Genomic DNA, 199162 nt, shown 5'->3' on the forward strand with positions numbered 1-199162 from the left:
GCCGATCTGATCGCGACGGCCGCGGCCACCAGTCAGATCTGGATCGTCACCCATTCGGAAGCGCTTGCCTCTGCCGTTTTCGAGCGCTGCGGAACCCGGCCGAAGCGTGTCATCCGCAAGGACGGCGCGACCTGGATCGAGGGCATGCGACTCACCGGCGTCATTGATGAGGACGACGAGGACGAGACGTAGCCGCCTGCGCTGCTGAGAAACCCACACTGAGCGGCGAACTGTCATCTTTCTGCAACCAGCGTAACGACCATCATCCAACCGTCACACAGGACGGTTAAGCCTGCCGCATACAGTCTCCTCTCTACCCGAACGAGGTTCTCATGCGGACTCTTCTCGCTGCGCTTGTCGCGACCACCATCCTTGCCGGCGCGGCCCAGGCCACGACCGTCTACCCGCTCTCCCGCGCAACGATCCTTGCGGGATCGCCGTTCGACTTCAAGATCGAGCTGCCCGGCGTGGTGAACGCCGAGGACGTGAAGGTCACCGTCAACGGCGAGGATTATGCCGCGGCGCTCGGCTCTGCTGCCGAATTCGTGGCCGAGGAAAAGGGCAAGGAGGACAAGGTTCTCGGTTCCGCCCTGATCCTGCGCGGCGCGCGAATCCTGAAGGCCGGCAGCTACAAGGTCGACGTGACCGCAGGCGGCGAGACGAAATCGGTGACGTGGGAGGTCTACGAGACCACCGCGCAGCCGAAGGCGAAGAACGTGATCTTCCTGCTTGGCGACGGCCTCTCCGTCGCGCACCGCACCGGCGCCCGCATCATGTCCAAGGGCATGACCGAAGGAAAGTCCAATGGCCGTCTCGCCATGGACGATCTCGACCACATGGCCTTCGTCGGGACCTCGGCCACGGACGCGATCGCGACCGACAGCGCCAACACCATGTCGGCCTACATGACCGGCCACAAGACGGCCGTCAACGCGCTCGGCGTCTATGCCGACCGCACCCCGGCAAGCCTTGACGACCCGAAGGTCGAGACCATTGCGGAGGCCCTGCGCCGGACCACGAAAAAGGCGATCGGCGTCGTGTCCACCGCCGAGATCGAGGATGCCACGCCGGCCGCCGTCGTCGCCCACACCCGCAAGCGCGCCGACAAGGCCGACATCGTCGGCATGTTCTATGCCGTGCAGCCGGAGGTCATCCTCGGCGGCGGTTCCGCCTACTTCCTGCCGCAGGCGACGCCCGGTTCCAAGCGCAAGGACGACAAGGATTATATCCAGCTGTTCAAGGACGCCGGCTACGCGTTGGCGACCGACAGGACCGAACTCGAAGCCTCATCCGGCACCAATGCCGCCAAGCTGCTGGGCCTCTTCCACACCGGCAACATGGACTCGATCCTCGACCGCAATTTCTTGAAGAAGGGCACCGTTTCGAAGTTCCCGAACCAGCCGGGCCTCGTCGATATGACCCATGCGGCGTTGACGCAGCTGTCCAAGAACGAGGACGGCTTCTTCCTGATGGTCGAGGGCGCCACGATCGACAAGATGTCCCACCCGATGGACTGGGACCGGGCGCTGTATGAGACGATCGAGTTCGACAAGGCCGTCGGCGTCGCGCGCGACTTTGCCGCCAAGAACCCGGATACGTTGATCGTCGTTACCGGCGACCACACCCACGGCATTTCCGTCATCGGCACCATCGATGACGAGAAGCCGGGCACGGAGATGCGCCAGAAGGTCGGCATCTACGCCGATGCCGGCTTCCCGAACTATGAGGACAAGGACGGCGACGGCTATCCCGACAAGGTCGATCCGACACGCCGCCTCGCCGTGTTCTCCAGCAACTTCCCGGATTACTACGAGACCTTCCGCCCGAAGCTCGATGGCCCGTTCGAGCCGACCGTGCAGAACGAGAACAAGGAATACGTCGCGAACCCGGCCTATAAGGACGTGCCCGGCGCCGTTCTGCGCGAAGGCAACCTGCCGAAGAGCTCCGAAAGCGCCGTCCATGCCGTCGATGACGTCGTGCTTCAGGCAAGCGGGCCCGGTTCGGAAGGCTTCAAGGGCTATATGGAAGAAAGCGACATCTACCGCGTTCTCGCCGACAGTCTCGCCCTCGGCTCGCCGGACAAGATTTCCGCGAAATAAGGGTGACCAGCCCGCCGGGCTATCGCCCGGCGGCGCTCAAGGAAACGACATGACGAAATCTGAGGCCTTGCGCCGTCGCACGCTCCTTGGCTTGCTCGCATCCCTGCCAGCGGCGGTCTTTCCGCCGTTGGCTTTCGCTGCGGACACCGAGATCGGCTTTGACGATCTCTACGGCAGCGTCGGCGTGCTGGGCCTCACCTTCTCCGATACCGTGAAAGCGCTGAACGGCAAGGGCGTGACGATGAGCGGCTTCATGGCGCCGCCCCTGAAGGCCGAGGCGGCATTCTTCGTGCTGACCGAGATTCCCATGTCGATCTGCCCTTTCTGCTCGTCGGATTCCGATTGGCCCGACAATATCGTCGTCGTCTACCTCGACGAGGCGCAGACCTTCGTCCAGCCGGGAACGCGCATTTCCGTGTCGGGGACACTGGAGGTGGGCACGTGGACGGATAGCGAGACCGGCTTCGTCAGTCGCCTGCGTCTCCGCAATGCGCGTTACTGGTCGGTCTGAGCAGATGATGTCGCTGACCCTTAAAGACATCGCCGTCTCCTATGCCGGGCTCGCCGCGCCCGTGCTCTCGGTTCCTGCCTTGCAGTTTGCAGCTGGGGAAAACGTGGCCGTGACAGGCGCCTCGGGCTCGGGCAAGAGCACCTTCGTCAATGTCGTCTCCGGCCTTGAGCATGTCCGCGTGGGTCGGATCGACTGGAGCGGAACCGATCTCGTTCGCCTTGCCGAGCATCGGCGCGACCGCTGGCGGGCCGAGCATGTCGGCCTCGTCATGCAGGATTTCCATCTTTTTCCCGGATTGTCGGCGCTCGACAACGTCCTGTTGCCTGCGCGGCTTGCCTCCGCGGCATCGTCCGCCGTCAAGCGTCGCGCACGCGACCTCCTTGCCGGCACGGGGCTCGAACGGCCCGGCCAGTCGGTCGAGACGATGTCGCGCGGCGAAATGCAGCGCGTTGCCATCGCCCGCGCGCTCGTGCGCGCACCGGGCATCGTCATCGCCGATGAACCGACGGCAAGTCTCGACGAGGAAAGCGGTCAGGTCATTGCCGACCTGCTGATCGGTCTGGCGGGTGCGGCCGGTGCCACACTCATCGTCGTGTCGCACGATCCTGCCCTCATTTCGCGCCTGCCGCGCCGGATCACGCTTGATCGCGGTCGGATCTCCAGTGACAGCAAGGCGGCTGTGATATGATCGGTTTCATCCTCGCGGACATCCGCCGCCACAAGGGCGGGACGATTGCCATCCTGCTGCTGGTCGCCTTCGCCGTGGCGCTCGCCGTCTCGGTGACGCTGCAGGAACGCGCGCTCCGGCTCGGCAGCGCCCGTGCGGCCAACGCGTTCGATCTGGTGATCGGAGCGGCGGGCAGCGAAACGCAGCTGGTCCTGTCCTCCGTCTTTCTTCAAGCAGCCCCCCTCCCGCTGATGGAGGGTGCCGTGCTTCAGCGTCTTGCGGCTGATCCGCGCGTGGCCTTTGCCGCCCCCATCGGCTTCGGCGATTCCTTTGCGGGCTATCCGCTGGTGGGCACATCGACCGCTCTCGTGGCGCATCTTTCGCCGCAACTGCAGGAGGGTGCGGGCTTCCGGCAAGAGGGTGATGCGGTGATCGGCTCGGCGGTCGATCTCTCCATCGGCGCGGTGATCAAGCCCATGCACGGCACCGCGGAAGAGGGCGGCCATACGCATACCGGCCTTGCCTATGCCGTCGTCGGCCGGATGAAGCCGACCGGCACGCCATGGGACCGGGCGATCCTCGTACCCATACAGGCCGTGTGGGAGCTGCACGGGATGGGGCATGACAAGGCCGGGCATGAGGAGGCTGGTCACGAAGAAACGGGCCACGCCGAAGCTGGCCATGCAGGTGGCGAGGATGAGCATAGCGCCAATGCCACGGCGCCGATCGACGAAGACTGGGCGGAACATTCGGCCGGTGTGCCGGCCGTTCTGGTCAAGCCGAAGACGATTGCCGACGCCTACAAGCTTCGCCAGGAATATCGCAGCGGCACGACGCTCGCCGTCTTTCCCGGTGAGGTGCTGACGCGGCTCTACGCGACGCTCGGGGATGCCAAAATTCTGCTGATGGCGGTGGCGATCGGCACGCAGGTTCTCATCGCGGCAGCGCTTTTGCTGGTCACCATCATGCATGTCGGGCAGCGCCGGCGGCAGATCGGCGCGCTGCGCGCCTTCGGTGCATCGCGCACCGTCGTGTTCCGGATCGTCTGGCTGCAGCTTTTCGCCATCAGCCTCGCCGGCATCCTCATCGGTTTCGGCCTCGGCTACCTCGTCTCGGACGTCATCGGTGGCATCGTCTCGCGGCAGAACGGCTTCACGATGCCCGTGACGTTCGCACGCGGAGACCTCGTCTTCGCAGCCTCCGTCACGGCTTTCGCGGCCGTCCTTGCCGTCGTGCCGGCCGTTCTCGCCTATCGCCAGTCGCCGGCCGCAGCCCTCAAGGGCTGAGACCCGCGGATCAGATCATCTCGAGCGCGAGAGCAATCCCCTGTCCGCCGCCGATGCAGAGCGTGACGATCCCCTTGGAAAGCCCGTTCCGCTTCATGCCGTGCAGCAGGCGGGTGACCAGGATGGCGCCCGTTGCGCCGATGGGATGGCCATGGGCGATGGCGCCGCCTTCGACATTGATAATGTCTTCCGGCAGGCCGAGTTCGCGCATCACGGCGATCGGAACGGCGGCGAAGGCCTCGTTGATTTCGATCCGTTCGATATCGCCGAGCTTCCAGCCGGCGCGTTTCAGTGCCAGCTTCACGGCGGGCACCGGCCCGAGACCGAACAGGCCCGGCTCCACTCCGGCCACGCCATAGCCGGCCAGCCGCGCCATCGGCACGAGGCCCTTTTTCTCGGCAAAGCTGCGCTCGGCAACGATGACGGCCGCCGCGGCACTGTTCAGCCCCGGCGCATTGCCGGCCGTGATCGTGCCGTCCGGGCGGAATGCGGGCTTCAGCCGCGCGAGGGTCTCGACCGTCGTTTCCGGTCGCGGTGCTTCGTCGCGACTAAAGCTCTCGGTGCCTTTGCGGCCCTTCACCTCGACCGACACGATCTCTTCTGCGAACACGCCGCTGTCCTGCGCGGCTGCAAAACGCTGCTGCGACCGCGCGGAGAACGCATCCTGGTCCTGACGGGTCATCTGCAGTTTTTCGACGAGGTCCTCCGTGTGCCAACCGGAATGCTGGCCGGAGAAAGCGTCGTTCAGGCCATCGGTCAGCATGCTGTCGAGGATCTGTGCCGGGCCCATGCGGTATCCCCAGCGTCCGCCATCCATCAGGTAGGGTGCGCGGTCCATATTCTCCATTCCGCCGGCGATCGCCGCCTTTGCGCCACCGGCCATGATCTCCATCGCCGTCGACAGGATCGCCTGGGCGCCCGATCCGCAGACGCGATTGACCGTCAATGCCGGCACAGAAACCGGCAAACCCCCGCCGATCGCGGCCTGCCGCGCCGGGTTCATGCGGTTACCCGCCTGGACGACGTTGCCCAAGACGACCGTATCGATGTCTTCGCCCGACAGGCCGGCGCGGCGCAGCGTCTCGGCGATGGCGATCGCGCCAAGTTCGGTTGCGGGCGTGTTCTTCAATGTGCCGTTATAGCCGCCGATGGCGGTTCGCACGGGAAAAGCGAGGATGATGTCGGGCTGGCTCATGGGGGCGTCCCTCCGGTTTGGAATGCATCGGTTGGTGGTCGCTGTCAGGCGGTCGTGGCGGGTCGCTCGAGCGGAAAGACGAGCAAGGTGGATGTCGCGCTGGCACAGAGGCGGCCGTCGCGATCCGTCAGCGTCGCCTCGGCAAAGGCCGCGCGCCGCCCTATGGAGAGAATGCGCCCTTCGGCGCGAACGGGACCACTCGCCTCCGTCAGCGGACGATGATAGGCGACCTTGAGTTCCAGCGTCGTATAGCCCTGGTCTGCCGCCAGCTTGGAATGGACAGCGCAGCCGCACGCGCTGTCGAGGAGCGTCGCGGCATATCCGCCATGCACCGATCCGATCGGGTTATAGACGCTGCGGTCGGGATTGCCCTCGAACACCGCCCGACCTTCTTCGATCTCGATCAGGACGAACCCCATCGTTTCGTTGATCGGCGGCGGGCTGTTGGCCACCATCAGAGCCTGCAACTGAGCAAGACCGGAAAGACCGGCCTGGTTATTCCTGAGGACGTCCATTGTTTCACCTCCTCCTAAAGGTGAGAAGACTTTAATATGACAAACATCATAAAACAAGGCGTCTGGCTGTTTGGCACGTCACGCCGCATTTTCCAACCTCGCGACTCCCCAAGCGAGATCCGTGCCTCGTCATCAAGGATCGTCTTGTCGCGGTGACGATGTTGTAAGAAATCTCGCTATTGTACTCCGTGTTCAAAGAATTTAACGGAGTCGGCCCAGGCTCCGGCAAGAAACGTACAGGTACCGATACAGCAGTATCTCATTTTCAGACAGTTCTTCGGATAAGGCGCCATCTTCGGTTGATCCAGCGGAGCTGGCATCCCGTTTTTAGGGTTAAAATATGGGCTTTGGGACATGGAGAATATCAGGCGCAAGCCATTGTTATAATGGAGTTAAACTACCATGGTAGATTGACTTTAATGATTGCTAACGCTAACGCTTGCGACACCTGACGCTATGTCGTCTCTTTAATTTCTGGACCTGCAGCCATGACGGATATCTACAAGAATTCTGCCCAGTCGATCGAGAACCGCGTTGCCGATCTTCTCGGCCGTATGAGCATCGAGGAGAAGATCGCGCAGATGCACGCCTTCTGGCTGCTGCTGTCGGAAGACGGCCGCCACGAGGTGCGCACCGATGCGTTTACCGGCGCTGATGATGCGGATCGACTGAAGGCGAAGCTGTCGTTCGGTCTCGGGCAGATCACGCGCCCTCTCGGCAGCCGCCCGGTCGATCCCGCTGCCGGTGTACGTGCCTTGAATCGGCTGCAGAAATTCCTCGTGGAAGAAACCCGGCTCGGCATTCCCGTCATTTCGCACGAAGAATGCCTGTCCGGCATCATGGCGCAGGGCGGCACGCTGTTTCCTTCGTCGCTGGCCTTCGGCGCGACGTTCGATCCCGCCCTCATCGAGGAGGTTGGCCGGGTCATCGGCGAGGAGGCCCGCTCCATCGGTTGCCGCCAGGGGCTGGCCCCCGTGCTGGACGTCGCCCGCGACGCGCGTTGGGGACGCACGGAAGAAACGTTCGGCGAGGATCCCTATCTCGTCGGGCTGCTGGCCTCCCGCTATGTCCGCGGCCTGCAGGGGCGCGACCGCGACTTCCTGGCGACGCTGAAGCACTATGCCGGGCACTCTCTGTCAGAGGGCGCGCGCAACCATGCGCCGGTCAATCTCGGCTGGCGGGAGCTGAACGACACATTCCTGCTGCCGTTCGAAATGGCCGTAAGGCTGGCGGACGCGGGATCGGTCATGCCCGCCTATCACGACATCGACGGCGAGCCGTGCCATGCCTCGCATCATCTGCTGACGAAAGTGCTGCGAGACGACTGGGGTTTCGACGGCCTGGTCGTCGCGGACTATATCGGCATAAGCCTGCTCTACAAGCATCACGGCGTGGCAGCCGATCCGGCGGAAGCCGCGGCGCTCGCCTTCAAGGCCGGCCTCGACGTGGAGCTGCCGGGCGACGACTGCGCCGCGCATCTGAAAGAGGCACTGGCGCGGGGGCTGATCGGGATCGATACCATCGATGAGATCGTGCGCCGTATCCTGACCGAGAAGATGCGCCTCGGCCTGTTCGAAAATCCCTATACGGACGAGGCCGGCATCGCGCTGCAGACCCCGGAGGCGATCGATGTCGCCCGTCGGGTTGCCCAGAAATCGGTCGTCATCCTCGCCAATGACGGCATTCTTCCGCTAGCGGAGACCAAGACCATTGCTCTGATCGGCCCGACGGCCGACGATCCGCTGGCGCTGCTCGGCGATTATTCCTTCCCCGTGCATCTGATCGTCAGCGATCTCAAGGACGCCGCGACGTCCGTGATCACGCCGCGGAGTGCCTTCGAGGCGCGGTTCGGAACTGAGCGTATCCGCTACGCCAAGGGCTGCCACATCCTCGAGGCCCGTCAGTCGGGCGCTCCTGTTTTTCCCGGCGACGTCCCCGACATGACGACGCTGTCGCAAACCTCTCCGGTCTCCACGAGCCTCGATCTCATTCCGGCGGCCGTCGAGGCCGCCCGACAGGCCGATGTGGCGATCGTCTGCGTCGGAGATCTCTCGGGCATTTTCCAGACGGGCACCGTCGGCGAGGGGTCAGATACCGATACGCTGGTGCTCCCGGGCGTTCAGCAGGCCTTGCTGGACGCGGTCGTGGAAACGGGAACGCCCGTGATCGTGGTCATCACCTCCGGCCGGCCCTATACGCTCGGCGGCCTGGAAGATCGTGTGGCCGCACAGGTCATGGCCTTCTTCGGCGGGCAGGAAGGCGGGGCGGCGCTTGCCGACGTGCTGACCGGCGTCGTCGAGCCCTCCGGTCGCCTGTCCATTTCCGTGCCGCGCAGCGGCGGCGCATCGCCCTATTTCTACAATCACAAGTTCAAAAGCTCGGGGACTCCGGTGGCCCGTCATTTCGGGAGCCGTTATCCCTTTGGGCACGGGCTCTCCTATACGGACTTCGTCTACGAGGACCTCACGCTCGACCGGGCCTCGGTGCAGAGCGAGGAGGGCAGCGTCGGCGTCTCCTTCACGCTGCGCAATGTGGGCCAGCGCGGGGGAACGGAGATCCCCCAGCTTTATGTCCGCGACCTCGTATGTTCGGTCGTCCGCCCGATCAAGGAGTTGAAGGCGTTCCGGCGCGTTTTCCTCGAGCCCGGCGAAAGCGCCTGCGTCACCTTCCGTGTCCCGACGGATATGTTCTCGTTCACGGGACAGGAGGGTTTCCGGATTGTCGAGCCGGGCATGTTCGAGCTGATGATCGGCTCTTCCAGCGCGGCCATTCATCTGCGCACCCAGATCGAGGTCACGGGTCCCGTGCGCCGCATCGAGGGCGACTGGAAGATGGTCAGCAGGGTCTTCGTCAGCCATCCCTGAGACAGGCAGCATGGTGGCGTGTGGCTAGCTAGTTTGCAATCGGCGGCTTTGAAGTCCAGACGAAAGCCGCGCCGGCAAGGAGCAGAATGCTCGTGCCGATGAAGACGACGGGCATGCCGATATGGCCGCCGATGAAGCCGCCGAGCAGGGGTCCCGCGACCTGGCCGACATATTGTGCGGAGACGGAGAGGCCGAGTGCGGTGCCGGCGGAGCGATCCGGCACGCCATGCCGGATGACGGCGGCGATGCAGGGGAGAAGGCCGCCCAGCGCCACGCCCATAAGAAAGCGCAGCAGGATCAGCTGCCAGGCGCTGGTGACGAAGGCCTGCGGTACGAGCAGGATGCCCGCCGCGACGAGCGCGCCGGCGATGACCGGCCATTGGCCGATGCGATCGGCAAGCCGTCCGAGCCGCGAGGCCGACAGGATACTGCCTAAGGCCGCCGCGGACATAACGAAGCCGGCCCACAGGGTCACCGTGTCGGGCCTATCGACCAGCTGGGCGACATAGACTGTAATGATCGGCTCGATCGACATATTGGCGAGCATCAGCAACATGCCGGTGGCGAGCATCGCGATGACCGGTGCCTTGTCCGGTATCGCCGCCCAACCACCGCCGGCCTTCGCGGCTTGCCTGCGGCCGGGCACGGTCTCCTCCTTGATGAGGAATGTCGTCGCCAGAAAGGCCAGGAAGATGAGCCCGCCGGCCGCAAGGAAGGTGTTGCGAATGCCGATCAGCGGCGGCAGCACGCCTCCGATCAGCGGCCCCACGAGATTGCCGGCCATAATGCCGGAAGAGAGCATGCCCAGTGCCCAGGCTGAACGATCCCGCGGCGTCTGCGTGGCCACGAGAACCATGGAGCCTGAGGAATAGCCGCCGGCGAGCCCGACGAACAGCCGCAGGGCGACGAGTTGCCAGACGTTTTCGGCGACGCCCATCAGAGCGATGGCGACCGTCATGCCGAGGCTCGCCCTGACCAGCATCAGCTTTCGACCGTAGATATCGCCGAGGCGGCCCCAGAGCGGCGCGACCAGAGCCGCCGCAAAGAAGGTGGCGCCATAGGCAATTCCCGACCATTGCACGATGGCCGCGTGATCGCTGACGCCGAGCTCCTCGACGTAGAGCGGCAGGAAGGGCAGAAGCAGCGTCATGGCGACGATGGTGGTGAACGAGCCGGCGAGCGATACCGCAAGGTTTCGCTTCCAGTGGATCGAGCCGCCTGCAGCCGCATCCGGATTTGCGTCGGTCATCGTTCCCGCCTGTTTGAGGTGGGCATCCCCTAAGTCCGGCGCGTTGGTGCGTCAAGCGTGGTGCTTACTGGAAGCCGAGCCATCGCCAGTGCGGGGAAGATCCAATCCTTGAAGAGATACGCCTGCGGTATCAACCGTTCAGTTTCACTGGTTTCGGTCCACCATAGGCCCAGTCGAGCAGTTCCACGGTATGGACGATGGGGATGGCCGTTCCCGAGGCGATCTGGGTGAGGCAGCCAATGTTCCCCGCCGCGATCACGTCCGGCTTGGTCGCCTCGATGTTCTTCACCTTGCGTTGCTTGAGCGTGGCAGAGATTTCGGGCTGCAGGATGTTGTAGGTTCCAGCCGAGCCGCAGCAGAGATGGCCTTCCGCCGGATCGCGCACGGTGAAGCCGGCCGTCTTCAGGAGAAGCTTCGGCAGGGCCGTGATCTTCTGTCCGTGCTGTAGCGAGCAGGCGGAGTGATAGGCGACCACGAGATCGCGTTTCGGCAGGACTTCGAGGTCGAGCGTGGACAGGTATTCCGTGATGTCCTTTGCCAGCGCTGAGATCGTCGCGGCCTTTTCGGCGTAGAGCGGATCGAGGCGCAGCATGTGGCCATAGTCCTTGATGGTGGTGCCGCAGCCCGATGCCGTGATGAGGATGGCATCGAGCCCGCCTGCATCCACCTCGCGCATCCAGACGTCGATGTTGCGGCGGGCAAAATCGAGCGCCTGCAACTCGCGGCCCATGTGATGCACCAGCGCACCGCAGCAGCCTTCGCCCTTTGGCGTGGCCACGGCGATGCCGAGCCGGGTCAGCAGCCGCACCGTGGCTGCGTTGATGCCGGGATCGAGCGTCGGCTGGGCGCAGCCTTCCAGCAGGATGACGCGGCCGCGTGTGGGGGGAAGGGCGGCAGGAACGGTCGCGGCTGGTCGCTTGGCCGCCCGGCGCGGCGCGAGATCGAGCATGGCGGCGAGCGGGGCCAACGGTTTTATACGGCGCAGGAATGGGGCGAGTGGACGGGCGATCCGGGCGAGCGCCAATGCGGCGCGGAAGCGGGCGGGGTACGGCAGGATGGCAGCGAGCAGGCCGCGGATCATCCGGTCTGCGAGCGGGCGTCTGTAGGTCTGCTCGATGTGAACACGGGCATGGTCGATCAGGTGCATGTAATCGACGCCCGACGGACAGGTCGTCGTGCAGGCAAGGCAGGAGAGACAGCGATCGATATGCGTCACGACCTCGCGGTCGGCAGGGCGGTCGTTCTCGAGCATGTCCTTGATGAGGTAGATGCGCCCGCGCGGGCTGTCGAGCTCGTTGCCGAGCGTGACATAGGTCGGACAGGTGGCGGTGCAGAAGCCGCAATGGACGCAGCGTCGCAGGATTTTCTCGGATTCCGCCACATGCGGATCGGACAGCTGTTCGGGTGTGAAAGAGGTCTGCATCCGTCGCTATCCCGTCCTGTCTACTATCCGCATATTCGCCCCCGCGTCGGGTGTCATCCTGCCCGGAGAGAAGATGCCGGCCAGATCGAGCTTGGCCTTGATGCGCGCCGACAACGCCGCGATCGGCACCGGTTGCGGCTCGAACGCGGAGATCCCGGCCCGCTGAACGTCGGATGCGCGCATCAGCGTGGCGTGTCCGCCGCCGACGGCCGCAATGGTCCGGCGCAGGACATCGGCCTGCGGCTCGCCACCGATCTGCAACCAGACGAGCCCGCCCTGCCAGTCGTAGAGCGCATCGACATCGGCGTGCTGCCGGAGCGTCGCGATCAGCCGATGACCCGCGGTCGGTGCGACGGATACCCGCCAGAGGGGCCGATCCTGAAGCGCCTGCAAAGGCGTGACATCACGGATGGCGCGCCAGAGCCGGGTGCTTGCAGCCTGTTCCACCGTCGCGACCGGCGCAAACGCCGACAGCCTTGCGGCCAGCGAGGCGGCCCGCACGGTGACGGAAGCCGAAAGGCCCTCCAGTCGCAGAGCGGTCACGGCTCCCGTCTTCCCGACAGCATCCGGGAGCGTCTGCGCCAGTCCCTGCGGGATATGCGCCGCGCCGGAAACATCGGCCGGTTGCGCCATGGCCGCCGCCATCGCCCTCGTGGCCGTGGCATCGTCGAGGCCACAGAGCACGATGGTCGCCTCGCTCTCCGGCCGCGGCAGCACGCGGAACGTAACCTCCGTGACGAAGCCGAGCGTCCCGTGCGAGCCTGCCAGCAGCTTGACGAGATCGAGCCCCGTCACGTTCTTCATCACTCGTCCGCCGGCCCGGATCGCCTCGCCACGCCCGTTGACGAAGCGGATGCCCAGCAGGCTGTCGCGCGCCGCACCGGCAGACAGGCGGCGTGGGCCCGATGCGTTGGACAGGAACACGCCGCCAATGGTCGGTTCACCCTGCGTGCCCATGATGCCACGATGATCCAACGGCTCGAAGGCAAGCATCTGGTTGTTGGCGGAAAGGGCCGCCTCGATCTCGGAGAGCGTCGTGCCCGAGCGCGCCGTCATCACCATCTCGCCGGGCTCGTACGCCACAATGCCGGCGAGCCCGGTGGAACAGAGCACGACACCGGCTGAAACCCGGTTGCCGAGACCCGCGCGGGTATTACCGCCGATGAGGGAGAGGGCCGTTCCGTTGCTCGCGGCCTGCCGGATCAGGTCGCAGGCCTCTGCTTCACTCTGGGGATGATGGACATCGTTCATGCGTCGGGCCGTCCGTCGAGCGGGAAGACCTTGGACGGGTTCAACAGCCAGTCGGCGTCGAAGGCATAGCGCACGGCCATCTGCTGGGCGAGATCGGTGTCGGAGAACTGGAACCGCATCAGGTCGCGCTTCTCGATGCCCACGCCGTGCTCGCCGGTCAGGCAGCCGCCCACGTCCACGCACACCTTCAGGATCTCGTTGCCCGCCTGCTCGGCTTTGGCGGCTTCTGCCGGGTCGTTGGCGTCGAACAGGATCAGCGGATGCATGTTGCCGTCGCCGGCATGGAAGACGTTGGCGACGCGCAGACCGAGGCCGGTGCAGATCTCCCCCGTCCGCTGGAGCACATAGGAGAGCTTGCCGAGCGGCACCGTGCCGTCCATGCAGATATAGTCCGCGATGCGCCCGGTGGCGCCGAAGGCGGATTTGCGGCCTTTCCAGATCAGGGCGGCCTCGGTCGCGGACTGGCTTTCGCGCACCGTCATCACGCCGTGGCGACGGGCGATCGCGACGATGGCAGCCAGCATCGCCTCCATCTCGGCGTCCGACCCCTCGACTTCGATGATCAGCAGCGCGCCGACATACAAGGGATAGCCGGCCTTGGCGAAGGCCTCGCAGATCTCGATGGCTTGTTTGTCCATGAACTCGATGGCGACGGGGATGATGCCGGCGCCGATGACATCGGCAACGCAGGCGCCCGCCTCGCGCGATGTCGCGAAACCGAAGAGGACCGGCCGGGCACCTTCGGCCTTTGCGAGGATTCTTACCGTCGCCTCCGTCACGACGCCGAGCTGCCCTTCCGAACCGCAGACGAGGCCGAGAAGATCGTAGCCCGCCGCATCGAGATGGCTGCCGCCGAGCGTGATGACCGTGCCGTCCATCAGCACCATGGTCACCCCGAGCAGATTGTTCGTGGTCACGCCATATTTGAGGCAGTGCGCGCCGCCCGAGTTCATGCCGATATTGCCGCCGATGGTGCAGGCAAGCTGGGAGCTCGGATCCGGCGCATAGAAGAAGCCTTCCGGCCCGACGGTCTCCGAGATCGACAGGTTCGTTACGCCGGCCTGCACCCTCGCGACCCGGTTCTCGAGATCGACGTCCAGGATAGCGGACATGCGCGAGAGGCCGAGCACAACAGCATCCGGCTGCGGAATGGCGCCGCCGCAGAGCGAGGTTCCTGCCCCGCGCGGGACGACGGGAATGCCGTGGCGATTGCAATATTCGAGGACGGCGGACACCTCCTGCGTCGTTCGCGGCAGGGCAACGGCCAGCGGCAGCTGCCGGTAGGCGACATAGGCGTCCGTTTCGAACGGCACCAGCTCGCGCGCCTCATGCACCAGCCCACCCTCCGGCAGAAGGTCGGCAAGATCCGCGATAATCCTGGCCCGCTGCGACAGCACGTCGGCCCGCGGCGGCAGGAAGGCAATGGTTTGCGACACGGTCTCTCCTCCCCGTGGGTCATGCTCCTCGCATCAACTGTGCGACTATAAGCATCCCTGCGTCTTGCGCGAGCGGTAATGCGGGAGCCGGGATAAAAGAACCTGCCGCTTCAGCGGTCTTCGCCCGGTGCTTGTCCTTTTCTCTTTCTCGTGCGGCCGATCGTCTGCCGGGCCGACAGTCGCGCGAACAAGCCGTAAGGCGGCATCATGCCGGCGAGTTTGGCGATGTTGAGCTTTGGTTGGGAATAGATCGCCCTGGCATGGCTGAACGTCCTGAACCCGTCCCGCCCGTGATAGGCGCCTGTTCCCGATGGCCCGATGCCGCCGAAGGGCAGGTCGTCCGGCAGGGCGTGGAAGAGGACGTCGTTGATGGTGACGCCGCCGGAGATGGTCCGATCGATGACGTGCCGCTGCTCCTGCGCATCCGCGCCGAAGTAGTAGAGCGCCAACGGATGGCCCCGGCGACGGATCTGGGCGATCGCGTCCGCCATGTCCTCGAAGCGGCGGATGGGCAAGATCGGCCCGAAGATCTCCTCCTGCATCACGCGCATGTCGTCGGTCGCGCCGCGGATGAGGTGGAGCGGCATCTTGCGACCGTTTCCGGTGGAAAAATCCTCATTGGCGGGATTGACGACCTCCACACGTGCGCCTTTTGCACGGGCATCGTCCACAAGACCCGTCAGTCGCGCGACATGCCGGTCGCTGATGACCGAGGTGTAATCCGGATTGTCGAGGAGGGTCGGGTACATCCTGATAACCGCGGTCTTCAGCCCGGCAACGACAGCCTCCTCGTCCGCGTCTCGGACGAACAGGTAATCGGGCGCGAGGCAGACCTGTCCCGCATTGAGCATCTTGCCCAAAGCCACGCGTCCGGTCGCGCGCCCGATGTCGGCACCGCGCCCGACGATCACGGGCGACTTGCCGCCCAACTCCAGCGTGACGGGTACGAGATTGTCCGCGGCGGCGTGCAGGATGTGGCGGGCGATGCCGGTCGCGCCGGTGAAGATCAGGTGGTCGAAGGGGAGGCCGGCAAAGGCTTGACCGACCTCCGGGCCGCCGCTGACGAAGCGGAGTTCGTCTTCTGCGAAATACTGGCCCGCGACCGCTTCGAAGACGGCATTGGTTGCCGGCGTATACTCGCTGGTCTTGACCATGGCACGGTTGCCGGCCGCGAAGACGCCGGCCATGGGGGTCATGATGAGGTTGATCGGGAAGTTCCATGGCGCGATGATCCCGACGACACCCTTCGGCTGATATTCGACATGCGCCCGCGCGCCGAGCAGAGTGAGCGGAAACGGCAGCGGCCGGCGCTCCGGCTTCGACCAGGCGCGCAGATGCCTGGCGGCGTGGTCGAGCGCCCCGATCGAAACGGCGATGTCGGTCAGCATCGACTGCTCGGTGCTCCGATGCCCGAAATCCTCCGAAAGCGCTGCGCAGAAGGCCTTGGCATTGTCGCGGATCATCGATGCGGCGCGCTTCAGGCGGTCGATGCGGATGGCGGGCGGCTCGGGCAGGGCGGCCGTGAAGGCCCGGCGTTGGGCCGAGAGAATGGCGTGAAGATCGGTCATGTCGTTTCCGACCTCCCTGTGCGCAGGATCAGGTCTGCGGCGCGCTCGCCGATCATGGCGCTTGGGGCCTGGGTATTGCCGCTGACGATCGTCGGCATGATCGAGGCGTCGGCGATGCGCAGACCGTTGACCCCGCGCACACGGAGTTCCGGATCGACCACGGATGCCGCATCGCTGCCCATCCGGCAGGTGCCGACGGGATGGTAGATCGTATCGGCATGGGCCCGGATGCTTGCCTCGATGGCCGCATCGTCCTGCGGGTCGAGGGCGCGGAAGGGGCGGCCTTTGTACCGCTCCAGAGCGTGCTGCCGGAGGATCTGCTCGGCGATGCGCACCCCTTTGACCAGCGTCTGCAGGTCGCCGGCATCCGAGAGATAGCGGGGGTCGATGAGAGGCGCGCTTGCCGGATCGGCGTTCGCCAGCCGCACGGTGCCACGGCTCGCAGGGCGCAGGACGCAGACATGGAGGGAGATGCCGGTCTTCAGGATGATGCGGCGCGCGTGGTTTTCGACGAGGCCGATGGTAAAGTGAAACTGGAGATCGGGCCGATCGACGGATGGCGAGGACCGCACGAAGCCGCCGGCCTCGGCGAAGTTGCTGGAGAGGCTTCCGCGCTTGCCCTGAAGATAGGGCAGGACCCCGCGAAGGAGCGGGATCGAGCCGATGGGCGTCGTTCCGATGACGCCGCCGCCGCGCACGAGCCGGCTGCTGATATGGTCGAGGTGGTCCTGCAGATTGGCACCCACCTCGTTTCGGTCCGCAACGATGCCGATGCCGTGCCGGCGCAGATGCTCCGCCGGGCCGATGCCCGAGAGCATGAGGAGTTGGGGGGTGCCGAAGGCACCACCGGCCAGCACGACCTCTCCTCGTGCTGTGAGGGTGCGCGTCCTTCTGTGATGGCGGACCTCCACGCCGGTCGCCCTGTTCTTCTCGAATGTCAGGCGGAGCGCCTGCGTATCGGAAAGAAGCGTGAGGTTCGGGTGCGGCCGTGTGTGGATGTAGGCGGAGCCGGCGTCGAAGCGGCGACCTGCCTTCTGGAAAAGCTGGTAGGTGCCGAACCCTTCCTGCGTCCGTCCGTTGAAATCGCTGTTCAGCGGATAGCCGGCCTGTCTCGCCGCGGTGATGAAATCGCCGGTCAGCGCGACATCCGTCCAGAGGTCGTCCACGTGCAGTGGTCCTCCCGTTCCGTGGAACGTGTCCGCGCCGCGACGATTGTCCTCAGCACGCAGGAACAGCGGCAGCACATCGCCCCAGCCCCAGCCGGTGCATCCGGCCGCCGCCCAGCCATCATAGTCTTCGGCCTGTCCGCGAATGTAGATCATCGCATTGATGAGGCTGCTGCCCCCGACGCCGCGGCCGCGTGGCTGGAAGCCGCAGCGATCGTTCAACTCCCGTTGCGGAACGGTCTCATAGGCGTAGTTGTGGCGATTGCGGCGGCCGACGAGACCGACAATACCGGCCGGAGTCGAGACCAGTGCGTTTCCCTTTGCCGGTCCCGTTTCCACCAGCGCGATACGCCAGTCGGGCCGGGCCTCGGCAATGCGGGCCGCCGTCGCGCAGCCTCCCGGCCCGGCGCCGATGACGATGATATCGAAGACGTCCTCGCTCATGCCGGCACCCGCGCGACAGCGGTTGGGCCATGCGCCTTGCCGCACAAGCCTGCTACAGACGCCACACTCCCGTAAATCCCTCCCATCACGATCTCCCATTCGTGACCGCTTATTTAGCGGTATCGATAAGCTGGACGACCGTCCCATTTTTGTCAAGCGCTGCCTCGACGGCGGGGGAGGGTGGGATTACAGCTGATCGCATGACACGCATAAAGACGGAAAATCCGCATAGCGGACACAAGACGGCGAAGGGGCTGCAACGCAAGACGGAGCTTGCCGATCAGGCCTTGCGGAGCCTTTCGACGCAGAGCTATGCGCGCACGTCGCTGCGCGATATCGCGGCTGCGGCCGATATCAATCTCGGACGTCTCCACTATTATTTCGGCGACAAGAGCGAGTTGATCGTCTTCACGGTCCGGCGTTTCAAGCAGACCTTCATCGCCCGGCTTGCCGATATCATTGTCGACAGGCATTCGGTGGAGGAGGCGATCGAAGCGCTGGTGGAGAGCGCCATGACATCCACCGCCATGCACCGCTTCTGGTACGACCTGCGCAACCAGTCCCTGTTCGAGCCGAAATACCAGGCTGTCGTGACGGAGATCGAGCACGACCTGAAGGGCATGACCGGAACCGTTCTCCGGCTGATTGATCCGACGCGTGACCCCGAGCCGTTTCAGGAGCTGGCCTATGTGACGCTCGACGGCATCTTCTTTCAAGGCATTCAGGCCGTGACGTTCGGCGACGAAGGTGTTCGCGAGCGCATGACGCAGGCGCTCTTCGCCGTGGTCATGGCCTACCGGGCAGCCGGCACTGCCGCGCTGCAGGAGTCATTCACCGATCCGTGAGACTTGCAGGGCTGGAGAGGGCCAGTGCCCTATCCGCAGAAGCCGTTGAGCTTGAGGATCTTGTGCGCCTCGATCGTCGCCTGAAGCTCCGCCTCCGACGCCCGGTTTCCGGCGTTACTATCCGGGTGGTGCAGCTTGATGCGTTCCTTGTAGCGCCGGTTGATCTGGTCCGGCGTGGCATCGTGGGCAAGCCCAAGGGTTTCGAAGGCCTTCGCCTCGAGCACCTTCAGTTTTCGCGCCTGTGCCTCCCGCTTCTGCATCAGGCGTTCGGCCGCACTTTTCCGGGCGTTCAGCGACTTTGCCGAGCCCGAGCGCACGGTGAACGGCATCGGCAGCTCGGTCGCTTCCACGATCGGCTTGCCGAAGCTCGGACGCGCGCCGCTGATCGCTTCGCGCTGGTAGCGCGCAACGGCCGGGTCGGAGAGGTCCGGCGAAAAGTTGTAGCCCTTGTTGTACTCCTTGATGTGGTCGAGACAGAACATCAGGAACAGGCCTTCGCCTCCCATGCCCACCGGCGCGCGATGCGTACCGACCTTTTCGCACCCATGCCATTGACACTGCGGCCCCGTGGGGGCCTCAGCGGCTTTGGACTTCTTCTTGGCAGACTTGAGGCCAACGAAAATACGTGAATCAGACATGCACGGCTTATGCGATCAGATGCGCGATCTCGCAAGACCGCTTTGCATGGTGATGATCATTCTGTGTATGAGGCACGCATCACATTTCAGAAAACAGGCAGCAGACGCTCGCTTTTGCCGCCTACGCCTTGCTTCCGGCGAGAAGCGGCTTGAAGGCCTGAAGGAGCAGGATGACGATACCGCCGAGGATGGCGCCGAAGATCGCCTGCATCAGGGTCGCCACCAGCCAGTGAACGACTTGTGGCAGGACGGGGATGAGCATGACCGCGAAGCCCGCGGCACCTTCGACGATATGTTCCGGCTGGTGCAGCCCGAATTCGGCAAGGCCGTGAATGACGATGCTGCCGCCGACCCAGAGCATGGCGGCGGTTCCCACGATCGCGAGGATCTGCAGGAAGACCGGAACGCCCTTGACGAGAGCATGCCCGATCGTCTTGCCGATGCCCCCGCCCGTCGCCACCAGATGGAGGCCGATATCGTCGGCTTTGACGATGAACGCGACCACGCCATAGACGGCAACCGTGATGAGAATGCCGACGGCGGCGAGGACTGCGACCTGTGTCGCGAAGTTGGAGGTGGACACGCCGGCAAGCGTCAGCGCCATGATTTCGGCAGAGAGGATGAAATCCGTACGAATGGCGCCTGCGACCTTCTGCTCTTCGAGCGTAGCCGGATCGACGGTCGCGGCAGCGGCCGCGTCGGCGTGGCCGTGGCCCGACAGGGCAGAGTGGATTTTCTCGGCGCCCTCGAAGCAGAGATAGGTGCCGCCGATCATCAGCAGCGGCGTGATCAGCCACGGCACGAACGCACCCATGAGCAGGCAGGCCGGCAGCAGGAAGACGAGCTTGTTGCGCAGCGACCCCTTGGCGATCCGCCAGATGATCGGCAGTTCGCGGCTTGGCGATAGCCCGACGACATAGGTCGGCGTCACCGCGGTATCGTCGATGACGACGCCAGCAGCCTTGATGCTGGCCTTTGCCGTTTGCGCGCCGACATCGTCGAGGGACGCGGCCGCGAGCTTCGCAATGGCCGCGATGTCATCCAGTAGCGCTATCAAGCCTGTCGCCAACGCAACATCCTTTCAGGTCCGATGCCGGGCAAGCCGTCGCATCGCAATGGTCGTGTTCTCGAATTCGTCTTGCAGCGTCATCCGTCGCGCACGGCAGACAGGGCCGCAAGACGGCTCCCAAGTCAATGCGTTTGAACGATAATATACAAAGGGGCGGAGGCGTGCCGACGTGCCGTTTGCGATGCGCGACAGGCGTCATTCTGCTGACACGGAAAAGGCGGTAGAATGCGCTTTTGCCAAACCCATTCTGTCCGTCACGGAGCCTCCATGAATATCAACGACCCAGCCCAGCTCGCGCGCATCAAGGCGGAAATTGTCGACAGTTTCGACGAGGAACTGGAAATGCAGATGGAGGAGGATCGTCTGGACGATCTCTTCGAGGAAGGCACGGACCCGACGGCCGAACCGCTTCTCGACCGCAAGGTCTATTTCCAGGAGCTTTTCCGTCTCCAGCACGAACTCGTCCGCTTGCAGGATTGGGTCCAGCACAAGAAGCTCAAGGTCGTCGTGCTGTTCGAGGGTCGCGACTCCGCCGGCAAGGGCGGTGCCATCAAGCGGGTGACCCAGCGGCTCAATCCGCGCGTCTGCCGCGTGGTCGCGCTGCCGGCGCCGTCCGAGCGCGAACGCCACCAGTGGTATTTCCAGCGTTACGTCCAGCACCTGCCCACGGCCGGCGAAATCGTTCTGTTCGACCGCAGCTGGTACAATCGCGCCGGTGTCGAGCGGGTGATGGGGTTCTGCACCCCTGACGAGCTGGAAGAGTTCTTCCAGTCCGTGCCGCAGTTCGAAAACATGCTCGTGCGCTCCGGCATCATCCTGATCAAATACTGGTTCTCGATCACCGATGAAGAGCAGGCTTTCCGTTTCAACATGCGGATCCGGGATCCGTTAAAGCAGTGGAAACTGTCCCCGATGGATCTGGAAAGCCGCATTCACTGGGAATCCTACACCAAGGCCAAGGAGGACATGCTGGAGCGCACGCACCGCCCGGAAACGCCCTGGTGGGTGGTCGATGCCGTGGACAAGCGCAAGGCGCGCCTGAACTGCATCTCGCATCTCCTGCAGCAGATCCCTTACGAGGACGTTCCGAAGCCCTCCGTTCAGCTGCCGGACCGCGCGCGCCACGCCGACTACTACCGCAAGCCTGTCCCGGCGGACATGTACGTGCCGGATGTCTATAACGCCACGCCCGAAGCTGGAGTGCCCCGCCGTGTCGCGAAGAGCGGCCAGTAAGCGTTGCGGAATCTGACAAACGCTCGGCAGGTTGGCGAGAGGAGCACGTCGAATGCTCGTCTCGCCACAGCCGGGTTATTGCACGGCCTCGATAATGGCCGCCCGAGCGTCTACTTGAAAGCCTTTTCCAGGAAGGTGACCAGCGAAGGCCGCCAGACGTCCATCTCGTGCTGGAGGTCCTTGTATTCGTGGTATTCGTGGACGATCTTCTTCTCGTCCAGCGTCTTCTTCAGGCCGGCGATATCCTTGCCCGTGACCGTGTCTTTTGACCCGACCGTCACGGTGAAGTTCCGCAGCGCCTTGTTGATCGTGTCCGGCGCGTTCAGCGCCCCATCGACCGCCTTGTTGGGGACCGTCGTGGTGGAAACGCCGCTGAAGGTCGCGACCCAGCCGAAGGTGCCGAGATGCGAGAGACCGGAGACCAGCGCCTGATACCCCCCTTGCGACAGCCCGACGACGGCGCGGCCGTCGGCATCCGTGCGCACGCGGTAGGTTTTCTCCATGTAGGGAATGAGATCCTCGATCAGCTCGCGGTCGATGGCGTCGGCGTTGATCGGATAGAAGTCCTTGCGGCGCTGGGCCGCCGGAAAGTTCTCGGCGACCGCCTCGGGAATGTCGGCCTCCGTATCGGGGATGACGACGATCATCGGCTTGATTTTGTGTTCGGCCAGCAGATTGTCGAGAATCTGGGGTGTGCGCCCCTGGGTGACCCATGAGTCCACCGTGTCGCCGAACCCGTGATAGAGATAGACGACGGGCAGAGGTTCCGCGGTATCCGTATAGCCGGGCGGTGTGTAGACATGCATCTGGCGCTGGGATTTCAGCGCCGTGGATGACAGCGTCACCAGACGCAGGTCGCCGTGCGGCACATCGCGTGTGTCGAGAATGCTGCCGGGCACGAGAACGAGGCTCGTGTTCACCTGTCGTTGTGGCTTGGGCTGATGGTAGCCGGGATCGATGCTGCGAAAGCCGTCGATGTTGAAGTAATATTCATAGAGGTTCGGCGTGAGAACGTGGCTCTTCGCCGTCCAGACACCGTCCTCGCCACGGGTCATCATCATCGGCTCACGCTGGCCGAGCACGACGGCAACCGATTTGGCGGCCGGGGCAAAGAGCCGGAAGGTGATCGATTTATCCGTTTCGACCGACGTCACGAATGCCTTTAGCGGTTTGTCGGCCGGCGGGGAGGCGGGCGGTTCAAGAGCGAAAGCGGGCACGCTTATCATGATAGCTGCCACGCAGCCTGCCGCGAAGAGCGCGGGCAACAGTTTGAACATGATGAATTCCTCCACATTGCATCAACCTCATCCCGTCAGGAAGCTACACCCGTGCGGCCCGTTTTCAACAGCCATTTCGTAAGTTCTTCATAGCACTTCCGTTTTCCGTCTGCCGGCGCGAAGGTTCTTCTGCAAATGGAGATGGCCGGGCGGCGATCGAGCCCTATCTCCTCTGCTCCGACGGTGTAGGGAATGTGAGAGGCGATGCAGACACTTCTGGTGGAACGGCAGACCTGTTGGCGGGTTGCCCGTGCGGACCGGCTTTCGGTCATCGTCGATGCCGAGGCCTTTTTTCGTCATGCCCGGCAGGCGATGATGAAAGCAAAAAAGTCGATCGTGCTGATCGGCTGGGATTTCGATACGCGTATCGATCTCGTGCCGGGCAAGAGCACGGATGGATCTCCCGACAAGCTCGGACGCTTTCTGAACTGGCTGGCAGAGCGCAACAATGCTCTGAACATTCGCATCCTCAAATGGGACATGGGCCTGTTTGCTTCCCTCGTCCGGGGAGAGACGCCGGTCTACATGCTCGGCTGGTTGTTTTCCGATCGCGTCAGTTTGAAGCTCGACAGTGCCCATCCGCCCTTGTCGGCGCATCATATGAAGCTTCTCGTCATTGACGACGAGGTCGCCTTCTGCGGCGGCATCGACATGACGGTCGGGCGGTGGGATACTTCTGAGCATCTGGAAAAGGACAAGCGCCGCCGCTCGCCGCTGGGGTTTACACAGGAGCCTTGGCACGACGCGACGACGTGCTTCTCCGGCAAGGCTGCCGCAGCTCTTGCCGAACTCGCGCGCGCCCGCTGGCAGGAAGCGACGGGCGATACGCTGGAGCCGATCGAGAGCGGATCGGACGCTTGGCCGGACGATCTCACCGTCGATTTCCGCGATATCGATGTCGGCATCGCCCGCACGCTGCCGCAATATGACGAGCGCCAGCAGGTCGTGGAAATCGAGACCGCAACGCTCGCCATCATCGCCGCCGCGCGCGAGACGCTCTACATCGAAAGCCAGTATTTCGCCTCGCGCCGCATCGCCGAGGCCTTGGCCAAGCGTCTGGAAGAATCGGACGGACCGGAGATTGTAGTCGTCAATCCGGAAGGGGCGAACGGGTGGCTGGAAGCCAAAGCCATGGACTCCGCCCGCATCCGGCTCATGAAGCTGGTTCGCGATGCCGACCGTTTCGACAGGTTCCGCATCCTCTATCCCGTCAACGATGCCGACACGCCGATCTACGTTCACGCCAAGATCATGATCGCCGACGACCGGATCCTGAAGCTCGGTTCAGCCAATCTCAACAACCGGTCGATGGGCTACGATACGGAATGCGACGTGCTGATCGAGGCCCGCCCCGACCAACCGGAGATGGCGCAGAAGATCGCCGCATGCCGAAACGCGCTTATCGGCGAACATCTCGGGCACAGCGAGGACGAGGTGGCTGCCGCGATCGCGGAGCAGGGATCGCTGGTGAAAGCCATCGAGGTGTTGACAGCAGAAACGGGACGTCGATTGGTGCCCGTGGCGATGCGCGACCTCACCGCGGCGGAAGACCTGATGGCGGAATCGGACATGGCCGACCCCGAACGCCCGGCCGGCGTCAAATACCGGACATCCAGCTTTCTGAAGCGGCGGTTTCACAGGTCCTGACGGCTCCCTGCGACGACCGTTCCATCTCGGCGTTCCCCGCCGAGACTTCGTGCCGCCTACATCTCCGACATGTCGTCCAGCAGATTCTGGGCGAGTTCGCTGATGGCGACCTCCGCCTCCTCCAGTCCCCAGCCGACCTTTTCCGCTTCCTTCGCCAGACGCTGGAACGGGGGCGGAAGGCGGCCGGAGGCGGTCTCCACGATGTTATCCGGCGTCAGCCCCTTGGCGATGTCGAGGAACGTCTGCTCGACGGCCTCCTGGCAGGCGATGTCCCGGTCCGGATACGGGCCTGATCCGCGCGGTTTGTTCAGTAGCAGCATGTCGTTTCGCTCCTCGCGTTATTCTTTGCCGGTCTATGCCAGTCGGTAAAGCATCGCAATATAGGCAAGCACGACGATGATCGTCACCCGCGTCCGCAGTCTGGCATACCACCTGTGTTCGACATCGTTTGCCAGGATGATCCGGTCGGCGAGAAGCAGCAGAGCGAAAACGATCAATTGCAGGCCGGCGGAGAAGACGGGTTGGCGGATCAGCAGCGTCGCGAAGGACAGGAGCGCGAACACATTGCTGGCGACGATCGCCGCATGACCCGCCTTGCCCATCTGCGCGACGCCCCAGAGCGTGCCCGCCATGAAGGCCGAGATGACGGCGCCGTAGGCGAGGAACGCCTGGCCCGTGTCGACGCCGAGGAGGGTGGTGGGCGCGGCGAGCAGCAACCAGAACGGCAAGGCGCCGGCATAGGTCAGCAGCGTCGAGGTGGTTTTCGACAGTGTCGTCATGGCGTTGTTTCCCTGAGAGCGGGGAGAAGAGCGTCTGCGAGGAGGCTTGCGCTCTGGAAAGCCGCTTCGACGCGGCCGGCAATGCACCAGTCGCCGCAACTGGCAAGCTGTTGCTCCCGGTCGAGCAGGAACGGCTGGCCGGCAGGTCGCGCGACGTTCGCATAGCGCCAGCGCTTGATAACGGCGCTTTCCGCCTCGGTGTTTTCCAGCGGAATGTACCGTCGCACGGCCTTGAGCATCTGCTCCCGCAGGCTTTCGAGCGGCGTCTCGACATGCCGGTCGGACCATTCCGGGCCGGCATTCACGACAAGGCTTGGCACATTATCGCGGCCGGGCTTCGTGTCGTTGCGAGAGATCCAGTTGATGACCGGATCGTCAAGGCGTGCGGCTGGGAAAGGCGGTGCCGCACCGAGCTTCAAGGTGACCATCAAGGTGAAGCAGGCATTCATGCGGGTCGTCTGCAGGGCCGCATGGTGAGCGAAGGCGGGCGGGAGCAGGGCTGCCGACTGCGGCGCGGGCGCAGTTGCGATGACCCAGTCGAAGGCGCCGTCCTCACCGGCTTCCGTCGTCACGGTCCAGTTTCCGGGCGTACCGGAGATGGAGCATATCTCGGCATTGAAGGTGATGTCGCAGTCTCTCGCCATCCATTTCGGCAGGGCATTCATCCCGGGCTTGCCGACATATCGTGCGTCGTTTGCTCGCTGCTCGTTTTGCAGTGCCGCCGGCAGGGAGACGATGTCCCGGTTCCAGCGCTCCACGGCGCCATCGGCCGCAGCCGCGTTTAGCATGTCACGGAAGCGCGGGTCGCGGACCGTGAAATACTGGGCGCCGTGGTCGAAGGATATGTCCTCGATCCGGCGCGTCGCCATCCGGCCGCCGATGCCCTTGCTCTTCTCGAAGATGTGGACGGTGGCATGGCCGGCAAGGGCGCGGGCGAGCGTCAGTCCCGCCATTCCAGCACCGATAATCGCTACCCGTTTCGGATCGCTCATGCGTCTCCCGCTCGTTCCTGCCACCGACATGCACAATTGCAGCGGCTGACCCACGATCTAACGCCGCCGCGCGCAAGGGCAACGGCCTGACGACGGTTCATCGAAACAGGCGCTGCAGACGCGGACGCACCCGCAGGAAACCACGATAGGCGGTGTCGAAAAGCGGCGTTGCCGGCCCCCATCCGGCAAGGATGCCGAGCGGGCGCAACAAAGGAATGGCGCGCCACATCGCGGCGAAGGCGGCAGCGCCCGAGAGAAGCCGTCCCTTCTCTTCGGCGTGGAAGCGCGTGAGGATATCGCCCCTGTCGATCGGGCAGGAGGACGAGGGGTCGCAGGCATCGATGAACCGGATCGCACCACGTCTGTCGAGACGCCGCATCAGCGCGATTTCGCGCTGGCAAAGCGGGCAGCCGCTATCGAACCAGACGGTGACTTTCTCGACCATGAATCGCACTCCGAAATCCTTTGGCCATTGAGATAGCATGGGTGGGGCCGTTGTTGCAGCGATACGGGAGCGGACCTTTTTCGGTTCAACGGTCCATCCGCTCGACACCACCTCGCCGTGTCGTGCCGTCAATGACTTCAACGAAAATTAACCATGACTGATTTAGGATCGTCGAAAGAGGGCTGCGTACCATGTTGGCACCGTTACGGACATTGGCTGGGATAACGGCGACCCATATGCGCGGCATATTCGTCTATTCCATCATCGCAAACCTTCTGGTCATCGCGCCCTCCATCCACATGCTTCAGGTCTATGATCGCGTGCTCGGCTCGCGGTCGATCGGGACGCTGGTCTACCTCACCTTGATCGTTCTCGTTGCGCTGGTGGTATGGGGGTTGGCCGATGCGGTGCGCGGCCATCTCGCTGTGCGTGCTGCAGCGAAATATACGGTGACGGTGGCGCCGAAGCTTTTCGCGCGGCTGGCGGCAGACCAGAAGGCCGGGCCGAAAGCCGGCAAGATGCTGCGGGATTTCTCCTCCGCCCGTGCCTTCATCGGCGGACGTACCTTCGCCTCCCTGTTCGACGTGCCGTTCATTCCGCTCTACGTGCTGATCATGACGGTGCTGCACTGGAGCCTCGGGCTCCTGACCGTCGTCGGCATCCTTGTGCTTGCCGCCCTTTCCTGGCTCAACATGGCTGCGACCGAAAAGGAGCGGGAGCGCAGCCGGCAAGCGGAGAACGATGCGATCAGCTTTGCCCAGAGCGCTTTCAATCGCATCGAGGACCTGCGCGCGCATGGCATGCTCTCGACCTTCCTCACGATCTGGGGACGCAAAACGGCGCTCGGCCTGAAGGAGAGCGAGGCAGCGGGTGCGACATCCGCGCGCTACCAAGCCATCAGCAAGGCTTTTCGCCAGATGCTGCAGGTGCTGATGATGGGCTGGGGCGCGTTCCTCGTGCTCAGCAATGAAATGTCGGCGGGCATGATCTTCATGTCATCGATGATCTCCGGCAAGGCCTTTGCGCCGATCGATCAGGTCATCGGCGGCTGGGAGCAGATCTCGCGCGGCGCGGCCTCCATCCGCGATATCGAGGAGATGATCGGCCCCGACAAGTCGATCCAGGCGCGCATGACGCTGCCCGCGCCGGAAGGCCGGCTCGCGCTTCACGGCGTGTCCTTCGCGCCCGATCCGAACAAGCCCGACCGGTACCTGCTCAAGGACGTCAACCTGCAGGTCATGCCGGGCGAAGTCGTGCTGATCACCGGTGCGACCGGTGCGGGCAAATCGACGCTGATCCAGATCATGGTCGGTGCCATCGCTCCCACGGGTGGTGCTGTCTCCGTCGACGATATCGCGCAGGACATCTGGCCGTCGGCCCAATGGGGCCGCACGATCGGCTATGTCTCGCAGGATATCGAGTTCTTTCCCGGCACGATCGCAGCCAATATCGCCCGTTTCGATCCGGATGCGACCGAGGACAAGATCATCGCCGCTGCCAAGGGCGCGAGCGTTCATGAATTGATCGTCGGGCTGCCCGAGGGCTACCGGACGATGGTCGGTAACCGATCGTTCCTTTTGTCCACTGGGCAGAAGCAGCGGATTGCGCTGGCGCGCGCGCTCTATGGCGATCCGAAGATTCTCGTGCTGGACGAGCCCAATGCCAGCCTCGACCAGAAGGGCGAACGCGCGCTTCTGGTGGCGGTCGCCGTGGCACGCCACCGCAAGGCGGCCGTCGTCATCGCGGCGCATCGCACCTCCATCCTCCGGGTGGTCGATCGCGCATTCACGATCGCGGACGGCACGCTCCAGCCGCTGACCCTCGTCGCCGAGCAGCCTGCCGCGCAGGCCGCACCGCGACATGACCAGACACAGGTGGCTTGACGCAGGATGACAAACAGCCGCCCGGTGAACATGCCTCCCGCCAGTGGCGGCAACAGCCCCGTCCCGGGACCATCCGACGATGGGCTGTGGTCGGAGATGTTCCGCCCCGAGACACCCGTAGCCATCGCTGCCGCGAAGGTGCCCGACGACATGCAGGGCAGCTGGGCGGATGGCGTGAAGACCGAGACGCGCGACATTCTCTCTCTGTCGAGCCGTGGCCTGCTTGCCGGCGCCGCTGTCTTCGTTTTCTGGTCGCTGCTCTTCCCGATCGGCTCTGCCGTCGTTGCCGAAGGCGTGCTCGTCTCCAACGGTCGCAACAAGGTGCTGCAGCACCGCACCGGCGGCGTGGTCACCGATATCGCGGCCCGTGACGGCGAGGTGGTGCAGGCTGGTGCGTCCGTGCTGCGGCTCGATCCGGTCAACGATCAGGCGGATCTCATCCGCTTTAAAGCTCGTTTCGCCATCCTCGATGCCATGCGGCGCAGGCTGGAGGCGGAGAATGCCGTCGCGGCGAATGCAGGTCGGATGCCAACGGAAGATTTCGGCCTGATGGACATGCGCCGGGGCTTCGACACGATGCCGGCGTCGATCGATGATCTTCAAACCGGGGCGACGGGCGAGGCCGACCCGCTTCTCGCCGAACAGCAGCGCCAGTTCGAGCGCGGTCGCGGTGCGGCGGATGCGGAGATCGACGCGATGCTGGCGCGCAAGGATGCGCTCAACCGTCGCCGTGAGGGCATTAAGGAGCGCCTTGGCGTCATGGAAGCGCAGGTTGCTTCCCTTAAACGTCAGACAGGCGCGCTGCAACCGGCCGTCGACAGGGGCCACATCGCCCGCAAGGTGCTCTGGGACACGGAAGACCAGTTGCTGGCGCGAACCTCGGAACTGGCCAACCTGAAAGCCGAGAACGATGCGCTCGCCGACGATGCCGGCGAGATCGACTCGCGCATCCGGCAGGCGAAGCTGACCGACCAGCGCGAGACCTCCATGAAGCTGACGGAGGTTCTGGCGGAGATGCGGCAGATTTCCGGGCAGATGCAGGCCGCGGAGGCGGCGGTTCGCTCGGCGGACCTGCGCGCGCCTGTCACCGGTACGGTGGTCCATTCCAAGCATACCACGATCGGTGCCGTCATCGCTCCCGGCGAGGTGCTGGCCGAAATCGTGCCCATCGGCAGCGACTTCGCCGTCAAGGCGCGCATCGCACCGCACGACATCACGCATGTGCGCACCGGACAGACCGCCCGCGTCAAGATCGCGGCGCTGAACGCCCGGATCTTCGACGATATCGATGCCCTCGTGACGCGCGTTGCGGCGGATACGACGGCGGATGAAAAGACCGGACAGTATTATTTCGAGGTCGATCTGCTCTTGAAGCAGGCCGCACCCGCTGAACAGGCGCTGCTCGGTCCCGGCATGACGGCGCAGGTCTATATCGAGGGCGAGAGCCGGACCTTTGCCGACTACGTGATGGTGCCGTTTACCGACAGTCTCTCCCGCAGCTTCCGGGAGCCTTGATCATGACGCGTTCGTGGCTCGCTTTCGCCTGTACCTGCCTCATGGCAGGCACCAGCCTTGCCGACGATCTTCGTCCGGCCGAAAAGGGCTTGCGGCTGATGACGATCGACCCGCTTCAGACGGGGGGCACCCCGTCCGGCCTCGATCTGCGCCTGACGATGATGGACCAGATGGGCTCCGCCTTCCTGCCCATTCGCCGTCCTCAGGCGGCACAAGATATCGCGAACGAGCCGTCCCTGCTGCTGCGCGAGGGGATCGGCAGCGTGTCTGCGGATCTCATGGATGCCGTCTCCGTGGCGATCGAGGAAAGCGATCTCGTCCGCAGCCTTTCGGCCGAAAAGCGGGCCGCGCAGGCCGGGGTCAGCCGCGCCAGTGCCGCGTTCCTTCCGACCGTCTCCGGCAATGCCTGGGTCGGCGGGGACCGCGACTCGTCCTTGTCCCTGAACGATCCCGGCATGAATGCCGGCATCTCCATCGCCCTACCGCTGCTGGATGGCGGGCAACGTCTCTATACGAAGCGAAGTGCTGAGAGCAGGGCGCTGGCTGCGGCTGCCGAACTGCGCAGCGTCACGGAAAGCGTGGCACTCGAAACCATCAATGCCGCAATCGACCTGAACCTCGCGACCCGGCAGGCCAAGGTGCTGGAAGACAATCTGCGCGATCTCGGCACCTTGCGGAAGGCCGTGCGCGGTCGCGTCGATGCGGGGCGGGCGAGCGAAGCCGATGTTGCGGAACTGGAAGCGGAGCTGAGCGACGTCGCCCGCACGCTGGTCATCGCCAGCAGTTCGGCGGTGAAGTCCCGCGCCATCCTGTCCTCCCAGCTACGGCAGGCCGCACCCGGCGGCTTCAAGCTTCCCAACCTCGAAGCCGTGCCGCGGCGGGGTCTCGATGTGCTTGTCGATCTGACCCATTCGCGCAATTCAGGCCTTGAGGCCAACTGGCACCGTTTCGATGCCGCGGAAAACGGGCGCAAGGTGGCCAAGGGCCGCTACTTCCCGCGTCTCGACCTGAAGACGGACTACAGGACCTCCAGGACCACGCGCACCAGCCGCAATACGGACGGGTGGAGCGTCGGGCTGCAACTGACCGTGCCTTTGGTCGATCTCACAACCACGGCCGATGTGCGCGAGGCCGACGAACTCGCCAACGCGGCCATGCACCGGGCGCTTTCGGAAGACCGGAAGGCCGAGACGCAGCTGCGCGTCGACTGGATCGAGGTGCAGTCGGCGACCAAACAGGCGGACCTTTCGCGGCGCAAGATCGCGGCGCTGCGCGTATCCTATGCGGCCAAGGTGGACCAGTACCATGCCGGCCTCATTCCCATAGACGACGTTCTCCTCACCCGTCGCCAGCTGACGATGGCAACCAGCGAGGAGCTGGAGGCCGTCGTCACCCGCTTTGCCGCCATCACGCGCCTCGCCGCGACGTCGGGCCTTCTCGCCGAGATCGTCGGCACGGGGGAAAATACGGGCCACCGCAGGCGCGACACCGGGAGCCCCGACACGGGCGAACCGCGTCCGTCGCTACCGGGCGTCGTCGTCGCCCGGTAGGGTTCCCTCAGCCGATCAGTTCGTCAGGTGGTCGATCGCCGTCGGCTGTGCGGCGTCGTGGAACCAGACGGCTTCGACATTGTGCAGGACGTCATGGCCGTCGTGGGCGCTGGTCATGAGAATGCTGCCATCCGCTTCCTTGACGAAGCTGTAGTCGGCGGCATTGCCTGAGAGACGAAGCACGTCGTAGCCCTGTCCGCCATCGACCGTGTCGTTGCCGCCGCGTGGCTCAAGGATATTGTCGCCAGCATTGCCGAGGATGAAGTCGTCTCCGTCGGTTCCGTAGAATGTGGCGGTGTCGAGCGTGACGGCTTTCGCCATGCCTGTCGCCATGGCAGAGGCGGCGACGCCCTGGATATGCCCGTCTCCTGCCGTCGCAACGATCACGGCCACGGCCTCGATGGTGGCCTTCGCCGTCTCGAAGGTCGTGTAGGTCACGCCATGCCATGTGACGGCGCGGCCGAGCGTGTTCCAGCTTCCATCGTCGAGCATCTGCCAGCCCGCGGCCTTGGCAACGGCTGCGAAGGCGGTCTTCTCGGCAGTGTTGGCAAGGACCAGCTCGAGGCTGTCGGTGCCGGCGCCACCGGCGATGGTGCCTGTGCTGTCGCGGTCCGTGCTGCCGATCCGCAGCTTGTCGTTGCCGGCGCCGAGATTGACGGCGCCGTCAATCTGCCAGTTCCGGCCGATCTCGACTGTCTCCGACCCCGAACCCGCGCCGATGAAGGCGCCCTTGAGCGTGAGGTCGTCGCCGATCCTGACCGTCGTGGTGTTGTTGGCACCCTGAAGTGACATGGCACCGTCGATGGTGACGTTGTTTCCAAGCGTCACGGTCTTGGTGGCATTGTTGCCGTTGGCATAGAGAACGCCGCCGATCGATGATCCGCTGCCGATCCGGACGTCGATTTCCATCGCGTCGGCCGCCGTGCCGCTCCCGTCGATCACCATGGCATAGTCGGTGGTGACCTTCTCTCCCAGCGTCAACGTCTGCGATGCCTTGGCGCCGCCGCCGTTCATCAGAACGTAGCTGATCTTCGAGCCATCGCCGACGGTCACCGCATTGGCAGCGCCCGCGTTGCTCATCAGGATATCGCCGCCGTTAAGGTTGGCGTTCTTGCCGAGCGTTAAGTTGGACGCGCCCGAGCTGCCGTCGAAGTTGAGAGTGCCGGCCTTCAGGGTAAAATTGTCGCCAGCCGTCAGGCTGTTGGCGCCGCCTGCGAAATAGGTGCCGTTCTGCAGGGTGACGTCCGAGCCCAGGATGAAGGCGTCGGCGCCGGCCGTTGCCTGCAGACTGTCGATCGCCGTCTTCACGGGGACCGACGACGTGCCGGCCACGATCGTCGTCTTCACGGCTTCGAAGCTCGTATAGCTGTTGCCCTGCCAGCTCAGCGCACGGCCCTGCGGATCCCAGCTGCCGTCCGCCTTGCGCACCCAGTTTGCCGCCGATGCCGCGCTTTCGAACGAGACGCGCAGGTCGGCCGTCATGACGATGTCGAGGCTGTCCGTGCCGGCACCGCCGGAGATGGTGCCGGCGCTGTCGCGGGTCGTCGTGCCGATCCGCAGCGTGTCGTTGCCGGCACCCAGATCGACCTGGCCGTCGATCTGCCAGTTCCGGCCGATCTCGACCGTCTCGGTGCCCGAGCCCGCGCCGTTGAAGGCGCCCTTCAGGGTCAGGTCGTCGCCGATCTTCACTGTCGTCGTGTTGTTGGTGCCCTGCAGGGACAGCGCGCCATCGATCATGACGGCGTCGCCGAGCGTTACCCGCTTCGCCGCATTGTTGCCGTTCGCGGTGAAAGCGCCGCCGACCGACGAGCCGTTGCCGATCGTGACCCCGAGTTCCATCGCGTCCGCGGCGGTGCCGCTCCCGTTCATGACGATGGCGTAGTCTGTCGCCACCTTCTGCCCGAGCGTCAGCATCTGCGACGCATTGGCGCCGCCGCCGTTCATCAGCACGTAGCTGATCTTGGACCCGTCACCCACGGTAACCGTATTGGTGGCGCCGGCATTGCTCATCAGGATATCGCCACCATTCAGGTTGGCGTTCTTTCCGAGCGTCAGGCTCGCCGGTCCGGTGCTGGCATCGAAGTTGAGCGTGCCGGCCTTGAGCACGAAGTTGTCGCCGGCCGTGAGGCTGTTGGCGCCGGCGCCGAAGCCGCCGCCTTGGGTAAGGGTGGTGTCGTCGCCGAAAACAATGGCGTCGGCGCCGGCCCCGACCTTGAGAGCGGAGACGATCGTCGGCCCGGCTTGCGCGTCGGCGGCACCGGTGATCGTGACGACCGCGGTCTGAGTCGTCCGGCCGCCATGCCCGTCATCAACCATGATGTCGTAGGACTGGGTGAGAACCTCTCCCGCCTTGAGCGTGTCGAGCGTGCTATCCTCGGCGGCAAACGTCCAGCCGACCTTGCCATTCTCGCCCTGGGTGAGGGTGAAGGCGCCGAGGTAGCCGGTGCCCTTTGCCGCGAAGGTCGCGGTGTGGCTGTCGCTAAGGTCGGCGTCCGAATAGCGGATCGAACCCGTCGTCGTCAGGGTGGTCCTGTTCTCGCCGGCCGAGCCGTCTACCAGTTCTGTGATCCCGCCTGAAAGCACGGAAGCGCTTGTGAGAATGACCGGCGCATCGTTGGTGCCAGTGATCGTGACGCTGACCGGCTGTGTGACCCTGCCGCCACGGCCGTCGTCGACGGTGACGTCGTAGACCTGAACGCGCGTTTCACCGGCGGCAAGGAAATCGACAGCGGTCGAGGGAACGGAGAAGGTCCAGCCCAACTGATAGCCGGATGCGGTGCCCAGAACGAGCCCGCCGAGATAGTCCGCGCCGCGGGCTGTCGCCGTGACGGCCGGCACGCTGCCGGCCGCGTCCGCATCCGAAAAGATGAGGGAGCCGCTGGCGTTGAGAACGGTTGCCTCCTGTCCCGTCGGCTCCGCAATGGTTCCGGCGAGCGTCGATTCCGCGACATGGATGACCGGCGCGACATTGACGCTGACATCGTCATGGGCACCCCGAATGGTGACGGAGACGGTTTCCGTCGCTTTGCCGCCATGGCCGTCGTCCACGGTCACCTGATAGGACTGCGTCAGCACCTCACCGGCTTCGAGCCTGTCGAGGGCGGCATCGCCCACCTGGAATGTCCAGCCGAGCTTGCCGCCGGAAACGGTGCCGAGGCTGAAGGTGCCGAGATAGTTCGCGCCGCCGGCGACGTAGCTCACCGCGTGCTTGTCGGTGATATCGGCATCGGTAATGCTGAGCGCGCCAGTCGCCGTGTGGGTTGCCTGGTTCTCTTGGGGGGAGCCATCGGCAAGCTCGGTCACCGCTCCCGTGAGGGTGGATGTGGCAGCCGTGATGACGGGGGCGTCGTTGGCGCCGGTGATCGTCACGGTGATGGTCTCGGTCGTGCTCGCACCTTTGCTGTCGGTGATCCGGACATCATAGAACTGCGTGCGTACCTGTCCTTCGGCCAGCCAGTCGAGCGCGCCGCTGTTGACGGAATAGACCCAAGGCAGCAGGCCGAACTGCGCTGATGTCGGCTGCTTGTACTCGACGGTGCCGAGATACCCGCCGTCACGCGGCGTGATCGTCACGCTGTGCGTGTCGCCGAGGTTCTTGTCGGTGAACTCGATCGTGCCGTTGGTCTTCAGGATGGTGCTGTTTTCGCCGATCTTCCCGTCGGCAAGCTCGCTGACGGCGCCGGTCTTGGTGGTGCCGGAGGCCACCACTTCTGGCGCGTCGTTGCGGCCCGCGACTTTCAGTTCCGCGCTTTCGAAATTGGTAAACGTCATGCCGCGCCAGGTCAGGTTGCCGCGGGGCGTCCAGGCGTCGTTGCCGAGCGCGACCCAGCCTGCTGCCTTTGCCGCCGCTTCGAAGCTGGCGAGATCGCCGGCGTCGATGCTGAGGGAAAGTGCGTCCTTGCCGGCGCCGCCGTCGAACGTGGTCGGCGTCGTATCGACGGTGGAGAGGCCAAGGCTCAGCCGGTCGTCGCCGCCGCCCAGATTGATGCGGCCGTCGATGTTCCAGTTCTTGCCGAGTGTGACTGTATCGACGCCGGTCGTGCTGCCGGTCAGCGCACCGCGCAGGGTGAAGTTGTCGCCGGCTTTGATGGTATTGACGTTCTGCGCGCCGTTCAGCGTCATCGCGCCGCCCACGGTCACGCCGTTGCCGAAGTCAAAGGTCTTGGTGGAATAGGCGCCGTCGGCATCGATGCCGCCGCCAATGCTGACGCCGTCGCCAAGCTTGATCTTCATCGTGGCGAAGTTCGCCGCCGTGCCGGCACCATCCATGTCGATGGCGGCGTCCGACTTCGACCGGTCGCCGATCGTCAGCGTGTTGACGGTGCCTGCGCCCGAGCCATCGGCACGGATCAGGCTGAAGGTCGTCTCGTCGCCGAGGACGACCGTATTCTTGATGCCGCCCTTGCCCATGAGGATATCGCCGCCATTGAGGCGGGCACCCAGGCCGGTGGAGAGATTGGCGGAATGCAGGCTGTTGCTGAAGTCCAGATTGCCGGCCTTCAACTCGAAGAAGTTGCCGGCCTCCAGCCGGTTCGAGCCGCCGCCGAAGTCGCCGCCCGTGAGCAGGCGGACGTTGTCGCCGAAGACGACGTTGTCGTCGGCCTTCGTTGTGGCCAGCCGCGAGACCACGGTGACCTGGCTGTCCGTGGGGAAGCCCGGATCGTCCAAGCCGCGCAGCGTGACCGAGATGGTCTGCACGGTGATCCCCCCATGGCCGTCGTCGATGGCGACGTCATAGGTCTGCACGACCTCCTGCCCCTCCGATAGCTTGTCGAGGGCGGTGTCGTTGACCTTGTAGGTCCAGGTGATCGAACCGGTCTTCACGCCGATGCCAGTCGTCGGATTGCCGATCGTCAGCTGGCCGAGATAGTCCGTGCCCTTCGGCGTGATGCTCGCGGTGTGGGCTTCCGCGTCCGCATCCGCAAAGGCGATGATGCCGCTCGTGGTCAGTTCGGTCTTGTTTTCGCCGGGCGTGCCGTTCTTCAGTTCGGTGACATCTCCGGCAACGGTCGAGTATTTCGTAAACACCTTCGGCGCGTCGTTGCCGGCGGTGTCGTCCACATCCGGCACGAGCAGGCCGCAGAGGCAGACGGCTTCGCCCGTCGTGGCGCAGGGGCTGCTCGGCGCGGTCGGATCGAGATCGGCGAAGTTGCCGTAGTTGGCGATCTTCAGGTCGCGGATCAGGCCGACGAAATGTGCGTCGCCGGACACGCTGGATTCGCCGATGAGGTAGTGGGCACGATCGACGTCAGCGGGCACGACGCCCTGGCCTTCTTTCAGGACCTCGGAATTCTTGATGATGCGCATCACGCCGTTCAGATCGACGCCAACGCGCCATGTCGCGGTTTCGCCTTCGATGATCGCGTTGGTCGCAACCACCCGGTAGGTCTCGCCGCCCTGCTTGATCACGAACTCGATGTCGCTGGTATCGCCGACCTGGCCGAGCCAGATGTTCTGCGCATCCGGGCCGTTGCCGAGATCGAAGATCTTCTGGTTCTTGCCACCGGCCAGATCGTCGAAGCGGGCGCTGACAGCCAGCGCGAAGGCGCCGTCGATCTGCTCGTTGTCGATCGCATAGATGGTCGCGCCGCCGCCCTGAAGATTGTCGGTCTGCTGGAGGTCGACCATGTCGACGCCGACCATCTTGGCGACGGACGGCACGCCGTTTTTGTCCACGACGAACATCATCCAGGCGCCGGGGATGGCGATATTGGCCTTGGGGATCGTGATCTCGACCGTATTGCCGTCGATGATCTTGTGTTCGAGCTCCACGAACCGCACGTCGGCATTGCGCGCATGCGTATTGGCGCCCGACTTGATGAAGGTGATCTTGCCGATGTCGGAGGTGTCGTCCACGGTGATGCGGATGACGCTGTCGGTATCGATATTGGTCGGTGCGGAAACGATCGAGGGCCGGTCGGTGGTCGGGTTGCCGTTCGCGTCGAACAGGTAGGAGGGGTTGAGGATCTGGAAGTTGGCGTTCTCTTCCGGGCCCGGTGAGCCGCTGCCGCCGGAGTAGATCGTGCCGTCGGGCAGCAGAAGCGCGCTGGAATGGTACATCCGGGCGAGATCCTGCTTCTCGGAATAGGTGACGGCGCCCGTCGCGGGATCCCAGAAGAGGACGGAGTGCTGTGCCGTGCCGATGCTGTCGGCCAGCAGGCCGGCGCTGGAGGCGCCGCCGACCATGGCAACCTTGCCGTCCGGCATCATGATGAAAGTGCCGTTGGTGCGGGCGACCAGACCGCCGCCGTCTTCGTTGTTGATCGAGAAGGCGAACTCCCACTTGATCGTCGGCTGCGACAGGTCGGCTTTCCAGACCTGACCCGTGCTCGAGGCGACGATGACCTTGTCGGTCTCGTACATCATGGAGCCGGTGAGGTTACGGGTGTCGAAGGGCAGCTTGCCGATCTTCTGCACGGAGCCTTCGCCCTGCACGTCCATGCGGTAGACGTCGTGGCCGGAATTGCTCGTGCCACCGGCTTCGATGATGATGACGGAGCCGTCGGTGACCTGCCAGGCGTGCGGATAGTAATAGGTGCCGGTCAGCGTTCCCTCGCCATCCTTCATGTCGCCCATATAGGTGCCGGAGAGCTGGCGCATGCCCGTTTCGCTGTTGTAGATTTCCGCAAAGGTCGAGCCGTTGGAGTTCTCGTCACGGCCGCCGACCATCAGGATTTCGCCGTTGCTCAGCGTCACCGTGGTTCCGTACCAGCGAGCCTGGTGCAGGGCAAAGCTCGAGTCTTCCTGTGAAATGTTGCGGATCGACTGGGTGGTGTAGTCGAACACCACGACATCGTGCCGCCCGGTCCAGGTGCCGCCGGCTTCGCCCGTATTGTGGTTGTCGCCGCCCATGATGATGACGTTGCCCGTGGTCGGGTCGATCGACATCTGCGAGCAGAAGATGTTGGTGCCCGTGGTATTCGGCAGCACCTTGAGAACGCCGGTGACCGGATCGTAGATGGAGTAGACGAAGCGCGCGTCGTAGTCTCCGGCAACGCCATCCGTGCCGAATGCGAGCACCTTGCCGTCCGGAAGGACGATGGAATGCAGCGGAATGAGGGCGTCCTTGATGACGGCGCCCCATTCGCCGTTGCCATTCGTGTCCTTCGAGGTCAGGTTGGCCATTGGTCATACTCCATGGGATGAACAGACTGCCAAGGCGTCAGCCTGCAGTGTCCCGAAACGATCAGAAATGAAAATGCGGACCACCGGGGTGGTCGAAAGCCCTGCTTTAACGGACCGGTTGAAGCACCAGCGTGCCGACGGGGCGCTGCCGTGCGGCGATGGTCGTTGCCACTATGAGGGCGACGCCAAGAGCGGCGGCCGGGCAGCCCCAGCAATGGACGGCGTCGGCAAACATCGAGCCCGAAACATCGACCGAACTGCCGCAGATCGAGCCGATGAAGGCGTCTGCCGTCTGCAGGTGAGCGGCGATCTTCGCCGTACCCGCGGCCGTCAGCATGGCGCCGAGACCGGCGAAGCCCATAATGAAAGCAGCCTGCTTTTCGGAATAATGGGTCATATGATCCTCGTCAGTATAAATCGCTTTATATCGAGAAACAGTATTCCCGAAACTTCTTAAATAAGAAGTAAAATGCGAGATTGCTAAAATTCGACCGATTTATACGGTTAATTTTAACGCTGACTTCAGGATCTTTCTGCGGCATCACGCGCGGTCGTGATCCCAAAGACGTGTGCAAGGCGCTTGATTTGATCGGTGATGTTTGATCAAACTTGGTCAGCTTCGGATCGTGGATTGCGAAGATCCGGCAGCCGCAGGAGCGTGGGAGATGGCAATAGGGACGGGAGACGACCTGCGAAACGAACCGGCCGCCGCTGGCGTCGAGGCGCGAGCGATCTCGCCGGTCGGGCGTGAGACGCTTCAGGATCGCGTCTATGCCCAGCTGCGGAATTCGCTCATCAACGGCATGTTCGATGCCGGCGACGTGCTGCGCATCGTTGATCTTGCCGAGCGCCTGCAGACCAGCACCATGCCGGTGCGCGAGGCGCTGGGGCGTTTCGTGTCGGAAAAGGCGCTGGAGTCGCTGCCAAACCGCTCCGTCCGCGTACCGCTCATCACCCGTACGCGGCTCGACGATCTCGCCCGGGCACGCATTCTCATCGAAGGGCGGATGGTCTCGCTCGCGCTGCCGCATCTGACGCGCGAGGATATCGCCATCCTGAAGCAGGCCAATGTGGATTGCGATGCTGCGTTCGAGACGCATGGCAAGGATATCGGCCATGTCACCTCCGCGCTGAACCAGCGCTTCCACTTTCATCTCTACAGCGTCGCTCGCTCCCCCGTTCTCCTGTCGATTGTCGAGAGCCTCTGGTTGCAGTCCGGCGCCATCATCCGTCAGGCGGCGCAGATCCACGACGAGCAGGGTGGGCTTGCCGCAACCGATCATCACTGGGCGCTGATCGCAGCGCTGGAAGCGCGCGACGAGGATGCGGCGCTGCGTTCGCTCACCAATGACATCAGCCGCTCGTTCGACCTCATCCGGGGACGGCTCGATGCGCAGGAAGGCGGGGAGGTGCGCTATGGCTGAGGCTGGCGATGACGGCTTCGAGCTGTTCGATCTGCGTGTGGACGTGATCATTCCCGAGGGCGGTACGGTCTATTGCGGCGCGAAGCCGGGCGACCATTTCGAGCTGCGCGGTGAAATGCTGCATCTGCCCGAGGGGCAGGGCCTGTCGATATATTCGCTCGCCTCCGTGCTGCCGCTGCTTGCGGCCAAGCAGCGGCCCACCCACCGCAACGACTGGATGACGACGGATGCGGAGATCGCGTGTCCGGACCCGAACTGCTCCACGCGGTTGCGCATCACGCGCCTGCACCACCGGCGTTTCAGCCACGCCGCGACCACCGCAGTCCCCCTGAACGACGAAACATAGGCCTGAAGATATGCAACGCATCGCCATCGCTCCCGACTACGAGATCTCCCGCGTCATCCGCGGCGGCTGGCAGCTGGCGGGCGGTCACGGCACCGTCGATGGGGACACTGCGGTGGAAGACATGATCGCCTTCGCGGATGCCGGCATCACCACCTTCGACTGTGCCGACATCTACACAGGCGTCGAAGAGCTGATCGGCCGCTTCCGGCTCGCCTATGGCAATCTGCGGGGCGCGGAGGCGTTGTCGCGCATCCGGGTCCATACGAAGTTCGTGCCCGACCTTGCCGTCCTGCCCACCATCGACAAGGCCTATGTCGAGGGCGTGATCGACACCTCGCGCAAGCGACTGAAAATCGAGACGCTCGATCTCGTCCAGTTTCACTGGTGGGCGCTCGACGTGCCCGGCTGGCTGGAGACGGCTGGCTGGTTGAAGGAGCTGTCGGAGGAGGGCAAGATCGGCAAGGTCAGTCTGACCAACTTCGATGCCGACCACGTGGCGGCCATCGTCGATGCCGGCGTTCCCGTCGCCTCCCTTCAGCTGCAATATTCGCTGCTCGACCGGCGTCCGGAAAAGCGCATGGTCGATCTCGCGCGCGCGAAGGGGTTTGCCTTGCTCTGCTACGGCACGGTCGCCGGCGGCTTCCTTAGCGATCGCTGGCTGGGGGAGGTGGAGCCGGAGCACCCGCTCGAAAACCGGTCGCTGACCAAGTACAAGCTGATCATCGACGATTTCGGCGGATGGGACCTTTTCCAGTCCCTCCTGCTGACGCTACGGCGCATTGCCGACCGCCATGAGACCGACATCGCGACGGTCGCGAGCGCCGCCATGCTGACGAAGCCCACCGTTGCCGCCGTCATCGTCGGTGCGCGCAACCGCAGCCATCTGCCTGCCAATCTCGCCATCTCCGATATCGTGCTCGACGACGCCGACCATGCGGCACTGGCAGCAGTCCTCGCTGACGCCCGGCCGCTGGACGGCGATGTCTATGCGCTGGAACGCGACCGCACGGGCCGTCACGGCGCCATCATGAAATACAATCTCAACAAAGGGGAATAAGAATGAGACCGTCATACCTGCTCGCAACGCTCTTCACCACGTTGGCAGCCTCCACGGTGCCCGCTCTCTCGGCCGATTGCGACATCACCGTCGGCCTCGTCATGGAACTGACGGGCCCGGCCGGCGAATATGGCCAGGCGGGTGCGAAATCCGTCGAGATGGCCTTCCGCGACATCAACGACGCCGGTGGCGTGGGTGGCTGCAAGGTCGTGGCCGATACGCGCGACAGCCAGAGCCAGGGCAATGTCGCCGTCGATCAGGCGACGCAGCTCGTCAACATCAAGAAGGTCCCGGTCATCATCGGCGGCATCATCTCCTCGGTGTCCATCCCGATCCTGACCTCGGTCACGGCGCCGGCCGGCGTCGTTCAGGTCTCGCCGGCCTCTTCGTCGCCGACGCTCACCGCGCTCGGCCGCGACGGCAAGACGAACGGCGTGTTCTTCCGCACCATCACCTCGGATGCGCTGCAGGGAACGGCGGCGGCGAAATACGCGATCGACCAGGGCCTGAAGAAGATCGCTATCGTCAACGTCAACAACGACTTCGGCGTCAACATGGTGCGCGAGTTCAAGACGGCGTACGAGAAGCTTGGCGGCACCATCACCACCACGACGCCCTATAACGAGAAGCAGTCGAGCTATGCCTCGGAGGCGAGTGCCGCCATGGCCGGCGAGCCCGATGCGCTTTACCTCGTCAGCACGCCGGTGGACGGTGCGACGATCGCCCGCGCCTGGATTTCCGGCGGCGGCAAGCAGACGTTCCTCCTGAACGACGGTATGAACTCCAAGGACTTCATCGAAAGCGTCGGGGCACAATATCTGGAGAACGCCTACGGCACCTCGTCCGGCACCAGCCCGACCGCCTCGACCGAGTATTTCAACGCCAATTACGAAGCCTTCTCCGGCGGCATCGCGCCGTCGGCGCCGGCCGCCGACCGTTCCTACGATGCCGGTGCGATCGTCGGACTTGCCATTGCCAAGGCCGGAAAGTCGGATGCAGCGGCCATCAAGACCGCCATGCGCGAGGTCGTGGCCGAAGGCGGCACGCCGATCCATGCCGGCAAGCAAGAGTTCGTCAAGGCTCTGGCGCTGATCAAGGAGGGCAAGCCGGTGAAGTATGAGGGCGTCATCGGCCCGGTCAGTTTCGACCAGTATGGCGACATCACCGGTCCCTTCCGCTTGTGGAAAATCACGAACGGCGAGGTGACCACCGTGGGTGAACTGAGTGCCGAGGATGTCGGCAAGCTGAAAGACGGGAAGTAAGTCCGAGGAGGGCCGGCGGGGCATTCCCTGCCGGCCTCTCGGCCGATCACGCGAAGCGGATGCACATCGGCGTGCCCACGGCGATCGTCTTTCCGCTCGGTGTCAGGCTGCCCGCGTCGGCATCGCGCGTAAAGATGGTGATGACGTCGGCGTTCTGGTTGGCGCATAGCAGGTGCCGGCCTGACGGCGAGATGCCGAGGTTTCGCGGGGTCGAGCCGCCGCAGGGCGTGTGCGCGACATGTGTCAATTGGCCGGTGGCTTCGTTGACGGCAAAGGTGACGATGCTGTCGTGCCCGCGGTTCGAGCCATAGACGAAACGACCATCCGGTGAGATCTGGATATCGGCGCAGTGATTGTCCGCGCTGAAATCCTCGGGTACGGCGGGTTTCGCATCGACGGGTGTCAGCCGGCCGTCGGTGCTGACGGCGTAGCTTGCAATGGTCGAGTCCAGCTCGTTCATCACGAAGATCCAGCCTCCGCCGGGATGAAGTGCTGCATGCCGGGGACCGGCCCCGGGCGCGGTCGGGCAAACATGGCGGCACGTCAGGCTGCCCTCTTCATCGATGGCATAGGTGGTCAGCGTATCCGTACCGAGATCCGCGACCAGCAGCAGGTTTGGCCCGATGCGGGTGACGCTATGGGCGTGGCTGCGCTCCTGCCGGTCGGCATCCGGTCCCGTCCCTGTCTGCTGCACGCTGGAGACAGGCGGCGTCAGGCTTCCATCCTCTTGAATGCCATAGACCACCAGCGATTGATCCGGTCCGCCGGCACCCATGCCGTAATTGACGACGAACAACCATCTGCCGTCGTCCGAAAGCGTATTGTGCGCCGTGATACTGCCGAGGGTCGGCTGCATGCCAATCGGCGCGAGGCTTGCCCTCGTCCGGTCGAAGGACAGGGCCGAGACCAGACCTTCCGCCCAGCCGAAGATCTCGGAATTGGCATAGACCCGGCGCCCATCCGGCGTCACCGAGAGGAAGGTCGGGTTGTCGATGCCGGTGAAGCCGGCAAGGGTCTCCACCGCCAGCCTATCCTCGTCGAAGCTGTAGACCGTCAGGCCCGTACCGCGTGCGCCCTGAAAATACAGCGCCTCGCGATTGAGCGATCCGACAAACACCAGGCAAGGCTCCGCCATGTCTCTTCCTCCCATTTCCACCGTCTTCCAACGGTTCCTTTTCCCATGGCGAGAATGGTCGATGCCTCTTGCAAAAGCAATCCATATGTGAACACTATCTTCACATAAGAAAATACGGAGGAGGAGCTTCGTGGAGACGTTTCAGCCTACGGTGGGTGTGGAGAGCACCTTTCCCTCGGATATGCCGGCAGATCATGCGGGCCTTCCGGTTTGGAATGCGGAGAACTGGTTCTACGAGGATTGGCCGGTCGGTCAGAAGATCCGTTCGCTGCGCCGTACCCTTGGGGAATCCGACAGCCATCTCTTCAACACGCTCGTGACCGACATCCATCCGTACGTTCAGGACGAGATGTTCGCTCGGCGGGAGGGCGTCTTCGGCCGTCGGCTCGTTGCCGGTGCCTTCGTCTTTTCCGCCGGCCTCGGCCTCGTCGCCACCAATTGCGTCAACGCCTTTTCCTACGGCTATGACAGGCTGCGCTTCATCAAGCCGGTTTTTATCGGCGACACGATCTACACGATCCGGACCAATATGGAGAAGAAGCCGCGCACGGCGGATCTCGGCCTGATCAGGGCCAGCTATGAGATCTTCAAGGGCGGAGGCGAGTTGGTGCTCTATTGCGAGCATCTCCAGACCGTCCGCTACAAGAACCCCGGCGCCATCGCCGCCATCGAAAAGTAAGTCGTCATGCCGTTGTCCGATATCCCAGCCTTCACGACCCCAGCCGCAACGGATGAAGCCGAACTCCCTCTGAGCGGGCTTCTCGTCGTGGATATGAGCCAGTTCCTGTCCGGCCCCTATTGTTCGCTCCGTCTGATGGATCTCGGCGCGCGCGTTATCAAGATCGAGCGGCCCGATGGCGGCGACCTGTCGCGGCGGCTCTACTTGAGTGATACGGAGATCGGCGGCGACTCCACGATCTTCCACGCGATCAATCGCGCCAAGGAGAGCCTCGCGATCGACCTGAAGAACGCGGACGACCTTGCAGCGCTTCGCAAGCTCCTGCAAAGCGCCGACGTCGTGATCCAGAATTTCCGTCCTGGTGTCATTGAGCGGCTGGGGCTCGACTATGCCAAAGTGAAGGCGATCAATCCGCGGATCGTCTTCTGCTCGATCAGCGGTTACGGCAACGAAGGTCCTTGGGTCTCGCGCCCGGGCCAGGATCTTCTGGCGCAGTCACGCTCCGGCGTTATGTGGCTGAACGGCGATGAGGGGCAGGGGCCGGTGCCCTTCGGGCTCGCCATCGGCGACATGCTGGCCGGTGCGGCTGCGGCGCAGGGTATCCTTGCAGCGCTCGTGCGCCGCGGCGTCACGAGCAAGGGCAGCCATGTGGAGACGAGCCTGCTCGAAGCTCTGGTCGATCTGCAATTCGAGGTGCTGACCACGCATCTGAACGATGGTCGCCGTTTGCCGAAGCGCTCGGATTTCCGTAGTGCTCACGCCTATCTCTCGGCCCCTTACGGCGTTTATCCCGCAGCCGACGGCTACCTCGCCATCGCGATGACCCCGATCCCGAAACTGGCGGACCTTCTGGAGATGGACGAACTCGCCATGTTCCGGGACGATCCGTCGAGCTGGTTTACCGCGCGCGACGCGATCAAGGCGCTGATCGCCAAACGCATTTCCGAAAAGACCATCGAGGAATGGCTCGCCATTCTGGAGCCGGCCGATATCTGGTGCGCGAAGGTGATGGACTGGAAGGAACTGATGGAAAGCGACGGCTTCCAGCATCTCGACATGCTGCAGACCGTCTCACGCGACGATGGCGTCTCCATCCACACCACGCGGTCGCCGCTCAGGATCGACGGCGTGCGTCCCACGTTCGATCGTGCTGCGCCCCGGATCGGCGAGCAGAGCGCGGCCATCCGTGAGGAGTTCGGCCTGTGAGCGCGCCACGCACCACCCTCAAGGGCATGACCTGGAACCACCCGCGCGGCTACGATCCGATGGTCGCCTGCTCGCGTCTCTGGGAGGAGCAGACCGGCGTCACCGTCACCTGGGACAAACGCTCTTTGCAGGATTTCGAGACCTATCCCGTCGAGGAACTGGCGCGCGCCTACGACCTCATCGTCATCGATCATCCGCATGTCGGCCAGATCACGCGCGAGACCTGTCTCGCGCCGCTCGACGTGCCGGAGAAGGCGGCGGAGGCAGAGGCTCTTCGCGCCGGCAGCGTCGGGGCGTCCTTTCCGAGCTATCACTGGCAGGGCCGGCAATGGGGTCTGCCCATCGATGCGGCAACGCAGGTGCAGGCCTTCCGGCCGGATCTCCTGTCCTCTCCCCCGCAGCGGTGGGAAGACATGCTGGATCTCGCACGCGAAGGCCGCGTGCTGCTGCCGCTTCGCCCGCCGCACAGCCTCATGAGCTTTTACACGCTGGCGGCCAATATGGGCACGCCCTGCGCCGTCGAGGGCGAGGAGCTCATCGCGCCGGAGGCCGGTGCGGCTGCGTTCGAGGCGCTGCGGGAACTTGCCGCCCTCGTCCCCTCAATGTGCTTCGAGATGGACCCCATCGCCGTCTTCGAAGCCATGGCGGATACCGGCTCGGCCTATGCCGTGACACCGTTGATCTACGGCTATGTCAGCTATGCCATGGATGGTTTTCGAGAGAAGCCCATCCACTTCTGCGACATACCCTCCGCGGGCCGGAACGGCCCTGTCGGGTCTGCGTTGGGTGGCACCGGCATCGCGGTCTCTGCCTTTTCGGCCTCACCCCGGGAAGCGATCGACTTTGCCTATTGGATCGCCAGCGGCGATGTCCAGAAGGGCCTCTATGCCGCTTCCGGCGGGCAGCCGGGACATGCGGCGGCCTGGGAAGACGGGACGGTAAACGACGCGACCGCCGATTTCTACCGCGCCACGCGGGCAACGCTGGAGGCCGCCTGGGTTCGCCCGCGGCACGATGGCTACATGCCGTTCCAGCAAGCGGCATCCGACCGGATCAATCGCGGCCTTCTGGAAAAGCGGCCGCCGGCAGAGGTCGTCGCCGACCTCAACCGCCTGTTCCGCGAGAGTTTCAAGACGATTTAGCATCCCGGCGGAGGAGCCGGACATTCGGGAGGAGATAAGTATGAAAATGAGGATCAACGGCCTTCTGGCCGCAACGGCGCTCGTGCTGTCCGCGCATGCGACGCAGGCACAGGATGCCGTCGCCACCGTCGTCGCCGGTCTGCCGGAACCTTTGAAGGCGCAGTACGAAGGCGCGCCACAAGCGGTTCTGCCGTCGGCTTGGGAGGGCTTCACGGCCCCTGCAAAGCCTTGGAAATGGTGCCATTCGGAATCCTATCAGGGTAACCCGTGGCGGGTGACCGTGACGAAGGAGTTGCAGCGGCTGGTGGAAGGGCTGATCGCGAACGGCACCGTCGCAAGCTTCGAAGTGTCCGACAGCAACAACGACGTCAGCCAGCAGATCAACCAGATCCGCGCTTTCGTCGACAAGGGCTGCTCGATCATCACGTCCATTCCCGGCTCCGCAACGGCGCTGGACGACGCGATCGACGCCGCCGCGAAGGCCGGCATTCCCTTCGTGACGGCTGCCGGTTCCGTTACCAGCCCGACCGCGATCAATGTCGATTCCAACTATGCGCGCTGGGGCTACGACATGATGAGTGCGGTCGGCAAGGCTCTGCCAGACGGCGGCAGCGTTCTCCTCGTCGAGGGCATCGCCGGTCACCCGATCGTGGTGCAGGAACGCCAGGGCGGCGACAAGGCGCTTGCCGAAAACACCAAGCTCAAGGTTGCCCGCAACGTCAACGGCAACTGGACGGCCAACGTCACGAAGACGGTCGTCTTCCAGGCGATCGCCACCAATCCAGCGCCGATCGATGCGGTCTGGACCACGGGCAGCGAGAGCCGCGTCGTGGCCGAAGCCTTTGCCGAAGCCGGCCGCCCGGCGCCGCTGATCACCGGCTCGCTGACCGGCGATGCACTTGGCTACTGGAAGGCCAATCCGGACAAGTTCCGCTTCGAGGGCCACGCGCTTCTGCCGCATTGGACGGCGCAGACGCTGTTTCGCGTCGGTGCGCGCATGCTCGACGGGCAGAAGCCGAAGCTCAATACGCTGATGATCCCGATCCCGGCCATCCACAATGCCGATCTGCCGAACTGGTACAAGGACTGCATGATGCCGGACTCCGTGTCCGTCTTCCCGGTTCCGCCGCAGGATCCGATGCCGGAACCGCTGCTCGACGCCTACTTCACCGGCGCCAAGCCCACACCCGGCTGGGACTATGCGTCCACGCCCGATGCGTGCGCGAAGTAGCAATCACATGAGGGAGAGGCGGGCGCGTTCCAGGTGGGCGGCCCGCCGCCACAGGCGGACGGCACGATGCTCGAAATCAATACCCTGTCGAAACGCTACGGCGAGACGGTGGCCCTTGCCAGCGCCAGTATCGCGTTCCGCGCCGGCACGATCCACACGATTCTCGGCGAGAACGGCTCTGGCAAGAGCACGCTGGTGAAATTGCTGTCCGGCATCGTCCAGCCGGATGGCGGCACGATGCTGCTGGACGGGAAGCCGTTTTCGGGGCGGAGGCCTGCGGATTTCCAGGCCGCGGGCTTTGCCACCGTGTTCCAGGAGGTGCTGATCGCGCCGGACAGGAGCGTGGAGGACAATATCCTGCTTGGGCTCGACGGGCTCGTGCATCGCAAGATCCCGCGCGACCGGCGGCGGCAGACGGCGGCAGATGCGCTGGCCCGCTTTGCCGTCACGCCGGTACCGCTCGATGTCAAAGCCGGCGCTCTGCCGCTTGCGGCACAACAGTTGATCGTGCTGGCGCGCGCGGTCGTCCGCCGTCCGCGTGTTCTCATTCTCGACGAAGTGACGGCTGCGCTCGATTATGCCGACCGCGAGTCCGTCTTTTCCCTGATGCGCCAGCTGGCAGCGGAAGGCTCGCTGCTTCTCTTCATCACCCACCGCATGGATGAGGTGATGAGCCTTTCCGACAGGATCTCCATCCTGCGCAGCGGCAAGGTCGTGACGACCGAGGAGCGCGGGCTCTCGACGCCTGCGGAGCTGCTGAAAGGCATGGCGCCACAAACGGCTGCGGAGTTGCTGCATGTCTGATCCCGCACGCCTTCATGCCCGTGACCTCGTCATCCGGCGCGGCGCGACCCCGATTGTCGAAGAGATCCGCTCCGGCGAGATCGTCGGGCTTGCCGGCCTCGACGGACATGGGCAGGAGCGCTTTCTCGAAACGCTTGCCGGCCTGCAGAAACCGCTCGCCGGAGCCGTGTCTCTGGAACGGGGCGGCTCCGAGACGCGGATCACGGATTTCCGTAAGGCCGTCGCCGCCCATGTCGCTTATCTCCCGCGCGACCGGCGGGCGACAGGCATCTTCCCCACCCAGTCCGTCCTCGACAACTTCGCCATTTCCACGGTGTCGGAGGATGCCCGCTTCGGCTTCATCAGCGCCGGCCAGCGCGCGCGGCGCTACGAGGTCTATCGCGACCGGCTGTCCATCGCCGCACCGCGGCCGGATGCGGCGATCACCACGCTGTCGGGCGGCAACCAGCAGAAGGTGCTGCTGGCGCGTGCCCTGGCGTTGAAGCCGGATGTGCTGCTGCTCAACGACCCCACCCGCGGCGTCGATGTCGCCACCCGCCATGTGCTCTACGACGTCTTTCGCGATCTCGCGCGGGACGGCATGGCGCTGGTCGTTCTCTCCAGCGAGATCGAGGAGATCCTGCTCTTGTGCCACCGCGTTCTCGTTTTCCGCGATCATGATATCGTCGCCAACCTGCAGGGTCCTGCCATGACCACCGATGCCGTCATTGCCGCCATGTTCGGACGTGCGGCATGATGAAGGCGCTTCTGCGAACACTGCACGGACTTTGGCGCGATACGGGCTTTGCGCTCGTGCTCCTCGTCATACTGCTCCTCGTCAACCTCATCCTCAACCCGGCACGCTTTCACCCGGCAGCCTGGGGCTCGCTCATCGGGCTTGCAGCACCGCTCATCGGCGCGGCGGTGGCCTCTGCGCCTGTCATTCTCGGGGGACGCGGCGGTATCGATATCTCGGTCGGGCCGCTGATGGGCTTCGTCAATGCGATCGTCATCCAGCTTCTGTTTCTGAAAGCCGGCATCTCGTCGCCGTTTGTCATCATTCCCGCAGCCCTGCTGATCGGCGCTGCCATCGGCGCCATCAACGGGGCGCTGACGACACTGGTGCGAATCCAGCCGATCGTGGCGACGCTCGGGACCTATCTCGTCCTCACCGGTGTGACGCTGACCATCCTGCCCGCGCCGATCGGGCCGGCGCCGGGCTGGCTGAAGGCGCTGGCAGGCCCCTGGTCGGCCCTACCGCTGATCGCGCTCTTCGCCGCCTGGTGGACCATCCGCCGGCTGCCCTATTACGACCAGTTGATGGCGATCGGCAGCGACGACCGCGCGGCCTATACAGCCGGCGTCGATGTCACCCGCGTCCGCTTCATCGCCTATGTCATCACGGGCGTGTTCGCCGCCGTCGCGGGACTGATGTTGACGGCCCTGATCGGCTCGGCCGACCCGAATATCGGGCAGGCCTATACGCTGATCTCGATTGCGGCCGTCGCGCTTGGCGGCGTTAGCCTTGCCGGCGGTCGAGGCGGGCTCATCGGCGCCTCTATCGGCGCGATCGATATCTTCCTGCTGCAAAGCGTGCTCACCGCCTTCAACGTTTCCACCTACGTTCTGCAAATCGCCTATGGCGCCATTCTCGTTGCCGCCGTCATTCTGACGGCCGTGCAGGAGCGGGCGGCCCGCGGCCGGGAGGTCTGACATGGCTGCCATCGAAACAGGTCGCACCGAACAGGCAAGGCCCGGCCTCGCCCTGCGCATCCGCTCGGGCCTCGCCGGCACGAACGGCCGAATCCTTATGGCGTTCCTCATCGCGGGCGTGCTGCATCTGGTCGGCACGCTCGTCATTCCGGGCTATTCCTCGCCGTTCGCCATCCGCGCTCTGCTGGTCATCGCAGCTCTCCTTGCCGTTGCCTCCATCGGGCAGACGCTCGTCGTCATCCTCGGCGGGATCGATCTGTCCATCCCCTTCATCATCGGCTTTGCCAATGTGGTTGCCGCGCAACTCTATGGCGACAAGTGGAATTTCGCGCTCGTCTGCCTGTTCGTCATCGTGGTCGCGATGCTCATCGGCGCGCTGAACGGCTACATCTCGCGGCGGCTCGACATCCATCCGCTGATCGTCACCCTGGGGATCGGCATGATCGTGCAGGGGTCCGTCCTGCTCTGGACGAAGGGGTTCCCGTCCGGGTCAGCGCCGCCCTACGTTTCCGCCTTCGTTTCCATCGGCGGCTCCGCGGGCCCGCTGCCCTTTCCCTGGGTGGTGCCGGCACTCGCGGTGCTTGCAACGCTCATCGTGCTCGTTCTCGCCCGCACACCCTATGGCCGGCGGCTTTATGCGCTCGGCAGCAATCCCGGCGCTGCCACCCTCGCGCTGATCGACCCCGTGCGCATGTGGATGCTGACCTTCTCGCTCAGCGCCATGTTTGCCGCCGTCACGGGCATCCTGCTTCTCGGTTTCACCGGTTCGGCCTATGGCGATGTCGGCCAGCCCTACCTGTTCCAGACGATTGCCGCGGTCGTGGTCGGTGGCGCGGCGCTGGTCGGCGGACGCGGCAGCTATCTCGGCACGATCGCCGGCGTGCTGGTTCTCACCGAGATCAACACGCTGCTGATCGGCCTTGGCTTCCAGCCCGCCGCCGTTCAGGCGTCGCTCGGCGCCGTCATTATCCTGCTCGTCTCGATCTATGGCCGGGAGCGGCATGTCAGCATGACGATCTGAGGCGATCCCTCAGGTTCCAATGGGAAGATCGAGGCTCCAGAGCTTCAGCGCATTACCGGCCAGCAGCGCATGGCGCTCGGTGTCGCTGCTGCCTGCGAGCAGCGCATGCGTGGCCGCGACCCAGGTCGAGAGGCTGCCGGCGAGCGTGCAGACGGGCCAGTCGCTGCCCCACACCACCCTGTCCCATCCAAATTGCAGGATGGCGGTTTCCGCATAGGGGCGGATCGTGTCCACGCTCCAGCTGTCGGGATCGGTATAGGCGACGAGCCCGGACATCTTGCAGACGACATTCGGCCGGCGTGCGACATCCTTCAGTTCGTCCCGCCAGAGCGAGATGTCGCCCGCCTTGATATCGGGAACGCCGCAATGGTCGAGGATGAAGGTCACATCGGGTGCGAGGTCGGCAAGTGCCGCCGCGTGGCCCAGCTGGCGCGGCAGCACGCAGAGATCGAAGGTGAGGCCGGTGCCCCCGATACGCTTGATGTTGTCGCGAAAGACCGCGCTTTCCGACAGCGCGTCCGGCATGACGTGGAGGACACGACGAAAACCCTTGACCAGTGGGTTCTCGCGCTGACGCTCCAGCATGGCGGGGAAGCTCTCGTCTTCCGGCCGGCAGGCGGAAATGGCACCGACGACAAGGCTCTCGGGGAGCGCTGCTAGCTGCCCCACATGCTGCGTTTCTGCCTCGATCTCCTCGGCCGCGACATCGACCTCCATATGCAGGCTTGCGGCAATGCCGCAGCGCAGGGCCTCCTGGCGATAGGTCTCGTAGAGGTAATCCCGGTCGAGCGCCGGAACCGTGGACAGCCATGGGTAGGTGAGGGCTGTCCTGTCGATCAGGTGAAGATGGGTGTCGATAATCATAGAGGCTCCTCCCGCGTCATGCGCCGGCCGGAACACTCTCACAGGGGAGCAGAGGTTTCAAATAAGAATGTGTCTGCTTGGGGCCGTAAGGCACCTCACGTCTCCACTGGCACCTCGTGCTGGACGTCCGAGCCGGCGAGAAGCGAAAGCTGCTCGGCGGTCTTCTGCAGAAGAGAGATCGTCGTTGAGATATCGGGCGCCGACGGTGCGTTGACGAGGCTGATATACGGCACGGTGAGCGCCGCAATGCCGCGACGGTCCGGGCCGAGAATGGGGGCCGAGAGGTTGAACACGCCGGCCGTCTGGGCGCTCGCCATCATCTCGTAGCCGCGCGCGCGGATCTCGTCGAGGCGCGCGTAGAACTCCGGCGTCAGCTCGATGTCCTTCCGGCTCTTGACGTGTTCCGAGATCATCATCTCCCGCTCCTCGGGCGGGCGGAAGGCGAGGAGGACGTGGCCGGAGCCGGTGTCGAACAGGCTGATATGCGAGCCGACGCGGATGGAAATGCCCCAGTAATCCGGTGCTTCCTGCTGCGCGATGACGACGGCGGAGCCGCGGTCGAACACGGCAAGCTGGTTGGCCTGCCGCGTCCGCTGCGCAAGGTCGCGCATCAGCGGCGTCGCATAGGCCGCCAGACGGCGTGTCGGCGCGTGCAGCTGCGCGAGGCCGAAGAGCTTGAGCGTCAGCGAATAACGGTCGCCATCGATGCGGGTGATGTAGCCGCGCCGCACGAGGCGGTCGAGCATCCGGTAGAACTCGTTCGGGCTGCGATTGAGCTTCTTAGAAATCTCCGCCTGCGTCAGCCCGCCATCCACACCGGCCAAAAGCTCCAGAATATCGAGCCCCTTGTCCAGCGCCGGTGCGCGGTAGCGATCGTCTTCTCCGTCCGACATGCGGAATCCCCTGTGAATACGCATTTCCATATACGAAGAACGATGGACCGACAAAGCAAAGTTGTCGCTTGACGATGCCTGAAAATGTTGTTTGTATATGAATGAGTTTCTCGCAGATGAGAGACCGTGCTCCCGAGGAGGAGTGCACTCGGAGGAGGGAATCTGATGAACAAGCTGCTGTGTGGCGCCGTATCCGGCGTCGTGGCATTCGTTCTGGCGCACGGCACAGCCGGTGCGGCCGAACTGATGGGCAAATTCGATGGCGTCACGATCGACGCCAAGCTGATCGGTGGTCAGCAATACGAGCCGCTCTATGCGCGGATCGCGGAATGGGAGAAGGCGACGGGGGCCAAGGTCAACGTGCTCTCCAAGAAGAACCATTTCGAGCTCGACAAGGAGATCAAGTCCGACATCGCCTCGGGATCGATTTCCTGGTGCGTCGGCTCGAACCATTCGTCCTTCGCCCCGCAATATCCTGATCTCTATGTCGATCTGAACACGCTGGTGCCGAAGGAGATCGTCGGCGAATATGTCGACACCGTCATCAAGGCGTCCACCATCGACAACAAGCTGGTGATGCTGCCGCGCGCGCAGTTCGACGTGTCGGCGCTTTATTACCAGAAGAGCCTCTATACGGATGACGCCAAGAAGGCGGCGTTCAAGGAGAAGTATGGCTACGATCTCGCGCCGCCGGATACGTGGAGCCAAGTATCGGACCAGGCAAAGTTCTTCGCCGCGCCCCCGAATTTCTACGGCACGCAGTTTGCCGGCAAGGAAGAGGCGATCAACGGCCGCTTCTACGAAATGCTGATCGCCGAAGGCGGCGCCTATCTGGATGAAGAGGGCAAGCCTGCCTTCAATTCCGACGCCGGTGTCCGGGCGCTTGATTGGTTCGTCGATCTCTACAAGTCGAAGGCCGTTCCCGCCGGCACGACCAACTATCTCTGGGACGAACTCGGTGCGGGCTTTGCCTCGGGCACCGTCGCACTCAACTTGGACTGGCCGGGATGGGCGACCTATTTCAACGACCCGAAGTCTTCCAAGGTCGCCGGCAATGTCGGCGTCACCGTGGCCCCCAAGGGCTCCTCCGGCAAGCGCACGGGCTGGTCTGGCCATCATGGCTTCTCCATCACGGAAGCCTGCGCCAGCAAGGAAGCTGCGGCGTCGCTCGTCTGGTTCCTGACCAACGAGGACTCGCAGAAGCTTGAGGCCGCAAACGGCACCCTGCCGACCCGCACCGCCGTGTGGGAATGGGACATCGAGCAGGCCGCTTCCGACCCCTACAAAAAAGAGGTGCTGAGCACCTTCCAGGAAACGGCGAAGGGCGCCTTCGCCGTACCGCAGACGCCGGAATGGATCGAAATTTCGAACACGGTCTATCCCGAGCTTCAGGCCGCCATCCTCGGCGACAAGACGTCGAAGGAAGCGCTGGACGCCGCCGCCGAAAAGGCGACGACCATCCTCAAGGATGCCGGCGCGCTCTGACGCCATCTCCGTTTTCGCCCGCAGCTCAGGCTGCGGGCGAAGCCCGGCGGCGCCGTTCGTCGCCATTTCATACCGTCTTCGGGCTCATACGGCCTTCGGGGGCCCCCGTTCTCGATCGGCCAAGCGCATCTGTCGCCGGCCGTCAGGTGCCACAGCATGTTTCGAAAAATCTCAACACCGGTTCTCCTGCTGCTGCCGGCCTTCGTCGTGCTCGCGGCCGTCGTGCTGCTGCCGCTGCTTCTGTCGCTTTATTCGAGCTTCACGCCGTTTCGACTGACACGCCCGGCCACGCTCTGGGTCTGGGCCGGCTTTCGCAATTATGAGCGCATCCTGTCGGACGGGGTGTTCTGGGCGGCATTCGTGCGCACGATCGTCCTGCTCACCATCGCGCTCAATCTGGAAATGCTGCTTGGCCTCGGCCTGGCGCTGCTCGTCAACAAGGCGACGCGGGGCAAGCGCATACTGCGCACGATCATGATGTTTCCGATGATGTTTTCCCCGGTGCTGGTCGGCTTCCAATTCAAGTTCATGTTCAACGACAATGTCGGCCTCGTAAACAATGCGTTGCAGTCGCTCGGCCTGACGGATCAGGCGATCCCGTGGCTGATCGATGGCAACCTCGCGCTGTTCGCCATCGTCGTTGCCGAAGTCTGGTCCTCCACCTCCGTCTTCGCCATCCTCATTCTCGCAGGGCTTCTCGCCATGCCGCAGGAGCCGGTGGAAGCGGCGAAGGTCGATGGCTGCACGGCCTGGCAGACCTTCCGTTACGTCACGCTGCCCTTCGTCATGCCGTTCGCCTACATCGCCATGACCATTCGCTCGCTCGACATTGCGCGCGCCTACGACATCGTCAAGATCATGACGGATGGCGGACCGGCGCGACGCACCGAGCTGATCTGGACGCTTGTCGGCCGCACCGCTTATTCGGATGCGCAGATGGGCCTTGCCAACGCCATGGCCTACGTCTCGATCCTCCTGTCGATCCTGTTCACCGTCTATTTCTTCCGGAAGCTTGCTGCGGCCCGGACCCAGATCGGAGCGGAGTGGTAAGATGGACCGTAACTCCAAACAGCGCCTCAAGCGCCGCGTTCTGCACGTCGCCTATCTGATCGGGCTCTTCCTCGCGATGCTCGTCATCTGCCTGCCGGGTCTCTGGATCGTGCTCAGTTCGCTGCGGCCGACGGTCGAGATCATGGCGAAACCGCCGGTGTGGATCCCGCAGGAAATCACGCTCGATGCCTATCGTGCCATGTTCGGTGGCGTGGGGCAGGGCGGCATTCCGATCTGGGACTATTTCCGCAACTCGCTCATCGTGTCGATCACCTCCACCGTCATCGCGCTCGCCATCGGCATGTCCGGCGGCTACGCCTTCGCGCGCTTCCGCTTTCGCGGCAAGTCCGGCACGTTTCTCGGCCTGATGCTGACCCGCTCGGTCCCCGGCATCGCCCTGTCGCTGCCGCTCTTCATCGTCTATTCCCGCGTCGGCATCATCGACACACACTTCGGGCTCATCCTCACCTATGTCGCGCTGAATGTACCGTTCACGATCTGGCTGATCGACGGGTTCTTCCGGCAGGTGCCGCGCGATCTGGCGGAAGCGGCCCAGATCGACGGCTGCACGCGGTGGCAGGCCTTCTGGCAGGTGGAGTTTCCGCTCGCCGGCCCCGGCATCGCCTCCGCCGGCATCTTCTCGTTTCTCACCTGCTGGAACGAATACGCGCTCGCCTCGCAGCTGACGCGGTCGGTCAATTCCAAGACGCTTCCCGTGGGATTGCTCGATTACACCTCCGAATTCACCATCGACTGGCGCGGCATGTGTGCGCTGGCGGTGATCATGATCCTCCCGGCGCTGGCTCTGACCTTCGCCATTCAAAAGCACCTTGTGTCAGGTCTGACATTCGGCGCTGTCAAAGGCTGATTGCATGGCTCAGGTCTCTCTCAAGAAACTGGTCAAATCCTACGGCGCCCTGCAGGTCGTCCACGGCATCGATCTCGATGTTGCGGACGGCGAGTTCGTCGCGCTCGTCGGCCCCTCCGGCTGCGGCAAGTCGACGACGCTGCGCATGATCGCGGGCCTCGAAAGCGTGTCGGACGGTGCTGTCGAGATCGGGGGCATCGTCGTCAACGACCTGCCGCCGCGCGACCGCAACATCTCGATGGTGTTCCAGTCCTATGCGCTCTACCCGCATATGACGGTGCGCGAGAACATGGGCTTTTCGCTCAAGATCGCCAAGCAGCCGCAGAGCGAGATCGACCGGCAGGTCAACGAGGCCGCTGCGATTCTCGGTCTGGACGCGCTGATGGAGCGGCGGCCGGCACAGCTTTCCGGTGGCCAGCGTCAGCGCGTCGCCATGGGTCGCGCCATCGTCCGGCATCCCGAAGTCTTCCTGTTCGACGAGCCGCTTTCCAACCTCGACGCCAAGCTGCGCACGCAGATGCGCACCGAAATCAAGAAGCTGCATGCCAAGGTACAGTCCACCGTCATCTATGTGACGCACGATCAGGTGGAGGCGATGACGCTCGCCGACCGGATCGTCATCATGCGCGACGGCTACATCGAGCAGGTCGGGACGCCCGACGAAGTGTTCAAGCGACCGGCCAGCCGCTTCGTCGCCGGCTTCATCGGCTCGCCGCCGATGAACATGGAGGAGGCGCGTGTCGCGTCCGGCCAGCTCGTCTTCGCAAACGGTGATAGCCTTCCGCTTCCGCGCCAGTTTGCGGACCGGGTGACGGAGGGCGAAAAGGTGGTCTTCGGCCTGCGCCCGGACGATATTTTCCCGAGCGGTCATGGCCTGAGTTCCGGAAGCGACGGCACTGTCCATGAGGTGACCCTGCCGGTCTCGATCACCGAGCCGCTCGGCAACGAAACGCTCGTCTTCGTGGAGTTCGCGGGACGCGAATGGGTGTCGCGCATGCTCAATCCCCGGACGCTCAAATCCGGCGAACGGATCGCCATGAGCTTCGATTTCTCGCAGGCGCATCTGTTCTCGGCCGAGACCGGGCGCAGCCTGGCCGCAGCCCGGGAGATCTGACATGGCCCGGATCGAGCGGATCGAACTGCGCATGGTGGACCTGAAGCCGAAGGTGAAGCGGACGGATGCGATCCAGAGCTTTGTCAGCCAGGAAACACCCATCGTCACCATCACCGACAGCGATGGCGCGACCGGCACCGGCTATTCCTACACGATCGGCACCGGTGGCTCCTCCGTCATGCGGCTGCTGGCCGATCATCTTGCACCGGTTCTCATCGGCGAGGACGCGGACCGGATCGAGGCGATCTGGCACAAACTCGAATTCCACACCCACGCCACCACCATCGGCGCCATCAGCGCGCTGGCGCTGGCAGCGATCGATACCGCGCTTTGGGATCTGCGCGCGCGCAAGCAGAACCTGCCCCTCTGGAAGCTTGCCGGCGGCGCACGCGAAAGCTGCCCACTCTACACCACCGAAGGCGGCTGGCTGCATATCGAGGCTGGCGCGCTCGTGGACGATGCGCTGCAGGCGAAGGAAAAGGGCTTTGCCGGCTCGAAGGTGAAGATCGGCAAGCCGCATGGTTCCGAGGACGTCGCCCGCCTTTCGGCAATGCGCAAGGCACTTGGCGATGGCTTCGAGATCATGACGGACTGCAATCAGGGCTTTACGGTAGATGAAGCCATACGGCGTGCCGAGCGGCTCAGGGAGCTCGACCTTGCCTGGATCGAGGAACCGCTGCCGGCCGACGATCTCGACGGGCATATCCGCCTGACGCGCTCGACGGCGACGCCGATCGCGGTCGGCGAATCCATCTATTCCATCCGCCATTTCCGCGAATATATGCAGAAGGGCGCCTGCTCGATCGTGCAGGTGGATGTCGCCCGCATCGGTGGCATCACGCCGTGGCTGAAGGTCGCGCATGCCGCCGAGGCCTTCGACATCCCGGTCTGCCCGCACTTCCTGATGGAGCTGCATGTCAGCCTCGTCTGCGCCGTGCCGAACGGGCGCTATGTCGAGTACATCCCGCAGCTCGACGACCTGACGACCAAGGGCATGGAGATCCGTGACGGCCGAGCGATGGCGCCAAGCGAGCCGGGCCTCGGCATCGCCTGGGACTGGGAGGCGGTCAAGGCGCAGAGCGTTTCCGAGTTCACGCGCGATATCACGGCGCAATAGGAGGTCGCGATGCAACGGATGGGAATGGTCATCGGCCTGCAGCCGGACAAGGTCGCGGAATACAAGGCGCTGCATGCGGCGGTGTGGCCGGAGATCCTGGCGTTGATCTCGGCGTGCAATATTACTGAGTATACGATCTTCCTCAAGGAGCCGGAGAACCTGCTGTTCGGGACCTGGACCTATATCGGCAACGATTTCGCGGCGGATATGGCGAAGATGGCGGCCGACCCGCGCAATGGGGAATGGTGGGCCGTGTGCATGCCCTGCCAGAAGCCGCTCGAGACGCGGAAAGAAGGTGAGTGGTGGGCCATGATGGAGGAGGTTTTCCATCATGACTGAAACCCGCTTGACTGGCACTCGCGAAGGCAACGCGCATTTCGATCCCGCGAGCCTGCAACAATGGTGGCCGAAGCCGAGCCGCCCGCGTCCGATCGTCATCTTCGGTGCCGGCAGCATCGTCAGCGACGCGCATTTTCCCGCCTATAGGAAGGCCGGTTTTCCGGTTGCCGGGCTTTACGATCCGGACTTGGAAAAGGCGCGTGAGACGGCCGCCCGCTGGGGTGTGGAAGCCTACGCCTCCGTTGAAGACGCCGCTGCGGTCGAAGGCGCAATCTTCGATCTGGCGACGCCGCCCGCGGCGCATGCGCGCATTCTTTCGGCAATTCCGGAAGGTTCTTACGCCCTGATCCAGAAGCCGATGGGTGCGGATCTCGATGCGGCGACCGAGATCCTCGACCTTTGCCGGAAGCGCAAGCTTCATGCTGCCGTGAACTTCCAGCTTCGCTTCGCGCCGATGATGCTGGCGCTCAAGGATGCCATCCGGCGCGGGCTGCTCGGCGATGTCGTCGATTTCGATGCCCATCTGGCGCTGGCGACGCCCTGGGGACTATGGCCCTTCCTCAAAGGGCTGCCGCGCATCGAGATCGCGATGCACTCGATCCACTATCTCGATCTGGTCCGCAGTCTGCTGGGCGATCCCCAAGGCGTCCATGCGAAGACCATTGGACACCCCAACCACGATGTCGCGCAGACACGAACGAGCGCGATCCTCGACTATGGCGACAGCGTGCGTTGCGCGCTGTCGATCAATCACGACCATGATTTCGGGCGAAAATTCCAGGCCTGCGAATTTCGCATCTGCGGCACCAAAGGGGCGGCCACCGTGAAGCTCGGGGTCAATCTCGACTATCCCGAGGGTGAGCCGGACGAGCTCTGGATCCACCCCGAAGGCGGCGATGGCTGGGTCGAGATCCCGCTCGAAGGCACATGGTTTCCCGACGCCTTCATCGGCCGGATGGCAAACCTCCAACGCTTCGCGAGTGGCGAGGACGAGACGCTCGTCGGTGCCGTGGACGACGCCTGGCGGACCATGGCCCTGGTCGAAGCTGCCTATCAATCCAGCGCGCAGCCCGCGACGCCTGTGCGCGCGCTGCCGGAGACATGATGAGATGATCGAGCAGACGCTCTATTTCGAAGACTACGACCTCGGTCACCAGCGGCTGACGACGGGGCGAACGATGACGGAGACGGATTTCGTCGTCCATTCAGGTCATACGGGCGATTTCTTTCCGCACCACATGGACAGCGAATTTGCAAAGACCTTGCCCGGCGGGCAGCGGATTGCGCACGGCACCATGATCTTCTCGATCGGCATCGGAATGACCGCATCGCTCATCAATCCTGTCGCCTTTTCCTACGGTTACGATAGGTTGAGATTCGTGCGCCCGGTTCATATCGGCGATACGATCAGGACGCGGGTGACGATCTCCGCCAAGGAGGATGATCCCAAGCGCGCGGACAGGGGCCGGGTGATCGAGCGGTGCGAGGTGCTGAACCAGCGTGACGAGGTCGTGCTGGCGGCAGACCACATTCTGCTCGTCGAACGAAAACAGAAGTGAGGACGGAACCATGACGACGACAATGACGGGCAAGACGGTGCTGATCACCGCGGCGGCCCAGGGGATCGGGCGCGCAACGGCGCTCGCCTTCGCCAAGGCGGGTGCCACCGTGCACGCAACCGACATCAACCTCGACATTCTCTCCGAGATCGCAGGCGAACCCGGTATCCTGACGCACAAGCTCGATGTTCTCGACGCCGCCGCCGTGACGGCGCTGGTCGAGGAGGTCGGCGCGGTGGATGTCCTCTTCAATTGCGCCGGCGTCGTCCACTCCGGCTCGATCCTTGAGATGGCCGACAAGGACCTGGAATTCGCCTTCGACCTCAACGTCAAGGCGATGATCCGCACCATTCGCGCGGTGCTGCCCGGTATGATCGCGCGCAAGGACGGCGCCATCATCAACATGGCCTCCGTCGCTTCCAGCATCAAGGGCGTGCCGAACCGCTTCGCCTATGGCACGACCAAGGCTGCCGTCATCGGCCTCACCAAGGCGGTCGCGGCCGATTACGTTGCTGCCGGCATCCGATGCAACGCGATTTGCCCCGGCACGGTCGAGAGCCCCTCGCTCGAAGGGCGCATGCGCGCCCAGGGCGACTACGAGACGGCGCGCGCCGCCTTCATCGCCCGCCAGCCGATGGGCCGGCTTGGAACGGCGGAAGAAATCGCCGATCTCGCCGTCCATCTCGCCGGCGCCACCTACACCACGGGCCAAGCCTATGCCATCGACGGTGGCTGGTCGATCTGATCGGCTGCTCGCCTCTTCACTGAAACCGCAAGGATACTGCCATGAAATTCGTTCGTTACGGTGCGCAGGGCGCCGAGAAGCCCGGTCTTGTCGACGCGACCGGTGCTATTCGCGACCTTTCCGGTCACATCTCCGATCTCTCCGGCGCGTCCATCGATCCCGATGCGCTGGCAAAGCTTGCCTCCGTCGATCCGGCCTCGCTGCCGCTGGTATCCTCAGACGAGCGCCTCGGCGCCTGCGTCGCCGGCACGGGCAAGTTCATCTGCATCGGCCTCAACTATTCCGACCACGCCGCCGAAACGGGCGCGACCGTGCCGCCGGAGCCGATCATCTTCATGAAGGCGACATCGGCTATTTCGGGCCCGAACGACGACCTCCTCATCCCGCGCGGCTCCGAGAAGACCGACTGGGAAGTCGAACTCGGCATCGTCATCGGCCGCAAGGCGAAATATGTGAGCGAGGCCGAAGCGCTTGACTATGTCGCCGGCTATTGCACGATCCACGACGTCAGCGAACGTGCCTTCCAGACGGAACGCTCGGGCCAGTGGACCAAGGGCAAGTCCTGCGACACGTTCGGGCCGACCGGTCCATGGCTGGTGACGAAGGACGAGGTTCCCGATCCGCAGGACCTGCGCCTCTGGCTAAAGGTCAATGGCGAAACCATGCAGGACGGCACCACCAAGACCATGGTCTACGGCGTGGCCTATCTCGTTTCCTACCTCTCGCAGTTCATGTCGCTCCAGCCGGGCGACATCATTTCCACGGGCACGCCTCCGGGTGTCGGCATGGGCATGAAGCCGCCGCGCTACCTCAAACCCGGCGACGTCATCGAACTGGGGATCGATGGTCTCGGTTCGCAGCGCCAGACCGCCCGCGCCGACGCCTGATCCTTGATCTTACCTCTCTCCGGAGCCCCCATGACCCGCATTACAGACCTGCGCGTGTTCGACCTGCGCTTTCCGACGTCCCAGAGCCTCGATGGTTCGGATGCCATGAATCCCGATCCGGATTACTCGGCAGCCTATGTCATTCTCGACACGGACACGCCCGGTCTTGCGGGTCATGGCCTGACGTTCACCATCGGTCGCGGCAACGAGATCTGCTGCATGGCCATCAAGGCGATGCGGCATCTCGTTGTCGGAACCGAGCTTTCCACGGTGCTCGAAAATCCCGGCCGCTACTGGCGGCACCTGACGAGCGATAGCCAGCTGCGCTGGATCGGGCCGGAAAAGGGCGCGATGCATCTGGCGACCGGCGCGGTCGTCAACGCGGTGTGGGACCTGCTCGCCAAGCAGGCGGGCAAGCCGGTCTGGCAGATGGTCAGCGAGATGTCGCCCGAGCAGATCGCAGATATCGTCGATTATCGCTACCTGACCGACGTGCTGACCCGCGACGAGGCGATCGACATTCTGAAGCGCGCCGAGCCCGGCAAGGCCGAGCGCATGGCGGTGCTGCGGGCGGAGGGCTACACCTGCTACACCACGTCCGCGGGCTGGCTCGGCTATGACGATGAGAAACTGCGCCGGCTCTGCCAGGAAGCGATCGACGAGGGGTTCAACCACGTCAAGATGAAGGTCGGGCGCGATCTCGAAGACGACATCCGTCGCCTGACGATCGCCCGTGAGGTCATCGGCCCCGATCGCTATCTGATGATCGACGCCAACCAGGTCTGGGAAGTCGGCGAAGCTATCGACTGGGTGAAGCAGCTTGCCTTCTGCAAGCCGTTCTTCATCGAAGAGCCGACGAGCCCTGACGATGTTGCCGGCCACCGCAAGATCCGGCAGGCGATTTCGCCGGTCAAGGTCGCGACCGGCGAGATGTGCCAGAACCGCATCATGTTCAAGCAGTTCATCGCCGAAGGCGCGATCGATATCGTGCAGATCGACAGCTGCCGCATGGGCGGGCTGAACGAGGTTCTCGCGGTGCTTCTCGTCGCCGCGAAATACCAGCTGCCGGTCTGGCCGCATGCCGGCGGCGTCGGGCTTTGCGAATATGTGCAGCATCTCTCGATGATCGACTACATCGCCGTTTCCGGCACGAAGACGGATCGCGTCATCGAATATGTCGATCATTTGCACGAGCATTTCCTCGAACCCTGCATCATCGAGAACGCGGCCTACATGCCGCCGACCCGCCCGGGATTCTCGATCGAGATGAAGGCGCAGTCGATCGCGGATTATACCTTCAAGGGCTGATACCAGCCCAATGGATTGCTGAGTTTCACGGAAGCCGGGCTGTTCGCAGTCCGGCTTTTTCGTGTCCAGAGATAAGGCCGGCACTTACATCTTGACCAAGCATGGCTATTCTTTCATAATAGATGTATTCGTATATGAATGATGCCAGGGGAGGAGCCCGGGCAGTGGAGGGTCTCATGAAGAGCATACTCGTAGCGTCCGCACTGGCGGCGCTATCCTTTTGTGGTGTCGCGCAGGCGCAGGATTACAGCCTGCGATTCTCCACATCGCAGGTCAATCCGAACGAACCGATCGTCAAGGCGATGAAGCTCTATGCCGAACGCGTCGGCGAACGCTCGGGTGGCCGCATTGCCATCACCGTGATGACGGGCGACCAGCTCGGCGCGCAGAAGAAGGTCAACGAGATGGTTATGAGCGGTGCGAGCCTGCTCAGCGCCACCGATTACGGCCAGCTCGGTCAGTTCGAGCCGGATATGTCGATCCTCGCCGGCCCCTACGTTTACCCGAGCATTGAGGCGAGCGACAAGCTGTTTGCCTCCGACGTCTTCAAGGAGCTCTCGGCGAAGCTCGAGGCCAAGGGCCTCAAGATCATCATGCCGAATGGCCTGTTCGGCTACCGGCATATCATTGCCAACAAGGCGGTCCGCACGCCCGCCGATCTCGCCGGCGTCACTGTGCGCGTTCCCTCTTCGCCGATCATGATGGCGACCTTCGCCACCTATGGTGCCCGCCCGACGGAGCTTCCCTGGGGCGATGTCTACAATGCGCTGCAGACGGGCGTGGTCGATGCCGCCGAAGGGCCGTTCGGCTCCATTGCCGGCTCGAAGCTGAACGAGACGCGCAAGGTCATCTCCAAGACCGGCCATCAGGTGATGTTCACGGCCTGGGTCGCCTCGGCCAGCTTCTACAACAGCCTGCCGGAAGACCTGCAGAAGGTGCTGACGGAAGAAGGCCAGAAGATCGCTGTCGACCTGACGAAAATGACGATCGAGACCGACGACGGCTATGCCAAGCAACTGGCCGACAGCGGTGTCGAGATCGTTTCGGACGTGGACGTTCCCGCGTTCGTCGCGGCCTCGAAATCCGCCTATGGCAAGGTGCCGAACCTGACGCCGGGCATGTTCGAGCGCATTCAGGCCGTCATGCAATAAAAGGTGAAGGCCCGGCCGGGTACGAGGCCGGGCTTTCCCTTGCCGGGAGCATTCATGGACATTTCAGCCGAAACCTCGACCGAGCCGCCGCTCTGGAGCCTTCGCCGTCTCGATGAGGCCGTGGGCGTCCTTGCCCTGCTGGTCATCGTCGTCTCCATCCTCTGGGGCATCGTCAGCCGCTACATCTTTCCGCAGCCGGCAGCCTGGACCTACGAACTCGCGATCCTCGCCTTCTCCTACCTCGTCTTCTTCGGAGCGATTGCCGGCGTGCGTCTCGGCACGCATGCCGCCATCGACGTCCTGGTCGGGGCCCTGCCGGAACGCTGGCAGGACGGGGTTCGCTGGTTCAACTATGTGCTCCTGACCGTCTTCTTCGTCCTGATGACCGGCCTCTTCTTCTGGCAGGCCTGGACCTCGCGCAATGTGCACACCATCGCGCTCGACCTGTCCCGCAGCATTGCCTATGCGCCGCTGGCGATCGCTTCCGCCGGCATGCTGGTGCAGCACCTCATCGTCGAGCGGCCCTGGCGCCCGCGCACGCATCGCATCGTGGATTCGATCATATGACATTCTTCCACTTGGCCGGCCCCTCGCTCGTCGTCGTTCTCCTGTTCCTTTTGTCGACGCCGATCACCTGGGCTCTGGCCATCGGTGCGCTCACCTTCTTCTTCCTGAACATGGACATGATTCCCCTGTCCAATTTCGCGCAGGAAATGGCGGAAGGCAGTCAGTCCGTGTCCCTGCTGGCGCTGCCGCTTTTCGTGCTTGCCGGCTGCATCATGAACGCGTCCGGCATCACGCGGCGGCTTCTGACGCTCGCCGACGTGCTGGTCGGGCACATGACCGGCGCGCTCGCACAGATGTGCACCGTGCTCGCCACGCTGCTCGGCGGCCTCACCGCGTCGGCCAATGCGGATGCGGCGATGCTGGCGAAGACGCTCGGCATCCAGATGGCCGAACGTGGCTACAGCCGGGCGTTCGCCGCTGTCATCACCTCGTCCGCTGCCATCATCACCAGCCTCATCCCGCCGTCGATCGGCCTCATCGTCTATGGCTTTTTGGCAGAAACATCGATCGGCCGGCTGTTTGCGGCCGGCGTCGTGCCCGGTCTCGTGCTGGCGCTTGGCCTCATGATCACAACGCACTTCATCGCCCGCAAGCGCGGCTATCGCTCGCTTCGCGACAGGCGTGCAACCGGCGCGGAAATGCGCACCGCCCTCGTCGACGGGCTGTGGGCACTCTCCATTCCCGTCGTCATCTTCGTGGGGACGCGTTACGGCCTGTTCACGACGACGGAAGCCGGCGCCGTAGTGGTCGTCTACGTCCTCTTCGTCGCGATCTTCGGCTACCGCGAATTCACCGTGCGCCAGATCCCCGAAGTGCTGGCAGAAGCCGTGCGCGACTCCGCGGTCGTCATGGTGATGATCTGCGCGGCCGCCGCCTTCGGCTTCTATCTCGCCTGGGAGCAGGTGCCGCAGGCCATGTCGGGTTGGCTGGGCGGTGCGACCAGCAACCCGCTCGTCATGCTGCTGCTCATCAACGTCATGCTGCTCGTCATCGGCACGGCGATTGAGGGCTCGGCGGCGCTCATCATTCTGACACCGATGCTGATCCCGATCATCGACGGCGTCCATATCGACCGCGTCCATTTCGGCATCATCTTCATCACCAACCTCACCATCGCCGGCATTACCCCGCCGGTCGGCGGGCTGATGTATATCTCGTCCATGGTGATGAAGGTGCCGATGATGGCCTATGCGCGGGAAGTTCTGCCGTACCTCGCCATGATGATGGTGCTGCTCAGCATCCTCAGTATCTTCCCGCAACTATCGCTGTGGCTGCCGAACCTGATCTATGGAACTGCGGCCGTACAGTAGCGTCTCATCCCGGCATCTTGCGTCAGGCGACGATGCGCAATCGTGTCTCGCGATAGGTGAAGGCGGAGAGGAGCTGCCGCAGGGCGGTCGTCTGCCCGGCCAGTTCCACGCTCGCAGCCGTGCTCTCCTCGGCCATCGCCGCATTCTGCTGGGTTGCCTGATCCATGGCGTTGACTGCGATGTTGATCTCACGAAGACCGACGGCCTGCTCGCGTCCGGCCTGAACGATCGCCGCGATGTTGACGTCGATCCGGGTGACCTTGCCGACGATGTCCTCCAATGCGCGCCCGGTTTCGCCCACGAGGTCCACGCCGTTGCGCACAATCCCGTTCGAGGCGGCGATCAGGGCGCCGATCTCCTTGGCGGCCTGCGCCGAACGCTGTGCCAGCTCCCGGACCTCCTGCGCGACGACCGCAAAGCCGCGGCCCGCGTCTCCGGCGCGTGCGGCTTCAATGCCGGCATTGAGCGCAAGCAGGTTCGTCTGAAACGCGATCTCGTCGATGACGCCGATGATGCCGGTGATCGATTGCGACGATGCCGCGATCTCGGCCATGGCGGATACGGCACGCTCGACCACGGCTCCCGACCGCTCGGCGCCGCTGCGAGTCTCATTCACGAGGCTCCCGGCCTCCTGCGCGCGGGCACTGGTATCGTTGACGGTGGTGGTGATCTCCTCGAGCGCTGCTGCGGTCTCTTCCAGGCTCGCCGCATTCTGCTCCGTGCGGCGCGACAGGCTCCCGGCGTTCTGGCTGATTTCGCGGGAGCCGTCGGCGATGGCCGCCACGCTGATGCCGATATTCTCCATCGTACTGCGCAGCTGCGCCAGCGTCGCGTTGAAGTGGTGCCGCAGCTCTTCCATCGAGGGGACGAAAGGCCGGTCGAGGGTCGCGGTAAGATCGCCGTTCGACATTGCCTTCATGACCGTGCCGATCTCGGCGATGGCGCTCATGCGCTCGGTCACGTCGGTTGCGAACTTCACCACCTTGCAAACCTTGCCGCTGGAATCGAGGATCGGGTTGTAGGCGGCCTGGATCCAGACCTCCTTGCCCCCTTTGCCGACGCGCACGAACTCGTTGGCGATGAACTCGCCGCCCGCCAGCCGTGCCCAGAAAGCCTTGTATTCCGGCGTTGCGGCATAGTCTTTGCGGCAGAACAGGCTGTGATGCCGCCCGGTGATTTCGCTCAGCGCATATCCCAGCGTCTTGCAGAAATTATCGTTCGCCGTGATGATTTCGCCGGTCGGGTAAAATTCGATGACCGCCTGCGAGCGGGAAATGGCCTCCAGTTTTCCGGCATCCTCGATCGCCTTCTCCCTCGCAGCCGTGATATCGGCCGCGAGTTTCACCACCTTGTAAGGCTTGCCGCCCTTCATCACCGGATTGTAGGTCGCCTGGATCCAGATTTCGCGCCCACCCTTGCCGATTCGCTTGTAGGCGCCGGCATCGAACGTGCCTGCCGCCAGCCGCTTCCAGAACGCGGTATAGTCCGCAGATGCGACCGTCTGGGGGTCGCAAAAGAGACTGTGATGCTTCCCGACGATCTCTTCGATCGTGTAGCCGAGAGCCTGGCAGAAATTCTCGTTCGCGCTCAGGATGTTGCCTTCGAGGTCGAATTCGATGATCGCCTGCGATTTGGAAAGCGCATCCGAAATGTCGGATCCCCGTCCCGCGCCTTTGTTCAATCCAAACATGTGTCCCGCTCTTTTCTTGGCTTCGTTTTCTTCAGTTCGACGCGATGCTCCCGCACGCCGATGAATGTTTCCGGCCCCGTGTCCGGCTTGCCGAACAGATAGCCCTGTGCATGTGCGCAACCTTCGTCGACGATCATACGGTACTGAGCTTGCGTCTCGATGCCCTCCGCGGTGACCGGAAGATTGAGACTGCGGCCGAGGCTGACAACCGCGCGGACGATGGCGCGCGCATTGGCGTCGTGATCCATCCCGGCGATGAAGCTGCGGTCGATCTTCAGCCCGTCGAAGGGGAAGGACTGGAGGTTGCTCAGCGACGAGTAGCCCGTGCCGAAGTCGTCCATGACGACCTTCACGCCGAGTGCCTTGATCTGCCGCAGGATATCGAGCGTTACGACACGATCCTTCAGCAGCGCCGTTTCGGTGATTTCGAGTTCCAACCGCGCGGGCGGAAGACCCGTCGCATCGAGGACGCTGGCGATGGCGCCTGCAAGGTTGGGAAGGCGGAACTGGACGGCCGACATGTTGACCGCGACTTTCAGTGCTGGATCCCAGCCGGCAGCCTGCCGGCAGGCCTCGCGCAGCACCCATTCGCCAATCGACAGGATGATGCCGCTTTCCTCCGCAATCGGAATGAAAACGTCCGGCGGCACATTGCCGCGCACCGGATGGGTCCAGCGAAGCAGCGCCTCATATCCGAGAATGGCGGCTTCATCGATCGACTGTATCGGCTGGAACAGGAGGTGCAGTTCGTTGCGCGAAATCGCCTGACGCAGATCGCTTTCGAGCTGTCGCCTGTCGCGCCGTTCCTGGTCCATGGCGAGATCGTAGAAGGCGTGCATGCCGCGGCCGCTTGCTTTCGCCCGGTAGAGTGCAACGTCGGCAGCCTGCGTCAGCGCGTCAGCGTCGGCGCCATCCTTCGGAAAAACGGCGATACCGATGCTGACGCCGACCGCGGTCGGATCGAGCGAGATGTTCATGCGCTCGCGGAAGGTGGTGCGAATACGTGCGGCCAGGGCCCCGGCGCCGTCCGTATCGACGCCCTCCGCCGTCAGGATGACGAACTCGTCGCCGCCGATCCGCGCCACCGTGTCGCCGCCGCGGCAGCTGGCGCGCAGGATTCCGGCAACGTCGCGCAACACTCGGTCGCCCTCCGCATGTCCGAAGAGATCGTTCACCGCCTTGAACCGATCAAGATCAAGCGCGAGCAGCGCGAAGGGCTTGCCCGTCAGCGCGCCACGCTCCAGCTGCAGCTGGAGGCTTTCCTGGAAGATCGAGCGGTTCGTGAGGCCGGTCAGCATGTCGTGGCGCGCGAGGTATTCCACCTTCTTCTGCACGGCGCGCCGCTCGGTCAGGTCGCGAACCGCGATGACCTCCGAAGGGCGGCCACCATATTCGATGGTGTGCACGGCGACTTCGAAGATGCGGGCATGATCGCCCGTGCGTGGCGATGCCTCGACGGCCGACCGGCGCGGCTGGTCGATCGACTGACCATCGATCGCGACCAGAAACTGATCCGCGCGCCGGCCGATGAGCTCGCCGTCTTCGCGATCGAGCAGCGCCGAGAACTTGGCGTTGACCTCAAGGATGACGCCGTCGCGCACGACAGCGAGGCCATCGAGCGTGGAGTTGGCAAAGCCTTTGAGGTCGACGAGATGCCGGTCGATGATGACGCCGATGGCGGAGGAGACGAGGATCAGCAGCGTGACGCCCGTGATGGCGCTCGTCAGCCAGACATTGTCCGCCATGTCGATGACGACGGCCGGCAGGGATGGGTCGGGCGTGATGATCGTTGCCGACATCGTGACGAAATGCAGCGTGCAAACGCCGAGGACTGCGCAGATCGCAGGGGCCGCGATCCGGAAAAGACCGCGCAGACGGGAGAAGAGCACAAGCGACAGGATAAACAGCGCGAACGCAACGACGGCGCCAACGACAATCGGCCCCCAGTCGAAGTCGAGATTCGCTTCTGCGCGAAGTCCTGCCATGCCGACGAAATGCATGGCGGCAACGGTGAGGGTGATAAGCCCGGCGGAGGCGACCATGGAGCCGGCGCCGAGAAAGCCTTGCCGGATGGCCAGCCAGAAGCCGACGACGGCAATGGCGGCGGAGAGCGTCGTGAACATCAGGTCGAATCGCAGCGCGACCGTTCCCTCATAGGCCAGCATGGCAACGAAATGCGTGGCCCAGACGCTGAGGCCGGCCGAAAAGGCCGCAACCAGTCGCCAGTTTCGGCGTCGGCTGGCGGTGCTCTCTTCCGCGCGCAGGAGCAGGTGGTGGAAGGCGAGCATGCCAAGAAGCGCGATCAGACCGGAGATGACGGTGATCGACCGGTCGTGCCGATCCGTGACGCATTCGAGGACAGTGAACATGTGCACCGGTTTCCTTGGTCGAACTCAGAACGTCTTGGGTCTTGCCCCGGGTTATTGAACGAGCACGGGGTTTGCGCAGTCGACTTGGGTGACACGGACATCCGCTTCGCCGATGCGGACGCCGGCAACGGCGAGAATCCGTTCGAGAAGCGCATCGATGCTGGGCGTAACGGCGCCCAGCGTCTTTGCCAGCGCGGCCTGCACCACCTTGTCCGTCATCAGGGAGAGCAATGGTAGACGGATCTCCGCTTCGAGATTGGCCAGAAGGGACTGGGTCAGCGACGTCAGGAGACCGCTCGACGAGACGTTCTTCGTCGTTCCCACCGCGATGTCTCCCGGCGTGAACGTCAGCTTCCTGACCTGCGCGCTACCGACATCGACGGACGCCAGCCCCTCGACCGTGAGGAGGCCGGACTCGACCAGCTTTGCCTTCGTCACCCGCGGTGACGATCCGAAATTCTTCAACGCTGCCGCATCGACCTGGCCGATCGACACCTCCGCCACGCCCGGAACCGTGTCGATCGTGACGGTCGCATTGCTTGGCTTGCCGCCATGACACTGGATGCCTGCAAGCTTCGCTTCAGCATGCGCGACCTCAATATAAAGCGGAAGACTGATCTTGATGCCGAGCAGGTCCGCCAGGCCGTCGATCTTGATGGCGAGGGCGACGCGGACCTGCGCGGTGCGAACGGCCTGCCCAGGTTCGCCGACGCGGTGGAGCGGTGTACCGACCGGTGGCTCACCGATGGCCAGTGCGAGATCGACCGAGCCAAGCCCGGGGAGATCGAGTTTCGTATCGACCTTGACGAGCTCAGCGCCGTTGGCAAGGGCCGCGCTCGACTGCAGCAGATCAAGAACGCCGACCTTCACGCCGAGCCCCGCAGGCGCATCAATGCGCAGATGTCCCTTGTTGCCGAGATCGATGAGCCGGGCGAGCGACAGGCGTTTGCCACTTGCCGGCAGGGATTGCCGGATCTTCGAAACGAGCGTCGTCGTGCTGGACGGTAGACCGCCGTGACGCAGAATCGCGGTCAGAAGCTGTGGCACGGTGATATCGGTCGCGAGGATCTCGTCATAGGTCACAGCTGTCAGGTTGAGGTCGGACGCAAGACCGCGCGTGAGTTGGAAGAGGTCGAGGTCCGCCGTGGCCAGAGCGCGGTAATCGACAGCTTTGAGATCGAGCGTGGTGCCGAGCATCTTGCCGAGAATCGCGTTCAGCAGTCCGCCTTCAAGGCTTGCGAGGCGCGATCCGATGGAGAAGGCGGCAGTCTTGGTCATGGCGGCCGTGCCGACGGCCGACATGAGGGGTGGGGTGGTGAACATCGAGGCGAAGAACAGCGTTCCCGGCTGCTCGACGGTGACGCGCACGGCATCGCTCGGTGCCACACCCGGTTGGAACCGCTGATCAGCGTCCAGAGCGGCATTGGCGACGTAGCGGCCTTTTTCGAGGGTCACGCGACCTGTCGTGCCCGCTATGGCTGCTTCCGGAACGACAACACCACTCGGCGTCTTCAACCCCTGTGGCGTTTTCAGCAGGAGGTTCAGACGGTTGTTCTCGATATGCGACAAGGCCGCCGCTTCCGCATGGGCCATATCGGAGGCGACCGCGATGGCGGTCAGATCCGCTGCAACCTGCATCTCCCGGCGCTCCAGCGTCAGGTGGCCGTAATCGACGCCGATGGCGAGCACGCTGATGCAGGCGGGCAGGACGAGGGCCGTCATGATGGCGACGTTGCCGTCTCGACGGGACCGGAAAGCCTGCATCTTTCGGTTGAGAGGGGCCGGCATTACGCACCCCCGATCCGGATCGTTGCGGAGCGCGCAATGATGCTATCCGGCAGGGCGAATGTCATCAGGTTCCAGATCGGCAGATCGCTGGCATCATAGGTGAGCTTGACAGTGAACTGATTGGGGCGAACCTTGTCGTCCTCAACCAAGACGTTCAGCTTCTTCTGATTGATAAGAGCGAACTCGCCCGGCTTCATCGCGCCGATATAAGCGGACGCCAAGGCATTGCGCTCGCTTGCCGAGAGGCCGGCAATGGCAGCGCGTGCCGTGTCGGCTGCGATCTGCTGGACGGAATGGGTCGCCCCGAGATAAAGGCCCCAAGCAACCATCGTGAACATAACGGCCAGAAAAAACGGCGCTATGATAGCGAACTCGATCGCGGCGACGCCAGAGGCGTCACGCGTAAAACGTGACATGATCGACATCACGAGACCTCTAGTTTTTCTGTAAAGCCAAACCCCTTGGTTCTCCGTAAGGTTGCACTTAAAAACTTAACGAGAGGTTAATATACGCCTCCCAAGGTCCTTACACGCTTGGTGCCTTTCTATCTGGGGTAATCCTCCTCTCGCGGCACTTGCAACCCTTTATTTGGGGCGACATGCAACGGTCCTTACGTCAAAGGCATTTGCGCGTCGTCTTCAATTGACGGCGCTAATGCGCGTGTGTTTGCAAAGTGGTAAAGGGTTGCAACGCGCCGCAGTATCCGTTCTGCAATTTCAGCGCGAATGCATATAGTTGCCGCAGTGCGGCCAATCTCCGACGGCATGCAGTGCTCGGACATCATTGCATGAGGTATTGGTGGCGAAAAAAAATTTACGAGGACACATAAAATCTACGACCGAAGGCCAGCGGCGGTCGAGCGAGGCCAGAGGCCCATAGCCTGCGTAAAATCTTTCATCATATCCAGAAATTTTATTGTATGATGATTGGAAATCTAGTTTATTGCGCCCAGTGTTGGTGATTTGCCAGACCATATCACGCGCGCAACATCCGCCGGATTGGAATGTGAAGCCCGATGAGCAGACAAGAGGAGGCGTTTATGAGAAGACCGCGTGAACGCATCGCTCTGTTGCCTGCAACGGCTGGCAACGACGTTTCGGTCAAGCGTCCGCGCGTACAGAAAAACGTGACGCGCTCGCTCGCCTCCGATATCTGCGCCGATATCTTCCCGCCGAACGGCATGCTGCCGACCGAGAACGAGCTTTGCATCCGCTATGGTGTCAGCCGGACCGTGATCCGGGAAACGCTGAAGATCCTGGAATCGAAGGGCATGGTGCGGGGGCGCTCGCGGATTGGCACCCAGATCTGCCCGCGCGAGGCGTGGAACCTGCTCGATCGGCAGGTGCTGGAATGGATCGGCCCGCGCATCTTCGATCTCGACCTTCTGCAGAGCATTCTGGATGCGCGTCGTGCGACCGAGCCCTTTGCGGCGGAGCTTGCCGCCGAACGCGCGACCGTGCAGGAGATCGCGGAGATCGAAAGCGCCTGGCAGCGCATGCAGGACGCCGAGGGAGATGTGGAAGCCTTCACGGCGGCCGATGTCGCCTTTCACACCAATCTCATGAAGGCGAGCCACAATCAGGTCTTCATGCAGCTGTCGAGCATCATCCAGGCAGCACTCGAATTTGCCTTGCATGCCTCCAACGAGGCTGTTGACGCCCGGGGCGAAGCCGTGGATATCCACCGCGCGCTGATCGAGGCCCTGAGGGTGCGGGACAAGGCCGCCGCCCGGGACTGTTCGATGCGCATGCTGGACCTCGCGGCCCGCGATCTGGCAACCGCGCTGCGAAAGCATCCGCGAACGCCGTCGTCCTGACCACCTTCTTTCCTTCCGAACCACCCGTCACTCCCGAGACAGATCCTATGAAAATCACGAAACTGACCACCTACATCGTGCCTCCGCGCTGGATGTTCCTGAAGATCGAGACCGACGAGGGCATTACCGGCTGGGGCGAGCCCGTGGTCGAAGGCCGGGCGCTGACCGTGCAGGCGGCCGTCCACGAGCTCGAGGACTACCTGATCGGCAAGGACCCCTTCCTGATCGAGGATCATTGGAACGTGATGTATCGCGGCGGTTTTTACCGTGGCGGTGCCATCCACATGAGCGCCATCGCCGGCATCGACCAGGCGCTGTGGGACATCAAGGGCAAGGCCCTCGGCCAGCCGATCCACTCGCTTCTGGGCGGGCAGGTTCGCGACAAGATCAAGGTCTATTCCTGGATCGGCGGCGACCGTCCGAGCGACGTCGCCAACAATGCGCGCGAGGTCGTCGCCCGCGGCTTCAAGGCCATCAAGCTTAACGGCTGCGAGGAAATGCAGATCGTCGATAGCTGGGACAAGGTGGAGCGTGCCGTCGAGACGATCGCCGTCATCCGCGAGGCGATCGGCCCGCATATCGGCATCGGCGTCGATTTCCATGGCCGCGTGCACAGGCCGATGGCCAAGGTGCTGGCGAAGGAGCTGCAGCCCTACAATCTGATGTTCATCGAAGAGCCGGTGCTGTCGGAAAACCGCGAGGCGCTGAAGGAAATCGCCAATCATTGCTCGACGCCCATCGCGCTCGGCGAGCGGCTGTATTCACGCTGGGACTTCAAGCAGGTGCTGACCGACGGCTACGTCGATATCCTCCAGCCGGACCTTTCGCATGCCGGCGGGATTACCGAGTGCCGTAAGATCGCGGCGATGGCCGAAGCCTACGACGTGGCGCTGGCGCCGCATTGCCCGCTCGGCCCCATCGCGCTCGCGGCCTGCCTGCAGGTGGACGCCGTCAGCTATAACGCCTTCATCCAGGAGCAGAGCCTCGGCATCCACTACAATACGGGCAACGATATCCTCGACTACATCTCCAACAAGGAGGTCTTCCACTACGAGGACGGCTTCGTTTCCATCCCGCAGGGCCCAGGCCTCGGCATCGAGGTGGACGAGGAATACGTGATCGCCCGTGCTGCGGAAGGCCATCGCTGGCGCAACCCGCTGTGGCGTCATTCCGACGGCAGCGTTGCCGAATGGTAGGAGTCTAATAAGGTTTCCGGTCGATCAGATCGGAAACCCTATCCCGTCGTTTGAAAATCTGGTCTTCCGGCCAGAGATTTTCGACGGTTCTGGTTTCCGGCTCGCGCAGCGATCAGCCGGAAACCGCATGATACGCCCGGTCGAAATAAAACAGTGCCTGTCCCTCCGTGCGGGTGGCGGTGGACACGACGCGGCAGAAGAGCACGTCATGCGTCCCCTGCGAGACCGTGTTTTCGATCACGCAATCGAATGACACCAGCGCATCGTCGAGTGCGGGAGCACCTGTCGTCAGAACCGACCAGTCTGCGGTGGCGAAGCGCTCGGCCGCCGGCGTCTTGCCGCCGAAGAGATGCGAGAGCGGTTGATGACCGGCATTCAGTGTGTTGACGCACAGAACCTTGTTGGTCGTGACCGCGTCATACACCGAAGCCGAGCGGTTCAGACAGACGAGCAGAGTCGGCGGATCGTCGGTCACGCTGCAGACGGCCGTTGCTGCAAAACCGGTTCGCCCGCCCGGCCCATCCGTCGTGATGATGTTGACGGCGGCCCCGAGCTTCGCCATTGCACCGCGAAAGAGCGCACGCCGGGTGTCGTTGTCCGTGATCTCGGAGAAATCGGTGCGGCTGGAAGCGGCGAGGGTCATGAGATGCTAGCTTTCGTGTCGTTCCGGCCTGTGAGAAACTGCAGCAGACGATAATTGAACGGACCGGGATCGACCACGTTGATGGCGTGCCCGCCATGATCCACGAGATCCAGTACGGCATTGGGGAGACCCTCGACCAGCCGTTGCGAGCGAGTCCAGGGAACGAGAAGATCGTCCTTCGTCGCCATCACCAGCGTTTCGTGACCGATCTCGGCAAGCCTGTCGTCGATGTCGAACGCACGAAGTGCTGCGATGCGGCGCAGGATGTTCGCCTTGCCCTGAAAATGCGTGATGCCATGGGCTTCGTCGGCGGCCATGCGCTCGGGGTTTTCCGCCATCCACACGGCAGGATAGAGAAACAGCGGTTGCGCCTTGATAAAGGCGGGAATACCGGATTTCTCCAGAAGCTCGATGCGGATGTCGAAGCAGCGGCCCGAATGCGGATCCGCCTTGCTCCAGGCATTGACCAGCACGAGACGACCGATGCGGCGTGGCTGGCGGAGCGTGATATCGAGCCCGATGAGGCCGCCGAGCGCGTGACCGACGAAGTCGACCTGATCGATATCCAGCGCGTCCAGTATCTCAAGGACGTCATCCGCCATCGCGCTGATGCCGCCGGTCTCCGGCACGTCGCCGCCCGTTCGGCCCGTGCCGCGATGGTCGTAGGTCACGACGCGGAAATCGGGTGCGAGCGCCGATATCTGCTCTGCCCAGTAAGCGCCCGAGCCGCCGAGGCCGGAGGACAGCAGAACGGTGCGGGCATCTGCATCGGTGCGGCCGTGAAGATCGAAATGCATGGGTCCGCCTTTGTCGGTATCCGGCCCTACGGTCGTGGGTGCGACCGATTTCAGCCGATATGGGCGATGGTCGCGATTTCGATCAGCGCGTCCGGCTTCACGAGACCGCACTGGATGCAGAACCGGGCCGGCTTGTCGCCGGGAAAATACTCGGCATAGACGGCGTTGACGGCCTGATAGTTTGCCCAGTCGGTGATGAAGATGTGGTTCATCGTCACGTCGTCCATCGTGCCACCGGCCGTCTCGATCACCGACTTGATGGTTTCGAGCACGTGGCGGGTCTGTGCGCCGGCGTCGCCGACGTGAACCACGTCATTGTTCTTGTCGAAGGGCAATGTGCCGGAGACATAGACGACGCCATCGGCGGTCGTGCCGGGAGAAAACGGGGCGATCGGCTTGTGCGTGCCTTCAGGGACGATGATGGACTTGGGCATGATATCTCCTTGATCGAAGTGGGGCGTTGCGCGTTACCGGGTTCAGGCCTGATCGGGTGCGACCTGCGAGATCGCGCCGCAGAAATCGTTGACGGTGGAAACCCAGCCGAAGAACTTCTCGACATTGTAGACCGTCGCCTGCTGAATGAATTCCGGTCCGAGATGATGCGTCGCATCTTCCAGCATGACGCCGAAATATTCGAGATGGAAGGCGTCGCGCAGCGAGCTTTCCACGCAGACATTGGTGGCGATGCCGACGAAGACCAGATTGCGGATGCCGCGGGCGCGCAACACGCTGTCCATGTTTGTGTTGAAGAACCCGCTATAGCGCGTCTTCGGTACGAGAATATCGCCCGGCTGCGGCTGTAGTTCATCGACGATCGCGTAGTCCCAGGTGCCCTTAGCGAGAAGCTGGCCCTGTAGTTCCGGCCGCGCGCGCATGGTCTTCAACGCATTGGACTTGTGCCAGTTCGGCGATCCCGGGCCGCCGGCCTCCACATAGTCCTTGTCCCAGCCGTTCTGGAAGTAGACGACGAGCACGCCGGCTGCGCGAGCGGCATCCAGCGTCTTCTTGATGTTGGCGATCGTGCCCTTGGCGCCGGCGATGTCGAAGCCGGCGAGATCGACATAACCACCTTCGGTGGAATAGGCGTTCTGCATGTCCACGACGACCACGGCCGTTTCGTTTGGCTTGAGGCTGATGGGTTCCGGCCGCGCGGGAACGGTCACGCTCTGGATATGGCGGCGGGGCAACTGGTAGCCAGCGGTCACGGTCTCGCTCATTGTGCAGCCTCCAGGGTCATCGTCTTCACGTGCTGACGGCAGGCCATCAGCGGTTGGATGCGCGTTCCAAAATCCTCGACGCCCTTGAGGAAATCGTCGAACGTCAGCAGGACGCCGCCCGTGCCGGGCACCGTCGGCACTTCGTCGAGCAGCCGGGCGACCGTCTCATAGGAGCCGACCAGCGTTCCCATGTTGATGTTTACGGCAGAGACCGGATCGGCCATCTGGCGGACATTGGTGTCCGTGCCGGAGCGCGTGTCCGCCGCGCCCTGGATGCCGAGCCACTGGATCGCCTCCTGGTCGGCCCCGGCCTTATAGTGCTCCCACTTTGCGCGGGCCGCTTCGTCGGTTTCGTCCGCGATGATCATGAAGAGCACGAAGGAGGAGACATCACGGCCGGTCTTCTCCGTCGCCGCGATCAGCCGTTCGGCGGCCGGTGCAAAGGCTTTCGGCGTGTTGACGCCGACGCCGAAGCAGAAATTATAGTCGGCATATTCGGCCGAGAAATCCATGCCGGCGGTGGAGGACCCAGCGCAGATGATCTTCATGTCGGCCTGCGGGCGAGGGGAGAGGCGGCAGTCGTCCATCTGGAAGAACTCGCCCTTCAGGTCGCTGCTTCCGGTCTCCCAAAGATCGCGTAGAACGGTCGCATATTCCGCGAGATATTCGTAGCGCTTGGAGAAATACGCGTCGCCCGGCCACAGGCCCATCTGCGAATATTCCGGACGTTGCCAGCCGGTCACGAGGTTCAGACCGAAGCGGCCGTTGGAAATGCTGTCGATGGTGGACGCCATACGCGCCACGATGGCGGGCGGCATGACGAGGCTGGCGGCCGTCGCGAATAGCTTGATGCGGGTGGTGACGGCGGCAAGGCCGGCCATCAGCGTGAAGGATTCGAGGTTGTGATCCCAGAATTCCGTCTTGCCGCCGAAGCCGCGCAGCTTGATCATGGACAGCACGAAATCGAGGCCGTACTTTTCGGCCTTCAAGGTGATTTCCTTGTTCAGCTCGAAAGTCGGCTTGTACTGCGGAGCGTTCTCCGAGAGCAGCCAGCCATTGTTGCCGATCGGGATGAAGATGCCAATTTCCACGGTGCGATCCCCTCTTGCCTGCCTGAACCCCGCCTTTCGGGCTCTGCTTGACGGCAAACCTGCACCGAAAAATGAAAATGCACCAGCGATAAATTTATCAAAAGGTCAAAAATTTACCGTCCGGTAAAAACCTGCTGAACATCTCAGCGGCGTGCCAAAACTTTCATCCGCGAACGCATACTTCGTGGGCAATCCGGTAGATCTTGGGGAGGGGGAGTGCTCTTGCGGCGGGTGCGATTCGACAAGGGGTGCCGGGAGATGGCGACCTATCGCACCTGGCCGCGCGTCATGTCTGACGCAATCAGCTTCGCTGCGGCGCTTTATATCTGCTGCGTCATCTCAATCTGAAATGGATTGTCATTGCAGGAATGATGCGGGTGTTTCCACGCATGTTAATCCGTCGTTCACGAAGCTCGGAACGCGAACAGCCGTGCCGCTGCGCGTTGGCGCAGCCGGCACGAGCGGGAGCGGTTCAGCCCTTCTTGCCAGCAGCTGCGGCCTTGACCTGCGAACCGAGCGCGGGAGCGGGGGTTGCGGCTGCCTTTTCCTTCTTGGGCTTGCGGGTTTCCTTGTTACCGCGAACTTGACCTTTGGCCATGATGTCCTCCGAGTGTGTTTGTGGGCTCGACTGGTCTACCAGACGAAGCCCATGAGCGTGCAGTAGGTGATGAAGACCAGCGATATAATGGGCGTCGCCTTTACGAGGAAGAGCGCCGTCTGGGAAGCGAAAGTCGGAACAAATGCGGTGGATTTGGAAGACATGATGTCCTCCTTTGCTTGGGGCCAGGGCTTCATCACCCCGAACGGCAGCGCCCGCATCATCTGCTGCCGATGGCAACACTTTGCGCCCATATCGCAGACTTGGCAATGGGTTGCGCACCTGTGCCGGCTTGCCAAACAGGCTTTGGCTGCACGGTCTGGCGCCGTGCTAGTATTTCTTCTTCCGAAAGATCTTGTTGCCTTTCGGACCGCTCGAAACCGGCGTCTTCTCCCGGTTTTCGGCCAGCAACCCGCGCCAGCGCTCAAGGCGCGCGGCGTCAAGCGTGCCGCCCGCAATCGCCGCCTGGACGGCGCATCCCGGTTCGTGCTGGTGGGTGCAGTCGCGGAAGCGACAAAGGGGAGCGAGTTCGATGATTTCGGCAAACAGGGTGTCGATGCCATCGGTGACATCGCTCACATAGAGCGTCCGGATGCCCGGCGTGTCGATGACCCAGCCGCCGCCGGCGATGGAATGGAGCGAGCGGGCGGTGGTCGTGTGGCGACCCTTTGCATCATGCTGACGGATTTCGCCGGTCTTCTGCTGCGCTTCTGCGCCAGACCCGGCAAGTGTGTTCACCAACGTCGATTTGCCGACTCCCGAGGACCCCACAAGCGCCACCGTTTCGCCCGGGCCGCACCAGGGTGCGATTTTCGAAAGAGCATCGGGCGAGCGGGCATTGAGAACCACGACGGGCAAGTCGCGCTGGAGCGCGCGCGCCTGCGTTTCATAGGTCTCTGCGTCCTCGACGGTATCGGCCTTCGTCAGCACGATGACCGGTCGCGTTCCCGCCTGGTTCGCCATGATGAGGTAGCGTTCGAGCCGTGCCGGATTGAAGTCCGCATTGCAGGATGTGACGATGAAAAGCGTATCGACATTGGCGGCCGCCAGCTGCTGCCCGTGGCTGCCTTCGGTTCGCCTCTGGAGGACCGTCTTGCGGTCGAGACGCCGCACGAAGTCACGGGTGAACGGCGATGCCAGCACCCAGTCGCCGACGGCGAAATCGGCGGTATTCGTATTGGGCGCCAGAACCACGTCCGCAGCGCCGTCCACATCGATCACGTCGATGCGCGAGCGGTGAACGGAGGAAACGCGGAGAATGTGCAGATCGCTCTCATCAGGCGCGAGCTGTTCGGCGAACACGTCCGACCAGCCGAGCTGCCGGAGGCGGCCCGTCTCTGCTGAATCCGTCAAAGCCGTGTCCGAAGATGCGTGAGCGAGATCATGTCCGGGCCTTCGGTGCTGGTTTTCGTGTTCGATATCGGATGGACGCGCGGTGTCAGCCGCATGTCCTACCTATATGAACGAACGACGCCCGTCGGCAAGGCCGGAACGGTCTGCGAAGAGCTTTAAGGCGACGATACCGCAAATGACGCCAGAAACGTCATGTCTGCAGACGCACGCGAACCATCGATGCCGAGAAGACGCCGATGGGATCGCAAATGCCGAGCGTTGCCGAACGGCTGATTATTTGTTCTGGAGCAGCCAGATCTTGCCCGCCATCGTGATTTCGTGCGGCGTTTCCAGCGGTGCGCTGTCAGCCTCGACGGTGCGCAGCAGGCCCATGCCACGCAGTTCGTCGAGGGTCGTGGTGGTCACGAACTTGATCTTCTGCGGGCGTTCCTTGAAGCGGTCGGTCTTCGCATAGGTGATGGTGGCGTTTTCGTGCGTCCACTTCTTGGCCTCCTGCGGGAAGAGATTGCCGTCCTTGGCAAGCTTCAATCCGCGGATCTGCGTCGGCGTCAGTGTGAGAGCGGTCATTTCGGGTCCTTCAAGTGGGATAAGCGCCCTCCCACATTCATATGGGCCACGATCTCACGATCTCACGGGCACGGCAGGCTGCAAGCGGTTGCCCGCCAAAGAGAATGCTACGGCAGGCGGGCCTTGCGAAACGCCGTCCGATCTGTCGCTTGTCAGCGCCGATCATTGGACTTCGGCGGTCGAGGTTGCTGCAGACATCCTTCAATCGATGTCGATTTCAGGAAAAAATGATGCAGCAGCTAGAGAGCACTACAGTGCGCTGTCGCTAGATCGTCGGTCGGGCGCTGTATGAGGCTCCAACAACCGCGAGCGATCAGGGGAGAAGAGGCGCGTCGGCACGGCGTATGAAAGCTGGCAACTGCGGGATGGCGGCGCAGTGCACCGCCATCGTCCGATTGCCAGAAGACGTCAGCCCTGACGGGCTTTGCGTGCCGCATAGCGACGGTCGCGTTCGGCCTTGCGCGCTGCCTCGTCGGCCACGACGCGGGCGACACGATCGTTGACTTCCGCCTGGCGGGCTTCGGCTTCGGCGCGTTCACTGGCTTCGGCAGCAGCGGCGGCTTCGGCGGCCTCGGCCATCTGACGTTCGTTCTCGGCCCTCTTCAGGGCTTCGCGTTCTGCGCGGCGCTCTTCACGGGCCTTGGCGGTCGCTTCGCGAGCCGCAAGCTGGGCCTGCATTTCAGGATCGGTCGGCTTGGGGGCTGCAGCAAATTTTGCGAGGAGCTGCTTCTTGGCTTCGATTGCCGTCTTGCGGCGTTCGTTGAAGCCATTGTCGTTCGGGTGTCTCAACGTGTCTTCCTTGTTCTACTTTCTCGATGGCAGCGAAGCTGCCGCGTCTTTCTGCACTGGCTGGATCCGCGACAGCCCACCAGGGGTGGGTCGGCGAGTTTGCAGGCCCGTTCGGATCTGCCGCCGCATTATGCCTCAAATCCGCGCCGCGCGAAAGAACGTGCGCCGCCGGCAAAACCTGCAAACTCTGCCGATCGTGATTGTCAGCCGACGCAAAAAGGCCAGGCATCCGCCTGACCTTTCACCATCTCATGCTTCCCATGCCGGTACATCCGCGGTCAAGAGGAGCGAAAGACTTAAGCCGCCTGGAGCGAACCGGCAGACATCTTGCCCGACTTGCGGTCCTTCTCGAGCTCGAAGCCGAGCTTCTGGCCTTCGACGATTTCACGCATTCCGGCGCGTTCGACGGCCGAGATGTGAACGAAAACGTCGGCCGAGCCGTCGTCCGGCTGAATGAAGCCGAAGCCCTTGGTAGCGTTAAACCATTTTACGGTGCCTGTGGTCATGACAAACCCTTTCAGTGCAATATTCGTTGCCCGCCATACGACGCATGGCGAGATTTTTGTCGACTTTTGAGAGGGGATTTTATCACGTGGCGCAGAGCGCAGCAAAAAAACGATCGGCAAACAAAGTATCGATGAGCATGTTGTACGGCACGGAATGTGGTTTGTCAAACGCTTGCGGCCTGCTACCTGCGCCAAGGTAGCGGATAATGGGGGATAATGCGTCGAAATACTGTCGTAAATCTGGAGAATGCACCGTCGAAAGCCCCCTTGGAGACCTCTCTCCGTCCGCATTGGATGTCCGGCATGGCTTGCCTGAAAATTCGCTTGTGGACGCTGCGAAAACCACGCGGATTCCGTCACGTGCGATCGTAATTGCTGATAGAGTCGGATTTTCCACTCGACATGAGGATACGATCGATGGCGATCACCCCCCGCCGGCCTATGAGCGCCAAGGATGCAGCCGAAGCGCTGTTCAAACCCGTCAAGAAACCCGTTGCTCCTGCGGTAGAGCGTCAGGCCGTTCCCAAGACCCGCGAGATGGTGACGCTGAAGATTGACAGCGATGTGCTGGCGCATTTTCAGTCCGGCGGTCCCGGCTGGCAGGAGCGGGTCAACGCGACGCTGCGTGCCGCGATGAACGATAAGGGATAAGACGCGCTGCAGCCCATGACAGGCTGTGGGCTTGCGAGGCGATAAGCGGGTGATCGGGAGGAGAAGCCGGTCGAGAGGAGAAGACACGTGAAGAACGGCGTATCGATTCTTGGGATTTTCGTGGCCGATACGGCCTATCTTGCGGCGCGCATGCCGGTGGTCGGCGAGACGATTCGTGGCAGCGGATTTGCGGTCGGGCCGGGCGGCAAGGGTTCCAACCAGGCGGTCGCCGCGGCCCGCGCCGGTGCTACCGTCTCCTTCATATCGAAGATCGGTCGGGACACGTTCGGCGATCTCGCGCAGAAAACCTACGCGGATGCCGGCGTCACGCCGGTTTTGACCGTCATGGATACGGAGCCGACAGGCGCGGCGTTCATCTATGTCAACGAGAACAATGGTTACAACGCCATCATCGTCTATCCCGGCGCAGCCGGTACGATCGGCGTGGAGGATGTCGAGGCGGCCCGCGTAACCATCGAGCAGTCCGCCATCTTCGTTACCCAGCTGGAGCAGCCGGTGGCGGCCGCGCAGCGAGCGCTTGAAATCGCACGAAATGCCGGCGTCGTCACCGTGTTCAATCCCGCCCCGGCCGAGATCTTCCCGGATGTACTCTACGGTTTGAGCGACTACATCATTCCCAACGAAACCGAGGCGGCGGCCCTCGTCGGCTTCGGTATCGAAACGCTCGATGATGCGCGCCGGGCCGGGGACGCACTATTGAAGCGCGGCGCCGGCGCGGCCGTCATCACGCTGGGCGGTCGTGGCGTCCTTCTGCACACATCGGGGCAGTCCGATCATCTGCCGGTTTTCAGTGTCGGGCCGGTGATCGACACGACGGGGGCGGGCGATGCTTTCGTCGGCGGCTTCTCCGCGGCCCTTTCCGCCGGGCGGGATCCGTTGGAGGCCGTCCGATTCGGCTGCGCGACGGCCGGCATCTCCGTGACACGGCGCGGAACGGCGCCTGCCATGCCCTCGGTGGCGGAGATCGAGGCCGTTCTCGCAACAACGCACTAAGGTCGATTGTGCTCCTTTCGTTTTCTGCCTAGATTGAAGAAAACGAAAGGGAGGTCGTCGTGCTGCTATCATCGCGTCAGAGCGAGATCATATCGATCGCGCGCGAACAAGGCCGTGTGCTGGTCGAGGACCTCGCGCTCCGTTTCTCTGTTTCCCCGCAGACGATCCGCAAGGACCTGAACGACCTTTGCGATGCGCGTGCGCTCAACCGCATTCATGGCGGAGCCGTCATTCCGCGCGGCAACGAGAATGTCGAATATGAAGAGCGCCGCTCCATGGCCGCCCTGGAAAAGCAGGCGATCGGCCGTGCCGCCGCTGCGCTCATTCCGGACAATGCCTCTCTCTTCATCAATATCGGCACCACAACGGAAACGGTGGGCGACGCGCTTGTCGATCATAAGTCGCTGATGGTGATCACCAACAATATTAATGTTGCCAATCGCTTACGGGTCTATCCGCAGATCGAAGTCGTCATTGCCGGCGGCGTCGTGCGCGGGTCCGATGGCGGCATCGTGGGGGAGGCGGCGGTCGATTTCATCCGCCAGTTCAAGGTCGATTTCGCCATCATCGGTGTCTCCGCCATCGATGAGGACGGGGCCTTGCTCGACTATGATTTTCGCGAGGTCAAGGTCGCTCAGGCCATTATCGCCAATGCGCGCCACGTCATTCTCGTCTCTGATTCGTCGAAGTTCGATCGCACGGCGCCGGTTCGTATCGGCCACATCTCCCAGGTCGATTCGTTCATCACCGATCGCTGTCCGTCCGAGAGCATTCGCGCCATCTGCCGCGAGCATAATGTGGAGCTGATGGAGACCGCTTGATCCTTTTTCGGTTATCAAGCGATATTTTATATACGCTTTCATTTGACATTCGTTTTCATTTCGCTTTAGATGTCCATGTTTCGCAGATGCGCATTTATGCTGCATTGCGAAAGGGGTGGGGAACATGACTGGGCAGGAACCTTTCGATATCTTCGTCATAGGTGGCGGGATCAACGGCTGCGGCATCGCACGCGATGCCATCGGCCGCGGATACTCGGTCGGCCTTGCCGAGATGAACGATTTTGCATCGGGCACATCATCCGGCGCGACCAAGCTCATTCATGGCGGCCTGCGCTACCTCGAACATTACGAGTTCCGGCTGGTTCGGGAATCGCTGATGGAGCGCGAAGTGCTCTGGGCCATGGCGCCGCACATCATCTGGCCGATGCGCTTCGTCCTGCCGTTTCACAAGGGCGGCATTCGTCCTGCATGGCTCATTCGCCTCGGCCTCTTCCTCTATGACCATATTGGCGGCCGCAAGCTTCTGCCGGCAACGAAGACGCTCGACATGCGGCGCGACCCCGCCGGCAAGCCGCTGAAGCCGCTCTTCACCAAGGCCTTCGAATATTCGGATGGCTGGGTGGACGATGCGCGCCTCGTGGTGCTGAACGCCCGCGACGCTGCCAATCGCGGCGCGGAGATCCTTTCGCGTAGCCGCGTTGTTTCTGCCCGGCGCGAGGGCAAGCTGTGGGCAGTCGATATTCAGGAAGGCAAGGGCGGCCCGGTCCGGCGCGTCACGGCGCGGATGCTGGTCAATGCGGCGGGTCCCTGGGTGGACCGCGTGCTCTCCAACGCGGTCGGCAAGAACGAGGTCCACAATGTCCGGCTCGTGCAGGGCAGCCACATCGTCATCCGCCAGAAGTTCAACGATCCCAGGGCCTATTTCTTCCAGAACCCGGATGGCCGCATCATCTTCGCCATTCCCTACGAGCGCGATTTTACGTTGATCGGCACGACGGATCAGGATTTTACCGGCGACCCCAAGGACATTCGCATCACGGATGCGGAAACGGATTATCTCTGCAAGGCGGCCAGCGAATATTTCGCTGAACCCGTGCGCCGCGAGGACATCGTCTGGAGCTATTCGGGTGTCCGGCCGCTGTTCGACGACGGTGCATCGAAGGCGCAGGAAGCGACCCGCGACTACGTGCTGAAGGTCGAGGCGGATGATGGCGCGGCGCCGCTGCTCAACGTCTTCGGCGGCAAGCTCACGACCTATCGCCGTCTTGCGGAGCATGCGCTGGAAAAGATCGGCGAAGCGATCGGCGACAAGGGCGTGCCTTGGACGGCCAAGAGCACATTGCCGGGCGGCGACTTTGCGCCGACGGGCTACGAGGCCGAGGTGGCGGCACTGAAAAACCGCTACGGGTTTCTCAGCGATCGCCACGCACGGCGGCTGGTCCGGCTCTACGGAACGCTCGCCGGGAAGATCGTCGGCGATGCGCAGACGATCGAGGCGCTCGGGCGGCATTACGGGGCAGATCTCTACGAAGCCGAGGTTCGATATCTGATCGAACAGGAGTGGGCGCGCACGGCGGAGGATATCCTCTGGCGCCGCACGAAGCTCGGACTGAACCTTTCGGGAACCGAGGCGAGCGCGCTCGCGGATGACATGCAGAATTTGACGGCGCGCTGCGTCGCCTGAGGCTGCTCCAAGGAGGGAGCGCCGCGGGCTGGGAGGAAAGACATGCTGGAACTGACGAACATCACAAAGGTCGTAGGAGCGGATACGCACATCCATCCGACGAACCTCGTCCTGCAGCGCGGTTCGCTGAACGTGCTGCTCGGACCGACCTTGTCGGGCAAGACCTCGCTGATGCGGCTGATGGCCGGCCTCGACAAGCCGACCTCCGGCACGATCCGTTTCGACGGCAAGGACGTGACCGGCGTTCGCGTGCAGGATCGCTCGGTCGCCATGGTCTACCAGCAGTTCATCAACTATCCCGCCATGACGGTCTATGAGAACATCGCCTCGCCGATGCGGATCGCCGGCAAGGATGCCGCCACCATCGACCGCGAGGTGAAGCAAGCGGCCGAGTTGATGAAGCTGACGCCTTATCTCGCACGTACGCCGCTCAATCTCTCGGGCGGCCAGCAGCAGCGCACGGCGCTGGCGCGTGCGATCGTCAAGAATGCAAGCCTCGTGCTGCTCGACGAGCCGCTCGCCAACCTCGACTACAAGCTGCGCGAGGAACTGCGCGAGGAACTGCCGAAGATCTTCGCGGCCTCCGGCGCGATCTTCGTCTATGCGACCACCGAGCCGGGCGAGGCCCTGCTGCTCGGCGGCCATACCGCGACCATGCATCACGGCAGCATCAGCCAGTTCGGCCCGACCATCGACGTCTACCGCCGGCCAGTCGATCTGGTCACAGCCAAAACCTTTGCCGATCCGCCGCTCAACACACTGGCTGTGGTGAAGTCCGGTGGCAGCTTCCTGCAGGATGGTGCGCCGCTTCTGCCGGTTCCCGCCCATCTCGCCGATATCGCCGACGGTCCCTGCACCATCGGATTTCACCCCTACCATCTGTCGCTCGACGGCACCTCGGATGCGGCAGCCGTGCTTCCGGCGCGGATCATCATCAGCGAGATCGCCGGTTCGGAGAGCTTCGTACATGTGGAGAGCGCCGGCGCACGTTGGGTCATGCTGGAGCCCGGCATCCGCAATATCGAGCCGGACACGCGCGTGAACCTGGCGCTCGATACCCGCCATCTCATGGCCTTTTCCACCGACGGACGCGCCATCACCGGCCGTCTCGACAGAGCGGCGTGAGGAGACAGACATGGCCCGCATCAGCCTCGACCATATCCGCCACGCCTACGGCCCGAACCCGAAATCGCCGTCCGATTACTCGCTGAAGGAAGTCCATCACGATTGGGACGATGGCGGCGCCTATGCGCTGCTCGGGCCCTCCGGCTGCGGCAAGACCACCCTGCTCAACATCATCTCCGGCCTGGTTACGCCGTCTGAAGGCCGCATCCTGTTCGACGGGCGGGACGTCACCAATCTGCCGACGCAGGACCGTAACATTGCGCAGGTGTTCCAGTTTCCGGTGATCTACGACACGATGACCGTCTACGACAACATCGCCTTCCCCTTGCGCAATCGCCGCGTTCCGGAAGCCGAGGTCGATCGTCGCGTCAAGGAAATCCTTGAGATAATCGATCTGTCCTCGTGGGCCAAGAAGACCGCGCGCGGTCTGACGGCCGACCAGAAGCAGAAGATCTCGCTCGGCCGCGGCCTCGTGCGCAACGATGTCAGCGCCATCCTGTTCGACGAGCCGCTGACCGTCATCGATCCGCACATGAAGTGGGTGCTGCGCTCGCAGCTGAAGCGGCTGCACAAGCAGTTCGGTTTCACCATGGTCTATGTCACGCACGACCAGACCGAAGCGCTGACCTTCGCCGACAAGGTGGTGGTGATGTATGACGGCGAGATCGTGCAGATCGGCACGCCTGCCGAGCTGTTCGAAAAGCCGAAGCACACCTTTGTCGGCTATTTCATCGGCTCGCCGGGCATGAACGTCATCCCCGCCCGCATCGACGGGACGACCGCCGATCTCGGTGGCGGACAAGTGGCACTCGGCTTCAAGCCCGAGATCGCCAGCGGCGCCAAGGTCGAGCTCGGCATCCGTCCGGAGTTCGTGCGGCTCGGCCGCGAGGGCATGCCGGTGACGATCTCCAAGGTCGAGGATATCGGTCGCCACAAGATCGTGCGTGCGCTGTTCGCCGACCGGCCGATGGCGATCGTGCTTGGCGAAAATGGCGAGATCCCGTCCGAGCCGCGCATCACCTTCGATCCCGCAGCCGTCAACATCTATGCCGACAGCTGGCGGGTCTCCGATCCGTCCACCGCCAATGTGAGGGCTTGAGCCATGGAAAAGACTTGGAATAACAAGGCCTGGTTCATGGTGTTGCCGGTGCTGGTGCTGGTCGCCTTCTCCGCTGTCATCCCCTTGATGACCGTCGTCAATTATTCCGTGCAGGATACGTTCGGAAACAACGAGTTCTTCTGGGCCGGCACCGACTGGTTCATCCAGGTACTGCATTCGTCGCGCTTCTGGGATGCGCTGCAGCGCAATCTGCTGTTCTCGGTCATCATTCTCTCGATCGAGATTCCGCTCGGCATCCTGATCGCGCTGAACATGCCGAAGAAAGGTTTCGGTGTGCCGGTCTGCCTCATCCTGATGTCGCTGCCGCTGCTCATTCCGTGGAACGTCGTCGGCACGATCTGGCAGGTCTTCGGACGCGTCGATATCGGCCTGCTGGGCTATACGCTCGCAGCGCTCGGCATTCCCTACAACTACGTCAACAACGTCTTCGATGCCTGGATCACGCTGATCGTCATGGACGTCTGGCACTGGACGAGCCTCGTCGTGCTGCTCTGCTATGCCGGTCTCGTCTCCATTCCAGACGCTTACTATCAGGCTGCGAAGATCGACGGCGCATCGCGCTGGTCCGTGTTCCGCTACATCCAGTTGCCGAAAATGAAGCGCGTGCTGCTGATCGCCTTTCTGCTGCGCTTCATGGACAGCTTCATGATCTATACGGAGCCTTTCGTCATCACCGGCGGCGGCCCCGGCAACTCCACGACCTTCCTGTCGATCGACCTCGTCAAGACCGCCATTGGCCAGTTCGACCTCGGTCCGGCCGCCGCCCTTTCGCTCATCTACTTCCTCATCATCCTGCTGCTCTCATGGATCTTCTACACCGTGATGACCACCAGCGACGCTCAGAACTGATCCGGGGAGGGAGGAGAAACCATGACCACAACAATGACCAATCCGGCCATCAACACGCCGACATCGACGACGGTCAGTCGCGCATCGGCCCCATCGACAGGTATTAGCCTGTCCTGGCTGGTGCCCACGCTTTACATCGTCTTCCTGCTCCTGCCGATCTACTGGCTCGTCAATATGAGCTTCAAGACGAACATGGAGATCACCAGCACCTTCTCGCTCTATCCGCATGAACCGACATTGCGGAACTATGCGGTAATTTTCACAGATCCGTCCTGGTACAAGGGCTACATCAACTCGATCATCTATGTGGTGATGAACACGGTGATCTCGGTGCTGGCGGCGCTTCCCGCAGCCTACGCCTTCTCGCGCTACCGGTTTCTCGGCGACAAGCACCTGTTCTTCTGGTTGCTTACCAACCGCATGGCCCCGCCTGCCGTCTTCGCGTTGCCGTTCTTCCAGCTCTATTCGGCCTTTGGCCTGATCGACACGCACATCGCCGTGGCGCTTGCACACTGCCTGTTCAACGTGCCGCTGGCCGTCTGGATCCTCGAAGGCTTCATGTCCGGCGTGCCGAAGGAGATCGACGAGACCGCCTATATCGACGGCTATTCCTTCCCGCGCTTCTTCGTGAAGATCTACATTCCCCTGATCGCATCCGGCATCGGCGTCGCCGCCTTCTTCTGCTTCATGTTCTCCTGGGTCGAGCTTCTGATCGCCCGGACGCTGACCACGACGGATGCGAAGCCGATTGCCGCGATCATGACGCGCACCGTCTCGGCATCGGGCATGGACTGGGGTGTGCTGGCTGCGGCCGGCGTGCTCACCATCATCCCCGGCGCCATCGTCATCTATTTCGTCCGCAACTACATCGCCAAGGGCTTTGCCCTCGGCCGCGTGTAAGGAGACCGACATGAACTTCTCCTGGATGGCGTGGACGCTGCCGACGGTCCTGTTCTTCGTGACGATCCTGACGCTGCTGGTCGGCATGGGGATCTGGGAATTCCTTTCGCCCGGCGGCAATCCGCGCGTCGGCATCCTGCGCTTCGAGACGACACGGGGAGACCGCCTCTTCGTGTCGCTGCTCGGCAGCGCCTTCATTCACCTTGCATGGCTGGGGCTTGTCGGTCCCAACGTGTGGTGGGCTCTTGCCCTGTCCGTTGTCTACGCCATCGGCGTCTTCAAGCTGGTCTGAGGCATCTGAACGACACGGGTTTTGCTGGGGGAGGGTCCTGGCGCCCGTGACAGCAATCGCAGAAACCTTAAGAGGAGGACTACTCATGCGACGGCATCTTCTAACATCGACGGCAGCCATGCTGCTCGCCTTTACCGGGTCGGCATTTGCCGGCATGGACGAGGCAAAGACATTCCTGGACAAGGAAATCGGCGACCTTTCGACGCTGACCCGCGCCGACCAGGAAAAGGAAATGCAGTGGTATATCGATGCGGCAAAGCCTTTTGCCGGCATGGAGATCAAGGTCGTTTCCGAGACGCTCACCACGCACGAATATGAGTCCAAGGTTCTGGCCAAAGCCTTTACCGACATCACCGGCATCAAGGTCACGCACGACCTCATCGGCGAAGGCGATGTCGTTGAGAAGCTGCAGACGCAGATGCAGTCCGGCGAGAACATCTATGACGCCTATGTCAACGACTCGGACCTCATCGGCACACATTGGCGCTATCAGCAGGTGCGCAACCTGACCGACTGGATGGCCGGCGAAGGCAAGGACGTGACGTCCCCGACGCTCGACATCAAGGACTTCATCGGCACGTCCTTCACCACCGCGCCGGACAAGAAGCTCTACCAGCTTCCGACCCAGCAGTTCGCCAACCTCTACTGGTTCCGGTACGACTGGTTCAACGACGAGAAGAACAAGGCCGACTTCAAGGCGAAGTACGGCTACGACCTCGGCGTTCCCGTCAACTGGTCTGCCTACGAGGATATCGCCGAGTTCTTCACCGGCCGCGAGATCGACGGCAAGAAGGTCTATGGTCACATGGACTACGGCAAGAAGGACCCGTCGCTCGGCTGGCGCTTCACCGATGCCTGGCTGTCGATGGCCGGCAACGGCGACAAGGGCCTGCCCAACGGTCTGCCCGTCGATGAATGGGGCATCAAGGTCAACGAGAAGTCCCAGCCGGTCGGCTCCTGCGTTGCACGCGGCGGCGACACCAACGGCCCGGCTGCCGTCTACTCGATCGCCAAGTACCTCGATTGGTTGAAGGCCTATGCTCCGCCGGAAGCGCAGGGCATGACCTTCGGCGAAGCTGGCCCGGTTCCCGCACAGGGCAACGTCGCCCAGCAGATCTTCTGGTACACGGCCTTCACCGCCGATGCCGTCAAGAAGGGCCTGCCGGTTGTCAACGAGGACGGCACCCCGAAATGGCGCATGGCACCGTCGCCGCATGGCGTCTACTGGAAGGACGGCATGAAGCTCGGCTATCAGGACGTCGGTTCCTGGACGCTGATGAAGTCCACGCCTGAAAAGAACGCGCAGGCCGCCTGGCTCTATGCACAGTTCGTGACCTCGAAGACCGTGGACGTGAAGAAGAGCCATGTCGGCCTGACCTTCATCCGCGAATCGACCATCCAGGACAAGAGCTTCACCAAGCGTGCGCCCGAACTCGGCGGTCTCGTCGAATTCTACCGTTCGCCGGCTCGCGTGCAATGGTCGCCGACCGGTACCAACGTTCCCGACTACCCGAAGCTGGCACAGCTTTGGTGGCAGGCGATCGGCGATGCCGCCGCCGGCAGCAAGACGCCACAGGAAGCGATGGACTCGCTCTGCGCCGAGCAGGAAAAGGTTCTCCAGCGCCTGCAGCGTGCCGGCGTCCAGGGCGATATCGGTCCGAACCTCGCTGAGGAACACGATATCGAATACTGGAGCAAGGATGCAGCCGAAAAGGGCAACATCGCGCCGCAGCTGAAGATCGAGAACGAGAAAGAAAAGCCTCTGACGGTCAACTACGACGAACTCGTCAAGAGCTGGCAGAAGTAAGCCTGACCCGCTAGACAACGGCCGGGGCGCGACACGTGCCCCGGCCTTTTATTGACGCCGCATGCCCCCGACGTGACAGTGCCGGGACCGCGAGCGGAATGACGAGGCATCGCGTGCGCCGGGGTGGCGTGGGCTGGGTCGATGGGAGACGAGGACGAATGAGCGGTTACATTCTGGCGATCGATCAGGGAACGACATCCACCCGAACGATGATCTTCGACGCGAACATGGCCATTGCCGGCGTTGCGGGCCAGGAATTCCAGCAATTCTTCCCCGATTCCGGCTGGGTCGAGCATGATGCCGAGGAGATCTGGGAGAGTGTGCTCTCCACCAGCCGCAAGGCGATCGAGAAGGCCGGCATCGCGGCCACCGATATCGCGGCGATCGGCATCACCAACCAGCGTGAGACGATCGTCGTTTGGGATCGTGAGACAGGCGAGCCCGTTCACCGTGCCATCGTCTGGCAGGACCGGCGCACGGCGCGGTTTTGCGACGAGCTGAAGGCGCGCGGGCTGGAGCCGTTGTTCACCGAGAAGACCGGCCTCCTGATCGATCCCTACTTTTCCGGCACGAAGCTCGCCTGGCTGCTCGACACGGTGGACGGCCTGCGCGCGCGCGCCGAGAAGGGCGAGGTCTGCTTCGGGACCATCGACAGCTGGCTCATCTACAAGCTGACCGGCGGGCGCGTACATGTGACCGACGCAACCAACGCCTCGCGCACGCTGCTCTACGATATTTCCGAGAACCGTTTCGACGACGAGCTTCTCGACATCCTGTCCGTTCCCCGCGCGATGCTGCCGGAGGTGAAGGATTGCGCGGCCGATTTCGGCGTGACCGATCCCGCCATCTTCGGTGCGGAAATCCCGATCCTCGGCGTGGCCGGCGATCAGCAGGCTGCCGTCATCGGCAATGCCTGCTTTGCGCCCGGCATGCTGAAATCGACCTATGGAACGGGCTGCTTTGCGCTTCTCAACACGGGCGAGGACCGCGTCGTCTCCTCCAACCGCCTGCTGACCACGATCGCCTACCGTCTCGACGGCAAGACGACCTATGCGCTGGAAGGCTCGATCTTCATCGCCGGCGCCGCCGTGCAATGGCTGCGCGACGAAATGGGCTTCATCTCCAAGTCGTCCGAAGCCGAGGAACTGGCAAAGACGGCGGACCCGAACCAGCATGTTTACCTCGTACCGGCCTTCACCGGCCTCGGCGCGCCGCACTGGGACCCCGATGCGCGCGGCGCCGTCTTCGGTCTGACGCGAGCCACCGGCCCTGCCGAATTCGCGCGTGCGGCGTTGGAAAGCGTGGCCTACCAGACGCACGACCTTCTGGAAGCGATGAAGAAGGACTGGGGCGACAAGCGCGAGCGGACGGTCTTGCGGGTCGATGGCGGCATGGTCGCCTCCGACTGGACGATGCAGCGCCTCGCCGACATCCTCGCAGCACCCGTCGATCGTCCCGTTGTCTTGGAAACCACCGTTCTCGGTGCGGCATGGCTCGCCGGCTCGCGCGCCGGCCTCTGGCCCGATCAGGCCGGTTTTGCCGAAGCCTGGCAATGCGACCGCCGGTTCGAGCCGGAAGAGAGCGATGGTGCGCGCCAGGCCGGCATCGACGGCTGGAAGGACTGCGTTGCCCGCTGCTTGACGAATCGCCCCGCTGCGTGACGCTCGCTTTCCTTGTCAGGTGACAGGTTCGGACAGAACCTGCGCGCAGACTGATTCGCGGCTAAGCGGTGATTCTTCGGAAGTCTCGAAGCCTTAAGAATCTGACAGTGTCGGGAGAAGCTGACATTCGCTGGAAAACAACCTCTTGCTGATGAAATCGACGATGACCCGCACTTTCGGGGAAAGATGCCGGCTCGAAGGCCAGATCAGGTTGAACTGGCCGGGAGCATCGAGGTGATCCAGCAGCAGCGGCGTAAGCTCTCCGTTCCTGAGTGAGGCGGCGGCGAGAAAATCCGGCATGCAGCCGATGCCGAGTCCGCGCAGCACGGCGCCGCGCAATGCCTCCATATTGTTGCATGTCAGGACGTGACGGATCCTGACATCGGGCTCGCCCGCCGGACGCATCAAGGGCCAGTCCTGAATCTTGCCGCTATTGGGATAGCGGAAGCCGATCCCGACATGGGTGGACAGGTCGCGCGGGCAGGCCGGCGTTCCGCATTTCTCCAGATAGGCGGGTGACGCGCAGAGGAGCATCCGGAACGGCCGAAGCATGCGGACCATGATGCGGCTGTCGGGCAATTGCCCACTTCGGATAGCGACATCAACGCCTTCGTCGATGAGATCCACGATGCGGTCGGTGAAGTCCAGATCGAGTTCGATCTCCGGATAGAGCGACAGAAACTCGGAAAGCACCGGCAGGAGCAGGTGGTAGGCGACGATGGGCGCGCTGACCTTGACCCGCCCACGTGGAGTTTCCCGGGTTCGCAGCAGCGTTTCCTGCGCGTCGTCGAGATCGTCGAGGATGTGGCGGCATCGTTCGTGAAACGCGCGCCCTTCTTCCGTCAGCCGCAGGCTGCGGGTCGAACGCTGAAAGAGCCGGACGCCCAACTGACTTTCCAGCCGTGTAACAGCCTTTCCGACAGCAGACGGGGATAGACCGAGAACACGTCCGGCGGCAACGAAGCTGCCGAGATCGGCGGTGCGGACGAAGGCCCCGAGGCCGGTCAAACGGTCCATGTCTTCTGCTCCTTTATAGTGCCATTCGAGCGTTTTGATCCGTTATATCCGGAAGAATGACGCCATTTTCGAATACTCAATCATAAATATACTGAAGCGCAAAGAGGGCGCGTGTTGGCGCACCATTCTCCAGCTTCAGGGAAACACGCATGTCATCCTCATCCCGCGCGTCTGACGGACCTCGAACATGGCTGGCTTTGCTGGCCGTCTGCCTTGCCGCTGCTGCCATGCCCCTCACGTTCACGGGCACGGCGGTGGCGTTGCCCTCCATCGGGCGGGCGCTGGGCGGCAGTCCGGTCGCCATCGCCTGGGTGACGAACGCCTTCATGCTCACCTTCGGATCGACCCTGATGGCAGCGGGCGCCTTGGCGGACAGCTATGGCCGCAAGCGGATCTTCCTGGCGGGTGTCGGATCCTTCGCAGTGGTCTCGTTCGCGCTCGTTTTTGCCACAGATATTCTGGTGTTCGATCTCTTGCGCGCGGCCCAAGGGTTTGCAGCGGCTGCAGCGTTTTCGGGCGGCATGGCCGCCCTGGCGCAGGCGTTCGAGGGGCCGGCGCGGCTTCGCGCCTTCAGCATCGTCGGCACCAGCTTCGGCGTCGGCCTGTCGCTCGGCCCGGTGGCCTCGGGCCTGATGATCGAGGCACTCGGCTGGCGCAGTATCTTCCTGGCGGTGGTCGTCTTTGCCGTTCTCGCCTTCATCTTCGGCTGGTACGCATTGAAGGAGAGCCGGGATCCGGCGTCTCGCGGGCTCGACTGGGGCGGAGCGCTGACCTTCACCGCGGCGCTCGGCCTCTTCACCTACGGCATTTTGCTGGCGCCCGAGCGTGGCTGGAGCGACGGCATGGTCTTGGGATTGCTGGCAGGCGCACTCGTCTTCCTCCTCGCGTTCGTGGTCACTGAACGCGCGGTCTCCCGGCCTATGCTGGACCTCTCCTTGTTCGCCTATCCCCGTTTCGTTGGCGTTCAGCTGCTTGCGGCGGCTCCGGCCTATGGCTTCGTCGTCTTGCTGGTCTTGCTTCCCGGGCGCTTCATCGGCGTAGAGGGTATGGGCGAGGCGGCGGCGGGGACCTTGATGATCGCGCTTTCGGCGCCGCTGCTGATCCTGCCGATCGTGGCCGGACTTCTGACGCGCTGGCTCCGCCCTGCCACGATTTGCGGGGCGGGTTTGCTGATCTCGGCCGCCGGTCTGCTCTGGCTGTCGCAGATCCCGGTCGGTGCTCCGGTTCTTGCACTCGCTTTGCCCATGCTGGTGATCGGTACGGGCATCAGCTTTCCCTGGGGGCTGATGGATGGCCTTGCGGTCAGCGTTGTGCCCAAGGAGCGCGCAGGAATGGCGACAGGCATTTTCAGCACCACGAGGGTCGCCGGCGAAGGCGTTGCGCTCGCGGTCGTCAGCGCGATCCTGTCGATGCTGGTTGCCGACGGATTGAAGGGAAGCGCCATACCTTCGACCATTGCGACGAGCGCCCAAAGGCTTGCCGCCGGAGATCTCGGCGCGGCCGGGAATGCCTTGCAGGGAATCGATCGGGCAGTGCTGACGTCGCTCTACTCGAATGCCTTCAGCAACCTCCTCCTCCTGCTGACCGCCATCACCCTTCTGACCGCCCTCGTGGTCTTCGTCTTCCTCAGGACGAACGCTCACGATGTGAGCGAGGCTAGGGTCGAAAGCGCGGCCTGAAGAATTCGATCAGGCTGCAGTACGCCTGCAAGCGATCGCCGAAGTCGGCAAGCCAGGGCGCCGCACGACCTCGCTCTTCGTGAAGGACGCGTGGAAATCGCAGGCCGGCCAGGAACCGGTCTTGCTATTCCCGAGGTCGTCGCCCATGCTCAGCCAGGCACAGGACCGATCAGCGGAACGGGTTGTTTCGCTGCGAAGCGCTCCCTCCATGTCCGACTGTGCGATGGACCATGTCATTGCCGACGGGCGCAGCAATACGCTCGGTTCCTGACACGGCCTGTCGCGACGACGTCTTCCCTTATCCCCCTCCGCGAGACCCTTCATGACGCCTCTCTCAAATTCCCTTGCCGACGCCGATATCGCCAATGTGCTGCACCCCAATACGAACATGCGCCAGCATGAACGCACCGGGCCGCTGGTGATCGATCGCGGCGAGGGCATCCGGGTCTACGACAATACCGGCAAGGAATATATCGAGGGGCTGGCTGGTCTGTGGTCCGTCGCCGTCGGCTTTTCCGAGCCCCGGCTCGCCGAGGCTGCTCACCGGCAGATGCTGAAGCTGCCCTATTATCATACGTTCTCGTCGAAATCGCACGAGCCTTCGATCCGGCTTGCCGAAAAGCTGGTCGAGATGACGCCGCCGAACATCTCCCGCGCTTTCTTCACCTCGTCGGGTTCGGAAGCCAACGACACGATCGTCAAGATGGTGTGGTACATGAACAATGCGCTCGGCCGCCCGAACAAGAAGAAGTTTCTGTCCCGTATCAAGGGCTATCACGGCATCACGGTTGCGTCCGGCAGCCTGACCGGCCTGCCCACCAACCACCGCGATTTCGACCTGCCGGCCATCCCCGTGCATCATCTGACGTGCCCGCATTTCTACCGCTTCGGGGCGCCCGGCGAAGACGAGGCGGCCTTCACGGCACGGCTGCTCGCCGAACTCGAGACGGTCATCGCAACCGAAGGCGCCGACACAATCGCCGCCTTTATCGGTGAGCCGCTGATGGCGGCAGGCGGCGTGATGCCGCCGCCGGTCGGATACTGGGAAGGTGTGGAGCGGATCTGCCGCGCCCATGACATCCTGATTGTTTCCGACGAAGTCATCTGCGGCTTCGGGCGTCTGGGGACGCCGTTCGGTTGCCAGAAATATGGCTTCACGCCCGACATCATGACGCTGTCGAAGCAGATCACGTCGTCCTACATGCCGCTGGCCGCGGTCTTGTTTTCGGACCCGATCTACCAGGCGATCGCCGACAACTCGGAGAAGATCGGCATGTTCGGCCACGGCTACACCGCCTCCGGTCACCCGGTGGCAACCGCCGTCGCGCTCGAAAACCTCGCGATCATCGAGGAGCGTGACCTGATGGGCAATGCCGCCCGTCTTGAGGCACAGTTCCAGGCGGGACTCCAGGCCTTTGCGGATCATCCGCTGGTGGGCGAAGCGCGAGGTGCCGGCCTTATCGGCGCCGTCGAACTGGTCGCCGACAAGGCGACGCGCAAGCCGTTCGACAAGCTCGGCCGTGCCGGCGCCCTGGCCTCCACCATCGGCCATGAAGAGGGATTGATCTTCCGGGCGATCGGCGATCAGCTGGCACTTTGCCCGCCCTTGATCGTGACGCCCGAGGATATCACCGAGATCATGACCCGCATGGGGCGCACACTCGACCGCCTGACGGGCGCCGTCGCCGCAGAAGGGCTGGCGTAACTCTGAGCAGGATATCTCCGCCGGACCTGCCACACTTTCCGGAGCGACCATAACTCGCGGGTTATCAATCCGCGAGAAAAACTCATTTTACCGAACCGGAGGATCCCTGCAGTATCGGAGCCGGAGGGCGGACGTGTGAATTTTCCGCAGATGGGAAAGGCCACGGTCCGTTGTCAGGACGAGAGAGTAAGCCGCAATGCTTGACGCTCCCTGTTTCTGCCCGCGGGGGAAACGGCAGAGCGACGTGCTTCTCTCCCGTCGATATAGGCTTGGGAAGGAGAGAAAATGACAATCGGAAAGAGCGGCGTCGCGGTCGGATGGGTCGCGACACTCTGTTGGGCCGCTGTGGTGCTGGACGGTTTCGATCTCGTGGTACTGGGAGCTTTGATCCCGACGTTGACGGGCGGTGAAACGCCGTGGATGACGGCGCCGGAAGCGACCTTCGTATCGACCATCAGCCTTGTCGGCATGACGCTCGGGGCGTTGTCGATCGGTATCGCGACAGACAGCCTCGGCCGCCGCAAGGTGATGATCTGGGCGGTTGCCGCCTTCTCGCTGCTGACGCTCGCCTGTGGCCTGGCGCAGAACTGGTGGCAGCTCGGTATCTTCCGTTTCCTTGCTGGCTTCGGGCTGGGCGGCTGCTTACCGACAGCCATTGCCATGGTCACCGAGTTTTCACGCGGCAAGGCCGGCAAGGCCTCGACCACGGTCATGACCGGCTATCACGTCGGGGCCGTTTCGACGGCCCTTCTCGGTCTATTGCTTCTGCCATCGCTCGGCTGGCGCGCCATGTTCTTCGCAGGCGCCGTTCCCGGTTTCGTGCTCGTCCCGCTGATGATCCGTTACCTGCCGGAATCTCCGGCTTTCCTGCTCGCCAAGGGTCGAACCGAAGAGGCCCGCCAGATTGGCGATGCCTTCGGTCTCAATATCGACGCGCCGGTGGCCGGTCAGCCGAAGGAGCGGCCGTCGATCGCCACCCTTCTTCGCCCGCCGATCCTGCGCAACAGCATCGCCATCTGGGTGACGTCCTTCATGGGACTTCTTCTGGTCTACGCGCTGAACACCTGGCTTCCGGCGATGATGGTCGCCGCCGACTACGGGCTTGAGCGCGGGCTTTGGCTGCTTCTACTTCTCAATGCGGGTGCCGTCGTCGGTCTGATCGTCGCCGGGCGCGTCGGCGACGCAATCGGCCTGAAGCGGGCCGCGGTGTTGTGGTTCGTCTGCGGCGGCGTCCTGCTGGCCATCCTCTCGGTGAAAACCCCGGTCGGGTTGCTGTATCCTCTGGTGTTCATGACCGGTTGCTTCGTCTTTTCGGCCCAGGTCCTCGTCTATGCCTTCACCGCCGCAAACCACCCGCCTGCCATCCGCGCCACCGCGCTCGGCATGTCGGCGGGCGTCGGCCGCCTTGGTGCTATCGCCGGTCCGCTGGTCGGGGGAACGCTCGTGTCGCTCGGCATGGGCCACCCGTGGGGCTTCTACGCGTTCGCAGCCGTTGGCTTTGTCGGCGCCCTTGCCATGCTGGGGACGCATACGCTGCGGTCGGCACGGGACGCGTGACGAGAAGGGACATGGTCCGCGGGCCGCATAATTCTGCGTGCTGCCCGCGGCTGAGACGGTGCTAGACCCCGGCAATGCGCCGCAGATCGTCCACGGCGCCGGGAGCCGCGGCCAATACCGCGGCGCCGCGGGTTAGCTGCTCGCCTTCGACGGGGAAGGGATGGTGCCAGCCGCCGGCCTCCGTCACCAGGCAATAGCCTGCAAGGCAATCCCAGGCATGCATGTAGGGTTCGTAATAGCCGACCAGCCGGCCCGCCGCGACATAGGCGAGCATCAGTGCGCCCGACCCATTGCGGATGAAATTGCCGCCGGCTTCCATCAGCGTTTCCACCATCTTTCCGACGAAGGCCGGTGTGACGTAATTGTTGGCGCCGATGCCGGTGACGGCGTTGCGGATGGTGCGTGATGGGTCGAGGGTCAGCACCCGGCCGTTGAGCACGGCGCCTTTGCCCGTGGCTGCGGCGTAGAGCTCATCGAAGCAGGGCGCGTAGATCACGCCGATCACCGGCTTGCTGTTGAAGAGGACCGCGATGGAAACGCACCAGCTCGGCATGCCGTTGACGAAGGGGCTGGTGCCGTCGATCGGATCGACCACCCAGGTATAGCCTGAGGCGCCCGTGGCAAGGCCGTACTCTTCGCCGAGAAATCCGTCATCCGGGTGGGCGTCGGCCACCGCGGCGCGAATCAGGTTTTCCACCTCGCGGTCGGCGATCGAGACGACGTCCTGCGCGTCGCGCTTGGTTTCGATGACCAGTGTTTCGCGGCGGTTGAAATAGTCGAGAGCGACAGCGCCGGCGTTGCGGGCGATCGTCTGCGCGAGAGCGAAGCGGGCGTCGAGATCATGCGTCATGTGAAGTCCTTGTGTACGAAGCGGCTCAGTCGTTGATAATGGCAATGCCGCGTCCTTTGAAGCCGACAGCGACATCTGTTGCAGGCGGCAGCGCCCGTTCCACCGCGGGATCGACCACGAACAGCCGCCCGGTGCCGGTCTCCACCTCATATTCCACATGGTCGCCGAGGTAAGCGGCATGGGTAATCCGCCCCGGGAAGGCGGCGGTTGACGCCGGCTCCAGCGTAATCGAGTTCGGTCGCACGGCAAGCTTGGCAGGCCCTGGCCGTGCGTTGCGGCTGGGCACGCGATGTTCGAGCGCCCCGATGCGAATGGTCGCGTCCGCCCCTTCGACGCGGATGACGTCGCAGGCGACGACGTTGGCCTCGCCCATGAAATCGGCGATGAAGGCCGAAGCGGGGGCCTCGTAGAGATCGCGCGGCGAGCCCTCCTGTGCGATCACGCCATCCTTCATGATGATGATGCGGTCGGAGACGGCCAGCGCTTCGTCCTGATCATGCGTCACGTAGACGGCGGTGAAGCCGAGACGCTGCTGCAGCTCGCGGATTTCGGTGCGCACCTGCCGGCGCAGGCGCGCGTCGAGGTTGGAGAGCGGCTCGTCGAGCAGAAGCACCTGCGGCTCCAGCACCAGCGCCCGGGCGACGGCCACGCGTTGCTGCTGGCCGCCGGAGAGTTCGGCGGGAAGCCGCGCGCCCATGCCGGCAAGGCCGACGAGCTTCAGGCCCTCTTCCGCCCGCTCGCGCGCGTCCTTTCGCTTCATGCCGGAGGACTCGAGGCCGTAGGCCACGTTGTCGAGCGAGCTCATATGCGGAAACAGCGCGTAGGACTGGAACACCATCGACACGTCGCGCTCATTGGCCGGCAGCATCGTCACGTCCTTGCCGCCGATGAGGATCTGCCCGGAGGTGGGATGTTCGAGGCCCGCGAGCATGCGCAGCGTCGTGGTCTTGCCGCAGCCCGAGGGGCCGAGCAGGGTCACGAGCTGGCCGGGCTCGATGGTGATGGACAGGTCGTGAATGGCGGTGAAGGCACCGAACTGCTTCTTGACGTGCTGGAAGACGACGGAACCGGCGCGGGAATGGATCATGCTGTTTTCTCCTGACCGAGAAGGGATGAAGGCGCGGAGCGAAGGCCGGCGACCCGGTTTTCACGGCGCAGCCGGCGTTCGCCGACGAGAAGCTGGAAGCCGGCGATGATGACGATCATCACGACGATCAGCATGGAGGAATAAGCAATCGCCACGCCATACTCGCCGTTCTCGACAAGGCCGACGATGTAGGAGGTCGCCATGTTGTATTCGGCGCTGACGAGGAAGATGACCGCGCTGATGGAGGTGATCGCCCGCACGAAGGAGTAGACCAGTGCTGCCGTGATCGCCGGGCGCAGCAGCGGCAGGATGACCTTGCGCATCGTGCGGAAGCTCGTGGCGCGCAGCGTCAACGACGCCTCGTCGAGGCTCTTGTCGAGCTGGCTCATGGCCGCCACCCCGCCACGTACGCCGACCGGCATGTTGCGGAAGACGAAGCAGGCGATGAGGATCAGCGCGGTGCCGGTCATCTCAAGCGGCGGCAGGTTGAACGCCATGATGTAGCTGATGCCGATGACCGTGCCGGGAATGGCAAAGCTCATCATCAGCGCGAACTCGAACACGTTGCGACCGACGAATTTCTGACGGACGATGATGTAGGCCGTGAGCAGCCCGACAGCGGCCGTCAGCGGTGCCGAGATCAGCGCGATCTCCATGGTCGTCCAGAAGGAATTCCACGCGACGCCGGTCCAGGCGAGCACGCCGTCGCGCATCTCGACCGAAAAGGCTCTGGCGTAGTGATCGAGCGTCAGCGAATTGTCGAGCCCCCAGGTTTTGACGAAGCCGCCGAAGAGGATCATGCCGTAGATGACGATGGTGAAGAGCATCCACGGAACGACGAGGGCATGCACGCCGATGGAGAGCGAGCGCGGTAGGGCGATGTGCGATCCGCTGTCGCCTTTGCCGGTGACGGTCGCGAAGTTCTTGCCGGCCAGCCAATAGCGCTGGGCGAGAAATGCGGTGAGCGTGAAGCAGAGCAGGATGATGGCGAGCACCGCGGCGCGCGAGGGATCGTTCTGCGAGCCGACGACGGCAAAGAAGATCTCGGTCGAGAGCACCCCGTGGCTGCCGCCGAGCACCAGCGGATTGCCGAAATCGGCCATGCTTTCGATGAAGCCGATGAGGAACGCATTGGCGATGCCCGGCTTCATTAAAGGCAGCGAGACCCGCCAGAAGGTGCGCCAGCGATCGGCGCGCAGCGTCTGTGATGCCTCTTCCATCGATGGGCTGACGCCTTCGACAACGCCGATGAGCACGAGGAAGGAGATGGGCGTAAACGACAGGACCTGCGCAATCCAGATGCCGGTCATCCCGTAGAGCCAGCGGCCGGGCTCGATGCCGAACAGGCTGGAGAGCGCTTCGGTAACGACGCCGGCGCGGCCGAAGAGCAGCGTCAGCGCAAGGCCGATGACGAAGGGCGGCGTGATGATCGGCAGGACGGTGAGGAGGCGCAGTCCCTTCTTGAAGGGAAAGCGCGTGCGGGTGGCGACCAGCGCAAAGGCCAGCCCCATGATGGTGGAGCCGCCGGCCGTCATGATCGCCAGCCACAGCGTGCGCCACGCAACGCCGCACCGCTCCCCGCCGACGACGCAGCCGAGGCTCCAGATGGCGGGGTCCTGAATGTTGCGGGTGAAGCCGTCCGGATTGAGCGAGCCGTCGAAATCCTGAAACGCGCCGACCAGCATGCTGCCGACCGGGTAGAATACGAAGATCGCAACGAGAAAGACGAGAAGCGCGATGGAAGCGACGACGAAGGCATCGCCCTTCATGGCGCCGCGCTCGGCAAGGCCGAAGGAGAAGAGGAGCACGAAGACCAGCGCCGAGAGCATGGCGCCGGCGCCCATCGACGGTTGCCCGTCGGACAGCGCCCCGAACAGAGTCTCACTGATCGTCCAGGACCAGCCGGAATAACCGATAGCCAGCCCCTGCAGCGTTAGGAACACCACGCCGATGGCACCGGATAGGACAAGGAGCGCGCCGCGTCGTTTCGGATCTCGCGTGAAGCGGGCAATGCCGGCGACCACCAGCATCAGCGCAGCGATGGCGAGCCACCAGCGGCCGTGCAGAAGGATCTGCAACAGGCCGGGCGAGACCGAGGCTTCGCCGGGGAAGCCCGACAACCAGCCGAGCCCCAGAAACCCGCCCTCGATCCTGTACCAGGGGACGAGTAGGAAGGCCAGAATGCCAAGACCGAGCGTGATATCCAGTCTGCGGTTACGATTGTCTTTGCCGGTATCCATCCCGATCCCCTCTTCAAGCCATGCCATGTTTCAAAGCCTTGCGCCGGCCAACACCTCCGCCAGCCGGCACGAGGCGCGTATCAGTTCGCGTTGGCGCTAATCTCGCGGTCCCAGCGCTCCAGCAGTTCCTTGCGCTTGGCCGGGTCGCCATAGGTCTTGAAGTCGTAGTCGATCAGCTTGATGTCCTCGAAGCGCGGCGCCTCCTTGGGGATCTCGGCCGACTTGTTGGACGGCAGCTGGAAGGACTTGGCGTCCTTCATGCGCGACTGGACGGCGGGCGAGAGTGCCCAGTCGTACCAGATCTTCGCATTGTCGAGGTTCTTCGCGCCCTTGACGATCGACATGGAGCCGATCTCGTAGCCGGTGCCTTCGCAAGGTGCGACCGACTTAACCGGGAAGCCTTCCGCCGTCTGGGCTACCGCGTCATGCATGAAGACGATGCCGATGGCCGTTTCGCCACGGGCCGCCGCCTTCACCGGAGCGGAGCCGGACTTGGTATATTGCGAGATGTTGGCGTTGAGCTTCTTCAGGTAGTCGTAGGCCTGGTCCTCGCCCATGATCTGGACCAGCGAGGCGAGCGCGGTATAGGCGGTGCCCGACGAGTTCGGATTGGCGATCTGGATCTCGCCCTTGAAGGCGGGATTGAGAAGATCGGCCCAGCATTTCGGCTCGGTAAAGCCCTTCGCCTTGAAGATCTCGGTGTTGTAGCCCCAGCCGAGCGCGCCGGCATAGACGCCGACGGTCTTGAAGCCGGAGCCTTCGGCCTGCTTCTGCGCCCAATCCTGCAGCTGGTCGAGCAGCGGCGACTTGTATTCCTGCGTCAGTCCGTCGGACGCCGCCTGCATATGGGGATCGCCGGTGCCGGCCCACCAGATATCCGTCTTCGGATTGCGCGCCTCCGCGCGGATCTTGGCGTAAGTTTCGCCCGACGACAGGCGCACCATATTGACCTTGATGTCGTGGTCCTTCTCGAAGTCGCCCTTCATCTGCTCGCAGATGACAACGTCTGCCGAGCAGATCAGGTTGAGCGTACCGGCCGCCTGCGCCGACGTGGCGGTCAGCGCGGTCCCTGCCATCCATAGAATGGCGGCTGTGGTGGTTTTCATGGTCTTTCCTCCTTGGTTGAACGTATTTTCGGACGACACGGGGACGCCTTGCCCATTTGCATCTGCAATCGGGCTGACGTGTTCCGTCCTGTGTGTGATGCCTCGGCGCCGGCGGAAACGCGCAGGCGACGGTCTTGCCGGAGAGGGCAGCTTCCTCTCCCTCGTATTTGGTCAGGGGATCCCGCGGATCTCGCTGTCGAAACGTTTCAGAAGCCGGCGGCGCTCGTCCGCCGAGCCGAAGGTCGCGAAGTCGTAATCGACCATCCGGATCATCGAAATGTCAGGTGCACCGGGCGGCAGGGACGCGCCGGCATTGGACGGCACCTGGTTCTGCCCGGCGGCAGCCCCTGTCGCCTGTCCCTCGGCACTCAGCGCAAAATCGACGAAGGCGCGGGCCGCCTCCAGGTTTTTCGCACCTTTGACGATGCTGACGGCGCCGATCTCGTAGCCCGTGCCTTCGCAGGGCGCGACGATTTCGAGTGGGTAGCCCGCCTGCCGCAGCGTCACCGCGTCGTGGATGAAGGAAATACCGATCAGCGTCTCGCCATGGGCGGCATCCTTGACCGGGGCCGAACCCGACTGCGGATAGGCACGGATATTGGCGCCGAGCCGGCCGAGATATTTGAACGCCTCATCTTCCCCGAAGAGCTGAACCAGCGTCGCCAGCGCGGTATAGGCCGTCCCCGACGAATTCGGATCGGCAAGCTCGATGGCGCCGGCATAGGTTCCATCGAGCAGGTCCTTCCAGCAGGCCGGGGCTTTAAGGCCCTTCTGCTTCAAAAGGTCGGTATTGTAGGCAAAGCCGAGCGCTCCGGCATAGATGCCTGCGGAATGCCCGCCCGAGAGATCGAAGAAATTGTCGGCCCAAGGCAGCATCGCGGTGGTCGTTTGCGGCTGGTAGGATTGCAGCAAGCCTTCGTCGGCCGCCTGCAACTGCGCATCGCCCGTGCCGCCCCACCAGACATCCGTTTGCGGATCGGCCTTCTCATTGCGCACCTGATCGAGGATCTCGCCGGTGCTCTTGCGCGTGACGGTCGCGTCGATCCGCAACCGTGTCATCACCGCGTATTTCATGGCCGCGCACCAGGCCTCGTCCACACCGCACAGCACGTTGAGCCGCGCTATGGGCTCTGCACGTGCGGTCACGCCGAACGACAGACACGCCGCCGCTGCCAGACAGATGAACGTCCTCACCAAAAGCCTCCACTCGGGAACAATGATGTCCCGACCTCCGCAGCCAGAATGGCAGATACAGCGAACGCTTCAAGGACGGAGTGGTTACCGTTGTTACAGCCGATATTTCCGACGGTTGCGAACCTTTCAAATGTTACATTTGTGACAGATCGCGTCATCGGCAAGCATTTGAACATTCCGTCCCGAAGCCTATGCTGCTGCAGGAGGAATTTCGATATGCAGGTGAAGATTCTGATCGTGGAGGACGATCCGGATATGGCGGAGATGTTGTTCGATCTCGTGGAGGCGGAGGGCTGGACGCCGTTCGTGGCGGGTTCGGCCGAGGAGGCGACGGCCTTCCTGTCGCGCGAGATCGTGCATCTCATCCTGCTGGATCACAATCTCCCCGGTGCGTCGGGGCGAACATTCGCGCAGCGCATTCGCAGCAGCATGGATGTGGGCATCATCATGGTGACGGCGGCCGGCAGCTCGGCCGAGCGCGTGCTGGGCCTGGAGACAGCCGCTGACGACTATATCGTCAAACCGTTCGAGCCGATCGAGCTTGCCGCCCGTATGAAGGCAGTGCTGCGCCGCTCGGTCCTGATGTCGAAGCCCGAGCGCATGCCGGAGCTGGCGGCCGACCTCGCGCCCGCTGCATCGGCGCTCAAGCTCGGAGATTGGACGGTCGACCTGAAGCGCAGGCTGGCCGTCTGCGATGGGCAGCCGGGCAAGACGCTGACGGGTGCCGAGTTCGCACTTCTGGAACTGCTTGCCGAAACGCCCAACCTTCCGGTCACCCGATCCCAGATTCTCGAGCGGCTGGGCAGTGGCACGGACCGCTACGTGGATCGCAATGTCGACGTGCTGGTTCTGAGGCTGCGCCGCAAGATCGAGCAGAACCCGGAACTGCCGCGATACATCAAGACGCGCCGGGGCCGCGGCTACGTGCTGGAAGTTCTGCGCCGCGAGACGGAGCAATGACTCGTCGCGCCTTCTTTTCCTCGATTGCATTCCGTCTTCCCGCTGCCATCCTGCTCATCGGCGCGCTGGTGCTTGGCATTTCCACGGTCGCCATCGTCGGTCTCCTGAAGGCGCGAAACGAGATGGCCACCTATGGCACGCAGGCCTTCGTCAGCCTCGGCAAATCCGCCATCGTTTCCAAACAGGTATCCGACCTCGTTTCCAGCGCGCCCTTCCTGATGAACGCGACCTCGCCCTATCGCATTTCCAGCGAGAGCCGTGCCGTGCTGACCCAGGTCGAGGCGCTGATGATCATGATGCAGCCCCGGCCGGAGCGGACGGCAGCGCCCACCGATGGAAGGGTACTGGCGCTGCTGGGCACGATCCAGCAGCAGACGATTACCATGTTGCAAAATGCCGAGGCGGCGCAGGCGCACAAATCGGATGCCGCGATGGCGCTCAGCCAGATCGCGACGCGGGACATGACGACGGTTCGCAACCTGCAGCCAGGCCTCAACGCCATCGCGCAATCCGCCTCGACATCCGACAGCCTGTTTCAGCTAGGCGAACTCCAGAGGCGCTATGTCCGGGAGCTGTCGATTGCCGAGGCCGCGCCTGTGCGCATGGATCAGGCCGCGCTCGATGCCCATCGCCGCATCTTTGCGGCACAGACGCGGTATTTGCGGGAGATGTTTTCCATTCGCGCCGCGATCACGCGCCTCCACACGGTTTCGCGCGAACTGTCGCTCGCCGTCGAGTTGCAGAACGATAGCGTGGTGGGGAAGCTCGGCGACGATGTGCAGGCGATCTCGCAGATGCTGCAAAGGCTGCTCAGTATCGTCTTCGTCACAGCGCTCCTGATGCTGCTCATCGCAGCGCTCGCCATCCGGTCCGTCATGCGGGTCTCCCGCGGAATCGTTGATCTCTCGGCCGGCATGAACGCGCTCGCCGGCGGGCAGAAGCAGATCGCCGTGCCGCGTTATCGAGGCGACGAGACGGAACTGATCCGGCTGGTGCAGGCTTTCAGCGCCTTCCGCGAGAGCGTCGATCGCGTTAGCCGGATGCGCCGAAAGGCGGAGACGGCGGCCAAGACGATCCGCGCGATCTTTCGCAGCATGAACGAGGGCATCGCCCTGTTCGACGCCGCCGGCAAGCCTATCGCCATGAACCGTCGGGTGATCGAGCTTGTCGGGCGCGGCGGTGCCTCGCGAAAGCTGCCTTTGCAGCGTTTCCTTGATGGTCTGCCCGATATCGATGCCATGGGTTTGCAGGATGCGCTCGACGACACGGAGCGGCCGGGCAAACCCTTCGTCTTCCGCCTGCGCCAGGAAGACGGGCAGGTGGTGGAGGTGTCGCTTTCGCGCCAGATGGATGGCGGTTTCGTTCTCCTTGCGCGCGACGTGACCGAGGCCGACCGGCAGGAGGCCGAGGCCGCCAAGTCCCTGAGGCTCGACGGCATTATGCGCATGACGCACCAGCTCGCCCATGAGGTCGGCAATATGATCGGCATCGTCACCGGCAGTCTCGGCCTTCTGGAGCGCGAGGACGGCGTGACCGATCGCCAGAGGCGGCATCTGAACCGCATCCGCAAGGCGGCCGACCGGGGCCGCGCGCTGTCCTCCAGCATGCTGTCGGTCGCAAGCCAGCAGCAGATCTTTCCCGTGTCGATTGATCTCGGATCCGTGCTGACCGGCATGATCGACGTTCTCGAAATCGCCGTCGGCGAGACCTGCCGGGTCACGCTGTCGACGGCCGGGGATCTGCCGCCGGTCTATCTCGACCCCTCGCTCTTCGAGCAATCCGTGCTCAACCTCTGCCTGAACGCGGCCGCAGCCATGCCGAAGGGCGGAGAGATCGCCATCTCGGCCACCCATGACGGTACATCCGTCGTGGTTTCCGTTTCCGACGCGGGCGTCGGAATGACATCGGAGGCGATCGACAAGGCTTTCGAGCCCTATTTCACGACGCGCATGAAAAACGGCAGTGCCGGCCTCGGTCTTGCAACCGTCTACGGCTTCGTTCGCCAGTCCGGCGGAGATGCGACCATCGAGTCGCGGCTGGGCGAGGGCACCCGGGTAACGCTCACCTTCCCCGATCGGCGGTTTGAAAGCCTTTCAGGCTCTACGACGGCGTGAGCGCCCGACCGATCATGTCTGCAAAGCCGCGATGACCGGCGGGGGTGATCTTCAGCGTCCTGCTGTTCGGCGTCCGCATCACCCATCCGAGCTCGATCGTTCGCGTCAGCAGTGCCGTGCCGAGCCGTCCCGCCATATGCGGCCGGCGCTCGCTCCAGTCGAGGCACATGCGGCAGACCGGACGCTTCGGGCGGTGGGTCGTTGCGAGGTCGATTCCGAAATCGCAGAAGAAGCGATGTCCTTCGTCCGAGAGAACACCGACGCCCTCCGACCGGTGAAGGAGCCCCCGCTGCTCCAGCGTGGCGGTGATCTCGACAGCGAGGCGGCCGGCCATATGGTCGTAGCACGTCCGTGCCCAGCGCATCGCTTCGTCGCGTGGGCCGTGGCGCTTCACCGGCGCGGCCAGCGGCATCTGCGAGAGCGCCATCAGGCCTTCCAGCGCTTGTGCGACGGAGGGCGAGGCGAGCCGGAAATAGCGATGGCGTCCCTGCCGCTCGGCCGTAACGAGCCGTCCATCGAGAAGCTTTGCGAGGTGCCCGCTCGCCGTCTGCGGCGTGATGCCAGCATGAGATGCCAGTTCCCCTGCCGTCAACGCTTCGCCGCCGATCAGGGCGGCCAGCATATTGGCGCGTGCGGGGTCGCCCATGAGATGGGCCGCCTGGGCGATCATGTTGCCGGTGGGAAGGTCGATCATGGCCGCAGACTATCGGTTTGCCGCCCGCGTGTCAGGCGCGAATGCTTCGGCGATGACCGAAGCGTCGGCGGCCGGAAACCTGTAAGGCTCTGCCCTATCGACATCAACGACCTGGACCGGACATGCCCGAACAACAGCCCCGCCTTGCCATAAGCCTTTTGATGCTCCTGGCGCTCGCCACCCTCTGGGGCGCGTCCTATACCTTCATCAAGATTGGTGTCGCCACGATCCCGCCCATCACGCTGATCGCCGCAAGGACGATCATTGCCGGCAGCCTGCTTCTGATCGTTCTTCGTCTGCGCGGGCTGAAGCTGCCGAGGGATCGCCGCAATACGCGCCGTTTCGTCATCCAGGCCGTCCTGAACTCCGTTCTGCCCTTCACGCTGATTGCGTGGGGAGAGCAGCATGTCGATGCAGGACTGGCCGTCATCCTGAATTCGTTGACGCCCGTCTTTGCTTTCCTGATCAATGCCCTCATAACGCGTCATGAAGCGGTCACGACCCCGAAGCTGTTCGGCGTCGCTTTCGGGCTTCTCGGCATCTGCCTCGTGGTCGGCCCGTCCGTTCTTGCGGGATTTGGCACCGGCGTCATCGCGCAGCTCGCCATCATCCTCGCGGCTGTCGCCTATGGCGGAGCCGTGACTTTTGGCCGGACCTTCCGGGATCTCGACCCGATGATGCCGGCGGCGGGCTCCCTCATCTGGGGCGGCGTGATCCTGCTGCCCGTCAGTCTTCTCGTCGATCAGCCCTGGACGCTTGCGCCTGCCATGTCATCGCTCGCAGCACTTCTCGCCTTGTCCATTTTCTCGACGGCGCTTGCCTTCGTTCTCTATTTCACACTGCTGCAGAGGCTGGGCTCCGTCGGCACCACGGCGCAGGCCTATCTGCGCGTCCCGATCGGCGTCGGCATCGGGGTTCTGTTTCTCGGCGAAACGCCCAACCCGAACGCCTTGCTGGGCCTCGTCTTCGTGGTGGCGAGCGTCATCGCGATGACAATGCCGGCCCGTCGGAGGTCCGGACGATGAGAGAGCGTCCATTCCTTGTCGATGGCGCAATGTTCGCGATGCCTATTCCCAGTAGCCGTCATCGGCGAGCGTCGAAACACGGTTCAGCACCTTAGCCCCGTCAGCCAGGGACGAGATATTGGTATAGTCCTCGCAAAGCGTCATCACCCATTTATGCTGTTCGCCTGTGCCGGGATTGCTGATGATCCGGCTGTAGATCTCCGCTCCGTCATCCGTTCCGCCGATCTGCATGGCCGGCGTGAACGTGACCGGTGAATGAACAGGCGGACTGCATCTGCCGGCCGCGACGAGCTGTGCTGCGAGATCCAACGCGGATTTGTCGGAACGGGGGTGGACCCAGTCCTCCCGGGCCCATTTTTCCCAGCGCGACAGTCCGAATTCCCGCGTCCAGAACGTCTGCTCCATCTGCATCGCCTCGCCTGGGCTCTGTCCATCCGGAGCGCCGCGGGAGTAATGACTGGATACCACCGAGATGAGATCGCGACCGGATGTGTAGGTGATCTTATCGACAGTCCATGTGGTCAGAGCGCGGGAATAGCGGAGCGCGCATGCGCCCATATTCGCAGAGGCCGCGCCTTTCTGGAGCTTCGTCTGGAATACACCGTATCCTGTAGCACCGAGCGCGGGGACCTCCGCCGGGCCGATGACCCAGCCGCGAAAGAAGCGCTGGGAGCTGTCCTTGTTTGCCGCACAAAGATCACTTTCGAAAGAGGACAGAGAAACCGGGCTGTAACTGCCCATGATGAACCCATACCCGTCGTCATGCCACTGGATCGAGGCGCCGTTCCGCTCAAGGTCGTCATCGTCATCAGGGGCCGCTTTGCCGCAGGGGACCTGGCGAAGGGTGGAGCTGATGATGCGCGTTTCGGTGAAGCGGGATACGGGAACGTTGATTTTCGACACCGGCCCCGCCGCACAGCCGGAGGTGGGTGCAGGGAAGTTCTGAAGGGTGTAGTGCGGTGTTTCTCCCGGTGCGATATCCCGGTGCCGCTGACAGCCTTTGTCTCCGGGGACGCCGGAGACCGCTTTTCCATCGGGTCCCGTGCACACATCCATGACCATGAAGTCCGCAATGGGACCGAAACCCTGGGGCTGTGCGGACGTCATGGACGCCGCCATGGCAGCAGTAACCGAGGCAAGCAGGAACGTCTTCATGGCAATTCTCATATCCTTACCGATCCCGCTTCGTTGCGGCCGGACGGAGGCTATATCGCATTGCCGGACGTATTATGGCCGACGCCGCAGTATGATGTTCCGCAGGTGATTGCTGCCGTGCGCCTTACCGCGCGCTACTGACGCACTATGTCCAATCCATAACCAATGGAAAAGGCATGATGAAAAAACTCGCAATTATCCTGATTTCCCTCGTCACCGCACTGACCAGCTTTGTGCCGGCGCAGGCGTTCCCGGCACGGCCTGTCACGACATCGGCAGGCTCCACATCCACAGGCACGACAGACGTTCAGCAGGTTCAGTATCGGGAAGACAGGCGGATTATTCGCCGGCACAACCAGCGCAACGGCGATCGTTACAACGGCCGCTACGATCGTCGTGACCGCTACAGCGACCATCGCCGCTATGACCGGCGCGATCGCAACCGTGATGGCCGGCGTTATGACCGTCGTCACCGTAACAATGGCGCGATTATCGGTGGTCTTGCCGCCGGCGCCATCATCGGCGGCGCGATCGCCTCGCAGAACCGCAGCAGCTGTGCAGCGCGCTACCGTTCCTACCGTGCGTCGGATAACACGTACCAGCCCAACTCGGGCCCGCGTCGTGTTTGCCGTTAAGGTTTGAAACGGCGCCGTATGCGTTCCAAGGCTAGAGATGGCGCAGCCCGAGAGGTCTGCGCCATTTTTCTGTTACTTCGCTGCGCTTGCCTCGACGGAAATGCGAACGACGACGTCATCGGAGACCGCCGGGGCGAACATTCCAAGATTGAAGTCGGTGCGCTTGACCGTAGCGGTCGCATTGAAGCCGATCCACGGCTTGTTTTCCATCGGATGCTGGCCCTGCTGATTGAGGACGGTATCGAGGACGACCGGCTTGGTGACGCCGTTCAGCGTGAGATCGCCGGTGATCAGCGCGGTCTTCTCGCCGGTGACCTTGATCGAGGTCGACTTGAAGCTGACATTCGGTGCCTTGCCTTCGCCACCGAAGAAGTCGGCCGACTGGAAGTGCTTGTCGCGGCCGGCATCGCCGGTCTGGAGCGACGAGATCGGGAATTCGACCGTGACGGTCGAGGTCTCGGGCTTGGCTTCATCAAAGTTGATCGTGCCCGTGATGCCGCTGAACATTCCGCTCGTGGTCGAGAAGCCCAGGTGCTGGTAGGAAAAGACGACTTGGCTGTGGCCGGAATCGAACGTGTAGGCCTTGGGCTCTGCATGAGCAGCACCTGCAAGAAGCATTGCCGACGCGAAGACAGCATACTTGGTTCTGGAGATCATGATCTTGTCCTTCGTTCATGCCGCCTGCGGAATGCAGGCGGAAATGGAATTACGAGGCGGTGCCTCAGCGCTTTGCCTGCAGGGAGATATCGACCTCGACCGGAAAGCCGACTGTCTTCTCGTCGGCGTAACCTTCGCCGACTTTGAAGTCCCGTCGGTCCAGCACCGTCTGGCCTGCCATGTCAGCGACGCCATCCTTGATGGTCATCGTGAACGGCAGCCGCACCGGCAGCTCGATGCCCTTGAGATTTAAGGTTCCAACCGCAAGGAAGTCCTTGCCCTCCGGCTGAATCTTGGCGGTGAATTGCGCCTGCGGATGCTGTGCCGCATCCAGAAATCCGGCACCCTTCACCTGATCGCTCACGCTGCCCAGCGTGACGCTTGAAAGATTGATGACGGCTTTGACATCGCCCGTTCCCGTGGCCTTGTCAAAGGCGATGGAGGCCGTCCAGTCCGAGAACGAGCCGGAAACCGGCGTCCCCATCTGCTTGACCTTGAAGCCGAGCGTGCCCTCGGTCACCTGCCATTCGGATGTCGCGGCCTGAAGGGAAGCTGCGGGGGCCGATGCGGCGCGAAGGCCTATCTGCGAGGCGAACACCACACCCGCGAAAGCCACCGCGGCTAGTCCGAAGGCCATGGCGGACCTCCAGCCGGCACGTCCGGAATCCGTTCCTGCGCTCTTCCCGCGCGTCATCCGCTGGAGAACGCCGTCACGATCGATCAGGGCGTGTTTCAACGCGCCTGCCACGTGCAGCCCGATGGCCAGACAGAGCGTCCAGGCCAGAAGCTGATGCGTCGCCGCCATGCGCTGCGCCAGTTCATCCGACTTCTGCACCAGCGGCAGATCCTGGCCGAACGGCCAGAGGATCGGCGCGTATCCAGAGGTCGCGGCATGCTCGATCCAGCCCGTCAGCGGAACCAGCAGCATCGAACCGTAGAGCATCCAGTGAACCACGCCGGCCACGAAAGTCTCAAGGCGCCGCTGCGGGTGGACGGGATCCGGATGCGGCTGGAAAAGCGTCCAACAGATACGGGCGAGCGCCAGCGTGAAAGCGAGAACGCCGAGGGTCTTGTGGATCGAGAAGTAGAGAACCTTCGCATCGACCGCCTCCATCGACGATCGATGCGCGATAAAGCCCATTGCGATGTTGAGACTGATGACGACGGCTGTCGCCCAATGGAAAAAGCGGGACACGCTTCCGTAAGCCGTCGAACTGTTATGCTTCACGCGGGCTTCTCCGATGTCGTGGCTTGTCAAAGCATATCGTCGCTTACAAAAGAACCCGGGCAAATGCAGACATACTGTTCACTATTTGCGAACAATCACGATAGATTGATCATTTTTTATATTCAAAGACGTCGGCCGCCCTAATTCGACTCTGCGGTCGCAAATGAAGGCAAAGACTCGTGTGAATGCGCCCAATCGGTATCGCGTGTACCGGCGATTGGCAGTATTTACGGATGCTATACGCGTTGACGATCATTTCGTGACGCAGCTTCGCTGAGGAGACGATGCACATGACGACGATCTACGACGAACCGGAAGACTTCGCGGCAAGCGCGCTGAAAGGCTACGCCGCCGTCTATGGTCGCTTCGTACGCGCGGTGAAGGGTGGCGTCATCAGATCCACGCCGAGGGTCGAGGGAAAGGTTGCGGTCGTCGTCGGTGGTGGGTCCGGGCATTATCCGGCCTTTGCCGGATATGTCGGAACCGGTCTGGCGGATGCCGCTGTGGCAGGCGATGTCTTCGCGTCGCCCTCGACGGCCGCCGTTGCGCGGGTCTGCCGGTTGGCGGATCGGGGCGGCGGCGTGCTGCTCGGCTATGGCAACTATGCCGGCGACGTGTTGAATTTCGGCGCTGCCGCCGAGCGGCTGCGGGCGGAAGGTCTCGATGTTCGCGTGCTTCCGGTCACGGATGACGTGGCCAGCGGACCGGCCGACGATCACCTGAGCCGCCGCGGTATCGCAGGCGACCTCATCGTCTTCAAGATCGCCGGTGCGGCCGCAGAGGAGGGCCGGTCGCTGGATGCAGTCGAGACGGTGGCAAAGCATGCCAATGCCCGCACGGTCTCCTTCGGCGTCGCGTTCGGCGGCTGTACCCTGCCGGGGTCGGCAGAGCCGTTGTTCACGGTACCCAAGGGCCAGATGGCGCTCGGCCTCGGCATTCATGGCGAGCCGGGGATCAGCGAAACCGCGATCCTTCCGGCAGCGGCACTTGCCGATCTCCTGACGCACCGTCTGCTGGCGGAGCGCCCTGCCGATTGCACGCGCGTTGCCGTGATCCTGAACGGCCTCGGCGCCACCAAATACGAAGAACTCTTCGTCCTCTGGCCGCAGGTCGCGGCGCGGTTGTCCGCAGCGGGCTTGGAGGTCGTGCGTCCCGAGGTCGGCGAGTTCGTGACGAGCCTCGATATGCGCGGCTGCTCGCTCAGCCTGCTTTGGCTGGATGCGGATCTCGAACGCCTCTGGTGCGCGCCTTGCGAAACGGCTGTTCTGGTCCGGCGCGAAGAACCTGCCCTTGCAGAGCCGATCTCTGAGGAAGCAGAGGAAACACTGAGCTTTCCCGAGGCGTCCGATGCCTCACGCGAGACCGGCCGCTGCATCGCCGGCATCATCACCAAGCTCGCCGAGGTGCTCCACGAGGCGGAGGCCGAACTTGGGCGGATCGACGCGCAGGCGGGCGATGGTGATCACGGACAGGGCATGACCCGCGGCGCGACGGCCGCCCGTGTGGCGGCAGATGCCGCCGTTGCAGCAGGTGCCGGTGCTCGAAGCGTTCTCGCGGCGGCAGCCGATGCCTGGGCGGATCGCGCAGGCGGCACCTCGGGCGTGATCTGGGGCGTGCTGCTCCGGGCTTGGAGCACGGCGCTTTCGGACATCGAGATGCGGGATGACGCCGCCATCGTGGCCGGCGCGCGCCTGGCTCTCGACGGCGTCACGCGGCTCGGAGGCGCGGAGGTCGGCGACAAGACGCTGGTCGATGCACTCGTGCCCTTCGTGGAGACGCTGGAGACGGCGTTTGCGGAAACGCGATCGTTGAAGACGGCCTGGACCCGTGCCGCCACCGCTGCGAACACGGCCGCCGAAGAGACGCGCGCCCTCACGCCCCGCCTTGGGCGCGCGCGCCCGCTCGCCGAACGCAGCATCGGCCACCGCGATGCCGGTGCGGTTTCGCTGGCGCTTTGCGCGGAGACCGTGGTTGCGCTGTTGGGCGATTGACGGAATGCGTGCGCGCCGTATCCCCACGGCGCTCACGCCCCTTGCGGAACTCCGAGCATATCCGTTGCGGGCGCCCGCGGCTGGCGTTTTGCAACATCCCGCACGTGGCTTGGCGGGCTGCCGGTGATGCGCTTGAAAGCGCGGCTGAAGGATGCCTCCGACTCGTAGCCGAGCCGCTCCGCCACCGCTGCGACCCGTTGGCCTTCGCCGAGCCACTGGTGGGCCTGATGCATGCGCATGCGGGCGACGTAGCGGGCGGGCGTTTCGCCTACCACCTCCGCAAAGCGCTGGGCGAAGCCCGAGCGCGAGGCGCCCATGTGTCGGGCGAGTTCGTCGACGCTCCAGTCGTGGGCGGGATCGAGATGGATCGCCGCCAGCACGCGGCCGATCTCAGGGTTGCGCAAGGCAGCCAGCCAGCCGGTCGAATCGCCGCAGCCATGCTCCACCCAGGTGCGGATCAGCGTGGCCGTCAGCACGTCGGCGAGACGCGAGAGGATGCCGCCGGCACCGACGCGGTTCATCTCGACCTCACGCTGCATGGCATCGAGCAGCGGGCGGATGGAGGGCTCGCTGGCGGCGAGGTCGCTGGCCCGCATCACGTCCGGCATCAGTTGCAGCAGCGGATGGAGCGAATCGACATTGAAGCGCATCAGGGCATAGAACAGCACGTTGCCGCTTTTGGCGCCCCGGCATTCCAGCTCGACGATTCCGTCGCAGAGCGGCTTGCGGGGCAGGGCGGCGAGCGGAGTGGCCGGCACGTCGGGCGCGCTGGCGATGATATGGGCATCGCCGCGCGGCAGAAGCAGGGCGTCACCGGGATGAAGCTCGCTCCACGCGCCGGAGGGCCCCTGGAAGAAGGCGGAGCCCGCTGCGAGGAAGTGGAACTGCGCGGCATCCTGTTTCGGGAAGGCCGTCGCCCATGGGGCCGTCGGCTGGCAGCGGCTGTAATCCACGCCGTCGAGGCGCAGCCCTTTGAGCATTTCCGTCAGCGGATCGTTCACGGCACGGGCTCCCAATTTTGGACGAATGGTCATGTGATATGGATTTTATAGCATAGATTCTCCAGTCTGTCGCGCCTAACCATAGGGACATATCCTATTGGAGAACATTCTAATGAACACGCTTATCGATGATGACGTACAACAAGTGCCGGGAACCGACGACGTTAAAACGGCGGCCTGGGCCGGCGTCGCCTCGCTGTCTCTCGGTGTCTTCGCGCTGGTGACGGCCGAATTCCTGCCGGCGAGCCTGCTGACGCCCATGTCGCAGGATCTGGGCGTCAGCATCGGCGCGGCCGGACAATCCGTCACGATGACGGCCATCGTCGGTGCGGTTGCCGGCCCGGCCGTCGTGATCGGAACCAGCCGGTGGGACCGTCGCGCGACGCTTCTGGTGCTGACCGCGCTTCTCATCGTGTCGAGCCTCATGGCGGCCTTTGCCAGCGGTCTTCCGATGCTGCTTCTGTCCCGCGCCCTGCTCGGCATCGGTCTCGGCGGCTTCTGGGCCATGTCGCTGGCGCTCGCCATGCGTCTCGTTCCCGGTCGTCTCATGCCGCGCGCCATGGCGATCATCATGACGGGCGTCTCGCTCGCCACCGTGTGCGCCGCACCCCTCGGCGCCTGGATCGGAGAGGCCTATGGCTGGCGCACGGCCTTCGGCATCTCCGCCGCACTCGGCATCGTCGCCTTCATCATGCAGGCCGCAAGCCTTCCCGTCATGCCGTCGAAGGGTGCGGCCGGGCTTTCGACGCTGCTGGGCGTCCTGCGCCGGCCGGCCATTCGCGTCGGTTTGCTGACGGTGCTTCTCGTCGTCGCCGGGCACTTCGCCGGGTTCACCTTCATTCGCTATTATCTCGAGACCGTTCCCGGTTTCGGCGTGGAAGGCCTCTCGGCGATCCTGCTCGCCTATGGCATCGGCGGCTTTCTTGGCAATATCTTCGGTGGCTTCGTCTCAGAACGGAATACCTCGCTCTCGATCGCACTTGCCGCCGGTGGCGTCGCCGCGACGGCGCTGGTTCTGGCGCTCCTCGGAGCCTCTCCGGCGATCGCCGCCGTGACCACCGCCCTCTGGGGCTTCGCCTTCGGCGCCCTGCCGGTCAGCGTCCAGAGCTATGTGACGCGTGCTGCCGGCGACGAGGCCGAAAGTGCCGGTGCGTTGATGCTCAGCACGTTCCAGATCGCGATTTCGAGCGGCGCCGTGCTCGGCGGGCTGCTTGTCGATACCCACGGCGCGGCGGCGGTCTTCGGGTTCACCAGCATCTCCGCCCTCCTCGGCGTGGTCGTCATCGTCTTTGCCGGACGGGCCCGCCTGCAGACAGCCTAATTCGCTCGTCACGAAACGAGCGGCGGCAGCAATGCCGCCGTTCGCATGTCGGCACGACGCCCATCACCCGCAAAAACCGCTTCGCCCGGACGATGTCCAGTGGCATACATTCTGAAACCATCCAGCACGCGAAAGGCAGACGCCATGACCGACAAGATCGCCATCATCACCGCAGGCGGAAGCGGCATGGGTGCGGACGCTGCCCGAAGGCTGGCCGCCGATGGCTTCAAGGTCGCGATCGTCTCGTCTTCCGGCAAGGGTGAGGCGCTGGCCGAAGAGCTCGGCGGTCTGGGCGTGACCGGCTCCAACCAATCGAACGAGGATCTCAAGACACTGGTCGATCGCACCATGGAGCGCTGGGGCCGCATCGATGTTCTCGTCAACAGCGCCGGCCACGGTCCGCGCGCGCCCGTTGCCGATATCACCGACGAGGACTGGGTGCGGGGCATGGACGTCTATTTCATGAACGTGGTGCGCCCGGTTCGGCTGGTCGCGCCGATCATGCGCGCACAGAAATCCGGCGTCATCATCAACATTTCGAGCTTCAGCGCCGTCGAGCCCGACCCGGTCTTCCCGACCTCGTCGGTCTTCCGCGCAGGGCTTGCCGCCTATACCAAGCTTTTCGCCGACCAGTTCGCCGCCGACAACGTGCGGATGAACAACGTCCTCCCCGGCTTCATCGACAGCCTGCCGGAGAAGGAGGCGTTTCGCAACCGCGTTCCCATGGGCCGCTATGGCAAAAGCGAGGAGATCGCTGCCACTGTATCGTTTCTCGCCTCGCAGGGCGCGGGCTACATCACGGGACAGAGCATCCGCGTGGATGGCGGCATCACGCGCTCGCTCTGAGACGTGCTACCACATCGTCCGGGCAGCGCGTGCCGCCCATTCGCGATCGTAGGTTTCCTGGTCGAAGCTCGCCTTTGCTTCCTTCAGCAATTGCCCGGCGGTCGGCAGGGTGGCCGGGTCGTGGAAGCGGGCGGGGTTCCAGAGTTCGGAGCGGATGAGCGCGCGGGCACACTGGAAATACACCTCGTGGATCTCGACCATGATGACGCTGCGCGGGTGCTTGCCGTCCATCTCGAAGCTTTCGAGAAGGTCGAGATCGATCGAGACGGTGGCCGCGCCGTTGATCCGCATCGTCGTATTGGAGCCGGGGACGAGCAGCATGAGGGCGACGCGGGGGTCGCGAACGATGTTCTTCAGCGAATCGATGCGGTTGTTGCCGCGCCAATCCGGCAGGAGCACGGTCTTTTCGTCGCGCACCCGGACGACGCTTTCCGCATCGCCGCGCGGCGAGCAGTCCATGCCATCCGGCCCAACAGTGGCGAGGGCCAGAAACGGTGATGCCTCGATCATCGCGCGGTAGCCCGGCGTCAGGGACAAGGTCACCTTGGCGGTAGATGCTTCCGAAACGCCGTCATAGATCTCGGCAAGCTGGTCGATCGTGCGGATGGTCGTCATGGTCTCTCCCTTTCCCGTCGCGGATCGTCTATCACCGTTTTATGACAGTTTTCGGCGGGTCCGAAACGGCTTTCATCCCTCTGCCGTATCCTCGATCTGCGGCCAACGCTCCAGCGCCTTGGTGCCACTTTCGGTCAGCCGGTAGATCCCACGCTCGACACGCTCGAACCAGCCATAGACATTGTCCTGCAAGATCGCGGCCGCCTTGGGTGCCTTTGGCCGCATCTCGACCGGCCGCACCCGCCCGGCCCGGATCGCGGCAGCGCAGAGAAGGGCCTGCTGGCGGTAGGCGGTCATGATCGGTGCCCGCGCGCCGCCACCGGCGGTCGGGTCGCCGTGGCGAGCGCGATGTTCCTTGACGAGGCGCGCCCGACGCTTCGGGTTGGTGCGCGGCATGGGCGAGACGGCGCTGACGATGACGCTGACGGCCCCGGTATCCGCAACGCCGAGCATGCCGATGCCGAGCCTGCGGCAGAGATCGCGATAGCGCTTGTCCGCCTCCCGCCCGCGCCCCTTCGCCGATACCCGCGCGGCAATCCAGACCTCGTCGCAAAGGGTCGCCCGGTCCACGGCCTGCAGGATCAGCTCCAGATTGAAGGTCAGCTTGAGCTCGCAGACGACGACGATGTCCGGCTCGCCCGCGCGAACGCCGACGAGATCGCAACTCGCAACCTCGCCTTTCACCACGAAGCCGAAGCCTTCCAGAAATGTCTTTACGGGCAGATAGAGAGTGGTTTCCACGATCGGTTCCGGTGCAACGGCCGGCTTCTACCGCAGTTCGCCCGCCGGAGCGACCCTCGGAATATGTGCGCTACGACTGCGTCAGCGTCAGCGGATATCGCTCGGGGTGATGGATCAGCGTCGTCATGTTGATCGGTCGGTTGCGGCGATCGAACACGATCTGGTCGACGGTGAGCACGGCGGCCGGGTTGGCAAGTTCCAGACGTTCGGCCTCCCACGGCGTGGCGATGCGGGCGCTGAGCGTCGTGTGGCCCCGGCCGGGCTGGATATGATAGCGGTCGCGCAGTTCGGCATAGAGCGAGCGGTTGGCCCCGGTCCAGTCGAGATCGGCCAATCCCGGCACCTGGGCTGCCGGCAGCCAGTCCGTCTGGATGGCGACCGGCACGCCATCGATCGTCCGGATCCGCTTCAGAATCACCACTTCCGCACCCTCGGGCAGAAACAGAGGTCGCGTGATGTCGGCGGCCGGCTTATAGGCCTGCACCTCCACCAGCATGCTGCCGGGCTGCCGGTTGGTGGAGAGGGCGGTCGCCGTAAAACTCTCCAGCACCTGCAGCTCGTAGCCGAGCGGGCGCAGCGTCACGTACAGGCCCTTGCCCGGCTGGCTTTTCACCATGCCCTGGCGGATCAGATCCTGGATCGCGTGGCGCACCGTGATCCGGCTGACGCCGAAGGATTCGACGAGCTTGCGCTCGGAGGGCAGTTTGCCGTTGTGCGGCAGGCGTCCGTCCTCGATAGCACGCAGCAGCGCCTCCTTCACCTGCTGGTGAAGCGGCCGCGGATCGTCATGGCGCACCATGGCGGCAAGCGGCGCATCGACTGGCGCGCTGCGGTTCCCGTCCACCAAGATGTCTGCTGCCGCACCGTCGCCCAACCGGATTCCTTTCCTGCTCGCACCATCATTACAGATCTTGTCATAAGCCTGAAATATAAAATTGGAGAGCGATTGACATAACTGGTCATATCCAGTCCAATCGTCATCAGCGGCCGACAAAAACAAAACGAAGACGCCGTCAGAGGAAAAAATCGAACAGGGGAACGACCGTCATGTTCAATCGAAAGCTTGCCTTCAGCCTACCACTTCTCGCGCTTTTGGGCGCCGGTGCGGCACACGCTGAAACCGTGTCGGTCTTCTGCGCATCGACCGAGTTCGAGCTCTGCACCAAGGCCGCCGCCGCCTGGAAGGAGAAGACCGGGAACGAGGCGAAGATCAACAAGATGCCGGCGCTGCTGGATGATGCGATCCCGCTCTACCAGCAGCTGCTCGCCGCGAAATCCACCGATGTCGATGTTCTCTTCCTCGACGTCATCTGGCTCGGCATGTTCAAGAACAACCTGCTCGACATCTCCACCCTCGTGCCCAAGGCCGATCAGGACCAGCATTTCGCCTCCACGCTGAACGCCGCCAAGCTCGACGGCAAGCTGGTGGCCATGCCCGCCTATATGGACGTCGGCCTGATGTTCTACCGGAAGGATCTTCTGGAGAAATACGGCAAGCCCGCGCCCAAGACCTGGGAAGAGCTGACGGCGACCGCCAAGGAGATCCAGGACAAGGAGCGCGCCGACGGCAAGACCGACATGTGGGGCTATGCCTGGCAAGCCAAGAGCTTCGAAGGCCTGACCTGCGACGCGATCGAGCTGATCGGCTCCAGCGGCGGCGGCAACATCATTTCCGACGACGGAAAGGTGACGATCGACAATCCCGCTGCTGTCGGCGCGCTGACGCTTGCGAAAAGCTGGATCGGCACGATCAGCCCCGAAGGCGTGCTCAACTACGACGAGGAAGCCTCGCGCGCCGTCTTCGAGTCCGGCAACGCTGTCTTCCACCGCAACTGGCCCTACGTCTGGGGCACGTCGCAGACCAAGGGCAGCGCCGTCATCGACAAGGTCGGCATGATGCCGCTTCCGGTCGGCAAGGCCGGCGAAAAGTCGTCCGGTTGCCTCGGTCCGATGTATTACGGCGTCTCGAAATTCTCGACGAAGCCGGATGTCGCGGCGAACTTCGTCGATTTCATCACGGGCCCGGAAATGCAGAAGATGCGCGCCGTCGATGCCGCCTTCAACCCGTCCATCACCGCGCTCTATACCGATCCCGACGTCCTCAAGAAGATCCCCTTCCTCAAGGACAACCAGCAGGCCTTTGCCGACAGCGCCAGCCGCCCGTCCGGCTATACCGGCACCAGCTACAACCGCGTGTCGCAGGCCTTCTATCGCAGCGTCCACGACATGCTGTCCGGCAGTAAAGAGGTCGAGAGCGGCCTCAAGGACCTGGCCGCCCGGCTGGAGAAGCTGAAAGAAAGTCGCTGAGCCCTCCCAAGGCTGTCCTCCGTTTCCGTCCCTTAAGGGGTCGGAAACGGAGGCGCGATGTGGCTTCGAACTCTCCCTTGTCTCGTCTCTAATCTTCCGCACGACCACGAGCCTGCCGCGGCGCAGGCGCGGCCACGTTCATTTGTCTTCCTGATCGGATCTGCCATGGCATCCATCGCCCTTTCTTCCGTCACCAAAGCGTACGGCACGCACACCGTCATCCGCGGCGTCGATCTCGAGATCGCGGACGGCGAGTTCGTGGTTTTCGTCGGCCCCTCGGGCTGCGGGAAATCCACGCTGCTGCGCATCGTCGCCGGTCTCGTTCCCGCCTCCAGCGGGCAAGTGCTTATCGATGGTGAAGAGGTCACGGACGTGCCCGCATCCAAGCGCGGGGTCGCCTTCGTTTTCCAGTCCTATGCGCTCTATCCTCATATGAGCGTGGAGCGGAACATCGGCTTTGCGCTGGAAACCATGCGCCTCGGCAAGGACGCCATCCGCCGCAAGGTCGAGACCGTCGCCCGGATGCTGAAGGTCGATCACCTGCTCGCCCGGCGGCCGCGCGAGCTGTCCGGCGGCCAGCGCCAGCGCGTGGCGATCGGCCGGGCGCTCGTGCGCGAGCCGGAAATCTTCCTCTTCGACGAGCCGCTGTCCAACCTCGATTCCGACCTGCGCATGGAAATGCGCATCGAAATCGCGCGCCTGCACGAGGACATCAAGACCACCATGGTCTACGTGACCCACGATCAGGCCGAGGCGATGACGCTGGCCGACCGGATCGTCGTGCTCAACCAAGGCTCCATCGAGCAGGTCGGTACACCGCTGGAACTCTACCAATCACCGGTCAACCGCTTCGTCGCGGGCTTCATCGGCAGTCCCCGAATGAATTTCGCCAACCTGGCAGCAGGCTCCGGGACAAACGGGTTCGCCTTGCCGCCCGGCCTTCTGGCCGATGGCAGCCAGCCCGCTTCCATCGGTGTTCGGCCCGAAGCGCTGTCGATCGTCGCTGCCGATGCTGGCCGGATGGACGGCATTCTGGAGCGCGTCGAAGACCTCGGTCACGAGCATTTCGCCTATATCCGCCTGTCCGACGAGACGATCTGGGTCGTGCGCGTCGCCGGCCGTCCCCCCGCCGAGCGGCGCAATCAGCCGGTCGGGCTTTCCTTTGCGGATGCCGACATCTTCGTCTTCGATGCAGAGGGCAAGCGGATCGCCCACCGGTCTTCGAGCGTGGTGCCCGAAGGTAATCCAGCCGAGGGGAGGCTGCTCCATGAGCGCTAAGCTCGCCCGCCGGGAGCACAGGACGGCGTGGCTGTTCCTGACGCCGCTGGTTGTCGTCATGCTGATGGTTGCGGTATGGCCGCTCGGCCGCACGTTCTTCTTCAGCTTCACGGATGCCTATCTTGATGATCCCACCGTGTACGGTATGGTCGGCATCTCGAATTTTCTCGAGGTCATCAACGATCCCGCCTGGTGGTCGGCGGTGCGCAATACGCTGACCTTCGCCGTCATCTCCGTGGCGATCGAGACGCTGCTTGGTCTCGGCATCGCCCTGCTGCTGAACGAGGCGATCCCCGGTCGCGGGCTGCTGCGCGCGGCGATCCTCGTTCCCTGGGCGATCCCCGTCGTCGTCGCCACCAAGATCTGGGAGTGGATGCTGAACGACCAGTTCGGCGTCTTCAACCGCATCCTGATCTCTCTCGGGCTCATCGACCATGGCATTGCCTGGACGGCCAGCAGTTCGTTGATCATGGGCGTGGTGATCTTCATCGACGTCTGGATGACGACGCCCTTCATGGTGCTCCTGATCCTCGCCGGCCTCCAGACCATTCCCGGCGAGATGATGGAAGCGGCCGAAGTCGACGGCATCCCCGCATGGAAGCGGTTCTGGTCGATCACGCTACCCTTGCTGAAACCGGCAATCGGCGTTGCCGTGCTCTTCCGGTCGCTTGATGCGATCCGCATGTTCGACCTGGCCTATGTGCTCGCCGCCAGCAACCAGAACGTCATGACGGTGTCGATCTATGCGCGAGACCGGTTGATCAGCTTTCAGGAACTGGGCGTCGGCTCGGCTGCCTCCACCTGGGTGTTCCTGCTGGTCGCACTGGTCGCCATCATCCTCATCGGCGCGTTGCGTCTCGATCGTTCGGCGGGAGAGTGATCATGGCTATAGCGGCTTCCACATCCTCACCCGTTCGCATGAAGCGTCGGTCATCGGCGCATTACCGGCTGCGTCGCCGGGTCCGCAAGGGTGCTCTCGGCGTGCTTATCCTCCTCGTGCTCGCCTACACGCTGTTTCCCTATTACTGGGCGATCGTTTCCTCGACCAAGCAAGGGGCGGAACTCTATACGACGGCCTTTCTGCCGGCGCTGAACTTCAGCTACTACCGGCAACTGTTCGACAATCCGGTGTTCATGGGCTCGCTGCTCAATTCGGTTTTCGTGGCAACGGGCACGACGGTCGTATCGCTCGCGCTCGGCATCGTCTCGGCCTACGCGCTTGGACGTTTGGATTTTCCCCAGAAGCGGGTCGTGCTGATGGCGATCCTGATGATCTCGATCTTCCCGCAAGTCGCGGTCCTCTCCGGCATGTTCGAGCTTATCAACGCGCTCGGCCTCTACAATCGCCCGAGCGCGCTCATCGTCACCTACCTTCTGTCCACCGTTCCCTTCACCACGTGGATTCTTACGACCTTCATTCGCGAGTTTCCTCGGGAATTGGAGGAGGCGGCGCTGATCGACGGGTGCTCGCATTTCCGGATTCTCACCCGGATCCTGCTGCCGCTCATGGGTCCCTCGCTTGCCAGCACAGGTATTCTTGCCTTCATTCTCGCCTGGAACGAATTCCTCTTCGCGCTCACCTTCATGTTGACGGACGAGAACAAGACCGTTCCGGTCGCGATCGGCCTCATCGGGGGCACGACGCGCTATGAATATCCGTTCGGCCAGATCATGGCCGCTTCGGTCACTGTTACACTGCCGCTGATCATCGTCGTTCTGATCTTCCAGCGGCGCATCGTGGCCGGTCTCACCGCCGGCGCGGTCAAGGGATAGGGAATTCTGCCATGGATATGCTCGTCAACCTTTACGACCTCAAGTCGGATGCAGCACTGGATGAAAAGGTGGCCGCCGAGGGCGTCGTCATCCGCCGCGCCCTGCCGCCGGAGCTGCATACGATTGCGGCCTGGATCGGCCCGCGCTTCGGGCAGGGCTGGGTCAGCGAGGCGACCGTGGCGATGATGCGTCAGCCGGTCTCGCTGCTCGTCGCCGTCAGACGAGGCGAGGTCGTCGGCTTTGCCTGCTACGACGCGACCGCGCGCGGCTTCTTCGGCCCGACTGGCGTGGACGAGGCCATGCGCGGCAAGGGCATCGGTCATGCGCTGCTTCTGAAGACGCTGCTGGCCATGTACGACCAAGGTTATGGATATGGCGTCATCGGCGGCGCGGGACCGACCGGTTTCTACAAGCGTGCCGTCGGCGCCGTCGTCATCGCTGGCTCGGAAGAGGGCATCTACAAGGGCATGCTCACAGCGGCCCACGCGACAGGCATCGACTATAGCTAAATAGGTGCATTTCCTGCGCGCACCGATCGAATATCCCTTAAATCGATTAGCGTAAGGATAAGTTTACCTTACTTCTGGACCCGGCGTTAATCGCCCTCGGCCATCATGCGCTCCGAAACCGGAGATCGACCATGATATCCCGACGCATGCTTGCAGCGCTCCTTCTGACGCTTGTTTCCGCCAGCCCGACGCTGGCGGATGATCCGGTTCTGCGGATCGGTACCGAAGGGGCATACCCGCCCTTCAACTTCGTTAATGAGAAGGGTGAACTGACCGGCTTCGACGTCGATATCGCCAAGGCCCTCTGCAAGGAGATGCAGCGGACCTGCACCTTCGTCGTCACGCCCTGGGCGGAGATCATCGAGGGGCTGGAGCAGAACAAATACGACCTCATGGTCTCAAGCATGGCTTTCACCGAGGAGCGGGCAAAGCGCATCGCCTATTCCGACCCCTACTACCGGTCGCATGCCGTGTTTATCGGCGATGCGAAGAAGTATCAGGACATCAGCCCCGAGGGCCTCGCCGGAGCGCGCATCACGGCCGGCAATGGCACGATGCAATCGCAATATCTTTCCAAGGTCTACGCAAAGAGCACGCTCGTCTTCGGCAAGGACCAGCCTGAAGCGCAATCGTTTCTCGAGCAGGGCAAGGCAGATCTGATGCTCGGCGACGCGATCGAGCTGATGAGCTTCCTCGAAAGCGCCGAGGGGTCGGCCTTCGAGTTCATCGGGGATCCCGTCACCAACGACTTTCTCCAGAGTACGGCGCATGTCACGGCGCGCAAGAGCGATACGGCATTGCTGGAGCAGGTAAACGCGGCCATCAAGAAGACCCGCCTCGACGGCAGCTACGAGCGGATCAACGACGTCTATTTTCCCTTCAGCATCTATTGATCCATGACCTTTCTGCGCAAACCCCGGCATGGCATATCGATGCGGATCGTCGGCAGGGTCGCCCTGCTGCTGGTCTGCCTCTATGCGGGGATTGCGGCAACCTACTCCGTGCGGTTCCTGAATGGCATCGAGCGGGACGCGCAGACGGCTCGCGAAGAGCAGATCCCACTCATCCTGTCCCAGAACCGGAACGCGCTGAAGATCGAGCGGGCAGCCTCGCTCATCCGCTCGGTCTACCTTGCTCACGACCGCAAGATCGAGCGGCAGATCCAGTTGCAGTTGCAGACGCTCTGCCAGAGCTTCACGCTCGACGAAAACCAGACGCTGATCGACGGCGCGCGCGACATTGCGGCCTCCGTGAAGGTGATCGTGTCGACGCGCGAGGCCTCCCGCAAGCTGCGCGATCCCGATGGTGCCGAGATGACGGCGGAGATCGAGACGCAGATCAAAAATACGGATACGGCCAGTGCGGAAGCCTACCAGCGTGCCATCCTCACCGCCGACCGCCTGAGCGAGACGCTGGCGACCGATGCGGTGGCGCTGGCCGACAGCATGGCCTCGACCATCGGCAGTGCCGCGCGCGAGGTCAAGCTCGGCTGGACCCTGATCCTCACGCTGCCGGTGCTGTTCCTCGTCGTGACGCTATGGGTCGTCAGCCGCCATGTCATGGCGCCGATCGGCGCGGCCGTGGCGCGGCTCGAAGCTATCAGCAGCGGCAATCCCGAGGGCGCGGCCCCGCGAACGCCGATTTTCCATGAACTCGCAACCATCGCCGACGCGGTGGAAGCCTACGGCGCGCTGTCGAGCGATCTCTCGCGCACCAACACCCTTCTCAAGATTCTCTCCGACCGCGATGGCCTGACAGGACTCGCCAACCGGCGCTCGTTGCAAGGCGTTCTGGATGCCACGTTCCAAGCGGCGAAATCCGGCGGACCGGATCTCGGCGTCATGATGATCGACCTCGACCACTTCAAGGCGATCAACGACACCTACGGCCACAATGCCGGCGATGCCTGCCTCGTGGCGGTTGCCGCCGCTTTGCAGCGATTCGAAGAAAAGGACGGGGTCCATGTCGGCCGCTACGGCGGAGAAGAGTTCGTGGCCGTCGTGTCCGGGCGGGACCGTGAGGCTCTGGCCGCTCTTGCCGAGCGTGTGCGTGGGGAGATCATGGCCCTTGAGGTGCTGAGCGAGAATGGAAGGCGTATTTCGTTGACCACGAGTATCGGTGTATCCCACCTGGCCGAGCGGCCGCTCGATGGCGTTCATCGCCTGGTTTCGGAAGCGGATGCCGCGCTCTATCAAGCAAAGAGAGAGGGTCGAAACCGTGTCGGCTTTGCCGAACCTGCGGGACCTTACGATATTCCGAAACGAAACAGGCAGGCCTGAGCCTGCCTGTCCGATGAATGTTACGTAGAAGAATTCAGCGCGTGCGACCGTAGAGCCAGGCGAGCCCCGCGACGATGGCGGCTGCGGCAAGCGGCTTTTCGCGGATTCGGCCTTCGATGTCGGCCAGATACCCGTCGAGCGAGCCCTTCACATCGGACGAGGCGGACGGTCGGCGGTAAGAACGGCTGCTGTGGTTGTCGCCGGTGGTCGAGGAAACGGCAACCGGATCCGAGGCCGGGAACGTATCTTCCAGCGCCTTGTCGAGATCGCTGTCCGTGCCGCGGCGCTCGCGGTCGCCCTGCTCGTTCTGCAAAGACCGTACAGCCGGGGAAATATCGTTCTGGTTTGCCATGGTCACTCCTTGGGTTCGATATGCCCTTTAACGAGCGGTTGCGAGCGAAGTTCCACACGCGCCCGCGTCAGCCATCGGCATGGCCTGCGCGCACCGTCAAAGCACTGGCCTGGACATGGCGCGGGGCAGACTGAGGCTGACCTTCAGGCCGCCCTCGGGGCGGTTCGCGAGGATAATGCCGCCGCCGTAGAGTTCGGCGACCTCACGCGCGATCGTCAGCCCGAACCCGTCGCCCTGAACTGTCTCGTCCATGCGGATGCCGGGCAGAAACGCGTTGGCAATCCTGTCCTCGACGATCCCGGGCCCGTCGTCCTCGATGCCGATGACAACCATACGGCCCTCGATAGCAGCCGTAATGACGACGGTCGTGCGCGCCCACTTGCAGGCGTTGTCGATCAGGTTGCCGAGGATTTCATCGAGATCGTCGGCGGCGCATGCGACTGAGATATTGTCAGGGACGGCGCAGGTGACGGTTAGTCCGCGTTCGGCATGGATGCGGGAGAGGATCTGCACGAGATCGGCAAGGCTGGCGTCGAGGGCCGTCGAGGCACCCATGCCCGCGCCGGACATCGTTTTGCGGGCCCGCGCGAGGTGATGGCGAATGCGCTCGTCGATCCGCTCCACCAGCAGGCGCATTTCTCCGTCCGGATCGTTGCGATCGTCGAGCGCAAGCAAAAGGCTGGCCACGGGGGTCTTCAGGCCATGGGCGAGGTTGGCGAAGTGCAGGCGGGTGTCGGCAAGGCGCTGGAGGTTCGCCGCAACGAGCCGGTTGATCTCGTTTGCCACCGGCCGCAATTCCTCGGCGTCCACGTCCGGCAGCGTCTCGCGCGAGCCTTCCGTAACGCCGGCAATATCCTGTGTGAGCGTCTTCAACGGGCGCAGACCGTAACGCACCTGCAGCAGGGTGCCCAGAACGAGGCTGATTCCCAGAACCACCATGGCCGGCACGAGCCAGAATAGCGCCCGCCGGGCAGGGTCGTTCAGCGCCGCTTGCGGCGCCGTCGCCGAGATTTCGAGCGTCCGGTCGCCGATGCGGGCTTCGACCGTGCGGATGTGCAGATCCATGCCCCGGTCATCGGCAGCCTCCACGCGCTTCTGCGGATCGTCGGGTCCGGGGCGATGCCGGCCGGGCATGGGGCGCGGGGGGCTGTCGATCGCGCGGCCAGCGAGAGACAGCGAGGTGATCGGCGCACCGTCTCCCGTCACCTGCCAGTACCACCCGGAACCGATGCGGTCGAAAGGCGGCCCATCGAGGGAGGCGCCGAGCGCCAGCGAGCCATCCCGATTGACGACCAGCGTGCCGCGCAACGCGTCGATCTGGGTGTCGAGCCGCTGGTCGATCTGTTCGCGCACGACGCCGGCGACGATCAGCCAGAGAATGACGGCGGCGACGATCAGGGTGGCCGTGACGAACAGCGTCGAGAAGATCAGCAGTCGGGCGGAGATGGTCGATCGCGACGGGAGAGACGGGAGCTTCATGGAGCGGCCGTCAGCATGTAGCCGCGACCGCGAACGGTCTCAATCCGCTCCGCACCGATCTTGCGGCGCAGCCTAGCGATAATGACCTCGATCGAATTGGAATCGACCTCCGCGTCCCCTTCATAGACCCGCTCGATCAACTCCCGCCGATCGACGATCACTTCCCTGCGCAGGATGAGGCACGAGAGCACGCGCCATTCGAGCGCTGTCAGCTTCAGCGGCAGGCCTTCCAGCTGGAAGGTACCGAGCTGCGCGTCGAACACGAGCGGTCCGCAGGTGACCAGCGACGACGCATGGCCCGTGGCGCGGCGGACGAGCGCGCGCAGGCGCAGCACGAGTTCTTCGACTTTGAACGGCTTGGTCATGAAGTCGTCGGCACCCGCCTTGAAGCCGGAGACCTTGTCCGGCCATCCGTCGCGCGCGGTCAAGATCATCACCGGGAATCCCCGCTCCGCCTCCCGCCAGGCCTTGAGCACGGAGATGCCGTCCTTGCGGGGAAGGCCGAGATCGAGCACGGCGACATCGAAGATCTCTGTGAGGCCGGCATGTTCCGCGTCCTCGCCATTGGTGGCGATATCGACCACGAAGCTCTCCGTTCGCAGGCTGGCGGCAATACGCCGGGAGAGATCGGCGTCGTCCTCGACAAGAAGAACTCTCATGGCATCCCGTTTCTCGCTGATCCTGGAGGAGGACATAGGGCGCTGCGGCTTAACGCAAGCTGAACCGCGGGGTTCAGGCTGCCGGTGGCAGGGTCTTGCTAGAAGGGTCTCGTCAACACGACAGGAGAACACGATGTCGAACGAAGAAATCAAAGCCACCGCCGATCAGGCTGCCCCCCATGTTGCAACCGACCGCACCGTACCGCCGCACCGCAGGCGTTCGTCGCGGCTGGCCTTTACCGGCGTCGCAGCCGTCGCCCTTCTGGCCCTGGGCATTGCCGGCGGTGCAGGTGCCATGAAGCTTGCCAAGCCGAGCGTCGAGATGGCACCGATGGCGCCGGTCGCTATTTCCACCCTGCCGGATGGCGACCTCGTCACCATCAAGGGCAAGGTTGCCGAGATCTTCGGCAACAAGTTCGTCCTTCAGGATGCCAGCGGCCGCGCACTGGTCGAGACCGGCCCGTCCGGCGAGGACGGCAAGCTCGTGACGGTCAACGAGGAGATCAGTGTGCAGGGGCGCTTCGATGACGGCTTCCTGCATGCAAGCTTCCTCGTCCATCCGGACGGCAAGATCGAGGCGCTCGGCCCGGCCGGCAAGCCGCCGCATCACGGCCATGGACCGCGCCCTGGTGCCGATGGCCCGAAGGGTCCGAAAGGCGGCCCGAAGGGCGGGCCTGATGCGCGGTCCGACGCCGGTCCCGGCCCGGCCGCAGGCCCTGTCGCCGATGCGGGTCCCCGCGTTGAAGATGGCCCCGCACCCGAGGTGGGCCCTGCGCCTGATATGGGCGCCGGTGCCCCTGCCGCCGGCGAAGACGTATCGCGGCCGCCGCAGCCGTAAGAGATCGCCGCGGCCGTGATCGCTGACGAAAGACAGTACGGCGTCCCGGGGTATCCGCCCCGGGACGCCGTACGTGTGATTTTTCCCCGACGACTTGGCTGGTAACGCGCCGAGCCTCTTGAATCTGCACGAAATCTTCGCCAACTGGTCGTTCGACATTCGACCATGACGGAGAAGATGACAGATGACGAACCTTGATGCAGATCGCCCCACCGAGAACCATGTTTTCGAAGCCGACGTGTCGCGCCTTCTGCATATGATGGTGCACTCGGTCTATTCGGATAAGGACGTGTTTCTTCGCGAGCTGATCTCGAATGCGGCCGACGCCTGCGAGAAGCTGCGTTTCGAGGCGATCGCCGCGCCGAACCTTCTGGGCAGCGATGCCGACAACCGGATCACGCTGACGCTGGACGAGGAGAACCTTCGCCTCGTCGTTGACGACAACGGCATCGGCATGAACCGCGAGGAATTGATCGAAGCGCTGGGCACGATTGCACGCTCCGGCACGCGCGCCTTCATGGAGCGCATCGAGGCCAATAAGGCGGGCGAGGGCGCACAACTGATCGGCCAATTCGGCGTCGGTTTCTATTCCTGCTTCATGGTCGCGGACCGGGTGGATGTGGTCTCGCGGCGTGCCGGTTCGGAAGAGGCCTGGCTCTGGTCGTCGGACGGGCAGGGCGCCTATACCGTTAGCCCGGTCGATCTCACGGACGCCCCGGCGCGCGGCACGCGTATCACGCTCAACCTGATGGAAGACGCCAAGACCTATGCCTCGCGCTGGTCCGTCGAGCGGATCGTCAAGGAGCAGTCCGGCCATGTGCCCGTGCCGATCTCGATCATCGAGAAGCCCGGCGCCGAGCCTGTGCCGCTGACGGACGGCACGGCGCTCTGGACGCGCGCGAAGAACGAGGTCTCCAAGGAGGACCACGCCGACTTCTACCGCAGCCTGTCCGGCCAGTACGACGAGCCTGCCGTGACCGTGCATTTCCGCGCCGAGGGCCGGCACGAATACACGACGCTGGCCTATATTCCCGGTGCGCAGCCGTTCGATATGTTCGATCCGGACCGCAAGGGCTGTATGAAGCTCTACGTCAAGCGCATCTTCATCACCGACGAAGCTGACGTGCTGCCGCGCTACCTGCGCTTCGTCCGCGGTCTGGTCGATACCGCCGATCTGCCGCTGAACGTCTCGCGCGAGATGATTCAGGAAAGCCCGATCCTGTCGGCCATCCGCAAGGGCGTGACGAGCCGCATCATCACCGCCATCGAAAAGCTGGCGGAGAGCGACGCCGAGGCTTTCGCGAAGGTGTGGGAAAATTTTGGCGCGGTGCTCAAGGAAGGCATTTACGAGGATGGCGAACGGCGCACGCAGCTCCTGTCGCTGGCCCGCTTCAAGACGACGGCAGCCGGCGAGGGGAGCCGTTCGCTCAAGCAATATGTCGAAGACGCCAAGCCGGAGCAGTCGGCGATCTACTACCTCACCGGCAACAGCGTCGAGCAGCTCAAGGCCTCGCCGCAGCTGGAAGGTTTCCGCGCCCGTGGGATCGAGGTTCTGCTTCTGACGGATCAGATCGACAGCTTCTGGGTCATGACGGCCGGCGAGTTCGAGGGCAAGGCCTTCAAGTCGATCACGCAGGGTGCAGCCGATCTCGCACAGTTCGCCAAGCCGGAGGGCGAGGCCGAAGCAGACAGCGCGCCGTCCGCCGATGTCGCGACCTTCATCGCCTATGCCAAGGAGAAGCTTGCCGGAGAAGTCTCCGACGTTCGCGCCTCCGACCGCCTGACGGAAAGCGCGGTCTGCCTGGTCGCATCCGAAGGCGGCTATGACCGGCAGATGGAGAAGATCCTGCAGGGGGCCGGCCGCCTCGAGCTTTCGGCGAAGCCGATCCTCGAGATCAACCCGGCGCATCCGCTGGTGAAGGCGATTGCCGCCAAGGCGGACGGTACCGCGCTGAAGGAGGATGCCGCACTGCTTCTTCTCGATCAGGCACGCGTGCTCGATGGCGACAAGCCGTCCGACCCCCGCGCTTTCGCGGAGCGCCTGACGCGGGTGTTCGAGCGCGCCTTGCAGGCGTGACGCTCTTTCCGCCAGCCCGCGGCTTTGCTGCGGGCTGGCGAACGGAACGGGTAGAAAAATCATGCCTACATCAGGGTATGGTACATGAACAAAGATGCGAATGAGGCGTTGTCGGGGGCCACTCAACAATAGGATTTCCTATGAAGCGCCTTCTTCTTCTCGCCGGCCTTTCCCTGTCACTCGCTGCAGGCGCAGCGGTCGCCCAGGATACGCCCCCGCCGCCGCCGGCCCCTCCCGCCGCTGCCGACGCCATGACCCCGCCGCCGCCCCCGCCGGGTGGCCCGGAAGAGGCCAGGAAGGGCGATAAGGGGCCGCGCGGCCCCGAGGGTCATCGCCCGCCGCCACCGCCGTCGAAGGCTGCGCATTACCGCGTCGAGACGGACGACGTAAAGATCGATCTGAAATGCGCCGACGATGAGCCCGCAAAGGCCTGCGCTGATCTCTTGATGTCGACCATCGACAAGCTCGGAATCGCACGCAACTAATTGCTGCGTTAAAATATCGACCTGACACGAAGACCGACACCGGCTGGGAGCAATCCCCGCCGGTGTTTCTACGTTCGGAGAGAGGGACGTTCGTCCACGGCCGGCGTCATCAAGATTATCGCGAGCCCGGCAAAGGCGCCTTCCGCACATCCTTCAGAAGCGTGACCAGACCTTGAGCCTGATGCGCGGCCAGAGCCTCACCCTTCTCCTTCGTCGCCTGTGCCGCCTCGCCGACCGCGCCAGTGGGGTTGAGGTCGCTGGCGATCCAGGCATAAGCATGCGTGCCGGTGGCGCGCAGCAGCGCGAAATTCTCCTCGTCCTCGGCGACGACCGAGGGAAAATCCTCGGCCTTTTCCATATCGACGGCTTCCGGCCGGAAGTGCAGGATCAGGGACGTCTCGGCATCGCCGCCATGAATGCCGAAGCGATTTTCTACATCCGAGAACAGACCGTCCGGCTTGCCGAAGCGCGACCAGGAGGTCTTTGCGACCAGCATGTTTGCGGTCACGCGGAGCTCGCGCGCGACGATGCCCATGACCTCCTCGTTGCCGCCATGGGAATTGACGATGACTAGCTTGCGGATGCCCGCACGGGCAACCGACTGCCCGAGGGCAAGCCAATGATCGATCAGCACCGTCGCCGGGATGGTCAGCGTGCCCGGCGCATGCAGATGTTCGTTCGATTTTCCAACCGACTGGATCGGCAGAATGCGCAGGTCGAGATCTCCGGGCAGGAGAGGGATCAGCGTCTTCAACATGCCGCGCGCGATCGTTGCATCCGTACCGCAGCCGAGATGGGGCCCGTGCTGCTCCGTTGCCGCGATCGGCAGGAGCGCGATCGTCTCCATCGGGTCGATATCCTGAAAATCCATGGTCGCGAAATCGCCCCACCATACCTTGCGCTGCCCGCTCATGGTCTCGGTTCCTCTTCTGCCAATGGGGTCTCGACCGCAGCGGCAACGACCTCGATCTCCACCACGAATTCCGGACGTGTGAAGCCGCTGACGATCATCAGGGTCGAGGCGGGGGGATGCTCTGCAAACAGCCGGTCGCGCACGCGCATGTAGGGCGCCAGGTGTTCGCGGCCGGTCACATAGGCGTTGATCCGCACGACATGGGCAAGGCTCATGCCGGCACCTGCCAGGATCGCCTTTATATTGGCAAAGCAGATCTCCGCCTGCCCTTCGCAGTCCGGCGGTACGATGTCGTCGGCCCCAAGACCCAACTGCCCGGAGCAGAAGACGAGCCGGGCGCCGGGAGTGACGTCGACCCCATGGCTGTAGGCCGCCAAAGGCGGCGCGATGCCCGAGACGGAGATGGGACGATGCGCTGGTTTCAGCGCGGATGAAGATGTGGAGATTTCCGAAAAAATGCCTTGCAATTGTGCATGCCTCTTTTAGTATCATCGCATTCCGCTGATACAGTACACATTAGAAAGCCGATTACCACACCTTTCATCAGCTCAACTTATTCCGCCGCTCCCGGCCCAAGAAGGACCCTGTCGCCATGCCGAACTTGCCCGTCTCTGCATTCCTTCTTTCCCTGGCCCTTTCCGCCGCCGCGCCGGCGCTCGCGGCCGATAAGGTGACATTCGGCACGAACTGGCTCGCCCAGGCCGAGCACGGCGGCTACTATCAAGCCATCGCCGACGGTACTTATGCGAAATACGGGTTGGATGTGTCCATCCGGCAGGGCGGACCGCAGGCGGCCAATCGCAATCTGCTGATCGCCGGCCAGATCGATTTCTACATGGGCGGCACGCTCGGGTCGTTCGATGCCGTGGCGCAGGGCATTCCGCTCGTGACGGTCGCCGCCATCTTCCAGAAGGATCCGCAGGGCATCCTCGCGCACCCCGATGCCGGTATCGAGACCTTCGAGGATCTGGCCAAGGCCAAGACGATCTTCATGGGCAAGGAGGGCTTCACCACCTACTTCACGTGGATGAAGGCCAACTTCAAGGGTTTCTCGGACGAGCAGTTCAAGCCCTACCAGTTCAACCCCGGCCCGTTCCTCGCCGACAAAGCCTCAGCCCAGCAGGGCTACATCACGTCGGAACCCTTCGAGATCGAGCGTCAGGCCGGCTTCAAGCCGAAGGTCTTCCTGCTCGCAGATGCCGGCTACGATCCCTATTCCACGACGATCGAGACCCAGACGGCGCTGGTGGAAAAGAACCCGGACCTCGTACAGCGTTTCGTCGATGCCACGGCCATCGGCTGGTATAACTACATGCATGCCGACAACAAGGCCGCAAACGCCCTGATCAAGACCGACAATCCCGAGATGACCGACGAGCAACTGGCCTTCTCGCTCGCCAAGATGAAGGAATTCGACGTTCTGGAATCCGGCGACGCCAAGGAGGGCGGGATCGGCTGTATGACGGATGCGCACTACAAGGACTTCTACGACAAGATGGCGGCGATCGACGTCGTGAAGAAGGATCTCGACATCAAGAAATCCTACACGCTGCAGTTCACATGCAAGAAGGTGGGCATGGACCTCAAGAAGTCCTGATCCGATGAAGCAGGCCGTTTCCTCCGGCAATCCGGACGGCGCCGAACCGGCACCGGTCGCCGCATCGCCCCGCAGCGTGGTGTCGCTTCGCGACGTCACCAAGCGCTTCTCCAACGGCACACTCGCGCTTTCGCGCATGACGATGGACATCCGCAAGGGCGAGTTCGTCAGTCTTCTCGGACCGTCCGGCTGCGGCAAGTCGACCGCGCTGCGGATCATCGCGGGTCTCGGACGCCCGTCGCAGGGCATGGTCGACTGGCCGGCCTCGCGGATCGGGCGGGACGGGCGGCCGGATGCCGATATCGGCTTCGTCTTCCAGGAGCCGACGCTGATGCCGTGGAAGCCTGTGTTCGACAATGCGTTTCTGCCCCTTCGCCTCAAGGGCATGGGCAAGGGCGAGGCCCGCGACCGGGTGATGGCGGCGCTCGAAACCGTGGGCCTCAAGGATTTCGCCAAGGCTTACCCAAGGGAACTCTCCGGCGGCATGCGCATGCGGGTGTCGATCGCCCGGGCCCTCGTGACGGATCCGAAGCTCCTCCTGATGGACGAGCCCTTCGGCGCGCTCGACGAGATCACCCGGCAGAAACTGAACGATGATGTGCTGCGTCTCTGGAGCGAGAAGGATCTGACCGTGGTGTTCGTCACGCATTCCGTTTTCGAAGCCGCCTATCTCTCCAGCCGCATCGCCGTCATGGGCGCGCGGCCCGGGCGTGTCGTTGCGGATATGATGCTGCCGCGCCCGGAAGGTCGCGAGAAGGACGAGGGTTTTCGCGTGTCCGAAACCTATGGCGATCTCTGCCGATCGGTGTCGCAGGCGCTGGTCAGCGCGATGTATGCGCCAGCCGGCGAGGGAGCCTGATATGGAAGCGGTTCTGGATTCCGCATCTTCCGATGAAACACCCGGCCTCGGCCGAAGCCGGCTGCTTAAGGTGGCGGTCCCCGCCATCATGCTGGGACTGACCCTGCTCGCCTGGGAGGTCTATGTCCGCGTCAACGCTGTGCCGCCTTACATTCTGCCAGCGCCAAGCCTCGTCGCGCAGACGCTGGTCAAGGACTGGGGCACGCTCTATCCGGCCCTGCTCGTCACGCTGCGCATCACATTTTCCGCGCTGATCCTCGCACTCATCGGCGGCACGGTGCTAGCCGTTCTGCTCGTCCAGTCGAAATGGGTTGAGCTCGCGCTTTACCCCTATGCCGTCATCCTGCAGGTCACGCCGATCGTCGCCATCGCGCCGCTGATACTGGTCTATGTCTCCTCGACGCAGGCGGCGATCATGATCTGCGCCTTCCTCGTCGCCTTCTTCCCGATCCTGTCCAATATGGTGCAGGGCCTGAAGAGCGTCGATCACAACCTTCTCAATCTTTACGATCTCTACGGCGCTAGCCGCTGGCAGCAACTGCGCCTCCTGAAACTGCCGGCCGCCCTGCCGTATTTCATGACCGGGCTGAAGATCGGCGGTGGCCTGTCGCTGATCGCGGCTGTCGTCGCGGAGTTCGCGGCGGGCTCTGCCGGGGCCGGTTCGGGCCTCGCCTTCCGGCTGCTGGAAGCGCAGTACCGCCTCAATATTCCCCGACTGTTCGCGGCGCTGGTCCTCCTCTCGGCAACCGGCGTCGCCATCTTCGCCCTGACATCGGTCGTCGCCTGGCTGTCGCTGCGCCGCTGGCACGAAAGCGCGCTCGCGCGGGAGAATTGACGAACATGACGGATGACACAGCTTCCACCAAACATCTGATCCGGAAGGGCCGCGTGCCCGGAAAAACCGGATTTTCTGCCGTCGATATTCGCCTCTTGGATGGCGTGATCGACACCATCGCCCCATCCGGCACGCTCGTGCCTGCGGACGGCGAGACAGTGCTGGAGGCCGACGACGGCATCGTCCTTCCCGCCTTCGTCGATCTGCATACCCATCTCGACAAGGGCCACATCACGCCGCGCAGGCCCAATCCGGACGGTTCCTTCATGGGCGCGCTCAACGCGGTATCAGCCGATCGCGTGGCGAACTGGAACGCTGGCGACGTCGAGGCGCGCATGGAGTTCGCCCTGCGCTGCGCCTATGCGCACGGCACCGCGGCTATCCGGACGCATCTCGATTCCGCGCCGCCGCAAAACGGGATTTCCTGGCCGGTCTTCGCGCGGAAGCGGGAGGAGTGGGCCGGACGCATCGAGCTCCAGGCAACCGCGCTCTGCGGGCCGGATCATGCGCTCGACAAGGCGTTGGTCGAAGAGCTGGCCCGCACGGTCAAGACAACTGGCGGATCTCTAGGCGGTGCGATTTCCGTCTTCGACCGGGCCGGGGAAGCGATCGCCAACCTCGTGGACGCTGCCGGCCGCCATGGTCTCGACCTCGACCTCCATATCGACGAAAGCGGCGATACCGCTTCGCGCAGCCTGTCGCTGCTGGCTGATCGCGTGATCGAGACCGGTTTCTCCGGCCGCGTGCTGGCGGGACATTGCTGCTCGCTTGCGATCCTCGCCCACGAGGATGCAAAGGCGACCATCGACCGCGTGGCGGAGGCCGGCATCGCGGTGGTATCGCTGCCCATGTGCAATCTCTACCTTCAGGACCGTCGACCGGAGGAGACGCCGCGCTGGCGCGGGGTGACGCTGCTGCGCGAACTGAAGGCGGCCGGCGTCGCGGTGTCGCTCGCCTCCGACAATACGCGCGATCCATTCTACGCTTATGGCGACCTCGACATGCTGGAAGTGCTGCGCGAAAGCGTGCGCATCGGCCATCTGGACCACCCGGAGGAGAAGCTTGCCGACTGGTTCTCCGCGGTCGCCGCTGTCCCGGCGGCAACCGGCGGCTTTGCCTATGGCGCGACGCTGGAGGCGGGCGCGCCGGCCGACCTCGTCGTGGTGCGGGCCCGCACGCCCGGCGAACTCTTCTCGCGGCCCCAGTCCGACCGCACGGTCATCCGCGCTGGCAAGGTCATTTCGGCCAAACTTCCCGACTATCGCGACCTCGACACCCTTCTCGGAGTGACATCATGACGCTCGACGCTTTCCGCAACGACATCGGCTCCATCGCGGTCGAAGACAATCCGAAGCTGGTGCAGAAGAAGAGCCGCGATTTCTACTGGTATTCGCCGGTCCTCAAGCGCCAGCTCGATCACGTCACGGCCGATCTCATCGTCAGCCCGAAATCCGAAGGCGAGGTCGTCGAGGTTCTCGCCGCAGCCCACCGCCACGGCATCGCCATCACCCCGCGCGGCGCGGGCACCGGAAATTACGGACAGGCCATGCCGTTGGCCGGCGGCGTCGTGCTCAACCTTGCCGAGATGAACCGCATCATCGAGACGAGCCCCGTCCATGTGAAAGCGGAAACCGGGGTCATCCTCGAGAAGATCGACCAGCAGACGCGCGTGGCGCATGGCAGCGAGATCCGGTTCTTTCCCTCCACCTACCGCACCGCCACCGTTGGCGGCTTCGTTGCCGGCGGGTCCGGCGGTGTCGGGTCCATCCGCTGGGGCGGTCTGCGGGCGCTTGGCAACATTCTCGGCCTGACGGTCGTCACCTGCGAGGCAGTGCCGCGCGTGCTGAAGATCGAGGGCGCCGACATCCTCAAGGTCGCGCATGCCTACGGCACCAACGGCATCATCACCGATGTCACCCTGCCGCTGACGGCCGCCTATGACTGGATCGACAGCCTCGTCGGCTTCCCCGACGTGATGGCCGCCACCCGGTTTGCCGAGGCGCTGGCGCGTCAGGACGGCATTCTCACCAAGGAGATCGCGGTGGTCGCCTCACCCGTGGCGCACGATTACTTCCCGCACTACCGCCGCTTCTTTGAACGCGATACTTCGCTCGTCGTCGTTATCGCCGCACCCCACGCCATGGACGCATTGGCGCTGCTCACCGCGCACCACAAGGGCGACCTTGTCTTCCGGTCGGATACGGTGCCGCCCGAGGAAAAACGCCAGTTTCCGCCGGTCTACGAGCTTTGCTGGAACCATACGACGATGCGGGGCCTGAAGGTCGATCCGTCGATCACCTATCTGCAGACGCAGTATCCGGATTTCGAGCATGTCCGCCGCATCCACGAGTTGCTTGGCGACGAGATGCCGCTACATCTGGAAATGATCCGCTTCGACGGGCGCATCGTCTTTTCCGGCCTGCCGATCGTCCGCTTCACCAGCGAAGAGCGGCTGGAGGAGATCATCGCCATTCACGAGAACAATGGCTGCCTCGTCTTCAATCCGCATCGCTACACGCTGGAGGAGGGCGGCATGAAGCAGACCGACGCTGGCCAGCTCGCCTTCAAGGGCGAGGCCGATCCGAAGGGATTGCTGAACCCAGGCAAGATGGTCGCCTGGGAAAACCCGGATTACGACTTCAACCAGAAGCGCAGTTGGGTCTTTGCCGGGCTGCAAAGCGTGGATGCGGCCTGAGCCATGGCGCGCGTCCTTCTCATCCACGCCCATCCGGTCGAAACCAGCTACAGCGCGCAATTGCGGGATGTCGCCCGGCAGGCGCTGGAGGCGCGGGGGCACGAGGTCGATCTGCTCTCGCTCTATGATGACGGCTTCGACGCGGTTCTCTCACGCGAGGAGCGGCTGAACTACCATGACGAAGCCGTCAACATCACCACTGACATCGCGCCCTATGTGGCGCGCATCCGGGCGGCGGATGCCGTGGTGCTCGTGCACCCGGTGTGGAATTTCGGCCTGCCGGCGATCCTGAAAGGCTTCTTCGACCGCGTGTTCGTTCCCGGCGTGGCGTTCACCATGTCGGCCGGCGACAAGGGCAAGCTCGTCCGCATCCTCCACAACGTCAAATCGGTCGCCGTCATCACCACCTATGGCGGCCCGCGCTTTCGCGCCATGCTCGTCGGCGATCCGCCGCGCAAAATTGCCCGCCGCGTGTTGTGGGCGATCTTCCGCCCGAAAAGGCCGGTGCGCTATCTCGCGCTCTATAATATGAACGGCAACGGTCCGGCCGAACTTGAAGCTTTCAAGGCGAAGGTGGCAAAGGCGATGGCATCGTTCTAGATTTTTCGAGGCAGGACGTGCCGGAGGAGGAGACAGCTTGGCAGGCGGCATCAAAACGGCGACCGACGCGCTGGAGGTCGGCGAGCGCACCCGCGGCGAACTCGACATCCGTCAGCTTCGCGTGCTGAAGACCCTGCTGTCGGAAAGCAGCGTTTCGCGCACGGCGGCGATCCATGGTTTGAGCCAGCCGGCCGTCAGCCTGACCTTGCGCCGGTTTCGGGCCATGACCGGCGATCCGCTTCTGGTGCGCAGTGGCACCGGCCTTGCGCCAACGCCGCGGGCGCAGGACCTCGTCACGCTGGTCGATCGGATCCTCGACGACATCGACCATCTTGCCGGACGCGAGGCGGATTTCGATCCGGCGACGTCGCAGAGGCGGGTGCGGATCGTCGCGGCGACGAGTTTCGGCCCCTTCCTCGTTCCCCGGCTTATCCGGCATCTGCGGCAGGTCGCGCCGCATATGATGCTGGAAATGCTGCCCATGCCGAGCATGGCGGCGCTTCAGCAACTGCTGGAGGCCGGCGAGGTCGATCTGGTGCTCGCCCATCGCCAGCCCGCCTCGCGCAACCTGCGCGGAGAGACCATCACCGAGTGCCGGACCGTCTGCATGCTCGACCGACGTCATCCGCTCGCCGGTGCGTCCGCGATATCCATGGACGATTACCTCGATCTCGAGCACCTGTCGCCGAACCCACCGCACGGCGCGTCCGTCAGCCCCATCGACGGACACCTTGCCGAACTTGGCCTGCAGCGTCGCATCCGCGCCAGCCTCTCGGAATATGCGCTGGTACCCATGGTGCTCGCCGGCAGCGATCTCGTCTTCACGACGTCAAAGCCGTTCGCGGATCATTTTGCCGCGCTGTCGGATATCGCCGTGGTGGATGCGCCCGAGGAATTCGGCGCCATGCCCGTCTTCCTGTTCTGGCACGAGCGGGCGCATCACTCGACCTTCAACGCCTGGCTCCGCCGCCTCGTCCGCGACATGCTCGTTTAGAAGTACGAGGCTCATGTCGCGGAATCTGGGGACAGGGGAATATGTTTACCCCCTGTTAAAGCGCGGAATTTAATGTTCGCCTCGACGCACGGGCGCGCGTCCGTCCGAGGCCCGGGGTGGGTGGGTGGGTGCCCTGCCGCGAGGCGAGCGGGTCACGCGGCGTGCAAGGCAATCCGGCGCCTGAGAAGCATCAGCAACGGGGCTGGCATGGATCATTTTGCATTTCTTCTGCCGGTCATTCTGTGCGCGTTTGGACTGACGTTCCTGTTCGTCGGGCGCCACGAGCCCCGCTCCGCGCCCTGGTGGGGCGTCGGCTACCTCTCTGCCGCTCTCGGCTTCATCATGCCGATCCTGCCGGAGACCATTCCCGGCCTGTTTCGCTCCGTGGTGGCGGATACGCTGTTCCTGCTGGCGCTGAGCTTCTACGGGCAGGGCCTTCTAGCCCAGTTCCGCCGGCACTTGCCTGTCTGGCCAAGGGCCTTGCTCGTCGTTACCGGCATGCTCGCTTCCGTCGTGTCGACATTCATCCTTGAAAACCCGACGCTGGCGCTGGCGGCCAACGATCTCGTGACCTCGCTTTGTTTCGTCGTGCCTGCCTTTGCCGTCATGCGGCATGCGCGGGGTGCGGCGGAGCGTCTGCTGGTCGCCATCGTCTTTCTGCTCGTCGCGGATTCGCTCGTCCGCAACATCGTGATGACCGTGCTCAACCGCAATCCGAGCGACTTCGAGACCTTCCTGCTGTCGCCCTATGCATTCCTGATGCAGACGACGAGCACCGTGATCGGGATTTTGCTGGCGCTTGCGGCGCTCGGCTGCGTGACGCTGGAGGTCATCGATCGCTACAAGGACGTGGCCGAGCGCGATCCGCTGACGGGGCTCCTCAACCGCCGCGGCTTCGACAGGCTGTCCGGCCAGAAGACGATCGCGGGCGCCGTGATCGTCTGCGACATCGACCACTTCAAGCGGGTCAACGACCGGTACGGTCATGCCGCCGGCGATGCGGTCATCGCCGAGCTTGCGCGCATTCTCGCTCTGGAGCAGGCGCAAGGTGCCGTGCTCGCCCGGTTCGGTGGCGAGGAATTCGTGCTCTTCCTGCCCGGCATCGCACTCCATACCGCTCTTCCGGTGGCCCATGCGATGCATGCGCGGATCGGATCGGCCGACTGGTCGCGGATTGGCGTCGGCGCCGTGACCGCAAGCTTCGGCGTTGCGGCGTCGCGCGGCGGTGATCTCGGCATCTATGACGTCATGGCCCGTGCGGATCGCGCGCTTTATGCCGCAAAGACGGCCGGCAGAAATCGCGTCTTTACCGAGGGCGAAAGGCCGGCTGAGCTACGCGCGGCGGCGGCACGTGCGGTCGCCTGATCACGATGCCTAGCCTGAAGCGTTCCCGCGCTCGCTAACGGCCTCTGCGGCCGCCTTCCGGATGGCAAGCCATCGCGTGTGCTCCAGCGTCGCATCCGCCAGCGCCCTGTGCGCGGGTTGGGTCGGCTCGGTGCTCTCGATCATGCCCTTCACGAAATCGGCGATCTCGCGGCGGGTGAACGTGCCATCCATGATCTCCCTCGCATGCTCTAGAAAGACATCGTCGGATTTTCCGAGCCTCAGCGCATGGCGCGGCAGGCCCCCTGCGCGCAGCAGCACGCTCAGCCATTTCCCATCCCAGGAAAGGGCGCTGGCGTAGAGTGCATGCCCCTCCAGCGTTTCCAGCATATCGCGCGCGACGTCCGCGACAGGCGTGCCCTCCAGGTGGAGACGACGGCGGGAGAGGCCGTGAATGCGCTCGGCCTTCATCGACCAGTCCGTCCAATCGGGCGTCGGGCGGATCAGGTGAGCGCGCGACGTTCCGTCCTCGAAGACCCAGGCAACCTCGACCGGATAGCTCTTCTTGCCGAGGGAGGACGCTTCGAAATCGAGAAACACAAGCATGGCATTCGTCCAGAATGATGTGCGGCACGAAACGCGAGACGCTGATCACCGCAACATCCGGTCTCTTCAAGGCATCTGCCGGCCTGTTACGATCTAGCCGGATCGGACCGCCTGCGTAAAGGACAAGGGAATGCACATTCCGTCGAACACCGTTCTTCGACATCATGTGAAATGATCATTGACTCATTATACCAGTTTCCTTTAGATGGTCTGATAAAACGGGATCAAGACACATGACATCGATCGCACTTTTCGGCGCTGGCGGAAAAATGGGCACGCGGCTCGCGCGCAACCTCATCGGCTCGCGCTTCGACATTCGCCCTGTGGAGGTCAGCGACGCCGGACGCGCGCGGCTGCTGGCAGATCTCGGCCTGACCTGTTTGCCCGTGGAGGAGGCGCTCGACGGCGCCGAAGTCGTGGTTCTCGCCGTGCCGGATACGGCCATCGGCAAGGTCGCCTCCGGTATCATCGATAAGCTCGCGCCGGGCACCATGGTCGTCGTGCTCGATGCCGCGGCACCCTTTGCGGGCCATCTGCCGGAGCGCGCCGACATCACCTATTTCGTGACCCATCCCTGCCACCCCCCGATCTTCAACGACGAGACCGAGATGGCCGCGAAGAAGGACCATTTCGGCGGCATCGCCGCCAAGCAGCACATCGTCTCGGCGCTGATGCAGGGGCCGGAAGAGCATTATGCGCTGGGCGAAGAGGTGGCGAAGACCATCTGGGCGCCGGTGATGCGCTCGCACCGCGTGACGGTCGAGCAGATGGCGATCCTTGAGCCCGGCCTGTCGGAAACGGTCTGCGCCTCGCTGCTCGTCGTTATGAGCCAGGCGCTGGACGAATGCGTGAAGCGCGGCGTGCCGGAACAGGCGGCGCGCGACTTCCTGCTCGGCCACATGAACGTGCTGGGCGCCGTCATCTTCAAGGAAGTCGACGGCGTGTTCTCGGATGCCTGCAACAAGGCGATCGAGTTCGGCATTCCCGCGCTGATGCGCGACGACTGGAAGAATGTCTTTGAACCGCAGGAAATCGCCGAGAGCATTCGCCGGATCACCTGATCACGAGATCACGACGGTTCTGCTTCAAGGCGGGCCCGTCCGACGAGGAACACGGACCCGCAGGGAGGCGGGTTTGTTGAACACACACCTGGGAGGAACTATATGAAACTCGCACGCAGACTGACCCTTGCCGCCTTTGCCGGCGTTCTCGCCCTCGGCACGGCCATGCCGTCCTACGCGGCCGATCTCATCGCGATCATCACGCCGAGCCATGACAATCCGTTCTTCAAGGCGGAAGCTGTCGGGGCGGAAGCCAAGGCCAAGGAACTCGGCTACGAAACGCTGGTTCTCGTGCACGACGACGACGCCAACAAGCAGTCGCAGCTGATCGACACGGCCATCGGCCGCGGCGCCAAGGCCATCATTCTCGACAATGCCGGTTCGGAAGCCTCGATCGCCGCCGTGCAGAAAGCGAAGGACGCTAAGATCCCGTCCTTCCTGATCGACCGCGAAATCAACGCGACGGGCGTCGCCGTCTCCCAGATCGTCTCCAACAACTACCAGGGTGCCCAGCTCGGCGCCGAAGAGTTCGTCAAGCTGATGGGCGAGAAGGGCAATTATGTCGAGCTGCTCGGTCGCGAGGCCGACCTGAACGCCGGCATCCGCTCCAAGGGCTACCACGATATCATCGACGAATATCCCGACCTGAAGATGGTGGCACAGCAGTCGGCGAACTGGAGCCAGACGGAAGGCTACTCCAAGATGGAGACCATCCTGCAGGCCAATCCGGACATCAAGGGCGTGATCGCCGGCAACGACACGATGGCGATGGGAGCGATCGCAGCGCTTCAGGCTGCCGGCCGCAAGGACGTTATCGTCGTCGGCTTCGACGGCTCCAACGATGTCCGCGACAGCATCAAGGCGGGCGGTATCAAGGCGACCGTGATGCAGCCGGCCTATGCGCAGGCCCAGATGGCCGTCGAGCAGGCGGACGCCTACATCAAGACAGGCAAGGCGCCGGCGGAAGAAAAGCAGCTGATGGACTGCGTGCTGATCAACGCCGACAATGCCGACAAGCTCGAGACCTTCGCGCTTAAGGATTGATCGCACTCTCCTGAGGCGGGCGGCTCGTTCACACGCGCCGCCCGCGCCTTTTCCCATCCGGAGTTGACGGAATGCCGCGTTTCACCGCCGCTGCCGCGCTTTGCCTCGCCTCGGCCACGCTTATGGTCCTGGCCGGCTGCAAGATCATCAAGACGCCGACGGCCGAAGAAGCCGCGGAGGCCGCAAGCGACGGCTTCAACCCCGAACGGCAGGCGACCGAGCTCTGGACGCCGAAGGTGGTGCCCTATCTCACCTCGAAAGCCGGCCCCTATGCCGAGGTCGCCGCGCTGATCGCGTCCGATCCCGATGCGGCGGCTGCCAAATACGGCCACAAGGAAAAGGAGGGCAACGCTCCCTGGACCTATGCTGCCAATATTTCGGGCACCGTGATCAAGGCCGAGACCACGTCGCGCGCCGGCTATCTCGACACGGATATAGACGGCGACGGCAAGGCTGATGTGCGGGTCCAGATCGGGCCGGTCATCAAGGGCACCGCGATCCGTGACAGCCTCGATTTCGTCAGCTTCAATCAGTTCAAAAACCAGATCCAGTGGGCCGAATTCGGCAAGGCCTTCAACGCTGACCTGAATTCTCAGGTATTGCAGGCTCTGCCGCGCGAGGGGCTGGAGGGGAAGACGATCGAGGCTGTCGGCGCCTATCCGCTGCCTGCGAAGGGGCAGCTGCCCTTGTTGACTCCCGTCAATGTGGCAATCGGCGGCTGATCATGGCAGACGAAGACGACATCATCCTTCAGCTCGAGGACGTAACGAAGGTCTATTCCGGCATCGTTGCGGTCAGAAATGCCAACCTGTCGCTGCGCCGCGGTGCGGTGAACGTGCTCGTCGGCGAGAACGGTGCGGGAAAATCGACGTTGATGCGGATGATCGCCGGCGTCGAGCGTCCGTCCCTCGGGCGTATTCTCCTCGACGGCAAGCCGGTCGAGTTCCACTCGCCGGCCGACGCCCAGAAACACGGCATCGGCATGGTGTTTCAGGAACTCAATCTCTTCGGAAACCTGTCCGTCGCCGAGAACATCTTCGCCACCCGCGAAATCCTCCGCGGTTTCACCGGCATCGATCACAAGGCGCAGGTCGAGAAGGCCAACATCTTCCTCGACCGGCTGGATGCGGGCATCAATGCCGAGACGATGGTGGAGGACCTGCCGATCGGCCAGCAGCAGCTGGTCGAGATCGCCAAGGCGCTTTCGCTCGACACGCGTATTCTCATCCTCGACGAACCGACCTCGGCCCTGTCGGCCGCCGAAGTCGACATTCTGTTCAAGGTGATCGCCGAACTGAAAGCGCAGGGCGTGGCCATCGTCTATATCTCGCACCGGCTGGAAGAGCTGATGCGCATCGGCGACCACATCACCGTGCTGCGGGACGGGCAGATTACCGGCCAGGCGCTGGTCAAGGACATCGACACCCGCTGGATCGTCCGCTCGATGATCGGCTCGGATGCCAAGGATTTTGCAAAGTCCGTCGATCACAAACTGGGTCGCGAAGCGTTTCGTGCCGAGGATATCTCGCTCGCGCGGCGAACCGGAGGCCTTGCGGTCGATCATCTCTCCATTTCGGTGCGGGCCGGCGAGGTGCTCGGCATCTATGGCCTGATGGGCGCTGGGCGCAGTGAATTCTTCGAATGCGTCATGGGGCAGCACCCTCACGCGACCGGCCGCATCTTCATTGATGGCGAGGAGATCGTCGCGCGCGACACCCCGACGCGCATCAAGCGCGGGCTGGCGTTGATCCCGGAGGACCGGCAGCGCGAAGGCTTGGTGCAGGTGCTGTCGATCGCCGCGAACCTGACGCTGGCCAGCCTCGACCGGTTCGTGCGCTTCAAGTTCCACATCGCCGGCGAGCGCGAGCGCTCCGCCGTTGCCACGGCCATCAAGGATCTCGCCATCAAGGCGCCGAACCCGGATTTCGATGTGACGTCCATGTCGGGCGGCAACCAGCAGAAGGTGGTGATCGGCAAGGCGCTGATGACAAAACCGAAGGTTCTGCTGATGGACGAGCCGAGCCGCGGCATCGACGTCGGCGCGAAGGCCGACGTCTTCCGCACCATGCGCCGGCTGGCGGGGGAGGGGCTCGCCATCCTGTTCTCCACCTCCGATCTCGAAGAGGTGATGGCGCTGTCCGACCGGATCGCCGTGATGAGCAATGGCCGCATCACCACCATTCTCGACCGGGCGGAGGCGAGCGAGGAAGCGATCGTGCGGGCGGCATCGATCGGGCACAAATCGACACAGACCAGCGGGGATATCGCGCCATGACGACGGCCACCACGACCACATCGGCAGCCGCGACGGACGGCGGATCGCTTCTGCTGACGCTGATGAAGCTGCGGACGTTCATCGCACTTTTCGCCGTCATCGCCTTCTTCTCGGCCTTCGCGCCGAACTTCCTCTCGACGGCCAACATCATCCTGATGTCGAAGCATGTGGCGCTGAACGCGTTTCTCGCCATGGGCATGACCTTCGTCATCATCACCGGCGGCATCGACCTGTCGGTCGGCTCCATCGTCGGGCTCTGCGGCATGGTGGCCGGCGGGCTGATCCTCAACGGCATCGATCTGCAGATCGGCTACACGATCTATTTCAACATCGTCGAGGTCTGCCTGATCACGCTCGCTGTCGGCATCCTGATCGGCGCGGTCAACGGATTGCTGATCACCCGGCTGAACGTCGCGCCCTTCATCGCCACGCTCGGCACGCTCTATGTCGCCCGCGGCCTCGCGCTGCTGTCGTCGGACGGGCAGACCTTCCCGAATCTCGTCGGCAAGCCGGAACTGGCCACCACGGGCTTCGGCTTCCTGGGCTCGGGCCGTATCATCGGCCTGCCGGTGTCGATCTGGATCCTGATCGTCGTTGCGCTCGCCGCTGCATATTTCGCGCGGAACGTACCGCTCGGCCGCCAGATCTTCGCCGTCGGCGGCAACGAGCGGGCGGCGCGCATGTCGGGCATCCGGGTCAACCGGGTAAAGATGTTCGTTTATATGTTCTCCGGCTTCTGCGCCGCCATCGTCGGCATCGTCATCTCCTCCGAACTCATGGCCGCGCATCCGGCCACCGGCAACTCGTTCGAACTGAACGCCATCGCGGCAGCGGTTCTCGGCGGCACCTCCATGTCCGGCGGGCGGGGCACGATCGGGGGTACCATCATCGGCGCCTTCGTCATCGGCATCCTGTCGGACGGGCTCGTGATGATGGGCGTCTCCTCCTTCTGGCAGATGGTCATCAAGGGCATCGTCATCATCGTCGCCGTGGTGGTCGACCAGGCCCAGCGCCGTCTGCAGCAGCAGGTCGCGCTGATGCAGCTGGCCAAGAAGGGTTAGGCCGGCGAGCCTTTGCGGCGGGGGCCTTGTCCCCGTCGCTCCCAGAAGACGAGCACGATGCTGGACGCAACGATCAGCAGGGCGCCGATGAAGACGTTCACGGCCGGCACCTCTGTCCAGATCAGGTATCCGTAGAGGAAAGCCCACATCAGGCCGGTATATTCGATCGGTGCGATGGCCGAGGCCGGGGCGTAGCGGAAGCCGTCATAGAGCAGGTATTGCCCGATCGTGGAGATGAGGCCGAGCGCCAGCAGCAAGCCCCAGCCCGTCGCATCCGGCGTGGTCCAGACCCAGGGCAGCGACAGGGCGCAGGCAAGGCCGAAGAGGAGGCTCGTCGCATACATCTGCGTCAGCGTGGATTCGCTGCGGCTCACGAGGCGCACGAGAATGGTGCTCCAGGCCCAGCAGAAACCCGCAACGACGCACATGGCCGCCGGCAGCAGGTTCGGCGAGTGGGTGGGGTTTGCGGCCACGACCACGCCGATGAAACCACCGATACAGGCGATCCAGCGTCCTATGCCGATCGTTTCCTTCAATATCAGGATCGACAGGAACATGACCATGATCGGCGCCGAGAAATAGAGCGTCGTTAGTTCCGCAAGGCCCAGCGTGCGGGCCGCATTGTAGAACAGCAGCCAGGCGACCAGCATCAGCGCGGCGCGCAGCACCAGCGTCTTCCGGTAGGGGCTCTGCCAGGCAGAAGGGTGCTTGCGAACGCGGACGAGCACGCCGGTGATGGCGACGATCACGAGGCTGCGGAAGAACAGGATCTGCGGCACCGCGTAATCCGTCACCAGCCATTTGACGATCGCATCCTGCAGGGCAAAGCAGGCATAGCCCGCCGAAGCCAGCGCGATACCCGTCAGCGGGCCCTTGTCCTTGATCTCCAAAACCATGTGGCCCTCCAGCCGCGCACCCCCAGCTCGAACCACGAACGAGGACACGCCATCGACAGCGCCGCAATGGCAGGAACCGGCCTGCGCCGCAATGTCAAATTCTCTCGCACCGGACGGAGCAGTTGCCGATGCCGGGGTCATAAGGACTGTAAGTATTTTATTCTATTTTAATCCGCATTTGACAGAATGCCGCACGCGCTGTGCCGGATCACTCCGGTGCGACCTTAAGCGGGCGGGGGAGCCTTTTCATGATCGATCGTTTGATGTCTCGGATACGGATCCAGACCAAGGTGCTGGTTCTCGTCACGCCGTTCGTGCTCAGCATCACGGCCGTCGGCATCACCGGTCTCTACACATCCGGCCTGCTTCAGGGCCGCATGGAAATCTCCAACAGCGTTCTCCAGTCGCTGAGCGGCTTCAAGGAGGTCTTCTCCGCCATGTCGCGCTTCCTGATGCAGCCGTCGACCGAGACGCATGATGCCGCGCGCAGGGAACTGAGCGACGAGATTGCCAACCTGAAGACGATGGCCGATGGCCTGCGTGCGGAGACGGATGTCACAAGCCTGGACGAGGCACTGGCCCAATCCGCCAGCATCGCTGCGAACATCGAGACGCTCTGGGCGCTGCAGACCGACCGCGAGCGGATCGCCACCGCGGTCGGCGCGAGCACCGAGGAGCTTCTCGCCGTGCAGGCCGCAGCGGGAAAACAGGCCTTCGTCCTCCTCGCCTCTGCCAAGACTCTCGAGAAATCCGCAAAATCCGACCTGAAGACGGCGCTGCAAGTCGGTGCGCTCGGTACCGTCGCGCAGACGCTCGCATCACAGGCGACCGCAGCGGCAAGCGATGCGGACCGGATCAAGGCAATCAAAACGGGCCTGCCTGCCGTGTCCACCGCGCTCGACGCGACGATCAAGGCACTCGGCAAGGTCTCTCTTCCTGCCGTCGATGCGCTGAAGCCTCAGATGGCGGCCGTTAGCGATGCTGCTGTCAAGGCCGGCACCGACCCGTTCGCCGCCGGCAATCTCGTCACCCTACTCGCTTCGCTCGACCGCGCAGCGGCGGCGATCAAGACCGCGTCCGACGACGCCCTGCGCAATGCCGTATCCGCGCTCGCCGCCGCCGAAGGCGAAATCGCCAAGGCCGATCGCGTCGGCAACAAGCTGCGCGCCATCGTCGGCAATGCCAACCAGATCCGCGTCGTCTTCGCCGAACTCGCGGCCGTTCCAGATGAGGGCGGCGTGAAGACGGTGCAGCAGGCGCTGTATGCCTATGGCAAGGAGATGGAGGGCCTCGCGACCGCCGTTCCCGGCGATACGGTTCTGGCCGCGCTGCCGGCAAAGGCAAAGCCGGCGATGGCGTCCCTGGAGGCGAACGCCCTTGCGCTCGTCGCCTTGTCAGAGAAACAGCGTTCGGAGTTCGACGCCGCGGCGGCCCAGATCGACGGGACGTGGACGCTGCTGACGGAATTCGCGGAAAGCCAGAAGCAGAGTGCGGGTACGGAGCGCGAGCAGGCCAACACCATTTCGCTCGGCGCGACGCTCGCCGGCATCCTCATTGCCCTTCTCGCCGGAACCGCGCTTGTCATGACGCTAAAGGGCCCGATCGGGCAGATCACCGCCGCCATGCGTCGCCTTGCCGACGGTGCGCTGGATACGTCGATCACCGGCGAAAACCGTTCCGACGAAATCGGCGACATGGCGCGCGCGCTTTCCGTCTTCAAAGGCAATGCTCTCACCAAGGTCTCGATGGAAGAGCAGGCGGAGGCGACCCGCCGCGAGACGGAGACCCAGCGACTGCGCAACGATGCGGACCGCCAGGAGGCAGCACAGCAGGTTCAGTTCGCCGTGGACACCCTGGCGCAGGGTCTGTCGCGCCTCGCACGGGGTGACATGAGCTTCACTATCGAAACGCCCTTTGCCGCGCATCTCGATCGTCTGCGCAGCGACTTCAACGCCTCGGTCGGTGGCCTGCGCGAGACGCTTTCGGAAATCCGCAATATCTCCAGCGCCATCCACCATAACGGCCAGCAGATGGCCGATGCCGTTGGCGACCTTGCCAAGCGGACGGAACAGCAGGCGGCAGCGCTTGAGGAAACCTCGGCTGCGGTTGACGAAGTTTCCTCCACGGTGCGCACGGCGGCCGGTCGCGCCAACGACGTGCAGGGCATCGTCCAGCGCGCCAAGCGCAATGCCGACAATTCCTCCGGCATCGTACAGAACGCAATCTCGGCCATGCTGCGGATTCGCGAGGCCTCCGACAAGATCGGGCAGATCGTCGGCGCCATCGACGCGATCGCCTTCCAGACCAACCTTCTTGCGCTCAACGCCGGCGTCGAAGCGGCCCGTGCGGGCGAGGCCGGGAAGGGCTTTGCGGTCGTGGCGCAGGAGGTGCGCGACCTCGCGCAGCGTTCGGCGCAGGCGGCCAAGGAGATCGGCGGCCTGATCGCAAAATCGTCGGCGGAGGTTGCAACGGGTTCGCAATATGTCGAGCAGACCGGCAGTGCCCTGATGGAGATCGCACACCAGATCGTGGATATCGCTGGCCATGTCGATCATCTCGCAATCTCCAGCCGCGACCAGTCGACCTCGCTCGAATCCGTCAACGGTTCCGTCAACCAGATCGACCACATGACCCAGCAGAACGCCGCGATGGTGGAAGAGACCAATGCCGCGACCCTGCAGCTTGCCGAGGATATCGACATGCTCGCAGGCCTCGTCGGCCGCTTCCGCCTGCTGGAGGAGGACGATGTTCGGCACGCGCGGGCTGCCTGATCGGTGCTTTAGGCACGCTCTTGCCGATTTCGGTTGAATTGCGGGGAGACCGCGATAGCGTCAGGCTCTGATATCACGGGAGCATCCGATGACGTTGACCGACCAGAGACTGCTGGAACTACGGGAAAAATATGCGAGTGGGCACGGGGGCGAGATCAGCGATCCCGGCTTTCGCCGCGTGGCTGCGCATATCTTCTCCGAGACGGGCACGCGGGCTGCACCCTATTCCGGCATACCAACGCTCCTGTCCGCGCCCCTGGTCGAACTGAGCGATAGCGAAGCGTTCGACGCGCTGCAGGTCGCGCTGCTCGGAATTCCCATGGATCTTGGCGTGACGAACCGCACCGGATCCCGTTTCGGCCCGCGGGCGCTGCGGACGATCGAGCGGATCGGGCCCTACAACCATGTGCTGGAGGTCGCGCCGGTGCACGAGTTGCGCGTGGCGGATATCGGCGACGTTCCCTTTCGCAGCCGGTATCGGCTGGAGATGAGCCACGAGGACATCGAGCAGCATGTGGACAGGATCGTCGCAAAGGGCATCCTGCCGCTGTCGGTCGGCGGCGACCATTCCGTGACGCATCCCATCCTGCGCTCGGTCGGGCAGGAGCGGCCTGTCGGCATGATCCATATCGATGCGCATTGCGACACGGGCGGCGCGTATGATCTCACCAAGTTCCACCATGGCGGCCCGTTCCGCAACGCGGTTCTCGATGGCGCTCTCGATCCGACACGGGTGATCCAGATCGGCATTCGCGGCTCGTCCGAATATCTCTGGGAGTTCTCCTACGATGCCGGAATGACGGTCATCCACGCAGAAGAGGTGACCGGAATGGGCATTCCGGCGATCATCGAGAAGGCGCGCACGATCGTCGGAGACGGGCCGACCTACCTTTCCTTCGACATCGACAGTCTCGATCCGGCCTTTGCGCCCGGCACGGGAACGCCGGAGATCGGCGGTCTGACCACGCGCGAGGCGCTGGAACTGCTCCGCGGGCTGAAGGGTCTCAATTTCGTCGGTGGAGACGTCGTCGAGGTCGCACCGCAATATGACAGCACGACCAACACCGCCCAGGCCGGCGCCCAGATGCTGTTCGAGATCCTGAGCCTGCTCGCCTTCAGCCCGTCGCTGAAGGCGTGATCCGGATCCGCTTCTCGGTTGTCAGCAGCTTGGGCCCGCCGCGTCTATCGTCTGCGAAGCGGCCAGCGCAGGATGCCAGTGGCGTAGAGCGGCAGCGAGACGAGCACCGGCTGAAGCGCCAGACGCGGGACGTGATAGAGCCAGGGCAGAACGCCCGCATCGATCGCCGTCAGGCCGTCGATGGCATGTTTGATGTTGGCGGGGTAGACGCAGACCGCATATAGCGCGAGGCCCAGCGCCGCTGGCCGCTCGACGGCGCGGAACCAGAGACCGATCGCGCCCAGAAGCTCGCAAACCCCCGTCAGCGCGATGACCGTTGTCGGATAGGGCACCCAACCGGGTGTGATCGTCAGAAAAGGCGATGGCCAGGCGAGATGCAGGATGCCGGCGGCCGCGTAGAACAGAGAGAGCCCGATGCGCAGGCCGGTATGCCGTTCGTCGCTGCGCGTTGCTTCAAACATGGTGTGTTCATCGTCCAGTGGATGTCTGCAGCTTTATGCCCGTTTTTTAGAGTACGTAACACCGCGATACGAACGACCCGCCGCTTCAGGGAAAACGGCGGGCCTTGACCTCGAAGGCAGGGAGTAGCGCCCCGAGGTCGAGGGAGATGAGCCGAGATTCAGCCGGCTCTACAGGTTGGCCAGAAGATCGTTGATACGGTTCTCCATGTCGGACAGCGCGGCATCGACCTCTTTCTGGCCGGTCATCGCGGCGTTCATTTCCTGACCGATGATGTCCTGGATCGCGAACTGGCGCTGGACGGTCGACGGCAGGGCCGTGCCGAGCGTGGCAATCGGCGCCACGGTGTCGCGGTACGGCAGGGCCTTGAACGCCGGCGTTTCGAACACGGCCTTCACGGACGGCAGGTGGCCGGTGCGCGACCATTCGAAGTCGTTGTCCTTGAAGAACTTGAGGAACTTGCCGACGGCCGCCGTTTCTTCGGCTGAGCGGTCCTTCTGCGAAATACCCCAGGCGTGGCCGTCGGCGTATTGGCTTTTCTTGCCCGGAAACAGCTGCGGATAGGGATAGACGGCATAGCCGCCTCTGTTCAGCGCGGTCCCCGGCGTTTTCGAGGAGGCGTTGTAGTCGCCGATGACCCAGGTGCCGTTGAGGTGCACGCCACCTTCGCCAGCGAGGAAGGCGTTGATGCTGGCGGCGTAGTCCATGTCCTTCGTGGTGTCGCCCTGGTCGAAGATCGCCTTGTACATCTCCAAGACTTTTTTGGCCTCCGGCGTGTTCAGCTTGACCTTCAGCGGATCGGCGAAGAAGTCGGAATCCTGCTGGAACAGGTAGGTATAGAAATTGCGGGTGTAGAGCGCCGTCTCGTTGGCGAGGTTCTGGACGAAGTAGGGCTTGCCGGTTTTCTCGCGGAACTGCTTGGCCTGTGCCAGAAGTTCGTCGACGCTGGTCGGCAGCTTCGGCGTGCCATCGGCATTCACGAGGTCCGCCTGCTTAAACAGGTCCATGTTGATGTGGTAGAGCATCGTCCAGTTATCGATCGGCAGGCCGTAGATCTTGCCGTCCTTGGTCACGCCGTTGCGGGCCGCATCGGTAAAGTCGTCCGGCTTCACGCCGACGGAGGCGAGAACCTCGTCGAGCGGCATCAGCAGGCCCTTGGATTGGTAGTCCGATAGGGCCGAGTGGTGAATCGAGACGATGTCGGGCGGATCGCCGGCCGCAAACTGGGCGGTCAGCTGGTCGTAGCCCGGCCACTCCACCGTCGTCACCGAGATATGGATATCGGGATTGTCGGCGTTGAACTTGTTGATCATCGAGGTGATGATCCCGCACTCGCCGACAGCCTTGGCCACATCGGTATTGCTGCCAAAATCCGCGTCGCAGGCGCCGAAAAAGCGCTGCAGGCTGAGTTCAGTGGCCGCGAACGACGGCGTCGCCGCCATCACGGCAAGGGCCGAAGCCGCCGCCAGAATAGACGTCCTCCATACATGCATCATGCGTGTCTCCTCCATGTCATGATTGCGTTTCACCGGCCTTGTCTGCGCAGGCCGGGCAGTCTTCTCACCGCACGGCAGCGCCGGATACGGCGGTAACGATGTATTTCTGGAAAAACAGATACAGGATCAGGATCGGCGCGCTGGCAAAGACCGCCTGCGACATGAGGAAGCCGAGCCCCTCGGACTGTGCGAAGTTCGTCTGCGTCGATGCGATACCGACGGTCAGCGTGTACATTTCTTTCTTCGTGCCGGAGATCAGCGGCCAGAAGTAGTCGTTCCAGACGCTGAGGAAGGTGAAGATGCCGAGCGTCGCCTGCGCCGGCACCGTCAGCGGCAGAAGCACCTTCCAGAAGATCTTGAAGCGGCTCGCATTGTCGAGCAGCGCCGCCTCGTCCAGCTCCTTGGGAATGGCGCGAAAATACTGCGTCATCAGGAACACGCCGAACGGTGCCGAAAGCCAGGGCAGGATCAGACCCGGATAGGTGTTGTGCAGCTTCAACCAGGAAAAGAGCTGGTGGCGGGCGATCAGCACGGCCTGCTCGGGAATGGCAAGGCCGATGAGCACGATCACAAAGAGGACGTTGCGGAAGGGGAAATTGAGACGGGCAAAGCCGTAGCCGGCGAGCGAGCAGAGCACCAGCGTGCCGAGGGTCACGCCGCCGGACACGATGAGGCTGTTGAGAATCCACCGGAAGACCGACGAGGTCGTGAGGATGTTGAGATAGTTCTGGAGCGTGTAGGGCGCATGGAACACGGCGTTCATGCTCGCCATCAGCTCCTTGTTGTCCTTCAGCGACAGAGCGACGACCCAGACCAGCGGCGCCATCATGACGACGGCCATCGCGATCGTGAGGGCCAGAATGACGCGGTCGCCCGTGCTGCGTCCGACCATGCCCGAGGGGCCCGCGCCCGTCTGTGCGGATGGTGATGTCATCGTGCTCATGCGTCCTCTCCCTTCCGGCGGGAAACGAGATACTGGATCATCGCGGCAACAAGAATCAGCGCGAACAGGACTTCGGAAGCCGCAGCGCCGAGGCCGAGATCCCACCGCTTGAAGGCGGCGTCGTAGATGTAGAGGACGAGCGGGGTGGACACGTTGTTGGGCCCGCCATTCGTCATCAGTCGCGCCTGTCCGAAAAGCTGGAACTGCAGCACGATCTGGATGACGACCACCAGCACGAAGGTGCGCTTGATGGACGGGAAGGTGATGGACCGGAACGTGCGCCAACGCCCCGCATTGTCGAGCGCGGCTGCCTCGTAGATATCGCCGGGTATCTGTTGGAGCGCGGAGAGAAACAGCATCATCGGAAGGCCGACGCACCACCAGATCGTCGCGATGGCGATGGCGATCATGACCAGCTTCGGGTCGGACAGGAAGGCCGGGGCCGTGGCGCCGAACCAGCCGTAGACGGTGGACAGGAGGCCGAAGCCGGGCACGAAGACGATGCGCCAGATCAGCGTGACGATGGTGACGGACAGAACGGACGAGGCAAAGAAGACGGTGCGTAGCACCGCTGCCGTGCGCGTCTGCCGGTTGAGCGCCAGCGCGAGGAGGAGACCGATTAGCGCCAGGGCGGGAACGGTGAGCAGCACGAAGTAGAACGTGTTGCCAATGGCCTGCAGGAAGATCCGGTCGTTGAAAAGCCTGGTGTAATTGGCAAGCCCGACGAAGCGGCCGGTGGAAAACGCATCCGCCTTGTGCAGGCTCATCCACATGCCCCAGAACAGAGGCACGATGAGCAGCAGAACGAAGAAAACGAGGTAGGGCGCGACGAAGATCGCATTGCGCCAGAGCGGCGCATTGACGTTCTGGACCCGTCGCCGGGACGGTGCGGGCCGTTCCGCCGGGGATGTGCTGCCGAGCGTCAGGTCAGCCATGGCCGATCTCCTCCGCATGGCGGGCCCGGCCCTCGGCATCGAACAAATGCGTCCGCGTGCCGTCGAGGACAAGTGCGATCTCATCGCCGATGGCGACGCGGCTCATGCCGATATCCTCGGCGACGATCATGCCGCCGTCCTTCAGCCGGACATAAAGCAGCGTGCGGTCGCCGAGCCTTTCCAGCACCTCGACCCGGCCGGGCATCGTGTTGACGGCGCCAGCATCCGCGCGACGAACGGCCTCGGCGCGGATGCCGAGCGTCTGTTCGCCCGCCGTTACGCCATCGGCCCGAATGGTGGTGGTCAGCTGCGCGCCGTTCGGCAGTGTCGCGACGAGGAAGCTGCCGCTTTCCGACAGGGTGACCGGCAGGAAGTTCATGGTGGGTGACCCGACGAAGGTCGCGACGAACCGGCTGACCGGCCGCAGATAGATGTCCATCGGCGTGCCGATCTGCTCGATCTGCCGGTTGTTCATGACGACGACACGGTCGGCCAGCGTCATCGCCTCGATCTGGTCATGCGTGACGAAAATCATGGTGGACTTCACGCGGTTGCGCAGCTGCGCGAGTTCCACGCGGGTTCGAACCCGAAGAGCTGCATCGAGGTTGGAAAGCGGCTCGTCGAACAGGAAGGCTTTGGGTTCCTTGACGATGGCGCGACCGATTGCGACGCGCTGGCGCTGCCCGCCGGAGAGCTGGCCAGGCTTGCGCTCCATGAGATGCCCGATCTCCAGCATCCGGGCGGCCTCCGCCAGACGCGCATCGATCACGCCCTTGGGCACGTCGATATTCTTTAGGCCGAAGGCCATATTGTCGGCGACCGTCATATGCGGATAGAGCGCGTAGGACTGGAACACCATGGCGATGCCGCGCTGGCCGGGCGGCAGGGTGTCGATCCGTTCGCCATTGATGGAGATCGTGCCCTCGTCCACGCTTTCGAGCCCGGCGATCATGCGCAGCAGCGTCGATTTTCCGCAGCCGGAGGGGCCGAGGAACACCATGAACTCATTGGCTTTGACGGATAGCGAGAGGTTTTCAAGCACCGTCATCGCGCCATAGCGCTTCGTTACGCTGTCGATCTCGATCTGCGCGGTCATGCAAGCCTCCTGCCGGTGTCGTTCAAAACACAGGTCTGCATCATATCCTCCCGGCGGTGGCGCGGGCTCCCGCCCGTCCATCCGCCATCCTTGCCGCCATTCCGTGTCACCGAACCGGGTATCCTCCTCCGGTTCGCAATGCCGCTTTTTGACCCGTGTCAGGCCTTGAGGCGGATCATCCGATAGCTCAGCGGCGCGATGGGCGCTGTGAGACGACCATCCGCAAACAGAGCGCCTTCGCCCTTCACCGGCACGACGTTGTCGGGCGTCTCCGCGGTGTTGGTGATGCCGAGGTCGGAATGAGCGATGACCTGATCCTCGACGATCGACAGCGCGCCGAATTCGAGCAGGCCGACATCAAGATCGAGCGCTTCGCTCAGATGCCGGTTGACGAGGAAGAAGGTGACATGGCCCGATGTCGCGTCGTGCACGGCGGAGACATCGAGATAGGGGACCGTCCCGATATCCTCGACCGTGTAGCTGGGGCTGTCCACCATCAGCTTCAGTGCCGTGCCGCGACCGTAGACCGATGCGTAATAGTAGGGATAGAAAATCGTCTGGCGCCAGGCAGGGCCGCCGGGCACGGTCATGATCGGCGCGATGACGTTGACCAGCTGCGCAAGGCAGGCGATCTTCACCACGTCGGCCCGGTTGATGAACGTATTGAGAATGCAGCCGACCTGCAGCACATCCTCGAAATTGTAGTCGTCCTCCAGCAACGGCGGCGCTTCCGGCCAGCCATTGTGCCCTTCGAGGATCGCCTTATCCCGCTCCTTGGAGTGGTACCAGACGTTCCACTCGTCGAAGGAGATATAGACGTCCTTCTTGGAGCGCTTCTTCGACTTCACATAGGCGATGACGCCAGCGACCGTGCCGATATAGGTGTCGAGTTCCAGGCTGCGGGCGAGATAGCTCGCCGTGTCCTTGGCCCGGTTCTCGAAGTACATATGCAGCGAGATATGGTCGACTTCGTTGTAGGTATGCTCCAGCACCGTCGCCTCCCATTGCGGGTAGGTCGGCATGTGCGCGTTGGAGGAGCCGCAGACGACGAGTTCGAGCCGGCTGTCGAAGGCGCGCATGGCCTTTGCCGTCTCATGAGCCAGCCGCCCATATTCGTCGGCCGTCTTGTGGCCGATCTGCCAGGGGCCATCCATCTCGTTGCCGAGGCACCAGAGGCGCACGTCGAACGGCGCTTCGCGGCCGTTGGCACGGCGCTTGTCGCTCCAGGTGCTGCCGCCTTCGTGATTGACGTATTCGAGGAAGTTGCGGGCCTCGTCGAGCCCGCGTGAGCCGAGGTTGACCGCGAGCATCATCTCCGTGCCCACCGTCTCGCACCAGTCGGCGAACTCGTGGATGCCGACCTGATTGCTCTCCGAGGTGTGCCAGGCGAGATCGAGGCGAACGGGGCGCTCTTCGCGCGGGCCAATGCCGTCTTCCCAATTGTAGGCGGACACGAAATTGCCGCCGGGATAGCGGACGATCGGGACCTGCAGCTCCTTCACGAGGTCGATAACATCCTGGCGCATGCCATCGCAATCGGCCGTCGGGTGGTCCGGCTCGTAGATCCCGGTGTAGACGGCGCGGCCCAGATGCTCGATGAACGAGCCGTAGAGCCGCGGGTCGATCTCCGAGATCGTGAATTTGCTGTGGGCGATAACTGTCGCCTTCATGCCGTCCTCCCAAATAAATCATATTTCATGATTTGTATCATGATTTAAGATTAATAGAGCGGAGGCGGCGGGAAGCGTCAAGCGGAAAATGTTGTGCAGTGCGAAAGCGAGGTCTTACTTGCGGGTGCGCAGCCGCAGCAGGATATCCTGATCGTAGTTGCCGAAACCGCGCCCGAAAATGTTGATGCCGCCCGGGTGCTTAGCATCGTCGCGCACACCGATCCGCAGGCGGATGGAATGGTGGACGTCCAGTTTCAGGTCGTCGAGACGAATGTCGGACATCCGCAGGCCATCGACATAGGAGCCCTCGTCATTCACCCGAAAGCTCTTCAGTTTCCCATATTGCGAGCCCTTCAGTTTCCACCAGTCCGGCGTGTAAACCCCTCTTTTATCACCGAAATCCCCAGGAGAGGTCCATGTTCCCACCTCCACGCCGTTGACGCCAAGCGTGATGTCGGAAGGCCAGTCGGCACTGGTGCCGGGAACTTCGGAGGAGAGCTCCAGCACGAATTCCAGCTCGCGGATCTGCGCATTGGCAAGGCGGGCATTGTTGGGAAACTGGTACTCGACATGACCGCGGGTGAACCATATCAGCCCGGTCTTCATGCGGTCGGGATCGAGAAACGTGCTGGGTACGTCCAGCAGCCCAATGATGCCATCGACCGAACAGAGCCCGCAGGGTGCCGACACCTCGAAACTCGTGTAAAGGCCGAGAGGCATGGACACGTCGATGGCATCCGGTTCCGTTTCCTTGATATCGTTCTTCAAAACGATCAGGATTTCATCGTAAAGTGCGTGACAAACCTTCTGGTTTCCCTTCCGCGCCTTGATGGTTTCTGTGCGGATCAGCCCGGCTTCCTGCAGCATCTGGACGTTGATCGACACGCTGGATTGCGGTGATCGCAGGACGTCAGCGATGTCATTGACATTCATCGGCCCCTTGCTTTGCAGCAGCTTCAGGATTGAAATGCGGGCTGGCGACGCCAGTCCCTTCAAAACGGCCTGGTTTTCTTCAGGATCGACGACGAGAAAATTTCGGCTCACGATCTGGCACTCCAAGCTAAGCCTTCGAGGTTTTCATTCATATCGATAAAACTGATCCAGTCAACAAACGCATTTGCGTGCGTTCGACATGTGAACCCGGTTCCACCCGCCCTATCTCTTGGGGCGACCGCGCGTGCCGCCGAGAGGATGCCGGTGCGATTGTTATCAGTGAAGGAGACCCGTGTGACGACACCGACAGCCCGCGTGCAGCAGACCGCTGACGCCACTTCAGGCGCAGCCCTCGGCAATCTCGATCCCGCGCCGCCCGCCACGCTGGTGATTTTCGGCGCGACCGGGGATCTCACCCGCCGCCTGCTCGTTCCCGCGCTCATCAACATGGAGCGGGAAGGGCTGATCAACCCGTCCTCGACCGTGCTCGGCATCGGCAAGGACGCGGGCGATGACGAGATGCTCAGGACGAGCCTCGAGACCTTCGGTGCCGGGCATTTCGGTGAGGGCGACGCGCAGCGTATCGAGGCCTGGAAGAGTCTGCGTCCAAAACTGCGCTACCGCGCCGGAGACTTCACGGCAGATCAGATCTACACCGAGATCGCCGCCGAACTTACCGGCAACGCGGTCTTCTACCTCGCCGTACCGCCGCGCTTCTTCGGCGATATCGTGGAGAAGCTCGCCGATCATGGGCTGACGACGGAAGCCGACGGCGCGTTTCGCCGTATCGCGATCGAAAAGCCGTTCGGGCATGATGCGGCGTCGGCAAAGGCGCTGAACGCACGTATTCTGGCCCGCGTGGCGGAAACGCAGGTCTACCGGATCGACCATTTCCTCGGCAAGGAAACGGTCCAGAACATCATGACACTGCGGTTCGCCAATATGATGATCGAGAAGCTGTGGAACAGCGACAGCATCGACCATATCCAGATCACGGCGGCGGAAACCGTGGATGTCGGTACGCGCGGCAGTTTCTACGACGGCACCGGGGCGCTTCGCGACATGGTGCCCAACCACCTGTTCCAGCTTTTGTCCATGGTGGCTATGGAGCCGCCGATCAGCTTCGACGCGGAAGCCGTGCGGGACGAGAAGGCCAAGGTCCTGCGCGCTATCCGGATCTACGAGCCCGAGGAGGCGGCCGAAAACAGCGTGCGCGGCGCCTACACCGCCGGGACCATCGGCGACCGGACCATTCCGGCCTATACCGAAACATCTGACGTCAAACCCGACAGCACGACGGAGACCTATGTCGCGCTGAAGCTGATGATCGACACTTGGCGCTGGGCCGGCGTGCCGTTCTACCTGCGCACCGGCAAGGCGCTCACCGTGCGGGATACGGAGGTCATCGTCACGTTCAAGCCCGTGCCGTTCGCGCAATTCCCGCGCCTCAAGAACGCGCACCTGCCGCCGAACCGCATCGTCATCCAGATCCAGCCGGACGAGGGAATCAGCCTTGATATGCTCATCAAGCGGCCCGGCATCGGCGTGGCGGTGGAGCCGGCGGTGATGGATTTCCGCTATGCCGGCCTGTTCGATATCGGCCGGCTGAACGGCTACGAGACCCTGATTTACGATATCCTGACCGGCGACCAGACCCTGTTCCAGCGGGCGGATGCGGTGGAAGCAGGCTGGCGGGCCGTGCAACCGTTTCTTGACCGCTGGGCCGAAGGCGGCGCACCTGAACCCTACGCTCCCGGCTCGCTCGGGCCGGACATGGCAGCGGATCTCCTCGCCCGCGATGGTCTCGCCTGGCACGATCTCGTCACCCGTTGACGCGCGGGATGGAACTGCGAGCGCAGGCTGCTTTCTGCCGGGACGAGGAAGGAACGTCCCGGCTGCGCGGCCGCACGGTCTTTCCCGCCCTTCGTGTTGCGTTCTTCGGCGTATGTCTCTTACCCATGCAGGCATTGGAGGCAGTTGCCCAGACCAAGGAAGAGCGGGACGCCGGCTGTCTGTACGAGGGCGGTGCGGCATCACCCGCGCTCTGTATCCGCAAAGAGAGTTTCACCGGCGATCTTTGCCGGGCGATCGAGCACTTCGCAAAACGGTCGGATCTGCCGCCCGACTATTTCGCACGATTGCTCTGGCGCGAAAGCCTGTTCCGGCCGGAGGCCGTCAGCCCCAAGGGGGCAGAAGGCATAGCGCAGTTCATGCCGGGCACGGCGCGCGCGAGAGGCCTTGGCAACACCTTCGACGTCATCCAGTCGCTCGATGCCGCCTCGGCTTACTTGCAGGAGCTTCGCACGCGGTTCAGCAATCTCGGCCTTGCCGCCGCGGCCTATAACGCCGGGGAGGGTGGGCTTTCGCGGTTTCTCTCGACGGGGAGGCTGCCGCTGGAAACGCAGGATTACGTCTTCGCCATCACCGGACATCCCGCCGAGACCTGGAAAACCAGCCCGCCCGAAAGTGCCGCCCCGGTGCTCGATCCGGCAAAGCCGTTTCTCGATGCCTGCATCGCGCTTGCGACCAGTCGCATTATCCGTGATCCCGTCCTCGCCGGCTCGGCCGACTGGGCGCCTTGGGGCGTGCAGCTTGCCGGGCACTACAATCCTGCCACCGCAATGAAGCTCTTCACATTGGCCGTCGCTCGGTTACCCGCGCCTTATAATGCCGAGCGCGCGCTTCTGATCCGCCAGCGCGGCGGCAATTTCGGCTACCGGCCGCGCTACGCCGCGCGCATCGGGCGCGAGAACCGGCAGGAGGCGGACGCCCTTTGCGCCATCGTGCGGAAAACCGGCGGCGCCTGCATCGTCTTTCGCAACAGGCCCCGTCGGTGACCCTTCATCTGCGTCAAAGAAAAAAGGCCCGACAATGCCGGGCCTTCAGGAGTGCATATTCTGGCCTCTATTCGGCGGCCTGCGATACCGGTGTCATGTTGCGATAGGGCTCGCAGAGCGCTTCCATCATCCGCACCTCTTCCGCCGTCAGGTCGGTTAGCGGCGCGCGGACCGGACCCGCGTCGAAGCCCATCAGCCGCACGCCGGCCTTGATGGCGGAGACCGCATACCCCTTCTGGCGATTGCGGATATCCATGAACGGGTAGAAGAAGTCGATCAAGATGCGGTTGGTGGTCGCGGTGTCGCCGGCGCGAAGCGCCGTATAGAACTGATGGGCCAGCGCCGGCACGAAGTTGAAGACGGCCGAGGAATAGGTCGTCACGCCGGCGCCGAGATAGGCATCGGCAAAGAGTTCCGCCGTCGGCATGCCGCCGAGATAGGTGAGGCGGTCGCCCATCGTCGCCGTAATGCGGCGCACCAGCGCGATGTCGCCGGAGCCGTCCTTGAAGCCGACGAGGTTGGGGCAGGCGTCGCAAAGGCGCGACAGCGTGTCCGCTGTCAGGATCGAATTATCACGGTTATAGACCATAACCCCGATCGAGACCGACTGGCAGACGGTCTTGATATGCTGGTAGAGGCCTTCCTGGCTCGCATCCATCAGGTAGTGCGGCAAGAGCAGGATGCCGTCGGCACCGGCCTTTTCCGCGGATCTCGCGATGGAGACCGCGATGCGCGTGCCGTAGCCGCAGCCCGCAACGATCGGCGTGGCTCCGGCCGAAGCCTTGGCCGCCGCGACGATCTCGGGGATTTCCGCAGGCTCCAGCGAGAAGAACTCCCCCGTTCCGCCGGCGGCAAACAGAACCGTCGCATCGAAACCGGCCAGCCAGCCGACATGCGCCTCATAGGCCTTGCGATTGAACAGCCCGTCGGCGCCAAAGGGCGTGACAGGGAAGGACAGGAGGCCGGCGCCGAGCGCGTGCTTCAGTTCGATGGGATCCATGGACAAGGGGATGTTCTCCAGACGTTGCATTCCGGAGGATGATAGCTAGAGATATTATCTCTGTCAATAGTTGTATGATCTATGCCGTCGTATTGCTGCGCGTGCTGCGCATCAGAGCCCGGTAACGCTGCTGACTGCCCTTCAGATGGTTGCGCATCGCATCCCGCGCAGCCGTCTCGTCTCGGTCGGCGATCGCGCGGGCGATGGTCTCGTGTTCCTGCTGGATTTGCGAGAGGTAGTCGGCGGGCGTGGCCTCCGGCCTGTCGTCACCCAGAAGAGAGCGCGGTATCATCTGCTCGCCGATCGCCTGCAGCAGTTCCCGGAAGCGGGGATTGTTGGTGCTGTCGGCAATGGCGAGGTGGAAGGCGCGGTCGCTCTCCACCGTGGCGGTGCCCGATGCGATCTGGTTGTTCATCACGTGCAGCGCCTCGAAAACAAGCTCCTGCTGTGCGGGGGAACAGCGCCCGGCAGCAAGGCCCGCGGCCTCGATTTCGATTGCAGCGCGAACCTCCAGCATCTCGATGATGGACGAGACGCGGTTGGGATCGACGCTCTGCAGGCCGCCTTGCGGCTTGGGTTGCGTGGCCAGAACGAACACGCCGACGCCATGCCGCACCTCCACCAGTCCGTCGGCCCGCAGGGACGCGATGGCCTCGCGGATAACGGTCCGGCTGACCTGGTGCTCTTCGGTCAACCCGCTCTCGCTTGCCAGTTTGTCGCCCGGCTTCAGTGTGCCGTCCGCAATGGCGGCACGCAGCCTGTGGCTGACGGTGGCCACAAGGTTTCGTCCTTTGCGCGCCGGCGTACCCTGCATGTCGTGGTCCGATCTCTTCACGTATCCCCGCTCTGCGAACGCTTTGTTTCGTCTGCTTTTATCGCAAAGATAGACCATGTGACGCATATGCGGGAAGAAATTAATTGACGTGGAAGTGAAGTCTTATAGGATGACATACGTCAGTTATATGATAACAAGTGCTCCTGCTGGAGGCGGGCGCCTGGGCTCGAGGCGATCGATGGCCGGCGGAAATGCGCCTGACCCGGGCGGATGTGTGGAGGAGACGAATATGACCATTTACCAGAACCTCATTGCCGGCGAGTGGGTCGGTGCGCAGGCCTCACCAAACCTGAGCCCGTCGGATACCAACGACGTCGTCGGTCTCTACGCCCAGGCGAGTGCCGACGATGCGCGGGACGCCATCGCTGCGGCCAAGGCTGCGTTTCCGGCATGGTCGCGTTCCGGCATTCTGGAGCGCCACGCCATCCTGCGAAAGGCGTCCGACGAAATTCTCGCGCGCAAGGAAGTACTCGGCGCGCTTCTGGCGCGTGAGGAGGGCAAGGTGCTTCCCGAGGCGATTGGCGAGGTGACGCGTGCCGCACAGATCTTCGATTTCTTCGCAGGCGAAGCGCTGCGGCTGGCAGGCGAGACCCTGCCATCGGCCCGGCCGGGGATCGGCGTCGAGGTGACACGGGAGCCGCTTGGCGTCGTCGGGATCATCACGCCCTGGAATTTTCCGATCGCCATTCCCGCGTGGAAGATCGCGCCGGCGCTTTGCTATGGCAATACGGTCGTCTTCAAGCCGGCGGACCTCGTGCCCGGCTGTGCCTGGGCGATCGTGGATATTCTTCACCGCGCCGGTCTTCCCAAGGGTGTGCTGAACCTCGTCATGGGGCGCGGCTCCGTCGTTGGGCAGGCGCTGCTCGACAGCCCGGATCTTGGCGGTCTCACCTTCACGGGCTCGACCGGCACCGGCAAGCGGGTCGCTCTCGCCTCGATCGAGCATAACCACAAGTTCCAGCTGGAAATGGGTGGCAAGAACCCGATGGTGGTTCTCGACGATGCCGACCTTCCGGTCGCGGTCGAGGCGGCTGCCAATTCCGGCTTCTTCTCTACCGGCCAGCGCTGCACCGCATCCTCAAGGCTGATCGTCACCGAAGGCATCCACGACCGCTTCGTTGTGGCGCTGACCGAACGGCTGAAAACGCTGACGGTGGACAATGCGATGAAGCCCGGCACGCATATCGGCCCTGTGGTCGATGAGCGGCAGCTGCGCCAAGACACCGACTATATCGATATCGGCAAGGCCGAAGGGGCAAAGCTGGCATTCGGCGGCGAGGTGCTGACGCGCGAGACGCCCGGCTTCTACCTGCAGCCGACGCTTTTCACCGAGGCGACCAACCAGATGCGCATCTCGCGCGAGGAGATTTTTGGGCCTGTGGTCAGCGTCATCCGGGCTCGGGATTATGAAGAGGCACTCTCCATCTCCAACGACACGCCGTTCGGGCTGTCAGCCGGCATCGCCACCACCAGCCTGAAGCACGCGACACACTTCAAGCGCAATGCGGAGGCCGGCATGGTCATGGTCAACCTGCCCACGGCCGGCGTTGATTTCCATGTGCCGTTCGGCGGCCGCAAGGCCTCGTCGTTCGGCCCGCGTGAGCAGGGCCGCTATGCCGCCGAGTTCTTCACCGTGGTGAAGACCGCCTACACGCTGGCGTGAGGCTTCGGCCCCTCTCTTTTTCGCAATGACCGGCAGCGGCGTTCGCCGCGCCCATCCCAGGAGGAATTTCCGTGAAAATCGTCGACGTCCACGTGCGTGTCTTTGCCCACACCACCTATCGCCATCAGGACACGGCCGGCCATGCCCATCCGGGGCCGGCGCACAAGGTGAACCTCGCGCTCCTGACCATTGTCGATGACGAGGGCGGAGAAGGCTATTGTTTCGCGGCGCCCGAAGTCGTGCGGCCGCATGTCATCGAAAAGTTCGTGAAGAAGGTGCTGATCGGCGCCGATCCCTTCGCGCGAGAGCGGCTCTGGCAGGAACTGGCCCACTGGCAGCGCGGCAGCGCGGCGCAGCTGACCGACAGGACGCTGGCGATCATCGATTGCGCGCTGTGGGATCTCGCCGGGCGCAAGCTGAACATGCCGGTGCACAAGCTGATCGGCACCTACCGCGAGAAGATGCTCGCCTATGGCTCGATCATGTGCGGCGACGAGCTGGAGAACGGTCTGGCGACCCCGGAGGATTACGGCCGGTTTGCCGAAAAGCTCGTCGCGCGCGGCTACAAGGGTATCAAGCTGCACACCTGGATGCCGCCGGTATCCTGGGCGCCGGATGTCGGCATGGACCTCAAGGCGTGCGCGGCGGTGCGCGAAGCCGTCGGTCCGGATATCCACCTGATGATCGACGCCTTCCACTGGTATACCCGGACGGACGCGCTGAAGCTCGGCCGCGGGCTTGAGGCACTCGGTTTCGACTGGATCGAGGAGCCGATGGACGAGCAGAGCTCGATGTCCTACGCGTGGCTGTCCGAAAACCTCGATATCCCCGTTCTCGGGCCCGAAAGCGCCGGCGGCAAGCACTTCAGCCGTGCGGAATGGATTGCGACGAAGGCCTGCGACATCCTACGCACGGGCGTTCACGATGTCGGCGGTATCAGCCCGGCCATGAAGTGCATGCATCTAGCCGAATCCTTCGGCATGAACTGCGAGATCCACGGAAATGGCGCGCCGAACCTGATCATCGCCGCCTGCTCGAAGAACGCCAACTGGTACGAGCGCGGACTGCTGCACCCCTTCCTCGAATATGACGATGGCTTCGAATATCTGAACGGCCTGGTCGATCCGATGGACGCGGATGGCTACGTTCACATCTCCGACAAGCCCGGGCTCGGCGAAGACATCAACTTCGACTTCATCGACGCCAATCTCGTCGCCTGAGGTTCAGAGGACGCGGTCGAGCCAGTCGATCGCGTCGTCCTGCTGCTGCACCGCAAAGACATGTCCGCCCGGCACCATCCGCGTGTGGAGCGCGTTCGGTGCATCCGTGGTATCCCAGATCATGCGCATCTGGCGAAAGGCGTCCGTAGCGATGGCTTCCGGGAAATGCCGGTCGTCGCGGCCGCTGAAGAAGAGGGCGGGCTTGGGCGCGGCAAGCGCCGCGAGATGGGGATAATCGATCCGGCCGGCGATGCCGGGATGCAGCATGTAGAAGGCGGACTGGCCGCGCAGCTGGTTGCTGCCGGACTGCATCAGCCCCGACAGGGTGCCCATCCACCCGCCGGACACGCAGGCCTTCGCATCCGGCGAAAGGGCCGCCACCTGCCAGGCCCGCGCGCCGCCCATCGAAAAGCCGAAGCTTGCCAAGCGCTCCGGGTCGACCCCGTCGAGCTGTTTCAGGAAAGCCAGCGCTTCCAGATCTTCTTGCAGCACCACGCCCGCGAGCGACTGGCCGAACTGCAGGAGGTTCGCCGCCAGCGCCTGCTGGCCCTCGTATCCCGTTCCCGAGCGCCCGCCCCATCCCAGCGTATCGACGCAGAGAACGCTGTATCCGCGTCGGGCCAGAACATTGCCGACGTGCTGGCCGCCGTAGAGACGGGTGGCCCATTCGTTCGACTGCGCCGCCGTTTCAAGCGGCTCGTCAGGCCGCCGGATCAGCTTCTGCCGGCCGATGGAAAAGAAGGAGCCGTGATCGTGGAAGAGCAGGATGCCGGGCGTCGGATGCTTGGTGGAAGGGCGGAGCAGATAGGCGTCGGCTGTCTCTCCATTCGAGAAGCCAAGCTGCAGGTGTTGGCCGAAAGACCCATCATCCTCCCATTCGGCAAGGGGTGTCGCTGAGGGCGTAGCGATCGTCCCGATCCCGATCCCGATCCCGAGCGCGTTGCGCACCGCAGCAAGCGTCGTTCTCTGCCATGTCGCGACATCGGACACGGCCGGGTCGAAGTTCCAGGCGAAGGCTTTCTTATCCCGCAGGCGCTTGGCGAGATCCGACATGTTTTCGCCGTCGATCATCCGCCGCGGCGCATGCGTTCGATCATCCGGTCGCGGCTGACCGTCAGATGCTGTCGCATCGCCAGCCGGGCGCCGTCGATGTTGCGCTCGGCGATGGCGGCAAGGACCAGACGGTGCTCGGCGTTGACCCGCGCAAGATTCGCCTGAAACACCGCGTCTTCCACGTCCTTGGTCTGCAGCCGCATGCGCGGCATCAGCGTTTCGCCCAGATAGTTGAAGATGCCGAAGAAATGTTCGTTCTGGCTGGCCTTGGCCACCGCACAGTGAAACTCGAAATCCGTCTGGCTGTCGCGGACGACGTCCCGGATGGCGTCGTCCATCGCGTCGCAGACGGCGGCCATGGCATCAAGATCGACTTGCGTACGACGCTCGGCCGCCAGAGCCGCAGCTTCGGACTCGATGCCGATGCGCAGTTCGAGGCCTTTCAACTGGTTCTCCACCATGGTCAGCCTTTCCGGGGCAAGCCGGAAGGGTGGAATACCCGCATCATCACGGACGAAAGCGCCGACCCCATGCTGGATCGAGACGAGGCCGCTCGCGCGCAGATTGGCGATCGCCTCGCGTACGACCGTGCGGCTGACGCCAAGCTCGTCGATCAGCACTTTCTCCGTCGGCAATTGCGAGCCGCGGGAATATTCGCCCTGCCGGATGCGGTCCGCAAGCGTGCGGATGACCTGCGAACTCAGGGTCTCGCGTCTCCGGCCGCCTGCGGGAACTGGGGCGGGGTTGTCGGCATCTATCGTCATGGCGTAGAGCCCCTCCAGCGGGCGGTGGACCGTTAAACGGCTTGGTCGTAGGCAAGGCTCGCTTCGATCAGCTCCCGGGCATAGGGGTCGTTGGCCTTGCCGGTGGAGAGAACCGAGCGATCCATGATCTCCACCACGCGCCCATGTTGCATCACTGCCAGTCGTTCGCACATATGGTCGATCACCGCCAGATCGTGGCTGACAAAGAGATAGGTGAGGTTGCGCCGGACCCGCAGATCCGCCAGCAGGTTCAGAACCTCGGCCTGCACGGAGACGTCGAGCGCGGAGGTTGGCTCGTCAAGCAGAAGGATGCGCGGCTCCAGGATCAGCGCGCGAGCAATCGCCACGCGCTGGCGCTGTCCGCCGGAAAGCTCGTGCGGATAGCGGGCGAGGAAAGCGGGGTCGAGCCCGACATCGGTCAGTGCCCGCTCCATCCGCTCCAGCTGCCGGTCCATGCGGTGGATGCGCAGGGGCTCCTGTAGGGCGGTGCGGATCGACTGGCGCGGGTGGAGGGAACCGTAGGGGTCCTGGAACACCATCTGCACCATGCGGCAGTAATCGGCGAAGGGCATGTCATTGATCGATTTGCCCTCCATCTCGATGGCGCCGTCCCAGAGCGTGAGCAGACGGGCGATGCAGCGCAGGATGGTCGATTTGCCGGAGCCGGATTCGCCGACGAGCCCGAAGGATTCGCCCGGCTTGACGGAGAACGTGACGTCCCCGAGGATCCGTCGCTTGGCGGCGCCGGAGCCGAGGTCGATCGAGACATTGCGAACATCGATGGCGTTCATGGCTGGGCCTCCAATGTGCTGCGCATTGCCGGCTCGCGGTTGAGCACCGGCAGCGGGCGACGGCTTCCGCCGATATGCGGCTGCGCGGCAAGAAGGCCGCGGGTGTAGGGGTGAACGCAGTTCTGCATGTCGCGCGCGGCGCGCTCCTCCACCACTTCGCCGTGGCGCATGACGAGCACCCGGTCGCAGAAATTGCGCACGAGGTTGAGGTCATGGCTGATCATGATGAGGCCGATGCCCTTGTTGGTCACCAGTTCGTTGAGGATGTTGAGCACCTGCATGCGCACCGTCACATCAAGCGCCGAGGTCGGCTCGTCGGCGATGATGATCTGCGGCTCGGGGATCAGCATCATGGCGATCATGATGCGCTGGCCCATGCCGCCGGAGACCTCATGGGGATAAAGTCCGTAGACCCGCTCGGGATCTCGGATCTTCACCGCCTCGAGCATGGCGAGCGTCTTGTCGCGCGCTACTTGGGCAGAGGCCTTGTTATGGACGCGATAGGCCTCGGCGATCTGGTCGCCGACGCGGTGCACCGGGTTCAGCGAAAACTTCGGGTCCTGCAGGATCATCGAGATCCGCCGGCCCCGGATCGAGAGCATCTGGCGCTCGCTTGCGGCCAGAAGATCGGTGCCCTCGAAATCCATCCGGTCTGCTTCGATCCGCGCGGTTGGCAGCAGCTTGAGGAGCGCGCGGCCGATGGTCGATTTGCCCGAACCGGACTCGCCGACGATGCCGAGCCGCTCGCGGCCGAGGTCGAACGACACGCCCTTGACGACGGGCGTGAAGGCTTTGCCGTTGCGGTAGCTGACGCGCAGGCCTTCGACGCGGAGAAGAGGCGTGGGGTTGTCCATCTGCGTTTCCATCATCGCCTCCTAGTGGCCCTGTTTCGGATCGAGCGCATCGCGCAGGCCATCGCCGAGCAGGTTGAAGGCGAGGCTGACCAGAAGGATGGCGCCGCCGGGGAAGGCGACCAGCCACCAGTTGTCGAGCATGTAGCGCCGCCCGGTGGCGATCATCGCGCCCCATTCCGGCAGCGGCGGCTGCGCGCCGAGGCCGAGAAAGCCGAGGCCTGCCGCCGTCAGGATCACCGTTGCCATGCTGAGCGTGACGCGGACGAGCACGGAGGGCAGGCACATGGGCATGATCGACTTGATGATGATGCGCAGCTTGGAGGCGCCCTGCATGCGGGACGCGGAGATGTAGTCGGCATTGCGAAAGGTCAGCGTTTCCGCGCGCGCCAGCCGCGCGATCGGCGGCCAGGCGGTGAGGCCGATGGCGATGATCGCGTTTTCTAGGCTGGCGCCCAGCGCCGCCACGAAGGCAAGCGACAGGATGAGGCTCGGGAAGGACAGGAAGATATCGGTGATGCGCATCATGACCGTATCGTACCAGCCACCGAAATAGCCGGCGGTCGTGCCGACCAGAAGCCCGAGCGGGCCGACGATGACGGAGACGATGGTGATGATCGTCAGGCTGATGCGCGAGCCGTGAATGATGCGGCTGAGCACGTCGCGGCCCAGCTCGTCCGTGCCGAACAGATGGGTGGCGGACGGCGGCTGCAGGGCTTTGGCGAGGTTGATCATGTTCGGCTCATAGGGCGCGATCCAGGGTGCCACGAGCGCCGTGACGAGGAGGATCGCGATGACCACGAGGCCGAAGCCGGAGGAGGGATTGGCGAGCAGGTCCTTGAGAACACGGAGCAGGCGGCTCCAGGCCGTATAGGTCTTCTCACTGGAAGCGGTCATGGCTGCGGTCCCGATGTCGATGGTTTTCGTCGTCATGTCAGCGCGTCCTCGGGTCGAAGATCTTGTAGAGCGCATCGGACAGGAGATTGAGCCCGATGAAGATGACGCCCACGAGCAGGACGCAGGTCATCACCGCGTTCATGTCGCCGACCAGCATGTTGTTGGTGATGTACTGGCCAAAGCCCGGCCATGAGAACACGGTCTCGATCAGCACGGCGCCTTCGAGCAGGCTGCCATAGGCGAGCGCGACGATGGTGACGAGCTGGACACGGATATTGGCGAAGGCATGGTGCCAGATCGTCCGGCTTTTCGAGAGACCCTTCACGCGGGCGGTGGTCACATATTCCTGGTTCAGCTGGTCCAGCATGAAGCTGCGGGTCATGCGGGTGATGTAGGCCATCGAGGAATAGCCGAGAATGCTTGCCGGCAGCAGCAGGTGGTTGACCGCGTCCCAGAAGACTTCCCAGTCGCCGGCCAGCATCGAGTCGATCAGCAGGAAGCCGGTCGTCTCCGGCATGAGGCCAATATAGTAATCCGACACGCGGCCGCCGCCGCCGACAAGATCAAGCGCCGCGTAGAAGACGATGAGGCCGATCATGCCGGTCCAGAAGATCGGCATGGAATGGCCAATGAGCGTCAAAAACCGGATGACGTGATCAACGGGCTTGTTGCGGCGCACGGCCGCGAGAATGCCCAAGGGAATGCCGAGGCCCGCTCCGACGATGATGGCGAAGGTCGCAAGCTCGATCGTTGCCGGCATCACGTGCAGAATATCGTTGATGACGGGCTGTCCGGTGCGGATCGAGACGCCGAAATCGCCGTGCAGCAGGTCGCTCACATATTTGAAGAACTGCTGGTAGAGCGGCAGGTTGGCCCCGATCCGCTCGGCGACCATCTCGTAGGTCGCCCGGTCGGCCTCTTCCCCCACGATCGCGCGCACGGGATCGACCGGCATCAGGCGGCCGATGCAGAAGGTGAGGATCAGAAGGCCGATGAGGGTGACCAGAATGGTCCCTGCCTGCCTGCCGAAAGCAGAAAAGCGCGCATTGTTCATGACGGCGTCCTTGAAATGCGAAGAGGTCGAGGGGCGGCAGCCGGCGTGCGGGCACGCCGGCCAAAGCGCGCTAGCGCTCTTTCGTCACCGTGCGCAGCCGCGTGGACCAAGACGGATTGAGCGCCAGTCCCTTGATGTCGGCGCGATAGCCGACACTGTCGACCACTTCGGCGAAGGGCTGGATGGCCGGGAGGACATCGGCATAATAGGTCTGGATCGCTTCGTAATCCTTGACCTGCTTCGCCTTGTCCGTCTCCACGAGCGCCGCATCGACCATGCTGTTGATCTTTTCGTCGTAGAAGGCCGTGCGCCAGCCCTGGAAGTTGGTCAGCTTAGCTTCGTCGGCATTGTCGGGATTGTAGACGATGGCGCGCAGGTTGCTGTCCGGGTGCGGCAACTGCCCGCCGCCGCCGCGGCCGACGAGGAGTTCATACTTCCGTTCGCGCATCGCGCCATAGATCTGGTCGCCGCTGCCGGTGATGATCTCGGCCTTGATGCCGCCCTGCGCCAGCGTCGCCTGGATGGCGGTCGCCGCATTCATGAAGGGCGCATCGGAGATCGCGCGGAGCGTCGTCGAAAAGCCGTCGGGGTAGCCTGCTTCCGCCAGCAGCGCCTTCGCCTTCTCCACGTCCAGTTTGTAGCCCGCATTCGGCAGGGCGCCGAAAAGGCCGGTCTGGATCGGCCGATCCCGCAAGCGTCCGAAATAGGGCAGGACGGTGTCGTTCAGGCCCTGATAGTCGATCAGGTAGCGGAGCGCCTCGCGCACCTTCGGCTTCTGGAACTTCTCGTCCTTCATGGAGACGGCGAGGTAGTAGAACCCGCTGCCGCCATTGGTCTGCACCTCGACCTTGTCGCTCTTCTCCAGCGCCTTCAGGTCGGCGGCCGACATCGAATAGGCGATGTCGATATCGCCCTTTTCGAGCATCAGCCGCTGGCTCTGGGATTCCGCCAGATGCCGCATCATGATGCGCTTCATGCCGGGCGCCTCACCCCAGTAGCTCTCGTTGCGGTCGAGAATGACCCGCTCGTTGGAGCGCCACTGACCGAGCGTGTAGGGGCCGGATCCTGCGGAATTGTTGGTGAGCCAGGCAGAGCCGAGATCGCCGGCCTTATCGTGTTCCATCACGACCTTACTGTCGAGCACCGAGCCGGGGCCGACGATGCCGAGCGTCTGGACGATGATCTCCGGATCGACCTTTTTCGGCAGGGTGATGACGACCGTCGTCTCGTCGGGGGCGGTGAAGCTCTGTTCGGCATTGGCGGCGGTGAAGCCGTGCGTCTTGAGGAAGGAGGCCTGCGCGAGGTTCAGCGTCAGGAGACGCTTCAGTGACCAGACGACATCGGCCGACGTCACGGGGTTGCCGGAGGCGAAGGTCGCGCCGGACCTCAGCTTGAAGGTGATTGCCGTATTGTCGGGGCTGACGCTCCAGCTCTCGGCGAGCTGCGGATTGACCTGCGCGCGGTTGACAGCGTCGAGCCCAACAAGGTTATCATATATGTTGGCAAGAACTTGTACCGTCTCTTTGCCGGTGATGGCGGCGGGATCCAGCGTCAGGATATTGCTCATGGAAAAGCCGACAACCAGCATATTCGGCGGCGTTTCAGCCCATGCCGGACTGGTCAGCAAGGTGGAACCAACCAAAATCGTCGACAGTGCTTTGATCATGCGATGCATCATTTCCTCCACACGCTGCTCCCCAGCAGCATTCCGTTCCTCAACTCCGAGACAAGAGATATGATGTCTTACCTTGGCTGTCAATCGGATTTGGATGGATGGGTAAGAGGGCTGCGCCCACGGGAGGTCAGACGCGGCCAAAGGCAGCGATGATTGCTTGATGGGTCGGCATAGGATTCGGCAGTCCGACCCGTCTTGAACGAGCGGTTGGATGGTATCGGTACAGGAGCGCGGCTTTCAGACGGCGCTCCTGTCCGCCTGCTACACGCTCAGCATCGACATGATCAGCGAGGCACTGCTCTCGCTCGGCTGTTCGGATGTGGCGGACGACGCGCTTTGCGCGCTGGAGGTCTCCGAAGCCGAGGCGGCACGGGCACTGGAGGTGCTCGGGGTCGTCTGGGCGTTGATCGCCACGTCCGTCAGAGCCTGCAGCTGCGCGGAGGTCATGCCGTTGATCTGGGCGGGTGTGAAGGCTTCCGCCTGTGCAACGGTGAGGCCGGAAATGGCGCGCGTGCTCAAACCGGAGATCGCGCCGGTGCCGAGCGCGATGATATGTTCCGGCGTCAGCCGAACCAGATCGTCCGAGCCGAGGGCCGCCGCCTGCATGAGGCCGAAAGCGCCGACCTGCGATGTCGTGAGCATTTCGATCTGCGCCGGGGTCAGGGCGCTCACCTGGCTGTAGCCGAGGGCGGCGACCTGGCCCGTCGTCAAAGCCGCGATACTGGTCGATGTCAGGCCGGAAACGATGGTCGTGCTCAATCCCTTGATGGCGCCCAGCGAAATCGCGGCGATATCCTGCGTGGAGAAGGTCGCGAGGTGCGTCGTGGTCAGGCCGGCGAGACCGCTCTGGCTGAGGGCGGTGATCTGGCTGGTCGTGAGCGTATCCATCTGCTCGGCACTCAGCGCGCCAAGCTGCCCGCTCGTCAGCCCGGAAACGGTGCCCGTGCCGAGGCCTGCGATTTCGGTGAGAGACAGCGCGGCGATGAACGCGGTCGGGAGACCCTTTACGGCTGTCGAGCCGAGGGCGCCGATCTTGGCGGGCTTCAGCGTTGCGAGGCTGTCCGTCGTCAGGCCCGAAATGGCCTCCGAACTCAGAGCCGCGATCTGACCGGTCGACAGGACCTGCATCTGTGCAGCGCTGAGCGCTGCCGCCTGACCGCTGCTGATGCCGGCAATGCCCTTGATGCTCAAGGCGGCAAGCTGGCTATCCGAAAGACCGGCGATGCCGCTCGTTTTCAGGGCGCCGATCTGGCTGGAGGTCAGCGCGCCGACCTGTGCAAGGCTCAGGGCTTCGATCTGGCTGGAGGTGAGGGCGGCGATCTGCGTCGAGGCGAGCCCCGAAATGCCGCCCGGGCTCAGGGCCGCGATCTGCTGCTGCGTCAATGAGGAGAGCATGGCCGACGAGAGACCGGCGATGGCGGTCGAGCTGATGGCGGCGATCTCGTTTGTGGTGAAGCGGTCGATATCATCCGCGCCAAGGGCCGCCAGCTGGCGGGAATCGAGCACCGCGATCTGCGACGCCGTCAGCGCTTCGGCCTGATCGACGCTGAGAGTTGCGATCTGTGCCGTGCCGAGGCCTGCGACTGCGGATGTGCCGAGTGCGGCGATCTGGTTCATGGACAGCGATGCGATCGCCGTCGTGGAGAGGCCGGGAATGGCGAGAGAGCTGATCGCCGCAAGCTGCGCCGTCCCCAGGTTGTCCAAGGCGTCGGTACTGAGCAGGGCCAGCTGTTGCGACGAAAGCGTTCCCATCTGAACGCTCGTCAGGGCCTTGACCTGATCGATCGTGAGGATGGAGATCGCGGCCGTGGAGAGACCGGCAATCCCGCTCGTTCCCAACGCACCGATCTGGGCGGGAGACAAGAGGGTGATATCCTCGGTTCCCAGAACTGACGCCTGCCGTGAGGAGAGCGCACCAAGCTGCGCGGTCGTCAGCACTTCGATCTGGTTGCTGTTCAGCGCGGCGATCTGGTCGGTGCTGAGCCCCGCCACGCCGGAGGCGCTGAGAGCTGCGACCTGTTCTGCAGACAGCGATGCGATCGCCGTCGTTGACAGGCCGGGGATCGCCGCAGAGCCGAAGGCGGCGATATCCGCCGTCGAGAAGCCGTCGAGATCCTCATTGGCCAGCGCTGCGACCTGGGCGGAGCTGAGGGCTGCGACCTGCGTCGGCGTGAAGGCGGCCGTCTGGTCCGAGGTCAGGGCGGCGATCTGCGTGGCTGTGAAGCCCGCGACGCCGTCGGCGCTCAGAGCGGCCATCTGGCGGAGCGACAGTGCTGCGACGGCTGCTGTCCCGAGTGCGGCGACCTGCTTGGAGGTGAGTGCTGCGACCTGCGCGGTCGTCAGACCATCGACCTGGTCGCTCGAAAGGGCTGCGACCTGCGTGCTGCTCAGGCCGGCAATGCTGCCTGTGCTGAGCGCAGCGACGCCCTCGGCCGAAAGCGTTGCGATCGTCGCCGTGGACAGGCCTGCGATGGCCGAGGCGGAAATGGCAGCGATATCGGTGAGGCTGAAGCGGGCAAGCGCGCCGGTGCCGAGCGCTGCCAGCTGCCGCGAGCCAAGGGCTGCGATCTGGACGCCGTTGAGAGCTTCCGCCTGATCGGCACTCAGTGCGCCGATCTGCTGGGTGGTCAGGCCGGCAACGCCTGCGGCGCTCAGCGCGGCGATCTGCGTCGCCGTCATCGCGGCGACGTCGCTGGCGGCGAGAACGGCCACCTGCCGTGAACTCAGGGCAGCGATCTGGGTGGTGCCGAGAGCCTGCACCTGCGTGCTGCTCAGATGCGCGATCAACGAGGTGCTGAGCCCGCTGATGCCGCTGGCGCTGATGGCGGCAATCTGATCGTTCGTCAGGGCCGTGACCGCCTCGGAGGTCAGCCCGGCCATCGCGTCGGACGACAGGGCGCTGATGTTCTTGGGCAGAATGGCCTGGATGTCGGTGGAGGTCAGCACGGCCGTCTGCCGGGAGGTGAGGGCGCCCAGCTGAGCACGGGTCAGCGCTGCGATCTGGTCTGCGCTGAGGGCGTCGATCTGGCGGGAGCCGAGGGCTGCGACGGCCGCAGTGCTCAATGCTGCAATTTTGCTTGGATCGAGCGACGCGATGGTGGCGGAGGAGAGACCGACGATGGCAACCGCATCGATTGCGGCGATCTCGCGTGTCGTGAAGGTGGCGATGGCGTTGGAGGACAGGGCGGACAGCTGGGACGAGCTGAGGGCTGCGATCTGGACGCCGGTCAGGGCTTCCACCTGCCCTGTCTGCAGCGCTGCCAGCTGGCGCGTGGTCAAGCCGTGCACGCTGGATGCGCTAAGAGCGGCTATCTGGCTCGTGGAGAGCGTGGCGATCGTGGCGGTGGTGAGGCCGGCAATCGCAGCGGATGTAATGGCCGCGATATCCCTCGTCGAGAAGGTGGCCATGTCGTCCGACTGGAGCCCCGACATCTGACCCGACGTCAGGTTCCCCACCTGGGCGCTGGTCAGCGCTTCCGCCTGGTCCGTCGTCAACACGGCGATGTGCTGCGAGGTGAAGCCGGAAATCGCCGCGCTCGAAAGCGCTGCGATCTGCGCCGTCGAGAGCACGGCGACATTGGAAGTTGCGAGGGCACCGATCTGGGCCGAGCTCAAGGCTGCGACCTGCCGGGTGGAGAGGTTGACGATCTGGTCTGCGCCAAGCGCCGTGATCTGGGCGGTCGAGAGACCACTGACCGCGCTGCTGCTCAGCGACCCGATGCGCTGCGAGGAGAACGCAACGATATCCGCGGTGCTAAACCCGGCCATCTGCTGCGACGTCATCCCGCCCAGTTGCGCGGAGGTCAGCGCCGCCAGTTGCAAATCGCTGAGGGCTGCGATCTGGTCGGTCCCGAGCGCGCCGATCGCAAGCGGTGTCATGGCAGCCACTTGCTCGGTGGAGAAGACCGAAATGTTCTCGGCGAGAGCGGCCATCTGCGCCGAGGTCAGCTGTTTGACCTGCGAAGCGGAAAGGGCGGCGAGTTGCCCGGTGGAGAAAGCCGACGCCTGCAGGGTCGAGAGACCGGCGAGCGCAGCCGTCCCCAGCGCTGCGACCTGCGCGGTGGAAAGGGCCGCGACGAGATCCGTGCCGATGCCCGAGAGTGCCTGACTGCCGAGTGCGGCGATGTTTGCCCTCGGGAAGGCGGCGATATCCGCGACGTCGAGTGCGGCCATCTGCGTGACGCTCAGGGCCTTGACCTGCGCGACCGAAAGGGACGCGATCTGGCTTGCGGCCATCGCCGAGATCTGCGTGGTCGTCAGCCGCGCGATCGCAGCCGTGCTCAGGGCACCGATCTTGTCCGCGGTCAGACTTTCCATCACATCGCTACTGAGGCCGGTTATGGCTGTGGTGCTGATGGCAGCGAACTCCTCCTTGGAGAAGGTCGCGATATCATCGGCGCCGAGCGCGGCGAGCTGTGCTGCGGTCAGCACGCGAATCTGGACCGAAGACAGCGCCTCGGCCTGCGCCGTCCCGAGGGCCTCGATCTGCGCCGTCGTCAGGTTTGCGATGGCCGATGTTCCCAAGGCTGCGATCTTGGCGGTCCCAAGCGTCGCCACGACATCGGCGCTGAGGCCGGGCAGGGCGCGGCTGTTGATCGCGGCGACATTGGATACGGAAAATGCTGCGAGATCGCTCGCGTTGAGCACGGTGAAATGCTGCGCGGTCAGCCGTGCGACCTGGGTGGTGCTGAGAGACGCAAGATGGGCCGTGCTGAGGGCAGCCATTTGCGCCGTCGAGAGCACCGCCACCGAAGTCGCGCTCAGAGCAGCCACTTGTGCCGTCGAGAGTGACCCGATTTGATCGGTCGACAGTGCCGCAATCTGCGTTGTCCGCAAAGCTGCGACCTGCGCGGTCGTCAGGGCGGCCAGCTGGCTTCCTGAAAGAGCTGCAATGTTGAGGCCCGGCACCGCCGCCGTGGTCATCGCCGCGATATCGTCCGTGGAGAGGGTGGCGATAGCCTCGTCGCTCAAGCCGGAGATTTGCACGGAGGTCAGGGCGGCCATCTGCGTTGGCGACAGGACTTCGATCTGCGCCGTGCCCATCGCGGCCAGCTGTCCCTTCGTCAGCCCGGCAACCTGTGTTGTCGTCAAGGCGGCAATCTGCGCTGTCGACAGTGTTGCGGCCACGTCCGTCGTCAGTCCGGACAGGGCCAATTTGGAGATTGCCCCGATATTGTCGGTCGATAGAGAGGCGAGATCATCCGCACCGAGGGCAGAAAGCTGAGAAGCGCTCAGGGCCTTGATCTGATCGGAAGACAGCGCGGCAACCTGGCCCGTCTGCAGGGCCGCGATCTGGGCCAACGTCAGGCTGACGATGGCGCTCGTGCTCAGAGCCGCGATCTTGTCGCTCGACAGCGCGGCGAGAGTGTCCGTCTGCAAGCCTGAGATCGCCCTGTTGGTGATGGCGGTCATGTCCTCGCTGGAGAAGGTACCGATAGCCGCTGTATCGAGCGCGGCAAGCTGCGTCGCGGAGAGGGCTCGGATCTGTCCGGGTAACAGGGCCTCGACCTGCAGACTGCTCATGGCCGATAGCTGTAGGGTCGTCAGAGCGCCCGTCTGGCTGGAGGTGAACGCCGCGATCTGGCCTGTGGACAGATGACCGATGCCGTCGGTGCCCAGGCCCTTGATGGCGATCGTCGAAATGGCCGCTATGGCCGTAGACGAGAAGGAGGCCAGTGCGCTTTGCCCGAGGGCTGCAACCTGCGTCGAGTTCAGTGCCCGAACTTGCTGGGAGGTCAGCGCTCCCGTCTGTTCTGCGCTCAAGGTGCTGATTTGCAGCGTGCTGAGGCCTGCAATCGTCTGCGTTCCGAGCTTCGCGATCTGCGCCGTGGAGAGCGCCTCAAACTGCTCGGAGCCCCAACCGCTGATCTGCAATGCACTGAGAGCGGCGATCTGCGACGGGAGCAGGGCCGGGAGGTGCGCGGTCGTCAAGGCGTTGACCTGGGTGCTCGTCAGCGCGGCGACGGTGGCGGTGCTGAGCGCAGCGAGCTGTGCGTTTGAAAGTGCTGCAACGACGTCGGTCTTCAGACCTCGCACGGCCTGGCCGCTGATGGCGGCGATATCGGTGGGGGAGAAATTGGCGATATCGTCAGCATCGAGGGCGGCCAGCTGGGTCGAGCTGAAGGCTTTGACCTGCACGGGTGTAAGGGCTTCCAGCTGCGCGCCGTTCAGCGCCTCGATCTGTCGGCTGCTCAGACTGGCGATGACGCTGGTCGCGAGCGCCGCAACGTGACCGGCCGTCAGCCCGGGGATGGCGTCCGGCTGAATTCCGGAAAATGTCTGCCCCGTAACGGCCGACATCGCAGACGTCGACAATGCGGCGATCTGGCTGGACGACAGGGCGGAGACCTGCGTAGAGGTGAGGCTCTTTACCTGCGTGAAGGACAAACCGCCGATCTGGTCCGAGGTCAGGGCGGCCATCTGGTCCGTCGTCAAGGCTGCGACGGATCTCGGTGCCAGCGCTGCGATCTGAACGCTGTTGAAGGCCGCCAGCTGCCCTGTGCTCAACGTAGAAATCTGCGATGCGCCCAGAGCGGCGATCTGCGCAGGCGAGAGCGCGGAAAGCTTGTCGTTCGACAGGCCGGCAATACGCAAACCGGCGATCGACCGGATGGAGATCGCCGCGACGTCTTCGATGGAAAGAACGTCGACATCTTCCGTCTCGAGCGCCGCAAGCTGGAGCGAGCTGAGGGCGGAAACCTGTGACGAGGTGAACGATTCGACCTGATCCTTGCTCAGGGCGACGACCTGGTCGCTCGACAGGTTCGAGACGGCGCCGGTGTTCAGCGCTGAAATCTGGTCGTTCGTCAGCGAAGACAGCACCTCTGTCCGAAGCCCGCGAATGGCAGTGCCCGCGATCGCGTTCATGTCCTCCGTCGAAAAGGTCGCGAGGTCTTCCGCGCTCAGGGCGGCAATCTGGGCGCTGGTCAGCCCTCTGATCTGGGCCGGCGTCAGGGCTTCCGCCTGATCGGCCGTCAATGCACCGATCTGCGTCGTCGTCATTCCGCCGACCTGCGACGAGGACAGCGCCTCGATGCCGGTCTTGTGCAGGGCGCTGAGCTGATCGAGTGTCAGACCGACAATGGCCGCGCGGGAGATGGCGCTGAGCTGGTCGGTGCTGAGAATCTCCACGTCCTCGACGTCGAGGGCAGCGATCTGGGAGGAGGAGAGGGCCTTGATCTGCAGCGTGGAGAGGGAGCTGACATCTTCGGTCGTCCAGGCCGCAACGGCGGGTGTGGACAGGGACCGGATTTGCGTGACGCTCAGGCCGGAAGCAATTGTCGTCATGCTATCAATCCCCACACTTAACCGGCCCACTCGCGACGGGCGCCGAGCCCTGCCAACGGACAAAGCTCTCCCTCCGAACGAGCATGGGCGAACACCCCATCGATACGGCTGGTTACCGTCTTGAGTATTGCCTCTGGCTTGCATGAGCCTGAAGCGAGCAACCTGAAAGGATTGCATGCGCCTCGATATTCGCGGCGTGGTCGCGCGAAATCGACATGTCGGTAGCCGCGGAGATGGTGCCTTTCGCCATCCCGTCCGCCGCTGGCATGTTTCAGAGTAGGGAATGTAAGTTTTGCAAACTATCGGGCTTGACCGATAAGATCGACGGGTCCAGTTCAGGGAAGCGAGATCCGATCTCGACCGACGCAGAGTCGGCGCCTGCAAAGGTGCGCTGGCGCATGCCGTCGTCTACTGACGGCCGTCCGACCGCCGATGTCCCTCCCTCTCCGCCGGCAAGGCGCTCCGGAACCGATTCATGACGGAAAAACGTGTTCACCGCGGCCTCGTCGTTGCCGCGATCATGGCAAGCATGGCGATGATCGCGATCGAGGCAACCATCGTCTCGACCGCCATGCCGCAAATCGCGGCACAACTGGGCCAGCTCAACCTCTACAGCTGGGTGTTCTCCGCCTTCCTGCTGACGCAGACGGCGACGACCGTCGTGTTCGGCAAGCTTTCGGATATCTACGGTCGCAAGCCGATCGTACTCTTCGGCATCGCCGTCTTTCTCGCATCCTCGCTGCTTGCGGGCTTTGCCTGGTCCATGCCGTCGATGATCGCTTTCCGCCTGCTGCAGGGCGTTGGCGCCGGTGCGATCCAGCCGGTCGCGATGACGATCATCGGGGACCTGTTTCCCGGACGCGAACGCGGCAAGGTGCAGGGCTATCTCGCGAGTGTCTGGGCACTGTCCGCCGTCGTCGGGCCGCTGCTCGGCAGCTTCATCATTCACAGCCTGCCATGGGCCTGGGTCTTCTGGATCAACATTCCCGTCGGCATCCTCGCGGCCTTCGGCTTCATCCGCTTTCTGCACGAGGAGAAGCGGACGCGCACCGCGTCGATCGACATTCTCGGCGCAGCGCTCTTCGCCGTTTCCATCTCTGCGCTCATGGTGGCGCTGACCGAGGTGGAGGCTGCGACGCCGGTCTACACGATCGTGGCCGTGCTGGTCTTCGTCGTCAGTCTCGGTCTGTTCCTCTGGCAGGAGCGTCGTGCAGAAGCACCGATGGTCGCGCCCGATCTCTGGCTGCGCCGGCCGATCGCGGCATCGAACATCGCCATCTTCTTTGCCAGCATGGCCATCATGGGGCTGACGACGTTTCTGCCGATGTATGTGCAGACGGTGCTCGACCGTTCGCCTCTGGTGGCCGGCTTCGCGCTGACCATGCTGCTCCTCGGCTGGCCGGCCGGCGCCACGTTCGCCTCACGCATGTTCCCGCGTTTCGGGCTGCGACCGATCATGCTCGTCGCAAGCCTCCTCATCCCCATCGGGGCCTTCCTGCTCGTGCTGCTGACGCCGGAAAGCTCGCCGGCCCAGGCCGGCGCGGGGTCGCTGATCATGGGGGTTGGCATGGGCCTGCTGAACATCTGCGCGCTGGTCATCACCCAGGAGAGCGTCGGCTGGTCGCAGCGCGGCAGCGCCACGGCGTCGAACGTGTTCTCCCGCAACCTCGGCAGCACGCTGGGTGCATCCATTCTGGGTGCGGTGCTCAGCTACGGCCTTGCGCATGCCGGCGGCATCGGCGCGATTTCCCCCGAACAGCTGCGCGGACTGCTCGACGGGACAGGTGCAGCGGCGATCGATGCAGTTCCCGTCCGCATGGCTCTGCAGGCGGCGCTCCACGTCACCTTCCTGGTGATGTTCGTCATGACGGTCCTCATCGTCCCCGTCTGCCTCTGGGTGCCGAAGCGTCTCGATCAGGACCAGCCTGCGGAAGCGGTCGAAGCCAAGGCCTGACGAGGCTCGTCAGAACGCTCAGAGCGGCGAATGCAGAAAGGCCGGAACGGGAGCGTTGTCAGCTGTTTTCTTCCTGTAAAGTGCCGCCGTATCCAGCGCCTCGCGGATGGTCACGTCCATATCGAGATAGCGGTAGGTGCCGAGACGACCGACGAAGGTGACGGAGGTTTCCGCCTCCGCCCGCTCGACGTAAGACGCCAGAAGCTGCTTTTCCTCGACCAGCCGGATGGGATAGAACGGCACGTCGTCTTCACCGCAGAGGCGGGAGAATTCGCGATAGCAGACCGATCCGGCAACGCTTTCCCATGGCGAGAAGTGCTTGTGCTCGGTGATGCGGGTATAGGGAACATCCGGATCGCCGTAGTTCATCACCGCGCAGCCCTGATAGTCTCCCTCGTAGGTGAAGCGCTCGAAATCGAGCGTGCGATATCCCAGCCGGCCGAATTCATAGTTGAAGTAGCCATCGAGCGGGCCGGAATAGAAGACGTGATCATAGGCATCGTTCTGCGACTTGTCGAAGCGCGTACCGAGGTGGACCGTGATGCCGGGATGATCGAGAATGCCCGCCACCATGTCCGTGTAGCCATTCTCGGGCATGCCCTGGAAACGGTGGAAGAAGTAGTTGTCGTCGTAGTTGAAGCGCACCGGCAGGCGCTTGAGGATGGACGCCGGCAGCTGCGTCGGCGAGCAGCCCCACTGCTTTTCGGTGTAGCCCTTGAAGAACGCCTCGTAGAGTTCGCGGCCGACGAAACGCAGTGCCTGCTCCTCGAACGTCTGCGGATCTGCGATGGTCTTGTCGGCCTTCTCCTCGATGAAGGCCCGGGCCTCGTCGGGCCGGAAGGTCTTGCCGAAGAACTGATTGATCGTGTGCAGGTTCACCGGCAGCGAGAAGACCTGCTCGTCCACCGTCGTCTTCACGCGGTTCTTATAGGGCATGAAGGTCTGGAAGCGGTTGACGTAGTTCCAGACCTCTTCGTCATCCGTATGGAAGATGTGCGGTCCGTAGATGTGGACCATCACGCCGGTATCGGCATCCCGCTCGCTGTAGCAATTGCCGGCGATGTGGTCGCGGACGTCGAAGATTTCGACGCTATAGCCTGCAAGCGCTAGTTCACGCCCGATGACGGCACCCGAAAGGCCGGCGCCGACCACCGCAATTTTCCCGTTCCCGCCCATGTCGCTTCCTCGTCTTTTATCGTACTTGACCCATGCCGGTCCGACACGGATATGTCGTTACGTCAGGGCATTTGAACCCCTGTCCAACGGAATTGCTCTAGGCCGCCGCAAGGTTGGTGCGCATCAGCGCGTCGTAGCCGTCGATCAGTCGCTCGAGCGCCAGGCCGTTTTCCTGCGGCCCGAAGCTCAAGTGGCTCACCGTGAAGTCGGAATAGATGGCCGTCGGGCGGTTCAGGTAGTTGGGCAGATCGACCGTCAGCGCATATTCGTCGTCGCACTTCGGCAGAGCCATATGGACGAGGTCCTTGCCGAGCCAGGCGATGAAATTGATCGACTGGCGCTCGTGCCAGTCGATGACGGGGCTCGGCAGGGGTAGCGACTTCTCGGTCTTGCCGAGGAAGTAGTCGTGCAGCCGCGTGGCGCGTTCTGCGCTCTGCCACAGGCTGCCGCCGAAGCCGCCAGGCGGGCGCTCGAACTGGCCGAGCGTGGCAGGCAGGGAGCCCGCTTCCTGCTGCCAGTAGGCGCAGACGCCATTGTTGACCACATTCGCCGACACGATGAAGTAATGCGGATTGTCGCGACGAAACGCGATGAACTTACTGAGATTATCGAGATCGAGATAGACGACGTCGTCGTCGCACTTCAGGAAGACGGCGTCCGTGAACGCGCTGAGGCGCTTGGTGTAATAGCTGTAGGCCTGCCAGTAGGGCGTGCTCTCGTTCTCGTTGCCGACATAGCGGCGAACCGGGCTCTGGACGTCGCAGAGCTCGAGGTCGGAGCCCCAGCCGCCGCGAACCATGATCGACGCCCCACCCGGCAGCTGAATGTCGGGCCAGGTGCCGACCATCACGCCGTTGACGTGGAGGGTCGGAACGCCTGTTTCATCCAGGTTCAGAACGACGTGATTGGCCAGACCCGGCGACAGAACGCCGGGTGTCGAGCGGGTCCAGATCAGCGGATGCGTGTCGCGCGAGAAGCTGGTGAGATCGGCCTCGGTGATGCGGCGAAGGGCGGAGTGGGTGTTGTTCCAGCCGCCGATGACGAGTTCGTAGGCATCGCTCGTCTTGTCGTTCGGAACGATCGCGATGTGCAGGTCGCTCTGGATCTTTGCCGTAGTGCGGAACGACGAGAGACGGCTGACCGAGCCCTTATGCTGGTAGGAGGCGTTCGGGCCCATGAAGCGTACCGGACCGAATTCCTTCGTGACCCAGGCGCGATCCTCGGCCGAACGGGTGAAATCCCAGATATGCCATTCGTCGATGATCCCGGCTTCCAGCGCTTTCCTTATATACTGGGTCAGGATCTCCATCCGCTGCTGGCGGCCGGCAAAAGTGACCAAAATCACGGGGTTCATGTCGTCCTGCCCTCTCGTCGATGTCGTCGTTCGTCTGGTTGCGGCGAAGTGCCGGAAGGTCTCGCTTACCGTCGCCTGCGTCTGCCCCCCGGCAGCACGCTGGATCAGTCGGTATCGGTCCAGAAGCGGGTGTCCCGGGCGATCGGCGCATAAGCGTGCCGCTGCGCGAGTTCCTGGCGGTAACGCTCCCGGTAGCTCGCGTCAGTCTCGAATTCGACCGGGTCGGACAGGAAATCGACGCCGACCTCGTAGTAGATGTCGAGATTGTCGAGGCGCGGCACGGGGATCTCGCCGCGCTCGCCTTCGCCCTGCATCTGCCAGTACAGTTCCTCGAGACGGCGCACCAGCGCCGGGATGTCGCGCAGCGCGCAGGTCTCCCGCTGCGCCTGCAGCGAACGGCGCACGGCCAGCAGGCTCTCCGGGTCGCGGGCATAGGCAATCGCCTTGGCGACATAGGCATCCGGCGTTTCGCAGATCATTTCGGGAATGCCGGCTGCGGACAGGATGCTGCTGCAGAAGCGGGACGCGAAGCCCTTGCCGCGAAGCGTCAGGACCGGCAGGCCCATGGTCACGGCGTCGGCCGCCGTGGAATGCGCACCGTAGGGGAACGTGTCGAGGAAGAGATCGGCTACGCCGATGCGGGCGAGGTGGAAGGCGTTGGGAGCCTTGGGCGCGAAGATGAGGCGATCCGGCTCGACGCCATGGTCGATCGCCAGCTGCCGAAGCCGCTGGTTGACGGGCTCCGAGGCACCGAGCAGCCAGAGCACGCTGCCGGGAACGGCGGCAAGGATGGCCATCCAGCGCGTGAAGCAGGCAGCGGTCGTCTTCTGCGAGCCATTGAAACAGGCAAACACGAAGGCATCTTCCGGCAGGCCGGCCTCTTCGCGTGTCGGCTTGGCCGCAATCTTGCGCTTCCGGTCGACCGGCTGGTTGCAGGGAATGCGCAGGACCTTTTCGGTGTAGTAAAGTTCGTTTTCCGGCGGGATGATCTGTTCGTCGGCGATGATATATTGATGAACCGGGCTCGCCATCGTTCCGGGATAGCCACAGAAGTTCACGATCACAGGCGCCGGGCGATAGGCGAAGATCTTGGTGCGCGCGTGTTTGGTGTAGCCGTTGACGTCCACGAGGATGTCGATCTCGTCGGCGAGAATCTGCTTGGCGGCATCGAGATCGCTGAGCGCGGCGATGTCATGCCAGTGATCGACGGCCGTCTGAATACGGGTCTGGGTGGCGTCGTTGGTACGCGGCTCGCCGCAATAGTAGGCGAAGACCTCGACGCGCGTCTTGTCGTGCAGCTCCAGCACTTCGCTGAGCGCGAAGCCGACGGCATGGTCGCGGAGGTCCGAGGAGACGTAGCCGATCCGCAGGCGTTCCGTCGTGCCGGCCTTTTTGGCAGGCGCCGGGCGCAGCATGTCGCGGGCATTGATACGGCCGACGAGATGCTTGTTGTAGCGATAGGCCTTTGCCATCTGGAAGATGGGGTCGTCTGTGTAGCAGGCGAGGGGCAGCGGCGAAAAGGCTTCAAGCAGCTGCCGGTTCGTCACATATTCCGACGTGGTGACGATCGGCCACTTGCACTGGTGCTGGCGCGTCGACAGCCAATGCTGCGCCGCCTCGGTGCGGTCCGGACGAAGCTCGATCGCCTGCCACAGGATGGCTTCGGCATCCTCAAGCAGGCCGACACCTTCCATGACGCGGCCGATATGCTGGAGCGCCATCAGGCGATAGCCGATCTTTTCCGGCGTGATATCCTGCGTCGCGGCGACATATTGCTGCCACTGCTGCACGGCCTGGGCGTTCAGACCGCTGTCCTCGAAGGTGCGGCCGAGATTGATGCGCGCCTGGCCCATCAGCGGCGAAATCTTGAGGCTGGCCTGGAGCGCGTTGATGGCGCCGGGCATATCGTCCAGACCCCGCAACGTGACCGAGTAGTTGAAGTAGGCGAGATGCAGGACCGGGCTGTTGTCGTTGAATGCGATCCAGGTACTGTAGAGCTTTGCGGCCGCGGCCTTCTGGTTGCTCGCGTTCAGCTCCTCGGCGATCTGGAAGAGCTCCAGAAGGGAGAGTTGCTGTTGGCGTGCACGTTCCAGGGCGGCGGCAAGCATCGATTGGTGTGCTGAGGCAAAGGTATTATGAATAACCATGGACATCACATTGATCGTGGGCCTGACGGCCGCATTGCGGAGACGGTACTGCCTCGACCCTTAGCGGCGTTGCCTTGCCTTGAGCTTGCGGCCGCAGCGCACAACGACGCGGAAGCAGCTTAACCGGCCGAATGTTCTTGCTTGTCGGGCACGTGTCGGAAGACGTACCTGTATCGGCTTGAAAGGCGCCACCTCCGCGCAAGTTACCCGATGTAACGAGGGAACGGACGTTTAAACTATTTCTTTAGGTTGCGTTTTAACCGAAAATTAGAAGGTGACGCGATACAAATTGGGACGTGGACAGATCGGTATCCCCTTTCGTGGGATACGGGGGCGTCCGCAGGGGAATTCACAGACTTCGAATTTATTGATACTTCCAGGTGTGGGAAGCAGAGTCTCTAACTCTGCATGCATGATGCCGCCCCCACGTCAGGCTCTTATGAGCCATGTTCCAGATATTCTTTCCGCTCGAATGAGCGCCACCCTGTGCCTTGCCCGATGGAGCAGGCAGCAGCCATGGCGATCGTTTGAAGATGCCCGGCGCATCATAGGCTCTGTGACGCGAGGCTACGCCTTCCGCCGCAGGCATCGGAGAGGAAAGAATATTAATCCTTGAACGATGAAGGCGCGCACCCATGACCTCGATTGTATCTTCTCTCAGCGTTAAACAGATTCAGTCTCTCAATACCTCCACGATCGCGTCGTTCACGACCAGCGATGTCGGTGCTCTGACTTCGCTGCAGATTGCTGCATTTTCCTCTAATCAGATTGCGGCTTTCGCTACGGAAGACCTGGCAGCGTTCAACTCGACACAGCTTCGCGCGGTTTCCGCTGCAGCTGTAACGGGTCTGACGGCCGGGCAGCTCGCCGTTCTCGACAGCAGCAAGCTTGCAACGCTGGTGTCCAGCCAGGTCGCGGCATTGTCATCCGCTCAGGTTGCCTCTCTTTCCTCCGGCCAGCTCGACGGTCTGACGACGGCTCAGCTCGGCGCACTGAGCGCCGGCGCACTTGCCGGCTTTGCAACCGAGGACATGGCGACCATCTCGTCGACGGAAATCTCCGCCCTCAGCGCACGGTCGATTGCAACGCTCTCCACCTCGAACTTCGCGGCTCTGACCTCCACGCAGCTGAGCGGCCTGACGACGGCACAGGCCGGCGCACTCGGCACAGCCCAGATCAAGGTGCTCTCGACGGCCCAGATCGACGGTCTCACGACAGCACAGGTCAAGGTTCTGACGGCGACCCAGGTCGGCGCTCTCTCCACGGACGGTCTGGCTTCGCTCTCGACCGATCAGGTCGCAGCCCTGAGCACGATCGTGATCGCCTCCCTGTCCTCCACGCAGATCGGCGCTCTGAGCAGCGTGCAGCTCGGTGCCTTCGACACCAAGCAGCTGGCTGCCCTGCAGCCTGCAGCCGCTGCCGGCCTTGAAACGGCCGACATGGCGGCGATCTCGTCGACGGCAATCTCCGCCCTCAGCGGCAGGGTTCTTTCGAACCTCTCGACGGCGAACATCGCGGCCCTGACCTCCACGCAGCTCGGGGGTCTGACGACCGCACAGGCCGGCGCTCTCGGCACGGCCCAGATCAAGGTGCTTTCGACGGCCCAGATCGACGGCTTGACGACGGCGCAGGTCAAGGTCCTGACAGCGGTACAGGTCGGCGCTCTCTCGACCGATGGCCTGGCCTCGCTCTCGACCGATCAGGTCGCGGTGCTGAGCACGGCGGCGGTCGCCGCACTGTCCTCCACGCAGCTCGGTGCTCTGAGCAGCGTGCAGCTCGGTGCTTTCGATACCAAGCAGCTTGCGGCCCTGTCGGCTGCAGCCGTGGCCGGCCTCGAAACAGCCGACATGGCAACGATCTCGTCGACGGAAATCTCGGCTCTCAGCGCCAATGTTTTGTCGAAGCTCTCGACGGACAACATCGCAGCCCTGACGTCCACGCAGCTCGGCGGTCTCACGACCGCACAGGCCGGTGCGCTCAGCACGGCGCAGATCAAGGTGCTCTCGACGGCCCAGATCGACGGTCTGACGACGGCGCAGGTCAAGGTTCTGACGGCGGCCCAGGTCGGCGCGCTCACCACGGATGGTGTCGCCTCGCTCTCGACCGATCAGGTCGCAGCGCTGGACGTCAAGACGATCGCTGCTCTTTCGACCGCCCAGCTGAGCGCCATGAGCTCCGCCCAGATCGGCGCGCTCAATGCTGCACAGATCGCGGAACTCGGTTCGGAAGATCTGGCGGTCCTCGCATCCGAAGATCTCGCGGCCTTCTCGACCAGCGAGATCGCCGTGCTCAGCGCAAAGGCCATCACCGGCCTGTCGTCGAGCGTGATTGCAACGCTTGCCACCGACAAGGTCGCAGCACTCAGCTCGGCCGCCGTTGGCGCGCTGAACTCCACCCAGATCGCTGCGCTGACGACGGCCCAGATCGGTGCCCTTGATACCAAGCAGCTGGCAGCCCTGACGTCCACGGCCGTTGCCGGCCTGGAAACCGCCGACATCGCGGCTATCTCCTCGACCGAGATTTCCGCCCTCAACACCAAGACGCTCGCCAGCCTTTCCACGGCGAACTTCGCTGCCCTGGCATCCACCCAGCTGGCCGGCCTGACGACGGCACAGGCCGGCGCCTTGACCGCTGCCCAGATGCGCACCCTGAGCACCGCCCAGATCGACGGCCTGACAACGGCGCAGGTCAAGGTCCTGACGGTGGCCCAGGTTGGCGCTCTGACAACGGACGGCCTGGCTTCGCTCTCGACCGATCAGGTCGCAGTGCTGAGCACGGCCGTGGTCGCCGCGCTGTCCTCGACACAGATCGGCGCTCTGACCAGCGTGCAGATCGGTGCCTTCGACACCAAGCAGCTGGCGGCGCTTTCGCCGGCAGCCGTCGCCGGCCTTGAAACGGCCGACATGGCAACGATCTCGTCGACGGAAATCTCGGCCCTCAACGCTAATGTGTTGTCGAAGCTCTCGACGGACAACATCGCGGCCCTGACGTCCACGCAGCTCGGTGGTCTGACGACCGCACAGGCTGGCGCTCTCGGTACGGCCCAGATCAAGGTGCTCTCGACGGCACAGATCGACGGCCTCACGACGGCACAGGTCAAGGTCCTGACGGCGGTACAGGTGGGTGCTTTCTCCACGGATGGTCTGGCCTCTCTCTCGACCGATCAGGTCGCAGTGCTGAGCACCGCGGCAATCGCCTCCCTGTCCTCCACGCAGATCGGTGCACTGAGCAGCGTGCAGCTCGATGCCTTCGACACCAAGCAGCTGGCGGCCCTGTCGGCCGCAGCCGTCGCCGGCCTTGAAACCGCCGACATGGCAACGATCTCTTCGACGGAAATCTCGGCCCTCAGCGCCAAGGTTCTGTCGAGCCTCTCCACGACCACCTTCGCGGCTCTGACCTCCACACAGCTCGGCGGTCTGACGACGGCACAGGCCGGTGCGCTCGGCACGGCTCAGATCAAGGTGCTTTCGACGGCCCAGATCGACGGCCTGACGACGGCGCAGGTCAAGGTTTTGACGGCGGTACAGGTCGGTGCTCTGACGACCGATGGCTTGGCCTCGCTCTCGACCGATCAGGTCGCAGCCCTGAACACGGCGGCCATTGCCTCCCTGACCTCGACGCAGATCGGCGCTCTGAGCAGCGTGCAGATCGGTGCTTTCGATACCAAGCAGCTTGCGGCCCTGTCGCCTGCGGCCATCGCCGGCCTCGAAACGGCCGACATGGCGACGATCTCGTCGACGGAAATTTCGGCTCTCAACGCCAGAGTTCTGTCGAACCTCTCGACGGCGAACATCGCAGCCCTGACCTCCACCCAGCTCGGCGGTCTGACGACGGCACAGGCTGGTGCGCTCGGCACAGCCCAGATCAAGGTGCTTTCGACGGCACAGATCGACGGCCTCACGACGGCGCAGGTCAAGGTTCTGACGGCAGCACAGGTCGGCGCTCTCTCCACGGACGGTCTGGCTTCGCTCTCGACCGATCAGGTCGCAGCCCTGAGCACGACCGCGATCGCCGCCCTGTCCTCGACCCAGATCGGCGCTCTGAGCAGCGTGCAGCTCGATGCCTTCGACACCAAGCAGCTGGCTGCCCTGCAGCCCGCAGCCGTCGCCGGCCTTGAAACGGCCGACATGGCGGCGATCTCGTCGACGGAAATCTCGGCTCTCAACGTCAGGGTTCTGTCGAACCTCTCGACGGCAAACATCGCGGCCCTGACCTCCACGCAGCTCGGCGGTCTGACGACGGTTCAGGCCGGCGCTCTCGGCACAGCCCAGATCAAGGTGCTCTCGACGGCTCAGATCGACGGTCTGACGACGGCGCAGGTCAAGGTTCTTACAGCGGCTCAGGTCGGTGCTCTCACCACGGACGGTCTGGCCTCGCTCTCGACCGATCAGGTCGCAGCCCTGAACACGGCCGTAATCGCCTCGCTGACTTCGACGCAGCTCGGTGCTCTGAGCAGCGTGCAGCTCGGTGCTTTCGATACCAAGCAGCTTGCGGCCCTGTCGGCTGCAGCCGTGGCCGGCCTCGAAACAGCCGACATGGCAACGATCTCGTCGACGGAAATCTCGGCTCTCAGCGCCAATGTTTTGTCGAAGCTCTCGACGGACAACATCGCAGCCCTGACGTCCACGCAGCTCGGCGGTCTCACGACCGCACAGGCCGGTGCGCTCAGCACGGCGCAGATCAAGGTGCTCTCGACGGCCCAGATCGACGGTCTGACGACGGCGCAGGTCAAGGTTCTGACGGCGGCCCAGGTCGGCGCGCTCACCACGGATGGTGTCGCCTCGCTCTCGACCGATCAGGTCGCAGCGCTGGACGTCAAGACGATCGCTGCTCTTTCGACCGCCCAGCTGAGCGCCATGAGCTCCGCCCAGATCGGCGCGCTCAATGCTGCACAGATCGCGGAACTCGGTTCGGAAGATCTGGCGGTCCTCGCATCCGAAGATCTCGCGGCCTTCTCGACCAGCGAGATCGCCGTGCTCAGCGCAAAGGCCATCACCGGCCTGTCGTCGAGCGTGATTGCAACGCTTGCCACCGACAAGGTCGCAGCACTCAGCTCGGCCGCCGTTGGCGCGCTGAACTCCACCCAGATCGCTGCGCTGACGACGGCCCAGATCGGTGCCCTTGATACCAAGCAGCTGGCAGCCCTGACGTCCACGGCCGTTGCCGGCCTGGAAACCGCCGACATCGCGGCTATCTCCTCGACCGAGATTTCCGCCCTCAACACCAAGACGCTCGCCAGCCTTTCCACGGCGAACTTCGCTGCCCTGGCATCCACCCAGCTGGCCGGCCTGACGACGGCACAGGCCGGCGCCTTGACCGCTGCCCAGATGCGCACCCTGAGCACCGCCCAGATCGACGGCCTGACAACGGCACAGGTCAAGGTCCTGACGGTGGCACAGGTTGGCGCTCTGACAACGGATGGTCTTGCTTCGCTCTCGACCGATCAGGTCGCAGTGCTGAGCACGGCCGTGGTCGCCGCGCTGTCCTCGACACAGATCGGCGCTCTGACCAGCGTGCAGATCGGTGCCTTCGACACCAAGCAGCTGGCGGCGCTTTCGCCGGCAGCCGTCGCCGGCCTTGAAACGGCCGACATGGCAACGATCTCGTCGACGGAAATCTCGGCCCTCAACGCTAATGTGTTGTCGAAGCTCTCGACGGACAACATCGCGGCCCTGACGTCCACGCAGCTCGGTGGTCTGACGACCGCACAGGCTGGC

The 199162-nt window shown here is 63.6% G+C and carries 168 protein-coding genes and 1 pseudogene (1 of these 169 running past the window's edge); 93 read left to right on the forward strand and 76 right to left on the reverse strand.

Translation table 11 applies throughout. The annotated features are described in order from the left end of the window. The 5 genes from C8J33_RS16575 to C8J33_RS16595 form a co-directional block, all read left to right on the forward strand. Positions 1-192, forward strand: partial view of an AAA family ATPase gene (locus C8J33_RS16575; RefSeq protein ID WP_110807754.1) — the 3' end only. It extends 954 nt beyond the left edge of the window; 192 of the gene's 1146 nt are visible here — the last part of the coding sequence; its start codon lies off the left edge, out of view; it ends in the stop codon at positions 190-192. 140 nt (positions 193-332) lie between these two features. Further along, on the forward strand, positions 333-2099 hold the full coding sequence (locus C8J33_RS16580; protein ID WP_110801377.1) for an alkaline phosphatase: 1767 nt from the start codon (positions 333-335) through the stop codon (positions 2097-2099). Between the two features lie 49 nt (positions 2100-2148). Next, positions 2149-2610, forward strand: coding sequence for a hypothetical protein (locus C8J33_RS16585; RefSeq protein ID WP_110801376.1), 462 nt, complete (start codon positions 2149-2151; stop codon positions 2608-2610). Positions 2611-2614: 4 nt separating this feature from the next. Further along, positions 2615-3298 (forward strand): ABC transporter ATP-binding protein, encoded by a 684-nt coding sequence (locus tag C8J33_RS16590; protein ID WP_110801375.1) that lies wholly within the window; start codon positions 2615-2617, stop codon positions 3296-3298. Beyond that, the gene (locus tag C8J33_RS16595) at positions 3295-4563 is read left to right on the forward strand and encodes an ABC transporter permease (protein WP_110801374.1); all 1269 of its coding nucleotides are present in this window, start codon (positions 3295-3297) and stop codon (positions 4561-4563) included. The genes C8J33_RS16590 and C8J33_RS16595 overlap by 4 nt, the downstream gene beginning before the upstream one ends. Before the next feature lie 10 nt (positions 4564-4573). On the opposite strand, the gene C8J33_RS16600 is transcribed toward C8J33_RS16595, so the two are convergent. Further along, positions 4574-5758 (reverse strand): thiolase family protein, encoded by a 1185-nt coding sequence (locus C8J33_RS16600; protein WP_110801373.1) that lies wholly within the window; start codon positions 5756-5758, stop codon positions 4574-4576. Positions 5759-5802: 44 nt separating this feature from the next. Beyond that, positions 5803-6273, reverse strand: coding sequence for a PaaI family thioesterase (locus tag C8J33_RS16605; protein ID WP_110801372.1), 471 nt, complete (start codon positions 6271-6273; stop codon positions 5803-5805). Between the two features lie 488 nt (positions 6274-6761). On the opposite strand from C8J33_RS16605, the gene C8J33_RS16610 reads away from it, so the two are divergent. After that, positions 6762-9137 carry a glycoside hydrolase family 3 N-terminal domain-containing protein gene (locus C8J33_RS16610; RefSeq protein WP_110801371.1) on the forward strand — a complete coding sequence of 792 codons (2376 nt, stop codon included), beginning with the start codon at positions 6762-6764 and terminating at the stop codon, positions 9135-9137. A gap of 28 nt (positions 9138-9165) precedes the next feature. Here C8J33_RS16610 and C8J33_RS16615 read toward each other — a convergent pair whose 3' ends face one another. From C8J33_RS16615 to C8J33_RS16640, 6 genes are all read right to left on the reverse strand, one after another. After that, positions 9166-10386: an MFS transporter gene (locus tag C8J33_RS16615; protein ID WP_132664955.1), complete on the reverse strand. Its 1221-nt coding sequence runs from the start codon at positions 10384-10386 to the stop codon at positions 9166-9168. 130 nt (positions 10387-10516) lie between these two features. Then, a complete protein-coding gene (gene glcF, locus C8J33_RS16620) occupies positions 10517-11809 on the reverse strand; it encodes a glycolate oxidase subunit GlcF (RefSeq protein WP_110801369.1) in 1293 nt (430 codons plus the stop codon). A gap of 6 nt (positions 11810-11815) precedes the next feature. Beyond that, complete coding sequence (glcE, locus tag C8J33_RS16625; protein ID WP_110801368.1) at positions 11816-13060, reverse strand: glycolate oxidase subunit GlcE; 1245 nt, start codon at positions 13058-13060, stop codon at positions 11816-11818. After that, positions 13057-14496: an FAD-linked oxidase C-terminal domain-containing protein gene (locus tag C8J33_RS16630; protein ID WP_110801367.1), complete on the reverse strand. Its 1440-nt coding sequence runs from the start codon at positions 14494-14496 to the stop codon at positions 13057-13059. Before C8J33_RS16630 ends, glcE begins: the two co-directional genes overlap by 4 nt. A gap of 110 nt (positions 14497-14606) precedes the next feature. Further along, entirely contained in the window at positions 14607-16064 is a 1458-nt protein-coding gene (locus C8J33_RS16635) for a coniferyl aldehyde dehydrogenase (protein ID WP_132664956.1), read from the reverse strand. After that, positions 16061-17674 carry a GMC family oxidoreductase gene (locus tag C8J33_RS16640; protein ID WP_110801365.1) on the reverse strand — a complete coding sequence of 538 codons (1614 nt, stop codon included), beginning with the start codon at positions 17672-17674 and terminating at the stop codon, positions 16061-16063. The genes C8J33_RS16635 and C8J33_RS16640 overlap by 4 nt, the downstream gene beginning before the upstream one ends. Positions 17675-17874: 200 nt before the next feature. Here C8J33_RS16640 and C8J33_RS16645 point away from each other — a divergent pair, with 200 nt between their 5' ends. Beyond that, positions 17875-18519, forward strand: a complete 645-nt coding sequence (locus C8J33_RS16645) for a TetR/AcrR family transcriptional regulator (protein ID WP_165910694.1) — start codon at positions 17875-17877, stop codon at positions 18517-18519. A 29-nt stretch (positions 18520-18548) separates the two neighbouring features. Here C8J33_RS16645 and C8J33_RS16650 read toward each other — a convergent pair whose 3' ends face one another. Both C8J33_RS16650 and C8J33_RS16655 read right to left on the reverse strand, forming a co-directional pair. After that, on the reverse strand, positions 18549-19157 hold the full coding sequence (locus tag C8J33_RS16650) for a J domain-containing protein (RefSeq protein ID WP_110801363.1): 609 nt from the start codon (positions 19155-19157) through the stop codon (positions 18549-18551). 121 nt (positions 19158-19278) lie between these two features. After that, a complete protein-coding gene (locus C8J33_RS16655; RefSeq protein WP_110801362.1) occupies positions 19279-20226 on the reverse strand; it encodes a DUF808 domain-containing protein in 948 nt (315 codons plus the stop codon). A 267-nt stretch (positions 20227-20493) separates the two neighbouring features. Between C8J33_RS16655 and ppk2 the strand changes: the two genes are divergently transcribed. Beyond that, positions 20494-21459, forward strand: coding sequence for a polyphosphate kinase 2 (gene ppk2 / locus C8J33_RS16660; protein WP_110801361.1), 966 nt, complete (start codon positions 20494-20496; stop codon positions 21457-21459). A gap of 110 nt (positions 21460-21569) precedes the next feature. Here the strand turns inward: ppk2 and C8J33_RS16665 are convergent, their stop codons facing one another. Beyond that, a complete protein-coding gene (locus tag C8J33_RS16665) occupies positions 21570-22736 on the reverse strand; it encodes an esterase (RefSeq protein WP_110801476.1) in 1167 nt (388 codons plus the stop codon). 204 nt (positions 22737-22940) lie between these two features. Between C8J33_RS16665 and C8J33_RS16670 the strand changes: the two genes are divergently transcribed. Further along, positions 22941-24383: a phospholipase D-like domain-containing protein gene (locus C8J33_RS16670; RefSeq protein WP_110801360.1), complete on the forward strand. Its 1443-nt coding sequence runs from the start codon at positions 22941-22943 to the stop codon at positions 24381-24383. Positions 24384-24439: 56 nt separating this feature from the next. Here C8J33_RS16670 and C8J33_RS16675 read toward each other — a convergent pair whose 3' ends face one another. The 4 genes from C8J33_RS16675 to C8J33_RS16690 form a co-directional block, all read right to left on the reverse strand. Continuing rightward, on the reverse strand, positions 24440-24703 hold the full coding sequence (locus tag C8J33_RS16675; RefSeq protein WP_110801359.1) for a hypothetical protein: 264 nt from the start codon (positions 24701-24703) through the stop codon (positions 24440-24442). Between the two features lie 33 nt (positions 24704-24736). Further along, complete coding sequence (locus tag C8J33_RS16680; protein WP_110801358.1) at positions 24737-25162, reverse strand: DUF3429 domain-containing protein; 426 nt, start codon at positions 25160-25162, stop codon at positions 24737-24739. Next, entirely contained in the window at positions 25159-26154 is a 996-nt protein-coding gene (locus C8J33_RS16685) for an NAD(P)/FAD-dependent oxidoreductase (RefSeq protein ID WP_165917018.1), read from the reverse strand. The genes C8J33_RS16680 and C8J33_RS16685 overlap by 4 nt, the downstream gene beginning before the upstream one ends. Positions 26155-26251: 97 nt before the next feature. Continuing rightward, positions 26252-26599 (reverse strand): thiol-disulfide oxidoreductase DCC family protein, encoded by a 348-nt coding sequence (locus C8J33_RS16690; RefSeq protein ID WP_110801356.1) that lies wholly within the window; start codon positions 26597-26599, stop codon positions 26252-26254. A 236-nt stretch (positions 26600-26835) separates the two neighbouring features. Here C8J33_RS16690 and C8J33_RS16695 point away from each other — a divergent pair, with 236 nt between their 5' ends. Genes C8J33_RS16695 through C8J33_RS16705 form a run of 3 tightly spaced genes read left to right on the forward strand, consistent with a single transcriptional unit; the run spans position 26836 to position 31547 of the window. Continuing rightward, on the forward strand, positions 26836-28482 hold the full coding sequence (locus tag C8J33_RS16695; RefSeq protein WP_165929835.1) for a type I secretion system permease/ATPase: 1647 nt from the start codon (positions 26836-26838) through the stop codon (positions 28480-28482). Between the two features lie 6 nt (positions 28483-28488). Further along, positions 28489-29997, forward strand: coding sequence for an HlyD family type I secretion periplasmic adaptor subunit (locus C8J33_RS16700; protein ID WP_110801354.1), 1509 nt, complete (start codon positions 28489-28491; stop codon positions 29995-29997). 2 nt (positions 29998-29999) lie between these two features. Beyond that, positions 30000-31547 (forward strand): TolC family protein, encoded by a 1548-nt coding sequence (locus tag C8J33_RS16705; RefSeq protein WP_132664959.1) that lies wholly within the window; start codon positions 30000-30002, stop codon positions 31545-31547. Between the two features lie 15 nt (positions 31548-31562). Here the strand turns inward: C8J33_RS16705 and C8J33_RS16710 are convergent, their stop codons facing one another. After that, entirely contained in the window at positions 31563-38672 is a 7110-nt protein-coding gene (locus tag C8J33_RS16710) for a VCBS domain-containing protein (protein WP_110801352.1), read from the reverse strand. A gap of 106 nt (positions 38673-38778) precedes the next feature. After that, a complete protein-coding gene (locus C8J33_RS16715; protein ID WP_132664960.1) occupies positions 38779-39069 on the reverse strand; it encodes a hypothetical protein in 291 nt (96 codons plus the stop codon). 268 nt (positions 39070-39337) lie between these two features. Here C8J33_RS16715 and C8J33_RS16720 point away from each other — a divergent pair, with 268 nt between their 5' ends. Genes C8J33_RS16720 through C8J33_RS16735 form a run of 4 tightly spaced genes read left to right on the forward strand, consistent with a single transcriptional unit; the run spans position 39338 to position 42761 of the window. Continuing rightward, positions 39338-40096 carry a GntR family transcriptional regulator gene (locus tag C8J33_RS16720; RefSeq protein ID WP_132664961.1) on the forward strand — a complete coding sequence of 253 codons (759 nt, stop codon included), beginning with the start codon at positions 39338-39340 and terminating at the stop codon, positions 40094-40096. Beyond that, positions 40089-40442: a TIGR04076 family protein gene (locus C8J33_RS16725; protein ID WP_110801349.1), complete on the forward strand. Its 354-nt coding sequence runs from the start codon at positions 40089-40091 to the stop codon at positions 40440-40442. Before C8J33_RS16720 ends, C8J33_RS16725 begins: the two co-directional genes overlap by 8 nt. A 10-nt stretch (positions 40443-40452) precedes the next feature. Then, positions 40453-41499, forward strand: a complete 1047-nt coding sequence (locus C8J33_RS16730; RefSeq protein ID WP_110801348.1) for an aldo/keto reductase — start codon at positions 40453-40455, stop codon at positions 41497-41499. Positions 41500-41501: 2 nt separating this feature from the next. Continuing rightward, entirely contained in the window at positions 41502-42761 is a 1260-nt protein-coding gene (locus C8J33_RS16735; protein WP_110801347.1) for an ABC transporter substrate-binding protein, read from the forward strand. A 46-nt stretch (positions 42762-42807) separates the two neighbouring features. On the opposite strand, the gene C8J33_RS16740 is transcribed toward C8J33_RS16735, so the two are convergent. Then, a complete protein-coding gene (locus C8J33_RS16740; protein ID WP_132664962.1) occupies positions 42808-43896 on the reverse strand; it encodes a lactonase family protein in 1089 nt (362 codons plus the stop codon). 130 nt (positions 43897-44026) lie between these two features. On the opposite strand from C8J33_RS16740, the gene C8J33_RS16745 reads away from it, so the two are divergent. The 8 genes from C8J33_RS16745 to C8J33_RS16780 all read left to right on the forward strand — a co-directional run bounded on the left by C8J33_RS16745 (position 44027) and on the right by C8J33_RS16780 (position 51671). Beyond that, positions 44027-44575: a MaoC family dehydratase gene (locus C8J33_RS16745; protein ID WP_110801345.1), complete on the forward strand. Its 549-nt coding sequence runs from the start codon at positions 44027-44029 to the stop codon at positions 44573-44575. Positions 44576-44581: 6 nt separating this feature from the next. Next, complete coding sequence (locus C8J33_RS16750) at positions 44582-45781, forward strand: CaiB/BaiF CoA transferase family protein (RefSeq protein WP_110801344.1); 1200 nt, start codon at positions 44582-44584, stop codon at positions 45779-45781. A 26-nt stretch (positions 45782-45807) separates the two neighbouring features. Next, positions 45808-46923, forward strand: a complete 1116-nt coding sequence (locus tag C8J33_RS16755) for an extracellular solute-binding protein (protein WP_110801475.1) — start codon at positions 45808-45810, stop codon at positions 46921-46923. A 40-nt stretch (positions 46924-46963) separates the two neighbouring features. Then, positions 46964-48154 (forward strand): substrate-binding domain-containing protein, encoded by a 1191-nt coding sequence (locus tag C8J33_RS16760; protein WP_110801343.1) that lies wholly within the window; start codon positions 46964-46966, stop codon positions 48152-48154. Between the two features lie 66 nt (positions 48155-48220). Beyond that, the gene (locus C8J33_RS16765) at positions 48221-48958 is read left to right on the forward strand and encodes an ATP-binding cassette domain-containing protein (RefSeq protein WP_132664963.1); all 738 of its coding nucleotides are present in this window, start codon (positions 48221-48223) and stop codon (positions 48956-48958) included. Continuing rightward, positions 48951-49694 carry an ATP-binding cassette domain-containing protein gene (locus C8J33_RS16770; protein ID WP_110801342.1) on the forward strand — a complete coding sequence of 248 codons (744 nt, stop codon included), beginning with the start codon at positions 48951-48953 and terminating at the stop codon, positions 49692-49694. Before C8J33_RS16765 ends, C8J33_RS16770 begins: the two co-directional genes overlap by 8 nt. After that, positions 49694-50650 carry an ABC transporter permease gene (locus C8J33_RS16775; RefSeq protein WP_110801473.1) on the forward strand — a complete coding sequence of 319 codons (957 nt, stop codon included), beginning with the start codon at positions 49694-49696 and terminating at the stop codon, positions 50648-50650. Before C8J33_RS16770 ends, C8J33_RS16775 begins: the two co-directional genes overlap by 1 nt. Position 50651: 1 nt before the next feature. Then, positions 50652-51671, forward strand: coding sequence for an ABC transporter permease (locus tag C8J33_RS16780; protein WP_165910690.1), 1020 nt, complete (start codon positions 50652-50654; stop codon positions 51669-51671). A gap of 9 nt (positions 51672-51680) precedes the next feature. Here the strand turns inward: C8J33_RS16780 and C8J33_RS16785 are convergent, their stop codons facing one another. Together C8J33_RS16785 and C8J33_RS16790 are read right to left on the reverse strand one after the other, a co-directional pair. After that, the gene (locus C8J33_RS16785) at positions 51681-52535 is read right to left on the reverse strand and encodes an amidohydrolase family protein (protein WP_110801341.1); all 855 of its coding nucleotides are present in this window, start codon (positions 52533-52535) and stop codon (positions 51681-51683) included. A gap of 95 nt (positions 52536-52630) precedes the next feature. Further along, entirely contained in the window at positions 52631-53428 is a 798-nt protein-coding gene (locus C8J33_RS16790) for an IclR family transcriptional regulator (RefSeq protein ID WP_110801340.1), read from the reverse strand. Between the two features lie 246 nt (positions 53429-53674). On the opposite strand from C8J33_RS16790, the gene C8J33_RS16795 reads away from it, so the two are divergent. From C8J33_RS16795 to C8J33_RS16860, 14 genes are all read left to right on the forward strand, one after another. Continuing rightward, positions 53675-54913, forward strand: coding sequence for an ABC transporter substrate-binding protein (locus C8J33_RS16795; protein ID WP_245420125.1), 1239 nt, complete (start codon positions 53675-53677; stop codon positions 54911-54913). A 156-nt stretch (positions 54914-55069) separates the two neighbouring features. Next, positions 55070-55963: a carbohydrate ABC transporter permease gene (locus C8J33_RS16800; protein ID WP_110801338.1), complete on the forward strand. Its 894-nt coding sequence runs from the start codon at positions 55070-55072 to the stop codon at positions 55961-55963. 1 nt (position 55964) lies between these two features. Next, complete coding sequence (locus tag C8J33_RS16805; protein ID WP_110734992.1) at positions 55965-56831, forward strand: carbohydrate ABC transporter permease; 867 nt, start codon at positions 55965-55967, stop codon at positions 56829-56831. Between the two features lie 4 nt (positions 56832-56835). Further along, entirely contained in the window at positions 56836-57945 is a 1110-nt protein-coding gene (locus tag C8J33_RS16810) for an ABC transporter ATP-binding protein (protein ID WP_132448955.1), read from the forward strand. Position 57946: 1 nt separating this feature from the next. Further along, entirely contained in the window at positions 57947-59062 is a 1116-nt protein-coding gene (locus tag C8J33_RS16815; RefSeq protein WP_110801336.1) for a mandelate racemase/muconate lactonizing enzyme family protein, read from the forward strand. Between the two features lie 9 nt (positions 59063-59071). After that, the gene (locus C8J33_RS16820) at positions 59072-59401 is read left to right on the forward strand and encodes an L-rhamnose mutarotase (RefSeq protein WP_110801335.1); all 330 of its coding nucleotides are present in this window, start codon (positions 59072-59074) and stop codon (positions 59399-59401) included. Beyond that, positions 59394-60506, forward strand: a complete 1113-nt coding sequence (locus C8J33_RS16825; protein WP_110801334.1) for a Gfo/Idh/MocA family protein — start codon at positions 59394-59396, stop codon at positions 60504-60506. Before C8J33_RS16820 ends, C8J33_RS16825 begins: the two co-directional genes overlap by 8 nt. A 4-nt stretch (positions 60507-60510) precedes the next feature. Then, positions 60511-60960, forward strand: a complete 450-nt coding sequence (locus C8J33_RS16830) for a MaoC/PaaZ C-terminal domain-containing protein (protein WP_110801333.1) — start codon at positions 60511-60513, stop codon at positions 60958-60960. Positions 60961-60970: 10 nt separating this feature from the next. After that, complete coding sequence (locus tag C8J33_RS16835; RefSeq protein WP_110801332.1) at positions 60971-61705, forward strand: SDR family oxidoreductase; 735 nt, start codon at positions 60971-60973, stop codon at positions 61703-61705. Between the two features lie 41 nt (positions 61706-61746). After that, on the forward strand, positions 61747-62592 hold the full coding sequence (locus C8J33_RS16840) for a fumarylacetoacetate hydrolase family protein (RefSeq protein ID WP_110801331.1): 846 nt from the start codon (positions 61747-61749) through the stop codon (positions 62590-62592). Between the two features lie 30 nt (positions 62593-62622). Continuing rightward, complete coding sequence (locus tag C8J33_RS16845) at positions 62623-63900, forward strand: L-fuconate dehydratase (protein ID WP_110801330.1); 1278 nt, start codon at positions 62623-62625, stop codon at positions 63898-63900. A gap of 176 nt (positions 63901-64076) precedes the next feature. Then, positions 64077-65051, forward strand: a complete 975-nt coding sequence (locus C8J33_RS16850) for a C4-dicarboxylate TRAP transporter substrate-binding protein (protein ID WP_110801329.1) — start codon at positions 64077-64079, stop codon at positions 65049-65051. Between the two features lie 54 nt (positions 65052-65105). Next, positions 65106-65618, forward strand: coding sequence for a TRAP transporter small permease (locus C8J33_RS16855; RefSeq protein ID WP_110801328.1), 513 nt, complete (start codon positions 65106-65108; stop codon positions 65616-65618). Then, positions 65615-66928 carry a TRAP transporter large permease gene (locus C8J33_RS16860; protein WP_110801327.1) on the forward strand — a complete coding sequence of 438 codons (1314 nt, stop codon included), beginning with the start codon at positions 65615-65617 and terminating at the stop codon, positions 66926-66928. Before C8J33_RS16855 ends, C8J33_RS16860 begins: the two co-directional genes overlap by 4 nt. A 22-nt stretch (positions 66929-66950) precedes the next feature. Here the strand turns inward: C8J33_RS16860 and C8J33_RS16865 are convergent, their stop codons facing one another. Genes C8J33_RS16865 through C8J33_RS16880 form a run of 4 tightly spaced genes read right to left on the reverse strand, consistent with a single transcriptional unit; the run spans position 66951 to position 73200 of the window. After that, positions 66951-68618, reverse strand: a complete 1668-nt coding sequence (locus C8J33_RS16865) for a methyl-accepting chemotaxis protein (protein WP_132664964.1) — start codon at positions 68616-68618, stop codon at positions 66951-66953. Beyond that, positions 68606-70987: a bifunctional diguanylate cyclase/phosphodiesterase gene (locus C8J33_RS16870; RefSeq protein WP_110807751.1), complete on the reverse strand. Its 2382-nt coding sequence runs from the start codon at positions 70985-70987 to the stop codon at positions 68606-68608. The genes C8J33_RS16865 and C8J33_RS16870 overlap by 13 nt, the downstream gene beginning before the upstream one ends. 51 nt (positions 70988-71038) lie before the next feature. Next, positions 71039-72775 (reverse strand): pilus assembly protein TadG-related protein, encoded by a 1737-nt coding sequence (locus C8J33_RS16875; RefSeq protein WP_110801324.1) that lies wholly within the window; start codon positions 72773-72775, stop codon positions 71039-71041. Continuing rightward, complete coding sequence (locus C8J33_RS16880) at positions 72775-73200, reverse strand: TadE/TadG family type IV pilus assembly protein (protein ID WP_110801323.1); 426 nt, start codon at positions 73198-73200, stop codon at positions 72775-72777. The genes C8J33_RS16875 and C8J33_RS16880 overlap by 1 nt, the downstream gene beginning before the upstream one ends. A gap of 614 nt (positions 73201-73814) precedes the next feature. Here C8J33_RS16880 and C8J33_RS16885 point away from each other — a divergent pair. Together C8J33_RS16885 and dgoD are read left to right on the forward strand one after the other, a co-directional pair. Next, positions 73815-74591 (forward strand): FadR/GntR family transcriptional regulator, encoded by a 777-nt coding sequence (locus C8J33_RS16885; protein ID WP_110801322.1) that lies wholly within the window; start codon positions 73815-73817, stop codon positions 74589-74591. Positions 74592-74638: 47 nt separating this feature from the next. Further along, positions 74639-75787: a galactonate dehydratase gene (gene dgoD / locus C8J33_RS16890; protein WP_110801321.1), complete on the forward strand. Its 1149-nt coding sequence runs from the start codon at positions 74639-74641 to the stop codon at positions 75785-75787. Between the two features lie 112 nt (positions 75788-75899). On the opposite strand, the gene C8J33_RS16895 is transcribed toward dgoD, so the two are convergent. The 8 genes from C8J33_RS16895 to rsgA form a co-directional block, all read right to left on the reverse strand. Continuing rightward, positions 75900-76430 (reverse strand): flavin reductase, encoded by a 531-nt coding sequence (locus C8J33_RS16895; protein ID WP_110801320.1) that lies wholly within the window; start codon positions 76428-76430, stop codon positions 75900-75902. Next, complete coding sequence (rutD, locus tag C8J33_RS16900; RefSeq protein ID WP_110801319.1) at positions 76427-77227, reverse strand: pyrimidine utilization protein D; 801 nt, start codon at positions 77225-77227, stop codon at positions 76427-76429. The genes C8J33_RS16895 and rutD overlap by 4 nt, the downstream gene beginning before the upstream one ends. 50 nt (positions 77228-77277) lie before the next feature. Continuing rightward, the gene (gene rutC / locus C8J33_RS16905; RefSeq protein ID WP_110801318.1) at positions 77278-77661 is read right to left on the reverse strand and encodes a pyrimidine utilization protein C; all 384 of its coding nucleotides are present in this window, start codon (positions 77659-77661) and stop codon (positions 77278-77280) included. 42 nt (positions 77662-77703) lie between these two features. Further along, positions 77704-78444, reverse strand: a complete 741-nt coding sequence (rutB, locus tag C8J33_RS16910; RefSeq protein ID WP_110801317.1) for a pyrimidine utilization protein B — start codon at positions 78442-78444, stop codon at positions 77704-77706. Beyond that, a complete protein-coding gene (gene rutA, locus C8J33_RS16915; RefSeq protein WP_110801316.1) occupies positions 78441-79535 on the reverse strand; it encodes a pyrimidine utilization protein A in 1095 nt (364 codons plus the stop codon). Before rutA ends, rutB begins: the two co-directional genes overlap by 4 nt. A gap of 472 nt (positions 79536-80007) precedes the next feature. After that, complete coding sequence (locus C8J33_RS27810; RefSeq protein WP_280949519.1) at positions 80008-80133, reverse strand: hypothetical protein; 126 nt, start codon at positions 80131-80133, stop codon at positions 80008-80010. Positions 80134-80168: 35 nt separating this feature from the next. Beyond that, complete coding sequence (locus C8J33_RS27815; RefSeq protein WP_280953120.1) at positions 80169-80297, reverse strand: hypothetical protein; 129 nt, start codon at positions 80295-80297, stop codon at positions 80169-80171. A gap of 166 nt (positions 80298-80463) precedes the next feature. Further along, positions 80464-81486 (reverse strand): ribosome small subunit-dependent GTPase A, encoded by a 1023-nt coding sequence (gene rsgA, locus C8J33_RS16920; RefSeq protein ID WP_110801314.1) that lies wholly within the window; start codon positions 81484-81486, stop codon positions 80464-80466. Positions 81487-81516: 30 nt separating this feature from the next. Here rsgA and C8J33_RS27820 point away from each other — a divergent pair, with 30 nt between their 5' ends. After that, complete coding sequence (locus C8J33_RS27820) at positions 81517-81645, forward strand: hypothetical protein (RefSeq protein WP_280953119.1); 129 nt, start codon at positions 81517-81519, stop codon at positions 81643-81645. 114 nt (positions 81646-81759) lie between these two features. Here C8J33_RS27820 and C8J33_RS16925 read toward each other — a convergent pair whose 3' ends face one another. The 3 genes from C8J33_RS16925 to C8J33_RS16935 all read right to left on the reverse strand — a co-directional run bounded on the left by C8J33_RS16925 (position 81760) and on the right by C8J33_RS16935 (position 83348). Then, positions 81760-82053, reverse strand: coding sequence for a hypothetical protein (locus C8J33_RS16925; protein ID WP_110801313.1), 294 nt, complete (start codon positions 82051-82053; stop codon positions 81760-81762). A 408-nt stretch (positions 82054-82461) separates the two neighbouring features. Beyond that, complete coding sequence (locus C8J33_RS16930; protein ID WP_110801312.1) at positions 82462-82842, reverse strand: DUF6481 family protein; 381 nt, start codon at positions 82840-82842, stop codon at positions 82462-82464. A gap of 296 nt (positions 82843-83138) precedes the next feature. Beyond that, positions 83139-83348, reverse strand: coding sequence for a cold-shock protein (locus C8J33_RS16935; RefSeq protein ID WP_062478651.1), 210 nt, complete (start codon positions 83346-83348; stop codon positions 83139-83141). A 417-nt stretch (positions 83349-83765) separates the two neighbouring features. Between C8J33_RS16935 and C8J33_RS16940 the strand changes: the two genes are divergently transcribed. From C8J33_RS16940 to glpK, 11 genes are all read left to right on the forward strand, one after another. Next, positions 83766-83999 (forward strand): BrnA antitoxin family protein, encoded by a 234-nt coding sequence (locus C8J33_RS16940; protein WP_110801311.1) that lies wholly within the window; start codon positions 83766-83768, stop codon positions 83997-83999. A gap of 87 nt (positions 84000-84086) precedes the next feature. Next, entirely contained in the window at positions 84087-85013 is a 927-nt protein-coding gene (locus C8J33_RS16945) for a ribokinase (RefSeq protein WP_132664965.1), read from the forward strand. Between the two features lie 59 nt (positions 85014-85072). Further along, a complete protein-coding gene (locus C8J33_RS16950) occupies positions 85073-85834 on the forward strand; it encodes a DeoR/GlpR family DNA-binding transcription regulator (RefSeq protein WP_110728798.1) in 762 nt (253 codons plus the stop codon). Positions 85835-85958: 124 nt separating this feature from the next. Then, positions 85959-87479, forward strand: coding sequence for a glycerol-3-phosphate dehydrogenase (locus C8J33_RS16955; RefSeq protein WP_110801309.1), 1521 nt, complete (start codon positions 85959-85961; stop codon positions 87477-87479). Positions 87480-87521: 42 nt separating this feature from the next. Further along, the gene (locus tag C8J33_RS16960; protein ID WP_110801308.1) at positions 87522-88604 is read left to right on the forward strand and encodes an ABC transporter ATP-binding protein; all 1083 of its coding nucleotides are present in this window, start codon (positions 87522-87524) and stop codon (positions 88602-88604) included. A 10-nt stretch (positions 88605-88614) separates the two neighbouring features. Continuing rightward, on the forward strand, positions 88615-89703 hold the full coding sequence (locus C8J33_RS16965) for an ABC transporter ATP-binding protein (RefSeq protein ID WP_110801307.1): 1089 nt from the start codon (positions 88615-88617) through the stop codon (positions 89701-89703). A gap of 3 nt (positions 89704-89706) precedes the next feature. After that, on the forward strand, positions 89707-90573 hold the full coding sequence (locus C8J33_RS16970) for a carbohydrate ABC transporter permease (RefSeq protein WP_110728802.1): 867 nt from the start codon (positions 89707-89709) through the stop codon (positions 90571-90573). Positions 90574-90594: 21 nt separating this feature from the next. Next, positions 90595-91473 carry a carbohydrate ABC transporter permease gene (locus tag C8J33_RS16975; RefSeq protein WP_245420112.1) on the forward strand — a complete coding sequence of 293 codons (879 nt, stop codon included), beginning with the start codon at positions 90595-90597 and terminating at the stop codon, positions 91471-91473. A 10-nt stretch (positions 91474-91483) separates the two neighbouring features. Then, the gene (locus C8J33_RS16980; RefSeq protein ID WP_110728803.1) at positions 91484-91765 is read left to right on the forward strand and encodes a DUF2160 domain-containing protein; all 282 of its coding nucleotides are present in this window, start codon (positions 91484-91486) and stop codon (positions 91763-91765) included. Positions 91766-91850: 85 nt separating this feature from the next. Further along, on the forward strand, positions 91851-93572 hold the full coding sequence (locus C8J33_RS16985) for an extracellular solute-binding protein (RefSeq protein ID WP_110801306.1): 1722 nt from the start codon (positions 91851-91853) through the stop codon (positions 93570-93572). A gap of 158 nt (positions 93573-93730) precedes the next feature. Next, complete coding sequence (gene glpK, locus C8J33_RS16990) at positions 93731-95233, forward strand: glycerol kinase GlpK (protein ID WP_110801305.1); 1503 nt, start codon at positions 93731-93733, stop codon at positions 95231-95233. A gap of 93 nt (positions 95234-95326) precedes the next feature. On the opposite strand, the gene C8J33_RS16995 is transcribed toward glpK, so the two are convergent. Then, a complete protein-coding gene (locus tag C8J33_RS16995) occupies positions 95327-96250 on the reverse strand; it encodes a LysR substrate-binding domain-containing protein (RefSeq protein WP_110801304.1) in 924 nt (307 codons plus the stop codon). A 149-nt stretch (positions 96251-96399) separates the two neighbouring features. Between C8J33_RS16995 and C8J33_RS17000 the strand changes: the two genes are divergently transcribed. The 3 genes from C8J33_RS17000 to C8J33_RS17010 all read left to right on the forward strand — a co-directional run bounded on the left by C8J33_RS17000 (position 96400) and on the right by C8J33_RS17010 (position 101191). After that, on the forward strand, positions 96400-97929 hold the full coding sequence (locus C8J33_RS17000; RefSeq protein ID WP_110801303.1) for an MFS transporter: 1530 nt from the start codon (positions 96400-96402) through the stop codon (positions 97927-97929). A 322-nt stretch (positions 97930-98251) separates the two neighbouring features. Continuing rightward, positions 98252-99634: an aspartate aminotransferase family protein gene (locus C8J33_RS17005; protein ID WP_132664966.1), complete on the forward strand. Its 1383-nt coding sequence runs from the start codon at positions 98252-98254 to the stop codon at positions 99632-99634. A gap of 285 nt (positions 99635-99919) precedes the next feature. Continuing rightward, positions 99920-101191 carry an MFS transporter gene (locus C8J33_RS17010; protein WP_132664967.1) on the forward strand — a complete coding sequence of 424 codons (1272 nt, stop codon included), beginning with the start codon at positions 99920-99922 and terminating at the stop codon, positions 101189-101191. A gap of 61 nt (positions 101192-101252) precedes the next feature. On the opposite strand, the gene C8J33_RS17015 is transcribed toward C8J33_RS17010, so the two are convergent. From C8J33_RS17015 to C8J33_RS17035, 5 genes are all read right to left on the reverse strand, one after another. Beyond that, positions 101253-102041, reverse strand: coding sequence for an inositol monophosphatase family protein (locus C8J33_RS17015; RefSeq protein WP_110801299.1), 789 nt, complete (start codon positions 102039-102041; stop codon positions 101253-101255). Positions 102042-102066: 25 nt separating this feature from the next. After that, positions 102067-103128 carry an ABC transporter ATP-binding protein gene (locus C8J33_RS17020; RefSeq protein ID WP_110801298.1) on the reverse strand — a complete coding sequence of 354 codons (1062 nt, stop codon included), beginning with the start codon at positions 103126-103128 and terminating at the stop codon, positions 102067-102069. Continuing rightward, positions 103125-105368: an ABC transporter permease gene (locus C8J33_RS17025; protein WP_110801297.1), complete on the reverse strand. Its 2244-nt coding sequence runs from the start codon at positions 105366-105368 to the stop codon at positions 103125-103127. The genes C8J33_RS17020 and C8J33_RS17025 overlap by 4 nt, the downstream gene beginning before the upstream one ends. A gap of 80 nt (positions 105369-105448) precedes the next feature. Further along, on the reverse strand, positions 105449-106474 hold the full coding sequence (locus C8J33_RS17030; RefSeq protein ID WP_110801296.1) for an ABC transporter substrate-binding protein: 1026 nt from the start codon (positions 106472-106474) through the stop codon (positions 105449-105451). A gap of 171 nt (positions 106475-106645) precedes the next feature. Then, positions 106646-107668: an ABC transporter substrate-binding protein gene (locus C8J33_RS17035; protein WP_422038480.1), complete on the reverse strand. Its 1023-nt coding sequence runs from the start codon at positions 107666-107668 to the stop codon at positions 106646-106648. A gap of 216 nt (positions 107669-107884) precedes the next feature. On the opposite strand from C8J33_RS17035, the gene C8J33_RS17040 reads away from it, so the two are divergent. Both C8J33_RS17040 and C8J33_RS17045 read left to right on the forward strand, forming a co-directional pair. Further along, entirely contained in the window at positions 107885-108628 is a 744-nt protein-coding gene (locus C8J33_RS17040) for a response regulator transcription factor (protein ID WP_110801294.1), read from the forward strand. Further along, positions 108625-110742 carry an ATP-binding protein gene (locus C8J33_RS17045; protein WP_132664968.1) on the forward strand — a complete coding sequence of 706 codons (2118 nt, stop codon included), beginning with the start codon at positions 108625-108627 and terminating at the stop codon, positions 110740-110742. Before C8J33_RS17040 ends, C8J33_RS17045 begins: the two co-directional genes overlap by 4 nt. Here C8J33_RS17045 and C8J33_RS17050 read toward each other — a convergent pair. Beyond that, a complete protein-coding gene (locus tag C8J33_RS17050) occupies positions 110729-111436 on the reverse strand; it encodes an ArsR/SmtB family transcription factor (RefSeq protein WP_110801292.1) in 708 nt (235 codons plus the stop codon). The two genes, C8J33_RS17045 and C8J33_RS17050, sit on opposite strands and share 14 nt — an antisense overlap. A 122-nt stretch (positions 111437-111558) precedes the next feature. Between C8J33_RS17050 and C8J33_RS17055 the strand changes: the two genes are divergently transcribed. Further along, positions 111559-112461, forward strand: a complete 903-nt coding sequence (locus tag C8J33_RS17055; protein WP_110801291.1) for a DMT family transporter — start codon at positions 111559-111561, stop codon at positions 112459-112461. A 42-nt stretch (positions 112462-112503) separates the two neighbouring features. Here the strand turns inward: C8J33_RS17055 and C8J33_RS17060 are convergent, their stop codons facing one another. Next, positions 112504-113616, reverse strand: a complete 1113-nt coding sequence (locus tag C8J33_RS17060) for a hypothetical protein (RefSeq protein WP_110801290.1) — start codon at positions 113614-113616, stop codon at positions 112504-112506. Positions 113617-113795: 179 nt separating this feature from the next. On the opposite strand from C8J33_RS17060, the gene C8J33_RS17065 reads away from it, so the two are divergent. Further along, entirely contained in the window at positions 113796-114251 is a 456-nt protein-coding gene (locus C8J33_RS17065) for a BA14K family protein (protein ID WP_110801471.1), read from the forward strand. A gap of 72 nt (positions 114252-114323) precedes the next feature. Here C8J33_RS17065 and C8J33_RS17070 read toward each other — a convergent pair whose 3' ends face one another. Together C8J33_RS17070 and C8J33_RS17075 are read right to left on the reverse strand one after the other, a co-directional pair. After that, the gene (locus tag C8J33_RS17070) at positions 114324-114908 is read right to left on the reverse strand and encodes a YceI family protein (RefSeq protein ID WP_110734934.1); all 585 of its coding nucleotides are present in this window, start codon (positions 114906-114908) and stop codon (positions 114324-114326) included. 64 nt (positions 114909-114972) lie between these two features. Further along, positions 114973-116136, reverse strand: a complete 1164-nt coding sequence (locus C8J33_RS17075) for a cytochrome b/b6 domain-containing protein (RefSeq protein ID WP_207904042.1) — start codon at positions 116134-116136, stop codon at positions 114973-114975. A gap of 290 nt (positions 116137-116426) precedes the next feature. On the opposite strand from C8J33_RS17075, the gene C8J33_RS17080 reads away from it, so the two are divergent. Continuing rightward, positions 116427-118127: a dihydroxyacetone kinase family protein gene (locus C8J33_RS17080; RefSeq protein WP_110801470.1), complete on the forward strand. Its 1701-nt coding sequence runs from the start codon at positions 116427-116429 to the stop codon at positions 118125-118127. Between the two features lie 32 nt (positions 118128-118159). On the opposite strand, the gene C8J33_RS17085 is transcribed toward C8J33_RS17080, so the two are convergent. Continuing rightward, a complete protein-coding gene (locus C8J33_RS17085) occupies positions 118160-119128 on the reverse strand; it encodes an AraC family transcriptional regulator (protein ID WP_132664969.1) in 969 nt (322 codons plus the stop codon). A 112-nt stretch (positions 119129-119240) separates the two neighbouring features. On the opposite strand from C8J33_RS17085, the gene C8J33_RS17090 reads away from it, so the two are divergent. Both C8J33_RS17090 and C8J33_RS17095 read left to right on the forward strand, forming a co-directional pair. Then, positions 119241-120449, forward strand: coding sequence for an MFS transporter (locus C8J33_RS17090; RefSeq protein ID WP_110801288.1), 1209 nt, complete (start codon positions 119241-119243; stop codon positions 120447-120449). Positions 120450-120593: 144 nt separating this feature from the next. Continuing rightward, complete coding sequence (locus tag C8J33_RS17095; protein ID WP_132664970.1) at positions 120594-121295, forward strand: SDR family oxidoreductase; 702 nt, start codon at positions 120594-120596, stop codon at positions 121293-121295. A gap of 6 nt (positions 121296-121301) precedes the next feature. On the opposite strand, the gene C8J33_RS17100 is transcribed toward C8J33_RS17095, so the two are convergent. From C8J33_RS17100 to C8J33_RS17110, 3 genes are all read right to left on the reverse strand, one after another. Further along, positions 121302-121910 carry a pyridoxamine 5'-phosphate oxidase family protein gene (locus C8J33_RS17100; protein ID WP_110801286.1) on the reverse strand — a complete coding sequence of 203 codons (609 nt, stop codon included), beginning with the start codon at positions 121908-121910 and terminating at the stop codon, positions 121302-121304. A 72-nt stretch (positions 121911-121982) separates the two neighbouring features. Next, complete coding sequence (locus tag C8J33_RS17105; RefSeq protein WP_110801285.1) at positions 121983-122651, reverse strand: DUF2161 domain-containing phosphodiesterase; 669 nt, start codon at positions 122649-122651, stop codon at positions 121983-121985. A gap of 70 nt (positions 122652-122721) precedes the next feature. Then, positions 122722-123495: a GntR family transcriptional regulator gene (locus C8J33_RS17110; RefSeq protein ID WP_422038536.1), complete on the reverse strand. Its 774-nt coding sequence runs from the start codon at positions 123493-123495 to the stop codon at positions 122722-122724. A 203-nt stretch (positions 123496-123698) separates the two neighbouring features. On the opposite strand from C8J33_RS17110, the gene C8J33_RS17115 reads away from it, so the two are divergent. From C8J33_RS17115 to C8J33_RS17145, 7 genes are all read left to right on the forward strand, one after another. After that, the gene (locus tag C8J33_RS17115) at positions 123699-124958 is read left to right on the forward strand and encodes an ABC transporter substrate-binding protein (RefSeq protein ID WP_110801284.1); all 1260 of its coding nucleotides are present in this window, start codon (positions 123699-123701) and stop codon (positions 124956-124958) included. 165 nt (positions 124959-125123) lie between these two features. Further along, positions 125124-126236, forward strand: coding sequence for an ABC transporter ATP-binding protein (locus C8J33_RS17120; protein ID WP_110801283.1), 1113 nt, complete (start codon positions 125124-125126; stop codon positions 126234-126236). After that, the gene (locus C8J33_RS17125; protein ID WP_110801282.1) at positions 126226-127116 is read left to right on the forward strand and encodes a carbohydrate ABC transporter permease; all 891 of its coding nucleotides are present in this window, start codon (positions 126226-126228) and stop codon (positions 127114-127116) included. The genes C8J33_RS17120 and C8J33_RS17125 overlap by 11 nt, the downstream gene beginning before the upstream one ends. A gap of 2 nt (positions 127117-127118) precedes the next feature. After that, on the forward strand, positions 127119-128009 hold the full coding sequence (locus C8J33_RS17130) for a carbohydrate ABC transporter permease (RefSeq protein WP_110801281.1): 891 nt from the start codon (positions 127119-127121) through the stop codon (positions 128007-128009). 11 nt (positions 128010-128020) lie between these two features. Continuing rightward, positions 128021-128518, forward strand: a complete 498-nt coding sequence (locus C8J33_RS17135) for a GNAT family N-acetyltransferase (protein WP_110801280.1) — start codon at positions 128021-128023, stop codon at positions 128516-128518. 131 nt (positions 128519-128649) lie between these two features. Then, positions 128650-129411, forward strand: coding sequence for a transporter substrate-binding domain-containing protein (locus C8J33_RS17140; RefSeq protein WP_245417138.1), 762 nt, complete (start codon positions 128650-128652; stop codon positions 129409-129411). A gap of 3 nt (positions 129412-129414) precedes the next feature. After that, a complete protein-coding gene (locus C8J33_RS17145) occupies positions 129415-130797 on the forward strand; it encodes a GGDEF domain-containing protein (protein ID WP_110801279.1) in 1383 nt (460 codons plus the stop codon). A 34-nt stretch (positions 130798-130831) separates the two neighbouring features. Here the strand turns inward: C8J33_RS17145 and C8J33_RS17150 are convergent, their stop codons facing one another. The 3 genes from C8J33_RS17150 to C8J33_RS17160 form a co-directional block, all read right to left on the reverse strand. Next, positions 130832-131149, reverse strand: coding sequence for a hypothetical protein (locus C8J33_RS17150; protein WP_110728832.1), 318 nt, complete (start codon positions 131147-131149; stop codon positions 130832-130834). A gap of 96 nt (positions 131150-131245) precedes the next feature. Then, positions 131246-132628 (reverse strand): sensor histidine kinase, encoded by a 1383-nt coding sequence (locus C8J33_RS17155; protein ID WP_110801278.1) that lies wholly within the window; start codon positions 132626-132628, stop codon positions 131246-131248. Further along, on the reverse strand, positions 132625-133287 hold the full coding sequence (locus tag C8J33_RS17160) for a response regulator (RefSeq protein WP_110801277.1): 663 nt from the start codon (positions 133285-133287) through the stop codon (positions 132625-132627). Before C8J33_RS17160 ends, C8J33_RS17155 begins: the two co-directional genes overlap by 4 nt. Positions 133288-133420: 133 nt before the next feature. On the opposite strand from C8J33_RS17160, the pseudogene C8J33_RS17165 reads away from it, so the two are divergent. The 3 genes and pseudogenes from C8J33_RS17165 to C8J33_RS17175 form a co-directional block, all read left to right on the forward strand. After that, positions 133421-133894: pseudogene (locus C8J33_RS17165) on the forward strand (hypothetical protein); the annotation flags it as partial. A gap of 415 nt (positions 133895-134309) precedes the next feature. After that, complete coding sequence (htpG, locus tag C8J33_RS17170) at positions 134310-136202, forward strand: molecular chaperone HtpG (protein ID WP_110801276.1); 1893 nt, start codon at positions 134310-134312, stop codon at positions 136200-136202. 140 nt (positions 136203-136342) lie between these two features. Further along, on the forward strand, positions 136343-136687 hold the full coding sequence (locus C8J33_RS17175; protein WP_110801275.1) for a hypothetical protein: 345 nt from the start codon (positions 136343-136345) through the stop codon (positions 136685-136687). A 115-nt stretch (positions 136688-136802) separates the two neighbouring features. Here C8J33_RS17175 and C8J33_RS17180 read toward each other — a convergent pair whose 3' ends face one another. Further along, entirely contained in the window at positions 136803-137600 is a 798-nt protein-coding gene (locus tag C8J33_RS17180) for a creatininase family protein (RefSeq protein WP_110801274.1), read from the reverse strand. Then, entirely contained in the window at positions 137597-138004 is a 408-nt protein-coding gene (locus tag C8J33_RS17185) for a Rid family hydrolase (protein WP_110801469.1), read from the reverse strand. Before C8J33_RS17185 ends, C8J33_RS17180 begins: the two co-directional genes overlap by 4 nt. A gap of 188 nt (positions 138005-138192) precedes the next feature. On the opposite strand from C8J33_RS17185, the gene C8J33_RS17190 reads away from it, so the two are divergent. The 8 genes from C8J33_RS17190 to C8J33_RS17225 all read left to right on the forward strand — a co-directional run bounded on the left by C8J33_RS17190 (position 138193) and on the right by C8J33_RS17225 (position 146545). After that, a complete protein-coding gene (locus C8J33_RS17190) occupies positions 138193-139197 on the forward strand; it encodes an ABC transporter substrate-binding protein (RefSeq protein ID WP_110801273.1) in 1005 nt (334 codons plus the stop codon). 4 nt (positions 139198-139201) lie between these two features. Continuing rightward, positions 139202-140056, forward strand: a complete 855-nt coding sequence (locus tag C8J33_RS17195) for an ABC transporter ATP-binding protein (protein WP_110801272.1) — start codon at positions 139202-139204, stop codon at positions 140054-140056. A 1-nt stretch (position 140057) separates the two neighbouring features. Beyond that, positions 140058-140891 (forward strand): ABC transporter permease, encoded by an 834-nt coding sequence (locus C8J33_RS17200; protein WP_245420111.1) that lies wholly within the window; start codon positions 140058-140060, stop codon positions 140889-140891. Positions 140892-140896: 5 nt separating this feature from the next. Then, positions 140897-142189 (forward strand): cytosine deaminase, encoded by a 1293-nt coding sequence (locus tag C8J33_RS17205; RefSeq protein WP_110801270.1) that lies wholly within the window; start codon positions 140897-140899, stop codon positions 142187-142189. After that, the gene (locus C8J33_RS17210) at positions 142183-143586 is read left to right on the forward strand and encodes an FAD-binding oxidoreductase (RefSeq protein WP_422038538.1); all 1404 of its coding nucleotides are present in this window, start codon (positions 142183-142185) and stop codon (positions 143584-143586) included. Before C8J33_RS17205 ends, C8J33_RS17210 begins: the two co-directional genes overlap by 7 nt. 3 nt (positions 143587-143589) lie before the next feature. Next, positions 143590-144186: an NAD(P)H-dependent oxidoreductase gene (locus C8J33_RS17215; RefSeq protein WP_110801268.1), complete on the forward strand. Its 597-nt coding sequence runs from the start codon at positions 143590-143592 to the stop codon at positions 144184-144186. A 37-nt stretch (positions 144187-144223) separates the two neighbouring features. Continuing rightward, complete coding sequence (locus C8J33_RS17220) at positions 144224-145180, forward strand: LysR family transcriptional regulator (protein ID WP_165910689.1); 957 nt, start codon at positions 144224-144226, stop codon at positions 145178-145180. A 207-nt stretch (positions 145181-145387) separates the two neighbouring features. Next, positions 145388-146545: a GGDEF domain-containing protein gene (locus C8J33_RS17225; RefSeq protein ID WP_165910688.1), complete on the forward strand. Its 1158-nt coding sequence runs from the start codon at positions 145388-145390 to the stop codon at positions 146543-146545. A gap of 9 nt (positions 146546-146554) precedes the next feature. Here the strand turns inward: C8J33_RS17225 and C8J33_RS17230 are convergent, their stop codons facing one another. Then, on the reverse strand, positions 146555-147109 hold the full coding sequence (locus tag C8J33_RS17230) for a transcriptional regulator (protein WP_132664972.1): 555 nt from the start codon (positions 147107-147109) through the stop codon (positions 146555-146557). A gap of 233 nt (positions 147110-147342) precedes the next feature. On the opposite strand from C8J33_RS17230, the gene C8J33_RS17235 reads away from it, so the two are divergent. From C8J33_RS17235 to C8J33_RS17255, 5 genes are all read left to right on the forward strand, one after another. Further along, on the forward strand, positions 147343-148170 hold the full coding sequence (locus C8J33_RS17235) for a phosphogluconate dehydrogenase C-terminal domain-containing protein (protein WP_110801264.1): 828 nt from the start codon (positions 147343-147345) through the stop codon (positions 148168-148170). 102 nt (positions 148171-148272) lie between these two features. Further along, a complete protein-coding gene (locus C8J33_RS17240) occupies positions 148273-149214 on the forward strand; it encodes a D-ribose ABC transporter substrate-binding protein (RefSeq protein WP_110801263.1) in 942 nt (313 codons plus the stop codon). Between the two features lie 71 nt (positions 149215-149285). Then, a complete protein-coding gene (locus tag C8J33_RS17245; RefSeq protein WP_110801262.1) occupies positions 149286-149936 on the forward strand; it encodes a DUF2291 family protein in 651 nt (216 codons plus the stop codon). Positions 149937-149938: 2 nt separating this feature from the next. Continuing rightward, complete coding sequence (locus tag C8J33_RS17250; protein WP_422038495.1) at positions 149939-151489, forward strand: sugar ABC transporter ATP-binding protein; 1551 nt, start codon at positions 149939-149941, stop codon at positions 151487-151489. After that, positions 151486-152550, forward strand: a complete 1065-nt coding sequence (locus C8J33_RS17255) for an ABC transporter permease (protein ID WP_110801260.1) — start codon at positions 151486-151488, stop codon at positions 152548-152550. Before C8J33_RS17250 ends, C8J33_RS17255 begins: the two co-directional genes overlap by 4 nt. Here C8J33_RS17255 and C8J33_RS17260 read toward each other — a convergent pair. Then, complete coding sequence (locus tag C8J33_RS17260; RefSeq protein ID WP_110801259.1) at positions 152547-153446, reverse strand: DMT family transporter; 900 nt, start codon at positions 153444-153446, stop codon at positions 152547-152549. The two genes, C8J33_RS17255 and C8J33_RS17260, sit on opposite strands and share 4 nt — an antisense overlap. 248 nt (positions 153447-153694) lie before the next feature. Between C8J33_RS17260 and C8J33_RS17265 the strand changes: the two genes are divergently transcribed. Next, positions 153695-156217, forward strand: a complete 2523-nt coding sequence (locus C8J33_RS17265; RefSeq protein ID WP_110801258.1) for a methyl-accepting chemotaxis protein — start codon at positions 153695-153697, stop codon at positions 156215-156217. An 88-nt stretch (positions 156218-156305) separates the two neighbouring features. Further along, positions 156306-157355 (forward strand): agmatinase, encoded by a 1050-nt coding sequence (gene speB, locus C8J33_RS17270; protein ID WP_110801257.1) that lies wholly within the window; start codon positions 156306-156308, stop codon positions 157353-157355. 44 nt (positions 157356-157399) lie between these two features. Here speB and C8J33_RS17275 read toward each other — a convergent pair whose 3' ends face one another. The 7 genes from C8J33_RS17275 to C8J33_RS17305 all read right to left on the reverse strand — a co-directional run bounded on the left by C8J33_RS17275 (position 157400) and on the right by C8J33_RS17305 (position 164998). Then, entirely contained in the window at positions 157400-157816 is a 417-nt protein-coding gene (locus tag C8J33_RS17275; RefSeq protein WP_110801256.1) for a DoxX family protein, read from the reverse strand. A gap of 168 nt (positions 157817-157984) precedes the next feature. Then, complete coding sequence (locus C8J33_RS17280; protein ID WP_422038540.1) at positions 157985-159307, reverse strand: extracellular solute-binding protein; 1323 nt, start codon at positions 159305-159307, stop codon at positions 157985-157987. Between the two features lie 67 nt (positions 159308-159374). Beyond that, positions 159375-160244, reverse strand: coding sequence for a carbohydrate ABC transporter permease (locus C8J33_RS17285; protein ID WP_245420122.1), 870 nt, complete (start codon positions 160242-160244; stop codon positions 159375-159377). A gap of 5 nt (positions 160245-160249) precedes the next feature. Continuing rightward, the gene (locus C8J33_RS17290; RefSeq protein WP_110801255.1) at positions 160250-161188 is read right to left on the reverse strand and encodes a carbohydrate ABC transporter permease; all 939 of its coding nucleotides are present in this window, start codon (positions 161186-161188) and stop codon (positions 160250-160252) included. After that, on the reverse strand, positions 161181-162284 hold the full coding sequence (locus C8J33_RS17295) for an ABC transporter ATP-binding protein (protein WP_110801254.1): 1104 nt from the start codon (positions 162282-162284) through the stop codon (positions 161181-161183). Before C8J33_RS17295 ends, C8J33_RS17290 begins: the two co-directional genes overlap by 8 nt. 158 nt (positions 162285-162442) lie before the next feature. Continuing rightward, positions 162443-163954, reverse strand: a complete 1512-nt coding sequence (locus C8J33_RS17300; RefSeq protein ID WP_110801253.1) for an alpha-N-arabinofuranosidase — start codon at positions 163952-163954, stop codon at positions 162443-162445. A gap of 114 nt (positions 163955-164068) precedes the next feature. Beyond that, the gene (locus tag C8J33_RS17305) at positions 164069-164998 is read right to left on the reverse strand and encodes an ArsR/SmtB family transcription factor (RefSeq protein ID WP_110801466.1); all 930 of its coding nucleotides are present in this window, start codon (positions 164996-164998) and stop codon (positions 164069-164071) included. A gap of 204 nt (positions 164999-165202) precedes the next feature. On the opposite strand from C8J33_RS17305, the gene zwf reads away from it, so the two are divergent. Then, positions 165203-166720, forward strand: a complete 1518-nt coding sequence (gene zwf, locus C8J33_RS17310) for a glucose-6-phosphate dehydrogenase (RefSeq protein WP_110801465.1) — start codon at positions 165203-165205, stop codon at positions 166718-166720. A 125-nt stretch (positions 166721-166845) separates the two neighbouring features. Next, entirely contained in the window at positions 166846-167724 is an 879-nt protein-coding gene (locus tag C8J33_RS17315) for a lytic transglycosylase domain-containing protein (protein ID WP_110801464.1), read from the forward strand. 67 nt (positions 167725-167791) lie between these two features. Here C8J33_RS17315 and kdgD read toward each other — a convergent pair whose 3' ends face one another. Together kdgD and C8J33_RS17325 are read right to left on the reverse strand one after the other, a co-directional pair. Further along, complete coding sequence (gene kdgD, locus C8J33_RS17320; RefSeq protein WP_132664989.1) at positions 167792-168724, reverse strand: 5-dehydro-4-deoxyglucarate dehydratase; 933 nt, start codon at positions 168722-168724, stop codon at positions 167792-167794. Between the two features lie 79 nt (positions 168725-168803). Next, complete coding sequence (locus tag C8J33_RS17325; RefSeq protein WP_110801251.1) at positions 168804-169538, reverse strand: FadR/GntR family transcriptional regulator; 735 nt, start codon at positions 169536-169538, stop codon at positions 168804-168806. 250 nt (positions 169539-169788) lie between these two features. On the opposite strand from C8J33_RS17325, the gene C8J33_RS17330 reads away from it, so the two are divergent. Continuing rightward, a complete protein-coding gene (locus C8J33_RS17330; protein WP_110801250.1) occupies positions 169789-171222 on the forward strand; it encodes an aldehyde dehydrogenase family protein in 1434 nt (477 codons plus the stop codon). A 71-nt stretch (positions 171223-171293) separates the two neighbouring features. Continuing rightward, the gene (locus tag C8J33_RS17335) at positions 171294-172442 is read left to right on the forward strand and encodes a mandelate racemase family protein (RefSeq protein WP_110801249.1); all 1149 of its coding nucleotides are present in this window, start codon (positions 171294-171296) and stop codon (positions 172440-172442) included. A 3-nt stretch (positions 172443-172445) separates the two neighbouring features. On the opposite strand, the gene C8J33_RS17340 is transcribed toward C8J33_RS17335, so the two are convergent. From C8J33_RS17340 to C8J33_RS17375, 8 genes are all read right to left on the reverse strand, one after another. Next, positions 172446-173513, reverse strand: a complete 1068-nt coding sequence (locus tag C8J33_RS17340; RefSeq protein WP_110801248.1) for a dienelactone hydrolase family protein — start codon at positions 173511-173513, stop codon at positions 172446-172448. Next, positions 173510-174259 carry a FadR/GntR family transcriptional regulator gene (locus C8J33_RS17345; RefSeq protein WP_110801247.1) on the reverse strand — a complete coding sequence of 250 codons (750 nt, stop codon included), beginning with the start codon at positions 174257-174259 and terminating at the stop codon, positions 173510-173512. The genes C8J33_RS17340 and C8J33_RS17345 overlap by 4 nt, the downstream gene beginning before the upstream one ends. A gap of 32 nt (positions 174260-174291) precedes the next feature. Next, complete coding sequence (locus tag C8J33_RS17350; RefSeq protein ID WP_110801246.1) at positions 174292-175050, reverse strand: ABC transporter ATP-binding protein; 759 nt, start codon at positions 175048-175050, stop codon at positions 174292-174294. Then, the gene (locus tag C8J33_RS17355) at positions 175047-175916 is read right to left on the reverse strand and encodes an ABC transporter ATP-binding protein (RefSeq protein ID WP_245420110.1); all 870 of its coding nucleotides are present in this window, start codon (positions 175914-175916) and stop codon (positions 175047-175049) included. The genes C8J33_RS17350 and C8J33_RS17355 overlap by 4 nt, the downstream gene beginning before the upstream one ends. 9 nt (positions 175917-175925) lie before the next feature. Beyond that, positions 175926-176798 carry an ABC transporter permease gene (locus C8J33_RS17360; protein WP_110801462.1) on the reverse strand — a complete coding sequence of 291 codons (873 nt, stop codon included), beginning with the start codon at positions 176796-176798 and terminating at the stop codon, positions 175926-175928. 37 nt (positions 176799-176835) lie between these two features. Next, entirely contained in the window at positions 176836-177852 is a 1017-nt protein-coding gene (locus tag C8J33_RS17365; RefSeq protein ID WP_132664974.1) for an ABC transporter permease, read from the reverse strand. Between the two features lie 70 nt (positions 177853-177922). Then, positions 177923-179527, reverse strand: coding sequence for an ABC transporter substrate-binding protein (locus tag C8J33_RS17370; protein WP_245420109.1), 1605 nt, complete (start codon positions 179525-179527; stop codon positions 177923-177925). A gap of 261 nt (positions 179528-179788) precedes the next feature. Next, positions 179789-186814, reverse strand: coding sequence for a beta strand repeat-containing protein (locus C8J33_RS17375; RefSeq protein ID WP_110801243.1), 7026 nt, complete (start codon positions 186812-186814; stop codon positions 179789-179791). Between the two features lie 475 nt (positions 186815-187289). Between C8J33_RS17375 and C8J33_RS17380 the strand changes: the two genes are divergently transcribed. Beyond that, the gene (locus C8J33_RS17380; RefSeq protein ID WP_110802968.1) at positions 187290-188768 is read left to right on the forward strand and encodes an MDR family MFS transporter; all 1479 of its coding nucleotides are present in this window, start codon (positions 187290-187292) and stop codon (positions 188766-188768) included. Between the two features lie 18 nt (positions 188769-188786). Here the strand turns inward: C8J33_RS17380 and glf are convergent, their stop codons facing one another. The 3 genes from glf to C8J33_RS17395 all read right to left on the reverse strand — a co-directional run bounded on the left by glf (position 188787) and on the right by C8J33_RS17395 (position 193445). Continuing rightward, on the reverse strand, positions 188787-189944 hold the full coding sequence (glf, locus tag C8J33_RS17385; RefSeq protein WP_110802969.1) for a UDP-galactopyranose mutase: 1158 nt from the start codon (positions 189942-189944) through the stop codon (positions 188787-188789). 97 nt (positions 189945-190041) lie between these two features. Further along, positions 190042-191298: a hypothetical protein gene (locus C8J33_RS17390; RefSeq protein ID WP_110802970.1), complete on the reverse strand. Its 1257-nt coding sequence runs from the start codon at positions 191296-191298 to the stop codon at positions 190042-190044. Positions 191299-191402: 104 nt separating this feature from the next. Next, positions 191403-193445, reverse strand: coding sequence for a glycosyl transferase (locus C8J33_RS17395; protein ID WP_110802976.1), 2043 nt, complete (start codon positions 193443-193445; stop codon positions 191403-191405). 635 nt (positions 193446-194080) lie between these two features. Between C8J33_RS17395 and C8J33_RS17400 the strand changes: the two genes are divergently transcribed. Then, a partial coding sequence (locus C8J33_RS17400) for a hypothetical protein (protein WP_165929837.1) occupies positions 194081-199162 on the forward strand: 5082 nt, incomplete at its 3' end.

This window comes from Rhizobium sp. PP-CC-3G-465 (assembly GCF_004343445.1).
GTDB lineage: Bacteria > Pseudomonadota > Alphaproteobacteria > Rhizobiales > Rhizobiaceae > Ferranicluibacter > Ferranicluibacter rubi.

Coding starts and splice junctions, on each gene's coding strand:
- dgoD (WP_110801321.1), top strand. CDS start 74,639: ATGAAAATCACGAAACTGACCACCTACATCGTGCCTCCGCGCTGGATG.
- C8J33_RS17080 (WP_110801470.1), top strand. CDS start 116,427: ATGACGACGATCTACGACGAACCGGAAGACTTCGCGGCAAGCGCGCTG.
- C8J33_RS27810 (WP_280949519.1), bottom strand. CDS start 80,133: ATGGCCAAAGGTCAAGTTCGCGGTAACAAGGAAACCCGCAAGCCCAAG.
- C8J33_RS16820 (WP_110801335.1), top strand. CDS start 59,072: ATGCAACGGATGGGAATGGTCATCGGCCTGCAGCCGGACAAGGTCGCG.
- C8J33_RS16635 (WP_132664956.1), bottom strand. CDS start 16,064: ATGACCGATCTTCACGCCATTCTCTCGGCCCAACGCCGGGCCTTCACG.
- C8J33_RS17295 (WP_110801254.1), bottom strand. CDS start 162,284: ATGACCGCGCAGATCGAGATCGACAGCGTAACGAAGCGCTATGGCGCG.
- C8J33_RS17275 (WP_110801256.1), bottom strand. CDS start 157,816: ATGTTTGAAGCAACGCGCAGCGACGAACGGCATACCGGCCTGCGCATC.
- C8J33_RS17340 (WP_110801248.1), bottom strand. CDS start 173,513: ATGATCGACGGCGAAAACATGTCGGATCTCGCCAAGCGCCTGCGGGAT.
- C8J33_RS17120 (WP_110801283.1), top strand. CDS start 125,124: ATGGCATCCATCGCCCTTTCTTCCGTCACCAAAGCGTACGGCACGCAC.
- C8J33_RS16940 (WP_110801311.1), top strand. CDS start 83,766: ATGGCGATCACCCCCCGCCGGCCTATGAGCGCCAAGGATGCAGCCGAA.
- C8J33_RS17250 (WP_422038495.1), top strand. CDS start 149,939: ATGGCAGACGAAGACGACATCATCCTTCAGCTCGAGGACGTAACGAAG.
- C8J33_RS17030 (WP_110801296.1), bottom strand. CDS start 106,474: ATGAAAACCACCACAGCCGCCATTCTATGGATGGCAGGGACCGCGCTG.
- C8J33_RS17360 (WP_110801462.1), bottom strand. CDS start 176,798: ATGACCGCTTCCAGTGAGAAGACCTATACGGCCTGGAGCCGCCTGCTC.
- ppk2 (WP_110801361.1), top strand. CDS start 20,494: ATGAATATCAACGACCCAGCCCAGCTCGCGCGCATCAAGGCGGAAATT.
- C8J33_RS17330 (WP_110801250.1), top strand. CDS start 169,789: ATGACCATTTACCAGAACCTCATTGCCGGCGAGTGGGTCGGTGCGCAG.
- C8J33_RS16770 (WP_110801342.1), top strand. CDS start 48,951: ATGTCTGATCCCGCACGCCTTCATGCCCGTGACCTCGTCATCCGGCGC.
- C8J33_RS16970 (WP_110728802.1), top strand. CDS start 89,707: ATGGAAAAGACTTGGAATAACAAGGCCTGGTTCATGGTGTTGCCGGTG.
- C8J33_RS16725 (WP_110801349.1), top strand. CDS start 40,089: ATGGCTGAGGCTGGCGATGACGGCTTCGAGCTGTTCGATCTGCGTGTG.
- C8J33_RS17135 (WP_110801280.1), top strand. CDS start 128,021: ATGGATATGCTCGTCAACCTTTACGACCTCAAGTCGGATGCAGCACTG.
- C8J33_RS17040 (WP_110801294.1), top strand. CDS start 107,885: ATGCAGGTGAAGATTCTGATCGTGGAGGACGATCCGGATATGGCGGAG.
- kdgD (WP_132664989.1), bottom strand. CDS start 168,724: ATGGATCCCATCGAACTGAAGCACGCGCTCGGCGCCGGCCTCCTGTCC.
- C8J33_RS17065 (WP_110801471.1), top strand. CDS start 113,796: ATGAAAAAACTCGCAATTATCCTGATTTCCCTCGTCACCGCACTGACC.
- C8J33_RS17370 (WP_245420109.1), bottom strand. CDS start 179,527: ATGCATCGCATGATCAAAGCACTGTCGACGATTTTGGTTGGTTCCACC.
- C8J33_RS17325 (WP_110801251.1), bottom strand. CDS start 169,538: ATGCAGGGTACGCCGGCGCGCAAAGGACGAAACCTTGTGGCCACCGTC.
- C8J33_RS16600 (WP_110801373.1), bottom strand. CDS start 5,758: ATGAGCCAGCCCGACATCATCCTCGCTTTTCCCGTGCGAACCGCCATC.
- C8J33_RS16855 (WP_110801328.1), top strand. CDS start 65,106: ATGGACATTTCAGCCGAAACCTCGACCGAGCCGCCGCTCTGGAGCCTT.
- C8J33_RS17060 (WP_110801290.1), bottom strand. CDS start 113,616: ATGAAGACGTTCCTGCTTGCCTCGGTTACTGCTGCCATGGCGGCGTCC.
- C8J33_RS16805 (WP_110734992.1), top strand. CDS start 55,965: ATGGACCGTAACTCCAAACAGCGCCTCAAGCGCCGCGTTCTGCACGTC.
- C8J33_RS17000 (WP_110801303.1), top strand. CDS start 96,400: ATGTCATCCTCATCCCGCGCGTCTGACGGACCTCGAACATGGCTGGCT.
- C8J33_RS17145 (WP_110801279.1), top strand. CDS start 129,415: ATGACCTTTCTGCGCAAACCCCGGCATGGCATATCGATGCGGATCGTC.
- C8J33_RS17140 (WP_245417138.1), top strand. CDS start 128,650: ATGATATCCCGACGCATGCTTGCAGCGCTCCTTCTGACGCTTGTTTCC.
- C8J33_RS17025 (WP_110801297.1), bottom strand. CDS start 105,368: ATGGATACCGGCAAAGACAATCGTAACCGCAGACTGGATATCACGCTC.
- C8J33_RS17260 (WP_110801259.1), bottom strand. CDS start 153,446: ATGGTTTTGGAGATCAAGGACAAGGGCCCGCTGACGGGTATCGCGCTG.
- C8J33_RS16580 (WP_110801377.1), top strand. CDS start 333: ATGCGGACTCTTCTCGCTGCGCTTGTCGCGACCACCATCCTTGCCGGC.
- C8J33_RS16955 (WP_110801309.1), top strand. CDS start 85,959: ATGACTGGGCAGGAACCTTTCGATATCTTCGTCATAGGTGGCGGGATC.
- htpG (WP_110801276.1), top strand. CDS start 134,310: ATGACGAACCTTGATGCAGATCGCCCCACCGAGAACCATGTTTTCGAA.
- rutC (WP_110801318.1), bottom strand. CDS start 77,661: ATGCCCAAGTCCATCATCGTCCCTGAAGGCACGCACAAGCCGATCGCC.
- C8J33_RS17300 (WP_110801253.1), bottom strand. CDS start 163,954: ATGAAGGCGACAGTTATCGCCCACAGCAAATTCACGATCTCGGAGATC.
- C8J33_RS16815 (WP_110801336.1), top strand. CDS start 57,947: ATGGCCCGGATCGAGCGGATCGAACTGCGCATGGTGGACCTGAAGCCG.
- C8J33_RS16760 (WP_110801343.1), top strand. CDS start 46,964: ATGAAAATGAGGATCAACGGCCTTCTGGCCGCAACGGCGCTCGTGCTG.
- C8J33_RS17395 (WP_110802976.1), bottom strand. CDS start 193,445: ATGGTTATTCATAATACCTTTGCCTCAGCACACCAATCGATGCTTGCC.
- C8J33_RS16835 (WP_110801332.1), top strand. CDS start 60,971: ATGACGACGACAATGACGGGCAAGACGGTGCTGATCACCGCGGCGGCC.
- C8J33_RS17230 (WP_132664972.1), bottom strand. CDS start 147,109: ATGCTTGTGTTTCTCGATTTCGAAGCGTCCTCCCTCGGCAAGAAGAGC.
- C8J33_RS16810 (WP_132448955.1), top strand. CDS start 56,836: ATGGCTCAGGTCTCTCTCAAGAAACTGGTCAAATCCTACGGCGCCCTG.
- C8J33_RS16700 (WP_110801354.1), top strand. CDS start 28,489: ATGACAAACAGCCGCCCGGTGAACATGCCTCCCGCCAGTGGCGGCAAC.
- C8J33_RS16895 (WP_110801320.1), bottom strand. CDS start 76,430: ATGACCCTCGCCGCTTCCAGCCGCACCGATTTCTCCGAGATCACGGAC.
- C8J33_RS16675 (WP_110801359.1), bottom strand. CDS start 24,703: ATGCTGCTACTGAACAAACCGCGCGGATCAGGCCCGTATCCGGACCGG.
- C8J33_RS17100 (WP_110801286.1), bottom strand. CDS start 121,910: ATGACGACCATCCGCACGATCGACCAGCTTGCCGAGATCTATGACGGC.
- C8J33_RS17315 (WP_110801464.1), top strand. CDS start 166,846: ATGCAGGCATTGGAGGCAGTTGCCCAGACCAAGGAAGAGCGGGACGCC.
- C8J33_RS16870 (WP_110807751.1), bottom strand. CDS start 70,987: ATGTTCACTGTCCTCGAATGCGTCACGGATCGGCACGACCGGTCGATC.
- C8J33_RS17350 (WP_110801246.1), bottom strand. CDS start 175,050: ATGAACGCCATCGATGTTCGCAATGTCTCGATCGACCTCGGCTCCGGC.
- C8J33_RS16850 (WP_110801329.1), top strand. CDS start 64,077: ATGAAGAGCATACTCGTAGCGTCCGCACTGGCGGCGCTATCCTTTTGT.
- C8J33_RS17160 (WP_110801277.1), bottom strand. CDS start 133,287: ATGAGAGTTCTTCTTGTCGAGGACGACGCCGATCTCTCCCGGCGTATT.
- C8J33_RS16985 (WP_110801306.1), top strand. CDS start 91,851: ATGCGACGGCATCTTCTAACATCGACGGCAGCCATGCTGCTCGCCTTT.
- C8J33_RS17235 (WP_110801264.1), top strand. CDS start 147,343: ATGACATCGATCGCACTTTTCGGCGCTGGCGGAAAAATGGGCACGCGG.
- C8J33_RS16650 (WP_110801363.1), bottom strand. CDS start 19,157: ATGTCTGATTCACGTATTTTCGTTGGCCTCAAGTCTGCCAAGAAGAAG.
- C8J33_RS17280 (WP_422038540.1), bottom strand. CDS start 159,307: ATGCATGTATGGAGGACGTCTATTCTGGCGGCGGCTTCGGCCCTTGCC.
- C8J33_RS17265 (WP_110801258.1), top strand. CDS start 153,695: ATGATCGATCGTTTGATGTCTCGGATACGGATCCAGACCAAGGTGCTG.
- C8J33_RS16975 (WP_245420112.1), top strand. CDS start 90,595: ATGACCACAACAATGACCAATCCGGCCATCAACACGCCGACATCGACG.
- C8J33_RS16790 (WP_110801340.1), bottom strand. CDS start 53,428: ATGTCGGACGGAGAAGACGATCGCTACCGCGCACCGGCGCTGGACAAG.
- C8J33_RS16585 (WP_110801376.1), top strand. CDS start 2,149: ATGACGAAATCTGAGGCCTTGCGCCGTCGCACGCTCCTTGGCTTGCTC.
- C8J33_RS17020 (WP_110801298.1), bottom strand. CDS start 103,128: ATGATCCATTCCCGCGCCGGTTCCGTCGTCTTCCAGCACGTCAAGAAG.
- C8J33_RS17200 (WP_245420111.1), top strand. CDS start 140,058: ATGGAAGCGGTTCTGGATTCCGCATCTTCCGATGAAACACCCGGCCTC.
- glpK (WP_110801305.1), top strand. CDS start 93,731: ATGAGCGGTTACATTCTGGCGATCGATCAGGGAACGACATCCACCCGA.
- C8J33_RS17290 (WP_110801255.1), bottom strand. CDS start 161,188: ATGGCTGACCTGACGCTCGGCAGCACATCCCCGGCGGAACGGCCCGCA.
- speB (WP_110801257.1), top strand. CDS start 156,306: ATGACGTTGACCGACCAGAGACTGCTGGAACTACGGGAAAAATATGCG.
- C8J33_RS17130 (WP_110801281.1), top strand. CDS start 127,119: ATGGCTATAGCGGCTTCCACATCCTCACCCGTTCGCATGAAGCGTCGG.
- C8J33_RS16995 (WP_110801304.1), bottom strand. CDS start 96,250: ATGGACCGTTTGACCGGCCTCGGGGCCTTCGTCCGCACCGCCGATCTC.
- C8J33_RS16785 (WP_110801341.1), bottom strand. CDS start 52,535: ATGATTATCGACACCCATCTTCACCTGATCGACAGGACAGCCCTCACC.
- C8J33_RS16740 (WP_132664962.1), bottom strand. CDS start 43,896: ATGGCGGAGCCTTGCCTGGTGTTTGTCGGATCGCTCAATCGCGAGGCG.
- C8J33_RS16825 (WP_110801334.1), top strand. CDS start 59,394: ATGACTGAAACCCGCTTGACTGGCACTCGCGAAGGCAACGCGCATTTC.
- C8J33_RS17195 (WP_110801272.1), top strand. CDS start 139,202: ATGAAGCAGGCCGTTTCCTCCGGCAATCCGGACGGCGCCGAACCGGCA.
- C8J33_RS27820 (WP_280953119.1), top strand. CDS start 81,517: ATGTCCGGGCCTTCGGTGCTGGTTTTCGTGTTCGATATCGGATGGACG.
- C8J33_RS16880 (WP_110801323.1), bottom strand. CDS start 73,200: ATGTCGATCATGTCACGTTTTACGCGTGACGCCTCTGGCGTCGCCGCG.
- C8J33_RS16800 (WP_110801338.1), top strand. CDS start 55,070: ATGTTTCGAAAAATCTCAACACCGGTTCTCCTGCTGCTGCCGGCCTTC.
- C8J33_RS17355 (WP_245420110.1), bottom strand. CDS start 175,916: ATGGAAACGCAGATGGACAACCCCACGCCTCTTCTCCGCGTCGAAGGC.
- rutD (WP_110801319.1), bottom strand. CDS start 77,227: ATGCATTTCGATCTTCACGGCCGCACCGATGCAGATGCCCGCACCGTT.
- C8J33_RS17215 (WP_110801268.1), top strand. CDS start 143,590: ATGGCGCGCGTCCTTCTCATCCACGCCCATCCGGTCGAAACCAGCTAC.
- glcF (WP_110801369.1), bottom strand. CDS start 11,809: ATGCAGACCTCTTTCACACCCGAACAGCTGTCCGATCCGCATGTGGCG.
- C8J33_RS16730 (WP_110801348.1), top strand. CDS start 40,453: ATGCAACGCATCGCCATCGCTCCCGACTACGAGATCTCCCGCGTCATC.
- C8J33_RS27815 (WP_280953120.1), bottom strand. CDS start 80,297: ATGTCTTCCAAATCCACCGCATTTGTTCCGACTTTCGCTTCCCAGACG.
- C8J33_RS17375 (WP_110801243.1), bottom strand. CDS start 186,814: ATGACGACAATTGCTTCCGGCCTGAGCGTCACGCAAATCCGGTCCCTG.
- C8J33_RS16840 (WP_110801331.1), top strand. CDS start 61,747: ATGAAATTCGTTCGTTACGGTGCGCAGGGCGCCGAGAAGCCCGGTCTT.
- C8J33_RS16605 (WP_110801372.1), bottom strand. CDS start 6,273: ATGGACGTCCTCAGGAATAACCAGGCCGGTCTTTCCGGTCTTGCTCAG.
- C8J33_RS17190 (WP_110801273.1), top strand. CDS start 138,193: ATGCCGAACTTGCCCGTCTCTGCATTCCTTCTTTCCCTGGCCCTTTCC.
- glcE (WP_110801368.1), bottom strand. CDS start 13,060: ATGAACGATGTCCATCATCCCCAGAGTGAAGCAGAGGCCTGCGACCTG.
- C8J33_RS16775 (WP_110801473.1), top strand. CDS start 49,694: ATGAAGGCGCTTCTGCGAACACTGCACGGACTTTGGCGCGATACGGGC.
- C8J33_RS16755 (WP_110801475.1), top strand. CDS start 45,808: ATGACCTGGAACCACCCGCGCGGCTACGATCCGATGGTCGCCTGCTCG.
- C8J33_RS16735 (WP_110801347.1), top strand. CDS start 41,502: ATGAGACCGTCATACCTGCTCGCAACGCTCTTCACCACGTTGGCAGCC.
- C8J33_RS16665 (WP_110801476.1), bottom strand. CDS start 22,736: ATGTTCAAACTGTTGCCCGCGCTCTTCGCGGCAGGCTGCGTGGCAGCT.
- C8J33_RS17155 (WP_110801278.1), bottom strand. CDS start 132,628: ATGAAGCTCCCGTCTCTCCCGTCGCGATCGACCATCTCCGCCCGACTG.
- C8J33_RS16595 (WP_110801374.1), top strand. CDS start 3,295: ATGATCGGTTTCATCCTCGCGGACATCCGCCGCCACAAGGGCGGGACG.
- C8J33_RS16705 (WP_132664959.1), top strand. CDS start 30,000: ATGACGCGTTCGTGGCTCGCTTTCGCCTGTACCTGCCTCATGGCAGGC.
- C8J33_RS17095 (WP_132664970.1), top strand. CDS start 120,594: ATGACCGACAAGATCGCCATCATCACCGCAGGCGGAAGCGGCATGGGT.
- C8J33_RS17115 (WP_110801284.1), top strand. CDS start 123,699: ATGTTCAATCGAAAGCTTGCCTTCAGCCTACCACTTCTCGCGCTTTTG.
- glf (WP_110802969.1), bottom strand. CDS start 189,944: ATGGGCGGGAACGGGAAAATTGCGGTGGTCGGCGCCGGCCTTTCGGGT.
- C8J33_RS16960 (WP_110801308.1), top strand. CDS start 87,522: ATGCTGGAACTGACGAACATCACAAAGGTCGTAGGAGCGGATACGCAC.
- C8J33_RS17050 (WP_110801292.1), bottom strand. CDS start 111,436: ATGATCGACCTTCCCACCGGCAACATGATCGCCCAGGCGGCCCATCTC.
- C8J33_RS16590 (WP_110801375.1), top strand. CDS start 2,615: ATGATGTCGCTGACCCTTAAAGACATCGCCGTCTCCTATGCCGGGCTC.
- C8J33_RS17015 (WP_110801299.1), bottom strand. CDS start 102,041: ATGACGCATGATCTCGACGCCCGCTTCGCTCTCGCGCAGACGATCGCC.
- C8J33_RS16830 (WP_110801333.1), top strand. CDS start 60,511: ATGATCGAGCAGACGCTCTATTTCGAAGACTACGACCTCGGTCACCAG.
- C8J33_RS16795 (WP_245420125.1), top strand. CDS start 53,675: ATGGGCAAATTCGATGGCGTCACGATCGACGCCAAGCTGATCGGTGGT.
- C8J33_RS17390 (WP_110802970.1), bottom strand. CDS start 191,298: ATGAACCCCGTGATTTTGGTCACTTTTGCCGGCCGCCAGCAGCGGATG.
- C8J33_RS17055 (WP_110801291.1), top strand. CDS start 111,559: ATGCCCGAACAACAGCCCCGCCTTGCCATAAGCCTTTTGATGCTCCTG.
- C8J33_RS16680 (WP_110801358.1), bottom strand. CDS start 25,162: ATGACGACACTGTCGAAAACCACCTCGACGCTGCTGACCTATGCCGGC.
- C8J33_RS16610 (WP_110801371.1), top strand. CDS start 6,762: ATGACGGATATCTACAAGAATTCTGCCCAGTCGATCGAGAACCGCGTT.
- C8J33_RS16980 (WP_110728803.1), top strand. CDS start 91,484: ATGAACTTCTCCTGGATGGCGTGGACGCTGCCGACGGTCCTGTTCTTC.
- C8J33_RS17245 (WP_110801262.1), top strand. CDS start 149,286: ATGCCGCGTTTCACCGCCGCTGCCGCGCTTTGCCTCGCCTCGGCCACG.
- C8J33_RS17240 (WP_110801263.1), top strand. CDS start 148,273: ATGAAACTCGCACGCAGACTGACCCTTGCCGCCTTTGCCGGCGTTCTC.
- C8J33_RS16715 (WP_132664960.1), bottom strand. CDS start 39,069: ATGACCCATTATTCCGAAAAGCAGGCTGCTTTCATTATGGGCTTCGCC.
- C8J33_RS16860 (WP_110801327.1), top strand. CDS start 65,615: ATGACATTCTTCCACTTGGCCGGCCCCTCGCTCGTCGTCGTTCTCCTG.
- C8J33_RS16935 (WP_062478651.1), bottom strand. CDS start 83,348: ATGACCACAGGCACCGTAAAATGGTTTAACGCTACCAAGGGCTTCGGC.
- C8J33_RS17285 (WP_245420122.1), bottom strand. CDS start 160,244: ATGACATCACCATCCGCACAGACGGGCGCGGGCCCCTCGGGCATGGTC.
- C8J33_RS16710 (WP_110801352.1), bottom strand. CDS start 38,672: ATGGCCAACCTGACCTCGAAGGACACGAATGGCAACGGCGAATGGGGC.
- C8J33_RS16885 (WP_110801322.1), top strand. CDS start 73,815: ATGAGAAGACCGCGTGAACGCATCGCTCTGTTGCCTGCAACGGCTGGC.
- C8J33_RS17365 (WP_132664974.1), bottom strand. CDS start 177,852: ATGAACAATGCGCGCTTTTCTGCTTTCGGCAGGCAGGCAGGGACCATT.
- C8J33_RS16750 (WP_110801344.1), top strand. CDS start 44,582: ATGCCGTTGTCCGATATCCCAGCCTTCACGACCCCAGCCGCAACGGAT.
- C8J33_RS16865 (WP_132664964.1), bottom strand. CDS start 68,618: ATGTTTGGATTGAACAAAGGCGCGGGACGGGGATCCGACATTTCGGAT.
- rutB (WP_110801317.1), bottom strand. CDS start 78,444: ATGAGCGAGACCGTGACCGCTGGCTACCAGTTGCCCCGCCGCCATATC.
- C8J33_RS17005 (WP_132664966.1), top strand. CDS start 98,252: ATGACGCCTCTCTCAAATTCCCTTGCCGACGCCGATATCGCCAATGTG.
- C8J33_RS17010 (WP_132664967.1), top strand. CDS start 99,920: ATGACAATCGGAAAGAGCGGCGTCGCGGTCGGATGGGTCGCGACACTC.
- C8J33_RS16695 (WP_165929835.1), top strand. CDS start 26,836: ATGCGCGGCATATTCGTCTATTCCATCATCGCAAACCTTCTGGTCATC.
- C8J33_RS17380 (WP_110802968.1), top strand. CDS start 187,290: ATGACGGAAAAACGTGTTCACCGCGGCCTCGTCGTTGCCGCGATCATG.
- C8J33_RS17205 (WP_110801270.1), top strand. CDS start 140,897: ATGACGGATGACACAGCTTCCACCAAACATCTGATCCGGAAGGGCCGC.
- C8J33_RS16875 (WP_110801324.1), bottom strand. CDS start 72,775: ATGCCGGCCCCTCTCAACCGAAAGATGCAGGCTTTCCGGTCCCGTCGA.
- C8J33_RS16690 (WP_110801356.1), bottom strand. CDS start 26,599: ATGGTCGAGAAAGTCACCGTCTGGTTCGATAGCGGCTGCCCGCTTTGC.
- C8J33_RS17255 (WP_110801260.1), top strand. CDS start 151,486: ATGACGACGGCCACCACGACCACATCGGCAGCCGCGACGGACGGCGGA.
- C8J33_RS16965 (WP_110801307.1), top strand. CDS start 88,615: ATGGCCCGCATCAGCCTCGACCATATCCGCCACGCCTACGGCCCGAAC.
- C8J33_RS16845 (WP_110801330.1), top strand. CDS start 62,623: ATGACCCGCATTACAGACCTGCGCGTGTTCGACCTGCGCTTTCCGACG.
- C8J33_RS16925 (WP_110801313.1), bottom strand. CDS start 82,053: ATGACCGCTCTCACACTGACGCCGACGCAGATCCGCGGATTGAAGCTT.
- C8J33_RS16685 (WP_165917018.1), bottom strand. CDS start 26,154: ATGAGCGATCCGAAACGGGTAGCGATTATCGGTGCTGGAATGGCGGGA.
- C8J33_RS17045 (WP_132664968.1), top strand. CDS start 108,625: ATGACTCGTCGCGCCTTCTTTTCCTCGATTGCATTCCGTCTTCCCGCT.
- C8J33_RS16780 (WP_165910690.1), top strand. CDS start 50,652: ATGGCTGCCATCGAAACAGGTCGCACCGAACAGGCAAGGCCCGGCCTC.
- C8J33_RS17150 (WP_110728832.1), bottom strand. CDS start 131,149: ATGGCAAACCAGAACGATATTTCCCCGGCTGTACGGTCTTTGCAGAAC.
- C8J33_RS17225 (WP_165910688.1), top strand. CDS start 145,388: ATGGATCATTTTGCATTTCTTCTGCCGGTCATTCTGTGCGCGTTTGGA.
- C8J33_RS17175 (WP_110801275.1), top strand. CDS start 136,343: ATGAAGCGCCTTCTTCTTCTCGCCGGCCTTTCCCTGTCACTCGCTGCA.
- C8J33_RS17345 (WP_110801247.1), bottom strand. CDS start 174,259: ATGACGATAGATGCCGACAACCCCGCCCCAGTTCCCGCAGGCGGCCGG.
- C8J33_RS16720 (WP_132664961.1), top strand. CDS start 39,338: ATGGCAATAGGGACGGGAGACGACCTGCGAAACGAACCGGCCGCCGCT.
- C8J33_RS17090 (WP_110801288.1), top strand. CDS start 119,241: ATGAACACGCTTATCGATGATGACGTACAACAAGTGCCGGGAACCGAC.
- C8J33_RS17125 (WP_110801282.1), top strand. CDS start 126,226: ATGAGCGCTAAGCTCGCCCGCCGGGAGCACAGGACGGCGTGGCTGTTC.
- C8J33_RS17070 (WP_110734934.1), bottom strand. CDS start 114,908: ATGATCTCCAGAACCAAGTATGCTGTCTTCGCGTCGGCAATGCTTCTT.
- C8J33_RS17180 (WP_110801274.1), bottom strand. CDS start 137,600: ATGAGCGGGCAGCGCAAGGTATGGTGGGGCGATTTCGCGACCATGGAT.
- C8J33_RS16645 (WP_165910694.1), top strand. CDS start 17,875: ATGACACGCATAAAGACGGAAAATCCGCATAGCGGACACAAGACGGCG.
- C8J33_RS16765 (WP_132664963.1), top strand. CDS start 48,221: ATGCTCGAAATCAATACCCTGTCGAAACGCTACGGCGAGACGGTGGCC.
- C8J33_RS16670 (WP_110801360.1), top strand. CDS start 22,941: ATGCAGACACTTCTGGTGGAACGGCAGACCTGTTGGCGGGTTGCCCGT.
- C8J33_RS16640 (WP_110801365.1), bottom strand. CDS start 17,674: ATGAGCGAGGACGTCTTCGATATCATCGTCATCGGCGCCGGGCCGGGA.
- C8J33_RS16615 (WP_132664955.1), bottom strand. CDS start 10,386: ATGACCGACGCAAATCCGGATGCGGCTGCAGGCGGCTCGATCCACTGG.